This window comes from Pedobacter foliorum, assembly GCF_013266735.1.
GTDB lineage: Bacteria > Bacteroidota > Bacteroidia > Sphingobacteriales > Sphingobacteriaceae > Pedobacter > Pedobacter foliorum.
In genome coordinates this window covers 57,672-288,357 of record NZ_JABSNU010000006.1, presented here as the reverse complement: position 1 = coordinate 288,357, position 230,686 = coordinate 57,672, and the positions used below count along the sequence as shown (strand labels likewise).

Below are 230,686 nucleotides of genomic sequence, written 5' to 3'. Positions count from 1 at the left end.
AAAAGCAAGGCAGAGTATCTGATTAATATTGCAAAAGCATTCGCTTCCGGAGAAATTAGTAAAGATAAATTACTTGCCTTGCCGGATCTTATTGCAAGACAAAAAGCTTTGAATAACATTAAGGGCATAGGTGTTTGGACCGCTAACTATGCACTTATGAAATCTTTAAAAGAACATTCATGTGTTCCTTATGGGGATGCGGGACTTCTGAATTCATTGTTAAATCATAAAATTATTGCAGATAAAAAACAGCACAAGGAAATTGAGCTGTTTTTTAGTAATTATCCAGGGTGGGAGAGCTATTTGGTATTTTATCTTTGGCGAAGTCTTTCAACGAAGTGCTAAACTTTACCCAATGTTGTTTTTGCAGCTTCCCAACCTATAATTGCCGTTTTACGTGAACTACCCCAATGATACTGACCAAATTCCCCAGTAGATTTGATAACTCTGTGGCATGGAATTAAAAATGCAACCGGATTATCTCCGACTGCAGATCCTACAGCCCTGCTTGCCTTTGGGTTATTAATAGATGCAGCAATAGTAGCATAAGTGGATAAACCTCCAATTGGCACTTTTAGTAAGGTTTCCCATACCTTTAACTGAAAAGCGGTTCCTTTTAAATGAAGTTTTATTTCATTTATTCTGCTCCAATCCTGAGTAAATATGTAAAGTGCATTCTGCTGTATCATATCCAATAGCTGATGATATTGGGCATTGGGGAAATTGTTTTTTAAAGCTTCCAATGCTTCATTTTGATCATCTGCAAATGCCATATAGCAAATGCCTTTTCCTGTAGATGCGACAATCAGAGATCCGAAAGGACTTTCAGCATAGCTATAATTTATAGTGAGCTGTTCACCTCCATTTTTAAATTCGCCAGGAGTCATTCCTTCTATGTTTATAAAAAGGTCGTGGAGGCGACTGGTGCCCGATAGACCTGTCTCGTAAGCCGCATCGAACAAGGTAGCTTGTTTATCTTTAAGGATGCTTTTAGCGTATTCAATTGAAAGATACTGGAGGAATTTTTTTGGTGTAACTCCGGCCCATTCTTTAAACATGCGTTGAAAATGAAAAGGACTAAGATTAACATGTTCGGCAACATCATCAAGTGAAGGCTGTTGCTTAAAATTTACTTTTAAATACGCTATTGCTTGTGCAATTCTATTGTAATCAATCTGACTATATGTTTCCATGATCTTTTGTTTATTAGTCAAAATTACACCTATGTACACTGGTTCGAAACCCGATACTTGCTAATAATAAAAGCTAGTTAATAAAAGTTTATGTAATCATGAAACAAATAGGACCTAATAGAGGTTTACAATGCGAAAACGTAGATTAATATTTAAAAAAATAATAAGGTTATGAGAACAGCACTGATTGGCGCAAGTGGTTTTGTTGGAACTGCAATTTTAAATGAATTACTTAATCGTGGACATGAGGTTACGGCTATTGTACGTAGTCCTGAAAAAATCAAAATTGAAAACGATAAGTTGACTGTTAAAGGGATTGATGTTAATGATACTTCATTATTGACAGAAACATTAAAAGGAACTGAGGTAGTAATCAGCGCCTATAATGGCGGGTGGACTAATCCCAATTTGTACAATGATTTTATTGAAGGTTCTGAAGCTATACAGAAAGCAGTTAAAACCGCAGCAGTAAGTCGTTTAATTGTTGTTGGAGGTGCAGGTAGTTTGGAAATTGACGGAAAACAATTAGTTGACGGACCAGATTTTCCCGCGGCGTATAAAGCAGGTGCTACTGCAGCCAGAGATTATTTAAATACGCTGAAACAAGAAAAAGATTTGCAATGGAGTTTCTTTAGCCCGGCTATTGAGATGCACCCTGGAATTACTACAGGTCGCACAGGAAAGTTTCGATTAGGAGCAAATAGCCCTGTATTTGGTGAAGAGGGAAGGAGCACCTTGTCAGTACAGGATTTGGCTGTGGTTATTGTTGATGAGGTTGAAAGCTCTAAACATCCTCAGCAACGCTTTACAGCCGGCTACTAATTAGAAGCTAAATCGATTAGTGAAATATGAGTTCGACTTTTAGTTAGTGGTTTGTAAAAAGTGGTGATATTAAGATGATTACTAGTAATTAGCTAGATATAACCTTACTTTTGCGCCATATTTTAAAGAGCAATGCCGAGAAAGAGAATTAGGAAGCACTATCGTAGGGCGAGGTATGTACTGTATCGTGAAACTTTAATTGATGCTAAGGAGCATATCCTTACTTTTATTGGATCATTTGTTGGTATAGGTTTAATTGGATTATTAAATAGTAAATACCTGGTGGCTAATGATAATTTGTACCTGATAGGTTCTTTTGGTGCTTCTTCGGTACTTATTTATGGGATCATCAATAGTCCTTTGGCACAGCCAAGAAACCTGATAGGAGGCCATTTGATTTCGGCAATAATTGGAGTGACAGTTGCCAAATTTTTTCCTGGCGAAGTCTGGTTAGCCTGTGCTTTAGCGGTTTCAATCTCAATAGTAGCGATGCAAATTACCAAGACATTACACCCTCCTGGTGGAGCTACTGCACTGATAGCCGTAATCGGAGGTGAAAAGATAAAAGCGTTAGGTTATATGTATGTGCTCTCTCCGGTGTTGTCAGGGATAATGATTTTGTTTCTGGTAGCTTTAGTGTTCAATAATTTAAGACACAGGAGGTATCCAACAAAACCTATATTCAAAAAGTAAGGCCTTAATAATTGACATTAGATCCAAGCTTTAGCTTTTGAAGTGTTTCTGAAGCTTCTTCTGGTTTATTAGTGCCTATTAACAATCTTGATCCATTCTTTAAAACAAGTTGTATTCCTTTATTTCCCGAAACATTAAAGGCCATCCCTTTTTTTAAGAATCCAAATCTAAAACCCCAGCCTCCATATTCCGAAATAGGATCATACTGCCTAACAGAAAATCTTTGAATATTGTCCCACGAATACTTTCTAACTGTTAAATGGAATGGGAAGAAACGTACATAGATCCCATCTTTTTTAATGTAGGTCTCGAGTTTCAGTACTAAAAATGCAAGTGTAAATAAAAACATAAGTACTGAAGCCGTTATCAATTGCATATTGCTCATGGAGTTATCATCAAAAGATTTTCTTTCAAAGACCTGATAAAACACACCGTAGAAAAATATTAAATTGGCTCCAATTAGAATTGCCCAAATCCATTTTTGACCAAAGCGCTGCTTTTCTGAAAATAAGGTTTCGTTGCTAGAATTCATTGTTTCGTATTGTCTAACAGAAAATTACGAACAATTGATTTAAAATAAAAGGTGATATAAGAATAGTTATTAACTAGTTATAAACATATTGTTAAGCCTCCGTAAAAGTTACGAGTTGCTGCAGCATTAAAATACCTGCCGCCCAGAGCATTTAAATCGTTGCCCAAACTGTATTTTTCATTTAACAAATTGTCTGCTCCTGCATAAACTTCGAAGAGGGTTTTACCTATACGGAGGTTCTTTTTGCCAACTTTTGCCTGGACTAAATGGTATTTTTTAGCATATACAGTATTAGCGTCATTTAATGGGATGCTTGAGGTGTAATTGTGCTGTAAAAACAAATAGAATCCCTTTGGTAACCGAACATCTGTACTGTTAATAACTGTTACTTTGGGTACCCCTGTAAGGTTATTGCCAGAGAAATCTTTTGTCTTATCTATATACTTGTCAAATTTAAAATGACTTAGGGTATATGAATTTCTTAATTGTAATCCTCTTATAAAATTATTTCCATTGGTACGGATAATCCAAAATGCCAATGAGCTTTCCAGGCCCCATTGCTTTGTGCCTCCTGCATTTATAAAATAATCGGCCTCTTTTTCATTTATTAAAACTGTTCGCCTTACAATCGCATTTTTAAGGTTGTAATAAAATCCGGTAACATCTACAAAAAGCCTCTTATTTAAACCTTCATATCTTACCCCGGTTTCATAATTCCAGCCATATTCAGGTTGGAGGTCAATATTAATTACATTATTTGAAGCTCGTACTTCTGAAAGACTTGGTGGAGAGTAGCCTTTACTTACGGATGATCTTAGAGAAAATTGATCGTCTAATAAATAAGATAAAGCAATCCTTGGCATGAATTGTACGTCAAATTTATTTGTTTTTTTAGGGATAGCGATCGGAGCAATGCTTCGGTAATTGTAGCCATATAAGTTTGCGCTTGCTGATAACTCAATTAATAGCTTTTGAGATATATCGATGCCAAGATGGGCAAACGCAAAATTTGAATTGGCATTTAGTTTATCCGAAGCTTGAACTGCACCTGGTTGACCAAAGTTATTATCATAATTGTCAAAATCAGTACCTGTTTTCATGCTTTCTAGTCCGATATTAAATTTCCAGTCTACATCAGATGAACTTCTGGCATATTCCAAATAAGAGCGTAGGCCTAGCGTAAATTCTTTGCGCTTTTCATAATTAGTAATAAATGGGTTTTTAAAATCCGTGTAAGAAGAAAATACGGAAATTACGTGTTTAAAATGACTGTTGATGATCCAGTTATTCGAAATCCCACCATATATGGTTTTACTGTAAATGCCGGCATTTTGATCTATAGCGCTTTTGGTTTGTCCTGCCGCAGGGCGAGATGATGATGGGTTCTGTAAATACTGTTCTGCCGTTAGTCCGCCTGGGGTATTGTAATGTAAATCAGAATAAAATAGCAGGGCTTTTAAACTGGCAGTTTTAGTATAGTCCCATTTTTGAAGAGCTTGGAAATATTTACGTTCCATGCCACTGTGATCACGATAGCCATCACTTCGCTGATAAGCTTGAGTGATGTTTAAGCTATATTTTTCAGCTTGATGTTGTAATACAGCATTTTGATGAAAAGAACCAAAAGATCCTCCCTCAAGCTTTAGTGCTATCGAGTTATTATTTGTTATAGCATTGGAGCCCTGTGGTTGTATTAAAACAACACCTCCCGAGTTAGCGCCATAAATGCTACTCTGAGGCCCCTTTAAAATCTGTATCTGGCTTGCGCTGGCAACATCTAAAGCATTTAGGTAACTATTTCCTCCTGCATCAGTTAAAGGGAAATCGTCCAGATATATTTTTATATTTCTTATTCCAAAGGGAGATCTTAATAAGCTGCCCCTTATAGATAATCGGTAACTTCCAGGAGAACGTTCTTCCATTCTAACTCCGGCAACAGTATTTAGCGCTGATACAAAAGAATTGCCCAATTGCCTATCAAGTATTGTACTGTCGATAAGGCCAATTGATCCAGTGGATCTGATTAAAGATTGATTAGAAAAATAAGGTCTTATAGTAACCTCGTTTAACCTTCTGGTTGAATCTTGTTGTGTCTGGGCTGAAGCTGTAATTCCTGCAAGTACTATCAGGCCTGTTAAAAATATTTTCATTCTTTAACAAAGCTAAAATTTAATGGCAAAAATAATAGGACATCATTAGTTTTAGCACAATGTTTAGTCAATAAGTAAGGTCGATGTGACAAAATAAACACCATGAAATTCATCTGTTTATTATATCTTTAGGCGATTTTAATAGAAAGCACGTTTATCATAAACGATACTGCTTTTATTTTTTTATTCATATAATCGTATTTATAAAAATATGTCGAATACATCAAAAATTATCTATACCAAAACAGATGAAGCGCCAATGTTGGCAACCTATTCATTATTACCAATTGTACAAGCTTTTACAGCATCAGCTGGTATTGATGTAGAAACCAGAGATATTTCTTTGGCCGGAAGAATTTTGGCAAACTTTCCTGAGTTTTTAAAGGAAGACCAAAAGGTTGGAGATGCGTTGACAGAACTGGGCCAATTGGCTACCACACCAGAGGCTAATATTATTAAGTTGCCTAATATTTCGGCTTCTATTCCACAATTAGTTGGCGCAATTACAGAGTTGCAATCTCAAGGGTATGCTATTCCTAATTATCCGGATAATGCACAGACTGAGGAAGAAAAAGCAATCAAGGCAAAATATGCAAAAGTTTTAGGTTCGGCGGTTAATCCTGTTTTACGCGAAGGTAACTCTGATCGCAGAGCACCAAAAGCAGTTAAAAACTATGCAAAAGCCAACCCGCATTCAATGGGTGCTTGGTCTGCAGATTCAAAAACTAAGGTTGTAAGTATGACTGAAGGCGATTTTTATGGGTCTGAGAAATCAGTAACAGTAGAAGAAGCTACTCAATTTAAAATTGAGTTTGTTGATGCAAATGGAGCCGTTTCTGAATTAAAAGGATTATCGCCTTTAAAAGCGGGTGAAGTTATCGATAGTTCGGTAATGAGTCTTTCTGCTTTAAAATCTTTCGTTGCAAAAGCTATTGAAGAGGCAAAAGCTGCTGGAGTTTTACTCTCAGCACATTTAAAAGCTACCATGATGAAGGTTTCTGATCCAATCATTTTTGGTGCTATAGTAGAAGTTTATTTTGCAGATGTTTTTGCTAAATATGCTGATTTATTCAAAGAATTAAATGTTGATACCCGTAATGGTTTAGGTGATGTTTATGCTAAAATAGCAGGAAACCCTAAACAAGCTGAAGTTGAAGCTGCAATTGCACAAGCAATTGAAAATGGCCCAGCTTTAGCAATGGTAAATTCAGATAAAGGAATCACTAATCTTCACGTCCCTTCTGATGTGATTGTTGATGCTTCTATGCCTGCAATGATCCGTACTTCTGGTCAGATGTGGAACAAGGACAACAAACAACAAGATACTATTGCTATAATTCCAGATCGTTGCTATGCAGGTGTTTATACTGCTACTATTGACGACTGTAAAGCTCATGGTGCTTTTGATGTTACTACAATGGGTTCTGTGCCAAACGTAGGTTTAATGGCACAAAAAGCAGAAGAGTATGGTTCTCATGATAAAACTTTCCAGGCTACTGCTGCGGGAACAATTCGTGTAACAGATGCTAATGGGCAGGTTTTCTTCGACCAAAAGGTTGAAAAAGGCGACATTTTCCGTATGTGCCAAACTAAAGATGCTCCAATTCAGGATTGGGTTAAGTTGGCAGTAAACAGATCTCGTTTATCAGCTACACCAGCTGTTTTTTGGTTAGATGAAAACAGAGCACATGATAGAGAGATTATTAAAAAAGTAAATAAGTACTTGTTAGATCATGATACAACTGGTTTAGATATTCGTATTTTATCACCTGTTGAAGCTACTAAATTTACTCTTGATAGAATTAGAAAAGGAGAAGATACCATTTCAGTAACGGGTAATGTATTACGTGATTATTTAACAGATTTGTTCCCAATTTTAGAACTAGGTACGTCTGCAAAAATGTTATCTATAGTGCCATTAATGAATGGCGGTGGCTTATTCGAAACTGGAGCAGGTGGTTCTGCACCAAAACATATCGAACAGTTTATTGAAGAGGGGTATTTACGTTGGGATTCGTTAGGTGAATTCCTGGCGTTAGCTGTTTCTCTTGAACATTTAGGTCAAACACAGAATAACCCAAAAGCTTTGGTATTGGCTGAAACTTTAGATTTAGCTACTGAGAAGTTCCTTGCAAACGATAAGTCTCCTGCTCGTAAAGTAGGTCAGATAGACAATAGAGGTTCACATTTCTATTTAGCGTTGTATTGGGCAGAAGGCCTTGCTGCACAAACCAAAGATGCAGAGTTGCAGGCAAGATTTGCACCACTAGCTAAAGCTTTGGCTGAGAATGAAGCAAAGATTACCGGAGAATTAATAGGTGCGCAAGGTAAACCACAAAATATTGGTGGTTATTACCATCCAAATGATGACTTGGCATTTAAAGCAATGCGCCCAAGCGAAACATTAAATACTGCTTTAGCAGGTTTATAAGATAGAAAAGGTTAAAAAAGAGGTCTGTTTGCATCTGCAAGCAGGCCTCTTTTTTTCATTTAAAAACCGAAAACAATTCTATGTTTTTTGAGGTTGTAATTACACATCATGTCTATGAAAGCCTTATTGTATATAAAAACAATTTTATCTAAGTTTATTTAAAAATTACCATTATGAGCGCAGACCAAAACAATGTTCCAGGAGATAGAAAAGCACTCGACAAACTTCATCCTACTGAGTTAGGAGAAACTAAAGATTTTGATAATTTGTCATACGATAAGAACCGAAATAGTTTTGAATTTGATGTAAGAGGTGAGGATAGTGAGTATGATCATCCACTTCCTTATGATACTTCTGCTCCAAATGGTGAGGATAGTATTTCGACATACGATGAGGCAAATCCATATAATGGATCTGCTTATGATGAAGATAAACAAATAGGAGAAAATCTTGAAAGTGCAGCTATGCATATTGATACTTTAGAGAGTCTTGAACTAGAACCGGAAGATCAGTTGTTGGCACGTACTCCTGAAGATGATCGTGATGATTTGGATGAAGAGGGATACCCTGTTAATGATACACCGCCGCCAGGGAAACCTTCTAGGAATTAACGTCTAGGTTGAAACGTTTACGCATTTCTTCTAGCTTAGGGTTTTTCTCAATCAGATACTCGTACTTTTCTTTATTGGTATAGAGTCTGTTAACCACTGTCCTTTCCACTTGTTTGGCCTTAATTGAAAGATTAAAGTTTCTCAAGTTTGGTCTTAAGAAATTTAGAAAATCTATCATTTCTTCTTGCAATAAAGCTTCCTGTAGCTTGTGCTCTACATGTACCGTAATTTCCTCCGGAGAGTCTAGTATTGGATCTGAGCTACTAAGCAAGGTGTATATATTGATCTTGCCATCATCTTTTGCTTTGTTCGCATATTGAGTCCAGAGTGTAAACAGCTGCTCGTATGTAAAAGCTTCTCTTGCATCTCCGCTAATGTACTTTGGCTCATCACCTTCTTCGCTTTCTTCTGTACGTCCAATATCATTTAACGACGGAATTAATGTTGCAATTTTTTTACTGTCGGCAAGAGGCTTTAGTGCGATCTTGGTAGATGGTGGAGGACTAGTCGTTTTTGCTACCGGAATTGAAGGTAAAGGTGTTGAATCCTGTTGTAGTTGCTTCGTTACTTCAGGTATTGGAGTAGTCTCTGGTGCCTTATTTTGTACTTCTGCTGGTGGTGTATTTGCAGGAACAACAGAACTTACATTAGTTTTTTTTTTAATCTGATCTATGTCAGTGGCGGAATTGTTAGGCAGCTGGGCTAGTTGAAGTACCGAAGGTATGTGGCACATTTTTATTAGAGCCAGTTCTACCTGCAATCGTTGGTTTTTGCTGTTCTTATAATTAAGATCGCACTGATTGGCAAGATTTAACGCTGTAAGTATAAAAGAAACAGGTGTTTGTTGACTTTGCGTAATGTATTTCTGTTTAATGTTCTCACTTACCTCTAATAGTTTTGTAGTTTGCGGATCTTTGGCTACCAATAGGTTACGAAGGTGACCTGCTAAGCCATTGATGAAATTGTTGCCATCAAAACCATTATTTAAAATCTCGTCAAATAAGATTAGTGCATTACTCACATCTCCACTTGTCAGATTTTGAGTAAGCTTAAAATAATAATCGTAATCAAGAATATTCAGGTTGTCGATTACCGATTTGTAGGTTAAGTTCTTATTGGTATAACTTACAATCTGATCGAACATTGAAAGTGCGTCCCTTAAACCACCATCAGCCTTTTGAGCTATAATGTGTAATCCATCAGCTTCTACTGAAATGTTTTCACGCTGTGCAATCTTATTCAGATGGCCAGAGATATCGTCGACCTGTATTCTGTTGAAATCAAAAATCTGACATCTTGATAGAATAGTAGGTAGTATTTTATGCTTTTCTGTAGTAGCTAATATAAAAATAGCATAAGATGGTGGTTCTTCAAGCGTTTTTAGAAACGCATTAAATGCATTAGCAGAAAGCATGTGCACCTCATCTATAATGTAGATTTTATATTTTCCTGCCTGTGGCGGGATACGAACCTGTTCAATTAAACTGCGGATATCATCAACTGAGTTGTTTGAGGCAGCATCAAGTTCATGAAAATTAAAAGAGTGACCGGTTTGAAATGAAACACATGAATCACATGTTCCGCAAGCTTCCTGATCTTCAGTTAAATTAGTACAGTTAATAGTTTTAGCCAGGATACGTGCACAGGTAGTTTTACCTACACCCCTTGGCCCACAAAATAAAAATGCTTGAGCCAGTTGATTGTTTTTAATGGCATTTTTTAGCGTACCTGTAATATGGTGCTGGCCAACAACGGTTTCAAACGTTGCCGGACGGTACTTACGGGCTGATACTATAAAATTTTCCATTCGCCAACGAAATTAGAAATTTTTTACGGAGCTGTATAGGAATGTGGGAAAATAAAATGTCTGAATTTATATTTATGTTTACGGCTAACAAAAATATAAACGTATGAAACGCTCTCTTTTAATCCTCTTTTGGGTTATTCCATTCCTGTCTATTGCCCAAACCAGTTACCGTAGCGGCTATTTGATAACCAACGCACAAGATACCCTTCGGGGCTTCATTAGTTTTAAGGAAGAATCTGAAAATCCAATTGCGGTATATTTCAGGTCATCCTTAGATGATAAAACCCAAGTATTTCCTTTAAAGGATTGCAAGGCCTATGTTGTCGAGAATTTTTATTCATATCGGCGGGAAACTGTCAATATAAGCATGAGTAAAGATGATCTAAATAGAATATCAACCGGAAGGGATACTTCAGCAAAAAATGATATAGTATTTCTAAGAATATTGCAATCAGGAGAAAATGCGACCTTGTTTATGTACAGAGATGATGTTAAGACTAGGTTTTACATTCAATCGAAAGAAGATCCTGTTCCATTGGAACTAATTAGAAACATTTTTTATACGGCCCCGGGGTTGGCCAAGACCGAGAATAAATTTCAAGTTCAATTATACCAGTTGATGCAGAAGTATCAGAAGAATCTGACACTTAAGGATGTAAAATTAGAATGGGCAAAGTATAATGCAAACGACTTAATTAAGGTTGTGTCTAAAATAAATAATCAGTCAGCTAGAGAATTTACGGTGAAAGATACCAGATTTTTTATAGGCGCAGGACTGAGTTTAACCTCTTTTGTATATAAAGGGAGCCACCCGTTGGCAAACGCCACGGCTGTGGCTAAAAAATCAAATAACCCGATAGTAATAGTTGGGGTAGATTATATTCCAAAGCCACTGATTGGTAAAATGGTGTATAGAGTTAATGCAACTTTATTTATGAGCAAAAATGAGATCTATAAGAAGAGCAGTAATTTAAAGCATTCTTTTGATGAGCTTACTTTTGGATTATCTCCTCAGATCATATACAATATTTACAACAGCCAAATGATTAAGTTTTATGCAGGAGCAGGGATATCAGCTAATGTATCAAGTTATAGCAACAATGTAATGTCTACTCTGGATCATGGTGCTGTCCCAAAAAAGAGCGAGGTAGATTTTAATGTGATTAGTTTCTTGCCAAAAATTACTGCTGGTTTTGTTGTGAATAAGAAGGTAGAACTTTCAGCTGGTTATTATGTAAATTCAACAACTACAGATTATCAGACATTTAGGGTTTCGGTTAGCCGTTTTACATTCGGAGTTCATTATTTGTTTAAGTAAAGACAAGCTGATTTATCGATAAGATATTTATAATTGAATTTATTTTTAGTTTTGTGCAAAAATCAAAATAGTTATATGAAACGCTCACTGTTAGCCCTTTTTTGGGTACTTCCTTTTTTGTCGGTTGCTCAATCAAATTTTCAAAAAGGATATGTGGTTACTAATTCAAAAGATACTTTAAGAGGATATATAGACTATAAGGAGTCTGCCTTGAATCCAAGCTCAATTAAATTTAAAGACAATCCTGAAAGTAAGCCACGAACTCTTACTATTGATGAATGCACAGCCTACTCAATTGATAGTCTAGAAAAGTATGAAAGATACATTGTTTCAGTTAGTACTAGTCGCGAAGAGTTGTCTAATATTTTAGTTGGCCGAGACTCATCTTTTAGGATTGATACTGTATTGCTTAAAGTGTTGAATCGTGGTAAAAACGTTACCTTGTTTTCCTACAAGGATGATATAAAGAAGAGGTATTATATTATGGATAAGAATGAAGTTAAGCCTGTTGAGCTTGTTCGTAATTTTTATTTCAAGCCAGATCAGCCGGGTAGGATGCTTACAGAGAATGTTTATGTTCGACAATTAAGGTCAAAAATGAGATTATTTATTGTTCCTGATCTTTTAGACGAAAGAATTCTCTTAAGGGTTAATTATGGAGATAAAGATCTCTTAAAGGTTATTTATAAGATAAATGACGAGCAGCCCGTTAAGTCAAAATTTCCTGCTTCCAGGTTTTTTGCAGGTACTGGTTTAAATATTAGTCAAGCGCGCTATAATGGTGGTCATTTACTTGCAGGATCTGATGCAAAAAGTAAAACCTCCTACATGCCATTAATCACTACAGGAATTGATTTTTTTTCAAATCCTTCAATAGGCAAATTGATCTATAGAGTTGAACTTTCGTTATTGATGAGCAAGAATGAAATAAGCAGCTCGGTACAACGACATTCTTTTGACCAATTATCAGTTGCAGCAACACCACAAGTGATTTATAATTTCTATAATTCTAATCGTATTAAAGTTTTCGGTGGAATCGGTTTTTCTTTAAATCTTTCGAGTTATAGCAATAATGAGACCGCTGTATACAATCCTTTTAAAATGCGTATGGACGTAACAAAGGATTTTGTAGACATGCAGAACTTTAATTTTTCCTATCAGGGAACGGCAGGTGTTGTCTTAAATAAAAAGATCGAAATTTCGCTAGGTTATATTGGTTCAGCGGCAATAACTAATTATACTTTTTACAGTGTTACTATGCAAAGGTACAAGGTTGGTGTTAATTACTTGTTCGGTAAGCATTAAGGGTTTTGATTTATAGAATTTTATTCCTAGATTTGCAACCCCGTATTAAAAGACGTGGATTAAATTAAAAACAAATAATAACAATGAATCAGTACGAAACTGTTATCGTTCTAACCCCGTTGTTGTCAGAAGAAGTTGCAAAAGAGGCTATTGCCAAATTTAGCAAAATCATTGCTGACAGCGGTGCCGAAATTGTTCAAGAGGACAATTGGGGTTTGAGAAAATTAGCGTATCCGATTGAAAAAAAAGCAAGCGGATTTTTCCACCTTACAGAGTACAAATCTTCAGGTGAATTAATTAACAAGTTGGAGTTAGAGCTTAAGCGCGATGAGCGTGTTCTACGTTTCTTAACTATAAGATTAGACCGTCACGCGGTTGCTTATAACGAAAAGAAACGCAGTGGTGCTTTTAACAAAAAACCTAAACAGGAGGTTGCAGGATAATGGCTAAAGATCAAATACAATATGTTACCGCTCCAAAAGTGGACGATAACAGAAAAAAATATTGCCGTTTCAGAAAAAACGGGATTAAATATATTGATTATAAAGACGCAAACTTTTTATTGAAATTCATCAATGATCAAGGTAAACTTTTACCTCGCCGTTTAACCGGTACTTCATTGAAGTTTCAACGTAAAGTGGCTCAAGCGGTAAAACGTGCTCGCCATATCGGTTTGTTGCCTTTCGTTGCTGACCAATTAAAATAGGAGCTGAGAGATGGAAATTATTTTAAAACAAGATATCAAATCCCTAGGGGAAAAAGATGATATCGTTTCTGTAAAGCCAGGATATGGCCGTAACTACCTAATCCCTCAAGGATTTGGACAGTTAGCTACTCCTTCAGCTAAAAAAGTATTAGCAGAAAACTTAAAGCAAGCTGCTTTTAAACAAGATAAAATTAAGAAAGATGCTGAAGGTATTGCTCAACGTTTAACTGACGTTAAGTTATCTATCGGTGCTAAAGCTGGTGAAACAGGTAAGATTTTTGGTGCAGTAAATACCATTATGATTGCTGATGCATTAAAACAACAAGGTTTTGATGTTGACCGTCGCCGTATCACTTTCGAAACTGAGCCTAAATTTGTTGGTGAATATGTTGCCAACTTAAACTTACACAAAGAAGTGAAAGTTAAAGTTCCTTTCGCGGTTGTAGCTGAGTAATCATCTATCTTCTGGATATTAAAAAGCGTCCCCATTTCGGGACGCTTTTTTTTTGCATATAATCTTGTAAGCAGGTTTTAAAATTATCGGCCTTTGCCTTACCTTTGACTGATGGCAAAGCGCAAACCGGCAACCGGTAAAACAAACTCAAAATCTCCCCTTCTTAAAAAAATCACAAATATTGTTACTAAAGTGTTTCTTTGGTTTTTAATGGTCACAGTACTTTGGGTGTTGATTTACAGATTTGTTAATCCTCCAATTACGCTGCTCATGATCCAAAGAAATATAGAGCGTAGCTCTGATGATAAGCCATTTAAAATGGAGAAAAAATGGGTCGATTTCGAAGATATTTCGGATAATATGAAACGCGCAGCCGTATCTGCTGAAGATCAACTATTCCTCAAACATATTGGATTCGATTTAAAAGCAATAGAGAAAGCTTTTGCTACCAACCAGAAAGGTAAAAAGATAAAGGGTGGAAGTACAATTTCGCAGCAAACTGCCAAAAATGTATTCCTGTGGCCGGGTCGCTCCTGGGTACGTAAAGGGTTTGAAGCTTATTTTACTTTATTAATTGAAATGCTTTGGAGCAAAGAAAGAATACTGGAAGTATACTTAAATGTAATTGAAATGGGAGATGGCATTTATGGAGCCGAAGCAGCAGCTCAATCATATTTTGGTAAATCCTGTAGTAAGCTAACTAAGTCCCAGGCAGCTTTAATTGCAGCCTGTTTCCCTAATCCGAGAAGGTGGACACCTAAAAAAGCTACTCAGTATATAAGACATAGGCAATTTCTTATTATGAAAAATATGAGAAGATTAGGTCCTTTAGATTTTTAATTTCCTAAAGCTTATAAAATCCCTATATTAAGCCTTGACTATGCTGTTCGAGGAAGATGTTAGAAGTTATTGGGAAAAAATGCGCCTTGGTGATAAACAAGCGCTCTTTGAATTGTACAATAACATGTACTTTCACTTAATTCGTTTTGGATTAAAAATTAATGCTGACGATGAATTGGTGAAGGATTGCGTTAATCAGGTGTTTCTGAATTTGTGGGATAAAAGATCTCGGTTGAATGCTGTAGATAACGTAAAATCATACCTCATGACTTCTTTAAGAAGGTGTATGCTCGATCAATTGGCATATACGGATAAAATGAATATGGCCGTTAGCAGAATGGGGGCTGAGGAAGAAAGTGCCGAGCTCTCATATGAGGAAATAATGATCGCAGTTCAGCAAGATGACGAGCTAAAACATAAGCTGCAACTAGCAATTAAACAATTAACCCCACGGCAAATGGAGTTGATACAGTTAAAATTTTTTGAAGGTTTAACCTACGAACAGATAGCCGAACGCAATTCACAAACGGTAAAAACAGCCTATAATACTATTTACGATGCGATTAAGATGTTGAAAAAACTCTTAAAGTAGTTGTTTTAGAAAATAATAAAGATTTCCTTAGGAAAAGCGGTCAATTCTTCCGTCTGTATAGTAAAAGTAATTACTATGATTGGGCTTAAAGATGATTTTTACATTGAAGAATTGATTTGTAACGAATCTTTTCAACAGTATTGTCTGGGTATTAGCCTTGAAGATCAGATTTTATGGAGTGAATGGATAGAAACGATTCCACATAGAAAAGCTGATTTTGAAGAAGCAAAAAAAATAGTCAATATATTAAACGTTAAACAAGGAAGCCGTTTAATTCAAATAAAGGAGTTAAAGGAAGGAATAAAAAATCGAAACGCCTTTGCTGAGAAAATTGAACTTAATAAAGAGGTTAAGCTTAACCCTAAGCCATCATATCTAAAATATACAATAGGTGTTGCAGCCGCTGTTTTAGCAGTTTTATTTTTATACTTCTATCTAAACCCCTATTCAAAAGATAAGGCTGATAACGATATTTCTGAAATTTTCTCATCCGGAAAGTCCGTTCGTAAAACGATAGTTCTAAGTGATGGAACAGTTATTACTCTGGCTAAGGAAAGTACAATTAAATTAGATAAATCATTTGATACTGGGAAAAGGGAACTATGGCTTACTGGTGAGGCATTTTTTGATGTAAAACATGACGCTACCCACCCATTTATTGTACATACCTCTTTTAATGACGTCAGCGTTTTAGGAACCACTTTCAATGTAAAAGCTTATCCTAATTCAAAAATCACCGAAACCTCATTAATACATGGAAGTGTTCGTGTAGATTCTAAAACCAACCCGGGTCATTTTGTGGTTCTAAAGCCTAACCAAAAGGTGATAAGTAGCAATCAGCCTGAGCGTGTTGATGTGTCTGCTAATAAAGAATATCAGGTTTCTTCGTTGCAAAATGATACGCTTACGAAGCAACCTGTAGAAACTAAATGGATCAGAAGCAGGCTTGATATTGATGACCTGCCCTTATCAGTTATTGCCCAGAAATTGCAAAACTGGTATGGTATAGAAGTTAAAATAGAAGATGACGAAGTAAAGGATTACAGATATTCAGGAACATTTGAAAATGAGACTATTGTTAAAACTCTCGAAGCTTTGCAATTATCCTATCCCTTTAAGTTTGAGATTAAAAACAATAAAATCACAATAAAAAAATAGCTGTAACCGGGCTATCCAACACAGAAAATAACCTAAACCAACAAATATGAGAAAATATGTACTTTTAGAACATTGTAGTAAGTATTCTTTAACCGACCGGATATTATTGAGTATGAAAATTACAGGATTTATCTTGCTTGTTTTATGTATGCAGGTTTCTGCCGCAGGGTTTGCGCAGCAGAAAATTACCATTAATGCCAGTCAGCTCAGCATTAAAGAATTACTAAAAGCAGTTGAAAAGCAAACAGAATACCGTTTTGTATATAGTAGCAATACAATTTCCGGTAATAATAAGAACTCCCTTAATGTTCAGGATGTATCACTAGATGAGGCAATGAGCCAGATCTTAAAAGATACTAAGCTTACCTATGCATTAAAAGAGAGCAATCTCGTTGTAATTTATCCAACGGCGTTAGCCAATAAAAAAGACATTGCTGTAAGTGGAAAGGTTGTCGACGATACAGGGTTTCCAATTCCGGGAGTTTCAGTTAAAGTGGTTGGCTTGGCAATTGCATCGGTAACAGATATCAATGGGGATTACAGCATACGTGTGCCAGATAACTCGTCCAGTCTGGAGTTTTCATTTGTAGGTTATGCAAAGCAACTTGTTAGTGTTGGCAACAGAAAAGTAATCAATGTAACGCTGAAAACTGATAGCCAGAATTTGGAAGAAATAACAGTAACAGGCTATACAAGTTACACCAAACAGCAATCTGCAAGTGCTTCATCTGTAGTGTCAGGTAAGGACATGAGTCAGGTTCCCCTTTCAACTTTTGATCAGATCCTACAAGGTAGAGTAGCCGGTTTACAGGTGTCCTCGGGTTCCGGACAGCCTGGTACCAGTGCTCAGGTAATTTTAAGAGGGATAGGAACAATCAATGGCAACACCTCGCCGCTGTATGTTCTAGATGGAATACCAGTTGAAGATGCTTATTTTCAAACGCTGAATCCATCAGATTTTGAAAGTGTAACAGTTTTAAAAGATGCGACTTCGAAAGCACAATATGGTTCAAAGGGTGCCAATGGTGTGATTGTGATCACCACAAAAAAAGGCAAATCAGGAAAAGTTCAGTTTAACTATAAATCTCAATACGGTATTTCTAAGTTAACCTCGCCAAAGTTTAATATGATGAACACTGCACAGAGATTGCAGTTTGAAGAAGAGATAGGACTTGAAACAGGATCAGAAATTGGACCTGGTTGGACATTCTCTAAAAAGAACCCTGAGTATGCTGATATGAGTTCTGCAGAAAAAAGTAGAGCAGACTTTATTTTGGATAGTATTGGAAAGATAAACACCGATTGGAAAGATATTTTCTTTAGAACAGGCAAGTTTACAGAACAACAGGTTGATGCAAGCGGAGGCAACGAAAATGTGCGTTTTTACAGCTCTTTAAATTACTATAAGCAAGATGGTATTGCAGTTAGGTCTGGTCTGGAACGTTATTCCTTAAGAAACAATGTAGATTTTAATGCAGGTAGGTTCTCTGCATCCATTAACACAAGTCTTGGGTATTCAGAATCCAGTTTTATTGAGCGTGAAGGATCAAGTAGAGGAGCTAATCCATTGGCAGCAGTGTATTATGCGCTCCCATATGAGTATCCGTATGCGTCTGATGGAACATTAGTACATTATGGTAATTCTGATGACTATGAAATCTATGACCAACGTGAGGGTAGTAATGCTTTAGAAAGGTTGTTAAATACAACTAATAAAACCAATCAATACAAAACAATATTAAGTGGTGCATTAAATTATAAAATAACCGACGATCTGACTGTTAAAACCAGACTAGGCATAGATTTTAGAGAATCAGCTGACGAACGTTTTATTAGACCTGATTCCTACTCCGGATCGAACGAAAACGGAGAAAAAGGAAGTTTTGGTGAAAACTTAAGACGTAATTTCTCTATGATCTCTACCTCAGGATTAACATATGCTAAGGTTATTGATAAGCACAATTTCGAAATAAGTGGACTTTATGAGATCACTAAGCAACACTTCAGAAGCTTTGGCTATACTGCTTATGGTATAGATCCAAGATTGCCTGAAACTCCGGCAGGGGCAACTCCAGGTTCTGACGAAAACTCTTTTATCCCTGAATTTAACGGAGGAAGAACAAGAAACGCACTGATCTCATACATAGCTCTTGGACGTTATACTTTTGATGATCGTTATACTGTTAATGCCAGTTACAGGTACGATGGATCTTCAACATTGCCTAAGAAAAACAGATGGCATGGCTTTTACTCAGTAGGTTTCGCATGGAATGTTAAGAAAGAAAATTTCCTTGCCAACAGCGAGTTTATCAACGATTTAAGGTTCCGCGCAAGTTATGGAACTACTGCGAGTCCATTTCCGGGTAACTTCACCTACCTGCCAACATTTGCAACCACTTCTTATGGTGGCAACAGCGGTATTTATCCTTTTGCTTACGGTAGTTCAAACTATGATTGGGAATATGCAAAAGATTTAAACATCGGTTTTGACCTTGATGTTTGGAATAACCGCATCCATTTGGTAACTGATATTTATAACAAAGAAACTGCAAATCTATTTTTAGATCTTCCGGTTTCGCTTACTTCAGGAGTTGGAGCACTGCCGTTAAATGCAGGCTCTATGCGCAACAGAGGTATCGAAACTGAATTAAGAGTAGATGTGATTAGGAATGAATCATTCAAATGGAATGTAGGGCTTAATTTTGCTTATAACAAGAATAAGATTATTTCATTGGCGGGATCTGAGGGTTTTGAGAAAAATACAACCGAAATTGTAAGAGAAGGATTGCCTTATGGATCACACTATGCACCTAAATGGGCAGGAGTAGATCCGAAAACAGGTGATCCATTGTATTATAATCCTGATGGAACTAAAACATCAGATTATAATGCTACAACAATGAGTGTTGCCGAATTTGGCAGTCTTTATCCACCGTTTACAGGAGGGTTTAATACTTCTTTAACCTATAAAGGAATTAATTTAACTGCGCTGTTCAGCTTTGCAAATCATGTGTATAGGTATAATAACGAAGATTATTATAATGAAAATCCAAGTTTTGGAACCAGCGGACAATCGGTAAGAATGCTTTATAACAGGTGGAAGAAAGAAGGTGATAATGCTCTTTTACCAAAGTATGATGCCAAAAGAAGCTATTCATCAAAAGACATTCAGGATGCTTCTTACATCAGACTTAGAAATGTGAACTTAAATTATTCATTACCAAAATCATTGTTGGCAGGTACTAAATTTATTAGTGGTGTAACCGTATTTGCTCAGGCAAGTAACCTTGTTACCTGGACTAAGTGGAAAGGCTTTGATCCGGAGGACAACAATGGAGAAGCTATGTTCGACTATCCAAATTCAAGAACATACACTTTTGGTTTAAATGTTAACTTCTAATCGTACAATCATGTTAAAATATTATAGCAATAAACTTTCTCTTTGTGCCATTTTTCTGGTGGCCTTTTTGGCAGCTTCCTGTACCAAAGAACTGGATTTGAAACCATCTGATACAATTGATGATTCAAAGGCTTTTCAGACGGTACCGGATCTTAATGGCGGTTTAATTGGAGCTTATGCTTCTCTAGATGCTACTACAATAACCAATGTATCTCTTACCTCTGATGAGTGCACTTTGCCAAGTGAAAATAGTACCGGTCGTGGCGTGGCTACTTATCGCTGGCAGTACGATGGCAGCAGTGGTACAATTACAGCAGGCTGGGAAAGCAATTATATCTCTATCGACAGGGTAAATAGAGTGCTTGCTTATGTGGATAAGGTAAAAACGAAACCATCAGAAGGGGAAGTTAAAAATCAATATAAGGGAGAACTATTGGCATTAAGGGCATATTGCCATTTTGAGTTACTTAGAAACTTCGCATCTAAATATGAAGCTTCTGCAATGGGTGTTCCGTATATGGAAGAATCTAAAGTTTCTAATCCTAGCCGACTAACTTTTGCAGAAACAATAAGTAAAATTAAAGCTGATCTTTTAGCCGCAAAAGGTTTAATACCATCAGATTTTGATGACAACACAAGAATCACACTTAATGCGGTTTCTGCAATACAAGCCAGAGTTGCATTGTACGAAAAAAATTGGGATGATGCCCTTAAGTATAGTACAGAAGCAATCAATGCCGCGCCTTTAGCAAGTATTGATGACTTTGCAGATATCTGGAAAGATGGAACCGACGACGAGGTAATTTGGAAACTCAAAAGAGTAACAGGCGATAGTCGTTTGGGTGATTTCTACTATGATATCAAAAACATCGTTGTATATGCACCTGCATTTGAGTTGATAAACACTTTTGATAAAGCAAATGACGTTAGATATTCGGCGTACATAAAATTTGATGACACACGTGGTGCCGGTAAGTCTAAATACAGCGTAAACAAATATCTTGCAGGAAGTTCGGGTTTACCAAATCTTACAGATGTAAAGCTTTATAGGACCGGAGAGATGTATCTGATAAGAGCAGAAGCTTATGCTGAGAAGAGCAATCTTTCTCTAGCAGCACAAGATTTAAATGAACTTAGGAAAGCAAGGATTGATGGTTATAATGATGCTGCGTTTGCAGATAAACAGGCTTTATTAACGGCAGTTGTTTTAGAAAGATACAAAGAGCTTGCTTTTGAAGGCCACAGATTTTTTGATCTTAGAAGAAACAACTTGCCAATTACTCGTGAACCGGCAGATGCAATTAATGCTTTAGGAGCTACAAACTTGTCCTCAACAAATAAGGAATATGCTTATCCTATTCCTAATGCCGAAATTAAAGCCAACTCTAACGTTAAACAAAACCCATTATACTAAACTCAACACCCATGAATCTTAAGCTTAAATATTGTTTTTCTATTTTAATGCTGCTCGCATCTTTAAACTTACAGGCACAAAAAAAATATGTACTTGTTGTACATGGCGGTGCCGGAACAATTTTAAAGAAAAACATGACTCCTGAAAAAGAGGCAGCATATACGGCTGCATTAACCAAAGCTTTACAGCAAGGTTATGATGCCATAAAATCTGGAAAAACAAGCTTAGATGCTGTTGAGGCTGCGATACATGTGCTTGAAGATTCGCCATTGTTCAACGCTGGAAAGGGAGCTGTTTTTACTCACGATGGTAAAAACGAAATGGATGCTGCTATTATGGATGGTAAAACGTTAAAAGCAGGAGCTGTAGCCGGAGTAACCATAATCCGTAATCCAATTACTGCTGCCAGGGCAGTAATGGAAAAATCTGAACATGTAATGATGGTAAGCAGGGGAGCCGAACAATTTGCAAAGCAGGTTGGGGTAGAGATTGTGGATCCTAAATACTTCTATACTAAAGAGCGTTGGGATGGGCTTCAGCAAGCTATAAAAGAAGATTCAATAAAAACCGTACTAGATCATGGCAATAAAAAATCCATGAAGCTAGGAACCATTAATAGAGATTATAAGTTCGGTACCGTTGGTGCTGTGGCACTTGATAAAATGGGTAACCTCGCTGCGGGAACTTCAACAGGAGGCATGACAAACAAGAGGTATGGAAGAGTAGGTGATTCGCCAATTATAGGTGCAGGTACCTATGCTAATAATTTAACTGCAGGTATCTCTTGCACAGGCTGGGGTGAGTTTTACATCAGAAGTGTTGTGGCTTATGATGTTTCTGCAATGATGGAATATAAAAATCTTCCTGTAGCTGATGCGTCAAAAAAGGCACTTGATAAAATGGAAAAACTTGGTGGAGACGGCGGATTAATAGCACTTGATAAGAACGGAAACGTGGCAATGCCTTTTAATACAGAAGGAATGTATAGGGGTACAGTAACCGAAGATGGTAAAATAGAAATATTGATTTATAAATAATGATCTTGAATATATTGTATAAAACAGTGCAAAAGCAGGTTCTTGTTTTTGCACTGATGTTGATTTCATGTGCTTCAGTAGCACAGCAAAAAGCCTTGCCAAAAGGAAGTTTGTTTATAATTGGTGGTGGCTCACGTTCTACTGAATTGGTGCAAAAGCTGATTAAAACAGCAAATATGACGGCTAAAGATTATATGGTTGTTCTGCCGATGTCTAGCGGTGATCCAGAGGGCTCTTTTGAAGCCATTAAAGGCGAACTATCCGCTCAGGCAGCAAATAGTATCGGATACCTTAATTTTACTGCTAAGACTGCGAATAACAAGCAATGGCTTGATTCTTTGTCGAACGCAAAACTGATTTTTATTACTGGTGGCGATCAAAGCCGTTTTATGAAGGTTGTATTAAATACCCCTATCTATAAAGCTATTCATGATGCTTATACCAATGGCGCAACAGTGGCAGGAACAAGTGCCGGGGCAGCGGTAATGAGTAAATACATGATTACCGGTAATCAATTGGTTGGCGATACAGCTTATAGTGCAACCTTTAATAAACTGCTTGATAAGAATATCGAATTTGAGCAAGGTTTGGGTCTTCTTACTTCGGTTATCATTGATCAGCATTTTGTTAGAAGAAGCAGATATAACAGATTGATCTCTGCTTTGGCGGCGCATCCAACTTTTGACTGTGTAGGTATCGACGAAGGAACGGCAATAATTGTAAAAGGAAAAAAGATTGAAGTTGCCGGCGAAAGTCAGGTATTAAGGATAGCTGATCCTAAAAACTTAAAAAACACAAAAACCGGACACATAAAAATGGAGAGCCTCCGTTTTAATATGTTTACAGAAGGAGATGTGTTTTACGTTAAATAATTGATATTGAATGCTGGTTACAGTAAATGTGCAAACACTTTACTGTGCCAGCTTTGTTCAAATGGTATTTGCCATTTGGTTTCAAATTCCTGTAAATTTTGTACAAGGTTGTTAAACACAATAGTTTGTGGCCCAATTGCTTTAATATTTACCAGGGTTTCAAAATCTTCTTTATTGGTTACAATAACTTTGTCGTTTAACTTGTAAGCCATGTTAAACCTATCGAATAGATCAACGTTATATTGTTGTTCAATTTCTTTGATAATTCTTACAGATGAGTCAATGGAACAGCCGGTCACACCTGCTGAAGCTTCATCTACAAAAAATACAATGAAGAAATCGTAAAGTATTTCAGCCTTCGCATTTAGCTGGTGGCCATGCGCTTTCCATTGTACAGTAAATTCATTTAACCTTTGCTGTATCGCCTGTCCCTCGTCATTCGTGAATGCGCGGTTACTTTGGTATATCCAAACTTTCGATTGTGGAGAAAAACTCATAGGTCAAAAATACAAAAATATTTAAATTGAAGATGCTAAATACTTATCGCCATGAAAAAGTTTACATTAAACTTGAAAATATGCATCACACTGACAATGTGCAGCATTTTTATGGCATTCTCCAATATTAAACTGCTTGATGAACAGATAACTTATATTCAACAACTGCTTGTAAATCACTATAACGAGGAACCTGAAATTTCACAAATAAAGCATTATGAACTCAATGTTACTAACAGTGGTTTTTGCAGATACAAGCGATTTTTTAAGAGCGGTAAAATTGAATATTTCTCCTTCAATTTGATAAAATTCAGAGATCTGGACTATCAGAAAACAGACACAACCGGAGCATTGTTTTTATACACCAAAGGCGATGATGTAATAGTGCAAACCTATAGCGATAGGAGTGAGGAGGACGTAGATAGTATGGCCGATTACATGTCTATTCCTGTAAAAAATATAGAGGCCAACGACCTTACAGAGTTAACTGAGGCTATTAAAAAGATGAATGCTCGCTTACTTGCTCGAAAATAGTATACACCTCAGTTTCTACAAATCTTGAGGCTACAACAATCTCAACCTCACCGGCATGCTCACTAAATAAGGTATGCACTAAATCCGGATTGTTGTTGTCTTTTGATAAGTGTGAGAGCAACAGGTGGGTCATATGTGACGGCCTATGGTTTACAAAAATATCCAAAGCCTGCTTGTTCGATAAGTGACCTTTACCACCGCTAATGCGTTGTTTTAAGAAATATGGATAAGCACTTTTGCTTAAAAGCTCATCATCATAGTTTGTTTCAAGAAATGCCGCATGACATTGTTTAAAATGAAAAATAAGCTGATCGCAGGCTGCGCCTATATCTGTAAACACCCCAACTTTGGTACTTCCATGCGAAACCAAAAAGCTATGTGGTTCCGAAGCATCATGTATTTTAAGAAAACTGGTTACTTCAAGGGCGCCAACAGATATAGTTTGAGTGCTAGACAATGGTCTTATCAAATCCTCGCGGACATTGAACCTGCAGCCATTTAAAGTGCCTTGTGTAATGTAAACAGGCAGATTGTATTTGGCCGATAGGGTAGAGAGCCCACGAACATGATCTGTATGTTCATGAGAAATGAAAATTGCCTTAACATTACTCATCGATAAACCCAAGCGCAACATTCGCTTTTCAGTTTCCCTGCATGAGATACCGGTATCAACAAGAATTGCTTCCTCTTCGTTTCCAACATAGTAGCAATTTCCATTGCTACCAGAATTTAAAGAGGCAATATATAGCTTGTTACAAGCCATTTGCGCGGACTGTAATTTCAGCAATATCTAAAACCTGTACATTTTGGTCCTGATCTTTTAGTTTCACACCATCACTTATCATTGTCATGCAAAATGGACAACCTGCAGCTATAATGTTTGGTTGAGTTTCAAGAGCCTCTTCAATGCGTTCAATGTTAATGTCTTTAATCCCTTTTTCAGGTTCTTTAAACATTTGTGCACCACCTGCACCGCAACATAAGCCGTTAGATTTGCAGCGTTTCATTTCAACAAGCTGTGCATCCAGAACTTCTAGCGCTTTACGAGGAGCTTCATAAACGCCGTTTCCGCGACCTAAATAACATGGGTCATGGTAAGTTATCTTTTTGCCCTTAAAACTCTCTCCGCCCTCTGCTTTTAGCTTACCCTCGTCAATTAATTGTTGGATTAACTGGGTATGGTGGATTACTTCGTAGCTTCCGCCTAAACCAGGGTACTCGTTTTTAATAGTATTAAAGCAATGCGGACAGCCGGTAACTATTTTCTTTATGTTGTAAGCATTTAGAACTTCAATGTTGGTCATAGCCTGCATTTGAAACAGGAACTCATTTCCTGCGCGTTTTGCAGGATCGCCTGTGCAGCTTTCTTCCGTACCTAAAACAGCGTACTTTATGCCCACATGATGTAGAATCTTGCAGATGTCGCGAGTGGTTTTTTGTGCTCTTTCGTCATAACTGCCTGCGCAACCTACCCAGAATAATATTTCGGACTCTTCGCCTTTAGCTATCAATTCTGCCATTGTAGGCACTTCAAAATTTAGTTGCTCGCTCATCTTTAAGCTATAATAGATTTAATATTTTAGTTAACTTTCTTTTGCCCAGTTAAACCTGTCGGCCGGAGAATATTTCCACGGGGCACCATTGTTTTCAATATTGCCAAGCATTGTATTGATGCTGGCCGGCGATTGAGACTCTTCCATTACCGCATATCTTCTAAGTTCGGTAATAATTGCAAGAGGATCTATGTTGATAGGACAAGCCTCGGTACATGCATTACAGCTGGTGCAGGCCCATATTTCTTCTCTGCTGATGTAGCTATCGATAAGAGATTTGCCATCATCAAAACCGTTTCCCGTTTTGTCGATGTTCTTTCCAACCTCTTCCATTCGATCTCTTGTGTCCATCATTATTTTGCGAGGTGAAAGCAATTTGCCCGTAATATTTGCCGGACAAACGGAAGTACACCTTCCACATTCTGTGCAAGTGTAAGCGTTCATCAGGTTTACCCAGGTAAGGTCGTTTACGTCTTTGGCGCCAAATCGTCCTGGTTCAGCCTCTTCTGGTGTAAATGAAGGATCAAGCATCGCTTTTACCTCATTAGTAACACTTTTCATGTTTGTAAACTCGCCCTTAGGCTCCAAATTGGAGAAGTAAGTGTTAGGGAATGCAAACAGGATGTGGAAGTGCTTAGAATAAGGCAGATAATTTAAAAATGCAAGTATTCCAATGATGTGGAACCACCAGCAACCTCTTTCTATGGCAACAAGAGCTCCCTCAGAATTTGGTAAAAGATTTTGTAAATATTGACTTATCGGAAAAGCTCCTGCGTTGGTATAGTGATGTGCTCCAAGAGCCTGAAGTTTTGCATCTGCTGCGTTCATCAGTAAGAAAGCAGTCATTAACAAAATCTCAGAAATTAGGATGTAATTGGCATCAGATCTTGGCCATTTGGTCATTTCCACCCCACTGAAGCGCTTAAGTTTAATCACGTTTCTTCTGATTAAGAAGATTGCACAACCAAGCCAAACACCAAAGGCTAATATTTCAAATGAGCCAATTAGAAAATCATAAATAAAACCCAGACCGGAAAATATTCTGTGCGATCCGAATATTCCATCTATCAAAATCTCTAAAACTTCGATATTGATGATAACAAAGCCAGCGTAAACTATTAGATGGAGAAAAGCAGGTATTGGTCTGAAAAACATCTTTGTTTGACCAAATGCTACTTTGAGCATCGTCATCAACCTTTTTTGAGGCTGATCAGATCTGTCGGCCGACTTACCTAGTTGTATATTTCGGATAACTTTTTTGATATTATAGCTAAACAGGGCTATTGCGGCCAGTGTAATTGCTATAAATATGATTTGTGCTATCATTTGATTTTCTATTAGTGTTGCTAAGTTAAAAATAAATCTGCCAAAACAAATTGCTATGCATGCATAAAATTAGAATTTTTCGAATGCATTAAGGTACTTTTTGATGTAGTCAGATTTGTTTTTTGATTTGTATTGCATTATGTATCTGGGGTGTTCCAATGCAATGATCTCTTTAAAGTATTGTTTTTCGTTGTTGAGTTTTCTTAAAAATGTTTCATTTTTTCCTGTTCCAAAACAAAAACAAATGTCAGTTTCGAAGCCAATTGCGATTTGCTTCTCCAGATTTTCAATTATAAATGGGTAAGCTGCTTTTAAAAGTTCAGCATTATCATAATAATTGTAATTAACTTCTTTGCTTTTTGCGCTTTTAATAGTGAATCCCAGTGGGCACACAGAGTGGATGTAGAATTTGCTGTAAAATTCTTTAATCCCCCCGTAAGCGGCAATCATTTCATAGATGTATTCTGATGAAGGTTCATGTGTCATCTGTCCCGAAAATGAAATGTCGCATTTGCCAACCATTCTTTTCGGATCGGTAAAAGAAACACCTGTCATGGCTGAGCCAAAACGGCCAGGATTGATACCTAAGATAAGGTGTCTTGGTTCGTTATCGTTATAATATTTCTTGTAAAAGGTAGATGAACAGGCCAGAGCTAGTGGATTTTCCTTGTAAGGATTCATTATCCTGATGTTGTTTGGAAGGGAACCACTAAAATCCAATTGCTTATTAAATTCGATAATCCTGTCGGCAAAAGTTGTCATGCCTGTAAATATAGGGAGGGATTGAGTGTTTTGTGTTTTTTAATTTTAAATCTGTATATTGACTATTATTCTGAAATCATATCAGATTTTCAGGATATCAAAAGCTGGCCAGCTGCGAAAAATTTGTGCGCCGAAATGGAGGCTTATAAAATCAATTTTCCCTAATCTTTAGACTTCAATAGAACCCTAATGGGGTTTCGGGTTAACTCTATAATTTAGTCGCGTCTTTTAGGACTTGTTTAGGACTCTCGTTCGCCCTTCGTTCGGCCAGAGACGAATGATATTCAAATGAAAGGCGATTTAAGGGCGAATATGAATAAGCATCCAGTAAAATAGAGATAAAAGTCCTTTAATAAGCAGAGAAAAATGCGATATGTTAAGCGTTTAACTCATAAAACCTACTGTCTTTACTGTTTCCAATAAAGAAGCCCAATTTATCGGGTTTCGCTTTGATTTTTAGGGATAATGAACGAACTTTTTTCTTGAAATCGACCATTACAACTTCTAAATCCTGATCTTCAGGAATATTTATAAAAATGTGATTCCGATCGTCGGCAATTAGCCAACCTGGATAGTTTTGTCTCAAAAGCAAATCGATCCATTCTTTTTTATACGCGTTCATAGATACAAAACTAGAGATTTACTGCAATTCACAAAAATTGAAGTGTTAATTTTTGTAAAAAATAGAATTTTCTGGTTCGGAACAGAAAGTTTTGGGATTGTTTTGAAAACTAAATAAATAGTTTTAAGTTAGTACTAAGCTTTTAGTTCTTTAAAAAAGATCATTCACGGAATTTTATTGGGGGTAAACAATTATGAGATATTTTTATTTATTCATCTTGCTAATTATAGCATCAAATGCCATTTCTCAAGACCAGGCCTATACAATTAAAGGTAAAGTTGTAGGCAAGTACGCTGTTAAGAATGCCTTGTTTTTTGATCGCCAAATGAAATTGTTGGGTAAAGTGCCAATAAAAAATCAGGAATTTAGCTTTTCAGGAATCTATAGAGAAACGGATTCTATAGGTCATTGGCCTTTATGTTACGTTTATTGTGCCAACGCCGATACAGTTACAGGTGCAGATATTAGCCTATCTCGTGTCATTTATTTTGAACCAAATGTGGAAGTAGTGTTTAATTCAGGGAGTTTAAAATACTCAGTGTCTGGAGGGCCTCTAAATGAATTTGAAAATACCTTTATAGCGCAAGGTGATTTTTACAACAAAAAGGCTGATAGCATTCAGGGGGTTATCGATAAGACAGATATTGGAGAAGAATTGAAAAAACTGGATAAGAAAATTGTTAGACTGCGTTATATGAAAATAGCAGATAGCGCTAATTTGGCATCCGTTTTAAAGAATACGAGTTCTGTGGTAGCACTTAGTCATTTTAGGCTTTCCTCTTTAATAGGAGGGTATTCTCCAGGGGAGTTAAGAGAATACTTTAATATGTTTTCAGAAAAACTAAGAAATTCAGGTGGAGGTAAGCAGATAAATAAATCAATCGCTGAAATGGAAAAAGTGACTAAGACCATTTATCCTACAGCTCCTAAGCTTAGCAAAAATGACACGATGTATGATTTTTCCTTGAGCAATGTTAACGATGAGCTAATTAAAAGTACCAATGTTTTCGGGAAATACACTTTGATAGATTTTTGGGCTACATGGTGTGTGCCATGTAGGGAAGAAACGCCTAATTTGAGACAGGCTTTTGATAAATATAGTGTCTTAGGGTTTAAAATAATTACTATTTCAATAGATAAGGAGGCTAACGACAAATTGTGGCGGGCTGTAGTTGATATGGATAAAATGCAAAAGTTTGTAAACCTAAAAGATCCGAAAAAAACGATTTCCGAAAAATTGAATATCAAAGCAATTCCTTCCAATTACTTGGTTGACGATAAAGGAAAGGTAGTAGCAAGTAATTTGAGAGGTGCAGAACTCGAAATTAAATTAAAGGAGCTTTTTGAAGAATAACTGTTTTATTTAGTGTTAGAAAGGTAATTCTTTTCTCGATTTCGTTGAAAAATTATTTTTTAGTGCGCCAAGTTGTGAACAGCGTAAGATAATTTTGGAAAACGCCTATAAATCAGGTACTTTTAAGTGGCTGGTGTTAAACGAATAATAGGGAGCCGAGCAAAAGCGTGTGGAATGAACAGCAAAAGGGATCACTCTAAATTAACATGACTTATGTGTAAACTATCCAGTGTTTTTCTAATGGTCATCATTTTTGTTCAGTATGGATGTCGCTCTTATACTTTTAGTAAAGGCGGGAGGGTTGAAAGTAATTTTATGACCTATTACTTTAATGACAGCTTAAAGGTCGGAGCAGTACTTTACGGCAATATGCCATTAGATACAGCAAATTCAGGAATTGGAACTTCACTTACTAATCTGCATCATTTGGATAAAGAAGTTCTTAAGAAATTTCATATTAATAAATCAGATGCTCTTTTGTTTTCTTTTAAGGGAAAAGATAATGCTACTTGTAGTGTTATAGGTTTAGTTCGAAATTCGAGTGCCATGCAGCTCTCTGATTACAAAAATGCTAAAGAAGGTCAGACCTTTTTTCTGGTTAAAACAATACAATATAAAAATCGGGATGCTTATGAAGGGTTAATCCGCATAGATCAGAACAGATTTTTATCAATAATTTATTATCTGCCATCCGAGAAGGCCACAGGCAGGGTAGAGGAATTCAATACGATCATGTTGTATAGTGCCAAACGAATAAAAGAGGGGCAAAGCATGTTGTCTGTATTAAATGTTTTTGAGGATGCGGAGGAATTGTTTAGTGACCATGGCTATTTGACGCCTTTTAAGTTGATTGAAAGGCGAGGTAATTATGGCGTGAGCAATTTCACAGATCAGGCCTTAGCAACTTACTATTCGTTTTGTGGTGATCTTGATCTTGCAAATAAAGCATCAGAGGCTTTTATGGGTATTAAAAAGGAAAATCTAGATGCTAAGGATTTGGCACCTGCAGCAGCAAGAATACTTAGTCAAACAGTTAACAAGCAAGTGGTGATGTTTAATACCGCTCATCACGTGCCTCAGCATGCTTATTTTCTTGGTGAGCTTTTGGATAGGCTTTATAAACAGGGTTTTACTTATTTGGCACTCGAAGGCCTTGGTGATACCTCAACAGTAATGAAGAATGGGTTCGTTAGTTTTAATGATGGAATTTATATCCGGGACCCTGTGTTCTCAAACCTGGTCTGTAAAGCTAGGGCGATTGGATTTAAAATTATTGGGTATGATACCGATTCAGACGACCGAGAAGAGGGACAGGTTCAGAATATTGTAGATCAGTCGCTTAAATTAAATAAAGATTCCAGGGTTGTTGTGCTGGCAGGGTATGCCCATATTCAAGAAAACTCAACGCCAAAAAAAATGGCAGCTTTTTTTAAGGAGATGACCGGAATAGACCCTCTTACAATTGATCAGACTACATTGATGACAAGCTCATGTAAGAGTTTGGAGACAAATAATATGGAAGATGTTTTCCTTTATTCAGGTGAAGATTTAAAGACTGGAACTGATCTGGTAATCTGGAATAACATAAATATGCAAAACAAACCAATAGGTTTTCCTGCAACTGGAGAGGTTAAAGGGATTAAAATTGATATTCCGGATTTATCGTCTAAAAAAGACAGTGTAGCAGCGTTTTCGATTTATAACCATGCAAATTATGTAATTGATTCTACCGTAACGCCCATTTTTGTAAAAGTAATTCCTACTAAGAAAAATACATTTCCAATTAAAATTGGGAGAGGTAAGTATTTAGTAAAGTGTTTGGGGTATGATAAACGACTGCTTTATAAAGTTGAACTGATTGTAAATTGATCCAAAAGAGTTTTTAAACACTTCAAAAACCGCTTTAAAACAGAAAAGCTCCAGATTTCTCTGAAGCTTTTTAAGTGGTATGGGCCGGGATCGAACCGGCGACACATGGATTTTCAGTCCATTGCTCTACCGACTGAGCTACCGTACCTACTTCCCCTTTGGGATTGCAAATGTAGTGTCTTTTTTTGGATCACAAAATCTTTTTTTAAAATAGTTTGAATTTGGTGCATTAGTCGCTGATTATCTGCGAGTTTAATTTTTATATAAATTTTGTGCTTTCGTAAAATCACGAAAAGGGCCACCTAAACTATTTTAATTTTTTTTGAAATTTCTTTGCTTCACTTCAAAAATTGCTCGTTATCCAAGCTTTTTCCTTCTGTTAGCGCGGTATTGATTTGGAGAGATGCGCATATTTTTTTTGAATAACCTCGAAAAGTGAAAAGGATCATCATATCCAAGCATAATAGCGATGTCCTTTACTTTGGTTTCTGAATTGTAGAGTTGCACACAAGCTCGCTGCAGTTTTAAGTGAATTAAATAGTCCATTGGAGACATCCCTGTCGACTTTTTAAACATTTTGGAAAAATGTGAAGTAGATAATCCGCTTTTACTGGCAAAATCCTCGACCGTTAATTTTTCACTTAAACTGTTTTTCATATAGGCTACAGTTTCCTTTATCATGTTCTTTTCGTCCTGAACCTTAATGTTGCTATGTTTGTCGGGATAAAGAAAAGTTGCCAGCAGATGATACAAACACAGATTTGTATTAGTTAAATTTTCCTTACTGTAGCCGAGTTCTAAATTCTGATACATCGATTCCCAAATTTGAATACCTTTTTCATTTAGTAAAATCTGTTGTGCGCCATCATAGAGATTAATGTTAAAGCCTTTATTGAAAGAATCGATATCTTTTCCGCTAAAATGTACCCAATGTATTGTCCAGGGATCATTTATGTCTGCTCCGTAACTCATGGGTGCTTTTGTGGCAGGTATGATGATATACTCGTTTGGACCAACTTCTAGGCGTTTGTTGTTTATTACAAACCACCCCTTTCCTCTGGTGCAATAGATTAGAATATTGTCGCTACAACCATCCATCCGCTCTCTGTAATGGTAGGCGGCTTTGGGGAAATACCCAATATAGGTAACATATAATTGGTTCATTACAGGGTTTCCCTTGATGGTACTTTTCCATGCAGATTCTGGGATGCAGATGTATTTCTCACCTTCAAATCCATCCTGTATTTTTTTCTCGTTCATACGCTTGTGTAAAACAAGTATAAGAATTATTCTGTTTAGTAGAGTTTTGTTGTTTGATTGAATTGAACATTCTTATTTTGTAAATATATGTTAGTCATTGCTTTTGTTGTGGATAAAGGTGTTGTTGGTAAGTGTATAATTCATGCTGATGAATGTTTACACTATTTTTTTAGCTATGAATAGGTTCTATTTTTGTTTGCAGTGTAAGTTTTTTTAAAGGATGGTGAGATAGTTTAATCCATCCTTTTTTAAAGTTTGTGCATTTTAAAAGAAATCAACGTAAGGTATTTTTACCTTCACATTTAGTAGCCTGATGAGAGATAATTCGATTAATTAAGGATGCTTCCTCCATAATTTAGGAATTAAATGATAACCAAGTATAACCACACAAATGACTAGAAAACTATTATTATCACTTTTTTTGTTGGCTTTAGCCACTTTAAATATCCGTGCCCAGCAAAAAGCATCAAAATTATGGTACGATAAACCTGCCAAAATGTGGGAAGAGACCCTGCCTCTTGGTAATGGAAGGTTAGGTATGACGCCTGATGGTGGAGTATCCAAAGAGAAAATTGTATTAAATGACATTACACTTTGGTCGGGCGGACCTCAGGATGCCAATAATTACGAAGCATATAAAAGCTTGCCAAAAATTAGAGAGCTGATACTTCAAGGGAAAAATGATGAAGCCCAGGATCTTGTAAATAAGGATTTTGTTTGTAAAGGACCTGGTTCTGGGGGTGCTCAATGGGGTAAATACCAGGTGTTAGGAGATTTAGAAATTGATTTTACTTATGGAAGTTTAAAGCCTGATGAAGTAGTTGCTGAGGCATATCATAGAGAATTATCTTTGGATAAAGCCATTGCTAACTGCAGCTTTAAAGTAAACGGGGTAAATTATAAGAGAGAGTATTTTACAAGTTTTGGAGGTGATGTTGATGTGATTAGGATAACAGCAGATAAACCGGGGCAATTAAATTGCAGGATATCTATAAGCAGACCAGAAAAATCTACGGTAAAAACTGAAGGAACTGAATTGCAAATGTATGGACAGTTGGATAATGGAACCGACGGAAAAGGAATGCAATATCAGGCAAGGGTTAACACAAAGCTAAAAGGAGGAAAAGTTACTGCGGATAACAATGCTCTGGTTGTAAAAAATGCTACCGAACTAATAATTTATGTTTCGGCTGCAACAGATTTTAAAGGATTTCCATTTAAAGAAAAAACAAAGCAACTGTTGTCTACTGCTTTAAAAACTCCTTATGAACTTCAAAAAAGCAAGCACATTGCAAACTATACTAAACTGTTTAAGAGGGTCAGCATTGATTTAGGAGAGGGACAATCTGCAAAACTTCCAACCAATAAAAGATTAGATCTTTTTTACAAGAACTTTGCTGACGATAAATCTTTGCCAGCGCTATTTTTTCAATTTGGAAGGTATTTAAGTATCAGTAGCACTAGAGTAGGGTTGCTTCCGCCAAACCTTCAGGGATTATGGGCAAACCAAATTAATACACCATGGAATGGTGATTATCATCTAGATGTGAATGTTCAAATGAACCACTGGCCTGTTGAGGTGTCTAATCTTTCTGAGTTGAATTTGCCGCTTGCGGAACTTGTTAAGAGTCTGGTAAAACCAGGAGAAAAAACAGCAAAAGCGTATTATAATGCTGAAGGTTGGATTGCACATGTGATTACAAATGTTTGGGGCTTTACAGAGCCAGGAGAAAGTGCTTCGTGGGGAGCAACTAATGCAGGCTCGGGCTGGTTGTGTAATAATCTGTGGGATCATTATGCTTTTAGTCAGGATGTTAATTATTTGAAAAGTATTTATCCTGTTTTAAAAGGATCTGCAAAATTCTATAAAAGTGTATTGATAAAAGATCCTAAAACAGGATGGTTGGTTACCTCTCCTTCAGTATCACCAGAAAATACTTTTTATCTCCCAAATGGTAAAACAGCGAGCATATCTATGGGGCCAACTATCGACAATCAGATTGTTCGGGAATTGTTTACCAATGTGATTACTGCCTCTAAGCTTTTAAATGTAGATGCGGAATTGAGAAATGAGCTGCAAGAGAAACTGAAGTCAGTACCTCCGGCAGGAGTAGTCAGTAAAGACGGAAGGATTCAGGAGTGGATAGAGGACTATAAAGAAACAGACTTACAACACCGTCACATCTCACATTTGTACGGTTTATATCCAGCATCTTTAATTACACCGCTTTCAACACCAGGCCTTGCTGAGGCTGCTAAAAAAACGCTTGAAGTAAGGGGTGATGATGGGCCTAGCTGGACTATTGCTTATAAATTATTGTTCTGGGCAAGATTACATGACGGAAATCGTGCTTTTAAGCTATTTAAGGAGATTTTAAAGCCTACACTGAGGACTGACATCAATTACGGTGCTGGTGGCGGTGTATATCCTAATATGCTTTCTGCTGGGCCTCCATTTCAAATTGATGGAAACTTTGGTGCAACTGCCGGAATTGCAGAGATGCTAATACAAAGTCATGACGGATTTATTGATCTTTTGCCGGCCGTGCCTGATGCGTGGAAGGATTACGGATCAGTTAAAGGTTTAAGAGCAAGAGGGAATTTTACTGTGGATATGGACTGGAAAGATGGTAAGATTACCAACTATCGCATTAAGTCGAGCAGTCCAAAAAAGGTAAAAGTTAAAGTAAATGGAAAGATAAATGAGGTAATGGCTGCTAAACTATAAATGTCAAAATCGCTTAATATTTAGGCAATTGTGTAAAGTTTTTTATAGGTAAATCATCCTTTCTTTGAGTTAACCGAGACACAAATAAAACCTAACCGCGAAATCATCATGAGTGAAGCTTTTAAAGAGCTGCTTATGATGATTTTTGATCTTTAAAAAACCAAGCACATTAATGAAAACCTTAAGAATTGCCCTAGTCCTAATGATTTTGATGATTTCTCAGTCAAAACTCGCTAGCGCACAAACTCGCCCTGCCTGGGCAACAGAAACCAAAGAACAAAAAGTTAAACGAATGAAGTGGTGGACAGATGCCCGATTTGGGATGTTTATTCACTGGGGACTTTATTCTGTACCTGCACGCCACGAATGGGTAAAGCTGTATGAAAAGATTTCTGATGAAGAGTATCAGAAGTACTTTAACATTTTTGAACCAGATCTTTATAATCCTAAGCAATGGGCAGCAATGGCTAAAAAAGCAGGGATGAAATATTTTGTAATTACTACAAAACACCATGAAGGGTTTAGCCTTTGGGATACGAAATATTCTGATTACAAAGCCACAAACACGCCAATAGGGAAAGATCTGATTAAACCAATGGTTGAAGCCTTTAGAGCAGAAGGTATAAAAGTTGGTTTCTATTATTCTTTGATAGATTGGCATCATCCTGATTTTGAGTTTGATGCTACTCATCCGCCAACGCCAACAGGACAGGCTGAGCGCGATGCAGCAAATAAAGGCAGAGATATGAAAAAGTATCAGGCTTTTATGAAAAATCAGCTAACTGAGTTACTTACTCAGTATGGTCAGATAGACGTTTTGTTTGCTGACTTTTCTTATCCGGGTAAAGGTCATGCAGAATGGGATTCTGAAAACCTATTGAAACTTGTACGCAAACTTCAGCCAAACATTATTGTAAACGACCGTTTGGATTTAGATAATACTGACTGGGGATGGGACATTAAAACACCTGAGCAGTTTATGCCGCGTGAATGGATAAAGGTAAATGGAGAAAAAGTGCCATGGGAAACCTGTCAGACATTTTCAGGGTCGTGGGGCTACAACAGGGATGAGAACTCATGGAAAAGCGTTCCGCAGTTAATTGCGATGCTTATTGAAACCGTTAGTAAAGGAGGTAACCTATTGCTAAACGTTGGGCCTACTGCAAGAGGTGAATTTGATGAAAGAGCGAATGAAAGATTGGAAGGGATAGGAGAGTGGATGAAACAACATAGTCGCTCGATATATGGATGTACCCAAGCTCCGGATTCATTTAAAATTCCTCAAAATTGTTTCCTTACTTATAATCCTGAACGCAAAAGATTATATATACACCTGATGCAATGGCCATTTAAATCGCTGCACCTTGAGGGTTATAAAGGTAAGTTCAAGTACGCTCAGTTACTAAATGATGGTTCTGAGGTAAAGTTCTACTCACCAACGCAAGCTGGTAGCCATACTACAGAAACCACTAATGAAGGAGATGTGATCTTAAACCTTCCGGTTCAAAAGCCAAATGTTGCAGTTCCGGTTATTGAATTGATTTTAGAATAAACTAATTTGCTCTCAATCTGATTGAAAAAGGAGGTGACTTTTTACAGTTATCTCCTTTTTTTGAAATAAATCGCTAAACGATTTGGATTAATTCTAAATAATAGCAACCTTTGTAATATCAAGAGTTTAATGTGAACATGCAGGATTTAATTGTACTACCTTCAATAAATTTTACAGAAGTATTTAATACTAAGAATGGTGCCATTTATCAATCAGACAGTGAGAATTGCTGGTATATAGATTTTGCCGGTAAACTTGCCCGTTTTGATTACCGCAACCTACTTAAACTTAAGAAAGCAGTTTATAACATCGATATAGAAGACTTGCTTTTAAATAGTACTAAAGCTCCTGATCTTGAAATCATTTTTATCTGTGCATGTGATCATTGCTATGTACTTTCCATTTTAGAGATTATTGCATTAAAAGAGCTTCTGCAAGGTACGTTCGTAATGTTAGAGCTTAACCACATCATATTTGATCGTTTGCATCGTATAGTTGCCTGATTAACTTAGAATTAGAATCTTTCCATATTACTCTAATATTATCTTTTCTTAATTTATTGCATTAATTTTGATGTTACAATATCAATTAAACGATAGTAATTATGAAAGATATCATTCGCGCAAAGTGCTTACTCTCATCAGATGTAGAGACACTTATAAACCAGCAAATTAAAAAAGAAGCCCACTCATCAGCTATTTATCTTTCGATGGCCTCGTGGTGTAGTCGCAATGGATATGATTTTTCTGCAGATTATTTTTTCAAGCAAGCAGAAGAAGAAAGAATGCATCAGCTTAAATTCTATAAATATGTTTTGGATATGGGTGGAACAGCAATTTCTCCTGATGTCACAAATATCAAAATTGAATATAATTCTTTCCGTGAGGTTTTTGAAGAAGCTTTGGATCAGGAAATTAATGTAACTCAGTCTATTAAAAGTATAGCAGCTCGTTGTCACAAAGAACAGGATTATGTAACTCTTGAGTTCTTAAACTGGTTCTTTAGAGAGCAAAGAGAAGAAGAATATAAAGCTCGTCGCGCGGTTGAATTGTTTGATGTAATCGGCGAAGAGGGAACTGGAAGATGGCAGATTGACAAACACGTTGGTCAGATCAAATACGAAGGAGAGGCTTAATCTAATTTAGCCAGTTTACCCTGGTATAATAAAGGTACATACTGGTAAAACAGTATGTACCTTTTTTTGTTAATAGATATATAGGCCATGTCAAAGAAAAACAAAGACAAAAAAAAATCTAAGCAGGATAAAAAAGATAAAAAGAAAAAAGACTGCTGTGAGAAATATCTTAGAGGGAAGCGATGTAAAAATTGCCCCTTAGCCTAGCTTTGGCTTTACTCTGCCAGTTTTAATTTAAGCTCACATTGTCGGCTAGGTGATAACAGCGCCTGCAACGGGGTTCATAACTATCCTTTTCACCCAGTAATATTTTTGATTCGCTGGCAACCGTACGGAAAGAATACATCGCCGGACTACCGCACCGTACACAAACTGCATTTACTTTAGTTACCAATTCGGCAATGGCCATCAAAGCAGGGATAGGCCCGAAAGGTTTGCCTTGAAAGTCCATATCCAAACCGGCTACAATAACTCTGATTCCTTTTTGAGCAAGTTTGTTGCAAACTTCAGGAAGGTCTTCATCAAAAAACTGAGCTTCGTCAATACCAACTACCTGAGTGTTTGCATCTAAAAGTAAAATTGCTGATGAAGTTTCGACAGGCGTTGATTGAATTGAATTTAAATCATGAGATACCACTGCATTTTCATCATATCTGGTATCTGTTTTAGGTTTAAAAATTTCTACATTCAGCTTAGCAATTTGAGCTCTTCTTAATCTCCTTAATAATTCTTCCGTTTTACCCGAAAACATAGAGCCGCAAATTACCTCTATGCTACCGCAAAACTCTCCTCTTCTGTAATTTTGTTCGCTGAATAACATTGTATTGTAGTACTTATAGCCTGCTAATATCGAAATTTTGTAGTACTTTTGAATGGCAAGTTACCAACATAAAAAGTCAATTCTTCCGTTATTAAACTATGATGAACCAAGGTGATATTTTCAAAAAAATCGGACAAATACTAAACGAACTTCAAGATCAGTACGAGTTTTTAGCCCAAAATCCTGAACAACTTAATGAATTAGAGCTGGAGTTGTTTCTGGCGAATGCCAATTTCTTGTCGGATCATGTTCAAATTGTAAGAAAACTAAATAACAGTAAACCTGTAAAGGAATTACCTGAACATACTTTAGAAACAGTTACAGAAATTGCTGAACCTGTGGTTGCGCAAAATGTTGTAGTTGTTGAGGAAGAAGTAGAAGAAGTTGAGTATAACAGGCCGTCTTTTGAATTTATTTTGAATGATACCTCATCAAGTGATAAGTTTGATTTTGAGGAAAAATCTGTTGATAGTATTTTTGACAGACCATTAAGTGCAGAAGAAGAGCGCATTATTGCCGAAAAACAAAGATTAATGGAGCGTAAAGCTCAGATTGAGGCTTCTGAGCAGCAAGTTGTACCACAAGTAACTCCAGAACCAATAGTTGAACCTGTTTATGTTCCTCAAGCTACACCTGAACCTCAACCGATCCCTGAGCCAGTTGTTTATAAGCAAGAACCTATAGTTCAGATTCAGGAAGAAGTAAAAGCTCCAGAACCTGCTCCGATACCTGTTCCGCAGCCTACGCTTTTTAAAGCCCCTGAGCCTGTTAAGATTGTTGTAGTTGAAAGTACGCCGGAGCCTACACAACAAGAGCTTGTAGGCAATCTTAAGCCAACCATAAACGATATTCTGGCAGGGAAGAGTAATAATAACTCTCTTAACCTGAATTTAGAAAGTAGTAAGCCTGCAATAACGGATCTTAAAAAGGGAATAACTCTTAATGAGAAACTGTTGTACATTAAGGATTTGTTTAATGGTTATAACCTGGCCTATTCTGAAGCAATAGATCTGATCAATAAAATGCCGGACCTTAAAACGGCCGACACGTTCTTGAAAAATAATTATGCAGAGAAAAATAACTGGGACGCAAAACAGACTACTGTTGATAAATTCTATGAATTGCTAAATCAGCGTTTTTCGTAGACTTTAGATAAAGCCCATTCTATTTGAATCAAGCTTCAGGAAGATAAACAGCAATATTGTAAAACTCCAAAGCGAAGATCCTCCATAACTGATAAAAGGTAATGGGATACCAATTACAGGCACAATGCCTATTGCCATACCGATATTTATAAATACGTGGAAGAACAAGATACTGGCCACACAATAGCCGTACACTCTGGAGAATGTGGATCGCTGTCGTTCTGCAAGGTTTATTAAACGGAGCAATAGGAATAGGTACAAGCCAATTACTACAAAGCAACCTACAAAGCCCCATTCCTCTCCAATTGTAGAGAATATGAAATCTGTACTTTGTGCCGGTACATAGCCGTATTTTGTTTGTGTACCCTGTAAAAATCCACGGCCCGTTAGCTGACCTGAACCAATGGCAATCTTAGATTGTATAACATTATATCCAACTCCTTTGGGGTCCATTTTTAATCCTAAAATTAGCTCTATCCTAGTGCGTTGGTGCTGCTTTAAAATTTTTTCATAAGCTATCCTTACAACGAATAAATAAGCAATGGCAACTATTGTTACAATGATGGCAGAAAACATCACCTTCTGTTTTCGTTTGTTTTGATAAACAAAGATGCCTCCAATTGCAAGGATAATAGGGATTAATATTTGTAGTGGAACAAGGAAATCTGCCACAAATAAAACGATCATCCCTAAAAAGATCAATAAGAAATAACCCGATAGCCCTTCTCTATACATTGGAAACATAAACGCCAGGAAAACTAAAGCTGATCCGGCGTCTGGCTGTAGCATGATAAGAATGAGAGGGATCCCCATAATTAAGGCTGCAAATGCTATTGATTTTAAATCTCTGAATTTAGGACTGAAGCTACTAATATACCTTGCCAGCAGTAGCGCTGTTCCGAACTTTGCAAACTCGGAGGGTTGCAGTCTGAACCCGCCTCCTAAGGATATCCAAGCTTGATTTCCTCCAACATTTCGACCAACAATCAAAACTATGATGAGTAGTAGTACCGTAACACCATAAACAATGGGAGAGAAGACACTAAAGAATTTGGCGTCCAACAACAAAATGGAAAAGCCAAGAACTAAACCTGCGATAACATAGATCAGTTGCTTACCATAATTGCTTCCAAAATTAAACAAAGAAGAATCTGCACTGTTATGTGAAGGTACCGAAGCATAGATGTTTACGTAACCGACCGTACACAAAGCAATATAGATCAGAATAGTAATCCAATCCACATTAAAGAAGAATCTATTGCTTTGCTGGTTGCTCATGTTTTATTAAAGTTGGGTTTTTTATGTTGGGTAAATCTATCGTTTTTTTAGGCTCAGCACTATTGATGCTTTTTTTTAGAGAATCTGCTTTACCGGCAGAATCTAAAATGGCAGCCTTAGGCTTCACCTTCGGTTTTGGAGGAGCTGGAAGTATTACCTGTTTTTTCATCCACTCTACTCTATCTCTTCTGTTAGGAGCTATACTATCTTTAAGATATTTTTCTGTAATATAACTTGCAATTGGCGCGGCATAGGTACCACCAAAACCTGCATTTTCTACAATAACAGCAATGGCAATTTTTGGATTATCGCGCGGAGCAAAGCCGATAAATACAGAGTGGTTTTTACCACGTGGATTTTGTACTGTACCGGTTTTTCCGCACATCACAATTCCATCTATTCTTGAAGCTACAGCTGTTCCCCATGGAGAATTCACCGCTTCTTCCATCCCGTCAATTACTGGTCCAAAGCGTGCTGCATCAACACCAACATAGTTTTTCTTTAGGTATTCCTTTTTAATCACATGGTCTTTTCCGATAGATTTAACCAGGTGTGGTTTTATGAAATAACCTTTATTAGCAATAGCAGCCATAATGTTTGCCATTTGTAGTGGTGTAGCATCCATCTCTCCTTGCCCGATAGCTAATGAAATAACCGTTGAATAGCCCCAGTACTTGCTATATTTTTTCGAATAGTAAGCTCCATCATATAGCCTACCTTTACGTTCTCCCGGCAAATCTATACCAAGCGTGTCTCCAAGACCCCATAGTTTTACTTTCTTTTGCCAGTAATCATAGGCTACTCGCGAATTCCTATTAAACTTTTTCTGTGTTAATAATTTCTGGAATACATAACAAGCATAAGTATTACATGATCTGGCAAGAGCTCTTCGCAATGCGATATTTCCATCTACGTGCTCACATTTAGTGACGTGATTTCCAACCTTGAAATACCCAGGACAATTGAATGTAGTATTCTCATCAATAACTCCTTCCTGTAAGCCAATCAAAGCATCCAGTGGCTTAAATGAAGACCCTGGTGAATAATAACCCTGAATAGGACGAATATTAAGTGCACGGTTTGGATCTTTAAGCAGGTTCATATAATTGTTCCCCTGCTGCCTACCTACCATTAGATTAGGGTCATAACCCGGACTACTCACAAATGCTAGTATTTCGCCAGTTGCAGGTTCTATTGCAACAATGCTACCTACTTTATTTTTGAGTAATTCTTCTCCTAATTTCTGAATTCCTATGTCGAGTGAGGATATGAGCTGTTCTCCGGATACAGCAGAAGTATCAAATTTGCCTTCTGCATAACTACCCTTAGGTACATTATGGACATCATAGAGCATATTTACAACCCCTCTTTTTCCTCTTAGAGCAGTTTCGTAAGATTTCTCTACACCTGTTTTCCCAATATAATCTCCGGGTCTGTAATAGCCTTCAGATCTTTCAATATCAGTAGGACTTACCTCTTTTATATACCCTAAAAAGTGGCCGGCTATGCTATCCGGATATTGCCTTATCGTTCTGCTTTGTACAAAAAAACCAGGGAAACGATATAGTTTTTCTGACAAAGATTGATATATATCTACAGAAAGCTGCTTTTCAAATATACTTGGCTGAAACCTGGATTGATTTAAAGCTTTCTTGAAGCTTTTTTTGAATCTAGCAGTATCAATGCCGATAATATTACAAAGTGAAATGGTATCAAACTCCTTCACGTCGTTTGGTATAACCATCAAATCGTATACAGGCTCATTTTGTACAAGAACTTTCTCGTTCCTATCTAAAATAACCCCACGAGCGGGGAATGTATAGAGTTTGCGCAATACGTTACTCTCTGCAGAAAGGAAATATTTGTCGCTAAATACCTGTATATAGAAAAGAGTACCTAATAATATTAGTGAAACAACAATAAATAATCCTTGTACTATGTATTTTCGATTAAACAGATTATCCATTAGCGTACCTTTCTGTTATAAAATATAAACTCAATTAAGGTAACGAGGAATAATGTAAAAACACCACTCAAAAGACATTTCAGAAGGGTATATGAAAACTCTGTTAATCTAAAAGTTTCTAAAAAGAACAGTACAATATGGTGCGCAAATGTGCATAAAAAAGCATATAAGAGAAACCACTTGATACCCATGTTTCCAAGAGTGGGTTCAGGTTCGTCAAAACCATCTCTGCTTACTGTTACTGAGATGAAAAGTATTCTTACAAAAACTAAGGTTACACATGCTGCGGTATGCACACCCAATGTATCATAAAATGCATCAAGAGTTAAGCCTGTAGCAAAAGCGATTAGATAAAGCAACAGATTTGGAATGCCAAATGGAAGCAATAGCAAAAACAATATGTAAACAAAAGGAGTTGCCATATTGTAGAAACTCAAATTCCTAAGTATTAGGATTTGAAATAAAAGTAGTATGAACCACCTAACTACGTTTGTTAATACTAATCTACTATTCATTGGGCAATTTCGCTTCTAATTCTGTTTGTTCCTTAGCTAGTTTGTTTTTAATGACATAAACATATTGTAAAGTGCTAAAATCATTAAAAAGATTAATTTCAACAGTCATGAAGTTATCTCCGGTAGAAATACCGGTATTGCTAACTGTACCAACAGGAATACCTGACGGAAAAAATGAGAAACCTGATGTAACTACAGTATCCCTTAGTTTTATTTTAAAGTGATTAGGTATCTCCTTAATATAAGCTTTTCTGTAATCTGAGTTTCTATCTCCCCATACCAATGAACCAACTGCATTGTTCCTTTTAAGGCTCACACTGATGTGAGTGTCTTTATGCAATAAAGATCGTACAGTTGCCAAATGGTCTGAAACATCCTGTACAAAACCTACTACACCTTTTCCTGGAGAAATAACGGGCATATTGGTTTCAATACCGTCAGCTTTACCACGGTTAATAGTGATGAAATTATTTCGGTTTGTAATAGAGTTTTTGATAACTCTGGCCGAAAGGTAAGTGTATTGAGGTACTCCAATAGAGTCCTTTACGACAACATCCTTAGCTGTGTCTATATTTTTAAGGGCAAGTATCTCCGTCTTCAGTTTCGCATTCTCTACTGCCAGGCTATCATTTACAGAACCAAGGTTCATGTATTTTTTAAACACATTAAGGTTGTTGTAAACATCACCCACAATTTTATTGGTTGAGTTGATGGTTACACTACGTTGATAGGAGTTGTTTCTTACAGTAAGAACAACTCCTATAGTAAAGAATATGATGAAGAAGAAAAATGCGTTATATCTGCTTATAAAAATCCAAAGGTTACGCATATTCTAAATATAAGAGGGAAGCCCTTAGTTTATCTTCATTTAATTATTGCATTAAAAATTTGAAACCGCCAATGTTTTTTAAGGCGATACCTGTACCACGTACAACTGCACGAAGAGGATCTTCTGCAACGTGAACTGGCAATTTCGTTTTAGCAGCTACACGTTTATCTAAACCACGAAGTAATGCACCACCACCGGTTAAATAGATACCAGTTTGGTAAATATCAGCAGAAAGCTCTGGTGGGGTAATCTCTAAAGCTTTAAGAATAGCTTCTTCAATTTTCGAGATAGATTTATCTAAACAGTGTGCAATCTCGGTATAAGAAACAGTGATTTGTTTAGGAACACCTGTCATCAAATCTCTTCCTTGTACTGCAAAATCAGCAGGTGGATCTTGCAACTCAGGCAAAGCAGCACCTACTTCAATTTTAATTTTTTCAGCAGTACGATCACCGATCATGATGTTGTGCTGGCGACGGATATAGTTAACAATATCAGAGTCAAAGTTATCTCCCGCAACGCGGATAGACTGGTCGCATACAATACCTGATAAAGCGATTACCGCGATCTCTGTAGTACCACCACCTATATCAATGATCATGTTACCCATTGGTTCTTCCACGTCGATACCGATACCCACAGCAGCAGCCATAGGCTCATGGATCAGGTAAACTTCTTTGGCACCTGCAATTTCTGCAGAGTCTCTTACCGCACGTTTTTCAACCTCGGTAATACCAGAAGGGATACAAATTACCATTCTTAACGAAGGGAACATCCAGCCTTTACCACCATTTAACATGCGGATCATACCTTTGATCATGGCTTCAGCAGCATTGAAATCAGCAATAACACCATCTTTTAGTGGTCTTACTGTTCTGATATTATCATGGGTTTTACCCTCCATTTGCATGGCCTGCCTACCAATCGCTATAATTTTATTTGTTTGTCTGTCAAAAGCAACGATTGAAGGTTCATCAACTACTACTTTGTCATTATGTATAATCAAGGTGTTTGCTGTACCTAAATCGATAGCAACCTCTTGTGTAAACCAGTTAAATAGACCCATTTATAGGTGATAATTTAAGTATTAAAAATTCTATGTACTATAGTAATGTAAAACTACGTCTTTTTATTGTATTGAGAGACAAATAAAGTTAGTGTTTAAAATGTCTGACACCAGTAGTAACCATTGCAATACCTTTTTCATTAGCCATATTTATAGAATCAGCATCTTTAATAGAGCCACCTGGTTGTAAAACTGCAGCGATACCAGCTTCAGCTGCTATTTCTACACAATCAGGGAATGGGAAAAATGCATCAGAAGCCATAACCGAACCTTTTAAGTCGAAATTGAAAGCTTCAGCCTTAACAATTGCTTGTTTTAATGCATCAACTCTTGAAGTTTGACCAACACCACTTGACAATAACTGATCGTTTTTAACAAAAACAATAGTGTTTGATTTGGTATGTTTTACAATTTTATTTGCAAAATGTAAGTCGATTAACTCTTGAGCAGTAGGTGCTTTTTCAGTTACAGTGGTCATTTGATCAGGACCTTCAATAACTAAATCTTTATCTTGCTCAATAACTCCGTTTAATAAAGTTTTGAATTGTTTTTGGCTTAATTCTACATCGTTACGTTGTAAAATTACTCTGTTCTTTTTAGCACGGAAAAGCTCAACAGCTTCAGCCTGATAAGAAGGAGCGATCAATACTTCGAAAAACAATTTGTTAATTTCTGTTGCAGTAGCAAGGTCAATTTCTCTGTTGGCAATTAATACACCACCAAAAGCAGAAACCGGATCGCAAGCTAAAGCTACGTTCCATGCATCTAAAAGATTAGTTCTTGAAGCTACGCCACAAGCGTTTGTATGTTTTAAGATAGCAAATGTAGGTGCTTCAAATTCATCAATTAAAGCAACAGCAGCATCAACATCCACAAGGTTGTTGTACGAAAGCTCTTTTCCATTTAATTTGGTGAACATTGCATCTAAATCGCCATAAAACACACCTTGCTGATGAGGGTTTTCACCATATCTTAAAACTTGCGCTTTACTGATACTTTGTTTAAATACGTTAAGCGGCTCTTCAGTATTGAAATAATTGAAGATTGCAGTATCGTAGTTAGATGAAGTATGGAATGCTTTTTTAGCGTATGCTTTACGTTGAGCTAAAGTAGTTTCTCCGTCCTGGTTTTCCAGTTGCTCTTGTAAAGTTGAATAATCATCTTTAGAAGCAAGAATTACTACATCATTAAAGTTTTTAGCAGCAGCTCTGATTAGAGAGATACCACCGATATCTATTTTCTCAATAATTTCTTCTTCAGTACCACCAGCTTTTAGTGTTTCTTCGAAAGGATATAAGTCAACAATAACAAGGTCTATTTCAGGAATCTCGTACTGAGTAATTTGCTCCTGATCTGAACTTAAAGCTCTGCGGTTTAAAATACCACCAAAAACTTTAGGGTGTAAAGTTTTAACTCGCCCACCTAAAATTGAAGGATAACCGGTAAGGTCCTCAACTGCGGTAACAGGTAAATTTAAATCTTTAATAAATTGTTCCGTACCTCCGGTAGAAAACAATTGAACACCTTGTTTTGCCAGAAGGCGAACTAAAGGCTCTAAACCATCTTTGTAATAAACTGAAATTAAAGCGTTTTTGATCTTTATAGATTGACTCATTAGAGAAAAATTTTGAGCCGCAAAAGTACCTATTTTTCTTTTAATGTCAAATGGTTATTTGTTGTGTTGTAAACTGAGATACCCTTTTTGTTTTTATGGTATTCATTTTAAAGATAAAATGTAGCTAACCATTACTTTAGCATCTTCAATTGGTACTTTTGGATGGTCGCTCATCGTGGCGCTTCCCCAGGCTCCTTTACCGCCACTAATTACCTTCTGAGCAAGCATGTCAATGAATACACGCTGAACGGGATATCTTTTAGCTATATCTTTAAAAGCCGGACCTATTGATTTTCTATTCTCCTTATGGCAAGTGTAACAATCTGAATAAGCAATCAGTACTTCTCCTTTTTGGGCTATTGCAACAGGGATAGAATCATTTTTTCCTGATATTGCCCGGATATAGTCTATTTTTTGTGGTATTGTTTTAACGTCAGGATTACTACAGGCCGCCAGACAAGCAATTATTAATAATAAGCTGTAACCATACATAGGATACAGCTTCCTTATCCATCCAATCTGAAGCATAAAGATGTAGATGATTATTTTTTTATCTTTTTAATAATACTATCTACAATGCGAGGGTAGTGTAGGTGTTCTAATTGCTGGCCTTTGAATTTGATCATTTCCAGATTATCATCTTTATCAATGCGATATTTTGCCTGATAAATGTATTCCCCTTCGTCGTAATTTTCATCAACGTAATGTATGGTTATACCACCTTCTGTTTCTTTGGCGGCCATAACAGCATTGTGTACATTGTCGCCATACATTCCTTTTCCGCCAAATTTAGGTAAGATAGCAGGGTGTATGTTTACAATGCGTCCAGGGTATTCATTAATTAAATTTTTAGGGATTAGCCATAAAAACCCAGCTAATACAATAAGATCAATGTCGAGGTTTTTTAACAGATCTATTATATTGTCTGTTTGATAAAATTCATTCCTGTCGAAAATATGTGAGGGAATTTCAAAGTTGTCTGCACGTTGCAATACATAGGCATCAGGATTGTTTGTTAGCACCAATGCAATTTCTACTTCCGGATTACTTTTAAAATGCTCCATTAGTTTTTGAGCATTAGATCCTGACCCTGAGGCAAATATGGCTATACGTTTTTTCATTGGGCAATATTAAATTGAGGCTATCTATTCTTTTTCAAAGGTAGTAATGTAATCATTATGTCCAAAAATAGCATTTTAAGCCTTTATTGAAAGCTTTTTAATAGGAGTTTTTTGAATATCGGTAGTGTTTTGCATTGGGGCTTTTGCGCACCTTATGCGTAGCTCCTGCGCACTTTCTGCGGAGAAAAGTCCTTTTTTGTGCATTAGCTGCGCTAAAGCTCCGCAGAAGGTGCGCAGAAAGAGCGTTGTTTTAACCTTGAGCTAACGATATAGTAATGACAAGTATTTATGTTGGAGAAGATTAATAAAAAATATTTATGTTCTGATTTTGTATTTTAAAAACATTAGTTCTATATTTGCAGTCCGAAAAATAAGAAGAATTAAAAAGAGCTGGTCTCAACATAAAATATTTTAATAACAAAAAATGGCAAATCATAAATCTTCATTAAAGAGAATTAGAGCAAACGCAACTAAACGTTTACGTAATAGATATCAAGCAAAAACAACTCGTACGTTTATCAAAAGACTGCGTGGTGCTGAAGATAAAAAAACAGGATTAGAATTACTTCCTAAAGTAATTTCTATGTTAGATCGTTTAGCCAAAAAGAGCGTTATTCACAAAAATAAAGCAGCTAACAACAAATCTAAGTTAACTAAGTTTGTTAATGGCTTAAAATAAATATAGCTTTACAATATTGTAAAAGGGATATGCATTGCATATCCCTTTTTTTATGTTTAAAAAAGCGATTCAATGAAGCCATACCAACCAAAACTAGGCATAAAATTATGGGCAGAGGCAGATAGGCCCCGCGAGAAGTTGTTGCTGAATGGTCGGAGGCATTTGACAGATGCTGAGCTTATTGCTATTTTAATAGGTTCGGGTAGCCGTAATGAAAGCGCAGTGGATCTGAGTAAGCGAATACTTGCCGAGTATGGGAATGATTTGGATGCTCTTGGGAAAGTTTCTGTAAAAAGCCTTTCTCAGTTTAAGGGTATTGGAGAAGCGAAGGCCATAGCTATCATTGCAGCATTGGAACTTGGTAGAAGGCGAAAAGATAGTGCTGCGACTGAAGTGATTAGTATAACCTCATCAAAGGATGCCTTTGAAGTGCTACTTCCTGTTTTTGCCGATTTGAATCATGAAGAGTTTTGGATTTTGATTCTGAATCAGGCAAATCGTGTTATCGGAAAGCAGCTGATTAGTAAAGGAGGTTTGGCAGGCACTGTTGCTGATCCGAAAATTATTTTTAAAACCGCAATCGAGCATAATGCCGCTTTTATTATTCTTGCCCATAATCACCCTTCTGGAAACTTAAAGCCAAGTGGACAAGATATAAATATTACCAAAAAGTTAGTTGAGGGCGGAAAAATGCTCGACTTACAAGTGTTAGATCATCTTATTTTAACAGATAGAGCCTATTACAGTTTTGGTGATGAGGGTTTAATATAGCAATCAATGAATTTTCCCGTTAAGTTTGAGCTATTTGGCCAGCTCTATCACTGGCATTATATTTTTGAAACCTTGTCTTTCCTGATAGGAGTTAGAGTTTATTATTTTTTAAAGAAAAGAGTTGCCGATCCAATTTCTGATGAAAATAGATTGTGGATTATGCTTGGTGCAATGGTTGGCGCACTATTCGGTTCTAGAATAATCGCTGCGCTTGAAGATCCGGAATCTATAAAACAATTGACTTTATTCGCATTTTTTAGTAATAAAACAATAGCCGGTGGCTTTGTTGGAGCTTTATTTGGAGTGGAGTTGGTGAAGAAAGCAATAAATGTTAAGGTCGCTTCAGGAGATTTGTATGTTATTCCAATTATAGTAGCGCTGTTTATTGGACGTATCGGCTGTCTTTTGATGGGGATAGATGAGCCAACCTTTGGGATTGAAACAGATTTTTTTATGGGAATGGATTTGGGTGATGGTATAAAAAGACATCCCGTAGCGCTGTATGAAATGATTTATATGGTGTTGCTATTTATATATTTTAATTCTTTAAAGCGGGAATTGATTAATGGCGACCGCTTTAAACTATTTATGGTTCTTTATTTTCTATACAGATTTATGGTAGAGTTCATTAAGCCTTATCATCCGTTATTTTTAGACTTAAGTGTCATTCATTGGATCTCATTGTTTATATTCATCTATTATAATAAGTTTATTATTCGCATCTCAAAAGAAATCTTCAAATGAAAACGAGAGATTATATTTATTACGACTACACGAAAAGCCTATGTCCCGAATGTTTGGAGTTAATAGATGCTAAAATTGTTTTTCAGGATGAGAAGGTCTACATGTTAAAGCATTGTAAGACTCATGGTGATAGTAAAGTGGTAATAGCTGATGATGTAGAATATTATAAGCAGATCAGAAATTATAATAAGCAGTCTGAAATGCCTTTAAGGTTTAATACTAAAGTGCATTATGGTTGCCCTTATGATTGTGGGCTATGTACAGATCATGAGCAACACTCCTGTTTAACAGTAATTGAAGTGACAGATAGGTGCAATTTAAGTTGTCCAACGTGTTATGCAATGTCATCCCCAACTTATGGCAGACATCGTACTCTTGATGAGATCAATAAAATGATGGATACTGTGGTGGCGAATGAAGGAGAACCCGATGTAGTTCAGATTTCAGGAGGTGAGCCAACTGTACATCCGGATTTCTTTAAAATTCTTGATCTTGCAAAGAGTAAGCCAATTAAACATCTCATGTTGAATACCAATGGAATCAGAATTGCAAAGGATATCAACTTTGTGGAGAAATTGGCAACTTATATGCCCGATTTTGAGGTTTACCTTCAATTTGATAGTTTCAGCCCAGATGTTTTAGAAAAACTAAGGGGAGAAGATCTTACAGAGGTAAGAAGAAAGGCTATAGAAAACCTAAATAAATTTAATGTTTCGACTACGTTGGTGGTTACCTTACAAAAGGGACTAAATGATCATGAGATTGGTGATATCTTAGATTACGCGTTGAAACAGAAATGTGTTAGGGGAGTAACATTTCAGCCAACCCAGGTAGCTGGTAGGAATGATAATTACAGTGATCAGAAGGGTAGGATAACTTTAACAGAAGTTCGACGAAGAATATATGAGCAATATCCATTGTTCACTCCTCAGGATTTGATTCCAGTGCCTTGTAATCCTGATGCACTTTGTATGGCTTATGCGCTTAAAATTGGTGATGATGTTATCCCAATGACGCACTTGATTAACCCTGAGGATTTACTTAACAATTCGAAAAATACCATTGTGTTTGAACACGATGAGAAATTAAAGGAACATTTGCTAAATTTATTTAGTACAGGCATATCTGTTGATTGTGCAGAGGGGGAGTTTGGTGAACTTATGTGTTGTTTGCCGAGGGTAAAATCAGACCACCTGAACTATAATAACCTGTTTCGAATTATCATTATGAATTTTATGGATCCTTTGGATTTTGATGTACGAGCGGTGAAAAAATCTTGTGTTCATATTGTGAGTGATAAGATGAAAATCATTCCGTTTGAAACTATGAATATTTTTTACAGGGATAATAAAATCGATGCAATCAGAGAAAAGTTGAATCTCAATTAAAGTCAGGAAATATGGAAGGAATTGTTGTATTATCGATAATATATTGGCTGGTAGTTGGTGTAATCTTATTGATAGGAGTTATTAAGATAATTGCTGCATCCATAAATAATACTCCAACAAAGCCAGGATTAAAACTGGTGATCGCTTCGGTGATTATGCTGGTGATTGGAGTTGGTGCTTGTGCTGCAATTTTGGGCGGTATTAGCATGCATTAGTGATATTTCATAAAATTAATAGGGGATAGGCTAGCCTTAGCTTTCTGCTTTCGGCATTAAATAATATCTTTGCGTTTTATAGAATAAAAATGAAGATATCATACAATTGGTTAAAGCAGTTCATTCAAACGGATAAAACACCTCAGGAACTTTCTCTTATATTAACAAATATAGGGTTGGAAGTAGAAAGCTTAGAAACTGTTCAGCCTGTTGCTGGTGGTTTGGAAGGATTGGTTGTAGGTCATGTATTAACTTGTGCACAACACCCTAATGCAGATCGTCTTCGTGTAACAACAGTTGATGTTGGTGGGCCAGATGTTTTACAGATTGTTTGTGGTGCTCCAAACGTAGCTCAAGGACAAAAGGTTATAGTTGCTACTGTTGGTACAACTGTTTATCCTAATGAAGGAGAGCCTTTTAAAATTAACAAATCAAAAATAAGAGGCGAGGTGTCTGAAGGGATGATCTGCGCTGAAGATGAGATTGGTTTGGGCGTTTCTCATGATGGAATTCTTGTTTTGCCAGCTGATACCGAAATTGGTATTGCAGCTAAAGCATATTTTAAATTAGATGATGATTATCTCTTTGAGATCGGTTTAACTCCTAATAGGGCAGATGCTACATCACATTTAGGTGTGGCCAGAGATTTAGCTGCTTATTTCCGTACCAGTATTCAGATGCCTGATGTTTCTGGTTTTAAAACCAATAATGAAAACCTTAAAATAGATGTTAAGGTTGAAGATACTGACGCTTGTCCACGTTATAGCAGTGTTACCATAAGTGGTGTTACAGTTAAAACTTCTCCGGATTGGCTTCAGGATAAATTAAAAGTAATAGGCATCAGACCAATCAATAACATTGTTGATATAACCAATTATGTTTTACATGATTTAGGTTTACCTCTTCATGCTTTTGATGCAGATCAAATAAAAGGAGCTCAGGTATTTGTTAAGAAATGTGCAGAAGGAACGCCTTTTGTAACTCTTGATGGGGTTGAGCGTAAGCTTTCAGCAGAGGATTTGATGATCTGTAATGCGGAAGGACCTATGTGTATTGCAGGTGTTTTTGGAGGTAAAACCTCAGGAATAACTGAAGGTACCAAAAATGTATTCCTTGAAAGCGCTTATTTCGATTCTGTATCTGTCCGTAAAACTTCTAAGCGTCATGGTTTAAAAACTGATGCTTCGTTTAGATATGAACGTGGTGCAGATCCAGAGATTACAACTTTTGCTTTAAGACGTGCAGCTTTATTAATTCAGGAATTGGCAGGTGGCGAAATTGCATCTACGATTTCAGATATTTATGCTAATCCGATAAAGCCTTTTGACGTTGAAGTAAGCTATCAAAACATCAACAAACTAATTGGAGCTAATATTCCTGTTGAAGAAATAAAAAGTATAATTACTGCTTTAGGTATTGAGGTAACCAAGGAAACAGCTGAAGGTTTGGATTTAAAAGTACCTAGTTTTAAAGTTGATGTAACCCGTGAATGTGATATTACCGAAGAGGTTTTAAGGATTTATGGTTACAATAACATTGAAATTCCAAGTAAAATAAATGCCTCATTATCTTATAGCGCTAAACCGGATAGAGAGCAAACACAGCATGTTATTGCTGATATGTTAACAGCTAATGGCTTTTTAGAGATTTGGTGTAATTCATTAACAAAGGGAGCATACTCAAAGTTGCCTGAGCAAGCAGTACAGATTTTAAATCCATTAAGTTCAGATTTAAATGTAATGCGCCAGGAATTGCTTTTACCTGCCATGGAGAGCGTTGCTTATAACCTGAATAGGAAGACTGCAGATATTAAGTTTTATGAATTTGGTAAAACTTACCATTTGATAAATGAGAAATATGTAGAGCGTCCGCGTTTATTGATCTTATTGTCGGGCTCTAATCAATCTGAGCAATGGAATCATAAAGCTTCTCCGGTAAGCTTTTACAATTTAAAAGCGGCAGTTGATGCAGTTATAGGTCGTTTAGGCATAACTAACTATCAAACTGAAGAAGTTAAAGACGAAAACTTTGCTTTTGGTTTAAAATACTTTAGAGGTGATAAAGCGATTGTAACCTTTGGAGCGGTAACTGCTGCAGATAAAAAGAAAGCAGATATTGATAAAGATGTTTATTATGCAGATTTTGATTGGGCACAGCTTTTGGATATTGTTAAGAAAAATAAAATCGTAAATAAAGAGGTTTCAAAGTATCCGGCAGTAAGAAGAGATTTGTCGATGCTGGTAGATACAAACGTTACTTTTGATGATTTAAAGACTATTGCATTTAAAACAGAACGAAAACTGATTAAGAATGTACAGGTGTTTGATGTTTACGTTGGAGATAAATTGCCGGCCGGTAAAAAGTCTTATGCACTTAATTTTACGCTTCAAGATGAAGAGCAAACATTAACTGATAAACAGATTGATTCCGTTATGCAAAAGATTATATCTAACTTAGCGCAAACAGCGAAAGCAGAAATCAGAAAATAGATTGGTATTTTCCGGGAAATAAAAATTTTAAATAAAAAACAACTTTAATAGAATGTCTTCTGTAGCAGATCAGTTAAATTCAGTATTACAAAAAACAACTCGTTTAATAGAGCTTTGTAATGCTTTGCAAGAGGAAAACGATTTATTAAAGCTTGAAAACCAATCAGTAAAAGTTGCCCTTGATACCTCGAAAGTTAAGAACAATGAGCTCGAAGAAAAGCTTAGAGTTTTGAAGCTTGCAAAAAGTATTGATGGCACAAGTGAAAAGACACTTGATATAAAGCAAAAAATTAACGATTTTGTGCGTGAAATAGACAAGTGTGTTGTATTACTTAAAAAATAAGCAATACTTGAAGGTGAAACAAAGCTAAGAAATGGGAGAAATCTCTATAAAAATAACTATTTCCGATCGTATTTATCCCTTAAAGGTTAATACGGAGGAGGAAGAAATTGTAAGGCGAGCAGCCAAGATTATTAACGAGCGCATAAAGGACTATCAGGAAAATTATGCCGTTCGCGATAAACAGGATTTGCTTTCTATGGCAGTACTGCATTATGCAACCGCAGTATTGAGGGTAGAAAACAAGGTTCAGGATCAGGATACTGCTGTGACCGAGAAGGTGGAAGAACTGGATAGTTTATTAAGTGATTTTTTCTCAAAATAAGATCGTTCTTTATATTAGTTAAGATAACAAAGATATTAGCCGTAGCTAGGTTTTTGAGTTTCATTATTTTTAAAACTTAACACTTCAATATTTATAGGATTAAGAAGGTGTATTTCATTTGCATTTATGTACCTGAAAATGACTTAAATCCTAATTATAATTCGTTGAGGTTTTTAAAACTTTGGGACTTAATAAAGTTAGTTGCGGCTTTTTTTTAAACAATTTTTAACAGCGATACATCATGTGTAAGCTGTTTTATATAGAAAAATAGAATGGAAATATTGGGATACGTACTTGCCGGCTTAGTAATCGGCATTTTGATAGGCAGATACCTGCTGCGTAGCTTGCTTAAAAAGCAGGAGATTGCAGTTCAGAGCAAAGTGAAGAAAATACTTAAAGATGCAGAAAGTAATGCCGAGATCTTAAAGAAAGACAGGTTACTAGAAGCAAAAGAGAAGTTTCTGCAAATGAAATCTGAACATGAGCAAGAAGTAAATACAAAAAACAATCAGATCAACCAACGCGAGAATACATTAAAGCAAAAAGAGCAGTCTTTAAACCAGAAACTTGAAAATGCTAACCGCAAAGACCAAGAGCTGGACAACCACAAAAAGAACCTGGAGAAACAAACTGAAATTGCAGTAAAGAAACAGGAAGAGGTTGAGTTGTTAAAAAATCAACATGTAAAGCAATTAGAAACTATTGCAGGTTTAAGTGCTGATGAAGCAAAAAGCCAGTTGGTTGAAACTATGAAGCAGGAAGCGCGTACTCAGGCAATGATCCAGGTTAAGGATATTGTTGATGAGGCTAAACTAACTGCAACAAAAGAAGCAAAGAAAGTAGTTATACAGACCATACAGCGTACCGCTGTTGAGGCTGCTATAGAGAATACAGTTTCTGTTTTTCATATTGAAAGTGATGAAATTAAAGGACGTGTTATTGGACGTGAAGGCCGTAACATTCGTGCCTTAGAAGCTGCTACAGGTATTGAGATTATTGTTGATGATACTCCGGAAGCAATCATCTTATCAGGATTTGATCCGGTAAGAAGAGAGATTGCACGTTTGGCATTACACCGTTTGGTTACCGATGGTAGGATTCACCCTGCCCGTATTGAAGAGGTAGTTGCTAAAACAAAGAAACAGATTGAGGATGAGATTGTAGAGATTGGTGAGCGTACTGTAATTGATTTAGGTATTCATGGTTTACACCCTGAGTTGATCAGAATGGTTGGACGTATGCGTTACCGTTCATCTTACGGACAAAACTTATTACATCACTCACGTGAGGTTGCTAATTTCTGTGCTACAATGGCTGCAGAACTTGGTTTAAATGCTAAAATGGCTAAGCGTGCTGGTCTATTGCACGATATAGGTAAAGTACCTGATGACAATCCGGAATTACCTCACGCTATTTTGGGTATGCAATTGGCTGAAAAATATAAAGAGCATCCTGAAATTTGTAATGCTATTGGAGCTCACCACGACGAAATAGAGATGACTTCAATGATATCTCCAATCGTTCAGGCTTGTGATGCGATATCTGGCGCACGTCCTGGTGCAAGACGCGAGGTTGTTGAAAGCTATATTAAGCGATTAAAAGAATTAGAAGAACTTGCTCTTTCTTATCCCGGTGTAGAGAAAACATTTGCAATCCAGGCAGGTAGAGAGCTTAGAGTTGTGGTTGAAAGCGAAAGAGTAACTGATCAGCAAGCTGAGTTATTAGCAGCAGATATTTCGAATCGCATTCAGACTGAAATGACTTATCCAGGTCAGATTAAAGTAACCGTGATCAGGGAAACCAGATCGGTTTCTTTTGCAAAATAGTATAAACAAGCCTATGCGATTGTTGTAGGTTATTAATATTTCATAAAAGCGACGGTTTATTCTGTCGCTTTTTTTATTTTTACTCAGTAAACTTATAACAATATGAAAACGGAGCAAAGAAGTGCAGTGGATGTCCTTTTTGATAAATATGCAGAGAGTCATCAAAACCCTTCAAATGAGATTATTCACTGGATATGTGTTCCGCTAATTGTATTTAGTTTATTGGGTTTAGTGTGGGCAATTCCTTTTCCGCATTTGGAATTTTTGGGTAAGTATAATGGTTACTTGAACTGGGCTTCTTTCTTAATTGCATTTTCTATCTATTACTACTTAAAGCTTTCTCCCGTATTGTCGTACCTTATGTTGTTACTTATTTTTGGTATGAGCATGGGGATTGTTCAATTGGAGAAACTGGAAGCCAGTGGTGGCCCGGCATTGTGGCTTGTTTGTTTGGTAATCTTTGTGGTTGCATGGATAGGACAGTTTATAGGGCATAAAATTGAGGGAAAGAAGCCCTCATTTTTAGATGATGTTAAGTTTCTATTAATCGGTCCAATTTGGTTATTGCACTTTATTTGTAAAAAAGTTGGCCTAAGATACTGACCCTAATAGCACTTAACGCACAGTTAACACTCTGATAAACGAATGGTAATTTACATCTAACATATACCTAACATTGTGGTAATAGCTTTGCTGAAAATTAATATACGGCAAATTGAAATCACAACTAAATCTTAAAAAGGCAATAATTACAGCCTTATTTGTAATTATCGGCACAGCAGTATTTGCACAAACAGGCAAAATTTCAGGAAAGGTATCTGATAAGAAAACCGGTGAGACACTTATTGGTGTTACGGTTAAGATAAAGAATACCCCAAAAGGTATGGCTACAGATGTTGATGGTAAGTATTCATTAACAGGATTAGCCAACGGAAAATATACCTTGATTTTTCAATATGTTGGTTACAACGGAAAAGAGATCAGTGACGTAGAAGTTACTGGTGGTAAGAACACAATATTTGATATTATCCTAGATGAAGCTGGCGGACAAAATTTGAATGAGGTAGTTATTCAAGGAAGCTTTAAAAAGGAGAGCGTAAATGCGCTTTATGCCAGACAGAAAAATAGTGCAGTAATATCTGATGGTATTTCATCAGATATGATCAAAAAGAGTCCAGATCGCAGTACAGGAGATGTATTGAAAAGGGTAAGTGGAACAACAATTCAGGATAATAAATTTGTTATAGTTCGTGGCCTTGCGGATAGATATAATAATGCAAGTTTAGATAACTCAAGTTTACCAAGTACTGAACCTAATAAGAAAGCATTTTCTTTTGATATAGTACCATCAGGTTTGATTGATAACATTGTAGTTAATAAAACAGCTACTCCTGATTTGGCAGCTGATTTTGCAGGCGGATCAATTAAGATCATCACTAAAGATATTCCAGATAACAACTTCTTTGAAGTTAGTTTAGGTGGTGGATACAATAGTCAATCAACATTTAAAGAGTTTTTTTATGGACCAAGATATACTGAGAATTACTTTGGATTTGATGGAGGTTATAGACAATTACCAGTGTCAAAAAGTTTTCCTAAAAATACCAATGCTACTGAGGCATTAAGAGGAAATGAGGCGGCAACGATAAATGCTATCAATCAATTGCCGAAAGTTTGGAAAATTGGAGAGCATAATGCCCCACTTTCTCAAAACCACCAGTTGAGTCTGGGTAGAGTGAAAGATTTTAAAAATGGAGGAAAGCTTGGTGCGATTGTTTCATTGACTTATCGCAACTCTGAATTAACTAAGCCTGAAGTTGAACGTGATTATTATACCTACCACTATTCAGATAGGGTAAATACATTTTCTTCAAACATTGGCGCAATGGCAAATTTCGCCTATGTGCAAGGAAAGAATAAAATTAGTTTTAAAAATTTATACAATAGAATACTGGAAGATAAGTTTACGTATCGTACAGGAACTGATGATGGAAGGTCGAGTGACTTAAAATATTATGCATTTGATATGGTGCAGAAAGGGATCCTTAAAACTTCATTGGATGGAGATCATCAGTTAACTGAAAAGAATAAATTGAGTTGGAACCTATCTTATGCAAATATTACCAATAACCAACCAGACCAAAGAAAAATAGGTTATTTAAGAAACGTTGGTTTTAGAGATGATCCAACCAAACCATTTTTAGCCGCTAATACAGCAATAACTAAAGAAAATAACAGATTCTTTTCTGACTTAAATGAAAGTCTTTATGGTGGGGCAGTTAATGATCAGTATAGCATCAAGTTATTTGATAAAAACGCAACTCTAAAAGGTGGACTAGGAGCTAATTATCGTACTCGTGATTTTGGCGCCCGTTTATTAGGGATTACATTAAAAAATGCAGACCAAGATATCCAATCTTTGCCAATAAGCTCATTGTATTCGAATGCATTAATTAAGTCTGGAGTATATGAATTAAGTGAAATAACAGGTAACACTGATAAATATGATGCTAATTCGTTAACCAGCTTTGCATACCTAATGCTTGATCAACCAATTACCGATAAGTTAAGAGCGGTTTATGGTGTGAGAGCAGAAAAGTTCAATTTGAATTTGAATTCAAAAGGGATTGATGGTTCTCCTATAAAAGTTAAGCAGGATTATACAGATGTTTTACCATCTGTTAATTTAACATATGCACTAACAGAAAAAGCAAATTTGCGCGCTTCTTATTACAGAACATTAGCTAGACCTGAGTTTAGAGAACTGGCTCCATTTGACTATTATGATTATGAGCTTCTGGGTAATGTTTCAGGAAATACAAATCTGAAAAGAACATTAATCGACAATGCAGATATTCGATATGAAGTTTATCCTGCAGCCGGTCAAATCTTCTCTGTATCTGCATTCTATAAACATTTTGAAAATGCCATAGAGCCAAGCATTTATGATCAGAATTCAACACCAGCATTTTCTTACTTTAATACTCCTAAAATAAATAATTATGGGATTGAGGTTGAGTTAAGGCATTCTTTAGCTTTCATTGATGAAGAATCAGCATTTAAAAACCTTATGTTTTATGCTAACGGAACTATCGTTAAATCGAAAGTTACCAATCCGACTGACCAACAATATTTAGCAAAAGAACGTCCGATGGTAGGCCAGTCTCCATATTCTGTTAACGCGGGCTTACAATATGGTGCTTTAGACAATAATCTGAATTTCAGCTTGCTTTATAATAGAATTGGCAGAAGAATAGTAAACGCAGGTGGTCAACGTTTTGGTGATGTTTGGGAAGCACCTAGAAATGTAATTGATTTCCAAACCAGCTATAGTTTCTATAAAAAGAAAGCACAGATTAAGCTTAATGTGAATGACCTGTTAAACAATCAAGCTGTGTTCTACTTTGATTATAATAACGATAAAAAGTTTAGTCCAAATAATGTTGTTACCAATTCAGAAACTGGTAAGACTTCAAAAGATGAAATTTTGTCAAGATTCAAGACAGGAACGAATGTTTCAATGTCAGTTTCTTATTCATTCTAATCAGATTTACATAACAGTAATTTAATATATAATTGACTTTCAGTTTATTCTAATTTAATTCCTTTACAAAAAAAATAAAAATACGAAAACATGAAAAAACATTTTGTTCTTCTTGGTTTAGCCTTCACCTTACTGGCTGTATCTTGTTCTAAAAATAATAATGAGGATCCGGAAATAATTACTCCTGTTGAAGGTTCAGTAGTCGTGTCTGGTGATATTAAAACTAATACTACATGGACTGCTGATAAAATATATAACTTAAAAGGATATGTATATGTTATTGATGGTGCAACATTGACTATTGAGCCAGGTACAATCATTAAAGGCGATAAAGCGTCGAAAGCAACTTTAATTATTACAAGAGGTGCAAAAATTAATGCTACAGGTACTGTTGATAAACCAATTGTATTCACTTCAGGTGTTGCAGCAGGTGCTCGTAGAGAGGGTGACTGGGGTGGATTAGTTCTTCTTGGAAAAGCTAAGCATAACAAAGGTACTGCTAAAGTTGAAGGTGGTTTAACTCCAACTGCGGGAGGAGATGAGGCTAAGTATATCCAATTTGGAGGTACTGATGATGCTGATAACTCTGGTACACTTAAGTATGTGCGTGTTGAATATGCAGGTATCCCTTTTTCAGTAGATAATGAGATCAATGGTATTACATTTGGCGCAGTTGGTTCTGGAACTACTATTGACTATGTTCAGGTTTATCGTTCAGGTGATGATGCATTCGAATGGTTTGGAGGTTCTGTAAATGCTAAACACCTTATTGCATCAGGCACATGGGATGATGATTTTGATACTGACAATGGGTTCAGTGGAAAAATTCAATTTGCATTAGCGCAACGTTTTCCTTTAATAGCTGATCAATCGGGTTCAAATGGCTTCGAATCAGATAATGATCCTGATGGTTTAGACATCGTTCCTCAAACATCCGCTATATTCTCTAACGTAACTGTAGTTGGTCCATTATCAGCTGCAAATACTAAAATCAATGGTTTCTTTCAACATGCTGCTCAAATCAGAAGAAATTCAGCTATCAGCACCTTTAATTCAATCTTTACTGGATTCCCTGACGGTATCTATATTGATGATACAAAAGTAGCTACTGCTGGAGCAACTACTGCAAATTATACTGCAGGTCGTTTATCATTCGAAAACAACTTAATATATGGTATAACAGGCCAAGAGATTAAAGGAAATAAAGGTGTTATTGAAGCTACTTTGAGAGCAACTAATTCTTTTGTTGCAGGTAGTTGGGCAGGTGCATTGCTTGCATCTCCATACAAATATTCATCAGATATTGCTGCCGCGGTTAGTACGGGAAGACCTGATTTTACTTTGGCTACAGGTTCTGTTGCTGCAGCAGGTGCTTTATTTACAAACGCTAAGGTTGCTGATGCTTTCTTTGAGAAAGTAGCTTATAAAGGCGCTTTCGGTACTACCGATTGGACTGCTGGTTGGGCTAATTTTGATCCTCAGGTAATGCCTTATACAACTCCTGGAGCTGTAAAATAAGATTTAAATTATAAAATTTTGGAAAGGTCTTTTTGCATTGCAAAAAGACCTTTTTATTTAACGCAGCTTTGCAGCTATGTTAGCGAATATTATTTTAGTGTTTGGGTTCGTAAGCATAAACAACCTGGTAGGGGATTTTTTTTAGTTTAGCAGACATTTGCCCGATACCAAGGTCCTCTTTCTGTGGTGTAGGCTCACAAATAGAGTAGGTTCTGCCTTTATAGACTATAGGATCACCTCCTATAGGGGTGTCAAACTGAACTGCCATGGTTATATGGGTTGGATATAACAAGGCAATCATTGGGACATCGTATATCTCTTTTACAAGATAAAAAAACAAAGCAGCCCTATCATCGCAATCACTGTACTTAGAAAATAGCGTCTCTTCTGGAGAGAGTCGTTTTTCCTTTCCAAAATTCTCTTCGTCGTTCTCATAAAGAAATGCATATCTGGTAAAACGCATTAGGTAGTCAATACCTTTCTTTTGTTTCATTCCGCTTACATTTTTTTTGAGAAGAGGTATTAATGAACCATAAGTTTCTTTACTTAAAGGAATGTTAAAATAGGATTCGAAGTCAACTACCGGGTAGTTAGCAAAAATAGTTTCTACATCAGGATTTAGCTTAATATTGAAATGGTAAGTTTTATGTTTATAGCTAAACTGGAGTTGTTTTTCATAATAGTCTTCAGGCTTGAAATCAGGCATTCTGGTTACTTTGTACGAAAATGCCTCCTTAGCTTCAGGAATGCTGATCATATCATGCGGAGGAACCTTATTGAGGTCGGCATAAGCATAATCATGATGGTTTAGGCACATGTATTTTTTGTTTTTAAACATGATGAAAGGGATGTCAGAAATATCCTCATCGTTATAAACATAAAATATGATTCGATTGTCGGCAATGGTAAGTCTTGTATCGTAGCCTGATTTACCTAAAAGAAACCATTTGTAAAAGGTGTAGCGCTCATAATTATCCTTTTTAGGACTAATCTGTTGGGCTGTTTTTCTGATCAGCTGATAGTAAAGCCAATCGTTTAGCTGATGTTTCTCTTTGTAGGTAGTAAGAGCTTTTATTATAGACGCGTATTTGCCTGCATTTACCTTATTGTAGCTCGATTTAATATACTGCTCCGAAAGCTCCGTAGGGGTATTTACGATGATAGAAGAATCAACTTCAAGATTGAAGGTGTCATTATAGAACTCGAAGCTAATATTGTAACTAGCGTTTTGACTATATACAATGTTTGTAGCCAGAAGTAAAATTAGTGTACCGAATATTTTTAGCAAACGGCCCATGGCTCTGTGGATTAATTAATATTATGGTAACATTAAATATACACAGAATTAACAGTGATTGTATATTAAGTTTTTGTCTGTATAAAATTATATAGTAACCGACAGTTAACAGGTACTTAACATTATGCCAGTACTTTTGTGACATAAATATTTGGTTAGTATTTATATACGTTTAGGTTTAGTTGATAAAAAAAGCCCCGATGGATGTCAGGGCTTTTTTAATTAAAAATTCTTACCAATCTTCTCCAGCATTTCAGGCGGGATATTCTGCATATCTACAACAAGAAAGCCATCAAGACAATCAGAAAACTTAGGATCAATATTGAAACAGATGATCTTGGCGTTAAGATTCATGTACTGTCTAAGCAATACCGGTATCTTGATATGAGAGTTTTCAATATCGGATATTAAACTATCCAAATCTTTTAGTGAATCGCTGCTTTCAATTAATAGATCCTTATCAATAGCGGAAAGATCTGCTTTAAACTTATTTTTAGGCTTCACATAATGTGCAAGCTCATAGTCAAAGTGATTCTTAGTAATGTAGTCTACTATTAACGACTTAGAGAATTTAGAGAAATTATTGCTGATGCTTACAGGGCCAAACATGTAGCGATAGTGTGGATTATCGAGCAAGTATTTTAAAATGCCTTTCCACAACAAGAAAAGTGGAAGTGGCTTCTGCTGATATTCTTTTCTTATCCATGATCTTCCAAGTTCAATGCCTCGCCTTAAGATTGGGTAAAAAGGTTCCTTGATTTTGAAAAGTTCAGAAAGGTAAAAACCTCGTCTGCCCATTGTGTTTAAAATTTCATCACCTTTTCCTATACGATAAGCACCTACAATATTTTGTTTTTCTTTATCCCAGATGAAAAGGTGGTGGTAATAGATGTCGTAATTATCAAGATCAATCTTTTTATTGGTTCCTTCACCAACTTCTCTAAAAGTAATTTCCCTTAGTCGGCCAATCTCTCTTAAAATATTTGGGATGGCAACTGTAGGAACGATATAAACTTCGTAGTTCTTTTCTTGCCATACTCTGAAATTTTCAAGCTGGTCAACTTCCTCTACTATTTTATTACGATCCGTTTCTGCAATAACCTCTTCAGGCTTTTTCTTTATCTTAAAGAGGTTGATTGGATTAAATAATTTTTTCTCTTGTTCTAAGCCTGTTCCAAGAGCATAGGTACGGGCTCTAAGAAAATCTAGTAACTTATTCGTGTTATTTCTATAAGAGATATCTTCTATATTAATAGGCTTGCCAATTCTTACTTTTATTTTTAAACCTTGTTTGTTTAAAAATTCTGAAGGCAGTTTAGCTGTTCTTAATGTTGGATGAATAAAGCTAAGAATATTGAATAGCACTCCGTTGTTGCCATGGAAATAGATTGGTACTACAGGTAGTTTAGCCCTCGCAATTAATTTACCAACTACCGGATGCCATATTCTATCTGTAATTTCCTGCTTATCTAAGCTAAAAGTAGAAACCTCACCGGCTGGAAATATTCCTATAGGTGTACCACTTTGTAGTAGGTCGAAAGTTGCCTTTAAACCACTGATACTTGATGAGTGCTGAACATTTTCGAATGGGTTTACTGCTACAAAGAATTCACTTAGGTTAGGAATTTTTTTAAGTATGAAGTTCACCATTACTTTTGCCTCTGGCCTTACTGTACAAAGTAACTTTACAAGGGCAAGACCTTCAATACCACCATAAGGATGGTTAGCAATCGCAATAAAACCTCCGGTTTTGGGAATGCTTTTAAGGTCGTCCTCATCAAAGTCTATACTAACGCCAATGGTTTCTAGAATTTTATCGACAAATTCTAAACCATTAAAGTGTTCATTCTGTGAAAAAACTTTGTTGATGTCATTGAGTTTCATCATCTCCATGAGTAAAGCCGCAAGTCCGGGTACGCCCAACTTATCTATTTTGGTAGCTTTTGCAAACTCTTGGGTAGTTATGATCTTCATTTAAATTCCGGTTTGTGAAACATTATCCAACCTCAAAAGTAAGATTTATATTTTTAATCATCGCCGACAACCTGAAATATAAAGGGATTCACTGTAAGGAACAGGTAATAATTTGAAAAGGGTTTACTGACTAAAACTTTAACAGGTGGTTATTTAAAATAATCTGATATAGATTAGGCAATGAGAAAGTTGTTGAATGCTTATTTTGATTTCAGTAAACGTGAATTCAATGGCCTTATGGTTTTAATAGTACTAATACTGATGATTAGCGCTATTCCTTATATATATGAATATGTAAATCCCGAAGAAGATAATTCAGAAATTGAGCATTTGGCAATTAAAAGGCTATCGTTGCCTATTAAAAAGACTACTGCGTTTAGGAAGGCCAATTTAAAGCATCGTGTTAAGAATGAAGTTAAGCATTCGTTGTTTTTGTTTGATCCCAATACGATTAATGCTGATGACTGGCAAAGGCTCGGTCTGTCATTTAAACAATCGGCAGCTATTTTAAAATATTTGGCAAAAGGGGGGAGGTTTAGGAAAGTAGAGGATTTACAGAAGATGTACACTATTAATGAAAAGATGTACGCCAAGATATATCCTTATGTGCGAATTGAAAGTAGTGATGAAATAAAGCCAGTGAAAAAGTTTAACAACAAAACTGCATATGCTGTTCCCAAAGAAATAGTAATTGAAATAAATGAGGCTGACAGTGCAACTCTTACCCAGATAAAAGGTATTGGTGCCAGTTTTGCCAAAAGGATAATAAAGTATAAAGAAAGAGTTGGTGGATTTTATAAAAAGGAGCAACTGCTTGAAGTGTTCGGACTGGACTCTGCAAAGTTTGAAGAGATTAAGGGTCAGATTTCTGTAAATGCTAACGGGTTAAAAATGATCAATATCAATACTGCAAAACTGGAAGATTTTAAGGGACATCCTTATATAAGGTATAAGCAAGTAAATGCTATAATTGAGTATAGAAAACAACACGGAAATTATAGTAATATTGCTGACTTAAATAAGGTAGCCATCGTAAGTCAGGATATGATTGAACGTTTGGCTCCTTACCTTACTTTTTAGTCATGATTGAATCGAGAATAAAACAAACTGTACGTGATGTAAATGATTTTCCAAAGCCGGGTATCATTTTTAAAGACATTACGCCGATATTAAAAGATCCAGGTTTATGCCGGGATATTACGGTCGCGCTGGCCGAACAACTTTCTAATGTGGATATTGATGTGGTTGCAGGTATAGAAAGCCGGGGTTTTTTATTTGGTCCATCATTGGCACAGTTGCTAAATGTTCCTTTTATACCGATCAGAAAGGCTGGTAAGCTTCCTTATAAAACTATTCAGCAATCTTACGATCTTGAATATGGTAGCGCTACAATAGAGTGTCATCAGGATGCCTTGCTTAAAGGACAGAAAGTTTTGGTGCACGATGATTTATTGGCGACGGGAGGAACGGTGGTTGCCGCATCTAAGTTGATTATGCAAATGGAAGCAACTGTGGCAGCTTATTCTTTTATTATTTCGCTGGATTTCTTACACGGCAGAGAGCGACTAAAACCTTATGGCAATGAGGTTTTTTCTTTGGCTTCGTACTAAGCAAACTGATTGGTTTGCAAGTGAGTTGGTGTATTTGATGGGGTGTTAACAGGACGTTACTTCGGCTGTGGCCCTATCAAGGCCCTAGCAACACCCTATCAGGGCCCCAGCAAAGCCCCCACAACAGACGCAATTTTTGTTTCACCCTAAATTACTGGCACTTGACGTAAACACAAGATTTGCAGAGAAAGTGAAATTAGTTTTAGAAGGAGAATAGAAAAGTGAAAGGAAGATGATGAAATGAGCGGTATTTTTTTTAAACTTGTTGCAAAATTAGTAGTACTTCTACTTATAATCAACTGAGTAAATACGCAGGTTTTAATTAGAAGAACTCTCTAAACGGATATAAAATGAAAACGAAAGGGAATTTTGGAGACTATTCGAGGAACTTTATTACTGATGTTCCTACTGATCTGAAGAGCGAGCAGTCGTTATTCTTTGAAAAGACAATCCCCAGATTTGCGGAAGAAGCCATCTATATCTATTCGTTTAAAGAGAACAGAATGATTTTTGCCAGCGGTTGGGAAGAGGTTGTTGGTTATAAAGATGATGAGATAAATATGCTGGCAATAGTTAATATGTCGGCTCCCGAATTTGCTCCTTTTTCGCATGATCTCAATGATAAAGCACTAAAATTTATTCACAACAAAACAAAGGATCTAGAAAAGTATAGTTTTACTATTGAACTGAAAAAGATCCATAAAAATGGGAGTGAAGTTCCTATTTCGGCAAGGGTTGGCGTTTTTAGCTCTGAAAACGGTAAAATTGAATCTATAATAGGCCGTTTCCAAATTAACCGAAGTCTTATTTTTGGGAAAATAATGAGGTATGCAGCTTACGGGCCTGATAAGGAAAAGTTTGAAGAAGAGTTAAATAAGATCTTATTTTATCATTTGGCAATATCAAATAAAGAGAAAGAAGCTCTTTCATTTGTTGCAAAAGGGTATTCTTTTAAGGAGATTGCTTATGAACTTGGTGTTTCACATTCGGCAATTGAAAAAAGAATAATCCCTTTGTATAAACGATTTGATGTGAAGAGCTTAACTCACCTGGTTAGTTTTGCATATGATAACAATATACTTCCTTAATTAAACTACATCCAGATTTACGGTTGTAATATTTGATTTTTCTATTCCTATGTTTTCCAATAATGTTTCCCAGCGTTCTTCGGCATGTCTTGTTGGGTCTTCGTTACCCATAACCCAAATGATGCTTTTCTCCTTAATGGCTTTTTTATTTAATTCGCCACATGCAAGGTTGTTAAGGATGTTGTAGAATTGCTTTGCACTTAGTATATCTCCTTCAACATGCCCGCCAGGGTTTATATCGTCAATAACCAATAAGGAAGAATTTCTCCACGACCATGCTCCTGGCTTAGTAATAGGTGGATTATCTTCATTCTCATAAAATAAGCAAAGTAGTTTTACGGCAGTTACATAACTGCAACTGTTATTTTTAATGGATGATTCTGTTGCAATCCCAACAGATAGCATTGTTTTTCCGCTACCTCTGGAGCCAAATAGTAACATGTGCTTGCCGGGTTCATTATGACTAAGGAAATTTAGTATAGCAGCTTTGTTTTCTTCTTTAATTTGCTGATTCCATTGGCTTAATCGTAATTGAAAAGGATAGTCAGCATTTTGAAGGAACATTTTGGTTGTGTACCAATAATAGAATGGGTAGGTAACTAGTAGGATTAGTACAATAAGCCCTATAACCATACCATCATTAGGTTTGCAGGTTAGGCTAGCAGCGAAAGCGCCTATGCCGAAGTAGACCAGATCTGTTAAGGTATCGAAAGTTACATTTATCCATGCCGGTTGGAATGTGTATTTACCAGCTCCAAGTGCTTTTCGTTTTGATTCTTTTTTAAATAGCAATGGCCAAAGGAAATTAAACAGTTCAAATAGAATCCAGGCTCCCCAAACTCCAAAAGCTGCCCAAAGTTCTGGATGAGAGAGTTTCGTTTTTGATTCCAAAACTTTATAAATAAGAATAGTGGGGATAAACCCAAGAGAAAAGTGGCCAAATTGGTTTGCCAGCCAGGAATAAGTTAGGGTTACTCCTCTATAGGAATCCTTACCTATAAGGTCATTTTTTAATTGAGCTATAAGGTCTTTAATCGTAATAAACTTCATGAGATGCTTTAATTAGATAATTCTAAAGTGGTAAAGCTAAAAAAAAATAAAAAAAGTTTTCTACGTATTTGACTGACTTAAAATCAAGAGGTAAGGTTAATGAACTAAATACCATTTCGTTCTACTATTTTACAAGTTTGGAACTTGCGTTCCTATTGTTTTATTTGTTTATAATTGTCCGGATTCAATCGGTAAATTATGTTAGAAACAATGGATAATTCTGTGGGATATAACTTTGGTGTCTCAGAAAATCAGGAAATGATAAGAAAGATGGTAGATGATTTTGCTGAAAAGAATATTCGTGCAAACGTAATGGAATGGGATGAAGTACAACATTTTCCTATAGAAGTTTTTAAGAAACTTGGTGAATTGGGGTTAATGGGGGTTTTGGTACCAGAGACTTATGGTGGTTCTGGTTTTGGATATCAGGAATACGTAGATGTAATTGTAGGTATATCAAAAGTCTGCGGTTCTATAGGTCTCTCTTTGGCTGCCCATAATTCTTTGTGCACTGGGCACATCCTTGCTTTTGCTAATGAGGAACAAAAAAGAAGGTGGCTACCTAAGTTAGCAACCGCTGAATGGATAGGCGCATGGGGACTAACAGAAGCAAACACTGGCTCCGATGCTTTAAGAATGATGACCGTTGCTACGCTTGATGGAGATGAGTATGTTCTAAATGGATCTAAAAACTGGATTACACATGGTAAAAGTGGAGATGTAGCGGTTGTTATGGCCAGAACGGGAGAGAAAGGTGATTCTAATGGAATTTCTGCTTTTGTTGTAGAAAGAGGAACCCCTGGGTTTGCGGCAGGAAAAAAAGAGAACAAGCTTGGAATGAGGGCTTCTGAAACCACGGAAATGATATTCGACAACTGTCGTATCCCAAAGGAAAATCTTTTAGGAAATATAGGAGAAGGATTTAAGCAAGCAATGAAAGTTCTGGATGGGGGACGAATTTCTATAGCGGCTTTGGCTCTTGGTATTGCAAAGGGGGCTTATCAGGCAGCAGTTGCTTATGCAAAACAGCGTCATCAGTTTGGCCAGCCGATAGCAAGTTTTCAGGGGATTAGTTTTAAATTAGCCGATATGGCTACTGAGATTGAAGCGGCTGAGTTATTAATTAGGCAGGCCGCTGATTTAAAGAACCGAGGCTTACCTATGACTAAAGAATCTGCAATGGCTAAATATTTTGCTTCGGAAGTTGCTGTGAGAACTTCAACTGAGGCTGTGCAGATTTTTGGCGGCTATGGATATACTAAGGATTTTCCGGTTGAAAAGTTTTATAGAGACAGCAAATTATGTACTATAGGAGAGGGAACTTCTGAAATTCAGAAAATAGTTATTGCAAGAGAAGTTTTAAAACATTAGATTAGTGTAACTAAATAACAGAGAATATTCTAACCAAATATAAAACCAATTAATCCGGCATATTTAAGTATGCCGGATTTTTGTTTTATAGGGATTACTTTATTGAGATAATACGATCAACAACAAAGGGACTGTAGCCTCTCCATGGAAGAGTGCTTACATATTCTTTATAGTGCAATTCGAATGTCTTCCCGCTATTCATCATCATTTTCTCGGCAATAGCTTTGTCTTCAACAGAAAATTCAAATTCGTTAGATTGGATATTTCCCGTTTGTTTTGAGCGGATTCCTGATTGGATCAGCTTACCTTCATAGGTTTTAAACATATAGCCTTTTCTTACTACATAATTTAGTTCGCCGGCTTTAACGCCATCGCCAAATACGAAGTAGTAACGATAATAAATGAATCCTGAGAGGATAACGATTATAATAGCTAAAGTGATGAATAGCGGTTTTTTAGATTTCATGTTAGATTTATTTTATTATTAAAAATAAACATAAAAAGTCTACTGTGTGTTTTTAAGAATAATATTATTAATTATATTAAACATACTGTTTTGATTATCAAATGAAATGCCTATCTTTGCAGTCCTAAAAACAACGAGAGGAGGTATTTTACGTTATGATTATCATTAATATTAAAGACGGTGAATCACTAGATAAAGCGTTAAAACGTTTCAAAAAGAAATTTGAAAAAACAGGTGTGTTAAGAGAATTGCGTAGCCGCCAAGCTTACGAGAAAAAATCTGTAGCACGTCGTACGTTAGTTAAACACGCTATTTATAAGCAAAATATGCAACTAGAAGGAACAATTTAGTTCTAATAGTTTACTATAATAGTATTAAAAGCCATCAATTTTTGATGGCTTTTTTTTGTTCAAATAAAAAGGAATTGTTAAGATAATGTTTTGTATATTCACTCTATCGAGCAATACAAATAGTTTCTATGACTGTTGAACAATTTCTAACATATCTCCAGCACGAGAAGCGATATTCTCCACACACCGTACAATCCTACCGAACCGATCTGATTCAGTTTAGAGATTTTATGTCTCAAACATTTGAAATAGAACTTGAGGCTGTAGAATACGTTCATGTGAGGAATTTTATGGTTTGGCTGATGGAGGAGGGGATTACCGAGAATTCAATAGGTAGGAAGCTCTCTACATTGCGTAGCTTCTATAAATATCTTGTTAGGGGGCAAGTTATCCGATCAAGCCCTATGACTCTTGTTAAGGCTCCTAAAGTTCCTAAGCGACTTCCTGTATTTGTTGATGATCAGAAACTGGATGTATTACTTGATTCTGATGAGTTTTTTGATGGAAGTTTCTCGTCTGTAAGAGACAGGCTGGTTATTGAAACGTTGTTTGGAACCGGAATGCGGCTTGCGGAATTGTTGTCATTAAAAGAGTCTGATGTTAATTTTTATGAATCAACAGTCAGAGTTTTAGGTAAAAGAAATAAAGAAAGGGTAGTTCCGATAGGCAAACTACTTGAGGATCAGTTAAGAGCTTATATTGAGCTAAAAACATTACAAAATTTTGATAACAAAACGGGGGGCTTATTCGTTACAGATAAAGGAGCGGATGCATATCCTACATTGATATACCGAATAGTTCAGCGTTATTTAAGTTTCATTTCAACGCAGGATAAGAAAAGCCCGCACGTGTTGCGTCATTCTTATGCTACCAGTCTGTTGAATAGGGGGGCGGACTTAAATGCGATAAAAGAGTTGTTAGGGCATGCAAGCTTGGCTGCTACCCAGGTTTATACTCACAATTCAGTAGAAAGATTAAAATCAATATATAAACAAGCCCATCCAAAGGCATAAAAAAGAGGAGGAAAATATGAAAATTACAGTTCAATCGATCCATTTCAATGCAGACCAGAAGTTATTAGATTTCATTCAGAAGAAAGTAGATAAGCTAGATCAGTTTTTTGATCAGATTATAAGTGGCGAAGTTTATTTAAAATTAGAGAATGTAGATGATGAGGCTAATAAAATAAGTGAGATTAAATTGATCGTACCGGGCGGAACAATGTTCGCAAAAGAACAATGTAAATCATTTGAGGAAGCTACAGATTTAGCAATTGAGTCGTTAAGAAAGCAAATTACCAAACATAAAGACAAGACGCGAATAAAATTAAGTGAACATAAGGCAATTTTAAATGCGAATGAAGTATCTGATTATTAAGGACATATTTTAGCATTTTTTTTATATTGAATTGGCGAAGTTACTTTCGCCAATTTTTTTTTAAAATAAATTTTGCGTCTATCAATTATTCTTGTAGATTTGCATTCCATTTCAGAGAGGGCGTTACCTCAACAACTAAAATGGAATGTTCTATGAAAGATTAATATTATAAAATTTGTTGCTTCATTTGTAAGCAGCATATGATATAAGCCTCCTTAGCTCAGCTGGTAGAGCAACTGACTTGTAATCAGTAGGTCATTGGTTCGATCCCGATAGGAGGCTCTTTTTTTGGGGAGATACCAGAGTGGCCAAATGGGACAGACTGTAACTCTGTTGTCGCAAGACTTCGAAGGTTCGAATCCTTCTCTCCCCACAATAAAAAGAAGCGGAAGTAGCTCAGTTGGTAGAGCGATAGCCTTCCAAGCTATAGGTCGCGAGTTCGAACCTCGTCTTCCGCTCTTAAATGGAAAAAGGTGGGCAGTCGGCAGAGATTGTGGAGTTGATTCTTAACGGGATTAAATAATAAGCTGCTAGAGATTAAAAGCCGAAGTAGCTCAGCGGTAGAGCACTTCCTTGGTAAGGAAGAGGTCGTGGGTTCAAGTCCCATCTTTGGCTCAAAAGTAATAGGCTTTGTTGAATCTGTTTAAACGCAGAGTGAACAAGGTTTTTTGTATTGAATTGTATCAAAACAATAAATAAATAAAAAGTTATAACCTACTAATAAGTATAAAAACATGGCAAAAGAAAAGTTTGACCGCAGCAAGCCGCACTTAAACATCGGCACAATCGGTCACGTTGACCACGGTAAAACAACCTTAACAGCAGCTATCACTAAAGTGTTATCTGATGCTGGTTTATCTGAGGCGCGTTCATTTGATTCAATTGACTCAGCTCCTGAGGAAAAAGAAAGAGGTATCACCATTAATACAGCACACGTTGAGTATTCAACAGCTAACCGTCACTATGCACACGTTGACTGTCCAGGTCACGCGGATTACGTGAAAAACATGGTTACTGGTGCTGCGCAAATGGATGGAGCTATCATTGTTGTAGCTGCTACAGATGGTCCGATGCCACAAACTCGTGAGCACATTCTATTGGCTCGTCAGGTAGGTGTTCCTTCGTTGGTAGTATTCATGAATAAAGTGGATATGGTTGACGATCCTGAATTGTTAGAATTAGTAGAAATGGAAGTTCGTGAATTGTTATCATTCTATGAATTCCCTGGTGATGATATTCCTGTTATTCAAGGTTCAGCTCTTGGTGGCTTGAACGGAGATCCAAAATGGGTAGGTAAAATCATGGAATTAATGGATGCTGTTGATAGCTACATTCCAATTCCTCCACGTTTAACTGATCTTCCATTCTTAATGCCTGTTGAAGATGTATTCTCGATCACTGGTCGTGGTACTGTAGCAACTGGTCGTATTGAGCGTGGTGTAATCAACTCTGGAGATCCAGTTGAGATCTTAGGTATGGGTGCAGAAAATCTTAAATCAACTGTAACAGGTGTTGAGATGTTCCGTAAGATCCTTGATTATGGTGAAGCAGGTGATAACGTAGGTTTATTGTTACGTGGTATTGAGAAAACTGATATCCGTCGTGGTATGGTTATCTGTAAACCAGGTTCTGTAACTCCTCACACTGATTTCAAAGCTGAGATCTATGTATTATCAAAAGCAGAAGGTGGACGTCACACTCCATTCTTTAACAAATACCGTCCACAATTCTATTTCCGTACCACAGACGTTACTGGTGAGATTACACTAGCTGAAGGAACTGAAATGGTTATGCCAGGTGATAACGTTACTATCAATGTTAAATTGATCAACGCAATCGCAATGGAAAAAGGTCTACGTTTCGCTATCCGTGAAGGTGGTAGAACAGTAGGTGCTGGTCAGGTAACTGAAATCGTAAAATAGTTCTAAGTATCAATAGATACAGAACAAATTTATAAAGCAAAGTACTTGGGCTTTGATTGCCTAAGTACTTTGTTCTAATACCAAAATCAATTCGCTCGGAAAGGCGTAAATTATACACGGGAATAGTTCAACGGTAGAATAGAGGTCTCCAAAACCTTTGATCAGGGTTCGAATCCTTGTTCCCGTGCAAAACATTAATTATGGCTAAAGTAGTTCAATTTGTTAAAGAATCATATGAAGAAATGACCCAGAAGGTTACTTGGCCTACATGGGGAGAATTGCAAAATTCTGCAGTGTTGGTTTTAGTAGCTTCGCTTATTATTGCATGTGTTGTATTTGCAATGGATAAGGGTTCTACGTTCGTTTTGGATACTTTTTATAAATCACTTTCTAATTAATATAGCTAAATGAACGATCAGTTGAAATGGTATGTAGTTAGGGCCGTTAGTGGAAAAGAGAAGAAAGTAAAACAGTATATTGATTCTGAAATTAGCCGTTTAGGCTTTTCGCATTTGGTTCCACAGGTATTAATACCGATGGAAAAGTATTATCAAATGAAAGACGGAAAAAAGATTGCAAAAGAACGCAACTTTTATCCAGGTTATGTTTTAATTGAAGCTATTTTAGATGGTGAATTAGAACATATAATTAAGAATGTTAATAGCGTTATTGGTTTCTTAGGAGATAAAGGTGGAAACCCGGTTCCTATGCGCCAGGCAGAAGTTAACCGTATTTTAGGTAAAGTTGATGAGATGAGCCAACAAAGCGAAACCATGAACGTTGCTTACTATGTTGGAGAAAACGTTAAAGTAATGGATGGACCGTTCAACGGTTTTACCGGCGTTATTGAAGAGGTTAACGAAGAGAAAAAGAAATTAAAAGTTATGGTTAAAATCTTTGGAAGAAAAACTCCATTAGAGCTTAACTATATGCAAGTAGAAAAGGAATAGATAAAGATCTTAAATGTTACATGCTTCCAACATTTTAACATTGAGTATTACAAATTAACAAAACAGAAAATGGCAAAAGAAGTCAGTGCACTTGTTAAATTACAGATCAAGGGTGGAGCTGCAAATCCGTCGCCACCAGTAGGACCTGCTTTAGGTGCTAAGGGGGTGAACATCATGGAGTTTTGCAAACAATTCAATGCTCGTACTCAAGATAAGCCCGGTAAAGTATTACCAGTTGTAATTACTGTTTATGCTGACAAGTCTTTCGAATTTATCATCAAAACCCCTCCAGTTGCTATCCAGTTAAAGGATGCTACTAAATTACAGAGTGGTTCTGCTGAGCCCAACCGTAAGAAAGTTGGTTCGGTGACTTGGGATCAGGTTAAGTCAATTGCTGAAGATAAAATGACTGATTTAAATGCTTTCACTATCGAATCGGCGATGAGTATGGTTGCCGGTACAGCACGCAGTATGGGAATCACCGTTAGTGGTGATGCACCTTGGACAAATTAATTAACAAAAAACAGTTTACAACAGTGGCTAAATTAACAAAAAATCAAAAAAAGGCACATGCTAAACTAGAATCTGGTAAAACGTATTCTTTAAAGGATGCGGCTGCTTTGGTTAAAGAAATAACTACTACTAAATTTGATGCATCGGTTGATATCGATGTTAGTTTAGGTGTAGATCCACGTAAAGCCAATCAAATGGTACGTGGTATTGCAACTTTACCACACGGTACAGGTAAAACTGTACGTGTTTTAGTTCTTTGTACTCCTGATAAGGAAGAAGAGGCTAAAGCGGCTGGCGCAGATTTTGTAGGTTTAGACGAATATGTAGCCAAGATTGAAGGTGGATGGACTGATGTTGACATTATTATCACTACTCCTGCTTGTATGGCAAAAGTAGGTAAACTGGGCCGCGTTTTAGGTCCACGTAACCTTATGCCAAACCCTAAATCAGGTACTGTAACTAACGAAGTTGGTAAAGCAGTAACTGACGTAAAAGGCGGTAAGATTGATTTTAAAGTTGACAAAAGTGGTATTATACACGCTTCAGTAGGAAAAGTATCATTCCCAGCAGAGAAAATATATGAAAATGCTTTAGAAGTTCTTCAAGTAATTTCTAAATTAAAACCATCTGCTGCAAAAGGAACTTATTTTAAGAGCATTCATGTTTCTTCAACTATGAGTCCTGGAATTGCAATCGAAACTAAATCAGTAGCGGGGATCTAATTATGAACAGAGAAGAAAAACACGAAGTCGTTTCGGCTCTTCAAGTGAAGATGCAGGAATACGGTAATTTTTATATTGCCGATACATCAAGCTTATCTGTTGAGAAAATTAACGGTATCCGTCGTAAATGTTTCGAAAGCGGGATTGAAATGCAAGTAGCTAAAAATACTTTAATCAGAAAAGCGATTGAAGGATTAGAAGGTGATGCATCAGAGATCTTTGTTGCGCTAAAAGGCCAATCAGCATTATTATTCTCAACAGTAGGTAACGGTCCAGCTAAGCTGATCAAAGCCTTGAGAAAAGGAACTGATAAACCTCAGCTAAAAGCTGCATATATCGATTCAACAGTATTTATTGGTGATAACCAACTTGATACTTTAGTAAGCTTGAAATCAAGAGAAGAGCTTATCGGAGACATCATTGGATTATTACAATCACCAGCTAAAAACGTTATTTCGGCATTACAGTCTGGCGGTAACAAAATTGCAGGAATTGTTAAAACTCTTCAAGAAAGAGAAGGTTAAGGAACACCTTAAAAGTTCATATTAAATAAATTATTATTACGTAAATTTTTAAAATCTATAAAAATGGCAGATTTAAAAGCGTTTGCTGAGCAATTGGTAAACTTAACAGTTAAAGAAGTTAACGAATTAGCTCAAATCTTAAAAGACGAGTATGGTATTGAACCAGCTGCTGCTGCAGTTGCTGTTGCAGGTCCTGCTGGTGATGCTGCTCCTGCAGCTGAAGAAAAATCAACTTTTGATGTTATATTGAAAGAAGCTGGTGGTTCTAAATTAGCAGTAGTTAAATTGGTAAAAGACTTAACTGGTTTAGGTTTGAAAGAAGCTAAAGACTTAGTTGACGGTGCACCAAAAGAATTAAAAGCTGGTGTTTCTAAAGACGAAGCTAATGCTTTGAAAACTCAATTAGAAGAAGCTGGAGCTGTAGTTGAAATTAAGTAATCACTTAATTTTAATATAACTTTAACCATAGACTCCGACTGTATAGTCGGAGTCTATACCTGTTTATAAACATTTCATCTTGTTTGGTTGGTGGAATTGTTTAACGGCTAACCAAACAAATAGTTTATTCTTAAAGTAAATTAACTTTAGTCCATTGGCAAATAAAGTCGACCAAAGAGTAAATTTTGCACGTAGTAAGCATATCATAGATTACCCAGATTTTCTAGATGTGCAGTTGCAATCATTCAGAGAATTTTTTCAGATAGAGACAACTTCGGATAACCGTCACACTGAGGGTTTATTTAAGGTGTTTGCTGAAAACTTCCCAATCACTGATTCAAGAAACATCTTTGTTCTTGAGTTCCTTGATTATTTTATTGACCCACCGCGTTATGATATACCTGAGTGTATTGATCGTGGGTTAACTTATAGTGTTCCATTAAAAGCAAAGCTTAAGCTTTCTTGTAATGATGCTGAACACGAAGATTTTGAAACCATCATTCAAGATGTATATTTAGGAACCATACCTTATATGACTCCTAAAGGTACTTTTGTGATTAACGGCGCAGAGCGTGTAATTGTTTCTCAGTTGCACAGGTCTCCGGGTGTGTTCTTCGGTCAAAGCCGTCACACTAACGGAACTAAGCTTTATTCTGCCCGTGTAATTCCTTTCAAAGGATCTTGGATTGAGTTTGCTACTGACGTAAATAACGTCATGTATGCTTACATTGATCGTAAGAAAAAGTTCCCGGTTACCACCTTATTGCGTGCTATTGGTTATGATTCTGATAAAGACATCCTTGAATTGTTTGACTTAGCTGATGAGGTTAAGGTTAGCAAATCAGGTTTGAAGAAATATATCGGTCGTAAACTTGCTGCAAGAGTATTAAGAAAATGGGTTGAGGATTTTGTTGATGAAGATACTGGTGAGGTAGTTTCTATAGATCGTAATGAAGTGATCTTAGATAGGGATACCGTTTTAGAAGATGACCATATTGATATGATCATTGATGCTGGTGTTAAAACTATTATCTTATCTAAAGATGATGGTGCAAGCCAGGCTGATTATACCATTATATATAATACTTTACAAAAAGATACTTCTAACTCTGAGAAAGAGGCTGTTGAAAACATCTATCGTGCTTTGCGTAATGCAGAACCACCTGATGAGGAAACTGCTAGAGGTATTATTGAGCGTTTGTTCTTCTCGGATAAACGTTATGATTTAGGTGATGTAGGTAGATACCGTATCAACCGTAAGTTGAAAATGGATACTCCTGATCACGTAAAGGTTTTAACAAAAGCTGATATTATTGCTATTGTTAAATATCTGATCAAATTGATCAACTCTAAAGAAGAAGTGGATGATATTGATCACTTGTCGAATCGTCGTGTTCGTACAGTAGGTGAGCAATTGTACGCTCAATTTGGTGTTGGTCTAGCACGTATGGCGCGTACTATCCGCGAGCGTATGAACATTCGTGACAACGAGGTATTTACTCCAACAGACTTAATTAATGCCCGTACATTATCGTCGGTTATTAATTCATTCTTTGGTACTAACCAGTTGTCTCAGTTCATGGACCAGACAAATCCTTTGGCAGAGATTACGCACAAACGTCGTTTGTCAGCCTTAGGCCCAGGTGGTCTTTCACGTGAGCGTGCCGGTTTCGAGGTACGTGACGTTCACTATACTCACTACGGTCGTTTATGTACAATTGAAACTCCAGAGGGACCAAACATCGGTTTGATCTCGTCTCTTTGTGTTCATGCGAAGATAAACAACTTAGGTTTCATTGAAACTCCTTATAAAAAAGTAGATAATGGTGTTGTGTCTGTAGACGAACCAGTTATTTACCTTTCTGCTGAGGATGAAGATGGTAAAACAATTGCTCAGGCAAACGCCGAGTATGATGATAAAGGTAATTTCACTACTCCACGTGTAAAAGCGCGTTACGAGGGTGACTTCCCGATTATTGAGCCTGAGAAATTAGACTTAATGGACGTAGCACCTAATCAGATTACTTCGATCGCTGCTTCGTTGATTCCTTTCCTTGAGCATGATGATGCGAACAGGGCTTTGATGGGATCGAACATGCAACGTCAGGCCGTACCATTGTTACGTCCTGAGGCTCCAATCGTTGGTACAGGTTTGGAAGGTCGCGTAGCCCGCGATTCAAGAACATTGATCAATGCAGAAGGCGATGGTGTTGTTGAATATGTTGATGCAAATGAGATCACTATTAAATATGTAAGAAACGATGGAGATCGTTTAGTATCGTTTGAAGGTGATAGCAAAACTTATAAATTAATCAAATTCAAGAAAACCAACCAGAATACTTGTATTAACTTGAAACCAATCGTTAAGAAAGGTCAGAAAGTTGTAAAAGGACAAGTGCTTTGTGAAGGCTATGCTACTGAAAATGGTGAATTGGCATTAGGAAGAAACTTAAAAGTTGCTTTCATGCCTTGGCAAGGATATAACTTTGAGGATGCGATCGTAATTAACGAGCGTATTGTTCGTGAAGATATCTTTACTTCATTACACATTGAAGAGTTTGAATTAGAAGTACGTGATACAAAACGTGGAGAAGAGGAATTAACACCAGATATCCCTAACGTTTCTGAAGAAGCTACTAAAGATTTAGATGAAAACGGTATTATCCGTATCGGTGCTGAAGTTAAAGAAGGTGATATCCTTATTGGTAAGATCACTCCTAAAGGAGAATCTGATCCTTCGCCGGAAGAGAAATTATTACGTGCAATATTTGGAGATAAAGCTGGTGATGTTAAAGATGCATCATTAAAAACACCTCCATCTATTAAAGGTGTGGTAATTGATACTAAGTTGTTCTCGAGAGCTAAGAAAACTACTAAAGCTGAAGAGAAATCAGCAATAGAGAAATTAGACAAGAGATACGACCTTGCTACAACAAATCTTAAAAATGAGCTTGTAGATAAATTATTCCAGATTGTAAACGGTAAAACATCTCAAGGTGTGTACAACGTTTATAAGGAATTATTATTCCCTAAAGGAGCTAAGTTTACTCAAAAGAGTTTAGCTGATTTAGAATACGCGCACATTAATCCATACAAATGGACTACTGATGATGACAAGAATGAGCAGATCAAATTGTTATTGCACAACTATGGTATTCGTGTAAACGAAGAACTTGGTGCTTACAAACGTGATAAGTTTGCGATTAGTGTGGGTGATGAGCTGCCTTCAGGTATTGTTCAGATGGCTAAGGTTTATGTAGCTAAAAAACGTAAGTTAAAAGTAGGTGATAAGATGGCTGGTCGTCACGGTAATAAGGGTATTGTAGCTCGTATTGTACGTGATGAAGATATGCCATTCTTAGAAGATGGAACTCCTGTTGATATCGTGTTGAACCCACTGGGTGTACCTTCACGTATGAACCTTGGTCAGATCTATGAAACTGTATTGGCATGGGCCGGTAAAGAATTGGGTGTTAAATTTGCAACTCCAATCTTTGATGGTGCTAAGCACAATGAGGTTGAAGACTGGATCGCTAAGGCTGGATTACCTGCTTCTGGAAGAACTTACTTAAATAACGGTTTAACAGGTGAGAAATTTGATCAGCCAACAACTGTAGGTATTATCTACATGTTGAAACTAGGACACATGGTTGATGATAAGATGCACGCTCGTTCTATCGGACCATACTCATTAATTACACAACAGCCATTGGGTGGTAAAGCTCAGTTTGGTGGTCAGCGTTTTGGTGAGATGGAGGTTTGGGCATTGGAAGCATTTGGTGCTGCCAACATTCTACAAGAGATATTAACTGTTAAGTCAGATGATGTTATCGGTAGAGCTAAAACTTACGAAGCGATTGTAAAAGGCGAAAACCTTCCTACACCAGGTGTACCAGAATCATTCAATGTATTGGTACATGAGTTACGTGGATTAGGTTTAGATATTACGTTAGACTAAGTATATAGTATTAAGTAGTTAGTAATTAGATAAGCTAAACGCCCAATTCTAAATACTAACTACTAATTACTAGCTACTAAAACAAAAGAGCTATGTCTTACAAAAAGGATAATAAATTAAAAAGCAATTTCACATCGATTACCATTAGTTTGGCATCGCCTGAGGCTATTTTAGAGCGCTCAAGTGGTGAGGTGTTGAAACCTGAGACTATCAATTATCGTACTTACAAACCTGAGCGTGATGGTTTGTTTTGCGAGCGTATTTTTGGTCCTGTAAAAGATTACGAATGTCATTGTGGTAAATACAAACGTATCCGTTATAAAGGTATTGTTTGCGACCGTTGTGGTGTTGAGGTAACTGAAAAGAAAGTACGTAGAGAGCGTATGGGACATATCAACCTGGTAGTTCCTGTTGCGCATATCTGGTATTTCCGTTCATTGCCAAATAAAATCGGTTACTTATTAGGTTTGCCTACTAAAAGATTAGATCTGATTATTTACTACGAGCGTTATGTAGTAATTCAACCAGGTTTAATGGCTGAAGAAGGTATTCAGTATATGGATTTCCTTACTGAAGAAGAATATTTAGATATTCTTGATAAATTACCTAAAGAGAACCAATATCTGGATGACAAAGATCCTAATAAATTCGTAGCCAAAATGGGTGCTGAAGCATTAGAAGATTTGTTAAAACGTATTGATTTAGATACTTTATCTTATAACTTACGTCACCAGGCTGCTAATGAGACTTCACAACAACGTAAAAACGAAGCATTAAAACGTTTACAAGTTGTTGAGGCATTCCGTGGTTCAAGATCACGTATTGAGAATAATCCAGAGTGGATGATCATTAAGATCGTTCCGGTTATTCCACCAGAATTGCGTCCATTAGTACCTCTAGAAGGTGGTCGTTTTGCGACTTCAGATTTAAATGATCTATACCGTCGTGTAATTATCCGTAACAACCGTTTGAAGCGTTTGATCGAGATCAAAGCTCCAGAAGTAATTTTACGTAACGAAAAACGTATGTTACAAGAAGCGGTTGATTCGTTATTTGATAACTCACGTAAAGTAAACGCTGTAAAAACTGAAGGTAACCGTGCTTTAAAATCTCTTTCAGATATTCTGAAAGGTAAACAAGGTCGTTTCCGTCAGAACTTATTAGGTAAACGTGTGGATTATTCTGCTCGTTCTGTAATTGTTGTAGGTCCTAACCTTAAATTACACGAATGCGGTTTACCTAAGGATATGGCTGCTGAGCTATTTAAACCATTTATCATCCGCAAGATGATAGAAAGAGGTATCGTTAAAACAGTAAAATCTGCTAAGAAAATTGTAGATAGAAAAGACCCATTAGTTTGGGATATTCTAGAGAATGTTTTAAAAGGACACCCTGTATTACTGAATCGTGCACCTACGTTACACAGATTGGGTATACAATCTTTCCAACCTAAATTGGTTGAAGGTAAAGCAATTCAATTACACCCGTTAGTTTGTACCGCATTTAACGCGGATTTTGACGGTGACCAGATGGCAGTACACTTACCATTAGGACACGCCGCAATCTTAGAGGCACAAGTATTAATGCTTGCTGCACACAACATTCTAAACCCTGCAAACGGTACTCCTATTACTGTACCTTCACAGGATATGGTTTTGGGTCTTTATTATATTACTAAAGGCCGTAGAACTGACGAAGGACGTGTAGTTAAAGGACAAGACTCTATATTCTATTCTCCAGAAGAGGTTATCATTGCTTATAATGAGAAACGTATTGATCTTCACGCATTTATTAAAGTTAAAGTAAATGTTAAAATTGAGGATGGAACTATAGTTAATAAATTGACTGACACAACTGTTGGACGTGTACTATTTAATCAAATGGTTCCGGAAGAAGTTGGTTACATCAATGAATTGTTAACTAAAAAATCTTTAAGAGATATTATCGGTGAGGTTGTTAAAATCACTGGTATGGCTCGTGCATCAAGATTCCTTGATGACATTAAAGAATTAGGTTTCCAAATGGCATTCAGAGGAGGTTTATCGTTTAACTTACAAGACGTAAACATTCCTGTTGAAAAACATACTTTATTACAACAAGCTTCCGCAGAAGTTGAAGAGGTAAGGAATAACTATAACATGGGATTCATTACCAACAACGAGCGTTACAACCAAATTATCGATATCTGGACTCGTATCAATAACCGTTTAACATCATTCGTGATGAATCAGTTATCGAGCGATAACCAAGGATTTAACTCAGTTTACATGATGTTGGATTCTGGAGCCCGTGGTTCGAAAGAACAGATTCGTCAGTTGTGCGGTATGCGTGGTTTGATGGCAAAACCTCAAAAATCAGGTTCTGGTGGTGAGATTATTGAAAACCCGATCTTATCTAACTTTAAAGAAGGATTATCGGTATTAGAATACTTTATCTCTACTCACGGTGCTCGTAAAGGTTTGGCGGATACGGCGTTAAAAACTGCCGATGCTGGTTACTTGACACGTCGTTTACATGATGTGGCACAGGATATGATCGTTAATTCTGAGGATTGCGGTACATTGAGAGGTATGTATACTACAGCGTTGAAAGACAATGAAGATATCGTTGAGCCATTATATGACAGAATTTTAGGACGTATATCTCTACATGATGTGTTCAATCCGTTGGATGGAGCATTATTAGTAGGAGCCGGACAAGATATTACTGAAGAAATTGCGAAAACAATTGAAGAGTCTCCTCTTGATGGTGTTGAAATTCGTTCTGTATTAACCTGCGAAAATCAAAGAGGTGTTTGTGCCCTTTGTTATGGACGTAACTTAGCTACTGGTAAACGTGTTCAAAAAGGTGAGGCTGTTGGTGTAATTGCTGCACAGTCAATCGGTGAGCCGGGTACACAGTTAACACTACGTACATTCCACGTGGGTGGTACTGCATCGAACATTGCTGCTGAATCTCAGATTGTGGCGAAGTTTGATGGTGTTATCGAATTTGAAAATGTTCGTACAGTTGAGAACGATACTGAAGATGGAGTAAAACAAATTGTTTTAGGCCGTTCAGGAGAGTTTAAAATTGTTGAGCCGGAAACAAATAAGATTATCATGACGAGCAACATTCCTTACGGTGCATTCTTGTACGTTGAGGATGGAGCTAAAATCGCTAAAGGAGATAGAATTTGTTCGTGGGATCCATATAACGCTGTAATTATCTCGGAATTTGCCGGTAAAATCGAATTTGATGCAATTATTGAAGGTGTAACCTTCCGTGAAGAGTCAGATGAGCAAACTGGTCACCGTGAAAAAGTAATTATAGATACACGTGATAAAACTAAAAACCCTTCAGTAAGAGTTGTTGATAAAAAAGGTGAACTAATCAGAGGATATAACATTCCTGTAGGTGCTCACATTGCTATTGATGAAGGTGATGCAGTTAAAACTGGTCAGATCTTAGTTAAGATACCTCGTGCAACTGGAAAAACAAGGGATATTACGGGTGGTTTACCACGTGTAACTGAGTTATTCGAAGCACGTAATCCATCTAACCCAGCTGTAGTAACTGAGATTGATGGTGTGGTAACTTTAGGCGGTGTGAAACGTGGTAATCGTGAGATGACTATCGAATCTAAAGACGGAGAAGTTAAAAAATACCTTGTTCCATTGTCTAAACACATCCTTGTTCAGGATAATGACTTTGTGAAAGCTGGTATGCCATTATCTGATGGATCTATCTCTCCTGCTGATATTTTAGCAATTAAAGGCCCTGCGGCTGTACAAGAATATCTTGTTAATGGTATCCAAGAGGTTTACCGTTTACAAGGTGTGAAAATCAACGATAAACACTTCGAGGTTATTGTACACCAAATGATGCAGAAAGTACATATCGAAGATCCAGGTGATACCAGTTTCTTAGAGAACAACTCTGTGGATCGTTGGGACTTTATGATCGAGAATGATGAGATCTATGACAAAAAAGTTGTAGTAGAAGCTGGTGATTCAAACACAGTTAAACCTGGTCAAATTCTTTCTTTACGTAAATTAAGAGATGAAAATTCTCAATTGAAACGTAAAGATTTGAAACAAATTGAAGTTCGTGATGCAAGACCTGCAACTGCGAGTTCAGTATTGCAAGGTATTACTCGTGCATCATTAGGTACGAAATCATTCATCTCTGCAGCATCGTTCCAGGAAACAACAAAAGTACTTAACGAAGCAGCTATCGCTGGTAAACGTGACAGTATGCTTGGATTGAAAGAAAACGTAATTGTTGGACACTTAATCCCTTCAGGTACAGGTGTACGTGGATATGAGCGTATCATTGTTGGTTCTCAAGAAGAATACGATAAATTATTAGCTTCTAAACAAGAAGAAATAGGAGCTTAATTTTAAATAAATCTTTCTAAAAAGTCCCCCTTCCTTTAAAAGTCGGGGGACTTTTTTTTTACTATAAAAAATATCTAAGTTTGTTATATGGAAGAACAAAACAACGAAAACCAACTTAACATAGAACTTTCTGAAGAGATTGCAGAGGGCATATTTTCTAATTTGGCTATTATTACCCATTCAAATACAGAATTTGTACTTGACTTTATTAGAGTAATGCCTGGTGTACCTAAAGCAAGAGTAAAGTCGCGTATTATTCTTACACCGGAACATGCAAAAAGATTATTGGCAGCAATGCAAGATAATATAGAAAAATATGAAGCTATAAACGGACGTATTAAGACTCAGGAGGAGCCTCCGGGTTTCCCAATGAACTTTGGCGGGCCAACCGCCCAAGCTTAACTTAAAGCTTGTTTAATGTAAGTGATGACTTCATCAGTGTGGTTTGGCTCAAACCAGGTGGTGGCGTCATCTCTTCTAAACCAAGTCAATTGCCTTTTAGCAAAGCGACGCGTATTTTGTTTGATCTTATCAACAGCTTGTTCCAGGTCTATTTCTCCATCCAGATAAGCAAAAAGCTCCGAATAACCCACTGTATTTAGGGCGTTGTAGCTTCTATAGTCCTCTAGTGACTTTACTTCATCTAGTAAGCCCAGATCCATCATCTGGTCAACTCTTAGGTTAATTCTATTGTAAAGTACAGCGCGGTCTGTATTTAAACCAATCTTAATAATGTTGAAAGGTCTTTTTTTTCTACTATTAGTAAGGAAAGAAGATAGTTTCATTCCTGTGGACAGAAAAAATTCTAACCCCCTTATCATACGCTGAGGATTGGCCTGATCTACTTTTGCATAATATTCAGGATCATTCTCGCTCAGTTGAGCTTTTATAGATTCAATTCCCTGTGATGCAAGCTGCTCATTTAGCTGTTCTCGAATGTTGATATCTGTGTTAGGAAGATCATCAAGACCTTTGCAAATGGCATCAATATAGAGGCCAGAACCGCCAACCATAACTAAAAGATCATGTTTTTTAAACAATTCATCCATTAGTTTAAGGGCCTGCACTTCAAAGTCGCCGGTACTGAATAGTGTTTTTACACTGTGGGAATTAATAAAATGATGTGGGGCGGCAGCTAACTCTTCAGCAGAAGGTTTAGCAGTGCCGATTTCCATTTCTTTAAAGAATTGTCTGGAATCTGCGGAAATGATTTCAGTAGAAAACTGCTTTGCTACCTCGATAGCTAAAGCAGTTTTCCCTATTGCCGTTGGACCTACAATAACAATTAAAGTCTTAGCTGATGCCATATTCGGCATTAGTAATCCTCTTTACTATTGTATTCTTCGTCTTCGTAGTTGTCATTATCAGAGAATTCATCTGATTCATCTTCCGATTCCTCTTCAGCATCCTCATCTTTTTCTTCAGTATTAATGCCTCTGCCACCCATTGCTTCAAGTTCGTCCGTGTCTTCCGGTACAAAATCCATTTCATTTAAGAAATCGAAATCTGTTGAAACAGGATTTGAGGATACAGCAACCGAGCCAAAATTATTCTTTTCGATAATTTTAGGAGCTTCTCCTGTGCTTTTAACCAGGTAAGGATATTCAATGTTCGGATCTGTTTCCAGGATGATCTTTATCAGTTCAACATGAAAATCAAAAGGGCGGTCAAAATTGTATATGTAATAGAATTTTTGATGTGGATCTTCAATGAAGCTACTCAATTTTGAGTTTTCCATTAAAGCGACCCCTCTATCTATTTTACGCTGATTTGGTAAATAAGCTATTTCATCACCTTTTATCCAATTATCTGTGCTCACATAAAAGGACGAAGATTTTTCGGCAGAGTAACCCGTTGAACGGTGAACTGCTTTATGCAAATCTTCAAATGTTTGGGTCGATTTAATATCTATTTCCCTTACTACTTCATCGAAATCTTCGAAACTTATTCTAAATCTATAAATTGCCATTTGAGCTTATTTTCTAGCTATAAAATTAAAAAATAAAATATACTTTATATAATTGTATTAACGAGTTACTGGTAAAAGGCCCAGTTCTTTTGCTTTTTCGAGCATAAACTGTAACGCTTCATCATAGGAATTTGTTATTTCTCCCTCTAAAATGGCCTCACGAATGGCATTTTTGATGATTCCTACTTCTTTCCCTGCCCCCAAACCAAATACTTGCATAATGTCATTTCCTGTAATTGGAGGTTGCCAGTTTCTGATCTTATCGCGCTCTTCAACATCTTTGAGCTTCTGTTTTACCAGTTCAAAGTTGTTTCTGTATTTTTTTACCTTGTATTCGTTTTTGGTAGTTACATCGGCATTGCATAGTAACATCAAACTTTCGATATCCTCTCCGGCGTCAAATAATAAACGCCTAACTGCCGAATCTGTTACTACTTCTTGTGCCAATACAATAGGGCGAAGGTGCAATTGAACAAGCTTTTGAACATACTTCATCTTTTCGTTAAGAGGAAGTTTAAGCTGAGCAAAAATTTGAGGGACCATTCTTGCACCTTTATCCTCATGACCATGAAAAGTCCAGCCATGACCTTCTTCAAAACGTTTTGTTGCCGGTTTGGCAATATCATGAAGAATAGCGGCCCAGCGCAACCACAGGTCATCGGTTACTGTGCAAATATTATCTAAAACCTGTAAGGTGTGATAAAAATTATCTTTATGTCCTTTTCCATTAATAATATCCACGCCATATAAATTGGCCATTTGTGGAAAAATCAAGTGCAATAAGCCCGTATCAAATAAATACTTGAAGCCGACAGAAGGTAGGGGAGATAGAATGATTTTATTAAGTTCATCAGTGATGCGTTCTTTTGAAACGATACTGATTCTTTCTTTTTGTTTTTTGATTGCGTTTATTGCCGCTTCATCAATAGTAAAACTAAGCTGACTGGCAAAACGAACGGCGCGCATCATGCGCAAAGGATCATCAGAAAAAGTAAGCTCCGGATCCAGTGGAGTTTTGATTAATTTATTTGTAAGATCTTCTGTGCCGTCAAAAGGATCAACCAGACTTCCGTAATTATCTTTATTTAAAGAAATAGCAAGCGCATTTATGGTAAAATCTCGCCTAAGCTGATCATCTTCAATTGTACCATTTTCAACTATTGGCTTGCGCGAATCCGCACGATAAGACTCTTTCCTTGCGCCTACAAATTCAATTTCCAAATCCTGAAACTTAAGCATTGCTGTCCCAAAATTCTTAAAAACAGCCACTTTTGTTTTAAGTTGCGCACCCACTAGTTCAGCAAAAGTAATTCCATTGCCTAGCACAACAACATCAATATCTTTTGATGGTCTTTTCAAGAAAATATCACGAACATATCCGCCAATAACATAGGCTTCAATGTTGTGTTTAGCAGCTATACCTGCCAGAACTTTAAAAACAGGATGTTGTAGGTGTTTTTCCATTGCTGAGTTTGCAAAAGTAGTAAAACTTACCTTCTAATAAAGGAAAACTGTCCTCCAGGTGCTAATTTCATTATGGTTGATGGTTTTTTATCAACGTTTAAGTCCTGCTCCCAGTCTACAACATAGTCAACAGCATCTTTAATTTCATCACTTATCTCATCAAAGGTTTTTGGAGTAGCCTGGCCAGATAAATTAGCAGAGGTAGAGGTGATGGGTTTACGAAAACGATGTATCAATTGATCGCAGAAATCATGCTTAACAATCCTAATTCCAACACTTCCATCAGCATTAATTACATTTTTTGCCAGGTTCTTTGCTCCCGAAAAAATAATAGTCAAAGGATTTTCAGTGTATTCAATTAAATCATAAGCAACCTCGGGGATTTCGGTAACATAACTTTGTAGCTTAGCATCTGTATCCAACAAAATGATAAAACTTTTATCACTACTACGACCTTTAATGGCGTTAATTTTTTCTACAGCCTGTTCATTAGTAGCATCACAGCCCAAACCCCATACAGTATCGGTAGGATAAAGAATTACACCACCATCTTTAAGTACCGCAAGCGCATGTTTAATCTGATCGTTTAACATATAGAGTTTGTTTAGCCTATAAAAGTAGGCAAAATTCGTTTTTATTGAGGCTCAGTTTTTAATTTGTTGTATATTTCGCCTCAATTTTAAATGTGATATGAGAATTGCCTTCGATGCAAAGAGAGCCTATCATAACAATACAGGGTTAGGAAATTATAGTAGAACACTGGTGTTGGATCTTGCCCGGTTTTTTCCTGATAACGAATATTTTATGTTCAATCCAAAGCCATCAAAGCAGTATTCTTTAGATGACAAGAATATTCATGAGGTTTTACCAAAGGGATTTTTCTCCCGTAAACTCTCTTCTTTTTGGAGAAGTAAATGGATGACAAAAGATCTTGTTGATCTTGATATAGAACTTTTTCATGGATTAAGTCATGAAATCCCTGTGAATATTCATCAAACCAACATAAAATCTGTTGTAACCATTCACGATTTAATTTTTGAACACTATCCCGAGCAATATAATCCTTTGGATGTTAAATTATATCAAAGAAAGTTCAGACACGCCTGTAAGCATGCCGACCGAATAATTGCCATTAGTGAGCAAACCAAAAAGGATATTGTCGATTTCTATCAAACAGATCCTAATAAAATAGATGTATGTTACCAAAGTTGCGATAGCAGTTTTAATCCATCAATATCTAAAGAACAGAAAGAATTAACTGCTGCCAAGTTTAGTTTACCTTCCAAGTTTTTCCTTTCAGTTGGGTCAATTATTGAAAGGAAAAATCTGCTGAATATCTGCAAGGCGGTTCAACTGTTAGAAAAGGACACAGAAGTTAATTTAGTGGTAATTGGAAAGGGGAGTGGTAAATACAAGAGTGAAATCGATAGTTTCATCTTAAAGAACAACCTCAGTAGTAAAATCACCTTTCTAAAAGATGTTAACTCGGCAGATTTGCCAGCAATATATAGCCTTTCCGAGGCCTTAATTTATCCCTCTTATTTTGAGGGATTTGGTATTCCAGTGCTTGAGGCTTTAAGTGTAGGTGTACCGGTTATCACATCCTCAGTTAGTTGTTTGCCGGAGGCAGGAGGTGATGCAGCGTTATATGTTAATCCAGATAAGCCAGAAGAAATTGCCAACTGCATGTTGACGGTGCTAAAAGGAGGAGAAGATGTGCAAGCCATGGTTCAAAAAGGATTTGTACATGCAGAGAAGTTTAGCAATAAAAATTGCGCAACACAGGTAATGAAAACTTACCAAACAGTAATGATAACTCGATAGTAGTAAGGAAGACTGCTAACAAGAAATAACTAGCAAGAAATAAAAGAGCCTGATCATTTTAATGATCAGGCTCTTTTATTTCCAAACGTCATCCTGAATTTGCAAACGTCATCCTGAATTTATTTCAGGATCTCTCAAGAGAAAGAAAGCCTTGCCTATGCGAGATCCTGAAATAAATTCAGGATGACCACCGCATTAACCTCAGGATGACGACAGTTTTACAACTTATACAGCAACGTTGTTTTCTCTTAATGCATCATTAAGTGAAGTCTTTTTATCTGTAGATTCTTTACGTTTACCAATAATTAATGCACATGGAACGTGATATTCACCTGCAGGGAATTGTTTTGCATAGCTACCAGGAATAACTACTGAACGAGCAGGAACAATACCTTTGTATTCAACAGGAGAACTTCCAGTAACGTCAATAATTTTTGTTGAAGCGGTTAACACTACGTTAGCACCTAATACAGCTTCTTTTTCAACACGAACACCTTCAACTACAATAGCTCTTGAGCCTAAGAAGCAGTTGTCTTCGATGATTACCGGAGCAGCCTGGATAGGTTCAAGAACACCACCAATACCAACACCACCACTTAAGTGAACATGTTTTCCAATTTGCGCACATGAACCAACAGTAGCCCAAGTATCAACCATTGTGCCTTCATCTACGTAGGCACCAATGTTTACATAAGAAGGCATCATGATAACACCTTTAGCAAGGAAAGCACCATAACGAGCACTCGCACCAGGTACTACTCTTACACCAAGTTCTTTATAATTGGTTTTTAGTTTCATTTTATCATGAAACACAAAAGGCCCCGACTCACTTACTTTCATCTGTCTGATGGGGAAGTAAAGAATAACAGCTTTTTTGATCCATTCATTTACACCCCATGAATTTAGAATAGGCTCAGCAACGCGCAATTCACCTTTATCTAACTGCATAACTACGGTTTCAATTGCCTCACAATGTTCCGTATATTCTAATAAAGTTCTATCTTCCCAAGCGGCTTCTACTAACTTTTTTAATTCTGCTATCATGTTGTTTGTTTAATTTTTGACAAAATAAATGAATTTTATGTATTGAGCATTGTTTTCTTATGTATTTTTGATTTTTTATGACTGAAAAGGAAAAATTACGTATCGATAAGTACTTGTGGGCAATAAGATTATTTAAGACCAGAAGTTTAGCTACAGAAGCCTGCAAGGCTGGTCGTGTTAAATTTAATGGCCAAAATCTTAAGCCATCTGCCATCGTTAAACCCGGCGAAGTTTATCAGGTATCAAGAGGGATAGAAAAAAAAGTAATAGAAGTTGTTGAGCTTTTGTACAACAGAGTAGAATCTAAAATTGCCGTAACTAAATACAAAGACATTACTCCACTTGAAGAAACACATGGATTCAAATCTATGTTTCATGCACCAGCTTTAAAAAGAGATAGGGGAACTGGAAGGCCAACTAAAAAAGATAGACGCGAAACCGACGATTTAATAGGCGGACTTTTTGAAGAAGAAGAATAGCTATTCCGCTTTTTTCAAACGCATCCGATAAGCCTGGGTAGCCGTTTTTCCAAGCTTTTTAATTAACTGATAATTGGCAACGGCGCCAACTGCAGCGCCAACTACAGGTAATAATTGCGCTAGTTTAGCAATGTCTATATAATCTCGATATTCCTGCTGAAATGTTTTCCAGTCGAAATTATCAGAGTTTTCAGGAAGTATGTGAAGCTTCTCATCCCAATCCTGAATGTGTGCAAACACTTTTTGGCCACCTTCTTTACTAGAAAAAGCAAGTTGAAAAATATAAAGAATGTATAAACGTTCCCTAAAGTCTTTCACGTCAACACCGTACAGGGCTGCAATTTCAAACAGCATTTTCATTTTTATACCTACAAGTATTGGAAAATCAGCCATACTCATCAAAAAGCCACCAGCCCCGGTTATACCACCTTCTGCAGCGCCGGTTTTAGAGTAGCTGTCTATTTTTTCGCGCACCAGTGCCTCCCGATGAATCAAGCTCATTTCTTCAGGAGGGGTAGATGAAGTAGTGTACGTAGAGCCATAAAGAACAGCCCTTGTCATACCCTTAATCGCTGCAGTAATGGCATCATGAACCTTATCCGGAATATAACCGTTTATCTTTTTCTGGATACCATCGGTAACCTTGTTCAAAACAGACGGCTTTTTTAGGATATCTCTCTTCCAAAATTCCAGTTCAATCTCTACTTTTTGCCTGTAACTATCCATTCTGAGGGTTTAATTGCTTGATTAGATATAAGACGCCACAAAGGAGTTACAAGTTACAGAAAAGACTATAAATCTGTTTTCTCAGCAGATTTGTTCCAGAGTTTAAAAGCCCTTTGTGCATCATCTCTCATCATTTGCTTAAAAGGGAGCACTCTATCTGCCATCGATTTATGCATTTCATCATAAATGAATTTATCGCTAAAACCAATATCAGCAGCGTCTATTTTGGTGTTTGCGTAGTAAATGGTGTCGATACTAGCCCAATAAACAGCGCTTAGGCACATAGGGCATGGTTCGCAGCTTGTGTATATTACACAACCGCTCAAATCAAATGTTTTCAGTTTCTTGCAAGCCAGTCTTATGGCAGCAACCTCTGCATGCGCAGTAGGGTCGTTGTCGGCTATAACCATGTTAGCACTTTTGGCAATAACTTTTCCATCTTTTACCACAACGGCACCAAATGGAGCGCCCATTTTATCTAAAACATTTTCTTCAGAAAGCTGAATCGCCAGTTTCATGAATTTCTCGTGTTCTTTTAATTTGTCCATGTTATTTGAGGTGCAAAAAAAATGCCCCGATAATTCGGGGCATTCCATATGTTCATTAAACCTGCATTATTTTGCAGCTGGTTTGTAAGTATCATTTAAGCCAACAATTACTTCGCTGGTTACATCTAAACTTTCGTCAGCAAATAAGATAGCGCTGTTACCTTTAGAATAAGTTAACACCATTTTAAAGCCTTTCTTTTTTGCGTAACCTTTTAGGTAATCAGCAACTTTGTCGTAAAGTTTTTCGTTTTCAGCAGCTTGTTCAGTTTGAAGTGCAGCACCTGCATTTTGCTGATAAGCTTGTAATTCTTGTTGTTTACGAGCAAGTCTTTCTTCGGTAGCAGCTCTTTGGTCAGCTGGCAAAGTATTTGCCTGTTGTTGGTAAGCAGCAACCTCACGTTGAAACGCTTGTTGTTTAGATCCAAGATCAGCCTGAGCTGTTTTAGATTTTGCTTCTAATTTTACCTTAATGTCTTTAAAATACTGATATTTTGTTAGTAATGAATCAGAGTTCACATAAACAATCTTCTCGTTATTTGAAACAGTAGCTGGTTCCGATTTTGCAGCTGTACCGGTCTTTTCATCTTTATTCTGACAAGATGCCATTAAAGAAACTATGGCTACAGCAGTAGCAATACTGCCTAATGTTGTTTTTGTTTTCATTAGTATTTAATTTGTTTTTTCTGGGTTATAAACCTATCCTCCTGCCCATTCCTGAGTGATAAATTTCAACAAATATAAAATTTCAAATTTAGTATCCTAAAGAACTGTTTTTTTTCGGATGTTTTTCCTCAGTTTTAAGTCAAATAGTTATCCACATTTGCCGTTAATTGGCCATAAATGGTTAAATTTGAGTCTAATTGTTTTATTTAAATATATGAGCGAAGAAAAGGATCCTAATTCAAATTATTCGGCAGATAATATACAGGTTTTAGAAGGTTTAGAAGCGGTGCGTAAGCGCCCTTCGATGTATATAGGCGATACAGGAGTTAAAGGTTTACATCACCTGGTGTATGAGGTTGTAGATAACTCGATTGATGAGGCATTGGCAGGACACGCCGATACCATTTATGTAAATATTCTTGAAGATAACTCGATAAGGGTTGAAGATAACGGACGTGGTATTCCAACAGGAATTAACACGAAAGAACAAAAATCGGCACTAGAAATCGTAATGACGGTACTACACGCCGGTGGTAAATTCGATAAAGATACCTACAAAGTTTCTGGTGGTTTGCACGGTGTGGGGGTAAGTTGCGTTAACGCATTATCAACTCACTTAAAAGCAGAAGTACACAGAGAAGGAAAAATCTGGGTTCAGGAATACAACATCGGTAAGCCATTATACGAAGTAAAATCTATCGGCGAAACCGATAAACGTGGTACAATTGTAACCTTTACACCGGATGCCACCATATTTACCCAAACTACAGAGTATCGTTATGATACTTTGGCTTCGAGATTAAGAGAGTTATCTTTCTTAAACAAGGGCATCAAATTAACACTTACAGACGAACGTGAAGTAAATAACGACGGAACTTTCCGTACAGAACTTTTCCATTCTGAAGGTGGATTAAAAGAATTTGTTCAATTCCTTGACGGTAACCGTCCATCATTAATTGCTGAGCCAATTTATGTTGAAGGAATTAAAAACGGTATTCCTGTTGAGCTTGCTTTGCAATACAACGACAGTTATGCAGAAAACGTTCACTCTTATGTAAACAACATCAATACACATGAGGGAGGTACACACATTGCCGGTTTCAGAAGAGGTTTAACCAGAACACTTAAAGCTTACGCTGATAAATCAGGATTGCTTAAAGGGGTTAAATTTGAAATCACAGGCGATGACTTTAGAGAAGGTTTAACCGCAGTAATTTCAGTAAAAGTTCAGGAGCCTCAGTTTGAGGGTCAAACTAAAACTAAGCTTGGTAACTCTGAGGTTATGGGTGCGGTTGATATTGCTGTAGGTGAGGCACTTGGTATTTACCTTGAAGAATATCCTAGAGAAGCAAAGTCAATCGTTAATAAAGTAATTCTTGCGGCTACTGCCCGTGCTGCGGCGCGTAAAGCTCGCGAAATGGTGCAGCGTAAGAGTGTTATGGGAGGTTCAGGCCTACCTGGTAAACTTGCCGATTGTTCAGATAGCGATCCGGAAAAATGCGAATTATACCTGGTGGAGGGAGACTCCGCAGGTGGAACTGCTAAACAAGGTAGAGATCGTAACTTTCAGGCCATCCTTCCTCTAAAAGGTAAGATCCTGAACGTTGAAAAAGCAATGGAACATAAGATCTACGAAAATGACGAGATCAAGAATATGTTTACCGCTCTTGGTGTAAGTATTGGTACTCCAGAGGATGACAAAGCTTTAAATCTCACAAAACTTCGTTATCATAAAATTGTAATCATGACGGATGCTGATATCGACGGATCTCACATTACTACCTTGATTCTTACCTTCTTCTTTAGGTATATGAAGGCGTTAATTGAGGCCGGTTATGTTTACATTGCTGCGCCACCGTTGTATCAAGTTAAAAAAGGTAAAGAGTTTGAATATTGCTGGAACGATAAGCAACGTGATGCTGCTGTACAGCGTTTAAAAGGTGCTGGTAAAGAAGAAAGCGTACATATTCAACGCTATAAAGGTTTGGGTGAGATGAACGCAGAACAATTGTGGGATACTACCTTAAACCCTGCAACACGTACACTAATGCAAGCTACAATTGAAAATGCTGCAGAGTGCGATCATACCTTCTCTATGCTTATGGGCGATGATGTTGCTCCAAGAAGAGAGTTTATCGAAAGAAATGCAAAATATGCTAAGATTGATGCTTAGTCATTAAGCATTCAAGAATATAAATTAAAGAGGTCTGTTTTTCAGACCTCTTTTTTTTGTGACATGTTTACTTTGTCATCATCCTACTAATGCCGAACAAGCTGCCAGGCAAAATAAATTACCAGTGATAGATTGGTTTTTGTTAATTAGTATTTGTATTTTTATGTAAGTTTCATTCAAACATCAATAGTATTCAATTGATGCTTGAATGAAATTGGTTTTGCAACTCAATAAAATTTGGCTTGTTTTAGCTTTGGATTTGGAAAAAATTCGAATTTCAACCTAAAATATAGTCGTCTCTGACACCACGTTTAAACGTACCTTGTTCGGACCTTGTTCGACCATAGTCGAACGAGGTCCGAACAAAAGCCGTCGAAGAGCCGATGCAGACTTCGGACCAAAAAAAATGCAAAAAAAAATGATTTTTGTAGTTTAGTAAATCTATTTATAAAGGTAGAGCTTCATTTTTTTGTAGTTGATGACCGCCTGATATTTCAATAACAGATCACTACCGATAATGCCTATAATGGGGGGGTGCCCAAGACCTTCGTAGGCTTGGTTTACAGCTTCCAAATCCAAGGCAACAGTTTCATAGTTCTTCAATGCCAGACGGCCAATCTTTATAGCTGGTATTACAGCCTGCAAAGTGCTTGAGGTAGAAAATAATGTTGTAGCTTGAGTTTCTTCGCTGTGCTCCAGGTCTTTAAGGTGGTCTTTAAGGAAAGTTTTATCAAAAACGGATCTAGAAGCGCCGGTATCAACCACGGCAAATAACTTTTGTCCAAAAACAACAATTTCCACCAATAGGTGGAAACCGTCGTCTTGTAAGCTTATTAAAATTAAGGGTATTGAGATTGGTCTCATTTAAACTATTCTATATACCCTCGTTTAAACGAGTTTCATTTCATGAAGCACTGCGTTCATATTACGAACAGCATCAGCGCTTTTGTTAAATGTATCTTGTTCTGTATCACTTAATTTAATGTCTAGTATTTTTTCAGCACCATTTTTACCAATAATTACCGGAACAACTAACGAAATATCTTTTTGGCCATATTCGCCATCTAAATACACTCCCGATGAAATTAGTTTTTTCTGGTCGCGCACAATACTTTCAACCATTGCAGCAGTTCCTGCTCCTGGCGCGTACCATGCCGATGTGCCAATCAGTTTAGTTAAAGTAGCGCCCCCAACCATAGTGCTGGCAACAACTTTTTCCTGCTGTTCTTTAGATAAGAATTGAGTAACAGGAATGCTATTCCATGTAGCGTGATTAATTAAAGGAATCATAGTGGTGTCTCCATGGCCGCCAATAACAACAGCGTTCAAATCTGCTGGAGAGCAGCCTAATTCCTGACTAAGGTAATATTTAAATCTGGATGAATCTAGTGCTCCACCCATTCCTAATACGCGGTTTTTAGGTAGGCCTGTAGATTTTAAAGCCAGATAATTCATGGTATCCATTGGATTGGAAACTACGATAATGATGGTGTCAGGCGAGTGTTTTAAGATATTTTCGGCAACACCTTTTACGATGCCGGCGTTAATGCCAATTAGCTCTTCACGAGTCATGCCCGGTTTGCGGGGTAGGCCCGAGGTGATTACCACAACTTCGGATCCTGCCGTGCTGGCATAATCGTTTGTAACACCGGTAATTTTAGTGTCGAAGCCTAATAAAGCGGCCGTTTGCATCATATCAATTGCCTTGCCTTCTGCAAAACCTTCTTTAATGTCCAGTAAAATTAACTCTTCAGCTAATTCTTTTCTGGCAATATTATCTGCACAGGTAGCGCCAACGGCACCTGCACCTACAACCGTTATCTTCATAAATATAGTTTTTTACATATGTTACCTTCCCTTCGAAGTTAGAAAAATACATGAGTTTAAAAAATGGTTTTTAAAACTTTATTCTTTATTGCTGGTTTTATGATAAAGAATTTACATTTGCTGATCGGGCGAAAAATTAGGGGAGCTTATGGAAAATGTACCAGTACAAAAGGTTGATATAATGTCTTATGCAGGCAAGTGGTATTCTATATGTTCGATACCCACTATAATGGATAAAGACTGGTATCAAACCACAGAAACATATGTTATTCATCCGGATGGTTACTATGCAGTTTTTACTACTTACAAAGTGGTTGGAACTGATGAGCAAAGGTACACCCGGTCTAAACTGTTTGTAACTAGAGGTAGTAATAATGCTACGCTAAAGGCGCAATACGTGTGGCCGTTTAAGGTTGATTACTGGGTAATAGAATTAGCTGACGATTACTCGTATGCTGTGGTTGGCCATCCTAAACACAGACATCTTTCTGTCTTGTCACGCAAGCCCGTGCTTTCGGATGAATTGCTTACCGGAATTATTAACAGATGTGAGCAACGTGGTTACGACACCTCAAAGCTTGTCTCTCAGGAACATCACATTGTTTCATTCGATGAAACGGCACTAGCCTGACCTTTAAATTTAGAAACCCCTTACATCACAGGCAAAAAATACGTATTTTTGGACTTCCATTTTTGATTTCCAAAACGAGTAATTTAATTACAATATGTATTTGATTTTTGATACCGAAACTACAGGTTTACCACGCAATTGGAATGCCCCAATTACTGATACAGATAATTGGCCCAGGTGTATCCAAATTGCATGGCAGTTACATGATGAGTTAGGTAATTTGATCGAAAATCAAGATTATCTTGTAAATCCTGACGGATTTAATATTCCGTATGATGCAGAGCGTATTCATGGTATTTCTACTGAGCTTGCTCAGGAGCAAGGGATTGGATTGCAAGAAGTTTTAGAGAAATTTAACATTGCACTTTCTAAAGCGAAATTCATTGTAGGCCAAAACATAGGTTTCGATGTTAATATCATGGGCTGCGAATTTCACCGGATGGGAGTGGAAAGCCCTATGGCACAAATGCCGGTTTTGGATACCTGTACTGAAACTACAGCCGAATTATTACGCCTTCCAGGCGGTAGAGGAGGTAGGTTTAAATTACCTAATTTAACTGAGCTTCATCAGTACCTTTTTGGTGAGCCATTTTCTGAGGCACACAATGCTACTGCGGATGTGGAGGCAACTACACGTTGCTTTTTTCAGTTACTTAAAATTGATGCTTTCAGACCTGAACAATTACAGGCCGATCAAAGTTATATTCGCCTTTTTAAAGAAAAGAATCCGGGAGTAATAAACCGAATTGGTTTAACACACATCAATCTTAAATCAGCTTCTGATGATATCAGAAAAAGGTTGCAAAAAACAAGTGGCGGTCCCTCTAAACAGGAGCTTGCCAGTAATAAACAGGAACTTAAAAATGCCGCATTTGCGCATTTGCATAACCACACACAGTTTTCTGTTCTACAGTCGACTATTAATATACCTGCGCTGATAAAGGCGGCAGCGGCCGAGAAAATGCCTGCTGTTGCGATGACCGATCATGCGAATATGATGGGCGCATTCCATTTTGTTGCTCAGGTACTTAATCACAATAAAGGGATTGAGGCTAAAAATGCCGCTGCAATAGAAAAAGGAGAAGAACCTACAGACGTAATTTTAAAGCCGATTGTAGGGTGCGAGTTTTTTGTTTGTGATAACCATGAAGATAAAAAACGCAAAGACAATGGTTATCAGATTGTGTTGCTAGCCAAAAATAAGAACGGTTATCACAACCTTGCAAAAATGTCGTCCATTGCCTATACAAAAGGATTTTACTATGTTCCAAGGATAGATAGGGCAGTTATTGAACAATATAAAGAAGACATCATTGTACTATCTGGAAACCTCTACGGAGAGATTTCCAGTAAATTGCTGAACATCGGAGAGCGCCAGGCTGAAGAGGCTTTGGTGTGGTGGAAAGAACAATTTGGTGATGATTTTTATATCGAGCTGATGCGCCACAATCAGGATGATGAGAACATCGTAAACATTTCTCTGATTTCGTTGGCGCGCAAGCATGAGGTTAAAATGGTGGCAACCAATAACACTTATTACATTGGTAAAAAAGATGCAAACGCGCACGATATTTTACTTTGTGTAAAAGATGGCGAGAAACAAGCCACTCAAATAGGTAGCGGCCGTGGTTTCCGCTATGGTTTGCCTAATCAGGAATACTATTTCAAATCTGCTGATGAGATGAAGGCGCTTTTTGCCGATGTCCCTGAAGCTATTTTAAACATACAATCCATTGTAGATAAAATTGAAATCTACAAACTTGCACGTGAGGTGCTCTTGCCTAAGTTCGATATTCCGGAAGAGTTTTTAGTTGTCGAGGATGAGGAAGATGGTGGTAAACGAGGAGAGAATAAATTTCTTCGTCATCTTACTTATGTAGGGGCTAAGAAACGTTACGGAGAGCTTACACCTGAAATTACTGAACGACTAGATTTCGAGTTGCAAACCATCGAAAAAACTGGTTATCCCGGCTATTTCCTTATTGTACAGGATTTTATTGCCGAAGCCAGGAATCTGGATGTTTCGGTAGGACCGGGCCGTGGATCTGCTGCAGGATCGGTAGTTGCGTATTGTTTATGGATTACCAATATAGATCCGATTAAGTACGACCTCCTTTTTGAGCGTTTCCTAAATCCGGATCGTGTTTCCATGCCCGATATTGATATTGACTTTGACGACGAGGGTCGTGGAAGGGTAATGGATTATGTAATCAAAAAATATGGTTCAAATCAAGTTGCGCAAATCATTACTTATGGTACCATGGCGGCAAAATCTTCTATCAGAGATACCGCCCGTGTATTAGATCTGCCACTTTTTGAAGCTGATAAAATAGCCAAGCTTATTCCTAATATGAAGCTGGCCAAGATTTTTAATCTTGATGAAAAGACATTAAAAGAGGCCTTAAGGGCTGATGAATACGAAAAGGTTTTAGAGCTAAAAGCTTTATCAAGTGCTAAAGATTTAAGTGCCGAAACCATTCTGCAGGCGCAAATTTTGGAAGGGTCATTACGTAACACAGGTATACATGCCTGTGGGGTAATTATTACGCCCGACGATATTACTAATTTCGTTCCTGTTTCTGTAGCTAAGGATTCCGATCTGTATGTAACACAGTTTGATAACTCTGTTGTAGAGAGTGCCGGATTGCTAAAAATGGACTTTTTAGGGTTAAAAACATTAACCCTTATTAAGGACACTGTTAAGCTTGTAAAGCTTGGGCATGGTGTAGAGCTTGATCCTGATAACTTCCCAATAGACGATGAAAAGACATACGAGCTTTTCCAGAGAGGAGAAACGATAGGTATTTTCCAGTACGAGAGTAACGGGATGCAGAAATACATGAAGGAGCTAAAGCCTACGGTTTTTGGTGACTTAATTGCCATGAATGCACTTTATCGCCCGGGACCATTGGAGTATATTCCAAGTTTTGTGCGCAGAAAGAATGGCGAGGAAGAAATTCAGTATGACCTTGATGCCTGCGAAGAGTATTTAAAGGAAACTTACGGTATTACTGTATACCAGGAGCAAGTGATGCTTCTGTCTCAAAAGCTTGCCGGTTTTACTAAAGGTGAGGCCGACGTTTTGCGTAAGGCAATGGGTAAAAAGCAAAAGGAAGTACTAGATAAGATGAAACCTAAATTTGTTGCTCAGGCAGCAGAAAAAGGGCACGATCCAACTACCCTTGAAAAGATTTGGAAAGATTGGGAAGCTTTTGCATCCTACGCGTTCAACAAATCTCACTCTACTTGTTACGCCTGGATTGCCTACCAAACTGCTTATTTAAAGGCGCATTACCCTGCTGAATATATGGCTGCAGTACTGTCGAACAACATGAGCGACATTAAACAAGTTGCCTTTTTCATGGAAGAGTGTAAGCAAATGGGGGTTCCGGTGCTTGGTCCGGATGTTAATGAATCAGGTATTAAGTTCTCCGTAAATCCTCAGGGCGAAATCCGTTTCGGATTATCCGGTATTAAAGGGGTTGGTGATAAAGCTGTAGAAAGTATTATTGTAGATCGGAATGAGCATGGAATGTATAAAGACGTTCATGATTTTGCTAAAAGGTCTAATACGCGTACTGTAAACAAAAAAGCATATGAGAGTTTCGTTTACAGTGGTGCATTTGATGGCTTTGGCTATCACCGTGCGCAGTACTTTTTTGTAGGTATTAATGATAAGATGAACGGAATAGAGAAGCTCATCAAATTTGCCAATGATTTTGCGAATAACGAATCGTCATCGCAATCGTCTCTATTTGGAGGTTCAGTGGCCGATATGATTTCGGAACCATCACTTCCGGTTGCTCCGGAATGGACCTTAATTGATCGTTTAAAATTTGAAAAGGATGCTATCGGAATTTTTCTGAGTGGCCACCCTTTGGATAATTACCGCTTAGAATTAAATGAATTTTGCCAGCAAAAGGTTAGACATCTTTCTATTGTTAACAAGATAAGAACCGGAGATACCAATGAAGAGGTGCTTGCTGAGTTTGAGGGAATAAAGAACCGAGAACTGGTTGTAGGTGGTTTGGTAGTGGTGGCAGCGCAAAGAATGACTAAAACCGGAAAGCCTTTTGGAACCATGGTTTTTGAAGATTATGAGGATACTTGTGAGCTTGCTTTATTTGGTGATGACTTCATTAAGTTTAAACAGTTTCTAACTGATGGTTATTATTTACAAATTCGCGGGAGGGTTGGAGAAAGATTTAGAAAAGAGGGCGATTGGGAGTTTAAGATCACTTCTATTAACCTGCTTTCGGAATTAAGAGATAAATTGGCTAAGTCTGTAACCATCCAGGTGCCACTTGAACGGATTGATGATGACTTTATGACTCAAATTAATGCAATATTAGAAGACAATAAGGCTAATACTGATCAGCAAAATTGCCAGTTACTTTTTGAAATTTATGATAGGGAGCAGAATGTGAACATTAAAATGCCTTCTAAGTCGGTTAAAATCAATCCTAGTAATCATTTTTTAGATCAATTGAAGAGTTTGGATGTTCACCCTAAGTTGAACTAATGTCATTTTGGCACTAGTAAAGTTGATGGCACTACAATTGATTATATCTTTGCATCAACAATACCTGTAAATTTATACTCACAGAGTTTATGCTACAGACTTTTAACAGTTGATTTCAATAGGAAAAATAAACAAAATTAAAATAAGAATTATGGCTTTGGAAATTACAGATGCAAACTTCGAAGAACTTGTATTAAAATCAGATAAACCCGTTTTGGTTGATTTTTGGGCAGAATGGTGTGGTCCATGTCGCATGGTTGGACCATCAGTAGATGAGATAGCAAAAGAATACGAAGGAAAAGCAATCGTTGGTAAAGTTAACGTAGATAACAACCCACAGATCTCAACTCAATTCGGAATCCGCAACATTCCTGCTTTGTTGTATTTTAAAGACGGTCAGGTTGTTGATAAGCAAGTTGGTGCAGTTCCAAAATCTGTATTAGCGCAGAAATTAGATAAGCAATTAGCGTAATTCAAAATACACTAGTTTAAAAAGCGTTCATAACTTATGAACGCTTTTTTTATATTTACACTATGCAGTCGCCATTTGATGAACAAGCCTTACACTTTAACAGTAATTTAGAACTTCTTGCACGACAGGTAGTAGAGGGCTTTATTACCGGTCTTCATAAAAGTCCGTTTCATGGTTTCTCTGTTGAATTTGCCGAACACAGACTTTACAATGTTGGTGATAGCGTTAAAAATATTGATTGGAAACTGTATGCCAGAACAGATAAATTGTTCAGTAAAAGGTACGAAGAGGAAACCAACCTTCGTTGCCAATTCATAATAGATGTTTCTTCGTCTATGTTTTTTCCGGTAAACGAATACAATAAGCTCAATTTTGCTATACAGGCTACAGCTGCCTTGATTTATTTATTAAAACGGCAGCGAGATGCATTTGGGCTTAGTCTTTTTACGGATCATTTGTTGTTAAATACTCCCGCAAAATCTACTACTACACATCAAAAATATTTATTTACCCATCTGGAGGGGATATTGAAATCTCAAAAGATGGACGTAAAAACCAATGTAGAGCAGGCGTTGCATCAAATTGCTGAATTGATTCATAAACGGTCGTTGGTAGTTATTTTTAGCGATATGCTAAATACAATGCAGGATGAAAATGATACTGAAGCTTTGTTTTCTGCCTTGCAGCACTTAAAGTTTAATAAGCACGAGGTGATTATTTTTAATGTTACCGACAAATCAAAGGAAGTAGATTTTAACTTTGAAAATCGCCCTTATGAGTTTGTTGATATGGAGACAGGGGCAAAGCTTAAAGCGCATTCATCTAAAGTAAAAGAGGCTTATCTTTCAAAAATGAGTCATTATAGGCAAGCCATACAACTTAAGTGTACACAGTATAAAATAGACATGATCGATGCTGATATTTCAGCAGGATTTTATCCCATATTGCAAGCTTATCTGATTAAACGACAAAAGATGAGCTAGGGTACATTAAGTAGTCTGCTAAACCTTCCTTAAGCCAATCGTTATGCTGAATTTAGTTCAGCACCTCGCACTAGCAGCAGTCGTCATGCCGCTGAAGAGCGGTATCTCGCACTAGCGAGGCTTCCCTTCTCTTGCGGGGTCCTGAAATAAATTCAGGATGACGACCGAGTATACAAAATTGTCATTGCCACTTTTTTGCATTCTTTCGAATGCTAGGCTCTCAGGATGACTAAGTTAAAGCATCAACATTCTTTAAAATAACGGAACAAGCGTATTCTATTTCTTCATTGCTGATGATTAGTGGTGGTGCTACCCGCATTGAATTACTGCAATGTAAAAACCAGTCGCTTATTACGCCATCGGCAATACACGCATCAATGATCTTTTTGTTGGTTTCAAAGTTTTCAAATTCAATTGCAATCATTAATCCTTTGCCACGTACTTCTTTTATTGCAGGATGTACGAGTAATTTTTTAAACAGTTCTCCTTTTTCTGTTACGCCATCAACTATGTTTTCATTAACAATTGTTTGCAATGTTGCTAAGCCTGCTGCGCAGCTAACCGGGTGACCGCCAAAGGTTGTAATATGGCCAAGTATCGGGTTGGTTGCCAGCGCAATCATAATTTCTTTTGAACTTATAAATGCACCAATTGGCATACCGCCTCCAATGCCTTTGGCTAACAATAGGATATCCGGTACAATGTCGAAATGTTGAAAGCCAAATAGCTTGCCTGTGCGCCCAAAGCCGCATTGAATTTCGTCGAGCACTAACAATGTGCCAGTGGCAGTACATTTCTCTCTGAGGGCTTTAAAATAAGCCTTATCGGCAACTCTAATCCCTGCTTCTCCCTGTATGGTTTCAACAAATACAGCTGCGGTGTTTGTAGTGATCAGATTCAGATCAGGTAACGAATTGTATTCAATAAATTTAATGTGAGGTAGTAGGGGACGATAGGCCTGTTTAAACTCTTCGTTACCCATTAAACTTAATGCACCTTGAGTGCTACCATGGTAAGAATTATTGCAGGAAATGATCTCGGTTCGCTGCGTATAACGCTTTGCAAGCTTCATTGCACCTTCAACAGCTTCGGCTCCTGAATTTACAAAATAAGTGCAGTTTAAATTTGATGGTAAAACATCGGCAAGTGCTTTTGCAAAATTCACTTGTGGACTTTGAACAAACTCGCCATACACCATAATGTGCATATAGCTTTCTGCCTGATTTTTTACAGCTTCTACAACGGCAGGGTGGCAATGGCCAACATTGCTAACGCCAATGCCTGCTATTAAATCCAGATATTTTTTGCCCTCAGTATCATAAAGATACATTCCGCTGGCTTTATTAAATTCTAAAAGGAGAGGTTCTAATGTTGTTTGAGCGTTATGTTGAAGAAATAACTGACGTTGTGTAAGCATACACAAAGGTAAGAATTAAGGCTTGTTATTACGGTATCTTGATAGTAACTCTCTTTTAAAGGTTTCTTGAGCTCTATAGTATTTTCCTATAACCTTAATCGGTAAGCTTGACTTTAGTTTTGCATAATACTTTTTGTCAAGGTTCAGGTCTTTTTGTTTAAAGTCAAAATCATTAACGATCAAAGCTTGCACTTCACTGTCAGACATTTCGTCAATTTCAGGCATCTTTTTAAAGCTGATCATTTTTTGTCCACGCTCTTTACGCAGTTCAGATAGCTCTTTTTGATAGTCGTTATAGATAGGCCAAAAGATCTTCGCTTCTTCAGTTGATAGCTCTAGTTTCTGGGTTAAATAAGCAATTTTATAAGACTCAATTTCCTCACGTTTCTTGTTGTCTGGTCTTTGTGCCATTGCAAGAATAGGGAATATAAAAAGGAGCGCTATAATGGTTAAATTTTTCATTTCTATAGATTATAAACTTGTTGCAAGCTCGCTTTGAGAATAATTAGTTAGTATATAGTTTTCTAAGTCGGTATCTGCAGCTGTCGATTTAGGTTGTATAATATCGGCACTACTAATATGATCTATAATAACTTGCTCGTCAATGTCATATAACATTTGGTCTGTTGCTAAATCTGTAGAGGCAGTTTGCTGAACCGGATTTCTTTGGTTGAAATACAGACCCAAGCCCGTCACTAATAAAAAGCAGGCTGCGGTAGCATATTTTAAGAGGCTAGAGTTCCATAAACGTACTACTTTAGGTTTTGCTACAGGTTCTGCTATGGTTTTAGCTAAAATGTTAGCTTGTAATTTTTCAAAGTAATTATCAGGAACTGTATGCCCGTCATTTTGAATAACGGCTTTGAATTTTTCTGCACTAATTCGGGCATTGATGCTTTCGCTCAATTCATCAAAATAATGTGCAGGGGTAGTAAATCCGGTTTCCCGAACTCCCTTCATCCATTCATCGTTTTCAAAATCTTGTTTCATTACAAATGTATTGATGCATTAATTGCCAAAAGGTTTAAAAGGTAATGTCTTCATTTAGCATAAAAGTTTCAATTTTTTTTACGGCTATATGAAAAGAGGCTTTTAACGCGCCTACGCTGGTTCCTGTAATTTCCGAAATTTCTTCATATTTAAGTTCATCAAAATATTTCATGTTAAATATAAGTCTTTGTTTTTCGGGTAAAGTTAGTAGTGCCTGCTGTAGTTTTAGCTGTATTTTATCTCCATTAAAATAAGATGAAGCTACCAGTGTTTCCGATAGTTCGTCTGAAACCTCATCTAATGAGGTATTATTTCTTTGTTTCTTTTTATTGAGGAAAGTGATACACTCATTGGTAGCAATCCTGTAGATCCAGGTGTAAAGCTGAGCATCACTGCGGAAAGATTCTAGGTTTTTCCAAACCTTAACAAAAACATCCTGTACAAGATCATCCGCATCGTCGTGATCTATTACCATACGGCGGATATGCCAGTATATTTTTTGTTGGTATTTATTTAAAAGCAGGTTAAAGGCTTCATTACGAGTTTTTGTGTTAGCGAACTTTTCTAAAATCTCTGAATCTTCAACCTGCTTCATCTATTATATTTTGGTTGGATAGATACTATTATTTTTTTGCTCTTTTAATTACTTTTTGAGCTGCTTCAATAATATTTATTGAATCTAATCCGTATTTAGTCATTAATTGATCTGGAGTACCACTTTCTCCGAAGCTGTCGTTAACAGCCACAAATTCCTGAGGAGTTGGCAATTCAGTTGAAAGTAATCTTGCAACGCTTTCACCTAATCCACCAAATTTATTGTGCTCTTCGCAAGTAACCACACATCCTGTTTTCTTTACAGATTTTAGGACTGCTTCTTCATCCAAAGGTTTAATGGTATGGATATTAATAATTTCAGCATCGATGCCCATTTCTGCTAGTTTTTCGCCAGCTTCAATTGCTTTCCAAACCATGTGTCCGGTAGCAATAATAGTTACATCAGTACCTTCGTTTACCATCCATGCCTTACCAATCTCGAATTTCTGATCAGGATCAGTAAATACAGGGATTACCGGGCGACCAAAGCGTAGATAAACCGGGCCATGATGCTCAGCTATAGCGATAGTAGCTGCTTTAGTTTGGTTATAATCACAAGGGTTAATTACAGTCATGCCAGGAAGCATTTTCATTAAACCTATATCTTCAAGGATTTGGTGAGTTGCACCATCTTCTCCAAGAGTTAAACCAGCGTGCGAAGCACAGATTTTTACGTTTTTATCAGAGTAAGCAACTGATTGACGAATCTGATCATAAACTCTTCCTGTTGAAAAGTTAGCGAAAGTTCCGGTAAATGGAACTTTACCACCAATGGTTAATCCTGCTGCTATACCGATCATGTTTGCTTCAGCAATACCGATCTGGAAAAAGCGTTCAGGAAATTCTTTAATAAAGGCATCCATTTTTAAAGAGCCCACTAAGTCTGCGCAAAGTGCAACTACTTCAGGGTTTTTCTTACCTGCTTCAAGTAATCCTGCTCCAAAACCAGAGCGGGTATCTTTTTTTTCAGTGTATGTATATTTTTTCACGAGTTCTCTATTTTTAATTAATGATGTTCAAGCTTGCTACGCAGGTTTTCATTAAAGGCTATTTAATAATCTTTTAAGGTACTTGGCAATTGAGCAAGGGCAGTAGCAAGTTGCTCGTCATTTGGAGCAACACCATGCCATTTATGCGATCCCATCATGAAATCAACACCAGCACCCATTTGAGTACTCATTAAATTCAAAATTGGTTTACCTTTTCCTGCTAATGTTTTAGCATAATGTAATGCTTTAACAATTGAATCCATGTCGTTACCATCAGAGTTAATCACATGCCATCCAAAAGCTTCAAACTTAGCTTGTAGGTTTTCAAGAGATAATACTTTTTCAGTAGGACCATCAATTTGCTGTCCGTTATAATCAACTGAAGCAATAAGGTTGTCTACTTTATTATGAGGAGCATACATAATGGCTTCCCAGTTTTGTCCTTCCTGTAATTCACCATCTCCCAGTAAAACATATACAGTTGAATGATCTTTATTAAGCTTTTTAGCCTGGGCTGCACCAATAGCAACAGACATTCCCTGACCTAAAGATCCAGAGGCAATTCTAATGCCCGGAAGTCCTTCGTGAGTTGTCGGGTGACCTTGTAACCTTGAGTTTAATTTTCTGAAAGTAGCTAGTTCGCTAATATCAAAGTATCCAGATCTGGCAAGAACACTATAAAAAACTGGTGAAATGTGTCCGTTAGATAGGAAAAATAAGTCTTCTCCTTTTCCATCCATTGTAAAATCAGTAGAGTGGTTCATTACCTCAAAATACAGTGCAGTAAAGAAATCTGCACAGCCTAATGATCCTCCTGGGTGACCAGATTGGCAGGCATGTACCATCCTAACAATATCCCTTCTTACCTGAGAAGCAATATCTTCTAATTCATTGATTGTATGTTTCATTAATTGGGGTTGTTGATTAATATGACAAACTTAGCTAAAACTGTGCAAGCATTCATATGTACAGTTAAAATAAATATCCCAATATTAGCGCTTATATTTTAAAAAGTGCTCAGATAATAATAAAAAGGAATATTAAAAGACACACTGCCTAAAAAACAACACGTAAAATCTGCTTTTTGATGGCTACTAAAATGTTTTTGTTGATCTAAACTCAGGGATTGTATAATTAAACTATTACGAAAATTGTAAAATAAATTTTTAACATTTAGAAAATATTTGTTTATATTTATGGTAAGCGCTTACCAAACAAAGAAATAGATGCATACCAATCAATTAAAATATTGGAGTGAGACAGATCTTTTTGTGAAACTCGGTGAAGGAAACGAGCGAGCTTTTGGGCAAGTGTTTAAACAGTATTTTTCTTCCTTATGCTATTTCGCTAATAAGTATGTATACGATTCACAGGAAGCCGAAGATATTGTTGAGGAGGTTTTTGAAAAGCTTTGGAATTGTAACCATCACATCAGTTGCGCTGAACACTTAAGGTCATATCTGTATATGGCAACCAAGCGTATTTGTATGGATCATTTGAGTAAGAATTTGCATGCAAAAGAAAGGCAACTGAAATTTGCTGTAAAGGTTGGAGATCAGGAACCTGATTTTATTTATGAAATGATTCGCTCTGAGGTATTTAGAGAGATCTATTTAGAAATTGAGAATTTGCCAGATCAATGTAGTAGAATTGTTTCTATGAGCTATATTGAAGGGCTTAGGAATGAGGAGATTGCCGAAAAACTTGGCCTTTCTGTTCAAACAGTTAAAAATCAGAAAACCCGGGGTGTTTCCATCCTTCGTGGCAGAATTCCTCTGGAACTTTTTGTGTTGTTTATGGCGCTTTTGGTAAGTTAAATTGCCATTTAGCTAATTAATTCTAAACAAAGAAGTGTCGCTTCATTACTCAAAGCCTCTATCTCAATAGAATCGACATCCCAAAGTGCCAACCCGTCTCTAGGATGCATTAATCTCCCATTAATTTCAAAAGCTCCAGCTATAATGAATGCAAAGAAAGTGCTGTTTTTGTTTTGTAAGTTGTAAGCCGTTTCTGAGCGGCCACCAAACTGGCCAATACCTACCTTGAAAGGGAATGGAGAGTGTTGCAGAGTGCCTTTATTTATGATGTTTGCTATTTGATTAATGTTTTTATTTATATCGAAACGTATTGGCTTTGGTATTTCGTTTTGGGAAATAGAATCGTCTTTGATCCAGATCTGTAGGAAATTAATGATATCAGAGTCATACGGGTTATGGATAGTAAATCTACTGTCGGCTATGAAGCTACAAATTTTAACTTCACCAATGTTAACTTCAGTTTCGTCATTACTTGTACCTTGATAAAACAGATCACCTGTTATCGGTAAGATTAGTAAATGTGAAGCCTCTTTAACAGAGACTTCAAGTTTGCCGCGAGGTACAAGTAATTCATCGTTCAGCGCAGTCAGATTTCTAATTGGTTGTTTATGCTCATCATAGTAACTATTACTATTAAACGTCATTGTGGTTTTAGATGTACTTGATTCTTCGATGCCACGCTGTTCATTTAAAAAGATCTTTCCTGGATTCATAAACTTATGCTGGTACGTTAATTTTCATTGTAAGGTTAAATCCGTCGGCAATGCTACCTGTAACATTTGCGACTTCTGAATTGGTTTTGTCATCACTAAATACATTGTCCTGCGCATTGTATGTATATCCCGACATTCCTTTTTTGTATCCGTTAACTATTGCTACCGCAGTACCTGATCCTTCAGGAAAAGCAATTTGCGTAACTTTTAATGAATTACCCGCTGCATTGTAAACGTGGACATGTATGTGTGTGGCGCGACCATTATACCACCCAGGAAAAATACTTGTAAAGGTTACCAAGCCACTTTCGTCAGTAATCTGTCTGCCTCTTAAAAAGTGAACAGATTGGTAATTGGATGATTGCATCCCAGAACCACCATATTCAGAATAGTTTCCTTCGGCATCACAATGCCAAATATCAACCATTGCCCCGGTAATAGGAGTGCAGTCGCTATTTGAATTTGCAATTGTAATTTTGGCGGTTAACTTATAACCACTACGACCATCAGTAATGTCACTTCTAATATAGCTTGAGGGCGTTTTTGTCGGAAATGGTCCCTCTGTTTCTGATGGAGCCGCTGAACAAGTGCTGCTGCTGGTTCCAGATCCTGAATCTGTAACGGATTCACTGCTTACAACATCCAGACTATCCTTTTTACAGGCTTCCCACAATATAGGTGTTGAGATTATCCCCACCATTAGGCTCTTTATAAATTGTTTTCTTTCCATGGCATTTCTGTTTATTGATTAATCTTATTTAAAACAAATTTGCATTGTAAATGCTATCGAGCCAGTGAAGTCTCGATAAAGAGGACTTTTGTATCGATGAATAGATTTATTAATTATATTCATCCATAGAATTGAAGGGTTCACCGATACATTTCTATTATTAAAGCCAAAAGATGTTGATTTGTATATGATACGTTTTCAAACTTCAACCGTCATTGTCCATGCAGTAGCTTGGTTGCTGTTTATGAGTTTTCCCCTCTTGTTTTTTAGTCAGGGAGGTAATGCTCAAAGTAATTGGACAGAGGGGCTGTCCTGGGTATATTTACAGTATCCGTTGGTGTATATGTTTGTTTTTTACATCAATGCATACTATTTGTTTCCAAAGCTTTATGTGAAGAAAAAGTATTTGATCTATACATTGTCGGTGCTGGTATTATTAATTATGGTAATGACAATAAAGCCATTTGATAGGATGATGCAAGAGGGGAAGCGCTATGATAGGCCCGTTCATCCCAAACCAATTATGGGGCCTCCCATGGCGGAATTTAGAATGGATCATAGACCGGCACCACCAGAAGACAGGCCATTTAAGTTTGACATCCTTAGCTTTTTTATTTTTGCTATGGTGATGGGGATGGGGGCAGCTTTGAGTTCCATTAAAGAATTACAGCTAACTGAGAAAAGGGCAATTATTGCAGAGGCCGATAGAGCAAATGCGGAACTGTCTTTTTTAAAGGCACAGATTAATCCTCACTTTTTATACAATACTCTCAATAATATTTACACTTTATGTATAACGGGAAGTGTAAATGCAGCAGAAAGCATAATGAAGTTATCAAATATTATGCGATATGTTACTGACGAAGCAGAGGCAAACTATGTTTCCCTTCAGGGAGAGCTGAATTGTATTAATGATTTTATTGACCTCCAAAAGCTGAGATTAGGTAAAAAAGTAAGGTTGAGTTATGAAGTGACAGGAGATCCTTCTGGACATTTTATTTCGCCCCTCATTTTAATGACTTTTATAGAGAATGTGTTTAAATACGGACTAAGTAATCATTTGGAAGCTCCTATTGTGATTAGCATCAATATACTTGAAGATAAAATTTTATTTAAATCGGAGAACAGAATATTCGAGAGTAAACTGGATCATGATCGGCTGGGGGTTGGAATTAAGAATACTAAACAAAGGCTAGATCATTTGTATCCCGATAAGTATTTGTTAGACATTGATGATAAAAATGGGACTTTTAAGGTGGATCTCTCTATATTTAAAGTTAAAAACTAATTATGCCTTTAACATGCGTGGCAATCGATGATGAGCCTCTGGCTTTAGAACTGATTCATTCTTATGTGGCCCGCATGCCAGATGTACAGCTTTTAGGGGTCTTTGAAGATGCAATTTCCGGTATTGAATATCTGGACCGTAAGAATCCTGACCTGATCTTTCTAGATGTTAATATGCCCGATATTTCTGGTATAGAACTCGCAAAGGCGCTTAAAGAAAAACCAATGATCATATTTACTACCGCACATAAGCAATTTGCTTTTGATGGTTTTGAATTGGAAGCCGTTGATTATTTACTGAAGCCAATTGATTTTGAACGGTTTTCGAGAGCTGTATATAAGGCCATTGATCTAAAGAAGTATAAAGCCAACGCACATGCTTTTCAGGACGAATCTGTGATTTATGTTCATTCAGAGTATAGGATGATCAAGATTCTACTAAAAGATGTAGAGTATATTGAAAGTATGGAGGATTATGTAAAAATCCATTTGGCATATGATAAATCCGTTTTAACATTGATGTCGTTGAAGAAAATATTGGAGATACTTCCAGAGCAACAGTTTCGACGAATTCACAGGAGTTATATTATACCTGTTTCTCGTATCAGATCAGTTCAGAATAAGAAAATACAACTGAGCTATGTTTTACTTCCAATTGGAGAAAGCTATCTAGAACAAGTGAAAGGATGGCTTGGGGTTTAAACTTTATGAGAATTTTCTGATGTAACGAGAACCTTTAAGTGTCTTTTTCCTAATTTAGGACAAAATTAAAGCCTTTTGAATCCTAGTAAAGCATTTGCTGACACAAACATAAAATCTTTAACCTTTAAAGAACGTATTGCTGCGTTTAAAAACCTGCCGGAGTTTTTTAAACTGGTATGGCAAACGAGTAAGTGGATGACGGTTTGCAATTTTGCGCTGCGGATTGCCAGGTCAATTATGCCTCTCGCTATTTTGTGGGTGGGTAAGCATATTATTGATGAGGTAGTGTTGTTGAGTAGTTCTGACGCATCACATTCTCACGACTACTTATGGAAATTGGTGGTTCTGGAATTTGGATTAGCAATTTTAACCGATGTTTTAAGTCGAGCCATTAATTTGATGGACGGTTTACTTGGTGATTTGTTTTCAAATTATACTTCCGTTAGGATTATGAAACATGCAGCAACCTTGGATTTGGATCAATTTGAGGACTCAGTTTTTTATGATAAGCTTGAGCGCGCAAGACAACAAACAGTTGGAAGGACAGTATTATTATCGCAGGTAATGAGCCAGATTCAGGACTTGATTACTATGGGATTTCTGGCTGTTGGGCTGATAGCTTTTAATCCATGGTTGATTGTTGTATTGCTCATTACTATTCTTCCTGCATTTTTGGGAGAGTCCTATTTTAATGATCAAAGCTATGCACTTTCCAGGAAGAGAACACCTGAAAGAAGAGAGCTTGACTACGTTCGTTACCTTGGTGCTAGCGATGAAACGGCAAAGGAAGTTAAGGTGTTTAACCTTTCGGGTTTCATTATAAGTCGTTTTAGAACGCTATCAGAAAGATTTTATAATGAGAACAAACAACTGTCATTACAGCGTTCTGTATGGGGAACTTTTTTTGCTTTTTTAGGCAGTACAGGGTATTATTTGGCCTATGTTTATATAATTTATAGAACTATTAATGGCAACATCACTATTGGTGAACTCACATTTCTGGCTGGTTCATTCAGACAGATGCGGAGTCTGATAGAAGGAGTGTTATTGCGTTTTACTGCAGTTTCTCAGGGAGCAATTTACCTCAGCGATTTCTTTGAGTTTTTTGAAATTGAGCCTAAGATTAGAAAGCGGGCCAATGCAAAATCCTTTCCTAATCCAATCAGACAAGGTTTTACCTTTGAAAATGTTGGTTTTCAATATGCACATTCAGAACGGTGGGCAAACCGACACTTAAGTTTTACGCTTCACCCAGGCGAAAAGTTGGCATTGGTAGGAGAGAATGGTTCCGGTAAAACTACACTGGTTAAATTATTGGCAAGACTTTATGACCCAACGGAGGGAAGAATATTGCTTGATGGTATAGATTTAAAAGAATATGATCTTGATGAGCTGCGGATGAATGTTGGTATTATCTTTCAGGATTACCTGCGTTACCAAATGACCTTTGCACAGAACATTGCAGTAGGAAACATACAGGAACAGGATAACAGGACATTGATAGAGGCTTCAGCCAAGCAAAGTCTGGCTGATGTGCTCGCAGAAAAATTACCACTTCATTATGATCAAATGCTGGGCAAACGGTTTTCACAGGGGGTAGAGCTTTCAGGTGGAGAATGGCAGAAAGTGGCATTAGCCAGAGCCTATATGAAAGATGCACAGCTGTTGATTCTTGACGAGCCAACGGCAGCACTTGATGCCAGGGCCGAGTATGAAGTTTTTCAGCGTTTTGCTGAACTAACAAAAGGGAAATCTGCTGTGCTGATTTCTCATCGGTTTTCTACAGTACGCATGGCCGATCGGATACTTGTACTAGAAAAGGGTCAATTGATAGAAATTGGCAGTCACAAAGAACTGATTTTTAAAAAAGGTAGGTATGCCGAATTGTTTGATTTACAAGCAATGGGATATAGATAGGAAAATATTTTCTGTTTGATTGGTACGATTTGAGATTCATATCGTAATAATAGCATCAATCGAAAAGGATGCAATCACAAGAGCATACAAAAAAAATAATAACTCTAATTGGTAAACAGATTAGGGGAGAGCTAAATGCGATTGATGAAAGAGATTTGGATATATGGATCTCAGAAAGCGAATCCAACAAAATCCTTTTTGATCAGCTTACAGATCCTGCTTATAGGCAAGGTGAACTAATGGAAATGAGAAGTTTTACCAGTGCCTCATCGGCATTTGCAAACTTTATGGAGAAGTATGGTGAGCGTGTCAGGGTAGAGGATGATGTTTACATTCCTCCTAAGCCAGAGGTTGAAGAGAAGCGGAATTACGAGTCTTTAAAATATGCAGCAGCTGTGATTGTTTTACTTACACTTTCAATAGGATTTTTTCTTTATTTGAAGAATGAAAGTGCGATTAAAAATGATATTAAACTAAGTGCATTGATTTTAAAAGATATTGCTTCCGATGGCAAGAAAGATGTAACTGCAACAATATCTAATGTTACTGCCAGGGAAAAGAGCTTTAATCCCACAATGGTTCTTAATGCAACTCAGCAATCATTAATTGGTAATAAGATGAGTATGATTTTTGGGCAAACTCCTGATGAAGGTATAGTTTGGAAAGAAGGTTTTTTTGTATTTGATGGTGAAACACTTGAATCTCTTATGCGTAAAATTGCACATTGGTATAATGTCGATGTAGTTTATGCAGATAGTAATATAGGTAAAAAATTATGTACCGGTTCGGTTTCGAGATTTAGTGACATCGCCTCACTATTGAATAAACTTGAAAGAACCGGGCCTGCTAAGTTTAAGGTTGAGGGAAGGCGAATTTTAGTTCAATCTAGGCAATAGTAAGAATCTCATTCTTGCTGCCAGTCCATTTTCTTTTTTTAATAGGGTAATTGATAGGATACACAAACGTTTGCGCAAAAATAATGCGCGAATATTAGTTGTAAATAGCATACTTTGGTTTAATAAATACCTCAGGTTAGTAACTTGTGGTATATTTTTCTATTTTTAGAAAGTAAAACTAATTTATTTGTGATAAAACAATAAAAGCAATAATAAAACCTAAACAAACCTGAATTTAATTATGACCAACCAAACAAAATCTCCTGTAATTTCGCCTATCGTAACTATTGGGGCGCTGTTCTTTATCTTTGGCTTCGTAACATGGGCCAATAGTACCCTAATTCCCTTTCTGAAACTAGCTTGTGGTCTGAAAACTGATTTTGAAGCCTTTTTAGTAACATTTGCTTCGTATATTGCTTATTTCTTTTTAGCATTACCGTCATCATGGATACTAAAGAAACTGGGCTTTAAGAATGGTATCATTATTGGATTACTTATTTTGGCCTTCGGGTCGCTAATTTTTATTCCAGCGGCAAGCTCAAGAAGCTTTGGTTTATTCCTAACCGGGATATTTATTCAGGGTGCGGCATTATCATTATTGCAAACAGCATCAAACCCATACATCAGTATTATTGGGCCAATTGAAAGTGCCGCGAAACGCATTAGTATAATGGGCTTGTGTAATAAGTTTGCAGGTATTATTGTGCCTATCATCATGGGTACTTTGTTTCTTAAAAATGCATCCGGTATAGAAGCAAAAATTAATGATGCTGCTACTACTTTGGCAGAAAAGGAAGCATTACTAGCAGAGGTTTTGGGACGTGTTTATACACCTTATATTGCTTTGGCCGTTGTGTTTACTGCCTTTGCATTGTTTATCAAATACTCTAACTTACCTGAAGTTGACGTAGATAAAGAAGAGGTAGTTGATGGAGAAGAGGTAAAAAGCACAAAGACTTCAATCTTTCAGTTTCCACACTTGTTTTTAGGGGCCTTCTGTATCTTTGTTTATGTAGCTGCTGAGGTAATGGCAGGTGATATTATTGGTGTTTATGGAAAAGCATTGGGTATCAGTGCCGATATTAGTAAGTACTTCACTACACTTACCTTAACAAGTATGTTGGTGGGTTATGTAGTGGGTATCATTACTATTCCTAAATATATTACTCAACAAGCTGCTTTAAAAATCTGTGCAATTTTAGGAGTTATATTTATTTGCGCGGCTTATGTAACTACTGGCTATACTTCGGTTATTTTCGTGGGTCTTTTAGGATTGGCAAATTCGTTAATGTGGCCTGCCATTTTTCCACTAGGAATTAAAGGATTAGGTAAATTTACTAAAACCGGATCTGCTATTATGATTATGGGTATTGCTGGAGGAGCTATATGGCCATTGATTTATGGTTACCTTAAAGATTATGCCGGTATGCACTTCCAGTTGGCTTTCTTTGTTAGTGTATTGCCATGTTATTTATATATCTGGTTCTTTGCAGCCTATGGGCATAAGATTAAATAGTGTCAACTAAAATATGCAAAAAAAGAGGTTATCGTAACAGATAGCCTCTTTTTTGCTTACCTCTGTTTCCGGGCGATTGAAATCAGGTGATTTTTGAACAAAATGAATAAGGTGAATAGGTGTCTTGTTTGGGCTAAAACGATTATTTTTAAAAAAATGTAAATAATAGGGTTTTGCATTTTAACAAAAGCTCCATTTATGCTTATTTCTTCCTTACGAAAGAAGCTCAATAATATATCAATATCCAGGAAGTTATATTTTACCATTGGCATTATAACTTTTTTGGTCATGGTAGAGTTGTGTACTTTATGGTTTTCAATTACTACACTATCGGCGGTAAGATCTTACGTTGGAGGAGAGGGGTTGTGGTCTAAAGCCCAAAAGGATGCCATTCTAAATTTAAGGGAGTATGGTTATACCTACAATGAAAAAAATTACAAGGCTTTTAATGAATTTCTGAAGGTTCCATTTGGTGATAAAATAGCCAGAATGGAAATGGGAAAGCCAAATCCTGATTTAGATGTAGTGAGGGATGGATTTTTGCAAGGTAGAAATCATCCTGATGATATTGATAATATGATAGGTCTTACGAGGAGATTTAGTAAGGTTTACTATCTCAATAAAGCTTTTGTAGCATGGCAAAAGGCTGAGCCTGTTTTAGATGAACTCATGGGGATTGGGCGTCAGCTTCATACTCTGATTAATGCCCCAATAAAGGATAAGGCGAAAATTTCATTTCTGTTAGATGAAATAGAAAGACTTAATACTCAGCTCACTGCTTTAGAGGATGACTTTTCATATACGCTAGGCGAGGGCGCAAGATGGTTGGAAGGGGTAGTTTTAAGACTTGTACTTGCACTTTCTATAACTATTGGTACAACCAGTATAGTAATAGCGATATCTATAAACAGAAGCATTAAAAAGGGGTTAGATGTTATTGTTGAGGGCGCCGAATTAGTTAAGAAAGGTATGCTGGAAACTCGCGTTAAGGTTTTTGCCAATGATGAAATAGGACGTGTAGCTACTGTGTTTAATGAAATGACAGATACGCTTGAGCACAATGTGGCTGAAACCAAACTTACAGAAGCTAAGCTGGTAACAGAAAGAGAGCGGGCTGAGTCATCTGATAAGGCAAAACATATATTTTTGGTGAACATGAGTCATGAAATAAGGACTCCGATGAATGGGATTCAAGGTTTTGCTAATTACATAAAAGACTCTTTAACAGATAAAGAACATCTTGTAGCAATTGAGATGATTATAAAGTCTGCAGATCATTTAATGAGGATACTTAATGATATTCTTGATTTTTCAGGACTGAAGAATGGCGAGGTGGATTTCATGAAGCAACCTATTAAGGTTAGAGACGTGATTAAGGATGCCTGTCTTTATGTTGAGTCTAATGCTAAGCTTAAGAAGATTGAATTGCATTATTCTATAGCAGAAAGAGTTCCAAAGGTTTTTATAGGAGATTCTATTAGGCTTTCACAGATTTTTGTAAGCTTAGTTTCCAATGCTATAAAATTTACTGAAAAAGGTGAGGTTGTTATTTCTGCTGATACAATCGAAGAAAATAAGGATGTTGTAGTTATTGAGTTTAGAATTAAGGACACTGGAATTGGAATCCCGCAAGAAAAACAACAGAAGATATTTGAATTGTTTGAACAGGCTGCTAATAGTGCTTCACGCAAATTTGGTGGTGTAGGTTTGGGGCTAAGCATGGTGAAGCGGTTGGTTGAACTGCAAAATGGCAAAATATTTCTTGAAAGTACTCCGGGAACCGGATCAGAGTTTTATTTTAGGATGCCTTTTGTTAAATTAAATGAGGCCCAAAAGGGCTATGAAAATATAGCGGTTCATGATGCTCTCGAGGAATCTGGAAAAGGGATTAAGGTGTTAATTGTTGAGGATAATCCTATTAACCAGCTCTTGGTTATTAAGGTGTTGCAAAAGAGAGGATACGAAACAGTAATATCTCAAAATGGAAAAATTGCGATTGAGAAATATAAGGATGAAGATTTCGATATTATTTTGATGGACTTACAAATGCCTGAAATGGATGGGTATGAAGCAACAAAATTTATTCGTCGTATGAATGCGGGTAAAGCCGATATTCCAATAGTAGCAATGACGGCACATACAATACAGGGAGAATTAGAGAAGTGTATGGCGATCGGTATGAATGATTATGTTTCTAAACCTTTCAAGCCTGAAGACCTTAATGCGAAAATACAGTCTCTTGTTAAGAAAAACCGCTCTGACAATGAGGCTGAAAATTACGCTGAGGACATACCCAAATCAACGGTTTAATGTTGCTGGGTATGCGCTCAAGTAATGCTTAAAGTAATTCTAAAACCTGTGCAGTAGAATTTTTGGTGTCAACTTTTTTGATGATATGAGAAATTACACCATTTTCATCAACAAGGAATGTAGTTCTGTTGGTTCCCATATATTTTTTACCGTACATGTTTTTCTCGCCCCATACGCCATAAGCTTCAACAATTTTCTTGTCAGGATCAGCAATTAGAGTAAATGGCAAGCTATGTTTGGTGACGAATTTTTTGTGAGATTTTTCATCATCAACACTTACTCCTAGAACCACAATTCCCTTTGCTGTTAAGCCCTGATAGTTATCTCTAAAATCACATGCTTCTGCAGTACAACCAGGGGTATCATCTTTTGGATAAAAGTATAAAACAACTTTTTTTCCTGCAAACTGTGATAGCGATACATTGTTGCCATCTTGATCCTTACTGGTAAAATCAGGGGCCTTTTGGCCTTCTTTTAATTCACTCATAATGCTATTTATAAAAAGAAATTGAATAGTTTTTGATGTTATCTTTCATATCTGAAACAATTACCTCCAGCGTATGTTTTCCAGGGCCGGTGCTGTCGTCAAATGTATGCCATAGGGAAGCGGTTTTGGTGTCAAATTCCATCAATACCCACTTTCCATCAATATAGCCATTAAAATTTTTAATGCCCGATAGGTTATCCCTCATCTTAAATGACATCTTGCTTATCCCGACCATGCTTTTTCCTGCAGATATATTTACTGGAGCAATGCTTGGAGGAACTGTATCTATAGCTATAAAGTAGCTGCCAAAGGTGCGTGGCTTAGCCTTTACATAGCCATTTTCGAAATATCCGCCTTGTGATGATCTTGACGTACTTACAATAAGTGCCTTTTCTTTATACTTATTAAGCGAGCTGTCCGCTTTTATCCATAATTCAAATCCTACATGCAACGGTGTTAATGGGTTGTGAATCTGATGTACATTAGAGAAAGCATTTGATAATGGCTTTGGCAACATTTTATAAGTAAAATTAAGATCGTTATATAGAGTGCCTTTTGGAAGTATTACTTTTACTTCTGCATTGTTAAACTCATTGACAGTTGCATAGGAGTATGTGGTGCTTGTGGTTGATTCAGGTGTATTAATTATGGCTTTATCATCTGCCTGAACATTGAACGATAATGTGCTTTTATTTCCGGTTGCATCTGATACAATATATTTTAACTGATGTAGTTTGCCGTCTGTAAACTCTATCCTGCCGTTGTTAATTAGATTACTATAGATAGTTAAGGGATTACCCGGATCTACAAAACTTTTTTGTATACTTCTCTTTGTGTTTAGGTAAGTCGGGTAATCTATATGAGAATTGATGGCTTTACTATTTTCAAACTGAAATTTCTCCAGAGCTGAGGTATATACAGGTTTCCCATCTACCTCAAGCTGAATGGAGTAAACGCCATTTGTTCCCGATGCACCATTGTGTTTATCTGTAGCAACAATGCCAAATCCCACCTCACCACTTAAATTGATGGTACTTATGTTATTAAGGTGGTAGTTTCCGGGGCTACCTGTGATTTGAAAATATTGTTTAGGCGTAAACTCGTTAAAAGGCTTTTTGTTTAAGCGATACACGTACATCGAATAAAGTACAGGAGGGATGTCATCAGGGATCTCTAGCCCAAATAGCTGCGGATTGATGGTTGCCTCTGTTTTAGAATCTCTGATCTCAAAATGAAGATGCGGTCCTCCGGAGCTTCCCGTGTTGCCTGAATAGGCAATTATGTCACCTTTACGTACCGGGATCAATGTAGGGCTTGGAAATGAGTCAATCTCATAACTTTTCTTTTGATATTGAATGGTTTTTACTTGCTGGGCAATTTTGGGGCTAAAGCGTTGTAAATGTCCGTAAACAGAAGTGTAGCCATTAGGGTGGTTTATATAAAGTGCAAGACCAAAACCGCTATTTTGCACTCGAAGGCGTGAAATATAACCATCAGCAATTGCATATACAGGATAGCCTTCACGTTGATTAGTTCTGTAGTCCATGCCAGAGTGAAAATGGTTTGCCCTTAGTTCTCCAAATGAACCAGCCAGAGCAGGTGGCGTAATGTCAAGAGGCGCTCTGAAATCGACAAGTGGATATTTGTTGCCACTAAATACCTGCTGAGCGTTAGAGCATACTACTGAGAGTGTAATAAGTATTAGTGTTAAGTTCAGTTTAATCATTAATGCTATTTTATATCGAAATTAAGTAGTTGCTGACCTGATAACCAAGCCTCCAATTTATCTCCGGGGTTTACTTTTCCTACGCCTTCTGGGGTACCCGTAAAAATAAGGTCGCCCTTTTTTAAAGTGATGTATTGAGATACGAAGGAGATTATTCTTTCAAACGGGAACAGCATATCTTTAGTATTGCCTGTCTGTCTGTTCTCATTGTTGATCTTTAACTCAAACTCGAGGTTGTAGACGTCTTTGAATTGGGATTTCGGAACAAAGGTGCTAATGACAGCAGAGTTATCGAAAGCTTTCGCCAGTTCCCAGGGAAGGCCCTTTTCTTTATGTAGGGTTTGTATGTCTCTGGCTGTGAAATCTATCCCCAATCCCATTTCTTCGTAATAGTTGGGCGCAAATTTCTCGGAAATATGCTTTCCTTCTTTACAGATTTTTAGAACAACTTCAAGTTCATAATGGATGTCTGACGAAAATTCGGGTATGTAGAAGGGTTTGTTGTCCTTTAAAACAGCTGTATCCGGTTTTAGAAATATAACAGGACTTTGGGGTATCGGATTATTAAGCTCTTTAACATGCGCAGCGTAATTGCGTCCAATTGCGATTATCTTCATTTGTATGATGTTTTGTGAATAAAACTAACCTGCTGCTAAATTATGCATTCTGCGCAGATGAAACAATTAGGAAGATCGATTAAGCTTATAAAACTGAAATACGTTTAACTACTGTTTCAGAGCCTGCTACAATTTTTAGAAAATAGATGCCAGGATTTAAACGGTTTGGAATGGTGTAGCTTTTGGTTTGTTCACCGGCCGAAATACGTTCATTTGAAAGAGTCACTACCTCATTGCCTAATAAGTCCATAATCTTCACAGAAAGATTTGATTCACGATCTAGTCTTAGCATCAAATTTACCTGGTCGTCAACAGGATTAGGATAAACTTTTAAAACAGAAAGGATTTTCTCTTGTTTAGTTTGGGTAGCAGGAGCAACTTTAGCATTAGAGATCACATCATTATACTGTATAAATCCTAAGTTGTATTTAGGCTTATAAGTTGGTATGTTGACCTTGATTTGAGGTGTTTTGTTAATTCTTTTTGTTCTGATCCCACTGGATGTACTGTCGGATCTTTGGGCAAAAACATTAACGCTGCCAAAAACACTCAGGCAAATTATGCAAGAAATATTAAAGAGAAGCGCTATTCTGTGTTTCGTGCTCATGTTTGGTACTGCCAAAAATATAAATAATAAAACAAAAAAATCAATCATTTTGTTCAATAAAAAATTATTTAACAATATTTAACAAGTATTAACGTTTACCGAATCCTGAATAACAATGTTAGAACTACCTAATGGGATTAAAAAAAGCCTGAAAACTGTGCATATAGATAGGAATTACTGTAATTTTACCCACCAAATTAAAATTAAATAAGTGTCTAGTCAAAAGAATTTAAGCGCCCTCACAGCCGGAGGATTACTGGTAAGTTTAGGAATTGTGTATGGGGATATTGGAACTTCACCACTTTACACCCTCAAAGCCATTTTTAATTCTGTAGTTAATGGTGGGCAATCAATAGATGTAGATCTGGTACTTGGTTCCCTTTCTTGTATTATCTGGACCTTGACTTTGCAGACCACACTGAAGTATGTTGTGGTTACTTTGAAAGCAGACAATAAAGGTGAAGGAGGAATTTTTTCATTGTATTCTCTCGTTCGTAAAAATGCAAAGTGGCTGGTATTGCCAGCGATAATTGGAGGTTGTGCACTGCTTGCTGATGGTATTATTACTCCTAGTATTACAGTTACGTCTGCAATTGAAGGTTTGCAATTAAAGTTTCCTAATGTATCGGTGATTCCGATAGTTTTGGCAATTATTACTGCATTATTTGTAATACAGCAATTCGGGACTGATTTGGTTGGGAAGTTATTTGGACCCGTAATGTTCCTATGGTTTGGCATACTAGGGGTATTGGGTTTGCTGTTTGTAGTACAGGATCTAAGCATTTTTAGGGCTTTAAATCCGTATTATGCCTTTAATCTTCTGGTAAATAATCCAATGGCTCTTTTGATATTAGGAGGTGTGTTTTTATGTACAACAGGAGCTGAAGCGCTATATTCTGATATGGGGCATTGTGGTAGAAAGAACATTAGAGTAAGTTGGGTTTTTGTAAAGACTATGTTGATTCTTAACTACCTCGGGCAAGGTGTTTGGGTATTGCAGCATGGTAAATACAATACCAGTTTGAATCCGTTTTTTGAAATAGTTCCTGCAGAGTATCTGTTGTTTATGGTTGCTTTGGCGACTTGCGCGGCTGTAATTGCCAGTCAGGCGATGATTACCGGCTCATTTACATTAATATCTGAAGCTGTGAGGTTAAATCTTTGGCCAAAGGTTCGGATCAATTACCCCAGCAATCAAAAAGGACAGATTTATGTGCCATCGATAAACTGGATACTTTGGGCAGGTTGTATAGGTATTGTGCTTATATTCAAAAACTCAGGGGCAATGGAGGGGGCTTATGGTTTGGCTATAAACCTAACTTTTCTATCTACAACGATATTAATTGCAGCTTATATGAAGCGCAAAAAGGTTCCGATATATGTGATTGCAGTTTTCTTGTTGATCTATGTTTTGCTTGAGCTTACGTTCCTTGTTGGAAATATGGCTAAGTTTTTTCATGGTGGTTGGGTAACTGTTATGATCGGTTCTGCTTTATTTACTGTAATGTGGTGTTGGTATGTTGCGAGGAAAATTAAAAACAGGTTTGTTAAGTATGTTGAAATTGAAGATTATTTTGAGATCATAAGTGAGCTGAGCAGTGATATTTCTGTTCCAAAGTATTCCTCTCAATTGGTATATCTTACGAGTGCTAATTTTAAGACAGAGATAGAATCAAAAATCATTTATTCTATAATACAGAAGGAACCTAAGCGCGCAGATGTGTATTGGTTGGTTCATGTGGATGTGGTTGATGAGCCATTTACTCGTGATTATAAGGTTGAATTTCTGATTCCTGGTAAACTAATTCGTATCGACTTTAAGCTTGGGTTTAGGGTTGAGCAAAGTGTTAATCTCTTGTATCGTAAAGTGATTGAGGAATTAGTAAAGAACGGTGAGGTTGATATTACAAGTCAGTATACTTCTTTAAACAAGCACAAGATTGCTGGTGATTTTAGATTCGTGCTTTTAGAGAAGCATTTATCGAAGTTTTCAAAGTTGAGTTTTTATGAGCGTTCAATAATGAATTATTACTTTGTACTGAAGCGTTTAAGTTTATCAGAAGAACGCAGTTTTGGGCTTGATTCCAGTTATGTTGATGTAGAAAAAGTTCCGTTGATCTTTGTAACTCCTGATGATATAGAGCTTAATAGACTTCCCGTTTAATCATAAAAAAGGCTCCGGGGAGGAGCCTCTATTGTCGATCTTCCAATCAGACAATTATAGGGATAATTAGGAGGGCAATTTAAATAGTTCTCATCTCTATGAGTACTATTTGTTTTTTATTATTATAAATGTAGAGATATATTCTCAAATTGTGGAATTATTTTTAATAATTTATTTTTTATTTTAAAAATATTATATAGTTGGGCAATATTTTCTACAGATTAAGGTTTTTTGATCATAAAAAGAGCCTTAATCAAATAGTTTGATAAGGCTCTTTTGTATCCTCATTATTCTGAATTTATTTTGCTTCGCAGCTTCTTCGAGGTCAGGAATCTCGTACAAGCAAAGTTTTCTTTCTCTTGGGAGGTCCTGAAATAAATTCAGGATGACGATAGCTTACGAATTGCTATCGGCCAGTCTCAGTTTGCTATGTTTAAATCCATAAAGGAAATAAACAAATAGACCAACAATTAGCCAGATGCCAAATCCTATCCAGTTAGAAATGCCCAATTCACACATCATATACAGGCAGCTCATTAAGCCTAAAACAGGAATAAGCGAAAGATTTTTAGTGATACAGTAATAGATAATTACAAGGCAGATAAAGAAGAAAATCCACATAGGGATTTTATGTTTAAACAATTTCCATCCACTTTCATATTTCTTTTCCTGAGAGATTTCAGAGTTATTGATGAACTGTTCATATTGTTCTGCAGATAGCTGATTTAAATATGCCTCCGAATCTGTATTCTTCTCAATAAGATTGGCTTTAGTTTGAGCCACCTCTATTTCTTTTTTAATTGTACTTAGTTCCTGATCATTTAAGGAGGTAATAAAATTTACCGGCTCATATATTTTTGGCGTATTTAATATAAACGCTGTTGTTTCTTTTTTATAGAAGCTAAACCCAAAAAATAATGACCCAATAAATAAAATGGGGATAATGAATTTAGAATTTACATACGGTATCCTGAATTTTCCTCTTTGAATGTCAGGTTTGTTTTGCAACACAAGCACCCCCGCGCACACCAGTACAAATGCAAACAATGTGCCTATTGAGCAAAGATCTGTTACAATGGTAAGGTTCATGAAAAGAGAAGGTATGGCTACAACAAAGCCTACTACAATGGTAGCAAAGGAAGGGGTTTTGTATTTAGGATGAATCTTTGAAAAAGATTTAGGCAATAGGCCATCACGACTCATGCTCATCCATATTCTTGGTTGGCCCATTTGAAATACCAATAACACACTTGCCATTGCAAATACAGCACTAACCGCTATTATTCCACTCATTAGTTTCAGATCTATCTGATCAAATACAAATGCCAACGGATCACCAACAGCAAGAAGTTTATAGTTAACTATGCCTGTAAGCACAAGTGCAATTGCTACATATAAAACAGTGCAGATGATAATAGCCCACATCATCCCTCTAGGTAAATCCCTTTGAGGGTTTTTACATTCTTCGGCTGTGGTAGATATAGCATCAAAGCCGATATAAGCAAAGAAAACTGCTGATACCCCTTTTAATACTCCGGATACACCATTGGGCGCAAATGGATCCCAGTTTGCAGTATCAACATAAAACACACCTACAGCAAGTACAAGCAAAATCACAGCAAGTTTTACTATAACCATTGCATTACTGGCGTTTCTTGATTCTTTCATTCCTCTGTATACCAGCCAGGTAATGAAAATGATAATACCTAAAGCAGGTAAATCTGCAACAATATGAAAATCTCCAATTTTGGGAGCTGTTATCCAGGCGTTGTTTGCTATTCTTGTTGCGTCATCCAGGTTGGCAAAGCTTTTTCCTGCGTTTACAAGTGCCTCTGCATGCTTATGACCGTTGTACGCGGTTAAATAGTCCATAGTCATCCAATCGGGCAAGTGAATTCCGTTTATATTGAATGCAGGTATTCGTATGGAGGAGAGGAGGCCTGTAAAGTAGTCGGACCAGGATATGGCTACAGTTATATTACCAATAGCGTATTCCATAATGAGCGACCAGCCTATAATCCATGCCACCAACTCGCCAAAAGCAACGTAAGAATATGTATACGCACTGCCGGATACGGGAACCATTGAGGCAAATTCTGCATAGGCAAATGCGGCAAAACTACAGGCTACAGCAGTAAATATAAATAAGAAAATTACTGCCGGACCACCGTCAGCACTGGCTTTTCCAATGGTACTAAAAATACCTGCTCCGATGATAGCCGCTATACCAAAAGCCGTTAAATCCCGTACACCAAGTGTTTTATGAAGCGAGGCTCCATGATCGCCATAGCCTTTTTCAGCATCTTCTAATATTTTGGCTATTGACTTTTTTCTGAAAAGTTTTTCAAACATACACTAGCGTTTAGGTCGGGTTTTGATATTCAAACTTAAATATAATGTTGTAAACTTAACCTAATTTATGTAATTCATCTTTTACAAACGAAGCCAATTCTTCGATGTATTTTAAGCTGAAATCAAATTTAATACCGGCCGTTTCATAAATTTCATTGATTGGTTTGGTGTATCCCAATGATAATGCTGCAAAATACTGTTGTAATGCCTGTTCAGGATTTTCTTTGTAGTTTTTCCAGATTGCAATAGCCCCTAATTGTGCAATGGCATATTCAATATAATAGAAAGGAACTTCAAAAAGATGCAGTTGTTTTTGCCAAACATTACCAAATTCATGTTCCAGACCGTCCCAATTGGTAAAACCACCACCAAAACGGGTATATATTTGTTTAAAAGCTTCTTCTCTGTCGGCTGCATTGTGGCCCGGATTAGTATAAATCCAATGCTGAAACTGATCTATAACGGCAACCCAAGGCAGGGTTTTTAGTACATCAGCGAGTTGTTCTTTTTTGGCACGGATCAGATCTTCCTCGTTATCAAAATAGATGTTCCAGTTATCCATAGAAATAAGTTCCATGCTCATCGATGCAAGTTCCGCAACTTCAGAAGGACAATGCTTAAAATCATTTAATTCCAGATTCGCAGTAAGGAAGGTATGTATTGCATGGCCACCTTCGTGAACCATAGTAGTTAAGTCTCTTAATGAATTGGCCGAGTTCATGAAAATAAAAGGAGCTCCCGTTTCTGCAAGAGGGTAGTTGTAACCACCAGGTGCTTTCCCTTTTCTGCTTTCCACATCAAAAAGGCTATTTGCCTTCATTATAGAAAGCATTTGACCCAATTTAGGGTCTATGGCATTAAAACAGTCAATGCTTTTGTCGACTAAATCTTTTCCATCTTTAAATGGTTTCAGCGCAGCTTTACCTGTAGTGCTCACATCCATGTCCCATGGTTTCAAGGTGTCAATTCCAAGCAGTTCCGCTCGTTTCTCTGCTTGTTCCTTTAAGATGGGTACGATTTGTTTTTCAATAGCCTCGTGGAAATGATAGCAATCCTGAGGGGTATAATCAAAGCGGCCCAAAGCCTGGAACATATAGTCGCGATAGTTCTCAAAACCTGCATTTAATGCAACCTGATGACGCATAACGATCAGCTCATCAAACAAAATGTTTAATTCGTCTTTATCTACTAATCTACGTTGTTGTATGGTTTCCCAAGCTTGTTGTCTGACAGCTCTATCTGTATCTTTAATGAAGTTGGCAGCTTGTTCTAACGTATATTCTTTTTCGTTGATAATCACGCTCATTGCGCCGGTAATTGCCTGGTACTTTTGCTGAGTTACCTGAAGTTTAGTTAAAAGCTCAACGTTTTCTTCGCGATAAATTTCCAAAGCTTTTCTTATTGCCCTGATGTAAACAAAATATTTATCATGATCCAGTTCATCAATAAATGGACTGTCGTTAAATTTTTGATTAAGCTGGTTTGCAATTGGCGAAATTTTAGGTTCAATTTCTGTAGCAAAATACTGAAACTCTTTTACCAAAGTCTCATTTGCAGTATCGCAACTCATTTTAATGTATCGCCATGCAAAATCCTCTTCTAAGGCAGCTTCTAATTCACTTTTATCCTTTAACCATTGCTCTAATTCATTTACGTTCTCTATAGGACGCTCCAAAAGTTCACTAAGTATTGGCTCAAGATTATCCCATTGCATCTCGAGATCTTGAGGGATATAGATTCTTTTCTTTTTAGGTATGGTAAGGTTAATCATATTTAGAAGTTAAAGTTGGTTCTTAAGAAGGCATCGATTAAAAAACAGGTAGCAAATATTACAGAGGCAAATCCATTTGTGGTGGCAAATGCTTTATTTACTTTACTAATGTCGTTAGGCTTTACAAGTAAATGCTGATAAATTAGCATAAAGCAAAAGAAGGCTACTCCCACATAATATACCCAGCTGAATGTTGTAAACATTACAGGTAGGATTACGCATAGTGCAGAAAAAACATGTAGTACTATTGAAAGGTTTAAGGCATTTTTAATACCTATGGCTACAGGGATAGAATGTAATTTTTCATTTCTGTCAAAATCTTCATCCTGCAGGGCGTATATAATGTCGAATCCACTAACCCAGAACAATACGGCGAAAGAATAAAGCACCGGAACGATGTTAAATACTCCGGTTACAGCAATGTACGCGCCAATAGGGGCAAGCGAAAGGCCTAATCCCAGTACCATGTGGCATAAAGCGGTGAACCTTTTCGTATAGCTGTAAAATAGTACCACAAAGAGTGCTACAGGCGAAAGGTAAAGGCAAAGACTATTAATGAATGCTGTTGTAACAATAAAAAGAGCGCAGTTAACGATTACAAATATTAGGGCTTCATTAGCAGATATTTTACCGGCAGGGATGTCGCGCATTTGAGTGCGCGGATTTTTTGCGTCAATATTTCTATCCAGGTATCGGTTAAAGGCCATTGCAGCATTACGGGCAAAAACCATACACAGCAGCACCAATACAAGCAACAGCCAGTTAAATGGATTTGAGGTAGTAGTTACCCCCAGAAAAAAGCCTATCAGTGCAAATGGTAAAGCAAAAATGGAGTGAGCGAATAGTACCAGTGAAAAATACTTTTTCATTAATAATCGTTATTGTGGGGTTAAAATGGGCATTACGAAGTCATGATTTACCTCTTCTATAAAGCTCAAAACCTGGTCTCTTCCGGTACTTTTTTCTGCTGAAGTAACAAAGCATGGAGGGATTTCTTCAAACCACCCACCTAATGCCTTTTTAAATGCAGAAACATTTTTATCGGTTTTTACCGCACCTTGTTTATCTGCTTTGGTAAATACGAGTGCAAAAGGGATTTGGATTTCACCCATCCAGCAGCAAAACTCCAAATCTATCTTTTGAGGTTCAAGCCTGCTATCTATTAAAACAAATACACACTGCAAGCTTTCGCGCTTAGTAATGTAATTACGGATGAATTTTTCCCAATTCTCGCGGCTGCTTTTGGATACTTTGGCATAGCCGTAGCCGGGTAAATCCACAATGTACCATTTTTCGTTAATCAGAAAGTGGTTGATTAACTGTGTTTTACCTGGTCTTTGCGAGGTTTTTGCTAATCCATGCTGATTTACAAGCATGTTAATTAACGAGGATTTACCAACGTTAGAACGTCCAATAAATGCATACTCAGGCATATTGGCAACAGGCAGTGCTGAAACCTTTGTATTACTACAAATAAATGTTGCTGATTTTATAATCATTTTACAAAGGTAGAAAATTAGTTTTCAACAATACTTATCTTTGCTGCGTACCATGAACGAAAACATCACACCATACCAATCTGAAACGGCAACAAAGAAGGAACAAGTTGCCAGCATGTTTAATAATATATCTGGAACTTATGATTTTTTAAATCATTTTATGTCCTTAGGTATTGATATTTTATGGCGTAAAAAGGCAATAAAAGAGCTTAAATCCATTAAACCACGCATTATGCTTGATGTGGCTACCGGTACAGGCGACTTTGCTTTTGAAGCGATAAAAATTTTAGCACCAGAGAAAATTATTGGTGTAGATATTTCTGAAGGTATGCTTGATGTGGCACGAAAGAAAATTAATGAGAGGAATTTACAGCATGTTTTTTCTGTGCAGACAGGTGATTCTGAAGGATTACAGTTTAGTGACGATCATTTTGATGCAATAACTGTTGCCTTTGGTGTAAGAAATTATGAAAATCTGGAGAAAGGTCTTGCAGATATGTACAGGGTTTTAAAACCAGGAGGCAAAATTGTAATTCTGGAGTTTTCTAAACCAAGAAACTTTCCGATTAAACAAGGGTATAATTTTTACTTTAAACATGTTACACCAACACTCGGGAAAATTTTCTCTAAGGATAACAGAGCTTATTGTTATTTGCCGGAGTCTGTTGCTGCATTTCCGGACGGCGAAGACTTTATTCGTTTAATGGATAAAGTAGGGTTTAAAAAGACTAAGGACCGACGCTTAACATTTGGAATTAGTGCCATCTATACCGGTATAAAATGAAAATAAAATCAGGCTTACTTTTTTTATGTTTATTAGTAGGATTGTCGGCCAGAGCCCAAAATTGGGGAGGCGGGGTAGATGACACCAATCTGCATTTTGGATTTACATTTCAATATCTTTCATCGGAGTATAAGATTTTAAAGAAACCTGGGTGGAGCGTGCCTTACACAGCTGATCTTGATGCTGGTGACCCCGAGCCAAAATCACTTACAGCAATATCTTCAGATTCGTCTCCGGGATTTGGGATTGGCTTTGTTGTAAATAAACGTCTGCTTGAAAACGCAGATTTAAGGTTTACACCAATACTTGTGTTTAATGATAGGGTGCTTACCTATCACTACGGTGAGATTAAGGATAATGTGGAACGGAAAATATCCTCTACATTAGTTGAGTTTCCTTTGGGCTTAAAGATTAAATCGGATAGGCGTAATAATTTTAGGGCTTACGTATTGGGTGGCGCTAAATACTCAATGGATATTTCATCGAAAAAAAAGACGAATAACTCGAATATAACGGATGCAGCCGAAAAAATGGTGAACAACAAGCGGAACTTCTTGTCATATGAAGCCGGCTTGGGTTTTGACCTCTACTTCGAGTATTTTAAGATGTCTCCAGAGATTAAATTGTCATACTCTTTCAATAGTGTTTTAAAGCCCGAACTTAACCGATATTCTTATCCAATTGATAAATTAATGCTGCGACATGTGACATTCAGTTTATTTTTTGAATGATGCGACTCCCAAAAAAATTATAGCTTTGCTTAATAATCAATAAAATCAGGGATGTCAAAAATTGCATTAATTACAGGAGCAACTTCAGGTATTGGAGCTGCTTGTGCGCATTTGTTTGCGGCTCAGGGTTATAATTTAATTTTACTCGGCAGAAGAGAACAACTATTAATAGATTCAGCTAAGCATTTAGAAGATAAATATGCTATTGAAGTTAAAAAGATAGTTGCTGATGTGAGGGATTACGAAAACTTATCCTATCATCTGGAAATTTTACCGTCACAATGGAAAAAAGTAGATGTTTTGATTAACAATGCTGGTCTGAGTCAGGGGCTTGATCCAATTGATAAAGGTAATGTTGATGATTGGGATACGATGATTGATACCAATGTTAAAGGGCTGTTGTACACCACCAGAATAGTTTCTAACTGGATGACTGCACAAAAATCAGGTCATATTGTAAATATTGGCTCTATAGCGGGTAAAGAAGTTTATCCTAATGGAAACGTATATTGTGCAACCAAACATGCCGTAGATGCTCTAAACAAAAGCATGAGAATTGATTTGCTTCCTCATGGCATAAAGGTTACTGCAATAAATCCCGGGATGGTTGAAACAGAATTCTCTAAAGTCCGGTTTAAAGGAGATGAAGGCAGAGCAAAAAAGGTTTATGACGGATTGGAACCTCTTATTGCTAATGATATTGCCGAAGCAATATGGTTTGTAGTGAGTAGGCCTGCACATGTAAATATAAATGACATGTTGATCATGCCAACTGCACAGGCAACAGGAACTATAATTAATAGAAAATAGAATACTAACAGAAAATCATATGATAGCTAATACAATAGATCAGGAAATAAAACAAGCAATGCTGGCTAAAGACCAGGCAAAGCTTAGAGGTTTAAGAGCAATTAAAGCAGCTTTGTTATTGGCGAAAACTGAAAAGGGATCGGCCGAGGAAATTACCGAAGAGGCTGAACTTAAGATCTTGCAAAGACTAATTAAACAGCGTAAGGAGTCGGCAGATATTTACAAACAACAGGGTAGAGAAGATCTTAGTGTTGTTGAGGAAGAAGAAATTGAAGTAATCAGCAAGTTTATGCCTAAACAACTAGATAGAGCTGAAATTGAAGCTGTCATTGCACAAATCATTAAAGACTCTGGAGCAAATTCTGTAAAGGAAATGGGTAAGGTGATGGGCTTAGCTAATCAAGAACTTGCAGGTAAAGCCGATGGTAAGTTAATTGCTGAGATTGTAAAATCACAATTGGCATAAATTGTGCTGCATTAAGCACATTAAGCCTTTTTCTTAAAATAATGTTTTAAAATTACATTAATTTAATTTTAGTCTACTAACTTAGTAGCATACCTTACAAAATATTCAATATGAGATACGAAGTAATAGAAGAAGATGGGTTTAAATTTGTAGAAGCTGGAAAAGGTGAGACCCTGGTATTACTTCATGGTTTGATGGGAGAGTTAAGCAATTGGGAGGATGTGATTGATCACTTTAAGCAGAATTATCATGTCATAGTACCAATTTTGCCCATTTATGAGCTGCCAATACTTACACTCGGGGTAAAGAGTTTATCTAAATACATACATAGATTTATTAAGTTCAAAAAACTAGGACAAGTGGTTTTGATAGGTAATTCACTTGGTGGCCATGTTGGCCTTGTGTTTACCGTTTCTCATCAGGAACATGTAAAGGCTCTTGTGTTAACCGGTAGCTCTGGGTTATATGAAAATGCATTTGGAGGATCGTTCCCAAGAAGAGAAAGTTATGATTACATTAAGGAAAAAGTAGAATTTACTTTCTATGATCCGGCAACAGCAACAAAGGAATTGGTTGATGAGGTTTATAAAAGTGTTAATGACCGATCGAGGGTAATTCGTATTCTCGCGTTGGCAAAATCTGCTATTCGTCATAACATGTCTAAAGACCTTGCACGCATCACAATTCCTGTTTCTTTGATCTGGGGTAAGCAAGATAAAGTAACACCACCAGAAGTTGCAGAAGAATTTCACCAACTTTTGCCGAATTCAGAATTGAATTGGGTAGATTTATGTGGCCATGCACCAATGATGGAGCGACCGCAAGTTTTTAATGAGTATCTGGATAAGTTTTTAAATAGAATTTTGCTTAAATAATGTTTGCATCTGAACTCATATCTAATTCAATACCACCGCTAAAGACTTCTGATACTGTTCAGAAATCTTTGGACAGGATGGCTGAGTTCAAATTGTATCATTTACCAATTGTTAACGAAACTCAATTTCTAGGTTTAGTTTCAGAGGACGACTTAATTGAAGTAAGAGATGTGGAGCAGGCTATCGGTAGCTTGTCCCTATCCATATTAAATCCATTTGTATTTGAAGATGTTCATGTTTATGACATTATAAGATTGTTTAATCAGTTGCACCTCTCTGTAGTGCCTGTATTGGATTATAAGAAAAATTATTTAGGTCTGATATCGATAAACAATCTTTTAGAGTATACCTCAAATATCTTTGCAGTGAAGGAGTATGGGGGTATAATTGTTCTGGAAATAAGTAACAGAAACAATTCATTATCGCATATGGCTCAGATTGTGGAGGCAGATAATGCTCAGATTCTTTCATCATATGTGCAATCCTTTCCAGATTCTACCAGATTGGAAGTTACTTTGAAAATTAATAAAACTGAACTTTCAGGGATTATAGCTTCTTTTGAGCGTTATGATTACCAGGTAAAGGCAGTATTTAATAGTACCATATCCGACAATGGTACTGAAGATAGGTTTAATTCTTTTATGAATTATTTAAATGTATAGCCTGAGCTTATACAGATTTCAGAACAGCCAAAAGAAAATACATTAATGAAGATTGCAATTTACGGTAGAGAGTTCAATAATAGTGTATTGCCGTATGTGCAGGAAGTATTTAATGTCCTCGATAGTTATAAAAACCCAATTCTTGTTTATAATAAATACCTTGATTATATAAAGGATAAAATAAAATTACCTGCTAATATTCAGGTTTTTACATGTCACGATGATCTTTTAGGAGAAACGGATGTGTTGCTGAGTTTAGGAGGAGACGGAACTTTATTAGATACATTGTCGTTAATCCGTGATTCAGGAATTCCTGTAATAGGGATTAACTTTGGCCGTTTAGGTTTTTTGGCAAGTATTAATAAGGATGAGATAAAGAAGGCCTTTGAAGCATTGCACAATAGAGAGTTCACGCTTGATAAAAGGACTTTATTGAGTGTCGCTTCTAAACAAGGCTTATTTGGTGACGAAAACTTCGCTCTGAATGATATAACTATTCATAGAAGAGACAACTCAGCGATGATGATTATCCATGCCTACATGAACAATGAATTTGTTAACTCTTATTGGGCGGATGGTTTAATTATAGCTACTCCAACAGGCTCTACGGCTTATTCCTTAAGCTGCGGTGGGCCAATTATTTATCCTAGTTCTCAGAACTTTGTAATTACTCCTATTGCACCTCATAACTTAAATGTACGGCCTGTAATTATTCCTGACGATGTGTCGTTAACCTTTGAAATTGAGGCCAGAAGTTCTAAATTTTTGGTTTCCTGTGATTCAAGAACAGAGACGGTAGATAGGTCTGTTAAAATAATACTGAATAAAGCGAGCTTTCACGTAAATTTAATCAGGCTTAATAATGAAACCTACTTAACTACATTAAGAAATAAATTGCTTTGGGGCATTGATACGCGGAATTATTAGAATGTATAAAAAACAACTTGTTTATTTTATTGCTATGTTCCTTTGCGGAATTAGTGCAAAGGCCCAGGTTTTTGAAGTGGGTGCTGTTGTCGGAGGCTCAGGCTATTTGGGTGATTTGAATCAAAACAAGCCACTAAAGATAAGCGGTGTTTCTGCTGGTGCATTTGTGAAAGCGAATATAAATCCATATTGGGCTTTTGGACTTCACTATACTTATGGAAAGATAAAAGGGGATGATACGAAATCAGATAATCAGGATTTTCGGGATAGGGGGCTTAATTTTAGTACAGCTCTAAATGAAGTAAGCCTGCAAGTTGATTTTAATTTTTTTGAATACTTTGCAGGAGGCGGAACCAAGATATTTTCTCCTTACATTTTTACAGGAGTAGGAGGTGTATTGTATAATCCCAGAGCTACTTATCCTGAATATAATGGCATTAAGTATGATAATGTTAAGTTGAGGCCATATAAAACAGAAAAGGAAGATGGTAAGGATGCAGTTCCTTATAAGAATTATAGTTTAACTATTCCATATGGGGTAGGGGTAAAGGTGAGATTAAAAGAAAATTGGGGGTTATTTAGCCAGATTGGTTACCGTACCGCTTATACTGATTATTTGGACGATGTTAGTGGGAAATATCCCTCTACTCCCATTAATCAATACCTTTCAAATCCCACAGGGGCAACTGGTTATGGCCCTGTAGGTAGTCAGAGAGGTGATTTTAGAAAAAGAGATACATATATGTTTGTAGGTATAGGCATATCTTATACCTTTGTGTCCCAAAAATGTTATACATTTTAGGCATATTGCAGGAAATTAATGGGATTTAAAGAACAAATCGACGTAACACGTTTGCCAGAGCACATTGCCATCATCATGGATGGAAATGGCCGATGGGCTAAAAATCAGGGTAAATTCAGACACTTTGGACATGAAAGTGGTGTTCTGTCTGTGAAAGACATTGTTGAAGGTTGCGCTGATATAGGTATCAAATATTTAACTGTTTATGCTTTCTCTACAGAAAACTGGAATAGGCCTATAGAAGAGGTTAATGCTTTGATGGAGTTGTTGATATCGACAATTAATCAGGAAACAGCTACTCTCAACAAGAATAATATCCGTTTAAATGCTATAGGTGATATTGCTTCGCTACCCCAAAAATGTATTGAGGATTTGCATAGTGCTATGGAAAAAACGGCAAATAATACTCGCTGTACTTTAACATTGGCTTTAAGCTATAGTGCAAAATGGGAAATTATAGATGCAGCTAAGAAGCTGGCACAGAAGGTTAAAGATCAAAAGATAAATATAGAAGACATTAATGAAGAAAATTTTGCAGCTGAGTTAACCACCGTAAATATCCCAGATCCTGAACTCATGATCAGGACGAGCGGTGAACATAGGGTTAGTAATTTTCTGTTATGGCAAATGGCTTACACGGAGCTTTACTTTACAGAAACCTTATGGCCTGACTTTAGGCGAGAAGACCTTTTTGAGGCTATTGTAGACTATCAAAAACGCGAACGCCGCTTTGGTAAAATTAGTGAACAATTGAACTAATTTTACTTTTAACACTTTTTAACATGTGTTTAAATTAACTTAGCATCGATTTTTAGATTGTAAATGAAAAGAATATATCAACTCATATTATTGTTATTGATTGGTTTACCATCAATGGCACAAATTACCCGACCGTCCAATACTGCACCACCAAGCTTTAAAGTTAAAGGCTTGGATTTGGATTATTTTAACCCAAAAGAGTACATTATTGGAGGTACAACGCTTACCGGAACTCATTTCATTGATAAGGATGTAATCATCACTCTATCTAAATTGATAAAAGGAGAGCGTATTATATTGCCCGGTGAAGCAACGGCCAATGCAATAAAAACCTTATGGGCTCAGGGCTTGTTTGATGATGTGCAGTTAGATATCGCTAAAATTGTAGAGGATACTGTTTATTTTGATATTGAAGTTGTTGAGCGACCGCGTTTAAGTTCATTTGAGATTAGTGGTGTAAGTAAGTCGCAAAAGACTGACATCATGGAGAAATTAAATGAAAAGAGCGGGAAATCTATTATCAATGACAATTTATACAATTCAACAACTGCAACAATTAAGAAATTCCTTTTAGGAAAGGGTTACTTCTTTACTACTGTTGAATATAAAACCAAACCTGATCCTAGTCTGGAAAATGGGATGATTTTAGAAGTACATGTTGATAAGGGCCGAAAGGTAAAGGTTCATGAGATCAACTTTACAGGAAATAAAGAGTTTTCATCAGCTAAGCTTCGCAAGTTTTTAAAGAAAACAAAGCAACAGGCATTCTATAAAGTATTTGGATCCGGTAAGTTCAATAAGGAAAAATATGATGAGGATAAAGTTACCCTGGTTGCTAAAATGCAAGACAGAGGTTACCGTGATGCCGTTATTTTGAAAGACAGTATTTATCAATATAATGATAAGTCGATAGGTATAGATATTGATGTTTATGAAGGGCCTAAATATTATTTTGGTGATATAACATGGGCTGGTAATGCTAAGTATACGACTAAAATGCTGGAGATGGCTCTTGGTATTGAAAAGGGAGAAGTATTTAGTGAGGAAAAGCTTGAAAAGAAATTAAGAGGTAGTGCAAATGGAGATGATGTTTCCAGCATTTACCTTAATGATGGTTATTTGACTTTTAACGTAGATCCTGTACAGACGAGAATCCATGGTGATACAGTTGACGTTGAAATGCGCATTTATGAAGGACCTCAGTACACCAATAACCGTATTACACTTAAAGGAAATACCATCACAAATGATAGGGTAGTATTAAGAGAAATTCGTACTAAGCCAGGAGAGAAATTTTCTAAAGAACTGTTAATACGTACTGTTCGTGAGATTGGACAATTGGGTAATTTTGATGAATCAAAAACAGTTCCTACTCCTAAGCCAAATCCTGCCGATGGTACTGTTGATATTGAGTATGCGGTTGAAGAAAAACCTTCAGATCAGATCGAATTATCAGGTGGTTTTGGTGGTGGTAACATTATTGGAACGTTAGGATTAACTTTTAATAACTTCTCATTAAAGAATATATTTAATCTTGATGCCTATAAACCTTTACCAAAAGGTGATGGTCAGAAGTTAAGTCTTCGTGGACAAACCAATGGTAAATATTATCAATCTTATAGCTTCTCTTTCTCTGAGCCTTGGCTTGGTGGTAAGAAACCAATAAGTTTTGGTGTTAGTGCATTTACCTCATTACAGTCAAATGGTTTGAAACCTGGGAATTCTAACTTCCAGAAGATTCGTTTAAATGGTGTTACGGTTAGTTTAGGCAGAAGGTTGAATTTCCCTGATAACTATTTCCAGTTAACTCATGCGATCAATGTTCAACAGTATATCCTAAATAACTATCCTGGATATTTATTTAACACTGGTACTTCTTATAACCTTAACTTAACTCAGGAGTTGAGTAGAGATTCAAGAAACCACCAGATTTTCCCAACTGAAGGATCGTACTTTAAGTTTACTATTCAGGCAACGCCACCATACTCTCTTATAAATGGTCTTAATTATGCAACAGCATCTGATAAGCAGCGTTACAAATTTACTGAGTACCACAAATGGAAGTTTGAATCTCAGTGGTTCCAAAGATTAGCAGGAAAATTTGTAGTGATGGCACAAGCTCAGTTTGGTTTCCTTGGAACATATAACTCAGCAGTTGGTCAATCAGCATTTGAGCGTTTTAAATTAGGGGGTGATGGTATGCAAGGATTCGATTTCTTACAAGGTTCAGAAGTAATTAAAATGCGTGGTTATGCAAATAATGCAGTTATACCGCAAGGATCTGATGCTAATATTGCACAAAACTCAGGAAGTCCTATCTTTACCAAGTATGTAATGGAATTAAGATACCCTGTGATTGCAAGTCAGCAAGCAACAGCATTTATAGTGGCATTTGCTGAGGGTGGTAATACATGGAATAAGTTCGCTGATTTTAATCCTTTTAACGTTAGAAGGACTGCAGGTATTGGTGCTAGAATATTTTTACCGATATTTGGAATGTTGGGTATTGATTACGGGCATGCTTTTGATAAGATTCCTAATATTGCTGATGGAGGAAAACAAAACTTTACTTTCAGTATTGCTCAACAATTGGGAGGATTTTAATTAATTAATGCTTTTAAAAATGAAAAAATACTTTTTAATATGCTTTTTGCTTTTAGTAGGGTTTGGGGCATCTGCGCAAAAGTTTGCTTATGTAGATACTGAGTATATCCTTAAACATTTACCTGAGTATAAATCAGCTCTTGATCAAATGAATGTATTGTCGCAACAATGGCAAGAGAAAGTTGATGCGAACTTTACAGAAATTGATAAGATGTATAAAGCTTATCAGGCCGATCAGGTATTGTTAACTGAAGATATGCGCAAGAGAAGAGAGAACGAGATCATAGAAAAAGAGAAAGCAGCTAAAGATTTTCAGCGTAAGATATTTGGCCCTGAAGGGGATCTTTTCCAGACCCGTTCAAAATTACTAAGCCCTATTCAGGAGAAGGTAACAAAGGCCATTGCTGAAGTAGCGAAAGTTAAAATTCTCGATTTTATTTTTGATAAGAGTAGCGAGGCAACAATGATGATCTATGCAAGTAGTACTTATGATGTAAGTAATGACGTTATAGTAAGACTGGGTTTTAAGCCTGGAACAATGTTAAAATAGAACACACAAACAGATAAATTAAAAACAATTATTAAGAAAAATAAAGATGAGAAAGTTAATGAACGCATTTTTTGTAACAGCTGGGTTATTGTTCACTGTCAACATCGCAAATGCACAACAAAAATTGGCACACTTAAATTCAGCAGCAATTATTGAAGCAATGCCGGAAGTTAAAACTGCCAGAACTACTTTAGAAGCGTTTCAAAAAACGAAAACAGCTGATATTGAAAAAATGATTACTGAATATCAGACTAAGTATCAAGCAGCTCAGGCCAAAGAAAAAACGATGAGCGAAGCAAACAAAGAAGTTGTTGGTAAAGAACTACAAACAGCAGGTGCTGAATTGCAGGATTTAGAGAAACGTATCACTGACGCAAAAGGAAAAGCTCAACAAGAATTAGAAAATAAAAATGCAGAACTTTTTAACCCTATTCAGGTTAAAGCTGATGCAGCTATTAAAGCTGTTTCAAAAGAAAAAGGTTTTGCTTATGTATTTGATACTGCAAACCAATCTTTAGTTTATTGGGATGGTGGTGAAGATATCACTCCACTTGTTAAAACTAAATTAGGTATTACTGCTACTGCAACAGCTCCAGCGCCTAAGAAATAATCAAAATCACACCTCTGTCACAACATTCGAAAGAAGACAGTTTGTAGAGGAAAAAATATTTAAATTGCGGGATTGAGTGATAAAACTCAATCCCGTTTTTTTTACAATGAATATTAAGCATTCCATAGGTGTTTTCGATTCAGGTTATGGTGGTTTAACTGTGTTTAAATCAATAGCTGAAAAGTTGCCACAATACAACTATATCTATTTTGGTGATAATGCGCGTTCGCCTTATGGAGATCATTCATTTGATACCGTATATCAGTACACTTTAGAGTGCGTGGAATGGTTATTTGCTCAGGGGTGCCAGTTGGTTATCCTAGCCTGCAATACTGCCTCTGCAAAAGCCCTACGTTCCATACAACAGAAAGTGCTTCCTGTTAAGTATCCCAATAATAGAGTTCTTGGGGTGATCAGACCAACCGCCGAAGTAGTTGGAGGATTTACTTCATCAAAAACTATTGGTGTTATGGGAACCCGTGGAACCGTCAATTCTGAATCCTATCTTATAGAAATCAATAAGTTTTTTCCTGAAGTAAAGGTGTTACAGCAAAGTTGTCCGATGTGGGTGCCTTTGGTAGAGAACAATGAGCATCTGGATCCGGGAGCGGATTATTTTGTAGAAAAATACATTAATGAATTACTTGATAAGGATAATAACATTGATTGTATCCTCTTAGCCTGCACGCATTATCCATTACTTATTCCTAAAATAAAGGAAATGTTACCCGAAAATGTAAGCCTATTGGGGCAAGGGGATATCGTTGCGAATAGTTTAGTTCAATATTTAAAAAATCATCCTGAAATTGCCTCAAAGGTTGGTGTAGAGGGTAAGAAGTCATTTTTTACCTCAGGAGATGCGGAAGTGTTTAATACACACGCCTCGATATTTTTTGGAGCAGATGTTGTTTCTGAACGTATCAGCTTGAATATCCGATAATTATAATCTGACCTAAAGATTGTATTTCTTTCTAGGTTCTAATTATTATTAACGGTAAATTTGCCGCTCAAATAACAACTAATGAGTGACTCGATAAAACATGAATGCGGAATAGCCTTTATTCGCCTTTTAAAACCTCTCTCATACTACCAGGAAAAATACGGGACTGCACTTTACGGACTTAACAAGCTTTATCTGTTAATGGAAAAGCAGCATAACCGTGGGCAGGATGGAGCAGGGATCGCAACAATTAAACTAGATGTAAAACCAGGTCATCGCTACATTAGCAGATACCGTTCAATGGCACAAAATGCTGTTGCGGATATCTTTGGTTACGTTCAGAATAAATTTGTTGATATTCAAAACGAAACTCCTGAATTGATGCAGGATGCGGAGTGGTTAAAATCTAATGTGAGTTTTATTGGTGAAGTTTTACTAGGCCATTTACGTTATGGAACACATGGCAAAAACAGTATAGAAAACTGCCATCCATTTTTACGTCAGAACAACTGGATGACCCGTAATCTTGTTATTGCCGGTAACTTTAACATGACTAATGTTGATGAGTTATTGGAGCAACTTTATGAGCTTGGTCAGCATCCAAAAGAGCAGGCAGATACTGTTACTGTTTTAGAGAAAATAGGTCACTTCCTTGATGATGAAAATCAAGAGCTTTTTGATGAATACAAAAAAGAAGGGCTTGACAATGTTCAGATCACTCATAAAATCTCAGAGAATTTAGATATTGCTAAAATCTTAAAACGTTCTGCAAAAAACTGGGATGGCGGTTACGCGATTTCCGGTATTGTTGGAAATGGAGATGCATTTATTCTTCGCGATCCTTCAGGCATACGTCCGGCTTTTTATTATCAGGATGATGAAATTGTTGTAGCTGCTTCTGAGCGCCCGGCAATTCAAACTGCATTTAATATTCCATTTAAAGATGTTAAAGAAATTGAGCCAGGCCATGCACTTATTGTTAAGAAGAATGGAACTGTAACTCAAGAGATCTTTAGAGAGCCGGAAGAAAAAAGAGCTTGCTCTTTTGAACGCATCTATTTCTCAAGAGGCAGTGATGCAGAAATCTATAGAGAAAGAAAGCATTTAGGTGCATTGCTTTGTAAGCAGATACTTAATGCCGTAAAATCTGATTTAAAAAATACCGTATTCTCTTTTATACCTAACACAGCTGAAGTTTCATTTTATGGAATGGTAGAAGGGCTGCATAGTTATATAAGAACTGTACAGAAAGACACCTTATTACATCGTAAAGATACCTTGAACGATGAGCAATTGGATGAGTTATTATCTATGACTCCAAGAGTTGAGAAATTAGCGATTAAGGATGTTAAGTTAAGAACATTTATTACTCAGGATGCAGATAGAGGAGATATGGTTGCCCATGTTTACGATACAACTTACGGAGTAATCAAAAATCATACTGATACTTTAGTGGCAGTTGATGATTCAATTGTTAGAGGTACAACTCTTAAACAGAGTATCATCAAAATCATCGACAGATTACATCCTAAAAAGATTATTATCGTTTCATCAGCACCTCAGATACGTTATCCTGATTGCTATGGTATAGATATGTCTAAGATGGGACAGTTTGTAGCTTTTGAAGCAGCAATTCAGCTGTTAAAAGCTCGTGGTATGGAGAATGTGATAGAAGAGGTATATCAGAAGTGTAAAGCCTCATTGTTGCTTCCTAAAGAGCAGATTGTAAATCATGTGAAAGATATTTATAGACCATTTACACAAGAAGAAATCTCGGCACAAATTACCAAAATTATTACTCCAGAAAATATCAATGCAGAAGTAGAGGTAATTTATCAGACTCTAGATAATTTGCATGTAGCTTGTCCAAATCATTCTGGCGATTGGTATTTCTCAGGTAATTATCCAACTCCAGGAGGAAATAGGGTTGTTAACAAAGCCTTTGTAAACTGGAAAGAAGGAAACAATCAAAGAGCTTACTAGTAGATACAAAAAGAGCGTGTATCATAAGTTGTCCGTCATTCTGAATTTATTTCAGAATCTCAGAACAACTATTCAAAAACATGCTCAAGAGAGATTCTGAAATAAATTCAGAATGACGAAAATGGAAAAAGAGGGTAATCATGATTTATGATATACCCTCTTTTTTATTAGCCCTATTTACATGTGATATTTTATAATCACCTGAATAAATAGTCTGATTGCAAAGATTAAAATTACAGCTCCTGCTATTTTATTTAAGTTTTGGATGCTTTTCTCTTTAATGCGGTACCTTAATTTGGCAGCATAATAAGTTTTAACACAATCAACAGATAGTTGCGTAGTCATTGCAATTACAAAAAATACAACCTTTTCGGCCATGTCGTAATGCAGTTGTACTGAAATAATACCTCCAACCATAATCCAAAACATCAGAGTAGAGGGAGATAAAAGGCACATTAAAAACCCTTTTAAGATGTAGCCCCTTTTTTTAATTTTTACGGTTTCCGAAATATCATAGCTTACTTTCACTTTATTGAAAAGGTAGTATAAGCCAATTCCGAAAAGAAATAACCCGCCAATGATGCCAATATATTGATTGTATTCAGAATTATAATCTACAAATTGGGAACTGAAAATAGTGAGCGAGATAAAGATTATATCACTGAAAATTACTCCAATAGCTAAAGAGAACCCAGCTTTGAAGCCCTTTTCTATGCTGGTTTTTATCATTGAAAAAAATACGGGACCCGTTAAAAACGAAAATAAAATCCCCGCACCAATCCCTTGTAATATTGCTTCAAACATTCAGTTTAACATATATAATGCGCTAATATGCGATTTTAAACATAAAGTGGTCTTATTTTTTTACTAGTTTTCATGCATCTAGGTAAGTCCCTCTAATGTGTAAACATTACACTTTAGCTTATAGTTTTTTTTATTTATGTTTAGCGTTCTAAAAAACCAAGTTTAAAAATGAGTTCAGAAAATTCTCAAACCAAGTGGGGACAGTTCATTCCCTTAGTTACCGTATTCTTTTTTTGGGGCTTTGTTGCTGCCAGTAATGATATATTAATACCGGTATTTAAAAAAGCATTCGACTTAACTCAAAGCCAGAGCCAGTGGGTATCACTTGCATTTTATATTGCTTATACAGTTGGAGCATTAATTTATAATGGAATTTCAGTTTTAATTAAGCAGGATCTTGTAAATAAACTAGGCTACAAAAATTCATTAGCATTAGGTTTAGTTATTTCTGCTGTTGGAACATTGTTGTTTTATCCTGCAGCAAATATGGGCTCGTTTCCATTAATGTTATCTGGATTATTCATCGTAGCATTAGGCTTTTCATTGCAGCAAACAGTTGCAAATCCACTAGCTATTGCATTAGGTCCAATTAAAACAGGTTCGCAACGTTTAACTTTAGCCGGTGGTATTAATAACTTTGGTACTACTATTGGGCCACTGATTGTTAGTTTTGCCATTTTTGGTTCATTATCAACTGCAAGTGAAGATGTAAGTATCGAAAGTGTTAAAGTGCCTTACTTAATTTTAGGAGTTGCATTTATTGCGGTTGCTATATTTTTAAAGTTATCTTCTTTGCCAGACAGACCTACTTTAGTTGAATCAACAGATGAAGATTCAAGCCATAAAGGTTCTGCTTTAAAATACCCTCAGTTGGTATTGGGTATGATCGCCATTTTTGTATATGTTGGTGTTGAGGTATCTACAGCAAGTAATTTACCTGCTTACATGGAGAAAGATCTTGGATTCTCAATTAAAGATATTGCACCATATGTATCTTTATATTGGGCAAGTATGATGATTGGTAGATGGACAGGCGCTGTTGAGGCCTTTACAGATAATGTAAACACGCAAAAAATATTAAGATTTATAGCACCTTATTTAGCTTTTGGAATCTTCTTAGGTGTTAATGCAATATTTCACCATGATTTAGCTCCTTTTTATGTTTACGGATTAATTATTTTGGTATTAATCGCTGCTGATATGGCGAGTAAAGGAAACCCTGCTAGAATGTTGTTGATATTTTCAGTAATAGGTATCATCGCAATCATGATAGGTATGTTTACAAAAGGTATGGTGAGTGTTTATGCACTTACAAGTGTAGGTTTATTCTGCAGTACATTATGGCCTTGTATCTTTACTTTGGCAGTTAGTGGTTTAGGTAAAAATACAAGTCAGGGAAGTAGTTTCTTAATCATGATGATCATGGGTGGCGGTATTATTAGCTGGTTACAAGGATATGTTTCTGAGTTTACAGGTATCCAATTCAGTTATATAGTAGGAGTACTTTGCTTCGCATACCTTGCATTTTATGCATGGAAAGTAAGTGGTATCCTTAGAAAGCAAGGAATTGATTTCGATAAAAAAATAGCAGGAGGTCACTAGAATAATCTCCTCCACATAAAAACTTCCCTCTTTGTATAAAGGAGGGAAGTTTTTTTTTACCCTATATTTGCCAGCCTGTTTTTTGACTTAAAACGTATCAGATGAAGAAAGGATTTAAAGATATATTTATGAATTTGGCTACCGACCTGGCGGCCCGCTCACATTGTGTGCGTGCTCATGTTGGTGCTGTACTAACAAAAGATACCCGAATTATTTCTATAGGTTATAATGGCCCGCCTGCCGGTACCCATAACTGTGATGAAGAATGGCCGGAAACAGGATGTGATAGAGATTCTCGTGGTAGCTGTTCATTGGCATTACATGCTGAAGAGAATGCGATTTTGTATGCCATAAAAAATGGGTCAAAAATATCAGGCTCAACTTTGTATACCACCTTGTCTCCATGCATCGCTTGTGCGAGGTTAATTTTATCGTCTGGCATTAAATTAGTTTACTATAAAGATTCCTATGCGGAGTACAAGGGGCTGCCTAGCGATGAAGGTGTTGATTTTCTGCGAAGATTTGGTGTGGAGGTAATTAAATATTCTTAACTTTGGCCATGCTAGAAAAAATCATAATTCTCGATTTTGGTTCTCAATACACACAATTAATTGCCCGTAGGGTACGCGAGTTAAATGTTTATTGCGAAATTCATCCCTTCAATAATATTCCTGAAATCTCAACTGACGTTAAAGGCATCATATTTTCAGGTAGTCCATACTCAGTTCGTCAGGAAGATGCACCTCAGATAGACCTTGCAAAGTTCCATAAAAACTATCCTGTTTTAGCAGTTTGTTATGGTGCTCAGTATATTGCTCAACATTCGGGTGGAGAGGTTAAAGCTTCTTCAACACGCGAATATGGTAGAGCTAATTTAAACTTCGTAGCAGAAAATAATAAGTTATTTAAAAACATAAGTACAGGATCACAAGTATGGATGTCACATGGTGATACCATTACTGCAATGCCTGCAAATGCTGAATTAATAGCAAGTACTGATAGTGTAAAAGTTGCTGCTTACCAGGTTAAGGATTCAGAAACTTATGCAATCCAGTTTCACCCGGAAGTAACGCATAGTACTGATGGTAAACAATTGTTAGAAAACTTCCTTGTAGACATCTGTGGATGTAAACAAGAGTGGACTCCAAATGCATTTGTTGAAACTACCATTGCTGAGCTTCAAGCTAAACTAGGTGATGATAAAGTTGTTCTTGCCCTTTCAGGCGGTGTTGATTCAAGCGTTGCTGCTATCTTATTACATAAAGCAATTGGTAAAAACCTACACTGTATTTTTGTAGACAATGGTTTATTGCGTAAAGGTGAGTACGAAGCAGTTTTAGAACAATACAAACACCTTGGTTTAAACATAAAAGGGGTTGATGCTAAAGAACGTTTCTTAAGCCAGCTTGCAAAAGTTAAAGATCCTGAATTAAAACGTAAAGCAATCGGTCGTGTTTTCATCGAAGTATTTGATGATGAGGCACACGAAGTTCAGGATGTGAAATGGTTAGCACAAGGAACAATTTATCCGGATGTTATTGAGTCGGTGTCTGTTAAAGGCCCATCAGCAACAATCAAATCTCACCACAATGTTGGTGGATTACCTGATTTCATGAAATTAAAGGTTGTAGAGCCTCTTAATACATTATTTAAGGATGAGGTAAGAAGAGTGGGTAGATCATTAGGTCTTGAGGACTTTATTATCGGTCGTCACCCTTTCCCTGGTCCAGGATTGGCTATCAGAATTCTTGGTGAAGTAACTGCTGAAAAGGTAGCTATTTTACAAGAAGCAGATGCTATCTATATTGACAACTTAAAAGAAGCTGGCCTTTACGACAAAGTTTGGCAGGCAGGAGCGATCTTCCTTCCGGTTCAATCTGTTGGTGTAATGGGTGATGAGCGTACTTACGAAAACGTAATTTGCCTTCGCGCAGTTGAATCAGTTGACGGTATGACCGCTGATTGGTGTCACTTACCATATAACGTACTCGCAAAAATTTCTAACGAAATAATTAACAAGGTAAAAGGAATTAACCGCGTTGTATATGATATCAGCTCAAAACCACCCGCTACAATTGAGTGGGAGTAAATATTGGCTAATCGCTTTTGTTGGACTTTTTTTAGCAGCATGTTCACCTAAAATTCAAAAGAACAATACTAAAGCACCCGATGTTCCTAAAAAGGTAGAAGAGAAAAAAGAAAAGCCTGCGGTTAAATTTACGCAGGCTAACATTTCTCTACTTATCCCATTTAAATTAAATGAGATACGACTTAAAACTGCTACCAAAGCAGAGGTTGAGAAATCGGCTATGGCTATAGATTTCTATCAGGGCTTTAAGCTTGGGGTAGATTCTGCAGCAGCACAAGGTCTTAACTTTAAACTGAATGTTTACGACACTCGTGATAACAATTCTCAAATAGAGGGCTTGATTAAAAACGATGCATTAAATGCTAGTAATTTAATTGTTGGGCCTGTTTACCCTGATGGTTTAAAGTATATTAAAGACTATTCAATAGCCAAGGGCGTTCCTGTTGTTAATCCTCTTGCGGCCTCACACCCTGAAGAATTTAATAACCCAAACCTTATTTCAATTGTAAATAATATAGACCTTCATGCTGAGAAGTTAGGTTATTATATTACCAAGCATTACAATCCTGAAAACTCGGTTTTAGTACTTATTAATCCAAAGGACCCTGGCAGCTTAGTATTATCGGCACCTTTAAAAGCCTACTTAGAAAGTAACAGGAAAAAGTTCACATTTCAGGAATATGCTTCAGTCTTTACTATGGAGCTTAATCTGATTAAGAACAAAAAATACATCATTATTGTAGCTTCTCAAGATAGAAAGTTTGTGATTCCAACATTAGATAAGTTGGTGAAACTGAAAAATTCAGGGCTTGATATTGACCTGTATGGCCATCCGGACTGGATAAAACAGAACTACAATACTGATAAGCTTCAGTTGCTAAATGCCGCTGTAACATCATCTTATAAGGTAGATTATAAGAGTAGTGCTGTGATTTCGTTTATTAAGAAATACAGATCGGCATTTAATTTTGAACCAGGCGAATATTCTTTTAAAGGATTCGATATAGGCTTTTATTTTGGTAACCTTATTTCCAAGTATGGGAAAGATTATCTAAAACACATCACAGAAGAGAAATATAAGGGACTTCACAATAATTTTTCATTTTATCATGATGAAAAATTAGGGTATATTAATGCAAGTTTAATGTTGTTACGTTACCAGAATTTTTCTTTAAATCTTATTGAATGAGGTTAGAACACCAAATCAGAGCATTTGAACAAGTCTTTAAAAACTATGATGGCACCCAGCCATTACATCGTTTTTTGTTTACCTATTTTAAACAGCATAAACAAATGGGCTCGTCTGATAGGCGTTGGGCTACCAGATATATTTATAGCTTTTTCAGGTTAGGTAAGGCGCTAATAAATGAAGATACTACACTTCGTTTGGCAATTGCCGACTTCCTTTGCAATCACACCTTAAGTTTGGTTGTTGAAGAGAAATTGCCAAACTTAAAGGAGCACATAAACCTATCTGTTCAAGAGAAGATAGCTTTGGTAACGAGTGAATTTCCTGCCTTTAAACTCTCTGAGGTGTTTGTTTTTAATGAAAACCTGAGTAAGGAAGTCGAAAAGCAAGATTTTTATGAGTCTTTTTTTATACAACCCGACTTATTTATAAGAGTTAAATCAAGCTATATAAATCAGCTGGTTAAAACTTTAAAAGACGCGGAAGTAGCTGTTGAAGAAATTAGTAAGACTACATTGGCTTTGCCAAATGGTACTAAACTGGAGCAGATTGTGCCCGCTCAACAATATTATCAGATACAGGATTTATCCTCGCAAAAAACAGGGAATTTCTTTAAGCCTCAAACCTGGGATTACTGGTGGGACTGCTGTGCGGCCTCAGGAGGCAAATCTCTGCTTCTACACGATCTTGAGCCTAGTGTGCAGTTGTTGGTTAGCGATGTAAGAGAAAATAGCTTAAATAACCTTGAAGAGCGTTTCAGAGAAGCTGGATTAAAAAAGTATCAGAAAAAAGTATTAGACCTGCTTCAGAATAACGACCAGGATCTTCACCATTACGAATTTGATGGGATAATTCTGGATGCGCCATGTTCAGGTTCAGGTACCTGGGGACGTACGCCTGAAATGCTTTACTATTTTGATAGCCATAAAATCAGTTATTTTTCCAAACTGCAAACTGCAATTGCAGCCAATGTTGTTAAGTATCTAAAATCCGGAAAGCCTTTAGTGTACATCACCTGTTCAGTATTTAAACAGGAAAATGAAGAAGTGGTTGCGTGGATTGAAGAAAACTTACCATTAGAACTCGAAACAATGGAAGTGATTAAAGGCTATAAAGATAAAGCCGATACCATGTTCATTGCCCGATTCATTAAGAAATAACTCAATGGTTTTGCCCTTGGGTACCAAACCATTGCTTAATCTTCCCCTTCATGTGGCCTATGGTTTCAAATAATATGGCCAGCACACCAATAATCAACGTGAATTGTTCGAAGCTGTTCATAGCCTTTTTTTATTTTAGACCATCAAAACGGCGTTTTGTTACAAGCCGGTATTGTTTCTGAATAATTTGATGGCAATGGCAAGAAGAATAATTCCAAAGGCCTTTCTTAAAACATTTAAGCCCGATTTACCAAAGAGTTTCTCTAAACGTTCTGTATTCTTTAACACAAAATAAACAAACAGCATATTGATGATAATGCCGACAATGATGTTTTGAGTGGCATATTCTGTTTTCAATGAAAGGAGGGTGGTCATGGTTCCGGCGCCCGCTATTAGAGGAAATGCAAGTGGCACAATAGATACAGTTTCCGGAGCATCACCTTCCTTAAAAATAGTTAAACCAAGTACCATTTCCATCGCGATAAAAAATATTACGAAGGAACCTGCAATGGCAAACGATTCAACATCAAGTCCGATAATTTTTAGTAAGGTTTCTCCCGCAAATAAAAAGATAACCATAAGTACGGTTGCAACTATGGCAGCCTTTTCCGATTGAATGTGTCCAGCTTTCCTTCTAAGCTCAATTACTACTGGTATAGCTCCCAGGATATCAATGATTGCAAATAGCACCATTGAAGTAGATAGAATTTGTCGAAAATTGAATTCCATAGCAGTTAATTTACGCTACAAAGGTAAATTAATTAACAATAAAAAAGCCACCCTGTAGAGGTGGCTTTTATTATTATACAATTATGCTTTGTTACTTTGCTTTAACCTGACTTGATGTTAAAGCGCGGTATATATATAACACGATATGTGCAACTGCAAAAACTAAAGAGAAATAGTACAAACCAACATCTCTGCCATCAGTGATGTGGTGGTGAATTAATGCCACTATAATCAGCAATACAGAAAGTCCCATACCCACATAAGAAACAACTTTATTGCTTCTTGCAATCGTGGTTTGAAGATTGTCGGATAATAAACTGTTTTTAATACCATAGAAAAGGTACACGTTAATACCAATAATCATCCATACCAATAAACGAACCCAGGTATCAAGAGGTAAAAACACCATCATACCTAAACAAACTGCAACACCTAAAATAGGGATAAGTGGTACTAAAGGCACTTTAAATGCGCGAGGCAGATCAGGCATTCTATTCCTTAAAATAACGATACCAATACATACCAAAATAAAAGCAAGCAAGGTTCCAATACTGGTCATCTCACCAACTACAGTTGCAGGTACAAAGGCAGCAAATAAGCTTACAAATACCATGAACAATATGTTACTTCTTGCCGGAGTGCTGTATTTAGGGTGCACTTTTGAGAATACTTTAGGTAATAAGCCATCTTTACTCATCGAGAAGAATACCCTCGATTGACCCAATAGCATCACCAAAATAACTGAAGCGTAACCACCTAAAATTGCAAGGATAATCAATTTGTTTAACCAAGGATAAGCCGGAGTTACAACACCTGCAGCATTTTTAACACCCATATTGTCAATTGCAACAGCAACCGGAGCAATACCATCCTGACCTTTAAACATGTCAAAATTAGCAACCCCTGTCATTACGTGTGCAAAAAGGATATATAGAATAGTACAAATGAACAAAGAAACAAGGATACCGATAGGCATGTCTTTCTTAGGGTTTTTCGCTTCCTGAGCAGCGGTTGAAACTGCATCAAAGCCTATATAAGCGAAGAAAACAATCCCGGCGGCTCGGATAACACCTCCCCATCCATGCGTAAACATACTTTCGTGACCTGGTTTATCAGCAGGAATAAAATATGGCGAATAGTTATCTGCATTGATATATTTCCAGCCTAACAAGATGAAAATAAATACGATAACAACTTTAATTGCTACAATAAGACCATTGATAAATGCTGATTCGCTGGTTCCTCTTATCAGCACAAAGGACATTAAGACGATAATAAATACAGCAGGTAAGTTAAACATACCAGAAACTACTGTTCCATCCAATAATGTTGCTGTTTCAAATGGCGACATGGCTATCTGGGCGGGCAGATGGATGTCGTAATATGCCAAAAACTTGACCAGATACCGGCTCCAGCTAATGGAAACCGTTGCGGCACCTAGGGCGTATTCCAAAACCAAATCCCAGCCTATTATCCAGGCTATAAATTCGCCCATTGTTGCATACGAATAGGTGTAGGCACTACCTGCTACCGGGATCATTGATGCAAATTCTGCATAGCATAAGCCAGCAAAAGCACAACCAACAGCTGCAATAATAAAAGAGATGGTAATGGCTGGTCCGGCGTTATTGGCTGCCGCAGATCCGGTTATCGAGAATAGACCCGCTCCGATAATTGCACCAATACCCAAAGCCACTAAATTGACGGGGCCAAGGGTCCGTTTTAAGGTTCCTTCACCACTTTCAGCAGCTTCTTGTGTAAGTAAGTCAATTGACTTTCTAAAATTCATAGTTTAAAGTTTAGTTAAAGTGTATCTATAACTCGTCTAGTTTATATTACAAGTCTCAAACCTAAATAAAATATATCTAAAAATAAAAGGGATTCTTTTTCAAAATCCCTTTTATTTTAATACTAATGATGTTTAAGGTTGAGTTTTAATGTCGGTAATTGACTTTCTCAATCGTTTGTTTGCCGTTTCTGGAGCGTTGTCTACTTTGATTTGAGCTAATTCAGAGCTTTTAGATATTTCCTTAGGTAAAGTTTTTAAGTTTTTGGCTATTTCCTGTGTTAATGCCGATATTTTTGGAGAAACCTGAATTGAATTGGTGATTTCTGCTTTTGCTGTGGTAGCATTACCAGGGCTAACAGCAATATATGGCGCGATAACCAGCGAAACGATAGACATCAGCTTAATAAGGATATTCATTGAAGGTCCAGAAGTATCTTTAAAAGGATCTCCAACAGTATCACCTGTTACTGATGCTTTATGTGGTTCAGATTTTTTATAATGCATCTCGCCATTGATCTCCACACCTTTTTCAAATGATTTTTTAGCATTATCCCATGCACCACCTGCATTACTTTGGAAAATTCCCATAAGTACTCCTGATACGGTAACACCAGCCAATAAACCACCTAATATTTCAGCAGAACTTACCGAAGGGAAAACACCTTTGAAACCAAAGCCTACTATAATAGGAACTAAAAGTGCAATTGCACCAGGTAACATCATTTCGCGGATTGAAGCCTTAGTAGAAATGGCTACACATTTTTCATATTCCGGTTTTGCTTTGTATTCCATGATACCAGGGATTTCGCGGAATTGGCGACGAACCTCCTGTACCATATCCATAGCCGCTTTACCAACTGCCGCAATACACAATGCAGAGAAAATAAAAGGAATCATTGCCCCTACAAACAAGCCAGCCAAAACCGGCGCTTTATAAATATCGATAGCAGAAATGCCGGCCACACCAACAAAGGCTGCAAACAAAGCAAGAGAAGTTAAAGCTGCCGAAGCAATTGCAAATCCTTTTCCTGTAGCAGCCGTGGTATTTCCAACAGCATCCAGATTATCAGTACGCTCACGTACTTCTGGAGGTAATTGACTCATTTCAGCAATACCACCTGCGTTATCTGCAATCGGACCGAAAGCATCAATTGCCAATTGCATGGCTGTAGTTGCCATCATACCTGCTGCGGCAATTGCCACACCATACAAACCTGCAAAAGCATAAGAGAAAATGATACCACCAGCTAAAACCAAAATAGGAGCAACAGTAGATTTCATACCTACTGATAAACCACCAATAATGTTTGTAGCGTGTCCGGTACCAGATTGTTGAATAATTGAATTAACAGGACCTTTTCCCATCGCAGTATAATACTCAGTAATGATACTCATTAAAGTACCAACTACCAGACCAACTATGATTGCGCAAAATACATCCATGCTAGTGAAATCTACACCGCGCAAGTGTAGGTTCGAAGGTAACATAGCCATTACTACAAAATATGATGCAATTGCTGTAATTACAATTGAACCCCAGTTACCCAGATTTAAAGCTGTTTGCACATTCGAATCTTCGCCCTTAATGCGAACAAACCAAGTACCGACAATAGAAAACAAGATACCAAGACCGCATATTACCATTGGTAACAATACAGGAGAGAATCCGTTCAGATTGTCGACTGCAATACCATTTATTTTTTCTACAACGATTTCTTGTCCTAATACCATTGTAGCAAGGATAGTTGCCACATATGAACCAAATAAATCTGCGCCCATACCTGCCACATCACCAACATTGTCACCAACGTTATCAGCAATAGTTGCCGGGTTACGAACGTCATCTTCTGGAATACCAGCTTCAACTTTACCCACTAAATCGGCACCAACATCGGCTGCTTTGGTGTAAATACCACCGCCAACACGTGCAAAAAGTGCAATAGATTCGGCCCCAAGTGAAAATCCGGTTAGTACCTCTATCGCAGTTTTCATTTCAGTACTGTTTGGCTCAACAACATTAAAAATGTTAAGGAAAACAATAAACAAACCACCTAAACCTAAAATAGCCAAACCAGCAACACCCAATCCCATTACAGTACCACCAGTAAAAGAAACTTTTAAAGCTTGTTTTAAACTAGTTCTTGCTGCCTGGGTAGTACGCACATTTGCTTTTGTTGCTGCTTTCATACCAATGTATCCTGCGGTTGCAGAAAACACAGCGCCAATAATAAAAGCAATAGATATAATCCAGCTAGAGTGTAATGCTACACCATTAACCTCATGTATGGTTCCTGAGTAGGCAAGCAAAGCTGCTGTAAATACAACAAAAATACTAAGTACCCTCCACTCAGCTTTTAGAAATGCCATTGCACCATCTGCAATATAGCCAGCCAGTTCCTGCATGTTCTTATCACCTGCATCCTGTTTGTTTACCCATGCGCTTTTAATTGCCATCACAATGATGCCAATTAAACCCAATGCGGGAATAAAATAGATTAAATTGTTCTGTAAAAACTCCATACTTTGATTAATTGTTTAGTTTATTTTTGGTTGTTAGTTGTCGACTTTAGTTGCTCACAGAATGGCTAAAGTCATTAGTTTGTAGCTGGCTGGTTGCCCTTTTTCGCCATTACCTTAAAGCACTTAAGTCATTTAGCTGGCAAGACCGGGCTTTACAAAAATAAGCGTGTTTCTGAAATTACCAAATTTTTAATGAATTGATTACTAACCTTTTTTAGATACTAAGGATTTATGCCATTGGTTGCTTTTAATCAGGTTTTTTGAACAGAGAGTTATTCATCTAATTAGCGATCAAAGAAGCAATGATTTTTCCGGTCTGGCTCGGGTGCCGCTTCTGTACCGGCTGTATACCCCGTCGAGAAAAATGAGGCATTTCTGAGGGGTTTCTCAGGCTCTTCTCAGGCCTAAGTGTATCAAAACGCCTCGGAAGCTCCTGCGTTGTTCCTGCTTTACCCCTTGTTGATCAGCCTGCGGTTATCCGATCCTACGGAACTCCGCAAATCACAACTTCTCCTAAAAAATTTTAATATTCAGGGTATCCCATTGTTCTGTATTTTTAAATATCTTAGCAGAGCAGTATCAGATTTACCCTGTATAAAATCAGTGTTTTTGAATTATGCAAAAAACCAACCAACCAAACCAACCATATGGATAAAGAAAATCAAGACGGTTCTTTTAAGAGAGAACTGGGATTGTTAGATGGCACTATGCTCGTAGTTGGCTCTATGATAGGGTCCGGGATATTTATAGTAAGTGCCGATATAGCACGACAAGTCGGTTCTGCCGGTTGGCTAATTCTTATCTGGGTTGTTACAGCCATAATTACCATTATTGCCGCAGTGAGTTATGGAGAACTTAGTGCAATGTTTCCAAAAGCAGGCGGACAATACGTTTATTTAAAGGAAGCTTACAATAAGCTGATCGCCTTTTTATATGGATGGAGTCTGTTTGCGGTGATACAAACAGGTACTATTGCTGCGGTGGGGGTTGCTTTTTCTAAGTTTGCGGCTTATTTGTATGAACCTTTTAGCGAGAACAATGTGCTGTGGCAAATTCAAACCGGAGTGAGCGACAAAGGGGTGCCAGAGCATTATGCAATTAGTGCCGCCCAATTGGTGTCTATTGTAACCATTGTTTTTCTAACGTTCGTAAATAGTCGTGGTGTTAAAGACAGTAAAATTCTTCAAACCGTTTTAACCATTATAAAAATCCTATCACTATTTGGCCTCATCATTTTTGGGTTTACTCTTGGGGCAAAGGCTGAGATTTGGAACGCAAACTGGGCCAACGCCTGGGAAACACGGTCTTTCAGTTTAGAAACAATGAACTGGAGCCCTATTAGCGGAAGCTTGTTACTTTCAGGGATTTCTGCAGCAATGGTTGGGTCCTTGTTTTCGAGTGATGCATGGGCAGGGGTAACCTTTATTGCCGGTGAGATTAAAAACCCTCAGCGTAATGTTGGTTTAAGTCTGTTTTTAGGAACTTTAATTGTCAGCATAATTTACATTTTAGCCAACCTGATGTACGTGGCTGTATTGCCACTAGATCAGATTACTACCGCAAAATCTGATAGGGTGGCGGTTGTTGCAGCTCAATACATTTTTGGGCAGGCAGGCACTATTATCATCGCTGTAATGATTATGATTTCTACGTTTGCTTGTAACAATGGTTTAATTATGGCAGGCGCCCGAGTATATTATACGATGGCAAAAGATGGTTTGTTTTTTAAAAAGGCAGCTACCTTAAATGGGGCTGATGTACCGGGATGGGCGTTATGGGTGCAAGGTGCATGGGCATCTGCATTGTGTTTAACAGGAAGATATGGTGCCCTTTTGGATTTTGTAGTGATCATTGTTTTGATATTCTATATTCTTACCATTTACGGGATATTTATTTTAAGAAGAAAAATGCCTGATGCAGAGCGTCCTTACCGTGCTTTTGGATATCCGGTTCTCCCTATGCTTTATATCATTGTAGCCTCTGCGCTTAGTATTGCATTGCTAATCTATAAGACAGACACTTGTGGTTGGGGGGTGCTAATTATGCTAATAGGAATACCTGTATATTACCTAACAAAAAAAGCCGAAGCCGTAAAGTAATAGAACAGATAGGTTATAAATGCAATCGCCACTCTGAAACGAAGTCAGTGTGGCGATTGCGTAAAGAGCGTATTAAATAGTTATTGGTTTCCTAAACGGGTGGTAAAATCAGAAATCACATTTTGATATTTCCTCAATACACGATCCCAATCGTGAAACTGCTCATCAGCTTTTACACTTGTTAAAGGAGCTCCAGAAAACTCACTCACAAGTTTAACTTTATAAGTAAGAGGCTCGCTTTTAGATAGCTTAATGATTAATCTTGTTCTAATCGTATTTTGTTGGAAACTTTGGATACTCCATGATGTACGTAAATAAGATGTTTCTTTATCGGCAACTTCAATAGCATCAAAATAATCAGTTACAATTTGATTTGCACGTTTCCAAACTTCAGCTACATCTTGTTTTTTGTTGATTTCAATAGAGAAATCGATATTGGCCTGGTCAGTTTTTATTGAAGCTTCTTCTGCATCATCCTTCTTCAAATCAAAAAACTGTTTCTTTGGTGGTTCAGCCATTCCCTTCTTATTGCAGAAAGTTTGTTCGTATTTTAAGAACCCGGCTTTTTGGACTTTTACATTAACACAAGAGTTTTTGGGTACTTTGATTTTTGCATTTCCAGTACCTAAAATTTGACCATCTACAATGATTTTTGCATCAGCTTCTGATGCTGAAATTTGGATGGTTTGAGCTTTAATTGCAAAAGGTGCAACTAAAAACACGGAGGCGATTAGTAAAGATTTTAGTTTCATGATGAAGTTTGATTTGTAAAAATTATCCACCACAAATTAAGCGCTATACCTTCACTAAAAAAATACCCATTAATGGGTATTATTTATAACCAACTATTTGTTATATTATATGCGAAAGTTTTGAAATTCAGAGCAGTTGCTCGTTAAAAAGGAACAGGGATAAGCTTTTGAAGCTATCCCTGTTTTAAGATGGTTGATCCACCACAGATCAACCTAAACCAAACAAACCACTACTATAACGTTTGATATTGTGAAAAAGTTTCTTTATTTGAAAATAAATTTTAAATAATTCCTTTTCAACGGGTTATCTCTTGGTTTTACCTGACAAAAAATCTATTTTTAGTAAAATTAAATACCTCAAGTTTAATGCTGATTACCTGTTTTTGATCTAATTCTTATTGGAAACCACGTTTCTGATTGGAATTTAGAGAATGTTTGTGAACGGAGATTGTTAAGGTGCTATTAAAATTATATTTATAATCATGTAACCAAAATCGTCAAATGACAGAAAACAAAGGTCTAAAAAAAACGCTCACCCCTTTTATGCTCTGGGGACTTGGAGTTGGGTATGTCATTTCGGGTATGTATTTTGGATGGAATCTCGGCCTGGAAAAGGGCGGGACAGGGGGAATGGCCATAGCCACCATAGTAATTATGGTAATGTATGTAACTTTTACATTTAGCTATGCGGAACTCGCCTGTGCCATACCCAAAGCAGGTGGAGTATTTGATTATGCAAACAAAGCGATGGGCAAAAATATTGGCTTTATAGCCGGTATTGCACAGATTGTAGAGTTTATACTTGCCCCACCGGCCATCGCATTTGCAATTGGTGCATATTTCAATGCATTTTTTCCGCAAGTGCCAATTTTAACCAGTGCAATAGCCATCTACTTTGTATTTACAGGCCTCAATGTTTACGGGGTTAAAGCCGCAGCATCTTTTGAGGTAATTATTACTGTACTTGCGGTAGGAGAGTTGCTTCTGTTTTCGGGAATCGCATTGCCAAAGTTTGAAGTTGCAAACCTTACCCACAACGCAATGCCTAATGGCTGGGGAGGTGTATTTGCCGCTATTCCTTTCGCCATCTGGTTCTTTCTGGGGATTGAAGGGATTGCTAATGTGGCCGAAGAAACTAAGAACCCGCAAAAAGATATAAGTAAAGGATTTGGATGGGCCATATTCACACTAGCAATACTGTGTATATTAATATTCATCGCGGCAACAGGCATTGCCGGATGGGAAGCAATAGTTTACAAAAATGGAATAAGTGGAGAAACCTCAGACTCACCGCTTCCCCTTGCACTGGCGAAAATTACAGGAAGTAATCACCTCATGTATCATTTGCTGATTACCGTTGGTTTGTTTGGATTGGTTGCCTCTTTTCATGGATTGATACTTGCAGCCGGAAGATCAACTTATGAAATGGGTAGGGTGCATAACATACCGTCGTTTTTGGGCAAAATATCTCCACGTTTCCATACTCCTGCAAATGCATTGATGGGAAATATGGTAATTGGTATTCTGGCATTGCTTTCGGGTAAAACTGCAGAGATTATTATAGTCTCAGTTTTTGGGGCGCTTACGCTGTATATCATTTCCATGATATCTATTATTATTCTGAGAAAAAAGGAACCTGAGCTTCCACGACCTTTTCGGGCTCCATTTTATCCGGCATTTCCGGTTATCTCATTAATTATTGCAACGGTATCCATTGTTGCGATGTTCATTTTCAATTTTAAACTAGGACTTATTTATTTCTCCATATTGATAGTAACCTTTTTGCTGTACAGAATCTTTAAACCATCTCATGCATGACAACACAAGAAATATTAGCATATGTAAAGCAGCATCCATCAGGTAAAGTAAAATTAGCCGTTGCCGATATTGATGGCGTATTAAGGGGCAAGTACATCTCTGCAGAAAAGTTTACCTCTGTTGCAGAAGGTAGACTAGGATTTTGCGATGTTACTTTTGGATGGGATATGGGCGATGTTGCTTACGACAACGTAAAGTTTACAGGCTGGCATACGGGATATCCGGATGCACTGGTAAAACTTGATCTGAGCACTTTCCGTAAAATACCGTGGGAAAATGATATTCCTTTTTTTCTAGGCGATTTTGTTGATGACACTGAAAAGGCAGGTTACACTTGTCCGCGACAGTTGTTGCGTAAGGTATTGGCAGATACAGAACAAAATGGTTTTCTTCCCTATTTCTCACAGGAATTTGAATGGTTCAATTTTGCTGAAACCCCAGAAACGGCTCATCAAAAAGGGTATCAAAACCTTACACCGCTAACTCCGGGAATGTTTGGCTATTCTATTTTACGTAGCACATTAAAAAATGAATACATGAGCGATCTTTTTGATCTGCTCTGCAAATTTGGAATACCTATAGAGGGCTTGCATACAGAAACCGGACCGGGAGTTTATGAAGCTGCTATTAAGTATGCTCCGGTTCTGCAGGCTGCAGATCAGGCAGTGTTGTTTAAGACTTCGGTAAAAGAGATTGCTTATAAACATGGTGTACTGGCTACGTTTATGGCAAAAATCACCGAAAATTTACCGGGTTGTAGCGGTCACGTACATCAAAGTTTGTGGGATAAGGATGCTAAGAAGAACCTGTTTTACGATGAAAAGGATCCTCATAAAATGAGTGATCTGATGAAAAGCTATATAGCTGGTCAGTTGCATTGTCTGCCACAAATCTTGCCAATGATTGCTCCGACTATTAACAGTTATAAGCGATTGGTAGAAGGAGCATGGGCACCCACTACTTTAACCTGGGGTATCGATAATAGAACAGTTGCCTTAAGGGCATTACCTTGCAATGCAAAAGCCACACGCTTAGAAACAAGAGTTGTAGGTTCTGATACCAATCCTTATTTGGCCTTGGCAGCTTGCCTTGCAGCTGGTTTATATGGAGTTAAAAACAAAATGAAACTAGAAAAGGAGGCTACAGAAGGGAACGGCTACAAAGATCTTTCAAACGGCGTATTACCACCTAATCTTCATGAGGCAACCCAAAAAATGAAGCATTCGGCAGTAGCAAAAGAGCTGTTTGGCGATCAGTTTGTTGAGCATTTTACGTTAACAAGAGAGTGGGAATGGAAACAGTACGCCAAAGTAGTAACAGATTGGGAGCTTAAACGCTACTTTGAAATTATTTAACCCCAAACATTAAGTGATTATTTAGTAATAATAGATATGACATTCGATAAAGTATATCAGTATAATTTTCCAACTACCATTCGTTTTGGAGCCGGAGCTATAAAGGAATTACCAGCCTATTTACAAAAGAACGGATTAAAGCGTCCAATGATCGTTACCGACCCAACAATTGCTTCATTGCCATTTTTTAAAGCTATTGTAAACGATCTGCAAGCGCATCATATTTCTGTAGAGGTATTTAGTGATATTCATAAAAACCCTGTTAAAAGTGATGTTTATAAGGGTGGAGATGTGTGGGATAATACTTCCAGAGATAGCATTATCGGTATTGGGGGTGGTGCAGCTTTGGATGTAGCCAGAGCAATTGTATTAAGAGTAAATCACCGAGAGGATCTATTTAAGTACGATGATTTGATTGGGGGTGATATATATGTGACCAATGATGTTCCCCATTTTATAACCATTCCAACCACTTCAGGAACTGGTAGTGAAGTAGGTAGAAGTGCCATTATTGCTGACGATGAAACACATCAAAAAAAGATTCTGTTCTCACCAAAACTGATGGCCCAGATTGTATTTGCCGATCCGGTACTTACAATGGACTTACCTCCCTTTATTACCGCTGCAACAGGGATGGATGCACTTACCCATAATATGGAAGCCTTTTTGGCAAAAAATCCGCATCCTTTGTGCGATGGTATTGCGCTAGAGGGCATCTCGTTAATAAAGGATTCGTTGGAAAGGGCTACAAACAAGCCTGATATAGAAAGCAGAAGTAAAATGCTGATGGCATCTATGATGGGTGCAATTGCTTTTCAAAAAGGATTAGGTGTGGTACATTCTCTTGCACATCCACTTTCTTCGCTGCTTGATACACATCATGGTTTGGCTAATGCGGTCAACATCCCTTATGGAATGGAATTTAATATCGCGGGTTTTGAAGATAAATTCCGCAGAATAGCCAGAACTCTGGAATTAAAGGATGAAACGGGTGAAGCTGTTGTGAAATATCTTTTCGAACTCAATACCAAAGTAAATATTCCTCATCATTTAAGAGATATTGGTGTAAAACCTGAACACATAGAAACACTTGCAGATCTAGCCTTAGCCGATTTTGCACATCCAAATAACCCTAAGCCGGTAAGTAGAGAGGATTTTAAACAACTGTATTTAAAGGCGCTTTAAATAACAATATATTCTGATGAAAAAAAAGATTGGAATAAGCTATACCGAAACCAATTTTCAGAACTACTGGAATTGGTTTACTTCGCAAGAGTTGGGCGATGAAATTGAACTCATTGAGCTTTCTTTTCAAAAAGATAACATCTACGATTTTCAGCTTTGCGATGGCTTTGTTTTAACGGGAGGAATTGATGTTGTGCCCGAATTGTATGGCGGTGCGCAGGATTACCCGCACAAGCCAGATAAGTTTTTGCCGGAAAGGGATCAATTTGAATTGCAAATCTATACCTATTCGCAAGATCATCAGGTGCCCGTTCTTGGCATTTGCAGGGGGATGCAGTATGTGAATATCCTTGAGGGCGGGAAAGTATTTGAGGATAATGGGGAAGAGAAAAATCAGATCCATAAAAAGGGTATTGAGGATAAAGTTCATGGCGTAAAGATTGAACGAAACAGCTTGTTGTATAGCGTAACAGGTGTAGAAAAAGGTGAGGTAAATAGCGCCCATCATCAAGGTGTAAATCCTGGTTATTTAGGTGATAATTTAATGGTTAGTGCCTACTCAGATACCCCAGATGGTATTATTGAAGCATTGGAATTTAAAGACAAAACCGATAAGGCTTTTATGCTCGGTGTACAATGGCATCCTGAAAGAATGAAAGAGAAGGAATCCAATCCGCTCTCTCAAAAAGTTAAAGAACAGTTTATAGAAGCAGTTAAAAATCATAAAAGATGAATGTTGTAAATCCGGCTACCGAAGAAATTATTACCCTATTAATAGAAAACGACAGACCATCGTTAGATAAGAAATACAACTTGCTTAAAGCTGCTCAAAAACATTGGGCTCAGCAATCATTAAAAGAGCGAATAGCAGTCATCCAGAGGTTTTATGATCTGTTGGATCTTGAAAAGGAAAAGCTTGCATCCATACTTACTTCCGAAGTTGGCAAGCCTTTGCAGCAGTCGCGGAATGAGCTTAATGGTGCAAGGACAAGGATTCAATGGATGATTAACAATGCAGAGAAGTATCTTTCGGATGAATTGGTGACTGATTCGGAGGAACTCCAGGAAAAAATTTCTTATGATCCACTTGGTGTAATATGTAATATATCTGCCTGGAACTACCCTTATCTTGTTGGTGTAAATGTATTTGTACCTGCCTTACTTGCCGGAAATACGGTAATGTATAAACCTTCGGAGTATGCTTCTTTAACAGGGTTGGAAATTGAGGGCTTGCTTAAAAAAGCAGGCATTCCTGAAAACGTTTTTCAGATAGCTATAGGTGGTAAAGAAACAGGAATGGATTTGTTGGATATGGATTTCGACGGTTATTTCTTTACGGGGTCTTACAAAACAGGAAAGTATATTTATGAAAAGGTAGCAAAAAAGATGGTTCCTTGTCAGCTTGAACTGGGTGGTAAAGATCCGCTTTATGTAACCGATGATGTAAAAGATATTGCTTCGGTTGCTGCAGGCACTGCCGACGGGGCTTTTTATAATAATGGACAGAGCTGCTGTGCTGTTGAGCGCATTTATGTACATGAAAACGTATATGATGATTATGTAGATGCTTTTGTAAAGGAAGTAAAGTCATGGAAATCGGGACTACCTACAGAAGAAGGAGTTTACATCGGTGCGCTTACAAGAAAGGAGCAGATTAGTGTACTGAAACAGCAGGTTGAGGATGCTTTAGAAAAAGGAGCCACGCTATTGCATGGAGGTAAGCGCAAAGGCCACGTTGGGCATTATTTTGAGCCTACCGTTTTAACCGATGTAACTAATGATATGAAAGTGATGCAGGAAGAAAGCTTTGGCCCCATCATAGGAATTATGAAAGTGAGAGATGATGATGAAGCTTTAGAGATGATGAAAGATACCGCCTACGGGCTTACAGCTTCGGTTTATTCTGACAACAGAGATAGGGCTGAACATATCCTTGAGCAAATTGATTCCGGTACAGGATATTGGAATTGCTGCGACAGGGTAAGTGCCGGCGTGCCATGGAGTGGTCGAAAACATTCTGGTATCGGAGCTACCTTGTCCCATCAGGGCTTACGTGCTTTTACCAAACCTAAAGCCTGGCATCTGAGAAGCTAGTAGGGTAATAAAAGCAGGATGTTGTCGATACAATTGCCTGCTTTGTCTACTCTTTGTTTCATTACATTTATGAATAAGTAGCTTTATAGTTTGCTATTATAGGCTAATGAAAATATCTGTTAAATTCCAAAACATCAGTTTCGCCCTTCATGTTTTTGTTTGGGGAATGATTCTACTGTTACCTTATTTTGTTTCCTCGGCACAACATGATTATAAAATAGGGCCTATTCCAGGGCATTTCTTTACCCTTGCGGGCTTTATACATCTTTTTATATTTTACTTTAATGCCTTTTACCTGATGCCCCGATTGCTTAACAGGCGATGGTGGTGGTTATACATTATTGCATCGGTAATTCTTATAATAAGTTCCTTTCAGTTAAAATACCACCTGCTTTTATGGTGGTTCCCCGATGTGTTAAAAGACATGTCTGCTTACAAATTTGTCTTTGCACCTTCTATTGGGATATTTATAATTAGCATTATTTACCGTAAGGTAGTCGATAAGATAGCGTATGACAGGAAACAACAAAAGATTGAAGCAGAACATTTGTCAACCGAATTAAAGTTTCTACGGTCTCAGATCAGTCCACATTTCCTCTTCAATGTGCTTACCAACCTTGTGTCGCTCGCCAGAAAGAAATCAGATCAGATGGAACCTTCGCTGATTATGCTTTCAGAACTAATGCGTTATATGTTGTATGACACACAGGGGAAAAGGGTAGCGCTTGGCAAAGAAGTTTCTTATCTTAATAATTATATAGAATTACAGAACCTGCGTTTTGGCAACGACGTTGAAATTAAGTATGAAGTAGATCCGAATGTAGAAAAGGGAGATTATAAAATTGAGCCAATGTTGCTCATTCCCTTTGTTGAAAATGCTTTTAAACATGGTGTTGGGTACCAGGATCATCCGATAATCAGCATAAATATTTCTGTAAAGAATGATGTGCTTATATTTGAAGTAGAAAATCATATTGATAATGAGCACGACTCCAGTAAAGATGAAAACTCAGGCATTGGATTAGCCAACGTTAAATCCCGACTTGATTTACTTTATAAAGACAAGCACAACTTAAAAATAAGAACGGAAAACAACTTGTTCCATATTACCTTAACTTTAATGCTTAAATGATCAAATGTATTGCCATTGATGATGAAAAATTGGTTCGGGATCTTTTGGAAGATAACATCCGGCAGCTGCCATTTTTAGAGTTGATTAAAACTTGTAAAAATGCGTTTGAAGCGTATGAAGTTTTACAAAAGGAACAGATAGATCTCATTTTTCTGGATATACAAATGCCGGGGTTAAGTGGACTACAGTTTTTGCAATCGTTACAGCACCCACCAATGGTGATTCTGGTAACAGCTTACGAGCAATATGCCCTGGAAGGGTTCAATCAGCAGGTAGTGGATTATCTGTTAAAGCCCTTCAGTTTTGAACGTTTTTTAAAAGCCTGTAACCGTGCCAATGAGTTATTTCGCTTGCAGAATAATCTGAATGAAGAGATAAATGTAATTCAGGACTTCTTTGTAAATGTAGAGTATACACTTGTTAAAATTGTAGTTGCAGATATTGAATATATTGAGGGACTAAAAGATTACATCAAGATTCATTTGTCAACCGCTGATAAACCTGTGCTTACCCGTATGACTATGAAGGCAATGGAAGAAAAGCTTCCATCAAATACCTTTGTAAGAACCCATAAATCCTTTCTTGCAGCTGTGCAAAAGATAACTGCTCTGAAACGGGACGTTGTGTGTATAGGCAATAAAGAAGTTCCTGTTAGTGAGTTTTATAAAGAGAATCTTCGGTCTCGTCTACACAATTACTGATGTAGTCTACTCTCTAAAAACTGCATCAATTTTCAGTATAAGTTTGCCTGTAAGTGATACAAAACTCGCAGGTAATGAAAACAAATTCTGTAAAATACATAACCATAATTTTGCTGGCATTGGCCTCACCCTTTGCTTATGGTCAGTACCGGATTTCAGGAACCGTGAAAAGTGATCAAGGAAAGGCCATTCCATCTGCAAGTGTTTTATTAAGTCCTTCAAATAAAGGAGGGAAAACAGATAGCACCGGTAAATTCAGTATTGAAGGCTTAAAAGGGAAACAGATACTGTCTGTCTCTTCAATAGGTTATAAATTATTTACAAAAGATCTCAGCTTAGATTCATCCATTTATCTGGACATTATTTTAAAGCCAGATGCAAGAACGCTTAATGAAGTAACCATTAGCGCGGGTTCTTTTGAGGCGAGCGATAAGGCTAAAGGAGCTTCGCTTACCGCAATGGATGCCTTTACTGTTGCAGGTAACAATGCTGATTTGTCTTTAGCCTTACGGTCGTTGCCTGGCGCGCAGCAAGTTGGTGATTTGGATGGTTTGTTTGTTCGCGGTGGAACAGGCGACGAAACTAAACAGTTTATAGATGGTACGCTTCTTAAAAATCCGAACTATCCAAAGGTACCGGGTGTGCAGCAGTACGCGCGTGTTAATCCAATTCTGTTTAAAGGCATACTTTTTAGCACCGGAGGTTATTCTGCATTGTATGGTCAGGCAATGAGTAGCGCTTTGATCCTCGAAAGCAATGAGCTCCCTGAAAAATCATCAGCCTATTTTGCTATTTTTCCACCCAGTTTCAATGCAGGTATACAACAGTTATCGAGCAACAAGAGAAGTAGCTATGGCGCTACGCTGCGTTACAGTAATGCAACATTTTATAATTCTATTGTTAGGCAAAAGCCTGATTATTTTAGTGGTCCGGAATACTTTGAGGGTGATGCAAATTTTAGGATAAAAACCGGGAAGACCGGAATGGTTAAGTTTTATACCAACTGGAACATCAGTGATGTTGGTATGCGTAATGCTGATATTGATAGTGCTGCATTAAAATCCAGCTATCAGGTAAAAGGAACGAGCATTTACAATAATCTTAGTTATAAAGATTATTTAGCAGATAGCTGGCAAATTGATGCAGGCTTGGCCTATAGTTACAATAAAGATCATACCATTAATGGCCTTTTAGATGCCGACGGGCAACCCGTAAATCCTCAAAATGAAGTACTAAGTTATAAGAATGCCCAGAGGCTAATCAGATCTAACTTTGCGCAGGCCAGAATAGTATTTACCAATGCATTTTCAAACAACCAGGCAATACGTTTCGGAGCAGAACATTTTTATAATCAAGATAGGGGTTTTTCTAAGGACAGCACTTTGTCTGTTACCGACAATCTATCGGCTGCTTTTGTTGAAGGGGATATTTATATGGCAAAAGATCTGGCAGCTAAAATTGGAGCTCGTATAGAGTACTCCTCACTGTTAAACAAGGCAGTTATAGCACCACGCGCAAGTTTTGCGTATCGTTTAAATGACGGCGGACAATTCAATCTGGCTTATGGCATTTTTTACCAGGAACCTTTAAACGAAATCTTGTACCAGAGCACTAATCTGAAATTTTCAAAGGCAACACATTACATCCTAAACTATACTAAAAAAGCAAGAAACCGTTTTCTGAGAATAGAGGTATACCGCAAGCAGTATGCCGACCTGGTAAAAACGGTGCCTGTTATTAGTAACGAAGGAAGTGGATATGCCCAGGGTGTAGAATTGTTTTTCAGAGATAAAAAAACGATTAAAAATCTTGATTACTGGGTAACTTATACCTATTTGGATACCAAACGTAATTACCTCAATTATCCGTTTGCGTTGCAACCTGCTTTTGCTACCCCACATACAGCAACTGTTGCCATTAAGAAGAACTTTCAGGAGATCAATACTTATGTGAATGTGTCGTATGCAGTTGCTACAGGAAGGCCGTATTATGATTTGAGATACAGTATTGACGAGAATGCTTACAAAATCTTCGATCAGGGGAAAACGAAAGCCTATAGTGTAATGAACTTACAGATTGCTCATCTTTTTTCAATCTTCGGCAGTTGGAAGCAAAGACCTGTTTCCGGGTTTAGTGTAGGCGTAAATAATGTTCTAGGGACTAAACAGGTGTTCGGCTATAACTATAGTTTGGATGGAGCCAATAAAGTGCCCATAACATTGCCTGCTACCCGATTTTTCTATGCGGGTATATTCATGAGCTTCGGTATTGATCGCACCAGCGACTTCCTCGACAAAAATCTATAAATATTTATTAACCATTAAAAACCATTAACATGAAAAAGTTAACATTAATTATCCTGGCTGTAGTATCAGTTTACTTTACTTCAGAGGCACAGGAACAAGGAAAACGAAACGCCGCATTGCAAAGTGCGGTAACAAAATTAGATCAGGCAACTAAGGCAAAAGATTTTGAGTTGCTGGAAAAAGAATTTTTGGGAATTGCAGCGCAACAACAAAAAGACTGGCTGCCGTATTATTATGCCGCATTTTGTAATGCAAAGGTAGGTTTTATCAATCAGGACGATGGCGAAAGTATAGAACCATTTAGCAATCGCGCAGAAAAGCAGGTACAAATGGCTAAGTCGCTACTCGATACAGTACAGCAAAAAAAGGAGCTTTCAGAGCTGTACACTGTGATGAGTATGGTTTACCGTACAAAGGTGTTCATTAATCCTATGACGCACGGAAGAAAATACGGAGTGCTTTCTCAGCAGTACCGTGTAAAAGCACAGGCGCTCAATCCTGAAAACCCCAGAGCAATCTATGTAAAAGCCTGGGAAATGTATAAGACCCCAAAAATGTGGGGAGGTGACAAGGAGGCTGGAAAGCAGTTGGCTACCAAGAGCCTTGCTTTGCTCCAAAATGAGAAATCAGACGTTCAACCACACTGGGGCAAAACAGAGAATCAGGAATTATTAGGTAAAAACAAATAATCATTAATAACTAAAATTTAAGATCATGGGATTCGCAGTTATCATGTTCGTACGAATACTATTTGGTGTTTGTATGGTATTTATTATCGGTTATATTTTTGGTGGGTTTTCGGGAAATCCGACCCTTGTTTCGCTCACAAAAGTTGCCGCCATACTGGCGATTGTATTGTTCATCGCGGCAAATGGAATATTGATGCGATTTGCATTCAGCAGGGGTGCTGGTGGGAAAGACGGATGGCATTGTACGGAACATAAAATGAAATTGCCATAATGTTAAGCGATTTTGGCAAATCCAAAATAATTTGATATAAACTGTTTAGTTTTAGTTAATTGAACCAGATATATCTATATGCCTAACCAATCATCCAATAGAAGAGATTTTATTAAAAAAGCCGGCTTGCTTACTGCAGGCCTGGCTGCTGTACAATTCCCGGTATGGGGTAAAAGTATTTTTGCCCTGGATTACCCATTGCACAACATCCCCACAAATAAGGGACTAGATGCTAAATGGGTAAGGTCACTTTACAACAGGGGTGAAGAGACTGCTTATTTTAAAAGTAAAAATGAATTTCAATATATTGGAATGCCGGTTGGCGGCCTCCATGCCGGAACAGTGTATGTTGGCGGAGATGGCAGACTATGGTTATGGCAAATCTATAACGAAACTTTTGAAGGTGCACAGGAAGGTATAGATCCTAAAACTGTGAATTGGAATGACGGAGCCGAAGTTAGAAAAATCCGTGCCAGGGATGGCTCTGCTTATATAGAACCTGCTATTGCTAATAATAGACGAGTTTTAGAGCAGGGCTTTGCTGTAAAAGTTGTTGTTAACGGTAAAACGTTTATTAAAGAATTAAGCGAAGAGCATTGGGATGAGATAGTTTTTAAGCCTGCTTATCCAATGGCTACCATAAAATACATTAGTAAGGATTTTCCTGTTGCAGTGCAACTAAAGGTTTATTCTCCATTTATTCCCTTAGATGCACAGAATTCTGCATTACCGGCAACCATTCTGCGCGTAGAAGTAAAAAATACTACCACTAGTAATATTAATGTTTCAGTGTTAGGCTGGATGGAAAATGGGGTTAACAAACTAACCGGAAAGGTAAATACAGGGAAAAGAAAGAATGAAGTTTTAACAGCCGATAGTTCAAGTAGTATTTTTTCTTCATTTGACGCAGCTAACGATGAGGTGAAAAATGCACAGGACAGCGGAACCATGTGTTTTAGTCTACATAAAGCAAAGGGAAAAACTTATGCTGATATTGAGCCTTGGCCGATTACCGACAAACATTTTAATGCTGCGGTTACCAGTTCGGGATCTGAAGATGCATCGGGGAAATTGGTTGGGGGAATTGAAATTACAGAAACGCTTAGCCCCGGAAAGTCAGTTAAGGCTGATTATTCAATTAGCTGGCATTTTAACAATGCAAATGTTAACCTGAAAAAAATAGTTAAGGATGCCGAAGAAGGATTTCATTATGCTACCAGATTTAAAGACGCCAAAGCAGTAAGTTCTTATTTGCAGTCGAATTTTGAAAAATTAACAAAGACAACAGAGCTGTGGAGCACCACATGGAATGACTCTACACTGCCATACTGGTTCCTGGAACGTACTTTTATTAATATTGATACTCTCGCAACAGCCAATACTTATCGGTTCGCTGATGGCAGATTTTGGAGTTGGGAAGGTGTAGGTGCTTGTGCCGGAACTTGTACTCACGTGTGGCAGTATGCACAGGCTGTAGCCAGAATATTCCCGGAGTTGGAGCGAGACTTAAGACATCGTGTAGATTTAGGTGTTGGTTTTAAGGAGGATAGCGGAGCGATTATATTCCGCGCAGAAAATGAAAGCAGACCGGCAATTGACGGACAGGCAGGTACTGTTCTTAGGTTTTATCGTGAGCACCAAATGAGTGGCGATAATACTTTTCTGCAAACCAACTGGCCAAGAATTAAAAAAGCAACGCAGTTTATGCTTGATCAGGATAAGAATGGGGATGGTATGACCGATACGCCAATGGAGAATACATTGGATGCAGTATGGGAAGGTGAGATTGCATGGATTGTAGGGCTTTGTATTGCCGGAGCAAGGGCTGGTCAGGCAATGGCAGAAGAAATGAATGATACTTCATTTGCTAAAACTTGCGAAACTTATGTAGCCAATGGCCGTAAGAATATGGAAAAGGAACTATTTAATGGTGAATATTTTATCCATAGACCGGATAAGGTGCAGGGGCGTAAAAATTTGGGTTCTTATAACACCTGTCATATAGATCAGGTTTATGGTCAGAGCTGGGCATTTCAGGTAGGGTTGCCAAGAGTATTGAGCAAGGATAAAGCCGTTGCAGCACTAAAAGCTTTATGGAAATATAACTATACTACTGATGTAGGTGCATATATAAAAACCCATGTAGGCGGCAGGCCGTATGCATTGCCGGGCGAAGGGGGAATGATAATGAACACGAACCCTCATAATGAGCCTAAACCATTTGGAGAGAATGTAACCTGGCAACTGGGATACTTCCATGAGTGTATGAGCGGATTTGAACATCAGGTAGCTGCGCATTTGATGGCAGAAGGTATGGTTGAAGAAAGTTTGGTTCTAACCAGATCTATTCATGATAGATATCATGCAGCAAAAAGAAATCCATTTAATGAGATTGAATGTAGTGATCATTATGCCAGAGCTATGGCAAGTTATGGCACATTTATTAATGCCTGTGGTTTTGAGTATCATGGCCCTAAAGGCTATATTAAATTCTCACCGGCCTGGAATGCAGAAAACTTTAAAGCACCATTTACTTCGGCCAATGGCTGGGGCAGTTATGGGCAGAAAAAGACAGGAGCTAAGCAGTTGCACACTATAAACCTGAAATATGGTGAGTTGCAATTACAGGAACTAGCCTTTAATAAAATAGGTTCGGGTACTATTAAATCAGTGTCTGTAATGTTAGGTGCTCAAAATATTCCTGTTCAATTAAAGCAGGATGGTGCTGAATTGCGGATTATGAGTAATAAGAAGATTAATGTTAAAGCTAATGAAAGCTTAAATATTACTTTTTCTTAATAGCTAGGCGTTTTATTGTATTCAGCTCTTTTAAAATACAGTTCGAAAGGGTTTTTGTACGCTTCATCACTTATTTTACTTGCCTCATCACTTTTTTGAGTGTGATAATGAGTTAATATGATAGTTTTGTGCTGTTAATTATTAAAACAGCATGAAACTATTTCTCTTTTTTCTATTATTCTCTGTCGCTTCTACTCCATTTTATTTATCAGCACAACAACGTTTTGCCATAAGCGGTACCGTGAGGGATGCTTCGACCGGAGAAACATTAATTGGAGCTACTGTAAAATTGCAAAGTCCGTCTCAAAATACAGGTATAGCAACAAATGCATATGGGTTTTATTCGCTTACCGCAGCTGAAGGTGAGTATAGCCTCGTTATAAGTTACAGTGGTTATCAAACGAATACCCAAAACATTACCTTAAACAAAGCGTTAAAGTTTAATATCGAACTTAAAGCGGTTTCAGATTTACAGGAGGTTGTAATAAGTGCCACTGAACGGAAGAATGAAAATGTAAAGAGTCCTCAGATGGGTTTGAATAAAATCGATATGAAAGATTTGGACAATGTACCTGTACTGTTAGGAGAAAAAGACGTTTTAAAAACCATACAATTATTGCCGGGTGTAAAGGCTGGTGGAGAAGGAAATACCGGCTTTTTTGTTCGTGGAGGTGCAGCAGATCAAAACCTGATACTTTTAGATGAAGCTACAGTTTATAATTCATCACACCTTTTAGGTTTCTTTTCAACCTTTAATGCCGATGCGATAAAGGATGTAAGCTTGTACAAAGGAGGGATGCCATCACAATATGGTGGCAGATTATCTTCTGTACTTGATGTTAAAATGCAGGATGGTAATGATAAGGAATATGGGTTAGAAGGTGGATTAGGGCTTATCGCTTCCAGGATAAAAGCAGAGGGGCCAATCGTTAAAAATAAAAGCTCCTTTATGTTTAGTGCCCGAAGAACTTATATAGATCTTTTGCTTAAAGCTTCAGGCGATTCAGCATTAAAGAACAATACATTGAACTTTTATGATATTAATGCCAAGGTGAATTATAAGTTTGATGATAAAAATACATTGTTTCTTTCAGGCTATTTTGGACAGGATAATATTGGAATCAAAGATCTTTTTGCTAATGATTGGGGTAATACAACAGCCACCGTCCGTTTAAATCATGTGTTTAACAACAGATTGTTTTCAAATACATCATTAATTTTTAACAAGTACAGTTATGCCATTCAATTGCTCGACGAAAAAAGCAGTGCGGAGGTAAAATCGCTGATCAGAGATTTTAATTTTAAAGAAGACCTCCAGTATTACAGTAGTAATCACATTTTAAGGTTCGGACTACACGCAACACATCATAGAATAGCACCATCTGATATTACTACATCGGCCAATTCAAGCTTTAACCCACTTTCAATAGAGAATCGTTACGGTTTGGAGTTTGCAGCTTACGTATCAGATGAATGGACAATCAGTGATAAATTCAATATTTTGTATGGCTTAAGACTTAGTCAATTTTCCCTTCTAGGACCCGGAACAATTAATACTTACAACGGTTCAGGAGAGGTTAGTTCATCATCAACCTATAAAAGCGGTGAGTTTGTTAAAAATTACTTTAATCTTGAGCCACGTTTTTCAGCGAGTTATAGCTTGAGTGAGAAAAACTCAATAAAGGCATCTTACAACCGCAATACACAGAATATTCATATCCTTACTAATTCGAGCACTAGCTCTCCAACAGATCAATATGTGATGAGCAGTAATAATATTAAGCCGGAGATTGCGGATCAGGTAGCACTAGGATTTTTCAAAAATAGTGAGAGCAATACATTTGAGTTTTCGGCCGAGGTTTATTATAAATGGCTGCAAAACCAAATAGACTATAAAGATGCTGCCGAACTTACAGCAAATAAAGATGTAGAATCTGAATTGTTGTATGGACAAGGAAGGGCATATGGCTTGGAACTTTATGGTAAAAAAAGTAAAGGTAAACTTACCGGATGGCTTAGCTATACGCTTTCAAAAACCGAGCGTCAGTTTGATAAAATCAATAACGGCAAGTATTTTAATGCAAAACAAGATCGTACACATGACCTGGCTTTAGTTGCCATGTACAACCTTAGTCGCCGATGGTCGTTGTCTGCCAACTACATTTATAGCACAGGTAATGCTGTTACCTATCCTGCCGGAAAATATAATGTAGGTGGACTTACCACTTATTATTATACTGAAAGAAATGCAAACAGAATGCCGTACACCTCTCGTTTGGATATCGGTGCAACATTAAAAGCTAAGGAAACTAAGAAATTCAAATCAAGCTGGACATTTAGCGTGTACAATGCATTAAACCGTAAGAATCCTTATGCTATCCAATTCAGAGATAAAGAGAATGATCCAACACGTACTGAAGCAGTACAAATCAGTCTTTTTGGTATTATTCCTTCAGTAACCTATAACTTTAAATTTTAACAGTGATGCTAAAAAAAATCCAATATTTAAGTCTATTAATTGCTGTGTCTTTTAGCATCAGCTCATGTGAAAAGGTAATAGATGTTAAGCTTAATACTTCTGCAAACCAATTGGTGATAGAGGGTAATATAACCAATAAATTGGGGCAACAAACGATAAAAATAAGCCAGTCGGTACCTTATACTGAAACTAATACTTATCCTGTAGTTAAGGGGGCTATAGTAAATGTAACTGATGACAAAGGTAGTTCATGGATCTTTACTGAAAGTGCTCCTGGTAGCTATACCTTTGGGCCGTTAAAAGGGGAGCCAGGGCGTACTTATACGCTTAAAGTAAATGTAAACAATACGCTTTATACGGCCTCTTCAACCATGCCCGACTCAGTGGTAATTGATTCGCTCGATGTTAAGGTGTTTACGTTTGGAAGCAAAAAACAGAAGCAGGCGCAAGTACATTATAAAGACCCTGCCGGAGTTGCCAATCAGTACAGATTTGTGTTAAAAGTTAATGGCAATCAATCAAAGCGTGTTTATGCAGAGAATGATCGTTTTACTGATGGAAATGATGTACCTGCTGTTTTGTTTTATGCGGGGAAAAATGATGATGATAATGAGCTAAAAACAGGGGATAATGTAGATGTTGAAATGCAGTGTATAGATAAGAATCTATTTACTTATTGGAATACGCTAAGTCAGCAAACGCAAGGTAGTCCTGGAGGAATAACACCGGGTAATCCACCTTCAAATATTAGCGGTAATGCTTTGGGGTACTTTAGTGCACATACAGTTAGCAAAAAGGAAATGGTGGTTAAATAGTGAAGTGTTTATGAAATTATTTTAAACTGTTGATCCAGTCCCTGATTAGCTTTATACCCTCTTTATGAGGAAGGGTTCTGGCAAGCTCAGGCATTGCTGTACCTGGTTCAATACTATTCATTCTATAGGCCAAAATAGAATGAGTAGCATCTCCAGGAATGATATCATAATCTAATCCACCTGCACCACCACCGGCAGATACTGGGGCTTTTCTTATTCCTAAATGATTAGGATTGGTCTGCTCGTATTCTAAAAACAATCCTGTGTTGTATGCATCGCCCCCTTTGGTATGGCAATGTGCACAGTTGATGTCGAGGTAGGCCCTTGCGCGCTGATCCAGACTGTAGTGCTTTGCATCAAATGAGTTTGGTAAAGCAGCTACGACTCCTGTATCAGGTAATCCTTTTAACACTCCTTTTACTGCCCATGACTTAAGTTGATTGATGCTTTGCCCCGCAACGGTAATGTTAAGATTTCTTGCTTTTGGACCAATTGGAATCAATACATCATTTTTAATGTGGCAGCGCTTACAATCATTGGTGTTTGGCACCTGATAATTTGTTAAGAGCTTGTTGCCATCATTATCTAATAGTGTAATAGGGATTTTAGCTCCTGTAATGTGTTTAACTGCCTCTGTTTGTTCCTTATTCCATAAATAATTCATAACCTTCCAGTTCTTGTCAGTTGGGTCTTTAACCAGCAATCTGGTTTCAATCATTATCTTCTCATGATTAACATTCGTGTAGGCAAAGTTTTTTACAATGATGGTTGAGTCTGGAAAATCAAGTGCACCTTCTTTGGTATACTTCATTGCTGTGCCTTTTGGTAAAACAATGAAGCGGTCTTTAACAGCATAATCAGTAAAGAGAGCAGTGCTGATGTCGTAGTGCAAAACCCCTTCATTAGGATTAAGATCCTTTAGCTTGTTTTTAAAGAAACCATAATCAGATAGTTTTTCTTTAAAAACAAAGCCATTGTTTTGTACTGCCTGACCTGTATTGTTTTTACATCCCTGTCCGCTTAAAATTGAAAGTGAGATACTGAAAAGGAGAATAGACCCCAGAAGATAAGTTTTACGCATTGATACTAGTTTTACTTGCAGATATAAGGGGTGATGTCGGTGTTTGGTTTCCAGTTCTTAGGGTTGCTGATGTTTAAAAAGTCAGCGTTTACAAATAGGTTGTCGCCCGTTTGCTTTATGCAAATAGAATCCGGATTAACCCCTGTTCCTTTAGTTAACATATTGCTCGAAATACCATCATACATAATGAAAGGGATTCGTTTGTTTTTTCTTGTTGGATCACTTGCATTTAGCTGTTGCTCAACTGCTACCAGAATTTTTCCGATACGGTGCTCATAAGCTGCTTCAGGAAATTTAGGTCCCATTTCAATTGTATTGCCATGAATATTAATGTTTTTAGAAATAGGGAAGTAGTTGTCGTTTATTTTCTCAGCGGCCTTCTCATCAACTGCAAAACCGGAAGCGATGGTTATAGAAGATGAATTGTTGTTGATAATTCTGTTGTTATAAATCTCGATGTCTGATGCTGCCAATATAATGATACCACTTCCTGGCGAGGCATTACCAACGCCCCATGAGGTACCAAAGCTGCCGGCTTTAGCAAAGTTTCTGAAATTGTTGTCGTGGATGTAATTGTTGTAGGCTTTAACATGACCACCTTTTTTGGAAAGATCTGGTAGGTCGAATACTAAGAAACCTGCGGTATTATTGTAAAATTCGTTGTCATATACCTGTGCATTAGAAGTGTTTTCGATCTCACAACCGGCAACATTCTTGGCCGCCTTACAGTTCCTTACTACTGCACTATCTGTTTGCCCTACGTAAATACCTGCATCAGAAGAACCTTCTGTATAACAGTTTTCTATCAGTACATTTTTGCACATTACTGGGTAGATAGCATAACCACCACTGGTCGAATCGGCTTTACTCCAAACGGCGTGTAGATTGGTAACTGTTACATCACGGCTCTTGTTGATTTTTAGCAAGTCTCCTTTAGAATCGCGAATAGTCATGCCATCAATTACAAAACCTTTTACGTCGGTTACCCTGATGCCTTCGCCACCCTGGCTCTGTTCTTTAAAATCAAGAATAGTTTTGTCATGTCCCTCGCCTTGGATCATAATGTGGTTTACCTGTGCGATGCTAAGGTTGTCGAATTTATAAGTGCCCTGTTTTAATAAAATCTGGGTACTGTCTTTTATCGACAAGAAAGCTTCGGCAATTTTTTGCTCTTCCCCTGGCTTAAAGGTTAGTGTTGTTTTGTAGTTTCCATTTTGCTTCGACTTATCTCCTGTGCAGGAAAATAAGGCAGCTGTAAGAAGAAACGCTATTAGTAATGATGGTATGGTTTTCATATTAAAGGATGTTGTATGCATAAGTTACATAATAGACAGCGCCAATATTTGGGTTGGCAACGCCGGTTGAATAGTATTTGTTGGTAATGTTTGTTGCGCCTAGTCTAATTCCAGAACGTGCTTTGATAAGTTTATAACTTACCTGAGCATCGATAACTGCCGAACTTGGCACTCTGCCTTCAGCTAAACCACCCGAAACAACGTAGAAGTAACCTGGTTTATAGCGTAGGGTAGTGCCAAATGACCATTCCTGCTTTTTACCAAAACCACTGTTGCCAAATTCCATGTTAACATGGTAATGAGGGGTGTTAAAGTTATTTACCTGACTGTTGTTTTTGTTTTTAATGTTGTCTGAAAAGTAGTTTACTTTGGCTAAGAAGTTATGCGATAAGTCTACACTAACACTTGCTGCATAGCCATAGGTATTTACCGTTTGGCCACCATTAAAAGCAATGTTATACTGCACATAAGTGCTGTGATCTTTAAAGGCATTTACATCATCAGTTCCGGGGGTATTTGCTACGTTGGCATAACCGATAAAGTTTTTCCAGGTAGAGAAATATCCCAATACATCAAACATTACTCTCTTGCCAATTAATGCCGCATAACCTAATTCAAAAGCATTTACAGATTGAGGTTTGATATCATTATACTCGAATCTTTTTAAATCTGATGCATTGCCTGATTGTTGATACTTACCTACACTTTCAAGTGTGTAAGGCGGGTATTTATTGAATTGATAAGTGTCGTTTAGCAAGAATGAAGAACCTCCTGATGAGTAGCTGTTAAATCCACTAAGGGTATTCTGTAAAGCTTGAATGTTTGATGGAAAGCTATAAGCATTTTGATAAGAGAAACGGATAAAGTTTTCCTTAACAGGTTCATATACAGCCGAAGCTCTTGAGGTTACTTTAGGCGAAGAGAATAACGTGTTTTTGTCGTACCTGAAAGAGGTGCTTAGACTCAATCTGTCTTCTGCCAGTTTTTTTGCAAGCTGAATGTATGCGCTGTACTCTTTTACATTAATTGGTTTATCCTTATCAGGGAATAAAGTGTTTTTACTGTTTAAGCTATATAAGCGCCAGTTAACTCCGGCTATTACACTCATAAACTTAACAACATCTGTAAAATTGTATTGCGCTTCGGCATTGTACAGCTTGCTGCGGTCTAAGAATAAAGTACCACCCTGTGAAATTGGGGTATTGGTGATTTTATCTTTAAGTGCAAGGAATTCTGGTGAGCCTAATTGTGCACGTCCCTGATCTGCAAATGCCCTGGCAGCTAAATGTGCATCACTTAAACTGGCTCCTCCGGCAAGTGAAGTTAATAAAGCGCCGGTATATTCAGGATACCAGCCTCCTGTAGCTCCATCCCAACTTGTTTTCCATGCTTCATTAATGTATTGGGCTGTTGGGCCGGCAATTATGGTGTTTCCAGAGTTTTCTGAAGTAGTATAAGCACGTACAAACCAGTTGTTGCTTTTCAGTTCAGCACGGTATTGGCCAACTTTAAAGTTCTTTAGTTGGTAGCGGGTGTCATTGGTATATACAATGTTTCCTGTACCATAAGTGCCAGACACGATGGCTTCTAGTTTAGAGTTTATTTTATACCTTAATTCTGCATTTACCTTAAATAACTTGGCCTTGTTATCAAGATATCCATATTCCGGATATCCTGTTCTGGCTACATAGTTAGGCTTAGCAAGTAAAGGTTCAATGAGGGGAGCAAGGGACGGATCCCCTGCTAATGCTCCCTGTAAGAACGGATTAATATCTGCATTGGTAGCTCCTCCATAAAAGTTTACACCATTGTAGTTTGGGTCTGTAAATCTGTTTCCCGGACCGTTTTTGTTGGTGCTGTCGGTAGCCACCCAGTCGTTTGCCTGAGTATATTGAGAGTTAATTTTAAAGGCCAATTTTTCGTTGATCTTTGTGGCATAGCGTATTGCCCAATCGTAATATGGAGAAGGAGATACGGGATCATAAGAATTACTGTTTTTAACATGGTTTACCCCTTGTGTAATCAGTACGCTTAAGCCCTGGTATTTAAATGGATCCTTTCCGGTCATTACCATAGTTCCATTTAAACCTCTTGACCCGTAAAGAGCAGATGATGCACCTGAAAGTACCTCAATATTATCTACATCAAGTTGGGTTAAACTAATAGCAGAACCTAAAGGGAAGTTAAGACCTGGTGCCTGATTATCCATCCCATCTACAATTTGGGTAAAGTTGGTATTACCGCTGGTATTAAACCCCCTGGTAGAAATACTGGTGAAACCAATACTGGAAACAGTTACATCAACGCCTTTTAAACCCTGAATCATGTCCATGTAGTTTAGTTGGGGTGAGTTGCTGATTTCCTTGCTGCTGATTTGTTCTATCGTTACAGGAGATGAAAGCTTTTTCTGTACAACTCTACTGGCCGATACTACCACTTCCTGCCCAAGTATAGAGCTCGGATTAAGAGAGATTTCCAATGGGGTAGAGGTACTCTGTACATCGATTTCCTTAGTTTCAAAACCAATAGAAGAGATGATGAGCACAACAGGTAGTTTCTTTTTAATGGTCAGTTGAAACTTTCCTCTGTCGTCGGAGTAAGTGCCCTCCGAGGAGTTTTTTACAAGAATCGATACCGCCGGTGCAGCCTCCTGTGTGGCGCTGTTTTTAATCGTTCCTTTGATAACCTGAGCGTTTAGGTTGGCAAATGAAAAGAGAAAAGGGATCAATAAAAATAGTCTGGTTACTTTCATTGTGTTTGGTTTTGGTTAGTGCAATATAGATTACAAAACCATCTCCTAACAATGATTAGAATGTGTTTGGGGCGAAATAGGGTTATAATGGGGTGAGTGGGAACGTAGAAGTTGTGTTACTAAGGTATTGCTCAAATTGTTTTTGATGTGAGGCCGATACAGGGATCTGTAACTCAGGTAAAGGATCAAACTGAAGCACGTAACCTTTATGTGTTTTCTTTGAGGAAGAAACTGTTTTAATATTGATGGTATACGACCTATGCACTCTTATCAGTCCGGAATAACTACAAGTTGATTCAATCTTTTTTAACGTGGTGCGGATTAGCTCTGTTTTAACTTCTCCACCCAGCAGATAATGAACATCTACGTAATTGTCTTCCGATTTAAAGAACAAAATGTTATTGGGATGAAGGGTTAATATGATTTTCCCATTCTCATCACCAATCAATAGATTATCTGAAAATGTTTTAGGCTCAGTTGCTATCAAAGATAGGTTGTGTGCTAGTTTGTATTGCTGTGCACCAAACAAAATAAGAAGTGAAATTATATACGGAGGGATGGCTATTAGCAGGGTGTAATTGAAGGTATCCAGGTAATTGCTTATTGATAGATCAGGGTGATTGTTAAGCAGCCAGTCGCAACCCATTATGCCGAAGGTTAAAATCACTATTTCACAAAGAAACCAGAAGAAATACTGCCCATAAGTTAGGTCTTCGAAGTGGAGCCATTTCCTCAATCCAAATTGACTAAGCACAAGAGTCAAGCCTCCGGTAAGAGAAAAGAGACTAAATATTTTAAGTAAATCAAGTTTACTTACGTCCTCGTACCATTTGTTAATGTTGAAGGGAACAAAGGTGTACATGAAAAGCAGACTGATTACAGTAACCAGACTAATAAATATTATTTTATTAACAGAAGAATTAAGTATAAGGAAACGACGATCCAGCGCACTTTTAAGTACAGCATAATTGACGGAAAGCGGAGTAGTCCTTGCCATAGAATGAGATGCTTAATATTTGGTACTGAAATTTAAGCATTTATTGTGGAACTTCCTTCAAGTCTGTCTTTTTTAACCAACCCTTTGTTACCTGTCCATCATTGTCTGTAAGTGTTACATAAATAAAGTTACCCTGCTCATCAATTACCTCAAATTTTGAATTAACCCATAGGCCGAATATTCCTTGTCTTGGCGCATCATTATTTGGGGATTCATGGAAGTAAAGTGTGGTTTTAGGGATTCTGTATTTTTTGCCTTCACTAAATATCACTGGCTCCTGAGGCCCTTCTTTAGGCTTAGTAGCTGGTGGAGGTGTAGGTTTAGGTGTGTTAGCACCTGTTTGACGTTCAAACTCCTTTTTTAAGCTATCCTGGTCTGCTTGTTGAGCTGCAGTATCTAAAATAATAGGCTTAATTTCTGTGGTCGTATCCGGAAAAACCTCTTCGGCTTGAGCAGTAGTGTCCTGTTGAAGAACATGTGGAGAATCGATTGCCAGCTCCTTTTTAGGCTCAATATTTTTAAAAAATAAAGAATAGGCTGAAACGATGCCTAGCCCTGCAATTGCCAATATCATTAAAACAAAAACAGGTGTTGAAACGCGTACTCCGGAAGGTTTTGGTGCAGAAACTGCACTCGCTATTGTTTCTGTAGGTTTTGCAATTACGGGTGGATTGTGATGGCTATGGTGCAATATCGCTTCTTGAAGGTCCATTCCATTAGCGAATCTCCTTTCAGGTTGTTTTTCTAAACACTTTTTTATTACATCTAGCAGCCAACCAGGTACGTTCATTTCTCTGGTCTTTACATCATCAGACCAGTTTTCCGGCAGTTGTGCTCTGCGCAGTGCTAACAAATCCGGAACCTGCTTCTCCATATGTGCAAGCATAACCGAGTTGCGTGCAGTCTCTCCTTTGTTTATGAGTGGAAATGGAACTGTTCCGGCCAGAAGTTCATAAAGTATTACCCCATAGCTATAGATGTCAGTTTGAAAAAACATTTCACCATCATGTTGCTCAGGAGCCATAAATTCAACGGCACCTGCATGCCTTACACTGCTGCGGCGTTGCTCGTCGGACATGATGGCCAGTCCAAAATCCAGTAAGATATAATTGCCGGTATCCGTATTGAATTTTACATTGTTACTTTTTATATCACCATGTTTAACACCAACCCTGTGGCAGTGGGTAAGTGCATTTGCCAGTTGTTCTGCAAGTTTTATTGTTTCCCTTATGGTAAATACTGGATTGTGTGGTGGTTTTAACAGCTCTTCCAGGTCTGGCCCTTCAATATATTCCATTTCAATAAAAGGGAAAGAGCCGCTTTCTGTTAAGCCCGAATTGAGAATCTTAACCACATTTGGGTTTGGAACCTCATTTACCTTTTTTAGTTTTTCAACCTCATTCTTAAAATTCCTGAAATTTCTATCATCAGTATTTTCAGTATGAATAGGAGTGGGTAGTATCTTTACCGCAGTAATGATGGCCCCCATTCTTTTACCTTTATAAACAGAACCCTGCCCACCAGTACGTAGGGCGCCCATGTTCTCTAATCCTTCTGCTATGGTAAATACTTTGCTCATAGTGATTTTGCTATTTTATTAAAATTCTGGAACATCATTGCTCAATCCGTCCTTGGTTGTTTTTGGTTTGATAGAATCCTTTTTACTTACCGGAACAGTACGTAGGCTATCCTTGTTCTCTTTCGGTATAACGGGTGAAACTGTATTTTTAGGTGCAGTTTTAGAATGATTCTTTATCGGTTGTGTTGGTTTATTCACAATATTGGTGCTATCAGTCACCGCATTTGTACTCCGTTTATTCAGGACTAAATTTATGCCAAAGGTAGTTAAACAAACAAATATTATAATTCCGGTAATCATATACGCTTTTGCTTTGCTTGCTTTTTGGTACTGTTCAACCAAATTGGTTAGTCGTTCATTCTCAGTTTTTAACTCATTTATTACAGAGGTAACCTGTTCGTTGTTAAGTACGTTCTGATTGTTATTGTTAACGGCTTCGTACAAACTAACACCATCATGAAACCTTTTTTCCGGATCTTTTTGGAGGCATTTTTCAATTACCTGAAGCAACCATGCAGGAACCATCATTTCATTCGCTTTCTTTTCTTCCGACCATTCTACCGGTAAGCGATTTCGGCGAAGCTCCATCAAATCGGGTACTTGCTTTTCAATATGCGAAAGCATAACCATATTACGTGATGTTTCTACTCTATTGATTAGAGGGAAAGGCACAGCGCCGGCTAATAGTTCATAAAGAATAATGCCGTAGCTATAAATATCCGACTGGAATAGCATTATGCCATCATGCTGTTCAGGGGCCATAAATTCTACTGCTCCTGCATGACGCAAACTTGAACGACGCTGCTCATCAGACATTACAGCCAAACCAAAATCAAGAAGTATGTAGTTGCCTGTTTCTGTATTAAATTTAATGTTGTTGCTCTTAATGTCGCCGTGTTTAACACCTACTTTATGACAATGCGCAAGGGCATTGGCCAAATGATCAGCCAGTTTTATGGTTTCTCTTATGGTGAATATCGGACTATGCGGAGGTTTTAACAGATCTTCCAAATCAGGGCCTTCTATATATTCCATTTCTATGAATGGCAGCGACCCGCTTTCTGTAAGCCCTGAGTTTAATATTTTTACCACATTAGGGCTAGGATCTTCGTTAACTTTCTTTAGTTTCTCTACCTCATTCTGGAAATCCCTAAAATTCTTATCCTCTGCATTTTCTGCGTGGATAGGTGTAGGCAGTAGTTTTACGGCAGAAAGAATAGCACCCATCCTCTTACCTTTATATACAGAACCCTGCCCACCGGTGCGTAATGCGCCCATATTTTCCAACCCTTCTGTTATCGTAAATACTTTTGCCATTGGTTTTATTAATTACTGGTTTGAGTGATAACTGAATTCTAAAACAGCCGATTCTCCTAAAATTATTTGATCTCCTTCGTGTAAGGCATGCCCAAGTTCAGTGAACGTAAGTTTTACGGAATTATGATCTTTGATGGATCTTATTTTTACCTTATTTCGCGGAGGAACACCACCTTCATCAGCAAATAGCATGAAAGCTGCATTGTCATTATTCCATTCAATATGCGCATGTTGCCTGCTGATATATTTGTTGCAATCGTTGGTACTGGCATTGGGAAAGGCAATGTTATTGATCCTAATGAAGCCATCACTATCCTGAGCTTGTTTTTCGCGACCAATATTAATCTTACCATCTGCAGAACTAAGAACATATTCTACTTTTTCAGCCTCCCCATTTAAAATTCTGATGTATGCAGTTCCTGATTTTTGCACAGCAGCATGTTCAGGTGTTTTTATATGAAGTGCTACTTCCAGGTTAGCCATTTTAATAGACTGCGGAGGCAATTCATCAATAAAAACTGTTTCCATTGTCCAGGTATGAGGTAGGTCGATAGCAAAATCATCTGCTATCCTTTGCACTTCATTTTTAAAGTGATCCTCCTCTTCAGCAAAAACGGCCGATTCGTACATGAATTTTTCTACCGGCATACAGGCAATGTATAGCTGGAAACCTTTAATATGTTTTCCTTCTCCGCCTTCCATTTTTTGGAGTTCCTGTTTTATGAAAACAAGTATAGCCTCTCTGATGGCTTTTACATCTTGAGGCTTTTCGGAGGCATTTTTATTAAATAGGTTAAACATATTTTATATCCTTTCTTTATACTAGTTGATGCTGTCTTTTTTAACTTCTATGTTTTCTTTTGCAATAACCTTAACAGGCTCCTGCTTAAAATCTTTAATATATCCAAGGCTCAATAATGCTGGGACTACATGTTTTCCTGCAAGTTGAACAGCTCTGCTAGAGCCTCTGGTTGATTCAATGCGTATACAAACAACAATATGTCCGGGTCCTGATTTCTTTGGTGCAAAGAATACATACCAGCCATCATTAATTCGTTCCTTTTTCCAGATCCTTTCAGGTGTCCCTGTTTTCCCGGCTACAGTAATACCTAAAGTATATCGTTTATTAGCGCTTTGCTTTAGCATATAATCTGTAAGCAAGGCCGCATATTGCGGATCATTGGCCAATTTAATACCCGGATTAACAGAAGTAGTCGAATCGCTGATCTTTAAAACATAACGATTAGCAACTAATGTGCCTTTATTGGCTACACCCGATATCAATCTTGCTACAGATGCCGGAGTTGCAATTAGCTCACCCTGCCCCCAGGCCATTCCCGAAATACCTTTAGCTCTGGTGCGACGGATATTTGAAGGGTCATATTTTGGTTTGGTATTAAACTCAGTTTTACGCCAAAGATCCATCCATTTGTTCTCCTGTTTGGTATTATTGGTGTCTTTATCAAAGTAATAACCACCTACACCTCTAAGGAACATCCCGGTTTTCATATATAGTGCAGCCATGTCTTCCTGCAAATGCTCCTCATTAGCTAATTTAATAAAATAAACGTTGTTTGAGTTTACAATTGCACGTTCCAGATTAATATTTCCTGTTTCATCAGGTTCAATACCTTTGGTTCTTATCCGTTCAAAAGAGCTTACCGTAAACGATCTTTTTGCCGCATTTATACCTAGTTTGTTGAAGGCAGCCATTGCTGTTAAAACTTTTGCAGTGGAACCAGGTTGCGTGGCATAAGTAAATCCAAGATCGGCATTGGTATACCATCCCGCCAGTTTATTCTGCTCGTTGGTGGTCATGTTTAAAAGCTCCCAATCCTTAGTCGGAGGCAAGGGGTAAACAGATGATGCAAGTACATCTCCTGTCAAATCTTCCATGATGACAACCGATACTCTGCTTTTTCTCACTGAGGTATCCAATGCGACAGAATGCTGTATGGTTGATTGTAAACGCGCATCTATAGTTAGTTTTACATCCCTGTTTCTTTTTTTGAAAGATGCAACTTCAGTACTGTTAATCCCTGCGAGTAATAAAGGTGCTAGCGCAGCATAGTCTCTTTTGCTTACCGTCATCTCTTTTACACCCCTTGGCAGAAAACGATCTTCCCTGTATTTGTTTGCCTTTGTATTGAAAGAGGTAATCGGTGTATGGAAACCCCTAAGCTCTGCCGCATGCTCGTACTCGGCAAAATAGCCGTTGGTACTGCCGTTAAATACTCCTGTATTTGCATCGCCTACCCAGAAAAAAGTTTGCTCCTCAAAAGGGTAATATCGGTCAACTCTTTTATGCATTGCCGAATCAAGGTTGTAGTCAATGCCTGAGGTTCTTAATGTATCTTCCTGTTTTCTTATCAAATCAGGGTTACTTGTTGCAAGGATTCTCCCTTTTCTATCATACAACTGGCCTGCCTCTAGTTTATTCATGAGAATAGCAATACGAGGGTTGTAGCTAAACATACGCGAACCACTTTTATCAGCAACAAGTGATGGCTGTACCACCCATTTCTTATTGTTGGCAATATATTTTGATATCGTTACAGTTAAAAGAAGAACTGCAATACTGGCCGATAAAAGAGCCGGTACCAAATTCTTGTCCTGTTGTTTGGTGATGAAGTCCATTTGCACCTTGGTTCCTCTAATTAAAGAAACCGAAAGTAAAATGCCTGCTGCCATCATATTGGCTACCAGTGATGAACCTCCATAGCTGATAAAAGGTAAAGCCACTCCAGATAGGGGTAAGGCTCCTGTGGAACCTCCCGCAATGAGCAGGAATTGAACAAACATACTTATGCCAATACCCGCACAGAGGTAAAATAGAAATGGAGTGCCCGTTTGTCGGCCTATAATTATTGACCTGTTCAGGAAAATGAGGAATAGCACGAATATGCTCACAATGCCAGTCCAACCAAATTCTTCGCCAATGGCAGGTAATATCATATCGGTATGGGCCTCTGGTATTGTTTTAGCGTAACCTTCGCCAACACCCTGACCGGTTAAGCCACCACCCGACATTGCCCATATACCATTTGCTACCTGGTCTCCACCATAAACCTCATTATTCCATGGGTCTTGCCATATAGATTTACGCTCGGTAAGTCGGTTAACAGGGCCGGGGATAAGTTTATCAAGATATGGAACCTGATCTATCAATAAAAAACCTGCGATAATCATGATTACCATTATTGCCGATTCACTGGTCTGTTTTTTATTAAAGAACATCGTTAGTCCAATCACTCCTACAGTTATTAGACTGGCTATCCAGATGTTTAAAAACCAAACTGCTAATGTATAAGTAATGATGGCGATAAGCATCATCATAAAATCCCCTCGTGAGAAAGAGAATAGAATGATAAATGTAAAGCATACCACCATTGCAGGGCCCAAATCACCAAGAATCAGGTACATCAGAATAGCAATGCCCATTGCAACCAAAGCAAAAGAGAAGAAGTACCATCTTTTTTGCCAGCTGCGGTACTCGGTGATAAAGCGTTCATTACTGGCAAAAAAGCCTGCAAGGAATAAAATAATAGCATATTTTACAATTTCACTGGGTTGAACACCAAATAGGTTAACTTTTACACCGCTCCCCTCAGGGCCGCTACCAAAAACGATTGTTAAGGCAAGTAGCGCCAAAGCTAATCCTGCCCATTGCCATCCGTTGGCTTTCCCAGAGTTTTTATTGAGCACCAGCATTCTGTAAAATCTGGAGTCGACATTAAATTTCCGGAATTTAACCAGCATCAGTATTATTATGGTGAGAATGCCCATTCCAAAGAAAACAAGTGTATCCTTAGCTAAAAAGCGATCTCTTAACGGGTCTTGTAAACTGAGGAGGGCAATAAATGACAGTCCCGTCATCAGCATAATGATGGGTAAAATCAGCTGGTCAGCTTGAGTGAATTTAACACTTAATAGAAAATGCAATATTAAAAAACCAGCGAAAAAGCTTCCTGTAATGATCCAAAACCATTTATTAAACTCAACGGGCGTTCGTACGATTAATGATTTTTCTTTCTTTAAAATCTTAAAGTCTCTGGCCGAAAATAGCCTTATGGTATGTTGTGTTTGTTTAAATGTGAATGAGGCATCTTTTTGAAGCTCTTGTATACCTTGTGATCTCCCGAATTGAAAGCCGGGTTTTAGTGGTAACAACTCAAAAGCTTTGTCTTCCGGGAGGTTTAAAAATGCAAACTTTCCGTTGGCATCTGTTCGTGCGTATGCGGTTAATCCTGCTGATTTTACTTCTACTTCATCATCAATGTATGCGCTATCCTGAGGCAGTATCATTTGCAATTTAATCAGAACGCCCGATACATTCTTGCCTGCAGTGTCTATAATATTGCCTGATATGCTATGAACGCCGAGTTTAAGGTCGGTTTGAGAGGGTAGCTGAGGAGGGTGGTTTTTTTCCTGAGTAAAGCGTAAAGAATCCTCTCCTGTATATCCAAGTAACGCTCTCGAGTCACTAACACGTTTCTTAAAGTTTTGCCCACCTACGGTAAAAGCATAATCTGCCTCAACAAAGAACTTGCTTTTATTGAGCTCTCCAACATTGTCCAGAGGCTCTTTAAAAGATTTAACCCCTTTTGCTACAGTTTGAGCTATCAGGTTAACATCCTTCTTGTCTTCAAAATAATAACCCTTTTCAAGTAGTGTCCTTATCTGCTCACCCGGGTTTTTCTCATTCAGATTCATCATGGTCCCATTGTTTAAACGGGTATCCACATCTGAAAAGTTATTTTGTAAAGTATTAAAAAGCGTAAAGAATAATGATCCTAATACGATGGATATCAGTATAATAAAAATACGCTCTATTTTCCTGCTCTCCATACTAGTGAGTTACAGTTGTTGGTAAAGAATCTATTTTAAAAGTAGTGGCAGGTATTTTTCCGTTGATGTACTTATTTGGAGGCAACGTGTAAGTAGTTTCTATGGATTTAATACAGTTGTTGAACTGTACATTTTTTAGCTGCAACACATTGTTTTGCGATAATATGGCCGTAGGAAAGTTCTCAAATGTAATGTTCTCTAAATACACATATTTACTGATGGGTTTAATGGAAACTGCGCTTCCTTTATATGCAGAATCACTTCTGATAATAATAGGAGTTTTGGCAATTATAAAAAGCGTATCCTTATTGAAATGGATATCCTCATTCAATATAATTGGCGATTTGAATAGCGAATCTGAGATAATCAGCGTGTTTCCAATCAGTTTATTAATCGTGTCCTGAAGTTTCGTTTCCTGAGCATTACGAATCGGCTGTAATGCTGAAAGCTTTTGTTGTTTTATAGAGTTCGCACGAATGTGGTTTTGCCAAAGCATATAAAGCGAGAATGCTAACAGAATTAAACACAATGCAGATAATAAAGCAACCAAGCTTGTGTTCTTTTTATGGGCAACAGGAATTACAGTAGGCGAGAGATCTCTCTGTATCGCAATGTCTTTTGCTATAGGAGATGTTGCAAGCGCCTGATGATTAACAGCAGGTTTTGGTTTTTCCATTTTTACCGCCGGTTTCGTAGCCTCGTGTACCAGTGATTGCTTGTTGTTTTGAACCAATACAACAGTGATGTTATCTCGTCCGCCATTATTGTTAGCGGCTTGTATCAACTCAGTCGCTTTCTCTTGTAAAGTGGTTTTCTTAATTAGAATATCGGTAATCCCTTGTTTGTTAACCATGTCAGATAACCCATCGCTACATAGTAACAATAGATCGCCGGGTAGGAAAGGAGATTGGCCGGTTTCAATGTAATCGTCCTGTGCTGCTATTTTTGCGCCAAAACCTAAAGCTTTATTAATCTCATTACGCTTGGGATGGCTCATAGCCTGCTCTTCAGTAAGTCGACCGCTATCTTCCATAAAGCCTACAAAAGATTGATCTTTTGATATTTTAACCAATGATCCATCGCGTAGAAGATATAATCTGGTGTCGCCAACATGAGCATAATGCAGCTGGTTTTTTTGAAGATCGATGACCGTTAAAGTAAGTACGCAGGCCATATTTTCATGTTCCTTTACCTTTTGCTTTTCGATCATAATTTGTTCGTCAGCGGCAATAATGGCATCCTTCATCAGCACAGATAAATCTTTTCGTTCGCTGTTCAGATGTCGCAAAATTGACTGTCTGGCAATCCCAGAAGCGATTTCTCCTCCAGAATAACCTCCAACGCCATCTATAACACAGGCAATAACAAGGTCGTTTGTTGCCGTTGTTTCGGCAATAAAGGTATCCTCATTATTATCCCTTACTTTTCCTGTATCGGTTAGTCCAAAATAATTTCTATCCATTTTACTTGGGCGAATTTTTTATGTCTCTAAAATGTGCAATCAATAAAATGATGCATATGATGAATAACGCTATAGATAAGATGTGCGACATATATTAAGACTTAAATATGTTAACACCAATAATTCCATTTAATATAATCCGAGAATTAACCGGTAATTCTGACCATTTAGGTCCGTTTATATCACTTCTTTCAATCAGATTTTCATTTAGGATTGTTTTTTCACCAAAAGAAGCAAGGTAGAATTTATCTTCAGCTCTGTTGTACCTTATTTTTAAATGAGGCGTATTTACCCATTCGGATGGGATTTTGAATACATTGCTTTCTTCTCTCGTTTCTTCGTTGCCCGAAACCACAATATCATCTGCTTTCATCAGATATTCTAATTTCTGACCAGAGTAAGCTTTATCTGGTATGGTAGTTTCGAAGCGTGCCAAAACAACTCTCTGACTATCACTTGGTGTTTTATCTTCAGGCTTCTGGATGTCAACATAAGGGATCTCATAATAACCTTCACTATAAAAAATGAAGTCTTTAAGGATGTCATTATTGATGTCAAATGTTTGCGCCAGGCCGGTTTGACGCGGTATAAAAGTAACCCTGAGGTTCTCTTCCTTTTGCTGGCTGTCTGGCAATAGTTTTCCAATAAAACTAATGTCGCCCGGTTTGTAATCTGGATGAGACACAAACCTGAATACCCATTTATTACTCGAGGGTTCAACCTTTTTACCGTCTTCAGCTTGCTTGTTAAGTATTTGGTAGAAGTTGTTTACAGACTCCTGTGATATCAAGCCAAGAATACCTTTTTTATTGTCTATAAATTCACGATAGTCATCCGGGTTAAGACACACAATAAATTCATGATAAAAAACTATGCGTTCTGCAAATGACAATTCTGCAATGGATTTGCGAAATTCTTCAATAATATATTTGTAAACCAGGTTAGGTGTAAGCGGTTTCGACTTGCCCGATGATGTGCTTCCATTATTGGTTAAGAACCAATCCTGAATGCCCATGCGCTGCCATATAGAAGGTTTTGTACTCATTTATAATTGCTGTAATAAATTAGATCGTAAGATAAGGAAAAAAAACATTGCGCTTCTCATCCCCAAATTTATGGAGAAAAAATCGGCGTGTCTTTAGAACTCAATAATTCTCTCCTGGTCAGTGATCTCTAAGATTTAACAATTACAACGATCATTTTGTGTTGGGAGTATGGCGGAGTTACTTAACTTTGTTGTGCCTTATGAAATTATCTGTCTTTTTTCTACTTGTGCCTCTTTTAGTGGCGTCTTTAAATTCTTCTTCTTTTGCTCAGCAAGATAAAATAGATTGTGAGCAAATACTTGATACTGAGCCCTATTTTGTAAAACATAAAACTGCGGAGCAGGATGTGATGCTTAAGAGAGATATACAAATCTTAAAGCATTGTGGTAATTTTGATAGCATTGACAGTACGTTTTTTAAAGGACCAATATTGGGGGCTTTAATGCTGGATCAGGCAAGGCTAGGAAAGCCTGCTACCTATAGGACATTGATCGAAATGTTAACTACGTTTAGGGAAACCGAATCTTATAAAGATTTCGCGAAGGGCATGCTGCTTTATAGGACTATGAAAGCGAAAAAGGTGAATTTGGATGAGTGGGATACAGATAAAGAACTGTTTGTAAGAATGGGGTTTACTGTAAATGATCTCGAAGATTTTAAGATGTTCCTAGCAGATCCTGAGCATGCAAAACTTACCTATCAAGATGCTTTGACCAAATATATGTTGGAAATTGAAGCTATGCGAATCGATAAATGAATCTTTTCTGAGCTTGAGGCAAAAAGGAATAACATGTGAGTTTGTTGGGAATTAAAATTGGGCCTTGTTAGACTGTAGTCCTACGAAAGTCCTATGAAACTCCTTTAAGAGTCCTACATATTATAGTTGGGAATAATAATCACAAATTTTGCCGGTAGCGTTTTGATTACTTTTAACGTTTAAGGGTAAAATAGTCGTTTATGATCAAGAAAACAATTATTCCTCTTTTGGGAATCGGGATGATATTACTAACAGCATGTAGCAAAACGGATAATTCAAATTGTGAGGATAAAATTTGCGATGAAAGCTTTGCAACGGTAATTGTGAAGTTTGTAAACAAGAATGGAGAAGGGGTGGCTGTTGAAAAATACAGTGGCGTAAATCAAAGAACCAACGATACGCTAAGCATTGCTTCTGGTGGTGATATTAATTCTGAGGCAGGTATATATAGAGTAGTTAACGATAACTATATTAAAAAACTTTCAGAAACTGGGGATGAGATTAAAGTTAGCGGAACGCTAGGTGCTCAAACTAAGTCGGTAATAATAAAAGTAAAAGGAGGGAATTGTGCTTGTCATATATCCAAAGTTGATGGACCGGAGCAGATTAAGTTTGATTAATCAGCTGATTTTGGCAAGATATTCCCTCCTTTTTTAAATTTTAATGGGGTTATTAATTAGCTTTAATTTCAACCCTTCTATTTAACATTCTTCCAGCTTCGGTATCATTTGAAGATACTGGCTGACTTTCTCCATAACCTTTAACTGTAAAGTTTGCGCCATTTAAACCTGCATTAACAAGGTATGATTTTACAGAGTTTGCTCTGTCAACTGACAACGACATGTTTCTTGCCGGGCTTCCTTCTGCTGAAGAGTGACCATTCAAAACAAATTTAGCTGTTGGGTCTTTTTTGATTTCTGCAACTGCTTTATCTAAAATCGGGAAAGAAGCCGTTTTTAGAACATCAGAGTTGAATTCAAACTGGATGTTTTTGAAGTTAAAATCAGGTTCCGGTGCTGGAGCTGGTTTTTCAGGTTCCGGTGCCGGGGCAGGTGCTGGTTTTTCTTCAACAGGTGCTGGCTTCTCTACTGGAGCCGGAGTTGGTTTCGCTATTACTTTTTTTGTTTTGCACGAATACATCGTGATTGATAAAAGTCCGATAACTGCAAGGAGCGAAAGTGTTTTTGTAATTTTCATTTGAGTTTTATAAAATTTAGTTCATTTGTTATGTGCACAAAAGGTATTAATTATATCTTAAAATGCAAATACATTAGTGCATTAATAACGCGACTTATATTAAGAACTTGTGTTTCGTTGAATTTATTTGAAAATAAAGGCTTAAATCCTTAGTTAAGCACCGGCCAAAACGAACTTTTATTGTCTTTATTGTCAGGTTTAATCTGGGAGTTAAAGGTTTGTTAAATTATCGCTTCAAATGCATTTATTTGGCCTTTTTTGCATTTATTCTTTTTGTTCATTTTTGTTGTTTTGGAGGTATTGATTCTTTATAGTTGTAGTTTTGGGCATACAAGAGCGTAGGATTATAGCTTTTCAATGTGTTTTTTAAAATGTTGTTGAAATATTTAGTTGAAAACGCATAATTTTCTTGATATAGAGCTACTTTGAATAAAATCATGGTGTTTTTCTGTATAAAAATCCTGCTTCTGTAGAATATCTTAACTGATATTCAATGAATACTCGAAGTTGAACCCTAATCATCCCTCAACAACATGAAAACTCCCATAATTATTGGAATAACTCCATTTGAACGGCCTGATGTAAATCTTGCTCATGCGGTGTCAAATGCGAAGGCATTTCCTGTGCTTCACCTCGGAAGAGATAAAGCCGTAGCTGCTGATGCATTAGAGCAGTTGTCAAACAAATGTTCGAAAGGATTTGGTGTGTGCCTGATTTCGGACGATTTTAAGGATATCATTTTACCTGAACAGGTAACAATGATCATCTTACCTTACGGAATACAAATCACCAGAAAAAAGCAGGTAAAACTGTTTTATCAGGTTTGCAGCGTTGAAGAGGCTAAAAAAGCCCAGGCAGAAGGTGCTGATGGTATCATCGTAAAAGGTAATGAAGGTGCCGGAAAGGTAGCTTACGAATCTTCGTATGTATTATTTCAGCGCATTGCTAAAGAAGTTAAAAATATAGATATATATGTACAGGGTGGAGTTGGTGTACATACCGCTGCTGCTTTAATTGCTTCGGGTGCAACAGGAATTGTGTTAGATAGTCAGCTTGCATTGTTTCCTGAATGCAGTGTGCCGACAGTCATAAAGCAAGCTTGCGAAAAACTAAGCGGTAATGAGACCAGACTTATTGGGAATTGTCGTGTATTGGTACGCCCAAATTCACCTGTGCTTGTTGATAATGCTACAGAAAAAGACCTTGAACCCTATTTCAATGGTTTTGATTTGGAGAAATCGTTCCTCCCAATGGGACAAGACATCTCTATTTCATTAGATCTTGTAAATCGTTATAAAAAATTAGATAAGCTAGTATTTGGCATACAGGAAGCTGTTTACGGTCACCTTAATCAGGCTAAATCAATCAATGTGATTAGTCCTGGTAATGCTTTGGCTAAGGATTTAAATATTACTTATCCTATTGCACAGGGGCCAATGACAAGGGTTAGTGATGTAGCACCTTTTGCCAATGCGGTTGCTGAGGCAGGGGCATTGCCTTTTGTGGCATTATCACTGCTGAAAGGTGATCGTGCAAAGGAACTGATTAGTGAAACAAAAAAACTTGCCGGAAATAAAACCTGGGGTGTTGGTATATTGGGTTTTGCTCCTCAAGAGCTGCGCGATGAGCAGCTGGAGTATATAAAACAAGAAATGCCTCCTGTGGTATTAATTGCAGGTGGCCGACCATCGCAAGCTAAACCGCTTGAAAAGTTAGGCATTAAAACTTTTCTTCATGTGCCATCGGTATCTCTTTTGGATATGTTTTTAAAGGAAGGTGCCAAACGTTTTGTTTTTGAGGGAAGAGAATGTGGTGGGCACGTCGGTCCATTGTCGAGCATGGTGCTTTGGGAGAAGCAAATTGAGCGACTATTAAAAGAAGACCAGCCGGAACAGATCAGTGTGTTTTTTGCGGGAGGAATCCATGATGCTTTATCTACTGCATTTATTGCTGTAATGGCGGCGCCACTGGCGGCAAAAGGTGTAAAGGTTGGGGTGTTAATGGGGACTTCTTATTTATATACTAAAGAAGCAGTTGCTACAGGCGCTATCCAGGATAAATTTCAGGAGCAAGCTATGGCATCTAACGATACAGTGTTGCTTGAAACAGCGCCGGGTCATGAAACCAGATGCTTAAATTCTCCATTTGCAGCCTTTTTTAATGAAGAAAAAGAAAAGCTTCAGAAAGAGGGTGTAGATAAAAAAGAAATCTGGGCAAAACTGGAAGGCCTAAATGTTGGTCGTCTTCGTATTGCTGCAAAAGGGATTGAACGCCAGGGTGATAAGTTGGTGACAATTGCTGAAAAGGATCAGTTACATCTTGGTATGTACATGATTGGCCAGATAGCGGCAATGCGTAATGAGGTTGTTTCTGTTTTAGATTTACATAAGGATGTTGCTGAGGGCAACTATAAATATATTGAAAATGCAGAGTTGTCTGCAATTCCTGAGGCTAAAGAAAAATCGTTAAATGTAGCCATCGTAGGTATGGCTTGTATTTTTCCGGGAGCAAAAAATATTGAAGAATACTGGCGTAACATTATTTTAGGCAATGATTCGGTTACTGAGGTGCCTGATGAGCGCTGGAATAAAGAGCTGTATTATAATCCGGAATCAACAGATAAGGACATGTCTCACTCTAAGTGGGGCGGTTTTATTCCTAAAATTGATTTCGATCCACTGGAATATGGTATTCCTCCACAGTCGTTAGCTGCAATTGAACCAACTCAGTTATTGAGTTTAATGGTGGCCAAACAGGCAATGGAGAATGCCGGCTATAAAGATGGCAGCTTTAATGCAGAGAATGTATCTGTAATTATTGGTGCTGAAGGTGGAAATGACCTTGCGAACAGCTACAGTTTCAGAGGGTTTTTTAAGCAGGTGTTTGGCGAAATGCCAGCTGAGTTGGATGAACTGTTGCCGAAAACAACAGAAGATTCTTTCCCTGGGATTTTAGCGAATGTGATTTCAGGACGTATTACCAACAGGTTAAACCTTGGTGGGCGTAATTATACTGTAGATGCGGCATGTGCCTCATCTTTAGCAGCTATTGATTTGGCTTGTCAGGAATTGTTTCTTGAAAAATCAGATATGGTACTTGCCGGTGGTGCCGACTTACACAATGGCATCAACGACTTCCTGATGTTCTCTAGCACACATGCTTTATCCCGCAAGGGAAGATGTGCAACCTTTGATGCTGAGGCAGATGGTATTGCATTGGGTGAAGGTGTTGCTATGGTAGTGTTGAAAAGGCATGAAGATGCTTTGAGAGATGGAGATAGGGTTTATGCTGTAATTCAGGGGATAGGTGGTTCTAGTGATGGCAAGAGTCTTGGTTTAACTGCCCCGCGTAAATCGGGTCAGGTTAGGGCACTTGAACGTGCGTATGGCCAGGCTGGTATCTCGCCGTCAGTTCTTGGGTTAGTTGAAGCTCATGGAACGGGTACAGTAGTAGGTGATAGAACTGAGCTTAGTGCGTTAACTGATATGTTAAATGAATCGGGCGCAAGGGCTAATCAAACTCACCTCGGATCAGTAAAAACTCAGATCGGACATACGAAATGTGCTGCCGGTTTAGCTGGTTTAATAAAAGCCGCGCTGTCTGTTTACCATGGGGTAAAGCCACCCACCATTAATTTAAAAAAGCCGAACAGTTATTATAATAGTAGTACAAGTCCTTTTGCTTTCCATACTGAAGCTGGCCTTTGGATGGAAGATAAGCGTTATGCAGGTGTAAGTGCTTTTGGTTTTGGAGGTACTAACTTCCATGCGGTTATTGAAAGTGATCATAAAGTTTCTGAGCGGGCTCCGGCATTAACTTCATTGCCATCTGAGCTTTTCGTTTTTAGAGGTGATACTTATGATGAGGCCAAAAAGCAATTGAGCAATGTAAAGGCTTTACTGGATGAAAATGACAACATAGATTTAAAAGATATTGCCTTCAGTTTGGCGCTTGGAAACACTAAACAGATACAATTAAGTATTGTAGCTGACAGGGTTGAAGACCTGATCATGAAGATTGATTTGGCTTTGTCAGGTGTTGAAAGTAAAGATACTTACATCACTAAAAAGAGAGAAGGTAAGGTTGCGTTTATGTTCCCTGGTCAGGGCAGTCAGCGTATTAATATGGCTAGAGATCTATTTGTGATTTTCCCTGCTATGCGCAAACTGTTAAAGAACCAGATTGAATATGAGCAAGTTCTTTTCCCTAATACCGTATTTGATGAGGCTTCTTTAAAAGCGCAAAAAGAAAGAATTAAGGATACCCGTATGGCACAGCCGCTATTGGGTATTGTTGATCTGGCAATTGCCAATTTCCTCAAGGATTTAGGTATTGAGCCTGATATGGTTGCCGGGCATAGTTATGGTGAGTTACCTGCTTTGTGTTTTGCAGGTGCTTTTGATGAAGATCAACTGGTGTTTTTAAGTGAACAACGTGCTAAAGCTATTCTGGATGCTGTAGAAGGTGAAGATACCGGAGCTATGATTGCGGTAACGAGTAAGGAAGACGAGATATTTAAGGTGATTGATGGAATGAAGGATGTTTATGCTGTAAACTATAATTCGCCCACTCAATTGGTAATTGCGGGTACAACTCCGGCAATTAAAAACCTGGCTGAGGTACTTAAGACTGCTAAAATTTCTTTCAGACCGCTGGAAGTTGCTTGTGCTTTCCACAGCCCGTTGGTTGCCAAATCAAAGGCACTTTATAAAAATGTACTTGATGAGGTTGAATTTACTAACCTGAACCTGCCGGTTTGGTCTAATACCACTGCGGCTCTTTATCCTACAGGAGCTGAGGCCGTAAAGGAAAGACTTACCGATCACCTTGTGAAACCTGTGAAATTTGTTGAGCAGGTAGAACAGATGTACCAGGATGGGGCAAGAATATTTATTGAGGTTGGGCCTGGGAAGGTATTGACTGCTCTTGCAAAAGCATGTTTAGGCAGAGATGAACTTTTGCTTTACGCAGAGGACAATAGCCATAATAAGATTACACACCTCCTTTGTACAATTGCTACCTATATGGCGACAGGACGTGATGTTAAATTGGAAAAATTGTTTGAAGGACGTAATGGTAAGCTTTTAAATCTTGATGAACCGGGACAGTACAAAAGGAGTAAAACAGTTTGGTATGTAAATGGGCAGCACGCTATTCCATCGGTAGGAAAACTACCTGCTAACGGAGCGTTGCCAATAGTACAGCCAATTAAACTAAAAGGAACAGAATTGAAAACAGAATATATAAATGCACCCTCAAATGGGGCCGAACAAATGATGCAGGAGTATCTGAACAGCATGAAAATGATGATTCAGGCACAACGTGATGTAATGTTAACGTTTTTAGCTCAGCAGTCGCCTAACATGCAAATGCCTCAGCAAATGTATGTTCCTGCACCAGCCGTAGTGCAACCTACATCAAGTGTACAGATTGCAGCTTCACCACAAGTAGTTGCGGTTCAGTCGGCAGTTGCCGCTCCTGTAAAATCGGTAGCCGTAAAAATTGATGTTAAAGCAGTTTTAATGAGTATTGTAAGTGATAAAACTGGTTATCCTCAGGAAATGCTTGGAATGGAAATGGATTTAGAGGCCGATTTAAGCATCGATTCTATTAAACGTATGGAGATTATTGGCTCTTTGCGCACAGAACTGGGCGGTTTTAGTAATGCTGATAAAAACGAAGATGCTTTTATGGAGCAACTTGCAGGTATTAAAACCCTAAATGGTTTAGTAAACTGGATTAATGAAAATACAGCGTCAGCAGTGCCGGTTGCGGAGGAGGTTGAAGCATTAGATGTAAACGTAGCAGTAAGCAATGTGAAATTTACACTTGCCGATATTAAATCAGCTATACTTTCGGTGGTTAGTGACAAAACCGGCTATCCTCAGGATATGCTAGGTATGGATCTTGATCTGGAAGCGGATTTAAGTATAGATTCTATTAAGCGTATGGAAATCATTGGCGAGCTGAAAGTAAAGATAGGCTTTAGTAAAGGTGAGGATAGCGGCGATGATTTAATGGAAAAACTTGCAGCGATTAAAACGCTTAATGGTCTGGTAAATTGGATTTCTGAAATAGAATCTGAAAGTGCAGAAACTGTTACAGAAGCTAAAAAGATTATTCAAGAGAGTGCTAACAGCTATGATGAGGCTTTGTCAAGACTTCGCTTTGAGCTTACGCCTTCAGAGCTTGTAAATAAAGATACTTCGGCCTTAAAAGGAATTCGTTTTGCAGTAACTGATGATGCCGGTTTACAAGCGGGAGCTATTAAAGAATTGTTTGAGGCGCAAGGTGCAACTGTAGATATTGTTTCTGCTAAAGATAGCTTAACAGGCTATAAAGGTTTAATCATGCTGAACATGTTTGCCTCGCCGGATAAGGCTACTATTATTGACAATATTGCAATGATTAAGGAGTTGAACTTTGAGGAGATGAAATGGGTGTATTTGATTTCGGATACCAAAGGTCATATGAATAATGAAGCAGATACTGCAATGTTAAGGCATTTTCAAGGTTATTCTGGCTTGTTTAAAAGTTTAGACAAGGAATACGAAAACACCAAATGCAGGATTGTTAGTTTAACAACAAAATCTTCTGCAGAGGAAATTGCTGTGATTACCTTAAATGAGATTCTGAATCCTGATGTACCATCTGAGGTTATATATGATGGAGCTCAAAGGCAAACGCTTGAACTTATTCCTTCACAATTGGTGACAGAGTTATCTGATTCTCATATTCAATTGAGTAAAGATGCTGTGGTGTTGGTTCTTGGGGGTGCACAGGGTATTACTGCTAAGTTAACAACGCATTTTGCAAAAGAATATCCTTGCAGATATATTTTGGTCGGTCGTTCTCCTGATCCACGAACTAATGGATTGGAGCAGTTTGCTGCTATGAAAACCACAGAAGAGATTAGAGCTTACCTAATCAAACAGGGTGAGATTAAAAAACCTTCAGAAATAGAAAAGGAAACGAGTCGAATTTATAAAAACAATCAGATTCTGGAAACTATTACTTCACTTGAAAAAGAAGGCTCTGTTGTATCCTATGCTTCGCTTGACTTGCGTGATGAGGAAGGCTTAAGCAAATTTATCGCAGATGTTTATGCAGCTTACGGAAGGATAGATGGGGTAGTTCATGGTGCCGGTTTGTTGGAGGATAAATTGTTTCATGGTAAAACAGTGGAATCATTCAAGAGGGTTTTTGAAACTAAGGTAACGCCTTTACGTGTGCTTGCAGAGCAACTAAGACCTGAAACTCAGTTTGTAATTTTCTTCTCGAGCATCGCTTCCGTTTACGGAAATCGTGGACAAACAGATTATGCTGCAGCAAACAGTGTAATGGACAGATATGCCTGGGCATTAAACGCAAAAATAAAAGGTAAGGTGATGGCGATAAACTGGGGGCCTTGGAAAGGTGCCGGAATGGTTTCATCAACACTTGAAAAAGAATATGAACGCAGAGGTATTTCGATGATACCATTGAAGGATGGTATGGAAACCTTTGTAAATGAAGTTAAATACGGAAATGAGAGTCAGGTACTCATCATGGCAGGAAGTAACTGGTAGCCGGAGGGCATTATGAAAAAAACAGATGTAGCTGTAGTAGGAATGTCTTGCATTTTCCCGGGTGCGGGTGATGTGGAGACATTCTGGCAAAATATAATTAATAAGGTAGATTCTACGCAGGTTGTTCCTGCGAATAGAATTGATCAGGTACATTTTGAAAAGGGTTCATCTGGCGTAGATCGTTTTTATTGTAATCGCGGTGGTTTTATCCCGGAAGTGGAGTTTGATCCTGCAAATTTTGGGATACTCCCGGTAGCAGTTGAAGGTACTGAGCCGGATCATTTGCTAACGCTTAGTCTGGTGCAAAAAGCATTGGAAGATGCCGGAGTATTTGAAAAGAATGTTTCTCTTGATAAAACCGGCATCATTATAGGTAAAGGTAACTATGCCGGGCCGGGAGCTACGCGTGCAATAGAAATTGTTAGAACAGGAGAGCAGATTGCGAGCGTATTAAAAGACCTTTTGCCACATCTGGGCGATGAAGAAATAGATAAGGTAAAGAAAGAGTTTCAACTTCGTAAAGGCCGTTTTGGTGCTGATACTGCAATGGGGCTTATTCCTAACCTGGTGGCTTCTTTAGTTGCTAACAGATTGAATCTTGGTGGTGTAGCTTATACTTTAGATGCTGCTTGTGCCAGTTCTCTTATTGCAATTGATCATGCGGTGCAGGAACTGAATAGTAACCGCTGCAATATGGTTATTGCAGGAGGCGTTCATGTTGGTCAGAATGCAGCATTTTGGAGTATTTTTACTCAACTAGGTGCATTGTCCAGAAAAGGAAAGATCGCTCCTTTTGATGAAGGGGCAGATGGGTTACTTATTGGAGAAGGCTGCGGGTTTGTAGTATTAAAACGACTAGAAGATGCAATTGCTGATGGTGACAGGATTTACTCAGTACTAAAAGGTATTGGTGTTAGCAGTGATGGGAGTGGTACTAGTGTAATGAGCCCTTCAGTAAAAGGACAGATTAAAGCGATTACCCAAGCATGGGAAAATGCAGGTGTCGATTTAAAAGATATAGGATATATTGAGGCGCATGGTACCGGTACTCCATTGGGTGATAAAACTGAAATAGAGACCTTATTACAGTTTTTTGGTAATGATGCTTCATTGCCAAAGGCGGGGATAGGTACTGTAAAGTCTAACATAGGCCACGCGATGCCTGCCTCAGGTATTGCCGGGTTGATAAAAACATCATTGGCATTGTATCATGGTATTATTCCGCCAACATTACATTGTGAAGTGCCTTTGGCACAATTAAAAGAAACAAGATTTAAAGCAGTTCAAGATGCTCAAGATTGGGAAGCTTCAGGCTTGCCAAGAATTGCAGGCGTAAATGCCTTTGGTTTTGGAGGTATAAACGCACATGTGGTACTTGAGGGGTATGGAGCGAATAAACCAGAAACTAATTCTGTTTCAGCGAATGCTAAAACTGATGAGGTATTATTAATTGCCCGCCATAGTCACGAGGCTTTGCTAAGCGCTTTGGAAGCCAATGATAAAGACCCTGGTGAAGGACAATATCGCATTGCGGTGTTTGATCCAACTCCTGAAAGAATAAAGAAAGCGCTTAAAATTGCAGGGAAAGACAATCCATGGCGAAATAAGCAAGATATATGGTATACTAATAAGCCTCTTTTAAGCAATGGCGGTAAAGTTGCTTTTGTGTTTCCGGGGCTTGATGGCTTAGCAGGAGGAGAGGTTTTGAGTGTTGCCGAGCATTTTAATATTGCACATAAAGAAGCCTCGGTTTCTGGTGGTTTATTGGATGAGGCTTTGAAGATTCTGGAGAAAAGTAGTATTCTGGATACTGCCATTAAACAGCTAGGTGTGCTGCCGGATATGAACGCAGGACATAGTTTAGGCGAATGGCTTGCCGCAAGATCTTCTGAATTAGCGGAAGAATCATCGGTAATGCAATTGTTGAATTACCTCAATCCGGAAACATTTGAGTTAAAAGATTCCAAATTTATTGCCGTAGGATGTGGAATTGATAAGCTGCAACCTATTATTGAAAACATAGATCAGTTATATCTTTCTAATGATAATTGTCCGCAACAGGTTATTCTTTGCGGAACCAATGCGGCGCTTGATGAACTTGTTCCAATATTAAGGACTCAGCAGATCTTTCATCAGATATTGCCTTTTCAGTCTGGTTTTCACTCGCCTTTTGTGGCAGATAAGCTAGATGTGATGTTGGACGGCATGAAAGATATGCAGTTCAGGAAAACGAAGTTCCCTTTATGGTCGGCTACAACACTGGAGCTTTATCCAGAAGGTTTTGAGGCAATAAGACAATTAAGTGTAGAACATTTGATAAAACCGGTTCGCTTTCGTGAACTAACCGAGCGACTTTATAATGAGGGTGCAAGGGTATTTGTACAAATTGGATCTGGTGGTTTGATTGGTTTTATTGATGATACTTTGCGTGGTAAAAACTTCAGTACAGTATCTTCAAATGTGCCGATACGTTCTGGTATTGCGCAGCTTCAGCGTGTGCTTGCTGCATTGTTTATAGAAGGTAAAGAAGCGGGAATGCAGTTTATGGGCTATGAGAAGAAGAATGTTGTCTCTAGAAAAGGCATGGTTCTTCAACTTGGTTTACCTATCATTAATAATATTGAAGGGATTAAAGCACTGGCCGTAAAACAGAGTGCTTACCGTAAAGAAGTGATTTTAGAGGATGTTGCTGCTCACCCTTTAATGAAAGCATTTAATGAGAATGTTGAAGAGATGATTGATATTCAATCTGAATTACTTCAATTGTTTAAGAATGGAGTTTCTGGGAACGGGGCCTTCCCTTCGGTGCAGACAACATATCCTGCTCAAACTGTAAATGCTCCTGCTCAGGTAGTGAGGACTTCTGGGCAACGAGTTCCGTTTTCTAAAAAACTGGATGTTAGCTTAGATAATTGCCCATATCTGGTAGACCACTCATTACTTAGACAACCTAAGGGATGGCATTGTGTTGATGATATGGATCCGGTAATTCCCATGACAATGATCTTTGAAATGTTCGCTGAAATTGCAGCGGAACAGTCGCCTGAAGAACAGGTGCAAAAGATCTTGAACATTAAAGTGTTTCAATGGATGAATGTTGCAAAGCCATTTGTAGAAACGGTTGTCGGAGAGTGGAAAAGTCAGCAACTGGTATACCTGAATCTGGAACGATTTGCAAATGCAGAAGTACTGCTAACAGGCAAACTTGCTGATGCTCCTTTGAGGAGTTTTGATGTAGGTAAGCTTTTAGATATCGATAGAACAACTGAGCAGATTTATGATGGACATATGTTTCATGGTCCGGGCTACCAGGGTATAAAGAAATTAATTGCAGTTGGCGAGAAGGGTATAACGGGTATCATTGAAGGTGATGCAGGAAAGGGATCGCTTTTAGATAATGCCGGACAACTTTTTGGCTTATGGCTACAACTTACACTGACAAAGGATCGTATCGCTTTCCCGGTAAAAATACAGGAGATAGAGTTTTTTGGTGATTTTAAAGATCAGAAAGGAAGCTTTGAATGTACTTGTGTGCTCACTGATTTGAATGATGAATTTGCTACGGCAGATTTTGTGATGAAAAGAGGTGGTAAGATCTGGGCAATAATAACTGGCTGGCAAAACAGAAGATTGGAAATTGATGATGCTTTGTGGAGTGTATCCATGTCGCCATTACACAACAGACTTTCTGAAGAGATTGCACCGGGTGTATTCATGTTCCATAATGCTTATAGCAGGGTTGTTTCCTGGGACTTTATCTTGAAACGCTATTTCAATCAGGATGAGAAAAAGCATCATAATTCTTTATTGCCGAATAAGCGTAAAGAATGGATGATTAGCAGAGTGGCTGTAAAAGATGCAGTCCGCAATTTGCTAAACAAGACCAAACAGGAAGCATATTATCCAATTGCTTTTGAAATCAGATCTGACGAATTCAGAAAACCTTATCCTCATGGTAGCATGACAGATGGTATACATGTTTCTATTGCTCATAAAGGAACTGATGCGGTGGGTATTGCCCAGTATGATCGCTCTGTGGGTATTGACATAGAAAGGATTGAGGAACGTAGTGAAGGATTTGGTGATCTTGTTTTCTCTGAAGAAGAAAAAGCTTTATTGGCTGATAAGGACAATGCAGAATGGTCAACCCGTTTTTGGGTGGCAAAGGAGGCTTATGGGAAATATCTTGGAAAGGGATTAATGGGCAATCCGAAAGCATATACCATACAGGAGATTAGAGGAGAAGAATTAAGAATTAACGACATATTCATAAAAACTATAAAACATAAAAATTATATAATCGGATGGACGCAGTAGTATCGACAGCAAAACTGAATAGCAACGAGATCTTTGATCTTATGAAACAATTTATTACTGAGGTGATAGGTGAAGAATTTGTAGAAGAAATGGATATCACCATGGAAAGCTCTTTTACTAAAGATCTTGAGATGGATAGTATTGAAATTGTATCCTTTTCTGAGAAAATTAAAGCACATTTTGGTGAGCAGATAGACTTTACAGGATGGTTGTCCAACATGGATCTTGATCAGCTTATCAATCTGAATTTAGGTACGATTGTTAATTATATAGAGGAATGCCAGTAATAGAGGTAAATAACAGAGGGGTGCACATTCAAGAACTAAACAAGGGAGCTGCAGAAACGGTGCTGCTCGTTCATGGAATGTTTAGTAACCTTTCTATTTACTATTTTAATATTGCCCCCATTTTGGCTAAGCACTTTCATGTGGTGATGTATGATCTTAAAAGCCATGGATTGAGTGAAAGAATAGCAAAGGGGTACGATCTTAACAGCATGACTGATGATCTGGTGAGCTTGATGGATAGTTTAAGGATTAATAAGGTACATCTGGCAGGATATAGCTTTGGTGGACTTATTGCTTTAAAAATGGCACTACGTTTTCCCGAAAAGGTAAAAAAGCTTGCTGTTATAGAAGCGCCAGATCCTAATGATGATAAGACAAGGGATATCATTGATGATTATAGCAGAGAGTTTTTGGAACATTATGTAACCAATTTTACTGATACTACAAAGGTGAAAATGGGTAAACGACAGATGGAACGTAATCATCGTATGTACGAATATCTTTTTCACGAAACCAGCATAAAGAGCGATATGATTCTTGAAAAAGAGTTTTTTAGTGCTGCTGAGATTTCTGATATCGAACAGGACACTTTGTTGCTGTATGGTTCGCAGTCGAATTGTTTGGGGGCAGGTAAAAAATTGAAAACAAAGATAAGAGGCGCGGCTTTGCTTGAGGTAAACGGCGACCACAATATTCCGATTCAGGAGCCGGTAAGTGTTGGTAATATCATGGAAACATTTTTTAATAATGGCTAAATTCGTTTTTATAGTCCCGCCTTTAACTGGGCACATTAATCCTACATTAAGTATCGGTGCAGTTTTGTTGCGTCGCGGGCATGAAGTAGCCTGGATTAGTCTGGATAAATCTTTGGCTTTACGTTTACCTGAAGGTGGACAACTGCTGCTGATCGAGTACGATGAAAGTGATCAGCAAAAGCAGGATAGCGAGAAATATCTCGACATCATTACCAAGAAGATTGTTTATGGTATCGATAGTATAAAATTCCTTTATGAGGAGGTGTTGATTCCTTTGAACAGGCATAGCTATGAGGGGATTCTGACTTTACTAGATGAGTTTAAGCCAGATCTGATAATTACAGACCATCAGATGTTTGCCGGAGCTATAGCTGCTGTTAATAAAAACATTCCTTATGCAACTTCTGTTACGGCACCTGCTGCGATTAAGGTTATGGATGAACTGCCTAAGATTCATGAATGGGAAGTAAATCAGATTGTAACCCTTCAAAAGGAATTGGGTATTCAAAGCGAAAATTCTATTGCTTGTTCAGATTTGTTAACAATGGTTTTGACTTCGAAAGCATTTTTTGGAGAAATGGAGTTGCCCTCTAACTATCAGTTTGTTGGTCCTGTTATCCATAAAAGAGCCGGGCAAACTGCCTTCGATTGGCTAAAACTAGAACAGAGCGAACAGCCAAAAGTATTGGTCAGTATTGGGACTACTTTTGATCATGAGCACAAGAAGAGCTTTTTTGCTAAGGTAATTGAAGCCTTTGCTGACGAACCTTTAACTGTAGTAGTAGTTTCTGAACCATCATTGTTTGAAGAATGGCCTCAGAATTTTATCGTTCAACGCAATGTTCCTCAATTAGAATTATTGCCTCATTTAGATGCAGTAGTTTGTCATGGAGGCCACAATACTGTTTGTGAAACTTTAACTAATGGTTTGCCAATGGTGGTAGTGCCTATTGCATATGACCAGTCGCATGTTGCTGGCAGGGTGGTTAGAGTAGGGGCTGGATTGAGGTTGAATTTCAATCGATTCAAGTCAAAACATCTAAAAGAAGCTGTTGAGGAGATTTTAAACAATAGTGATTTTAAAGAAGCAGCGCAAAAAATGAGGGCTTCTTTTGAAGAAGCTGGTGGAACCGAGACTGCTGCAGATTTGCTGGTGCAATTAAGTGCGGTGAGGTATGCTGAAGTATTAAATAATTAAAAGAAATTATGTCAAAGTTTTTGTTTGTTGTGCCGCCGTTTTTTGGTCATATAAGCCCAACATTAAGTATAGGAGCTAGTTTAATTGCCAGGGGGCATGAGGTAAAATGGTTTGGGATCACGCCTCTTGCAGATTCTCATATCCCTGAGGGTGGTGAATACATCTATCCGGAGGATGACTTGGTTGAGTACCAGGAAGAACTTCAGAAAATATTAAAACGTCAGGATGATGGCCCTGCCTGCTCTGGACCGGAAGTAATGAAGCTTGCGCTTGAAGAAACCTATGTTCCGGTTGCTCGCATTATGATGAAAGGTTTAGGCAACTTTGTAGATGTATGGAAACCGGATGTAATTATAAACGACTGTATCACTTTTGCAGGAGCTTTATGTGCTCATATTAAAGGGATTCCCTGTGTTACCAGTACGCCTGTTCCACCAGATGTGATGGGTGACACAGCTAATAGTGCACCTAAAATATTTGAATGGCAAGAAAATCTGATTAAAGGCTTACAGAGGGAGTTTGGTGTATATGGTGATGAGATTGTGATTCATTCTCATAAAATGAACATCGTTTTCACTTCTGAGGAGTTTGCTGGGGATCAGAATTGGATGCCTCATATGAAATTTGTTGGGCCTGTTAAGGGCCGACCAAATCATGCTGCCTTTGATTGGGAGAGATTAGAAAAAGCAACTACTCCTAAGGTATTTGTTTCTTTAGGAACTTTACTGGTTGACATTAGAAAAGAGTTTTTTGGTAAGCTGATTGAAGCTTTTGCCGATGCTCCGGTAACTATTGTGGCGGCAACCAATCCAGATATTTTTGAACAATGGCCTGATAACTTTATTGTCAATGGCTTTGTGCCACAGGCTGAGTTGATGCCAAAAATGGATGCTGTGATTTGTCATGGGGGTTTTAATACTGTTAATGATACTTTCATTAATGGCTTGCCAATGCTGATCACTCCAATTGCGTACGATCATTTTCATACTGCCAAGCTTATTGAGAACGCGGGCTGCGGTATTAAAATTCGCTATAAGAGATTGCGCATCGAGGATATGAAAAAGGCAGTTTTTGAATTACTTGAAAATCCGGTTTACAGAAATGCCTCCTTAAGAATTAAAGAGACATTTCTCGCTGCAGGTGGAAATGATAAAGCAGTACAGCTTCTTGAAGAATTTGCAGATGCAGAACAAGTATTGGTAACGGTTAATTAATACTGATGAAAAGAAAGCTCCTATTTGCCGAAAGAATGCTCCATGGAAATGGAGACTTGCCATTTAATGCTGTAATCCCAATTAAATTAAAAGGTGTTTTTAAGGCTGAGGATTTGCATCATGCATTAAAAAAGCTTCAGGACAAACATCCGTTGTTGAATGCTTTTGTGAAGGATGATGAGAAATCAATGCCATGGTTTGTAGTTAGTGAAAAGATTGAGCTACCGATTCCTTTAAGAATTGTTACACGGACTAGTGATGATGACTGGAAAACAGAGTCGATGAAGGAGTGGGCTACAGTCTTTGATACAAGATCAGGGCCTTTAATGAGGTTGGTGTGGATAAAGGGTGAGGAGTTTTCTGAATTTATCATGGTTATTCATCATTGTCTTTGTGATGGAGGTTCTGCTATGGCAATTTTGGCAGAGTTACTATTACTTCTTGATGATGGTTCGGTGGATATAGGTAAAGAGGATCCAATATTAAGGATTGAAGATATTATACCAGCTTCCATCCTAAATAGTAAGAAAAAGATCGTCAAAGCTAAATTAATTGGTGGTGTGGCAAATCTGTTTTTGCAGTTATTCCCCGTAAGTAAGAAGAAACTCATTGAAAGAAAACGAGATTACATGATTCACTGGAAGCTTGAAAAAGAACTCAGTGATCGATTAATCCGCAAATGTAAATCTGAAGGAGTTACCGTTAATACTGCATTATGTGTAGCGGTATTAAATGCTTTTAAGGAAGTCCGCAAAGAGGATTTTCATAATAAAATTTCCTTGCCTGTTGATATTCGGAGGTTTGCTCCAAAGATAAAGAGAGATAACATTTTTGCTTTTGGTTTGATGCTGGTAGTTTCTGCAGATAAAGATCTTGTTTTTTTTGCCGATGCTAAAAGAATGCAGGAGGATATCGATAAGAAGACAGCAAAACTAGATCCGTATGAAACAATTATGATGATGGAAGAATCTCATTCCTCATTAAATAATTTCACTAATTTTTTAAAGTACGGTAAGTCGAGTAATGATTGCATGTTTTCTAATTTGGGAAGGGTAGATATTCCTCATCAATATAAACACTTTGCTGTAGAGACTATTTTTAGCCCTTCTGTGATTGGCCCGCTGGGAAATACAACAACACTTGTTACCTCAACTTATCTCGGACAAATGGACTTTACATTCATTGCCAGTGAAGGTTTTATTCCTTATGCTGAGGCGCAGACCATTAAAGAAAAAATGATGGAAATACTGAATAAGCTATGAGAAGAAGACTGATCATGGGAGAGCGAATCATGTATGTGGATTCTTCTACTCCTTTAAATTGTGTGTTTGCAGTAACTATTCGTGGTAGTTTTACTCTTGAAAGGTTGCGTAATGCATTAAATAAAATGCAACAAAAACATCCTTTATTGCGAGCAACTATAAAGGAGGATGCTAAAGGTGTCCCTTATTTCGTCTCCAGCAATAAGCTTGCTGAAATTCCCATTAGGATTACTGAACGGGTTTATGACAATGATTGGAAGGTGCAGTCTAAAATTGAATGGGGAAAACTCTTTAATGAGAAGAGTGCTCCATTGGCTAGGTTGGTGTGGTTAAAGGATACTGATGTTTCTGATTTAATTTTGGTCTGTCCACACTGTATTTGTGATGGAACAACCTTTGTAACTTTGATGAGCGAAATGCTGGAGTTACTGGATAAGCCTGAAAAGGAACTGTCGAGTTATCTGCCATTTAATTCTATGGAAGGGTTGCTTTCACAGTCATTTAAAGCAACTAAAGGACAGGTTTTAAAAGCGAAGTTTTTTTCAATTGTAGCTAAACTATTTTTTCTTTTTAAATCGACAAAAAATAAGAAACCGACAGGGCAAAATTATTTATTGCATTGGCGATTGGATGCAAGTAAAACTGCTGTGCTTACTGCAGAATGTAAGGCTGCGGGTGCAAGTGTTCATGCGGCGTTGTGTGTCATTTTATTAAACGCTTTTCAAGCAATCAGGGGAAATAAGGCAAATGGGAAAGTCATTTGTCCGGTTGATGTGAGGAAATTTGTTACTGAAATAAAGGTGGATAACATGTTTGCTTTTGCGCCTATTGCTGAATTATCTGTTGACGATAAGATTGTTGGTTTTTGGGAAAAGGCCAAGAAAGTAAAGGATGATCTGAATGCAAAAATTGCGGCTATGAAAGTTCATGAACTGCTAGTTATGAGTGAGTATTTTCATGGCTCAGTAAGTAAGATGGTGAAGTATCTGCTAAGCACCGATGGGACACATGATGTGACTTTTTCGAATATGGGTAGATTAGGGATTCCTGAAAAATATGATTCTTTTGAGGTAGAAGCAATTTATAGTCCTACAGTAGGTTTTCCCTGGAGAAATCCCAATACTATAGTGGTAAGTACTTTTAAAGGAGTAATGGACTTTACATTCTGTTCCAATGATGCTTTTTTGCCTGAAAGTGAGGCCGCCGCAATTAAAAATAAAGCGCTTGAATTGTTAGAACAAGAGTTGATGATGAATTATGCTTAAAGAATTAAAAAGTGATGATGTGAGATTGAGAAAGCTTGTTCAAAGAAACCTGCTATTTTATCTCATTCCTAATGTTATCGCCAATACTATTATTCCATATTTTAGCTTTAAAAAGTTCGATGCAGTTCATTTGTTCCAAGGTGAGAATTGTGTTGCGAGGTTTCTTTTGCCAATGGCACTGTTACTTCCATTTATCATCACTTTTGACATTTTAAAAAAAACTATTGCGCTTTCTGAAGAGGGAAAAGCAGGTTTTGTGCTGCCTGAGAACTTTACGAAGAATAAATTCATGTTTAAGATGGCAGGGGCTAACGGTGTAATTACTTCATCTGTTATTTTGGTGTTTATGTTGCTTGTGCAATTTAGTGTTCCTAAAGATTATAGTTTTAACGGAGATTTACTCGCTATTCTTTTAGGTGTATTAGCCGGCACATTGTCTGTAGTTTTTACACTTTGGCCAATTAAAAAAGTAAAGGAACTAAAAGCAGCTTAATTTCCATTTTAGTAGTAACTCTCTAAAGGCTAACAATCATTCTTTCTTAGAAATAAATTAAAAGCTGTATTTTTGCAAGAAAAAAGCAATTGGGAACTTTACTGGATCAAGGAATAAAAGGGTATAAAAATTACGGAACACACCTTAAGGAGAAATATAACGGCCAACGTGTGTTTAAGGTAATAGTTGATGGTGGGTTTACTTGTCCTAACCGTGATGGTAGTAAAGGTTATGGTGGTTGTACCTATTGTAATGTAGATTCTTTTACACCTGAGCTTTCCAGAAAACTGCCAACCATACGTGAGCAATTGGAACAGGGTATGGAAAGAGGTAAAGGTTTTTATAAAGCCGATAAATTTATTGTTTATTTCCAGCCTAATACGAATACTTATGCCCCGGTACATTATTTAAAAATGATGTACGATGAGGCATTATCTATAAATACAGAAGATGTTGTCGGTTTTTCTGTAGGTACCCGACCTGATTGTATTGATGCAGAAAAGGTGGCTTTACTTGAAAGTTACGCTGATCGCTTTGATGTAGATTTGGAAATGGGTATGGAGTCAATATACGACGAAACACTTAACCAGATTAACAGAGGGTGCAGTCACGGAGAGTTTGTAGAAGCAGTAAAATTGCTTGAAAACAGTAAACTTGATCTATGTGTGCACACTATTTTTGGTTTTCCCTGGGAAACTGAAGAGATGATGTTAGGTTATATCCATGAAATTAATCGTTTCCCACAAATCAAGTTTGTGAAATTTCACCACCTTCACATCGTAGAAGGTTCTATCATGGGAGTGAAATATAAAAAGGAACCATTCAAATTGTTCTCATTAGAAGAGTATACCGACCTGCTTTGCAAGTTAATTCCATTATTGAGACCGGATATCGTGATTCAACGGTTATTCGGGATATCGGACTGGGACTTGTTAATCGCACCTAACTGGGGCCTAAATAAATCTGCTATTCAAACTTATATTGATAAGGAAATTGAACGCAGAGGTGTAGTACAAGGATCTGAATACATAGCTAAATAGATTACCAAACTTTATGAATAACTTTATTACTTTGAAACTTAAGATCACTTTGGTCTTAGTTATTTGTGTGCTTTCTACATTTGCTCAGCAAAAAGATGTTGCTTATGCGATTATACCTCAACCGGTGAAACTCGTTCCTGTTGCAGGTAGTTTTAAGTGGACAACTGCTACAAAACTGGTTCTTGCTGCAAATTCTGAAAGCCTGTCGCCAGCTTTTAAAGAATTGAAAGCCACTTTTACGGGGCTTAAAGAAGGTAAGGCAGAGGTAAATACAGTTACTTTAATTCTTGACCCTTCCATTGCAAACGAAGGTTATCAGTTGTCGGTTGAAAAAAAAGCAGTTGTAATTAAGGCTGCGTCAGTACAAGGAGCTTTTTGGGCTATAACCAGCTTAAAACAATTGGCCGGAACTAAGATATTTCGACGTAAAGTAGTTTTGCGAAAATCCGCATTGGATGCAATCACTATTCCTTGTGTGAAAATTGAAGATGCGCCACGTTTTTCATGGAGAGGTATTCATCTGGATGTATCACGCCACTTCTTTGATCTTGCTTATCTGAGAACAATGATTGATAGGATGTCTTATTATAAATTCAACAAGTTTCATTTGCATTTAACAGATGATCAGGGTTGGAGAATAGAAATTAAAAAGTATCCTGAGCTAACATCAAAAGGTGCCTGGAGAGAGATGAACGGTCAGGATTCAAGCTGTATAGCGCTTGCTAAAACAAATCCTGATTACGCTATTCCTGAAAAGCATTTTAAAATGATTGATGGCAAAAGGATGTACGGAGGGTTTTATACCCAAGATGAAATGCGCGGGCTTATTGCTTATGCTGATTCAAAAGGAATAGAAATTATACCGGAAATTGATATGCCGGGACATATGATGGCTGCAACCAACCTGATGCCTTGGTTAACTTCTCATGGTAAAGGCGGACAAGCTAAAGATTTTTCTGAACCATTGTGTCCATGTAAAGAAACAACTTTTGAGTTCGCTGAAAATGTGTTTACAGAGATTGCGGAGTTGTTTCCAAGTAAATACATTCATTTGGGAGCTGATGAGGTTGAAAAGAGCAGTTGGAAGAATGTTCCTGAGTGCGATGCTTTGATGAAAAAGGAGGGGTTGAAAAGTGTAGATGAGTTGCAAAGTTATTTCGTACGCAGGATGGAACGATTCTTTAACAGTAAAGGGAAAAAGCTAATCGGCTGGGATGAGATATTAGATGGTGGCGTTTCGCCAACCGCAACAATGATGTATTGGAGAACCTGGATTCCTACGGCACCTAAACATGCAGCGGAAAAAGGGAATGATCTAATTATGACTCCGGGTGAGTTTTGTTACTTTGATGCTCAACAAGATGGAGGGACATTAAAAAAGGTATATTCTTTTGATCCTTATAAGTTTAATCTAAATGAGAGTGAAAAGAAGTTTGTAATAGGTGTGCAGGCTAATATCTGGACGGAGTATATCCCTTCTGAAAGAAGGTTGGAGTATATGGTGTTCCCAAGAATGTTGGCTATGTCTGAAGTAGCGTGGTATAAAGGTGGTGTGGATTGGGGTAATTTTGAACAACGTGTTCAAAAGCACTTCTCGCTGTTAGATGCTATGAACATAAATTATCGCCTTCCGGATTTGGAGGGGTTTACTACTCAGAGTGTATTTGTTAATAAAGGCGTATTGCATATTAATAAACCACTTGCAGGTTTAACGATAAGATATACTACTGATGGAACATTGCCTACTATACAATCTAAGATTTTTCAGAGCGACTTGACGGTAACTAAGCCAGTTCAGTTTAAAGTAGCAGCCTTTAGGCCAAATGGTAATAGAGGAGATGTCTATATAATCAATTATGAGCAGCAAAGTTATATGAAGCCTGCGCAGTTGTCGTCTCCAAAGAAAGGTTTGAAGTTCTCTTATTATCCTCATTTTTATAAAACGGTAAATGCAATTGATGAAAAGGATCTTGCTAGCGAGAGTATTAGCAAGGCAATTGAAATTCCTGTAGAGAAAACAGCAGGAAGCTTTGCTACCCGTCACAAAGGTTATTTTTATGCAGAAGAAACCGGTATTTATTCGTTTGCATTACGTTCAGATGATGGGAGTGTGCTGAAACTGGGTGATAAAGTGTTTATAGATAGTGATGGAATGCACACATCAATTGAAAAATCTGCTCAAATAGCTCTTGAAAAAGGTTATCATCCTTTTGAACTTATGTTTTTAGAAGGTGGAGGTGGTTATATGCTAAAATTACAATATAAAACCCCATCTGGTAAGCTTAAGGATGTAGATGCATCCGTTTTCTTTCATTGATAATATGCTTATCCGGAGATCATTTAGTAATCTTCGGATAAGTTCCAAATAATTCAATAACCTTCTCTTTTCTGAAATTAAATATTTGTTGCAGTTTATCGGCAACAAATATCTTATTGGCTATTCTTCCCAGGATGCCCATTGGCAGGCCATAGGTTAGTATGTCTGTCATCTCTGTTCCGCCCTCTACTGCTTTAAAGTGATGTTGGTGATGCCAGAACTTATATGGGCCAAATCGCTGCTCATCAATAAAATATTCTTCTTTTCTAATTTGAGTGATTTCGGTCATCCAATCGAGATTGATTCCTGCTATAGGAGATATCTTATAAGTAATGATCATTCCCGGATACATTTCATCCAGGTGGTTTGGGGCTGAAGTTACCTTAAAGGAAATTTCCTTTGGGGTTATTTGCGCCAAATTCATTGGTGAAGAGAAAAAATCCCATGTTTCTCTTATTGATATAGGCAGTTTCTGTTTGAAAATTAAATGATAAGATTTCATAATGTATTTAAAGATACTAGAAAAGTACGGATTTGTGCTTTTGTGTGTTTTTGTTGAATAATATTGCTTTGCTGTTTGTTTTTTGTGTTTGTTTTTTGATTTTGGTTAATTTTTGTTGTTTTGTTAAAATATAAAGATGTTTTTAGGTGTAAAATGACGAATATTTAAAAATAAGTATGTGATTTTGTTATTTTTTTATGTTTTTGTTGTTGTTTTTTGAATTTATTGATGTGATTTTGTGTTTTTGTTTGATTAAAAATATGAATAATTGAAAATTATGTCTAGTTTTATCAAAAAATCAGATAAAGTATAATTATAAACTAGTAAAATCTAACAGTTATGGCAAAAGTTTTATTTAAACAGTGGGGCCCGTTTGCAGTTTTATTAATAATTGCAATTCTAGCTCTTTTTATTCCTCTACTTCCCAACTTTGACGAGGGAAAATACAGTGCCCCGGATATCGCATTTGTATTAATCGCTGCAGCCCTTGTATTTTTAATGACTCCAGGCTTAGCATTTTTTTACGGAGGAATGGTTCATCGTAAAAATGTTCTTTCTACGATGATAAAAAGTGTTGTGTCTGCTGGAGTAATTACTGTTCTTTGGGTAGTAGTTAGCTTTAGCTTGGCATTTGGAGATTCAATTGGGGGCTTTATTGGTGATCCAAGGACTTTCTTATTCTTTCATGGTGTAAATTCTAGCCCTTCATGGAGTCTTGCTGCAACTATCCCGCTTTCATTATTTGCTGTTTTTCAGTTAATGTTTGCGATTATCACACCAGGACTTGTTGTAGGTGCGGTTGCTGAACGTATTCGTTTTACTTCTTACATCTTATTCATTGTATTGTTTTCTCTATTTGTTTATTCTCCGTTAGCACACTGGACATGGCATCCTGAAGGCATTCTGTTTAAAATGGGAGTGTTGGATTTTGCAGGCGGTACTGTAGTTCATATCTCGGCTGGTATGGCTGCTTTGGCTGGTGCTTTAGTGTTAAAACGTAGAAAATCTCATATTGAGCACAATGAAGTTCCACCAGCAAATATTCCTTATGTATTAATAGGTACAGGTTTACTATGGTTCGGATGGTTTGGTTTTAATGCAGGTTCTGCATTAGGAGCAAATAGCTTAGCGGTTTCTGCATTCCTTACTACAAACATTGCAGCCGGTGCAGCTGGTCTGTCATGGATGTTCTTTGATGTATCAAGAGGTAAAAAGCCTTCGGTATTAGGCTTTTGTATAGGTGCAGTAGTTGGCTTGGTTGCTATAACCCCTGGCGCTGGCTTCGTTAGCATTCCATCAAGTATCTTCATAGGTGTTATTGCAGCTGTAATCTCTAATCTTGCTGTTTCATGGAAACAAAAAACCAGTCTTGATGATACCTTAGATGTATTCCCATGCCATGGCGTTGGTGGTATAGTAGGTATGTTGTTAACAGGTGTTTTTGCTACTAAAACCGTTAACAGTGCAGGTGTAGATGGTTTATTATACGGAAACCCATCTTTCTTTATTACTCAGTTAAAAGGTGTTGTTATTGTAGTGATATTCAGTTTTGTAATGTCATTCATAATCTTCAAACTAATTAATCTGGTACAACCAATCCGTGTTACTTCAGAAGAAGAAGAAGAAGGATTGGATGCATCTCAACATAACGAGAAATATTCTCAAGGTACATTGATTGTTGCTTCAACTGGAGTAGAAATAGAAAATACATTTTAAACCGACCACGAACTATCTAAATTATCAACCTCAAACCGAAAATTATGAAATTAAAATCAATATTAACCATAGCACTATTATCTATTGTTTCGGCTACATATGCACAGGAAGCCGCTGAAGCGCCGCTTCAAATTTCGGGATCTGTTGATACGTATTTTAAGTATGATTTTGCGAAAGCCCCAAATATTAAAACCTATTTTGCTAATGAGCAAAACTCGGTTTCTATAGGGATGATCGATTTGGCTTTAAAGAAAACTACAGGTAAGGCTTCATTTGTTGGAGAGTTATCTTTTGGTCCGAGAGGACAGTCTCAGTCTATTCCAAATGGACCTGACGGTGATTCTTTTCATATCCAGAACTTGTATGTTAATTATGCGTTTACTGATAAATTTAGTATGACCGCTGGTTACATGGGAACGTTTGTAGGATATGAGGTAATATCACCTGCGGCTAACTTTAACTATTCAACCTCGTATCTATTTGGTGCAGGTCCTTTTCAAAATGCAGGTATCAAAGGTACTTATGCTTTTTCTGAGAAAGTTAGTTTGATGGTTGGCTTGTTCAATGACTGGAATGTTTATCAGGATCTTAATGGAGTTTCTCATGTAGGAGCTCAATTAATGGTTGCTCCGGTTGAGGGATGGTCTGCATACTTGAACTTCCTATCTGGTTATTCGGCTGGTGCCGGAGGTACAGGTACGATCTTTGACTTAACTACTGCTTATCAGGTAACTGATAAATTTAAGTTAGGCTTAAATGCTGCCGATTACTCGGTTACTAATGACAATGGCGGTTATTCGGGTGTTGCTTTATACCCACAATATGCATTTACCCCTGCTGTTTCATTAGGATTAAGAGGCGAGTATTTTAACATTAAAGGCAAAGGAGAGATGTCGGATAAAAGTATAACTTCTGTTACTTTATCTGGTAATATTAAAGCCGGGGGATTAACTTTTATCCCTGAGATTCGTTTAGATGGTGATAAAGATTTTTCTCAGGAGTTTGTGAAAACAAGCGGTGCCCTGTCTAAAACTGCATCACAATTCTCTTTGGCTGCGGTTTACGCATTCTAGGAGTTTGTAAGAAATATTTTTTAATTTTAAAGAGGGTATCCAAAAAAGGTCTAATTGCTGTTTGATTGTGCTCATCGTCATTCTGAATTTATTTCAGAATCTTGGTTAAGCAAGTTTTGAATAGCAGTTGTAAGATTCTGAAATAAATTCAGAATGACGATCTTGCCTTTTTGGACGCCCTCTTTTTTGTTCCCTTTTATAGAAACTAGCATGTATATACCGATGAAAAAAATAATGTTCTCTTTGCTTCTCCTAATGTTTAGTGCTGCCGGATTTTCCCAAACAAGTGTTTTGCCGATGGATGAACGTGGTAAATATATTTTTTTAGAAGTTGTAGAGCTCCCTGTTGTTAAAAAAGATGTAATGTCAGCAAATGCAAAACGCTTTTTTAAGGGTTACTCAAAATCTATTAAGCTAAATTCTTCAGAAGGAGATACTGCTTTTTATGGAAAGGGCAAGATGATTTTAAGCAAAAACCTCATTGGAGTAGGTCACCCAACTGGCGAAGCGAAATACAACATCTCTTTGGAGCTTAGAAATGGTAAATATAGATTGATCCTTACCGATTTTATAGTTACTCCATATGAGAGAGATCGTTACGGGAATTTTGTTCCGGTAACCGTTAGTACAGCCCTTGAAAAATCTCCTGGCAAACTAAATAATGCTGAATGGGAAAAGAATATGGCTTTCATTGCCACAGAATCCAGAAAGATTGCAGAAAAGTTAAAGACTATAATGAGTAATACAATAAAGGATCCAAAGCCTGAAGCAAAGAAACCTGCCGCTGTCTCTACCGCAACATGGTAGTAGTTTAATGCACCATTTTATCTGCACAGGTAGAGCTGGCAAAAGCCTCCGGTTTTGCTTTAAAAATAAAGCCCATGCTTAAAATATAACCCATAGCCTCGTTTAAAGCTTTGTTTGATTTAAACATGGGGTTCGTGTTAATGTCAGCATGTACTTCCAGATCTACATCATACAGATCTAAAAGATCGCAAATTGAGTAAGCTGTTTCAATAGATTTTTGGACTTCAATAAGCATTCTTTCCTTGATGCTCATTCGTTGCGGAGTTTTCTCTTGATGGATGTACATAAAACCTCCATGATGCTCTCTTAACAGGACTATTACAGTCGCAAAATCGGTTAAAGCTCCCTTTACCTGCGAATCTGTACCAATGCAGACTTTAAGGTGGTAGCCTTTCTCAGTTTCTCTGATGATGGCTTTTTCTACTTCTTCTAATATGGGTGAATGGATTACCTCACCACTAAATTTCTTCCAGATCATACGCTAATTGGTGTTATCATAAACAACCCGTATTCAGGTTTCTTAAAAATAAGAGGATTAAATTAAAATGAAGTTAATTCTTTGTTGTTTAATTGCTAACAATTACTTAGTTGTCAACATGTTAGTGTTGTGTTTTGTTTTGGGGATCGCGTATTTAATATATTCCGGCTATACTATTGTAAATTGAATATTCGTTAAAACAAAACAGCGCTTAATATGATTGTATAATATAAATGTACCAATAATAAATTAATCAGATTGAAATCATTATGAAGACAGAATTGATAAATGAGTTTTATTTGATGCAACGGAGTAGGGCATCTGTAGATTATAATGAAATGTTGGATGAAAGAGTTTATAGGCCTATGAAGCATGCCAATTGGAAAATGACCACATGGATTAGTGAAAGAGGACGTATGCTAATGAATCTGGATGTTAAGTTAAATAGTTCATTGAAACACTTAAGAAAGAAGTATCTAAAGTTTTAATGCGTTAATTCCACTATCTTTGCGCCATGATGGTAGAAAAGGTATTGGGGAATTTAAAAATAGCTTCACTAAATGAAATGCAGCAGGCATCTGTTGCTGCGTGGAAAAAAGGTGGGGATGTAGTCCTGCTGGCTCCAACAGGATCTGGTAAAACAGTGGGATTCTTATTGCCTATACTAAACAATTTAAGGGCTGAAGTTAAGGGAGTGCAAGCTTTGGTGCTCGTACCTTCGCGTGAGCTTGCTTTACAAATTGAAAGCGTTTTTAAGCAAATGGCTACTGGTTTTAAGGTGAATTGCTGTTATGGAGGTCATGCAGTAAGAACGGAACGGAATAACCTTGAGCAGCCACCTGCGGTACTTATTGGTACTCCGGGCAGAATAGCTTATCACCTTCGTCATGAGAATTTTGATGAATCTACCATAACTACACTTGTGCTTGATGAATTTGATAAAGCATTAGAATTCGGTTTTAAGGAAGATATGTCTTATATCATCAAAAAACTACTTTCTTTAAAACAACGGATGCTTACTTCAGCTACGGCAATGGAAGAGATCCCAGATTTTACAGGTGTTAGTAAACCTGTTGAAATTAACTTTTTAAAGGATGTAAAAGTTGTTCCTGATTTAAAACTTAAGAAAGTATTGACTACTGCTGAAGATAAGTTGGATACTTTGCTAAAGTTGATTTGTAAGATCGGAAATAAAAATACCTTGATCTTTTGTAATCACAGGGAAACTGTTGATCGTATTAGTGATCTGTTAATCGACAAAGATCTGGCTCACGATATTTTTCATGGAGGAATGGAGCAAGATGAAAGAGAAAGAGCCTTATTGAAATTCAGAAATGGAAGTATAAAAATTCTTATTACTACTGATCTTGCATCCAGAGGTTTGGATATTCCTGAGGTACAATGTATCATTCATTATCAACTCCCTTATACTGAGGATGCATTTTTGCACCGTAATGGTCGTACCGCCAGAATGAATGCAAAAGGCACTGCATACCTTATTATAGCTGATGATGAAAAGTATCCGTTTCTAAAATCTGATATTGAAACTGAAAATCTGAAAGGTGACTTTAAATTGCCGGGAGATAGTGATTGGCAGACAATATATATAGCTGCCGGTAAAAAGGATAAAGTAAATAAAATTGATATTGTAGGTTTATTGCTTAAAAAGGGTGGTTTGCAGAAAGAAGATGTAGGATTAATTGAGGTTAAAGACCAATCTTCTTATGTTGCAGTTAAGCGTAGCATGGTTAACCGAATCTTAAAATCTTTGGCCAATGAGAAAATCAAAGGTAAAAAGGTTAAGATAGAGGTAGCAATGTAATTGAATTCAAAATATTTAGGGAAATTTAGCATATAATACTCAACATTATGAGCAATAATGACATTTTTAAAAAGTTGCGGGTAGCACTTGAATTAACTAATGATGATATTATTAAAATCATGGAATTAGTAAACTTTAAAATTACCAAGAGTGAACTAGGCTCTTTTTTTAGGAGTGATGATCATCCAAATTTTAAGGCTTGTGGTGATCAGATTCTTCGTAATTTTTTAAATGGCTTGGTTATCTACAAACGTGGACCAAGACCAGAAAAACAAAAATAGTTCTCTTATTTTCATTTGCAAACCTGCAAGTGATTTCTTTATAGCTTTTAAAGGATAGTGAAAATCTTCACTATCCTTTTTTTGTGCTTGTTTTTTTGGATAGTGTAATTGGTGTATAATCATGTCCTGCTGGAAGGTGAATTGCTCAGACTCTTCTCAGATTCAGTTGGATACTGAACTGATGTAGCTGGGAGACAAGAACTAGATGGATAAAAAAATATGTGAAATAATTTTCTCACTTTCGATTAAATGTTAGTAACTTAATAATTGTTAATAACATTTTGTTAGCGACACATCTATCTATCTTAATCTCTTATATGAATAAACTCTACTCTACCTTAGTGGAATTTATTGTGAAACCTCGCAAAATTAATTTTTTTTGTGGGATCGCAATTCTCATGCTCTCATGCTTATTCGCTTTAAGTACCAATGCTCAAACTTATACTAAACATTATATCGCTCCCGCGCCATGGCAGTATTGGAGCAAGGCAAATGAAGTAGTTGTAGCTACAAATAGTACAACCTCGGTCACGGTAACAATCCAAAAGAGTGATGGTACACTGATGGCTACTTTAACCGCTGTTGCCGGTAATCCTGCAGTATATCGTTTTACGGCGCTTCCAAATACATTGCCAATGCACTCGCTAAATACGGTTGTAAATGGGGCAGGTATGATTGTGACAGGCACAAAACCTATTTCTGTTAATGTTAGAAATGTGGCGTCTGATGCACTTGGTAGTGATGGTAATGACTCTTTCATTAAAGGAAATGCATCCTTATTTAGCTTTGGCGATGCAGCAATTGGTACCTCTTTTAGAGTAGGGTATTATAGGGATGGTAATTTGAAAAATCCTGTAACTGCTCAACCCCCAACGCTTCCTATTTATTCTATTTTAGCAATAGAGAATAATACCACAATAAAGATTGCGGGAGTTGCAACAACTACACTAAATGCAGGGCAGAGTTATCTTTTTCAATCAGCTATGGGGACTCTTGTCGAATCTTCCGGTCCCGCTGTGATGAATACCTCTGCAACTGTTGATGCACCGGGAGGCTGTGGGGATGGTGCATATAATCCAATTCCTCCTGTCTCATCGTTAGGGTCGGAGTATGTTGTGGTTAGGGGTGGAGGTAATACTATTGCCGAACAAACAGTTATTGTCGCGTCAGAACCAAATACAAGTGTAACTGTTTCCAATTTTAATGCTAATGGAGTTCTGCAAACTACCCAGACCTATAATTTAGTTGCCGGAGGTAGTTTTGTTCAAATTCCTAACGGAATTGCCAATGTTCAATACTCTGCCTCAAGAATTTTGGCGACTAAAAATGTAGTGGCCTATGCAGGTACTGCGATTAGTTGCGAAGTTGATGTGGCTACATTAGCTCCAATTGCTTCTTGCGGAGGTTCATTGAGAGCTGAAACCTATAAGTTTCGGAACTATGGGGGCGGCAATCTTCCTTATTTTGCTTTTATTCTTACAAAAAGTTTAACTGATAAGATTTTTTTAACAACCACCGGAGGAAGTCCAAATTATACAAATGTTGATATAGAAACACTTGCCGGAGTAGGTATTAGAAGGCAGTTAGGTAGTTCAGGTGTTTATCTTATTGACTTTACTGAAGCAAATATTGGAACACCAGCGGTTTTAACGCTTACCAGTGGAACCAGGTTAACAGTCTGCGCAGTACAGCAGGGAGGTGGATTTTCGATGGCAAATTATTTGTCTCCATTTCCTGAAAAGGCATTAAAACCCACGCTTTCTCAAGCCAATTGTGCTACCGCCACTTTAAGTGTAGATCCATCTAGTTCAGCTCCCTATCAATGGTTTTTGGAGGGAGTGCCTATTCCTGGGGCAACAAATGGTACCCTTGTAGCTACTGCTTCGGGTAATTATACGGTTACCTCACAGCTTGATTGCGGAATTAGTGGACAATCACTGCCCATCGCGGTTGCGCTTTGTAATATCGACCGATCTATTATTAAAACTGTAGATAATACTACACCATCAGCCGGTGGTACGGTTAATTTTACTTTAAAAGCTAAAAACCTTGGTGTTGGTAATGCGGTTGGGGTATCGGTAACAGATGTACTCCCATCTGGTTATACTTTTATTTCAAGTACTGCCACTGGTGGAACGTCTTATGATGGCACCACTGGCTTATGGTCTATTGGATCATTGGCAAGCAATCAGGAGCAGACATTAATTATAACTGCAAGGGTTTTAGCTACTGGTACCTATAATAATACGGCAACAATTAGTGGGCCTCAAACAGATAACGTACCTGCCAATAATACTAGTACAGTAGTAGTTACGCCTACTACCTCTATTAGTGTAACTCCTGGAGGATCAGATGCTCAAACGGTTTGTATAGGAAATCCTATTGTAAGTATAGTTTATACTATATCAGGTAATGCAACCGGTGCAGGTGTAACAGGTTTGCCGCCGGGTGTTTCTGGGGTTTATTCAACAAGTGGTGGTAAGAAATTTACGATTTCCGGAACTCCAACCGGAACAACTAATGGTGCATTAACTTATACAGTAACAACCACAGGAGGAACTCCAAACGTATCAGTTAAGGGAACTATAACAGTAAATGATAATGTTGGTACTCCTGTATTTACATTAGGAACAACGTCTGTTCGCTGTCAGAGTTCAGAGGTAATAACCTATACTGCAACTGCGGCAAATTCCACTTCAATAAGCTATTCTCTTGCTCCGGCAGCGGCTGGGGTTATTAATACTACAAGTGGAGAGGTAACCTGGTCATCTGCATTTACTGGCAGTGCTACAATTACTGCTGCTGCTGCGGGCTGTTCTCCAAAATCCTCAACACATACAGTTACCGTAACCTCTACAGGGGCTGTTAATGGTAGTGCTACTGTTTGTTCTGGAAGTAATAGTGGAACATTGACCTTGTCAGGACAGACTCCAGGAAGCACCATCACAAGATGGGAGTCTTCTATCGATGATGGGATGACCTGGCAGCCAATAGCTAATACAACTACGAGTCTAAATTATTCAAACCTTGCAACATCAACTTTGTATCGGGCAGCAGTAGTTGCTCCGGGAGCAAATTGTCCGGATACTTATTCTTTACAAGGCAAGATAACAGTAACTCCTGTGCCGGTTGTAGATAACCAAACTGTAAGTATTTGTACTACGGGTTCATTTACAATAACGCCAGCAGGAGTGCCAAGTGGTACAACTTATACCTGGGGAGCCCCGGTTAGGTCCTCTGCGGCTGTAGTTGGCGGGGTAGCGAGTACAAATCAGAGCACAATAGCTAGTGGAACGTTAAGCATAGCAGGGTCAAGTGTCGGAACTTTAACGTATACCGTAACTCCTACCTATGCTTCGTGTCCGGGTGCTCCGTTTACTATTGTAGTAACGCTTGTTCCGCCTATAACTGCATCAGCTACAAATCCTTCAGCCATTTGTTCTGGTACAGCTTTCAGTGTTACTCCAACAAGCAATGTTAGTGGAATGCAGTATACCTGGACAGCAGCCCAGCAATCTGGAGGAACTGTGACAGGTTTTAGCGATCAAGCAACTGCTACAGCAGCCCCTATAGGACAAGTTTTAAGCAATACAAGTAATACTGCCGGAGTAATTCGTTACACAGTAACACCAACCCTTGGTGGTTGTAGTGGAGCTGCGTTCACTATTGATGTAACTGTTCAACCCGTTGTTGCAAATAATACCATTAGTGATCCTGTGGTATCCAGCTTTTGTGGAAGTGGCGATCCTGCTATTTTAACAGGTACAACACCTACGGGTGGTAGCGGAACTTATGCTTATCAATGGCAAAGCAGTACTGATAATATAACTTTTACTGATGTTTCAGGAGCTACTCAGGCAACATACGATCCGCCAGTAATAACAAGCACAATTTATTACAAACGTCAGGTAAGCTCCGGGGCATGTAATGTTCCTCTGTTTAGTAATGCGATTACCTTAACGGTTAGCCCTGCTTTAACTGCGGGAACAGTTGGCAGTAGTCAAATTTTCTGTGCAACTGGCGATCCTGCTGCTTTTACAGAATTAACTGCTCCGACAGGGGGTGATGGCACTTATACTTATCAATGGCAAAGTAGTACTGATAATGCAATTTTTACAAATATTGCAGGAGCTACTGCCGCCACTTATGATGCGCCATCAATTACACAAACTACATACTACAAACGTGTGGTTAGCTCTGCCGGGTCGGCATGTGCAGATCAGAGTAGTAATGTTATTACAGTAACCATTCAGCCATCGCTGGCTAATAATGCGGTCACTGCACCTGCAACTACAGTTTTCTGTATTAATGGAGATCCGGGTATCATTACAGGATCTACACCAACAGGTGGAAGCGGAACTTACGCTTATCAATGGCAAAAAAGTATCGACAATGTAACCTTTACCAATGTTTCAGGAGCTACTCAGGCAACATACGATCCACCGGTAATAACAAGCACAACATATTACAAACGTATTGTTACTTCTGGAGCATGTAACATTCCTTTGCTTAGTAATGTAGTTACCTTAACTGTTAACCCTGCTTTAACTGCGGGAACAGTTAGTAGTAACCAAACTTTCTGCGTAAGCGGCGACCCAGCTGCTTTTACAGCAACTGCTCCAACAGGAGGTAATGGCACTTATACTTATCAATGGCAAATTAGTACTGATAATGTAACTTTCACAAATATTGCAGGAGCTACTTCGGCTACGTACGATGCGCCATCAATTACGCAAACAACATATTACAAACGTGTGGTTAGCTCTACCGGGTCAACATGTGGAGACCAGAGTAGTAATGTTATTACGGTTACCATTCAACCAGCTATTGCTAACAATGCAGTAACTGCGCCTGCGGCGATCACTTTCTGTGTTAACGGAGATCCAGGACTAATTACAGGATCAACACCAACAGGTGGAGATGGTGTAAATTATACTTACCAAT

At 37.5% G+C, this 230,686-nt stretch carries 190 protein-coding genes and 6 tRNA genes (2 of these 196 only partly in view); 127 read left to right on the top strand and 69 right to left on the bottom strand.

Translation table 11 applies throughout. The annotated features are described in order from the left end of the window. On the top strand, positions 1-345 hold the 3' portion of the coding sequence (locus tag HQN83_RS14375) for a DNA-3-methyladenine glycosylase family protein (RefSeq protein WP_173091032.1). The gene continues 558 nt to the left of window position 1, outside the view; 345 of the gene's 903 nt are visible here — the last part of the coding sequence; the start codon falls outside the window, past its left edge; it ends in the stop codon at positions 343-345. Here HQN83_RS14375 and HQN83_RS14370 read toward each other — a convergent pair. After that, positions 342-1,193 (bottom strand): bifunctional helix-turn-helix domain-containing protein/methylated-DNA--[protein]-cysteine S-methyltransferase, encoded by an 852-nt coding sequence (locus tag HQN83_RS14370; RefSeq protein ID WP_173091031.1) that lies wholly within the window; start codon positions 1,191-1,193, stop codon positions 342-344. The genes HQN83_RS14375 and HQN83_RS14370 overlap by 4 nt on opposite strands. A 171-nt stretch (positions 1,194-1,364) precedes the next feature. Here HQN83_RS14370 and HQN83_RS14365 point away from each other — a divergent pair, with 171 nt between their 5' ends. Next, a complete protein-coding gene (locus HQN83_RS14365) occupies positions 1,365-2,015 on the top strand; it encodes an NAD(P)-dependent oxidoreductase (protein WP_173091030.1) in 651 nt (216 codons plus the stop codon). Between the two features lie 132 nt (positions 2,016-2,147). Further along, positions 2,148-2,708, top strand: coding sequence for an HPP family protein (locus HQN83_RS14360; RefSeq protein ID WP_173091029.1), 561 nt, complete (start codon positions 2,148-2,150; stop codon positions 2,706-2,708). A gap of 4 nt (positions 2,709-2,712) precedes the next feature. On the opposite strand, the gene HQN83_RS14355 is transcribed toward HQN83_RS14360, so the two are convergent. Both HQN83_RS14355 and HQN83_RS14350 read right to left on the bottom strand, forming a co-directional pair. Further along, positions 2,713-3,240 carry a DUF6141 family protein gene (locus HQN83_RS14355; RefSeq protein WP_173091028.1) on the bottom strand — a complete coding sequence of 176 codons (528 nt, stop codon included), beginning with the start codon at positions 3,238-3,240 and terminating at the stop codon, positions 2,713-2,715. A 77-nt stretch (positions 3,241-3,317) separates the two neighbouring features. After that, positions 3,318-5,390 (bottom strand): TonB-dependent receptor, encoded by a 2,073-nt coding sequence (locus HQN83_RS14350; RefSeq protein ID WP_173091027.1) that lies wholly within the window; start codon positions 5,388-5,390, stop codon positions 3,318-3,320. A 211-nt stretch (positions 5,391-5,601) separates the two neighbouring features. On the opposite strand from HQN83_RS14350, the gene HQN83_RS14345 reads away from it, so the two are divergent. Continuing rightward, positions 5,602-7,821 carry an NADP-dependent isocitrate dehydrogenase gene (locus HQN83_RS14345; protein ID WP_173091026.1) on the top strand — a complete coding sequence of 740 codons (2,220 nt, stop codon included), beginning with the start codon at positions 5,602-5,604 and terminating at the stop codon, positions 7,819-7,821. 173 nt (positions 7,822-7,994) lie between these two features. After that, complete coding sequence (locus HQN83_RS14340; RefSeq protein WP_173091025.1) at positions 7,995-8,432, top strand: hypothetical protein; 438 nt, start codon at positions 7,995-7,997, stop codon at positions 8,430-8,432. Here the strand turns inward: HQN83_RS14340 and HQN83_RS14335 are convergent. Beyond that, positions 8,422-10,239: a DNA polymerase III subunit gamma/tau gene (locus HQN83_RS14335; protein WP_173091024.1), complete on the bottom strand. Its 1,818-nt coding sequence runs from the start codon at positions 10,237-10,239 to the stop codon at positions 8,422-8,424. The two genes, HQN83_RS14340 and HQN83_RS14335, sit on opposite strands and share 11 nt — an antisense overlap. Positions 10,240-10,342: 103 nt before the next feature. Between HQN83_RS14335 and HQN83_RS14330 the strand changes: the two genes are divergently transcribed. The 12 genes from HQN83_RS14330 (at position 10,343) to HQN83_RS14275 (ending at position 23,335) form a co-directional block, all read left to right on the top strand. Beyond that, on the top strand, positions 10,343-11,557 hold the full coding sequence (locus HQN83_RS14330; RefSeq protein ID WP_173091023.1) for a hypothetical protein: 1,215 nt from the start codon (positions 10,343-10,345) through the stop codon (positions 11,555-11,557). 75 nt (positions 11,558-11,632) lie between these two features. Beyond that, positions 11,633-12,862 (top strand): porin family protein, encoded by a 1,230-nt coding sequence (locus tag HQN83_RS14325; protein WP_173091022.1) that lies wholly within the window; start codon positions 11,633-11,635, stop codon positions 12,860-12,862. An 83-nt stretch (positions 12,863-12,945) separates the two neighbouring features. Further along, positions 12,946-13,305 (top strand): 30S ribosomal protein S6, encoded by a 360-nt coding sequence (rpsF, locus tag HQN83_RS14320; RefSeq protein ID WP_108205226.1) that lies wholly within the window; start codon positions 12,946-12,948, stop codon positions 13,303-13,305. Beyond that, positions 13,305-13,568 (top strand): 30S ribosomal protein S18, encoded by a 264-nt coding sequence (gene rpsR, locus HQN83_RS14315; RefSeq protein WP_084291565.1) that lies wholly within the window; start codon positions 13,305-13,307, stop codon positions 13,566-13,568. Before rpsF ends, rpsR begins: the two co-directional genes overlap by 1 nt. A gap of 10 nt (positions 13,569-13,578) precedes the next feature. Then, complete coding sequence (gene rplI / locus HQN83_RS14310; RefSeq protein WP_173091021.1) at positions 13,579-14,022, top strand: 50S ribosomal protein L9; 444 nt, start codon at positions 13,579-13,581, stop codon at positions 14,020-14,022. Positions 14,023-14,133: 111 nt separating this feature from the next. Next, positions 14,134-14,862, top strand: coding sequence for a monofunctional biosynthetic peptidoglycan transglycosylase (mtgA, locus tag HQN83_RS14305; protein WP_173091020.1), 729 nt, complete (start codon positions 14,134-14,136; stop codon positions 14,860-14,862). 40 nt (positions 14,863-14,902) lie between these two features. Beyond that, positions 14,903-15,454: an RNA polymerase sigma factor gene (locus HQN83_RS14300; RefSeq protein WP_173091019.1), complete on the top strand. Its 552-nt coding sequence runs from the start codon at positions 14,903-14,905 to the stop codon at positions 15,452-15,454. Between the two features lie 75 nt (positions 15,455-15,529). Then, complete coding sequence (locus tag HQN83_RS14295; RefSeq protein ID WP_173091018.1) at positions 15,530-16,612, top strand: FecR family protein; 1,083 nt, start codon at positions 15,530-15,532, stop codon at positions 16,610-16,612. 46 nt (positions 16,613-16,658) lie between these two features. Beyond that, positions 16,659-20,012 (top strand): TonB-dependent receptor, encoded by a 3,354-nt coding sequence (locus HQN83_RS14290; RefSeq protein ID WP_246254511.1) that lies wholly within the window; start codon positions 16,659-16,661, stop codon positions 20,010-20,012. Positions 20,013-20,022: 10 nt separating this feature from the next. Next, on the top strand, positions 20,023-21,426 hold the full coding sequence (locus HQN83_RS14285) for a RagB/SusD family nutrient uptake outer membrane protein (protein ID WP_173091017.1): 1,404 nt from the start codon (positions 20,023-20,025) through the stop codon (positions 21,424-21,426). A gap of 11 nt (positions 21,427-21,437) precedes the next feature. Then, entirely contained in the window at positions 21,438-22,463 is a 1,026-nt protein-coding gene (locus tag HQN83_RS14280) for an isoaspartyl peptidase/L-asparaginase family protein (RefSeq protein WP_173091016.1), read from the top strand. Continuing rightward, complete coding sequence (locus tag HQN83_RS14275) at positions 22,463-23,335, top strand: cyanophycinase (RefSeq protein WP_246254510.1); 873 nt, start codon at positions 22,463-22,465, stop codon at positions 23,333-23,335. The genes HQN83_RS14280 and HQN83_RS14275 overlap by 1 nt, the downstream gene beginning before the upstream one ends. A gap of 17 nt (positions 23,336-23,352) precedes the next feature. Here HQN83_RS14275 and HQN83_RS14270 read toward each other — a convergent pair whose 3' ends face one another. Then, complete coding sequence (locus HQN83_RS14270) at positions 23,353-23,832, bottom strand: ABC transporter ATPase (protein ID WP_173091015.1); 480 nt, start codon at positions 23,830-23,832, stop codon at positions 23,353-23,355. A gap of 51 nt (positions 23,833-23,883) precedes the next feature. Between HQN83_RS14270 and HQN83_RS14265 the strand changes: the two genes are divergently transcribed. Next, on the top strand, positions 23,884-24,366 hold the full coding sequence (locus HQN83_RS14265; RefSeq protein ID WP_173091014.1) for a hypothetical protein: 483 nt from the start codon (positions 23,884-23,886) through the stop codon (positions 24,364-24,366). Here HQN83_RS14265 and HQN83_RS14260 read toward each other — a convergent pair. From HQN83_RS14260 to HQN83_RS14240, 5 genes are all read right to left on the bottom strand, one after another. Further along, positions 24,329-25,129 carry an MBL fold metallo-hydrolase gene (locus tag HQN83_RS14260; protein ID WP_173091013.1) on the bottom strand — a complete coding sequence of 267 codons (801 nt, stop codon included), beginning with the start codon at positions 25,127-25,129 and terminating at the stop codon, positions 24,329-24,331. The two genes, HQN83_RS14265 and HQN83_RS14260, sit on opposite strands and share 38 nt — an antisense overlap. After that, positions 25,119-25,919 carry a (Fe-S)-binding protein gene (locus HQN83_RS14255; RefSeq protein ID WP_173091012.1) on the bottom strand — a complete coding sequence of 267 codons (801 nt, stop codon included), beginning with the start codon at positions 25,917-25,919 and terminating at the stop codon, positions 25,119-25,121. Before HQN83_RS14255 ends, HQN83_RS14260 begins: the two co-directional genes overlap by 11 nt. Before the next feature lie 30 nt (positions 25,920-25,949). After that, positions 25,950-27,245 (bottom strand): 4Fe-4S dicluster domain-containing protein, encoded by a 1,296-nt coding sequence (locus HQN83_RS14250; RefSeq protein WP_173091011.1) that lies wholly within the window; start codon positions 27,243-27,245, stop codon positions 25,950-25,952. A 69-nt stretch (positions 27,246-27,314) separates the two neighbouring features. Then, complete coding sequence (locus HQN83_RS14245) at positions 27,315-28,007, bottom strand: uracil-DNA glycosylase family protein (protein ID WP_173091010.1); 693 nt, start codon at positions 28,005-28,007, stop codon at positions 27,315-27,317. 376 nt (positions 28,008-28,383) lie between these two features. Then, a complete protein-coding gene (locus tag HQN83_RS14240; RefSeq protein WP_173091009.1) occupies positions 28,384-28,629 on the bottom strand; it encodes a hypothetical protein in 246 nt (81 codons plus the stop codon). 193 nt (positions 28,630-28,822) lie between these two features. On the opposite strand from HQN83_RS14240, the gene HQN83_RS14235 reads away from it, so the two are divergent. Together HQN83_RS14235 and HQN83_RS14230 are read left to right on the top strand one after the other, a co-directional pair. After that, positions 28,823-29,983 (top strand): TlpA family protein disulfide reductase, encoded by a 1,161-nt coding sequence (locus HQN83_RS14235; protein WP_173091008.1) that lies wholly within the window; start codon positions 28,823-28,825, stop codon positions 29,981-29,983. 213 nt (positions 29,984-30,196) lie between these two features. Beyond that, positions 30,197-31,852, top strand: coding sequence for a hypothetical protein (locus HQN83_RS14230; RefSeq protein ID WP_173091007.1), 1,656 nt, complete (start codon positions 30,197-30,199; stop codon positions 31,850-31,852). Positions 31,853-31,927: 75 nt separating this feature from the next. Here the strand turns inward: HQN83_RS14230 and HQN83_RS14225 are convergent. After that, positions 31,928-32,000, bottom strand: a tRNA-Phe gene (locus HQN83_RS14225). 209 nt (positions 32,001-32,209) lie between these two features. Continuing rightward, positions 32,210-33,112 carry an AraC family transcriptional regulator gene (locus HQN83_RS14220; protein ID WP_173091006.1) on the bottom strand — a complete coding sequence of 301 codons (903 nt, stop codon included), beginning with the start codon at positions 33,110-33,112 and terminating at the stop codon, positions 32,210-32,212. A 391-nt stretch (positions 33,113-33,503) separates the two neighbouring features. Between HQN83_RS14220 and HQN83_RS14215 the strand changes: the two genes are divergently transcribed. The 4 genes from HQN83_RS14215 to HQN83_RS14200 all read left to right on the top strand — a co-directional run bounded on the left by HQN83_RS14215 (position 33,504) and on the right by HQN83_RS14200 (position 38,527). Then, positions 33,504-35,840, top strand: coding sequence for a glycoside hydrolase family 95 protein (locus HQN83_RS14215; protein ID WP_173091005.1), 2,337 nt, complete (start codon positions 33,504-33,506; stop codon positions 35,838-35,840). A gap of 172 nt (positions 35,841-36,012) precedes the next feature. Continuing rightward, positions 36,013-37,392: an alpha-L-fucosidase gene (locus HQN83_RS14210; RefSeq protein ID WP_173091004.1), complete on the top strand. Its 1,380-nt coding sequence runs from the start codon at positions 36,013-36,015 to the stop codon at positions 37,390-37,392. Between the two features lie 137 nt (positions 37,393-37,529). Next, positions 37,530-37,895 carry a hypothetical protein gene (locus HQN83_RS14205; protein WP_173091003.1) on the top strand — a complete coding sequence of 122 codons (366 nt, stop codon included), beginning with the start codon at positions 37,530-37,532 and terminating at the stop codon, positions 37,893-37,895. Between the two features lie 101 nt (positions 37,896-37,996). Then, on the top strand, positions 37,997-38,527 hold the full coding sequence (locus tag HQN83_RS14200) for a ferritin (RefSeq protein WP_173091002.1): 531 nt from the start codon (positions 37,997-37,999) through the stop codon (positions 38,525-38,527). 229 nt (positions 38,528-38,756) lie between these two features. On the opposite strand, the gene HQN83_RS14195 is transcribed toward HQN83_RS14200, so the two are convergent. Further along, complete coding sequence (locus tag HQN83_RS14195) at positions 38,757-39,347, bottom strand: thymidine kinase (RefSeq protein ID WP_173091001.1); 591 nt, start codon at positions 39,345-39,347, stop codon at positions 38,757-38,759. A 98-nt stretch (positions 39,348-39,445) separates the two neighbouring features. Here HQN83_RS14195 and HQN83_RS14190 point away from each other — a divergent pair, with 98 nt between their 5' ends. Then, positions 39,446-40,492 (top strand): hypothetical protein, encoded by a 1,047-nt coding sequence (locus HQN83_RS14190; RefSeq protein WP_173091000.1) that lies wholly within the window; start codon positions 39,446-39,448, stop codon positions 40,490-40,492. 3 nt (positions 40,493-40,495) lie between these two features. On the opposite strand, the gene rodA is transcribed toward HQN83_RS14190, so the two are convergent. The 8 genes from rodA to purN all read right to left on the bottom strand — a co-directional run bounded on the left by rodA (position 40,496) and on the right by purN (position 48,882). Next, positions 40,496-41,770, bottom strand: a complete 1,275-nt coding sequence (gene rodA, locus HQN83_RS14185) for a rod shape-determining protein RodA (RefSeq protein WP_173090999.1) — start codon at positions 41,768-41,770, stop codon at positions 40,496-40,498. After that, positions 41,748-43,736 carry a penicillin-binding protein 2 gene (gene mrdA / locus HQN83_RS14180; RefSeq protein ID WP_173090998.1) on the bottom strand — a complete coding sequence of 663 codons (1,989 nt, stop codon included), beginning with the start codon at positions 43,734-43,736 and terminating at the stop codon, positions 41,748-41,750. Before mrdA ends, rodA begins: the two co-directional genes overlap by 23 nt. Further along, entirely contained in the window at positions 43,736-44,173 is a 438-nt protein-coding gene (locus HQN83_RS14175) for a rod shape-determining protein MreD (protein WP_317172506.1), read from the bottom strand. The genes mrdA and HQN83_RS14175 overlap by 1 nt, the downstream gene beginning before the upstream one ends. A gap of 70 nt (positions 44,174-44,243) precedes the next feature. After that, the gene (gene mreC, locus HQN83_RS14170) at positions 44,244-45,080 is read right to left on the bottom strand and encodes a rod shape-determining protein MreC (protein WP_173090996.1); all 837 of its coding nucleotides are present in this window, start codon (positions 45,078-45,080) and stop codon (positions 44,244-44,246) included. 43 nt (positions 45,081-45,123) lie between these two features. Then, positions 45,124-46,146 (bottom strand): rod shape-determining protein, encoded by a 1,023-nt coding sequence (locus HQN83_RS14165; protein ID WP_048907325.1) that lies wholly within the window; start codon positions 46,144-46,146, stop codon positions 45,124-45,126. A gap of 88 nt (positions 46,147-46,234) precedes the next feature. Next, positions 46,235-47,761, bottom strand: coding sequence for a bifunctional phosphoribosylaminoimidazolecarboxamide formyltransferase/IMP cyclohydrolase (gene purH, locus HQN83_RS14160; protein WP_173090995.1), 1,527 nt, complete (start codon positions 47,759-47,761; stop codon positions 46,235-46,237). A gap of 102 nt (positions 47,762-47,863) precedes the next feature. Continuing rightward, positions 47,864-48,289, bottom strand: coding sequence for a c-type cytochrome (locus HQN83_RS14155; RefSeq protein WP_217277393.1), 426 nt, complete (start codon positions 48,287-48,289; stop codon positions 47,864-47,866). Between the two features lie 14 nt (positions 48,290-48,303). Further along, positions 48,304-48,882 (bottom strand): phosphoribosylglycinamide formyltransferase, encoded by a 579-nt coding sequence (gene purN / locus HQN83_RS14150; protein WP_173090994.1) that lies wholly within the window; start codon positions 48,880-48,882, stop codon positions 48,304-48,306. A gap of 424 nt (positions 48,883-49,306) precedes the next feature. Here purN and rpsT point away from each other — a divergent pair, with 424 nt between their 5' ends. The 12 genes from rpsT to HQN83_RS14090 all read left to right on the top strand — a co-directional run bounded on the left by rpsT (position 49,307) and on the right by HQN83_RS14090 (position 62,721). Beyond that, positions 49,307-49,561 (top strand): 30S ribosomal protein S20, encoded by a 255-nt coding sequence (rpsT, locus tag HQN83_RS14145; RefSeq protein WP_090785043.1) that lies wholly within the window; start codon positions 49,307-49,309, stop codon positions 49,559-49,561. A gap of 72 nt (positions 49,562-49,633) precedes the next feature. Then, positions 49,634-50,332 (top strand): RadC family protein, encoded by a 699-nt coding sequence (gene radC, locus HQN83_RS14140; protein ID WP_173090993.1) that lies wholly within the window; start codon positions 49,634-49,636, stop codon positions 50,330-50,332. 6 nt (positions 50,333-50,338) lie between these two features. After that, positions 50,339-51,076 carry a prolipoprotein diacylglyceryl transferase gene (locus HQN83_RS14135; RefSeq protein WP_173090992.1) on the top strand — a complete coding sequence of 246 codons (738 nt, stop codon included), beginning with the start codon at positions 50,339-50,341 and terminating at the stop codon, positions 51,074-51,076. Further along, positions 51,073-52,464 (top strand): radical SAM protein, encoded by a 1,392-nt coding sequence (locus tag HQN83_RS14130; RefSeq protein WP_173090991.1) that lies wholly within the window; start codon positions 51,073-51,075, stop codon positions 52,462-52,464. The genes HQN83_RS14135 and HQN83_RS14130 overlap by 4 nt, the downstream gene beginning before the upstream one ends. A gap of 11 nt (positions 52,465-52,475) precedes the next feature. Beyond that, positions 52,476-52,679, top strand: a complete 204-nt coding sequence (locus HQN83_RS14125; RefSeq protein ID WP_173090990.1) for a hypothetical protein — start codon at positions 52,476-52,478, stop codon at positions 52,677-52,679. An 89-nt stretch (positions 52,680-52,768) separates the two neighbouring features. Beyond that, positions 52,769-55,168: a phenylalanine--tRNA ligase subunit beta gene (gene pheT / locus HQN83_RS14120; protein ID WP_173090989.1), complete on the top strand. Its 2,400-nt coding sequence runs from the start codon at positions 52,769-52,771 to the stop codon at positions 55,166-55,168. 52 nt (positions 55,169-55,220) lie between these two features. After that, positions 55,221-55,511 (top strand): hypothetical protein, encoded by a 291-nt coding sequence (locus HQN83_RS14115; protein ID WP_108206538.1) that lies wholly within the window; start codon positions 55,221-55,223, stop codon positions 55,509-55,511. Between the two features lie 31 nt (positions 55,512-55,542). Further along, positions 55,543-55,833 carry a cell division protein ZapA gene (locus HQN83_RS14110; protein WP_173090988.1) on the top strand — a complete coding sequence of 97 codons (291 nt, stop codon included), beginning with the start codon at positions 55,543-55,545 and terminating at the stop codon, positions 55,831-55,833. A gap of 272 nt (positions 55,834-56,105) precedes the next feature. Further along, entirely contained in the window at positions 56,106-57,659 is a 1,554-nt protein-coding gene (gene rny / locus HQN83_RS14105) for a ribonuclease Y (protein ID WP_173090987.1), read from the top strand. A gap of 102 nt (positions 57,660-57,761) precedes the next feature. Further along, the gene (locus HQN83_RS14100; RefSeq protein ID WP_108206541.1) at positions 57,762-58,262 is read left to right on the top strand and encodes an Mpo1 family 2-hydroxy fatty acid dioxygenase; all 501 of its coding nucleotides are present in this window, start codon (positions 57,762-57,764) and stop codon (positions 58,260-58,262) included. Positions 58,263-58,374: 112 nt separating this feature from the next. After that, positions 58,375-61,203, top strand: a complete 2,829-nt coding sequence (locus tag HQN83_RS14095) for a TonB-dependent receptor (RefSeq protein WP_173090986.1) — start codon at positions 58,375-58,377, stop codon at positions 61,201-61,203. 90 nt (positions 61,204-61,293) lie between these two features. Continuing rightward, entirely contained in the window at positions 61,294-62,721 is a 1,428-nt protein-coding gene (locus HQN83_RS14090; protein ID WP_173090985.1) for a hypothetical protein, read from the top strand. 94 nt (positions 62,722-62,815) lie between these two features. Here the strand turns inward: HQN83_RS14090 and HQN83_RS14085 are convergent, their stop codons facing one another. Both HQN83_RS14085 and HQN83_RS14080 read right to left on the bottom strand, forming a co-directional pair. Further along, complete coding sequence (locus HQN83_RS14085) at positions 62,816-64,018, bottom strand: hypothetical protein (RefSeq protein WP_173090984.1); 1,203 nt, start codon at positions 64,016-64,018, stop codon at positions 62,816-62,818. A gap of 222 nt (positions 64,019-64,240) precedes the next feature. Then, entirely contained in the window at positions 64,241-65,992 is a 1,752-nt protein-coding gene (locus HQN83_RS14080; RefSeq protein WP_173090983.1) for a lysophospholipid acyltransferase family protein, read from the bottom strand. A gap of 180 nt (positions 65,993-66,172) precedes the next feature. Here HQN83_RS14080 and HQN83_RS14075 point away from each other — a divergent pair, with 180 nt between their 5' ends. From HQN83_RS14075 to HQN83_RS14065, 3 genes are all read left to right on the top strand, one after another. Further along, complete coding sequence (locus HQN83_RS14075) at positions 66,173-67,072, top strand: ComEA family DNA-binding protein (RefSeq protein ID WP_173090982.1); 900 nt, start codon at positions 66,173-66,175, stop codon at positions 67,070-67,072. A gap of 2 nt (positions 67,073-67,074) precedes the next feature. After that, the gene (locus tag HQN83_RS14070) at positions 67,075-67,602 is read left to right on the top strand and encodes an adenine phosphoribosyltransferase (RefSeq protein ID WP_173090981.1); all 528 of its coding nucleotides are present in this window, start codon (positions 67,075-67,077) and stop codon (positions 67,600-67,602) included. A 350-nt stretch (positions 67,603-67,952) separates the two neighbouring features. Continuing rightward, entirely contained in the window at positions 67,953-68,690 is a 738-nt protein-coding gene (locus tag HQN83_RS14065; protein WP_173090980.1) for a LuxR C-terminal-related transcriptional regulator, read from the top strand. Here the strand turns inward: HQN83_RS14065 and HQN83_RS14060 are convergent, their stop codons facing one another. Continuing rightward, on the bottom strand, positions 68,691-69,740 hold the full coding sequence (locus tag HQN83_RS14060; protein WP_173090979.1) for a P-loop NTPase family protein: 1,050 nt from the start codon (positions 69,738-69,740) through the stop codon (positions 68,691-68,693). Positions 69,741-69,938: 198 nt separating this feature from the next. On the opposite strand from HQN83_RS14060, the gene HQN83_RS14055 reads away from it, so the two are divergent. Next, positions 69,939-71,111: an acyl-CoA dehydrogenase family protein gene (locus HQN83_RS14055; protein ID WP_173090978.1), complete on the top strand. Its 1,173-nt coding sequence runs from the start codon at positions 69,939-69,941 to the stop codon at positions 71,109-71,111. 94 nt (positions 71,112-71,205) lie between these two features. Here the strand turns inward: HQN83_RS14055 and HQN83_RS14050 are convergent, their stop codons facing one another. Further along, positions 71,206-71,577, bottom strand: a complete 372-nt coding sequence (locus HQN83_RS14050) for a hypothetical protein (protein ID WP_173090977.1) — start codon at positions 71,575-71,577, stop codon at positions 71,206-71,208. A 155-nt stretch (positions 71,578-71,732) separates the two neighbouring features. Between HQN83_RS14050 and rpsU the strand changes: the two genes are divergently transcribed. The 18 genes from rpsU to HQN83_RS13960 all read left to right on the top strand — a co-directional run bounded on the left by rpsU (position 71,733) and on the right by HQN83_RS13960 (position 87,112). After that, positions 71,733-71,927 carry a 30S ribosomal protein S21 gene (gene rpsU / locus HQN83_RS14045; protein WP_008243148.1) on the top strand — a complete coding sequence of 65 codons (195 nt, stop codon included), beginning with the start codon at positions 71,733-71,735 and terminating at the stop codon, positions 71,925-71,927. Positions 71,928-72,055: 128 nt separating this feature from the next. Then, the gene (locus HQN83_RS14040; protein WP_173090976.1) at positions 72,056-72,940 is read left to right on the top strand and encodes a tyrosine-type recombinase/integrase; all 885 of its coding nucleotides are present in this window, start codon (positions 72,056-72,058) and stop codon (positions 72,938-72,940) included. 16 nt (positions 72,941-72,956) lie between these two features. Continuing rightward, on the top strand, positions 72,957-73,304 hold the full coding sequence (hpf, locus tag HQN83_RS14035) for a ribosome hibernation-promoting factor, HPF/YfiA family (protein WP_048907302.1): 348 nt from the start codon (positions 72,957-72,959) through the stop codon (positions 73,302-73,304). Positions 73,305-73,513: 209 nt separating this feature from the next. Next, positions 73,514-73,586 (top strand) — tRNA-Thr (locus tag HQN83_RS14030). A gap of 8 nt (positions 73,587-73,594) precedes the next feature. Next, positions 73,595-73,677: transfer RNA gene (locus HQN83_RS14025), tRNA-Tyr, on the top strand. Between the two features lie 12 nt (positions 73,678-73,689). Continuing rightward, positions 73,690-73,762, top strand: a tRNA-Gly gene (locus tag HQN83_RS14020). Positions 73,763-73,847: 85 nt separating this feature from the next. Next, positions 73,848-73,919 (top strand) — tRNA-Thr (locus tag HQN83_RS14015). Positions 73,920-74,038: 119 nt separating this feature from the next. Further along, positions 74,039-75,226 (top strand): elongation factor Tu, encoded by a 1,188-nt coding sequence (gene tuf, locus HQN83_RS14010; protein WP_173090975.1) that lies wholly within the window; start codon positions 74,039-74,041, stop codon positions 75,224-75,226. Positions 75,227-75,342: 116 nt separating this feature from the next. After that, positions 75,343-75,413 (top strand) — tRNA-Trp (locus tag HQN83_RS14005). 13 nt (positions 75,414-75,426) lie between these two features. Then, on the top strand, positions 75,427-75,624 hold the full coding sequence (gene secE, locus HQN83_RS14000; RefSeq protein ID WP_048907692.1) for a preprotein translocase subunit SecE: 198 nt from the start codon (positions 75,427-75,429) through the stop codon (positions 75,622-75,624). Positions 75,625-75,633: 9 nt separating this feature from the next. Then, the gene (nusG, locus tag HQN83_RS13995; RefSeq protein WP_131594779.1) at positions 75,634-76,176 is read left to right on the top strand and encodes a transcription termination/antitermination protein NusG; all 543 of its coding nucleotides are present in this window, start codon (positions 75,634-75,636) and stop codon (positions 76,174-76,176) included. Between the two features lie 69 nt (positions 76,177-76,245). Next, the gene (gene rplK, locus HQN83_RS13990; RefSeq protein ID WP_008243137.1) at positions 76,246-76,689 is read left to right on the top strand and encodes a 50S ribosomal protein L11; all 444 of its coding nucleotides are present in this window, start codon (positions 76,246-76,248) and stop codon (positions 76,687-76,689) included. A 23-nt stretch (positions 76,690-76,712) separates the two neighbouring features. Continuing rightward, positions 76,713-77,411, top strand: a complete 699-nt coding sequence (gene rplA / locus HQN83_RS13985; protein ID WP_084291015.1) for a 50S ribosomal protein L1 — start codon at positions 76,713-76,715, stop codon at positions 77,409-77,411. 2 nt (positions 77,412-77,413) lie between these two features. After that, a complete protein-coding gene (gene rplJ, locus HQN83_RS13980; protein ID WP_173090974.1) occupies positions 77,414-77,935 on the top strand; it encodes a 50S ribosomal protein L10 in 522 nt (173 codons plus the stop codon). Between the two features lie 63 nt (positions 77,936-77,998). Further along, positions 77,999-78,373, top strand: a complete 375-nt coding sequence (rplL, locus tag HQN83_RS13975; protein ID WP_173090973.1) for a 50S ribosomal protein L7/L12 — start codon at positions 77,999-78,001, stop codon at positions 78,371-78,373. 154 nt (positions 78,374-78,527) lie between these two features. Continuing rightward, positions 78,528-82,331 carry a DNA-directed RNA polymerase subunit beta gene (gene rpoB, locus HQN83_RS13970; RefSeq protein ID WP_173090972.1) on the top strand — a complete coding sequence of 1,268 codons (3,804 nt, stop codon included), beginning with the start codon at positions 78,528-78,530 and terminating at the stop codon, positions 82,329-82,331. Between the two features lie 92 nt (positions 82,332-82,423). Next, complete coding sequence (gene rpoC, locus HQN83_RS13965; protein WP_173090971.1) at positions 82,424-86,710, top strand: DNA-directed RNA polymerase subunit beta'; 4,287 nt, start codon at positions 82,424-82,426, stop codon at positions 86,708-86,710. Between the two features lie 87 nt (positions 86,711-86,797). Continuing rightward, positions 86,798-87,112, top strand: coding sequence for a DUF3467 domain-containing protein (locus HQN83_RS13960; RefSeq protein ID WP_048907295.1), 315 nt, complete (start codon positions 86,798-86,800; stop codon positions 87,110-87,112). Here HQN83_RS13960 and miaA read toward each other — a convergent pair. Genes miaA through HQN83_RS13940 form a run of 4 tightly spaced genes read right to left on the bottom strand, consistent with a single transcriptional unit; the run spans position 87,109 to position 90,736 of the window. Beyond that, the gene (gene miaA / locus HQN83_RS13955; RefSeq protein WP_173090970.1) at positions 87,109-88,026 is read right to left on the bottom strand and encodes a tRNA (adenosine(37)-N6)-dimethylallyltransferase MiaA; all 918 of its coding nucleotides are present in this window, start codon (positions 88,024-88,026) and stop codon (positions 87,109-87,111) included. The two genes, HQN83_RS13960 and miaA, sit on opposite strands and share 4 nt — an antisense overlap. After that, positions 88,026-88,679 carry an IS1096 element passenger TnpR family protein gene (locus HQN83_RS13950; protein WP_173090969.1) on the bottom strand — a complete coding sequence of 218 codons (654 nt, stop codon included), beginning with the start codon at positions 88,677-88,679 and terminating at the stop codon, positions 88,026-88,028. The genes miaA and HQN83_RS13950 overlap by 1 nt, the downstream gene beginning before the upstream one ends. 57 nt (positions 88,680-88,736) lie before the next feature. Next, complete coding sequence (locus HQN83_RS13945) at positions 88,737-90,143, bottom strand: CCA tRNA nucleotidyltransferase (RefSeq protein WP_173090968.1); 1,407 nt, start codon at positions 90,141-90,143, stop codon at positions 88,737-88,739. A 26-nt stretch (positions 90,144-90,169) separates the two neighbouring features. Then, on the bottom strand, positions 90,170-90,736 hold the full coding sequence (locus HQN83_RS13940; protein ID WP_173090967.1) for an L-threonylcarbamoyladenylate synthase: 567 nt from the start codon (positions 90,734-90,736) through the stop codon (positions 90,170-90,172). 97 nt (positions 90,737-90,833) lie between these two features. Here HQN83_RS13940 and HQN83_RS13935 point away from each other — a divergent pair, with 97 nt between their 5' ends. Beyond that, positions 90,834-91,967, top strand: coding sequence for a glycosyltransferase family 4 protein (locus HQN83_RS13935; protein WP_173090966.1), 1,134 nt, complete (start codon positions 90,834-90,836; stop codon positions 91,965-91,967). Positions 91,968-92,192: 225 nt separating this feature from the next. Here the strand turns inward: HQN83_RS13935 and HQN83_RS13930 are convergent, their stop codons facing one another. Further along, positions 92,193-93,011, bottom strand: coding sequence for a 2,3,4,5-tetrahydropyridine-2,6-dicarboxylate N-succinyltransferase (locus HQN83_RS13930; RefSeq protein ID WP_173090965.1), 819 nt, complete (start codon positions 93,009-93,011; stop codon positions 92,193-92,195). Between the two features lie 77 nt (positions 93,012-93,088). Between HQN83_RS13930 and HQN83_RS13925 the strand changes: the two genes are divergently transcribed. Next, positions 93,089-93,490, top strand: coding sequence for an RNA-binding S4 domain-containing protein (locus tag HQN83_RS13925; protein ID WP_108206565.1), 402 nt, complete (start codon positions 93,089-93,091; stop codon positions 93,488-93,490). On the opposite strand, the gene HQN83_RS13920 is transcribed toward HQN83_RS13925, so the two are convergent. The 3 genes from HQN83_RS13920 to HQN83_RS13910 form a co-directional block, all read right to left on the bottom strand. After that, on the bottom strand, positions 93,491-94,216 hold the full coding sequence (locus HQN83_RS13920) for an EcsC family protein (protein WP_173090964.1): 726 nt from the start codon (positions 94,214-94,216) through the stop codon (positions 93,491-93,493). 65 nt (positions 94,217-94,281) lie between these two features. Next, complete coding sequence (locus HQN83_RS13915; RefSeq protein ID WP_173090963.1) at positions 94,282-94,764, bottom strand: nucleoside deaminase; 483 nt, start codon at positions 94,762-94,764, stop codon at positions 94,282-94,284. 66 nt (positions 94,765-94,830) lie between these two features. Next, positions 94,831-95,427, bottom strand: a complete 597-nt coding sequence (locus HQN83_RS13910) for an OmpH family outer membrane protein (RefSeq protein ID WP_173090962.1) — start codon at positions 95,425-95,427, stop codon at positions 94,831-94,833. A 214-nt stretch (positions 95,428-95,641) separates the two neighbouring features. Between HQN83_RS13910 and gyrB the strand changes: the two genes are divergently transcribed. Then, entirely contained in the window at positions 95,642-97,600 is a 1,959-nt protein-coding gene (gyrB, locus tag HQN83_RS13905; protein ID WP_173090961.1) for a DNA topoisomerase (ATP-hydrolyzing) subunit B, read from the top strand. 441 nt (positions 97,601-98,041) lie between these two features. Here the strand turns inward: gyrB and HQN83_RS13900 are convergent, their stop codons facing one another. Both HQN83_RS13900 and mdh read right to left on the bottom strand, forming a co-directional pair. After that, positions 98,042-98,464, bottom strand: coding sequence for a retropepsin-like aspartic protease (locus HQN83_RS13900; RefSeq protein ID WP_173090960.1), 423 nt, complete (start codon positions 98,462-98,464; stop codon positions 98,042-98,044). A gap of 24 nt (positions 98,465-98,488) precedes the next feature. Further along, positions 98,489-99,427, bottom strand: coding sequence for a malate dehydrogenase (gene mdh / locus HQN83_RS13895; protein ID WP_173090959.1), 939 nt, complete (start codon positions 99,425-99,427; stop codon positions 98,489-98,491). 148 nt (positions 99,428-99,575) lie between these two features. Here mdh and HQN83_RS13890 point away from each other — a divergent pair, with 148 nt between their 5' ends. From HQN83_RS13890 to HQN83_RS13875, 4 genes are all read left to right on the top strand, one after another. Then, positions 99,576-100,058, top strand: coding sequence for a lipocalin family protein (locus tag HQN83_RS13890; protein WP_173090958.1), 483 nt, complete (start codon positions 99,576-99,578; stop codon positions 100,056-100,058). 94 nt (positions 100,059-100,152) lie between these two features. Next, positions 100,153-104,580 carry a DNA polymerase III subunit alpha gene (dnaE, locus tag HQN83_RS13885; RefSeq protein WP_173090957.1) on the top strand — a complete coding sequence of 1,476 codons (4,428 nt, stop codon included), beginning with the start codon at positions 100,153-100,155 and terminating at the stop codon, positions 104,578-104,580. A gap of 151 nt (positions 104,581-104,731) precedes the next feature. Next, positions 104,732-105,052 (top strand): thioredoxin, encoded by a 321-nt coding sequence (trxA, locus tag HQN83_RS13880; RefSeq protein WP_173090956.1) that lies wholly within the window; start codon positions 104,732-104,734, stop codon positions 105,050-105,052. Positions 105,053-105,114: 62 nt separating this feature from the next. Then, a complete protein-coding gene (locus tag HQN83_RS13875; RefSeq protein WP_173090955.1) occupies positions 105,115-106,035 on the top strand; it encodes a DUF58 domain-containing protein in 921 nt (306 codons plus the stop codon). Between the two features lie 229 nt (positions 106,036-106,264). Here the strand turns inward: HQN83_RS13875 and HQN83_RS13870 are convergent, their stop codons facing one another. The 6 genes from HQN83_RS13870 to HQN83_RS13845 form a co-directional block, all read right to left on the bottom strand. Then, positions 106,265-107,452, bottom strand: coding sequence for an aspartate aminotransferase family protein (locus HQN83_RS13870; RefSeq protein ID WP_173090954.1), 1,188 nt, complete (start codon positions 107,450-107,452; stop codon positions 106,265-106,267). 15 nt (positions 107,453-107,467) lie between these two features. Continuing rightward, positions 107,468-107,914, bottom strand: a complete 447-nt coding sequence (locus HQN83_RS13865) for a hypothetical protein (RefSeq protein ID WP_173090953.1) — start codon at positions 107,912-107,914, stop codon at positions 107,468-107,470. Positions 107,915-107,923: 9 nt separating this feature from the next. Further along, complete coding sequence (locus HQN83_RS13860; protein WP_173090952.1) at positions 107,924-108,442, bottom strand: hypothetical protein; 519 nt, start codon at positions 108,440-108,442, stop codon at positions 107,924-107,926. Between the two features lie 34 nt (positions 108,443-108,476). Beyond that, positions 108,477-109,037 (bottom strand): RNA polymerase sigma factor, encoded by a 561-nt coding sequence (locus HQN83_RS13855; RefSeq protein ID WP_173090951.1) that lies wholly within the window; start codon positions 109,035-109,037, stop codon positions 108,477-108,479. A gap of 28 nt (positions 109,038-109,065) precedes the next feature. Continuing rightward, complete coding sequence (locus tag HQN83_RS13850; protein ID WP_108206580.1) at positions 109,066-110,025, bottom strand: transketolase family protein; 960 nt, start codon at positions 110,023-110,025, stop codon at positions 109,066-109,068. A gap of 62 nt (positions 110,026-110,087) precedes the next feature. After that, on the bottom strand, positions 110,088-110,954 hold the full coding sequence (locus tag HQN83_RS13845) for a transketolase (RefSeq protein WP_317172508.1): 867 nt from the start codon (positions 110,952-110,954) through the stop codon (positions 110,088-110,090). Between the two features lie 297 nt (positions 110,955-111,251). Here HQN83_RS13845 and HQN83_RS13840 point away from each other — a divergent pair, with 297 nt between their 5' ends. Further along, on the top strand, positions 111,252-111,842 hold the full coding sequence (locus HQN83_RS13840; protein WP_173090949.1) for an RNA polymerase sigma-70 factor: 591 nt from the start codon (positions 111,252-111,254) through the stop codon (positions 111,840-111,842). An 8-nt stretch (positions 111,843-111,850) separates the two neighbouring features. Here the strand turns inward: HQN83_RS13840 and HQN83_RS13835 are convergent, their stop codons facing one another. Beyond that, positions 111,851-112,555, bottom strand: a complete 705-nt coding sequence (locus tag HQN83_RS13835; protein ID WP_173090948.1) for a pirin family protein — start codon at positions 112,553-112,555, stop codon at positions 111,851-111,853. A gap of 4 nt (positions 112,556-112,559) precedes the next feature. Continuing rightward, complete coding sequence (locus HQN83_RS13830) at positions 112,560-113,285, bottom strand: dioxygenase family protein (protein ID WP_173090947.1); 726 nt, start codon at positions 113,283-113,285, stop codon at positions 112,560-112,562. Positions 113,286-113,472: 187 nt separating this feature from the next. Here HQN83_RS13830 and HQN83_RS13825 point away from each other — a divergent pair, with 187 nt between their 5' ends. The 6 genes from HQN83_RS13825 to HQN83_RS13800 all read left to right on the top strand — a co-directional run bounded on the left by HQN83_RS13825 (position 113,473) and on the right by HQN83_RS13800 (position 121,913). Then, entirely contained in the window at positions 113,473-114,573 is a 1,101-nt protein-coding gene (locus HQN83_RS13825) for a sensor histidine kinase (RefSeq protein WP_173090946.1), read from the top strand. 2 nt (positions 114,574-114,575) lie between these two features. Continuing rightward, on the top strand, positions 114,576-115,274 hold the full coding sequence (locus HQN83_RS13820) for a LytR/AlgR family response regulator transcription factor (RefSeq protein ID WP_173090945.1): 699 nt from the start codon (positions 114,576-114,578) through the stop codon (positions 115,272-115,274). A gap of 75 nt (positions 115,275-115,349) precedes the next feature. Then, on the top strand, positions 115,350-117,191 hold the full coding sequence (locus HQN83_RS13815) for an ABC transporter ATP-binding protein (RefSeq protein WP_173090944.1): 1,842 nt from the start codon (positions 115,350-115,352) through the stop codon (positions 117,189-117,191). Between the two features lie 68 nt (positions 117,192-117,259). Next, positions 117,260-118,087 carry a DUF4974 domain-containing protein gene (locus HQN83_RS13810; protein ID WP_173090943.1) on the top strand — a complete coding sequence of 276 codons (828 nt, stop codon included), beginning with the start codon at positions 117,260-117,262 and terminating at the stop codon, positions 118,085-118,087. Positions 118,088-118,328: 241 nt separating this feature from the next. Then, positions 118,329-119,603, top strand: coding sequence for a sugar MFS transporter (locus HQN83_RS13805; protein WP_173090942.1), 1,275 nt, complete (start codon positions 118,329-118,331; stop codon positions 119,601-119,603). A gap of 288 nt (positions 119,604-119,891) precedes the next feature. Continuing rightward, complete coding sequence (locus HQN83_RS13800) at positions 119,892-121,913, top strand: response regulator (protein ID WP_173090941.1); 2,022 nt, start codon at positions 119,892-119,894, stop codon at positions 121,911-121,913. Positions 121,914-121,941: 28 nt separating this feature from the next. Here HQN83_RS13800 and bcp read toward each other — a convergent pair whose 3' ends face one another. The 4 genes from bcp to HQN83_RS13780 form a co-directional block, all read right to left on the bottom strand. After that, positions 121,942-122,400, bottom strand: coding sequence for a thioredoxin-dependent thiol peroxidase (bcp, locus tag HQN83_RS13795; RefSeq protein ID WP_173090940.1), 459 nt, complete (start codon positions 122,398-122,400; stop codon positions 121,942-121,944). A 4-nt stretch (positions 122,401-122,404) separates the two neighbouring features. Further along, positions 122,405-124,126, bottom strand: a complete 1,722-nt coding sequence (locus HQN83_RS13790) for a M23 family metallopeptidase (RefSeq protein ID WP_173090939.1) — start codon at positions 124,124-124,126, stop codon at positions 122,405-122,407. A 5-nt stretch (positions 124,127-124,131) separates the two neighbouring features. Continuing rightward, complete coding sequence (locus HQN83_RS13785) at positions 124,132-124,743, bottom strand: fumarylacetoacetate hydrolase family protein (protein WP_173090938.1); 612 nt, start codon at positions 124,741-124,743, stop codon at positions 124,132-124,134. Between the two features lie 85 nt (positions 124,744-124,828). Beyond that, positions 124,829-125,350, bottom strand: a complete 522-nt coding sequence (locus HQN83_RS13780; RefSeq protein WP_246254509.1) for a T9SS type A sorting domain-containing protein — start codon at positions 125,348-125,350, stop codon at positions 124,829-124,831. 211 nt (positions 125,351-125,561) lie between these two features. On the opposite strand from HQN83_RS13780, the gene HQN83_RS13775 reads away from it, so the two are divergent. Continuing rightward, positions 125,562-127,514: a KUP/HAK/KT family potassium transporter gene (locus HQN83_RS13775; protein WP_173090937.1), complete on the top strand. Its 1,953-nt coding sequence runs from the start codon at positions 125,562-125,564 to the stop codon at positions 127,512-127,514. Between the two features lie 396 nt (positions 127,515-127,910). On the opposite strand, the gene HQN83_RS13770 is transcribed toward HQN83_RS13775, so the two are convergent. From HQN83_RS13770 to yihA, 4 genes are read right to left on the bottom strand one after another with little or no spacing between them, the layout of a single operon-like run. Next, positions 127,911-129,866 carry an amino acid permease gene (locus HQN83_RS13770; protein WP_173090936.1) on the bottom strand — a complete coding sequence of 652 codons (1,956 nt, stop codon included), beginning with the start codon at positions 129,864-129,866 and terminating at the stop codon, positions 127,911-127,913. A gap of 55 nt (positions 129,867-129,921) precedes the next feature. After that, a complete protein-coding gene (locus HQN83_RS13765; protein ID WP_173090935.1) occupies positions 129,922-131,637 on the bottom strand; it encodes a M3 family oligoendopeptidase in 1,716 nt (571 codons plus the stop codon). Between the two features lie 2 nt (positions 131,638-131,639). Next, a complete protein-coding gene (locus HQN83_RS13760) occupies positions 131,640-132,506 on the bottom strand; it encodes a UbiA-like polyprenyltransferase (protein WP_173090934.1) in 867 nt (288 codons plus the stop codon). Between the two features lie 9 nt (positions 132,507-132,515). After that, positions 132,516-133,136: a ribosome biogenesis GTP-binding protein YihA/YsxC gene (gene yihA, locus HQN83_RS13755; RefSeq protein WP_173090933.1), complete on the bottom strand. Its 621-nt coding sequence runs from the start codon at positions 133,134-133,136 to the stop codon at positions 132,516-132,518. Between the two features lie 52 nt (positions 133,137-133,188). Between yihA and ubiE the strand changes: the two genes are divergently transcribed. The 14 genes from ubiE to HQN83_RS13685 all read left to right on the top strand — a co-directional run bounded on the left by ubiE (position 133,189) and on the right by HQN83_RS13685 (position 146,639). Next, on the top strand, positions 133,189-133,920 hold the full coding sequence (gene ubiE / locus HQN83_RS13750; RefSeq protein WP_173090932.1) for a bifunctional demethylmenaquinone methyltransferase/2-methoxy-6-polyprenyl-1,4-benzoquinol methylase UbiE: 732 nt from the start codon (positions 133,189-133,191) through the stop codon (positions 133,918-133,920). After that, positions 133,917-134,651 carry a type IX secretion/gliding motility protein PorT/SprT gene (porT, locus tag HQN83_RS13745; RefSeq protein WP_173090931.1) on the top strand — a complete coding sequence of 245 codons (735 nt, stop codon included), beginning with the start codon at positions 133,917-133,919 and terminating at the stop codon, positions 134,649-134,651. The genes ubiE and porT overlap by 4 nt, the downstream gene beginning before the upstream one ends. A gap of 51 nt (positions 134,652-134,702) precedes the next feature. Next, positions 134,703-135,461 (top strand): SDR family NAD(P)-dependent oxidoreductase, encoded by a 759-nt coding sequence (locus tag HQN83_RS13740; RefSeq protein WP_173090930.1) that lies wholly within the window; start codon positions 134,703-134,705, stop codon positions 135,459-135,461. Between the two features lie 19 nt (positions 135,462-135,480). Then, positions 135,481-135,927, top strand: coding sequence for a GatB/YqeY domain-containing protein (locus tag HQN83_RS13735; RefSeq protein ID WP_173090929.1), 447 nt, complete (start codon positions 135,481-135,483; stop codon positions 135,925-135,927). A gap of 110 nt (positions 135,928-136,037) precedes the next feature. After that, positions 136,038-136,802, top strand: coding sequence for an alpha/beta fold hydrolase (locus tag HQN83_RS13730; protein WP_173090928.1), 765 nt, complete (start codon positions 136,038-136,040; stop codon positions 136,800-136,802). Then, positions 136,802-137,464: a CBS domain-containing protein gene (locus tag HQN83_RS13725; protein ID WP_173090927.1), complete on the top strand. Its 663-nt coding sequence runs from the start codon at positions 136,802-136,804 to the stop codon at positions 137,462-137,464. The genes HQN83_RS13730 and HQN83_RS13725 overlap by 1 nt, the downstream gene beginning before the upstream one ends. Positions 137,465-137,509: 45 nt before the next feature. Then, positions 137,510-138,391, top strand: coding sequence for an NAD kinase (locus HQN83_RS13720; protein ID WP_173090926.1), 882 nt, complete (start codon positions 137,510-137,512; stop codon positions 138,389-138,391). Position 138,392: 1 nt separating this feature from the next. After that, entirely contained in the window at positions 138,393-139,193 is an 801-nt protein-coding gene (porG, locus tag HQN83_RS13715) for a type IX secretion system protein PorG (protein ID WP_173090925.1), read from the top strand. An 18-nt stretch (positions 139,194-139,211) separates the two neighbouring features. Then, positions 139,212-139,952: an isoprenyl transferase gene (locus HQN83_RS13710; protein ID WP_173090924.1), complete on the top strand. Its 741-nt coding sequence runs from the start codon at positions 139,212-139,214 to the stop codon at positions 139,950-139,952. 63 nt (positions 139,953-140,015) lie between these two features. Beyond that, a complete protein-coding gene (gene bamA, locus HQN83_RS13705) occupies positions 140,016-142,556 on the top strand; it encodes an outer membrane protein assembly factor BamA (RefSeq protein WP_246254508.1) in 2,541 nt (846 codons plus the stop codon). A gap of 19 nt (positions 142,557-142,575) precedes the next feature. Continuing rightward, a complete protein-coding gene (locus HQN83_RS13700) occupies positions 142,576-143,106 on the top strand; it encodes an OmpH family outer membrane protein (RefSeq protein ID WP_173090923.1) in 531 nt (176 codons plus the stop codon). A gap of 46 nt (positions 143,107-143,152) precedes the next feature. Continuing rightward, positions 143,153-143,716: an OmpH family outer membrane protein gene (locus HQN83_RS13695; RefSeq protein WP_173090922.1), complete on the top strand. Its 564-nt coding sequence runs from the start codon at positions 143,153-143,155 to the stop codon at positions 143,714-143,716. A 106-nt stretch (positions 143,717-143,822) separates the two neighbouring features. Beyond that, positions 143,823-144,656 carry a glutamate racemase gene (gene murI / locus HQN83_RS13690; protein ID WP_173090921.1) on the top strand — a complete coding sequence of 278 codons (834 nt, stop codon included), beginning with the start codon at positions 143,823-143,825 and terminating at the stop codon, positions 144,654-144,656. Between the two features lie 81 nt (positions 144,657-144,737). Continuing rightward, on the top strand, positions 144,738-146,639 hold the full coding sequence (locus HQN83_RS13685; RefSeq protein WP_173090920.1) for an amidophosphoribosyltransferase: 1,902 nt from the start codon (positions 144,738-144,740) through the stop codon (positions 146,637-146,639). 177 nt (positions 146,640-146,816) lie between these two features. Here HQN83_RS13685 and HQN83_RS13680 read toward each other — a convergent pair whose 3' ends face one another. Further along, positions 146,817-147,443: a LysE family translocator gene (locus HQN83_RS13680; protein ID WP_173090919.1), complete on the bottom strand. Its 627-nt coding sequence runs from the start codon at positions 147,441-147,443 to the stop codon at positions 146,817-146,819. Positions 147,444-147,611: 168 nt separating this feature from the next. Here HQN83_RS13680 and HQN83_RS13675 point away from each other — a divergent pair, with 168 nt between their 5' ends. From HQN83_RS13675 to HQN83_RS13655, 5 genes are all read left to right on the top strand, one after another. Further along, complete coding sequence (locus tag HQN83_RS13675; protein WP_173090918.1) at positions 147,612-149,045, top strand: MFS transporter; 1,434 nt, start codon at positions 147,612-147,614, stop codon at positions 149,043-149,045. A 101-nt stretch (positions 149,046-149,146) separates the two neighbouring features. Further along, on the top strand, positions 149,147-149,596 hold the full coding sequence (locus HQN83_RS13670) for a deoxycytidylate deaminase (protein ID WP_246254506.1): 450 nt from the start codon (positions 149,147-149,149) through the stop codon (positions 149,594-149,596). An 8-nt stretch (positions 149,597-149,604) separates the two neighbouring features. Further along, positions 149,605-151,134: a glutamine-hydrolyzing GMP synthase gene (guaA, locus tag HQN83_RS13665; protein ID WP_173090917.1), complete on the top strand. Its 1,530-nt coding sequence runs from the start codon at positions 149,605-149,607 to the stop codon at positions 151,132-151,134. Further along, positions 151,091-152,323, top strand: coding sequence for an ABC transporter substrate-binding protein (locus tag HQN83_RS13660; RefSeq protein WP_173090916.1), 1,233 nt, complete (start codon positions 151,091-151,093; stop codon positions 152,321-152,323). The genes guaA and HQN83_RS13660 overlap by 44 nt, the downstream gene beginning before the upstream one ends. Next, positions 152,320-153,483, top strand: coding sequence for an RsmB/NOP family class I SAM-dependent RNA methyltransferase (locus tag HQN83_RS13655; RefSeq protein ID WP_173090915.1), 1,164 nt, complete (start codon positions 152,320-152,322; stop codon positions 153,481-153,483). The genes HQN83_RS13660 and HQN83_RS13655 overlap by 4 nt, the downstream gene beginning before the upstream one ends. A gap of 159 nt (positions 153,484-153,642) precedes the next feature. Here the strand turns inward: HQN83_RS13655 and HQN83_RS13650 are convergent, their stop codons facing one another. From HQN83_RS13650 to HQN83_RS13640, 3 genes are all read right to left on the bottom strand, one after another. Further along, entirely contained in the window at positions 153,643-154,212 is a 570-nt protein-coding gene (locus tag HQN83_RS13650; RefSeq protein WP_173090914.1) for a MarC family protein, read from the bottom strand. Positions 154,213-154,303: 91 nt separating this feature from the next. Beyond that, on the bottom strand, positions 154,304-156,001 hold the full coding sequence (locus HQN83_RS13645) for an amino acid permease (RefSeq protein ID WP_173090913.1): 1,698 nt from the start codon (positions 155,999-156,001) through the stop codon (positions 154,304-154,306). A gap of 132 nt (positions 156,002-156,133) precedes the next feature. Beyond that, positions 156,134-158,521 (bottom strand): sodium-translocating pyrophosphatase, encoded by a 2,388-nt coding sequence (locus HQN83_RS13640; RefSeq protein ID WP_246254504.1) that lies wholly within the window; start codon positions 158,519-158,521, stop codon positions 156,134-156,136. 647 nt (positions 158,522-159,168) lie between these two features. Here HQN83_RS13640 and HQN83_RS13635 point away from each other — a divergent pair. Further along, positions 159,169-160,620 (top strand): APC family permease, encoded by a 1,452-nt coding sequence (locus tag HQN83_RS13635; protein WP_173090912.1) that lies wholly within the window; start codon positions 159,169-159,171, stop codon positions 160,618-160,620. Positions 160,621-160,700: 80 nt separating this feature from the next. Here the strand turns inward: HQN83_RS13635 and HQN83_RS13630 are convergent, their stop codons facing one another. After that, positions 160,701-161,372, bottom strand: a complete 672-nt coding sequence (locus HQN83_RS13630; RefSeq protein WP_173090911.1) for a hypothetical protein — start codon at positions 161,370-161,372, stop codon at positions 160,701-160,703. A 501-nt stretch (positions 161,373-161,873) separates the two neighbouring features. On the opposite strand from HQN83_RS13630, the gene eat reads away from it, so the two are divergent. From eat to HQN83_RS13565, 13 genes are all read left to right on the top strand, one after another. Then, complete coding sequence (gene eat, locus HQN83_RS13625) at positions 161,874-163,190, top strand: ethanolamine permease (RefSeq protein WP_173090910.1); 1,317 nt, start codon at positions 161,874-161,876, stop codon at positions 163,188-163,190. Beyond that, on the top strand, positions 163,187-164,545 hold the full coding sequence (locus HQN83_RS13620) for a glutamine synthetase family protein (RefSeq protein WP_173090909.1): 1,359 nt from the start codon (positions 163,187-163,189) through the stop codon (positions 164,543-164,545). The genes eat and HQN83_RS13620 overlap by 4 nt, the downstream gene beginning before the upstream one ends. Positions 164,546-164,581: 36 nt before the next feature. Then, on the top strand, positions 164,582-165,730 hold the full coding sequence (locus HQN83_RS13615) for an iron-containing alcohol dehydrogenase (RefSeq protein ID WP_173090908.1): 1,149 nt from the start codon (positions 164,582-164,584) through the stop codon (positions 165,728-165,730). A 16-nt stretch (positions 165,731-165,746) separates the two neighbouring features. Further along, on the top strand, positions 165,747-166,463 hold the full coding sequence (locus tag HQN83_RS13610; protein ID WP_173090907.1) for a gamma-glutamyl-gamma-aminobutyrate hydrolase family protein: 717 nt from the start codon (positions 165,747-165,749) through the stop codon (positions 166,461-166,463). Continuing rightward, positions 166,460-167,824 (top strand): aldehyde dehydrogenase family protein, encoded by a 1,365-nt coding sequence (locus tag HQN83_RS13605; protein WP_173090906.1) that lies wholly within the window; start codon positions 166,460-166,462, stop codon positions 167,822-167,824. Before HQN83_RS13610 ends, HQN83_RS13605 begins: the two co-directional genes overlap by 4 nt. A 106-nt stretch (positions 167,825-167,930) precedes the next feature. After that, positions 167,931-168,956: a sensor histidine kinase gene (locus tag HQN83_RS13600; RefSeq protein ID WP_173090905.1), complete on the top strand. Its 1,026-nt coding sequence runs from the start codon at positions 167,931-167,933 to the stop codon at positions 168,954-168,956. After that, a complete protein-coding gene (locus tag HQN83_RS13595) occupies positions 168,953-169,657 on the top strand; it encodes a LytR/AlgR family response regulator transcription factor (protein ID WP_173090904.1) in 705 nt (234 codons plus the stop codon). The genes HQN83_RS13600 and HQN83_RS13595 overlap by 4 nt, the downstream gene beginning before the upstream one ends. Positions 169,658-169,731: 74 nt before the next feature. Beyond that, positions 169,732-171,963 carry a TonB-dependent receptor gene (locus HQN83_RS13590; protein WP_173090903.1) on the top strand — a complete coding sequence of 744 codons (2,232 nt, stop codon included), beginning with the start codon at positions 169,732-169,734 and terminating at the stop codon, positions 171,961-171,963. 29 nt (positions 171,964-171,992) lie between these two features. After that, positions 171,993-172,652, top strand: coding sequence for a hypothetical protein (locus HQN83_RS13585; RefSeq protein WP_173090902.1), 660 nt, complete (start codon positions 171,993-171,995; stop codon positions 172,650-172,652). 25 nt (positions 172,653-172,677) lie between these two features. After that, complete coding sequence (locus tag HQN83_RS13580; RefSeq protein WP_173090901.1) at positions 172,678-172,923, top strand: hypothetical protein; 246 nt, start codon at positions 172,678-172,680, stop codon at positions 172,921-172,923. Positions 172,924-173,001: 78 nt separating this feature from the next. After that, the gene (locus HQN83_RS13575; protein WP_173090900.1) at positions 173,002-175,722 is read left to right on the top strand and encodes a GH116 family glycosyl-hydrolase; all 2,721 of its coding nucleotides are present in this window, start codon (positions 173,002-173,004) and stop codon (positions 175,720-175,722) included. A gap of 151 nt (positions 175,723-175,873) precedes the next feature. After that, positions 175,874-178,201: a TonB-dependent receptor gene (locus tag HQN83_RS13570; protein WP_173090899.1), complete on the top strand. Its 2,328-nt coding sequence runs from the start codon at positions 175,874-175,876 to the stop codon at positions 178,199-178,201. A gap of 5 nt (positions 178,202-178,206) precedes the next feature. After that, entirely contained in the window at positions 178,207-179,016 is an 810-nt protein-coding gene (locus HQN83_RS13565; RefSeq protein ID WP_173090898.1) for a DUF4249 domain-containing protein, read from the top strand. Between the two features lie 16 nt (positions 179,017-179,032). Here HQN83_RS13565 and HQN83_RS13560 read toward each other — a convergent pair whose 3' ends face one another. The 10 genes from HQN83_RS13560 to HQN83_RS13515 form a co-directional block, all read right to left on the bottom strand. Then, on the bottom strand, positions 179,033-180,097 hold the full coding sequence (locus tag HQN83_RS13560) for an SO2930 family diheme c-type cytochrome (RefSeq protein WP_173090897.1): 1,065 nt from the start codon (positions 180,095-180,097) through the stop codon (positions 179,033-179,035). Between the two features lie 11 nt (positions 180,098-180,108). Further along, positions 180,109-181,392 (bottom strand): parallel beta-helix domain-containing protein, encoded by a 1,284-nt coding sequence (locus HQN83_RS13555; protein ID WP_173090896.1) that lies wholly within the window; start codon positions 181,390-181,392, stop codon positions 180,109-180,111. 1 nt (position 181,393) lies between these two features. Then, a complete protein-coding gene (locus HQN83_RS13550) occupies positions 181,394-184,144 on the bottom strand; it encodes a TonB-dependent receptor (protein WP_173090895.1) in 2,751 nt (916 codons plus the stop codon). A gap of 82 nt (positions 184,145-184,226) precedes the next feature. Further along, positions 184,227-185,141 carry a LytTR family DNA-binding domain-containing protein gene (locus HQN83_RS13545; protein WP_173090894.1) on the bottom strand — a complete coding sequence of 305 codons (915 nt, stop codon included), beginning with the start codon at positions 185,139-185,141 and terminating at the stop codon, positions 184,227-184,229. Positions 185,142-185,181: 40 nt separating this feature from the next. Next, positions 185,182-186,720, bottom strand: coding sequence for a serine/threonine protein kinase (locus HQN83_RS13540; protein WP_173090893.1), 1,539 nt, complete (start codon positions 186,718-186,720; stop codon positions 185,182-185,184). An 18-nt stretch (positions 186,721-186,738) separates the two neighbouring features. Further along, a complete protein-coding gene (locus HQN83_RS13535; RefSeq protein ID WP_173090892.1) occupies positions 186,739-188,037 on the bottom strand; it encodes a serine/threonine protein kinase in 1,299 nt (432 codons plus the stop codon). A gap of 12 nt (positions 188,038-188,049) precedes the next feature. Further along, entirely contained in the window at positions 188,050-188,838 is a 789-nt protein-coding gene (locus HQN83_RS13530) for an FHA domain-containing protein (RefSeq protein WP_173090891.1), read from the bottom strand. Positions 188,839-188,859: 21 nt separating this feature from the next. Continuing rightward, positions 188,860-192,885: an FtsW/RodA/SpoVE family cell cycle protein gene (locus HQN83_RS13525; RefSeq protein ID WP_173090890.1), complete on the bottom strand. Its 4,026-nt coding sequence runs from the start codon at positions 192,883-192,885 to the stop codon at positions 188,860-188,862. Position 192,886: 1 nt separating this feature from the next. Beyond that, positions 192,887-194,347, bottom strand: coding sequence for a PP2C family protein-serine/threonine phosphatase (locus HQN83_RS13520; protein WP_173090889.1), 1,461 nt, complete (start codon positions 194,345-194,347; stop codon positions 192,887-192,889). A gap of 94 nt (positions 194,348-194,441) precedes the next feature. Continuing rightward, a complete protein-coding gene (locus tag HQN83_RS13515; protein ID WP_173090888.1) occupies positions 194,442-195,392 on the bottom strand; it encodes a hypothetical protein in 951 nt (316 codons plus the stop codon). 200 nt (positions 195,393-195,592) lie between these two features. Here HQN83_RS13515 and HQN83_RS13510 point away from each other — a divergent pair, with 200 nt between their 5' ends. Together HQN83_RS13510 and HQN83_RS13505 are read left to right on the top strand one after the other, a co-directional pair. Further along, positions 195,593-196,150 carry a hypothetical protein gene (locus HQN83_RS13510; RefSeq protein ID WP_173090887.1) on the top strand — a complete coding sequence of 186 codons (558 nt, stop codon included), beginning with the start codon at positions 195,593-195,595 and terminating at the stop codon, positions 196,148-196,150. 200 nt (positions 196,151-196,350) lie between these two features. Next, positions 196,351-196,770: a hypothetical protein gene (locus HQN83_RS13505; RefSeq protein WP_173090886.1), complete on the top strand. Its 420-nt coding sequence runs from the start codon at positions 196,351-196,353 to the stop codon at positions 196,768-196,770. A gap of 52 nt (positions 196,771-196,822) precedes the next feature. On the opposite strand, the gene HQN83_RS13500 is transcribed toward HQN83_RS13505, so the two are convergent. Beyond that, positions 196,823-197,347 carry an OmpA family protein gene (locus HQN83_RS13500; RefSeq protein ID WP_173090885.1) on the bottom strand — a complete coding sequence of 175 codons (525 nt, stop codon included), beginning with the start codon at positions 197,345-197,347 and terminating at the stop codon, positions 196,823-196,825. A 533-nt stretch (positions 197,348-197,880) separates the two neighbouring features. On the opposite strand from HQN83_RS13500, the gene HQN83_RS13495 reads away from it, so the two are divergent. The 11 genes from HQN83_RS13495 to HQN83_RS13445 all read left to right on the top strand — a co-directional run bounded on the left by HQN83_RS13495 (position 197,881) and on the right by HQN83_RS13445 (position 219,063). Continuing rightward, positions 197,881-204,915, top strand: a complete 7,035-nt coding sequence (locus tag HQN83_RS13495; protein WP_173090884.1) for a type I polyketide synthase — start codon at positions 197,881-197,883, stop codon at positions 204,913-204,915. A 12-nt stretch (positions 204,916-204,927) separates the two neighbouring features. After that, positions 204,928-209,232 carry a type I polyketide synthase gene (locus HQN83_RS13490; protein WP_173090883.1) on the top strand — a complete coding sequence of 1,435 codons (4,305 nt, stop codon included), beginning with the start codon at positions 204,928-204,930 and terminating at the stop codon, positions 209,230-209,232. Then, positions 209,220-209,519: an acyl carrier protein gene (locus HQN83_RS13485; protein WP_048907178.1), complete on the top strand. Its 300-nt coding sequence runs from the start codon at positions 209,220-209,222 to the stop codon at positions 209,517-209,519. Before HQN83_RS13490 ends, HQN83_RS13485 begins: the two co-directional genes overlap by 13 nt. Continuing rightward, positions 209,510-210,274 carry an alpha/beta fold hydrolase gene (locus HQN83_RS13480; RefSeq protein WP_173090882.1) on the top strand — a complete coding sequence of 255 codons (765 nt, stop codon included), beginning with the start codon at positions 209,510-209,512 and terminating at the stop codon, positions 210,272-210,274. Before HQN83_RS13485 ends, HQN83_RS13480 begins: the two co-directional genes overlap by 10 nt. Next, entirely contained in the window at positions 210,267-211,472 is a 1,206-nt protein-coding gene (locus HQN83_RS13475) for a glycosyltransferase (RefSeq protein ID WP_173090881.1), read from the top strand. The genes HQN83_RS13480 and HQN83_RS13475 overlap by 8 nt, the downstream gene beginning before the upstream one ends. Before the next feature lie 8 nt (positions 211,473-211,480). Continuing rightward, entirely contained in the window at positions 211,481-212,686 is a 1,206-nt protein-coding gene (locus HQN83_RS13470; RefSeq protein ID WP_173090880.1) for a glycosyltransferase, read from the top strand. A 5-nt stretch (positions 212,687-212,691) separates the two neighbouring features. Then, positions 212,692-213,948: a condensation domain-containing protein gene (locus tag HQN83_RS13465; protein WP_173090879.1), complete on the top strand. Its 1,257-nt coding sequence runs from the start codon at positions 212,692-212,694 to the stop codon at positions 213,946-213,948. After that, positions 213,945-215,213: a condensation domain-containing protein gene (locus HQN83_RS13460; RefSeq protein WP_173090878.1), complete on the top strand. Its 1,269-nt coding sequence runs from the start codon at positions 213,945-213,947 to the stop codon at positions 215,211-215,213. Before HQN83_RS13465 ends, HQN83_RS13460 begins: the two co-directional genes overlap by 4 nt. After that, positions 215,206-215,706, top strand: coding sequence for a hypothetical protein (locus HQN83_RS13455; protein WP_173090877.1), 501 nt, complete (start codon positions 215,206-215,208; stop codon positions 215,704-215,706). Before HQN83_RS13460 ends, HQN83_RS13455 begins: the two co-directional genes overlap by 8 nt. An 89-nt stretch (positions 215,707-215,795) precedes the next feature. Next, the gene (locus HQN83_RS13450) at positions 215,796-216,746 is read left to right on the top strand and encodes a TIGR01212 family radical SAM protein (RefSeq protein ID WP_173090876.1); all 951 of its coding nucleotides are present in this window, start codon (positions 215,796-215,798) and stop codon (positions 216,744-216,746) included. A 13-nt stretch (positions 216,747-216,759) separates the two neighbouring features. Beyond that, positions 216,760-219,063 (top strand): family 20 glycosylhydrolase, encoded by a 2,304-nt coding sequence (locus tag HQN83_RS13445; RefSeq protein ID WP_173090875.1) that lies wholly within the window; start codon positions 216,760-216,762, stop codon positions 219,061-219,063. A 19-nt stretch (positions 219,064-219,082) separates the two neighbouring features. Here the strand turns inward: HQN83_RS13445 and HQN83_RS13440 are convergent, their stop codons facing one another. Beyond that, on the bottom strand, positions 219,083-219,565 hold the full coding sequence (locus HQN83_RS13440; RefSeq protein WP_173090874.1) for an SRPBCC family protein: 483 nt from the start codon (positions 219,563-219,565) through the stop codon (positions 219,083-219,085). A 339-nt stretch (positions 219,566-219,904) separates the two neighbouring features. Between HQN83_RS13440 and HQN83_RS13435 the strand changes: the two genes are divergently transcribed. The 3 genes from HQN83_RS13435 to HQN83_RS13425 all read left to right on the top strand — a co-directional run bounded on the left by HQN83_RS13435 (position 219,905) and on the right by HQN83_RS13425 (position 223,161). Continuing rightward, positions 219,905-221,281 carry an ammonium transporter gene (locus HQN83_RS13435; RefSeq protein WP_173090873.1) on the top strand — a complete coding sequence of 459 codons (1,377 nt, stop codon included), beginning with the start codon at positions 219,905-219,907 and terminating at the stop codon, positions 221,279-221,281. Between the two features lie 44 nt (positions 221,282-221,325). After that, positions 221,326-222,354, top strand: coding sequence for an outer membrane beta-barrel protein (locus HQN83_RS13430; RefSeq protein ID WP_173090872.1), 1,029 nt, complete (start codon positions 221,326-221,328; stop codon positions 222,352-222,354). Positions 222,355-222,576: 222 nt separating this feature from the next. Continuing rightward, entirely contained in the window at positions 222,577-223,161 is a 585-nt protein-coding gene (locus tag HQN83_RS13425; RefSeq protein WP_173090871.1) for a hypothetical protein, read from the top strand. A 4-nt stretch (positions 223,162-223,165) separates the two neighbouring features. On the opposite strand, the gene HQN83_RS13420 is transcribed toward HQN83_RS13425, so the two are convergent. Further along, a complete protein-coding gene (locus HQN83_RS13420) occupies positions 223,166-223,639 on the bottom strand; it encodes a ribonuclease H-like YkuK family protein (RefSeq protein WP_108206663.1) in 474 nt (157 codons plus the stop codon). 269 nt (positions 223,640-223,908) lie between these two features. Here HQN83_RS13420 and HQN83_RS13415 point away from each other — a divergent pair, with 269 nt between their 5' ends. From HQN83_RS13415 to HQN83_RS13400, 4 genes are all read left to right on the top strand, one after another. Continuing rightward, a complete protein-coding gene (locus HQN83_RS13415; protein WP_173090870.1) occupies positions 223,909-224,127 on the top strand; it encodes a hypothetical protein in 219 nt (72 codons plus the stop codon). Positions 224,128-224,153: 26 nt separating this feature from the next. Further along, positions 224,154-225,461, top strand: coding sequence for a DEAD/DEAH box helicase (locus tag HQN83_RS13410; protein ID WP_173090869.1), 1,308 nt, complete (start codon positions 224,154-224,156; stop codon positions 225,459-225,461). Positions 225,462-225,508: 47 nt separating this feature from the next. After that, positions 225,509-225,742: a DUF1456 family protein gene (locus tag HQN83_RS13405; RefSeq protein ID WP_173090868.1), complete on the top strand. Its 234-nt coding sequence runs from the start codon at positions 225,509-225,511 to the stop codon at positions 225,740-225,742. A gap of 317 nt (positions 225,743-226,059) precedes the next feature. Further along, positions 226,060-230,686, top strand: partial view of a DUF7927 domain-containing protein gene (locus tag HQN83_RS13400; protein ID WP_173090867.1) — the beginning only. Its footprint extends 28,058 nt past the window's final position; 4,627 of the gene's 32,685 nt are visible here — the first part of the coding sequence; its start codon is at positions 226,060-226,062; the stop codon falls past the right edge of the window.

Bases quoted from the DNA above. Each gene is read 5' to 3' on its own strand.
- HQN83_RS14370 (WP_173091031.1), bottom strand. From the start codon at position 1,193: ATGGAAACATATAGTCAGATTGATTACAATAGAATTGCACAAGCAATA.
- HQN83_RS14365 (WP_173091030.1), top strand. From the start codon at position 1,365: ATGAGAACAGCACTGATTGGCGCAAGTGGTTTTGTTGGAACTGCAATT.
- HQN83_RS14360 (WP_173091029.1), top strand. From the start codon at position 2,148: ATGCCGAGAAAGAGAATTAGGAAGCACTATCGTAGGGCGAGGTATGTA.
- HQN83_RS14355 (WP_173091028.1), bottom strand. From the start codon at position 3,240: ATGAATTCTAGCAACGAAACCTTATTTTCAGAAAAGCAGCGCTTTGGT.
- HQN83_RS14350 (WP_173091027.1), bottom strand. From the start codon at position 5,390: ATGAAAATATTTTTAACAGGCCTGATAGTACTTGCAGGAATTACAGCT.
- HQN83_RS14345 (WP_173091026.1), top strand. From the start codon at position 5,602: ATGTCGAATACATCAAAAATTATCTATACCAAAACAGATGAAGCGCCA.
- HQN83_RS14340 (WP_173091025.1), top strand. From the start codon at position 7,995: ATGAGCGCAGACCAAAACAATGTTCCAGGAGATAGAAAAGCACTCGAC.
- HQN83_RS14335 (WP_173091024.1), bottom strand. From the start codon at position 10,239: ATGGAAAATTTTATAGTATCAGCCCGTAAGTACCGTCCGGCAACGTTT.
- HQN83_RS14330 (WP_173091023.1), top strand. From the start codon at position 10,343: ATGAAACGCTCTCTTTTAATCCTCTTTTGGGTTATTCCATTCCTGTCT.
- HQN83_RS14325 (WP_173091022.1), top strand. From the start codon at position 11,633: ATGAAACGCTCACTGTTAGCCCTTTTTTGGGTACTTCCTTTTTTGTCG.
- rpsF (WP_108205226.1), top strand. From the start codon at position 12,946: ATGAATCAGTACGAAACTGTTATCGTTCTAACCCCGTTGTTGTCAGAA.
- rpsR (WP_084291565.1), top strand. From the start codon at position 13,305: ATGGCTAAAGATCAAATACAATATGTTACCGCTCCAAAAGTGGACGAT.
- rplI (WP_173091021.1), top strand. From the start codon at position 13,579: ATGGAAATTATTTTAAAACAAGATATCAAATCCCTAGGGGAAAAAGAT.
- mtgA (WP_173091020.1), top strand. From the start codon at position 14,134: ATGGCAAAGCGCAAACCGGCAACCGGTAAAACAAACTCAAAATCTCCC.
- HQN83_RS14300 (WP_173091019.1), top strand. From the start codon at position 14,903: ATGCTGTTCGAGGAAGATGTTAGAAGTTATTGGGAAAAAATGCGCCTT.
- HQN83_RS14295 (WP_173091018.1), top strand. From the start codon at position 15,530: ATGATTGGGCTTAAAGATGATTTTTACATTGAAGAATTGATTTGTAAC.
- HQN83_RS14290 (WP_246254511.1), top strand. From the start codon at position 16,659: ATGAGAAAATATGTACTTTTAGAACATTGTAGTAAGTATTCTTTAACC.
- HQN83_RS14285 (WP_173091017.1), top strand. From the start codon at position 20,023: ATGTTAAAATATTATAGCAATAAACTTTCTCTTTGTGCCATTTTTCTG.
- HQN83_RS14280 (WP_173091016.1), top strand. From the start codon at position 21,438: ATGAATCTTAAGCTTAAATATTGTTTTTCTATTTTAATGCTGCTCGCA.
- HQN83_RS14275 (WP_246254510.1), top strand. From the start codon at position 22,463: ATGATCTTGAATATATTGTATAAAACAGTGCAAAAGCAGGTTCTTGTT.
- HQN83_RS14270 (WP_173091015.1), bottom strand. From the start codon at position 23,832: ATGAGTTTTTCTCCACAATCGAAAGTTTGGATATACCAAAGTAACCGC.
- HQN83_RS14265 (WP_173091014.1), top strand. From the start codon at position 23,884: ATGAAAAAGTTTACATTAAACTTGAAAATATGCATCACACTGACAATG.
- HQN83_RS14260 (WP_173091013.1), bottom strand. From the start codon at position 25,129: ATGGCTTGTAACAAGCTATATATTGCCTCTTTAAATTCTGGTAGCAAT.
- HQN83_RS14255 (WP_173091012.1), bottom strand. From the start codon at position 25,919: ATGAGCGAGCAACTAAATTTTGAAGTGCCTACAATGGCAGAATTGATA.
- HQN83_RS14250 (WP_173091011.1), bottom strand. From the start codon at position 27,245: ATGATAGCACAAATCATATTTATAGCAATTACACTGGCCGCAATAGCC.
- HQN83_RS14245 (WP_173091010.1), bottom strand. From the start codon at position 28,007: ATGACAACTTTTGCCGACAGGATTATCGAATTTAATAAGCAATTGGAT.
- HQN83_RS14240 (WP_173091009.1), bottom strand. From the start codon at position 28,629: ATGAACGCGTATAAAAAAGAATGGATCGATTTGCTTTTGAGACAAAAC.
- HQN83_RS14235 (WP_173091008.1), top strand. From the start codon at position 28,823: ATGAGATATTTTTATTTATTCATCTTGCTAATTATAGCATCAAATGCC.
- HQN83_RS14230 (WP_173091007.1), top strand. From the start codon at position 30,197: ATGTGTAAACTATCCAGTGTTTTTCTAATGGTCATCATTTTTGTTCAG.
- HQN83_RS14220 (WP_173091006.1), bottom strand. From the start codon at position 33,112: ATGAACGAGAAAAAAATACAGGATGGATTTGAAGGTGAGAAATACATC.
- HQN83_RS14215 (WP_173091005.1), top strand. From the start codon at position 33,504: ATGACTAGAAAACTATTATTATCACTTTTTTTGTTGGCTTTAGCCACT.
- HQN83_RS14210 (WP_173091004.1), top strand. From the start codon at position 36,013: ATGAAAACCTTAAGAATTGCCCTAGTCCTAATGATTTTGATGATTTCT.
- HQN83_RS14205 (WP_173091003.1), top strand. From the start codon at position 37,530: ATGCAGGATTTAATTGTACTACCTTCAATAAATTTTACAGAAGTATTT.
- HQN83_RS14200 (WP_173091002.1), top strand. From the start codon at position 37,997: ATGAAAGATATCATTCGCGCAAAGTGCTTACTCTCATCAGATGTAGAG.
- HQN83_RS14195 (WP_173091001.1), bottom strand. From the start codon at position 39,347: ATGTTATTCAGCGAACAAAATTACAGAAGAGGAGAGTTTTGCGGTAGC.
- HQN83_RS14190 (WP_173091000.1), top strand. From the start codon at position 39,446: ATGATGAACCAAGGTGATATTTTCAAAAAAATCGGACAAATACTAAAC.
- rodA (WP_173090999.1), bottom strand. From the start codon at position 41,770: ATGAGCAACCAGCAAAGCAATAGATTCTTCTTTAATGTGGATTGGATT.
- mrdA (WP_173090998.1), bottom strand. From the start codon at position 43,736: ATGGATAATCTGTTTAATCGAAAATACATAGTACAAGGATTATTTATT.
- mreC (WP_173090996.1), bottom strand. From the start codon at position 45,080: ATGCGTAACCTTTGGATTTTTATAAGCAGATATAACGCATTTTTCTTC.
- HQN83_RS14165 (WP_048907325.1), bottom strand. From the start codon at position 46,146: ATGGGTCTATTTAACTGGTTTACACAAGAGGTTGCTATCGATTTAGGT.
- purH (WP_173090995.1), bottom strand. From the start codon at position 47,761: ATGAGTCAATCTATAAAGATCAAAAACGCTTTAATTTCAGTTTATTAC.
- HQN83_RS14155 (WP_217277393.1), bottom strand. From the start codon at position 48,289: ATGCTTCAGATTGGATGGATAAGGAAGCTGTATCCTATGTATGGTTAC.
- purN (WP_173090994.1), bottom strand. From the start codon at position 48,882: ATGAAAAAACGTATAGCCATATTTGCCTCAGGGTCAGGATCTAATGCT.
- rpsT (WP_090785043.1), top strand. From the start codon at position 49,307: ATGGCAAATCATAAATCTTCATTAAAGAGAATTAGAGCAAACGCAACT.
- radC (WP_173090993.1), top strand. From the start codon at position 49,634: ATGAAGCCATACCAACCAAAACTAGGCATAAAATTATGGGCAGAGGCA.
- HQN83_RS14135 (WP_173090992.1), top strand. From the start codon at position 50,339: ATGAATTTTCCCGTTAAGTTTGAGCTATTTGGCCAGCTCTATCACTGG.
- HQN83_RS14130 (WP_173090991.1), top strand. From the start codon at position 51,073: ATGAAAACGAGAGATTATATTTATTACGACTACACGAAAAGCCTATGT.
- HQN83_RS14125 (WP_173090990.1), top strand. From the start codon at position 52,476: ATGGAAGGAATTGTTGTATTATCGATAATATATTGGCTGGTAGTTGGT.
- pheT (WP_173090989.1), top strand. From the start codon at position 52,769: ATGAAGATATCATACAATTGGTTAAAGCAGTTCATTCAAACGGATAAA.
- HQN83_RS14115 (WP_108206538.1), top strand. From the start codon at position 55,221: ATGTCTTCTGTAGCAGATCAGTTAAATTCAGTATTACAAAAAACAACT.
- HQN83_RS14110 (WP_173090988.1), top strand. From the start codon at position 55,543: ATGGGAGAAATCTCTATAAAAATAACTATTTCCGATCGTATTTATCCC.
- rny (WP_173090987.1), top strand. From the start codon at position 56,106: ATGGAAATATTGGGATACGTACTTGCCGGCTTAGTAATCGGCATTTTG.
- HQN83_RS14100 (WP_108206541.1), top strand. From the start codon at position 57,762: ATGAAAACGGAGCAAAGAAGTGCAGTGGATGTCCTTTTTGATAAATAT.
- HQN83_RS14090 (WP_173090985.1), top strand. From the start codon at position 61,294: ATGAAAAAACATTTTGTTCTTCTTGGTTTAGCCTTCACCTTACTGGCT.
- HQN83_RS14085 (WP_173090984.1), bottom strand. From the start codon at position 64,018: ATGGGCCGTTTGCTAAAAATATTCGGTACACTAATTTTACTTCTGGCT.
- HQN83_RS14080 (WP_173090983.1), bottom strand. From the start codon at position 65,992: ATGAAGATCATAACTACCCAAGAGTTTGCAAAAGCTACCAAAATAGAT.
- HQN83_RS14075 (WP_173090982.1), top strand. From the start codon at position 66,173: ATGAGAAAGTTGTTGAATGCTTATTTTGATTTCAGTAAACGTGAATTC.
- HQN83_RS14070 (WP_173090981.1), top strand. From the start codon at position 67,075: ATGATTGAATCGAGAATAAAACAAACTGTACGTGATGTAAATGATTTT.
- HQN83_RS14065 (WP_173090980.1), top strand. From the start codon at position 67,953: ATGAAAACGAAAGGGAATTTTGGAGACTATTCGAGGAACTTTATTACT.
- HQN83_RS14060 (WP_173090979.1), bottom strand. From the start codon at position 69,740: ATGAAGTTTATTACGATTAAAGACCTTATAGCTCAATTAAAAAATGAC.
- HQN83_RS14055 (WP_173090978.1), top strand. From the start codon at position 69,939: ATGTTAGAAACAATGGATAATTCTGTGGGATATAACTTTGGTGTCTCA.
- HQN83_RS14050 (WP_173090977.1), bottom strand. From the start codon at position 71,577: ATGAAATCTAAAAAACCGCTATTCATCACTTTAGCTATTATAATCGTT.
- rpsU (WP_008243148.1), top strand. From the start codon at position 71,733: ATGATTATCATTAATATTAAAGACGGTGAATCACTAGATAAAGCGTTA.
- HQN83_RS14040 (WP_173090976.1), top strand. From the start codon at position 72,056: ATGACTGTTGAACAATTTCTAACATATCTCCAGCACGAGAAGCGATAT.
- hpf (WP_048907302.1), top strand. From the start codon at position 72,957: ATGAAAATTACAGTTCAATCGATCCATTTCAATGCAGACCAGAAGTTA.
- tuf (WP_173090975.1), top strand. From the start codon at position 74,039: ATGGCAAAAGAAAAGTTTGACCGCAGCAAGCCGCACTTAAACATCGGC.
- secE (WP_048907692.1), top strand. From the start codon at position 75,427: ATGGCTAAAGTAGTTCAATTTGTTAAAGAATCATATGAAGAAATGACC.
- nusG (WP_131594779.1), top strand. From the start codon at position 75,634: ATGAACGATCAGTTGAAATGGTATGTAGTTAGGGCCGTTAGTGGAAAA.
- rplK (WP_008243137.1), top strand. From the start codon at position 76,246: ATGGCAAAAGAAGTCAGTGCACTTGTTAAATTACAGATCAAGGGTGGA.
- rplJ (WP_173090974.1), top strand. From the start codon at position 77,414: ATGAACAGAGAAGAAAAACACGAAGTCGTTTCGGCTCTTCAAGTGAAG.
- rplL (WP_173090973.1), top strand. From the start codon at position 77,999: ATGGCAGATTTAAAAGCGTTTGCTGAGCAATTGGTAAACTTAACAGTT.
- rpoC (WP_173090971.1), top strand. From the start codon at position 82,424: ATGTCTTACAAAAAGGATAATAAATTAAAAAGCAATTTCACATCGATT.
- HQN83_RS13960 (WP_048907295.1), top strand. From the start codon at position 86,798: ATGGAAGAACAAAACAACGAAAACCAACTTAACATAGAACTTTCTGAA.
- miaA (WP_173090970.1), bottom strand. From the start codon at position 88,026: ATGCCGAATATGGCATCAGCTAAGACTTTAATTGTTATTGTAGGTCCA.
- HQN83_RS13950 (WP_173090969.1), bottom strand. From the start codon at position 88,679: ATGGCAATTTATAGATTTAGAATAAGTTTCGAAGATTTCGATGAAGTA.
- HQN83_RS13945 (WP_173090968.1), bottom strand. From the start codon at position 90,143: ATGGAAAAACACCTACAACATCCTGTTTTTAAAGTTCTGGCAGGTATA.
- HQN83_RS13940 (WP_173090967.1), bottom strand. From the start codon at position 90,736: ATGTTAAACGATCAGATTAAACATGCGCTTGCGGTACTTAAAGATGGT.
- HQN83_RS13935 (WP_173090966.1), top strand. From the start codon at position 90,834: ATGAGAATTGCCTTCGATGCAAAGAGAGCCTATCATAACAATACAGGG.
- HQN83_RS13930 (WP_173090965.1), bottom strand. From the start codon at position 93,011: ATGATAGCAGAATTAAAAAAGTTAGTAGAAGCCGCTTGGGAAGATAGA.
- HQN83_RS13925 (WP_108206565.1), top strand. From the start codon at position 93,089: ATGACTGAAAAGGAAAAATTACGTATCGATAAGTACTTGTGGGCAATA.
- HQN83_RS13920 (WP_173090964.1), bottom strand. From the start codon at position 94,216: ATGGATAGTTACAGGCAAAAAGTAGAGATTGAACTGGAATTTTGGAAG.
- HQN83_RS13915 (WP_173090963.1), bottom strand. From the start codon at position 94,764: ATGGACAAATTAAAAGAACACGAGAAATTCATGAAACTGGCGATTCAG.
- HQN83_RS13910 (WP_173090962.1), bottom strand. From the start codon at position 95,427: ATGAAAACAAAAACAACATTAGGCAGTATTGCTACTGCTGTAGCCATA.
- gyrB (WP_173090961.1), top strand. From the start codon at position 95,642: ATGAGCGAAGAAAAGGATCCTAATTCAAATTATTCGGCAGATAATATA.
- HQN83_RS13900 (WP_173090960.1), bottom strand. From the start codon at position 98,464: ATGAGACCAATCTCAATACCCTTAATTTTAATAAGCTTACAAGACGAC.
- mdh (WP_173090959.1), bottom strand. From the start codon at position 99,427: ATGAAGATAACGGTTGTAGGTGCAGGTGCCGTTGGCGCTACCTGTGCA.
- HQN83_RS13890 (WP_173090958.1), top strand. From the start codon at position 99,576: ATGGAAAATGTACCAGTACAAAAGGTTGATATAATGTCTTATGCAGGC.
- dnaE (WP_173090957.1), top strand. From the start codon at position 100,153: ATGTATTTGATTTTTGATACCGAAACTACAGGTTTACCACGCAATTGG.
- trxA (WP_173090956.1), top strand. From the start codon at position 104,732: ATGGCTTTGGAAATTACAGATGCAAACTTCGAAGAACTTGTATTAAAA.
- HQN83_RS13875 (WP_173090955.1), top strand. From the start codon at position 105,115: ATGCAGTCGCCATTTGATGAACAAGCCTTACACTTTAACAGTAATTTA.
- HQN83_RS13870 (WP_173090954.1), bottom strand. From the start codon at position 107,452: ATGCTTACACAACGTCAGTTATTTCTTCAACATAACGCTCAAACAACA.
- HQN83_RS13865 (WP_173090953.1), bottom strand. From the start codon at position 107,914: ATGAAAAATTTAACCATTATAGCGCTCCTTTTTATATTCCCTATTCTT.
- HQN83_RS13860 (WP_173090952.1), bottom strand. From the start codon at position 108,442: ATGAAACAAGATTTTGAAAACGATGAATGGATGAAGGGAGTTCGGGAA.
- HQN83_RS13855 (WP_173090951.1), bottom strand. From the start codon at position 109,037: ATGAAGCAGGTTGAAGATTCAGAGATTTTAGAAAAGTTCGCTAACACA.
- HQN83_RS13840 (WP_173090949.1), top strand. From the start codon at position 111,252: ATGCATACCAATCAATTAAAATATTGGAGTGAGACAGATCTTTTTGTG.
- HQN83_RS13835 (WP_173090948.1), bottom strand. From the start codon at position 112,555: ATGAATCCAGGAAAGATCTTTTTAAATGAACAGCGTGGCATCGAAGAA.
- HQN83_RS13830 (WP_173090947.1), bottom strand. From the start codon at position 113,285: ATGGAAAGAAAACAATTTATAAAGAGCCTAATGGTGGGGATAATCTCA.
- HQN83_RS13825 (WP_173090946.1), top strand. From the start codon at position 113,473: ATGATACGTTTTCAAACTTCAACCGTCATTGTCCATGCAGTAGCTTGG.
- HQN83_RS13820 (WP_173090945.1), top strand. From the start codon at position 114,576: ATGCCTTTAACATGCGTGGCAATCGATGATGAGCCTCTGGCTTTAGAA.
- HQN83_RS13810 (WP_173090943.1), top strand. From the start codon at position 117,260: ATGCAATCACAAGAGCATACAAAAAAAATAATAACTCTAATTGGTAAA.
- HQN83_RS13805 (WP_173090942.1), top strand. From the start codon at position 118,329: ATGACCAACCAAACAAAATCTCCTGTAATTTCGCCTATCGTAACTATT.
- HQN83_RS13800 (WP_173090941.1), top strand. From the start codon at position 119,892: ATGGTAGAGTTGTGTACTTTATGGTTTTCAATTACTACACTATCGGCG.
- bcp (WP_173090940.1), bottom strand. From the start codon at position 122,400: ATGAGTGAATTAAAAGAAGGCCAAAAGGCCCCTGATTTTACCAGTAAG.
- HQN83_RS13790 (WP_173090939.1), bottom strand. From the start codon at position 124,126: ATGATTAAACTGAACTTAACACTAATACTTATTACACTCTCAGTAGTA.
- HQN83_RS13785 (WP_173090938.1), bottom strand. From the start codon at position 124,743: ATGAAGATAATCGCAATTGGACGCAATTACGCTGCGCATGTTAAAGAG.
- HQN83_RS13780 (WP_246254509.1), bottom strand. From the start codon at position 125,350: ATGAGCACGAAACACAGAATAGCGCTTCTCTTTAATATTTCTTGCATA.
- HQN83_RS13770 (WP_173090936.1), bottom strand. From the start codon at position 129,866: ATGTTTGAAAAACTTTTCAGAAAAAAGTCAATAGCCAAAATATTAGAA.
- HQN83_RS13765 (WP_173090935.1), bottom strand. From the start codon at position 131,637: ATGATTAACCTTACCATACCTAAAAAGAAAAGAATCTATATCCCTCAA.
- HQN83_RS13760 (WP_173090934.1), bottom strand. From the start codon at position 132,506: ATGAAAAAGTATTTTTCACTGGTACTATTCGCTCACTCCATTTTTGCT.
- yihA (WP_173090933.1), bottom strand. From the start codon at position 133,136: ATGATTATAAAATCAGCAACATTTATTTGTAGTAATACAAAGGTTTCA.
- ubiE (WP_173090932.1), top strand. From the start codon at position 133,189: ATGAACGAAAACATCACACCATACCAATCTGAAACGGCAACAAAGAAG.
- porT (WP_173090931.1), top strand. From the start codon at position 133,917: ATGAAAATAAAATCAGGCTTACTTTTTTTATGTTTATTAGTAGGATTG.
- HQN83_RS13740 (WP_173090930.1), top strand. From the start codon at position 134,703: ATGTCAAAAATTGCATTAATTACAGGAGCAACTTCAGGTATTGGAGCT.
- HQN83_RS13735 (WP_173090929.1), top strand. From the start codon at position 135,481: ATGATAGCTAATACAATAGATCAGGAAATAAAACAAGCAATGCTGGCT.
- HQN83_RS13730 (WP_173090928.1), top strand. From the start codon at position 136,038: ATGAGATACGAAGTAATAGAAGAAGATGGGTTTAAATTTGTAGAAGCT.
- HQN83_RS13725 (WP_173090927.1), top strand. From the start codon at position 136,802: ATGTTTGCATCTGAACTCATATCTAATTCAATACCACCGCTAAAGACT.
- HQN83_RS13720 (WP_173090926.1), top strand. From the start codon at position 137,510: ATGAAGATTGCAATTTACGGTAGAGAGTTCAATAATAGTGTATTGCCG.
- porG (WP_173090925.1), top strand. From the start codon at position 138,393: ATGTATAAAAAACAACTTGTTTATTTTATTGCTATGTTCCTTTGCGGA.
- HQN83_RS13710 (WP_173090924.1), top strand. From the start codon at position 139,212: ATGGGATTTAAAGAACAAATCGACGTAACACGTTTGCCAGAGCACATT.
- bamA (WP_246254508.1), top strand. From the start codon at position 140,016: ATGAAAAGAATATATCAACTCATATTATTGTTATTGATTGGTTTACCA.
- HQN83_RS13700 (WP_173090923.1), top strand. From the start codon at position 142,576: ATGAAAAAATACTTTTTAATATGCTTTTTGCTTTTAGTAGGGTTTGGG.
- HQN83_RS13695 (WP_173090922.1), top strand. From the start codon at position 143,153: ATGAGAAAGTTAATGAACGCATTTTTTGTAACAGCTGGGTTATTGTTC.
- murI (WP_173090921.1), top strand. From the start codon at position 143,823: ATGAATATTAAGCATTCCATAGGTGTTTTCGATTCAGGTTATGGTGGT.
- HQN83_RS13685 (WP_173090920.1), top strand. From the start codon at position 144,738: ATGAGTGACTCGATAAAACATGAATGCGGAATAGCCTTTATTCGCCTT.
- HQN83_RS13680 (WP_173090919.1), bottom strand. From the start codon at position 147,443: ATGTTTGAAGCAATATTACAAGGGATTGGTGCGGGGATTTTATTTTCG.
- HQN83_RS13675 (WP_173090918.1), top strand. From the start codon at position 147,612: ATGAGTTCAGAAAATTCTCAAACCAAGTGGGGACAGTTCATTCCCTTA.
- HQN83_RS13670 (WP_246254506.1), top strand. From the start codon at position 149,147: ATGAAGAAAGGATTTAAAGATATATTTATGAATTTGGCTACCGACCTG.
- guaA (WP_173090917.1), top strand. From the start codon at position 149,605: ATGCTAGAAAAAATCATAATTCTCGATTTTGGTTCTCAATACACACAA.
- HQN83_RS13660 (WP_173090916.1), top strand. From the start codon at position 151,091: ATGATATCAGCTCAAAACCACCCGCTACAATTGAGTGGGAGTAAATAT.
- HQN83_RS13655 (WP_173090915.1), top strand. From the start codon at position 152,320: ATGAGGTTAGAACACCAAATCAGAGCATTTGAACAAGTCTTTAAAAAC.
- HQN83_RS13650 (WP_173090914.1), bottom strand. From the start codon at position 154,212: ATGGAATTCAATTTTCGACAAATTCTATCTACTTCAATGGTGCTATTT.
- HQN83_RS13645 (WP_173090913.1), bottom strand. From the start codon at position 156,001: ATGAATTTTAGAAAGTCAATTGACTTACTTACACAAGAAGCTGCTGAA.
- HQN83_RS13640 (WP_246254504.1), bottom strand. From the start codon at position 158,521: ATGGAGTTTTTACAGAACAATTTAATCTATTTTATTCCCGCATTGGGT.
- HQN83_RS13635 (WP_173090912.1), top strand. From the start codon at position 159,169: ATGGATAAAGAAAATCAAGACGGTTCTTTTAAGAGAGAACTGGGATTG.
- HQN83_RS13630 (WP_173090911.1), bottom strand. From the start codon at position 161,372: ATGAAACTAAAATCTTTACTAATCGCCTCCGTGTTTTTAGTTGCACCT.
- eat (WP_173090910.1), top strand. From the start codon at position 161,874: ATGACAGAAAACAAAGGTCTAAAAAAAACGCTCACCCCTTTTATGCTC.
- HQN83_RS13620 (WP_173090909.1), top strand. From the start codon at position 163,187: ATGACAACACAAGAAATATTAGCATATGTAAAGCAGCATCCATCAGGT.
- HQN83_RS13615 (WP_173090908.1), top strand. From the start codon at position 164,582: ATGACATTCGATAAAGTATATCAGTATAATTTTCCAACTACCATTCGT.
- HQN83_RS13610 (WP_173090907.1), top strand. From the start codon at position 165,747: ATGAAAAAAAAGATTGGAATAAGCTATACCGAAACCAATTTTCAGAAC.
- HQN83_RS13605 (WP_173090906.1), top strand. From the start codon at position 166,460: ATGAATGTTGTAAATCCGGCTACCGAAGAAATTATTACCCTATTAATA.
- HQN83_RS13600 (WP_173090905.1), top strand. From the start codon at position 167,931: ATGAAAATATCTGTTAAATTCCAAAACATCAGTTTCGCCCTTCATGTT.
- HQN83_RS13595 (WP_173090904.1), top strand. From the start codon at position 168,953: ATGATCAAATGTATTGCCATTGATGATGAAAAATTGGTTCGGGATCTT.
- HQN83_RS13590 (WP_173090903.1), top strand. From the start codon at position 169,732: ATGAAAACAAATTCTGTAAAATACATAACCATAATTTTGCTGGCATTG.
- HQN83_RS13585 (WP_173090902.1), top strand. From the start codon at position 171,993: ATGAAAAAGTTAACATTAATTATCCTGGCTGTAGTATCAGTTTACTTT.
- HQN83_RS13580 (WP_173090901.1), top strand. From the start codon at position 172,678: ATGGGATTCGCAGTTATCATGTTCGTACGAATACTATTTGGTGTTTGT.
- HQN83_RS13575 (WP_173090900.1), top strand. From the start codon at position 173,002: ATGCCTAACCAATCATCCAATAGAAGAGATTTTATTAAAAAAGCCGGC.
- HQN83_RS13570 (WP_173090899.1), top strand. From the start codon at position 175,874: ATGAAACTATTTCTCTTTTTTCTATTATTCTCTGTCGCTTCTACTCCA.
- HQN83_RS13565 (WP_173090898.1), top strand. From the start codon at position 178,207: ATGCTAAAAAAAATCCAATATTTAAGTCTATTAATTGCTGTGTCTTTT.
- HQN83_RS13560 (WP_173090897.1), bottom strand. From the start codon at position 180,097: ATGCGTAAAACTTATCTTCTGGGGTCTATTCTCCTTTTCAGTATCTCA.
- HQN83_RS13555 (WP_173090896.1), bottom strand. From the start codon at position 181,392: ATGAAAACCATACCATCATTACTAATAGCGTTTCTTCTTACAGCTGCC.
- HQN83_RS13550 (WP_173090895.1), bottom strand. From the start codon at position 184,144: ATGAAAGTAACCAGACTATTTTTATTGATCCCTTTTCTCTTTTCATTT.
- HQN83_RS13545 (WP_173090894.1), bottom strand. From the start codon at position 185,141: ATGGCAAGGACTACTCCGCTTTCCGTCAATTATGCTGTACTTAAAAGT.
- HQN83_RS13540 (WP_173090893.1), bottom strand. From the start codon at position 186,720: ATGAGCAAAGTATTTACCATAGCAGAAGGATTAGAGAACATGGGCGCC.
- HQN83_RS13535 (WP_173090892.1), bottom strand. From the start codon at position 188,037: ATGGCAAAAGTATTTACGATAACAGAAGGGTTGGAAAATATGGGCGCA.
- HQN83_RS13530 (WP_173090891.1), bottom strand. From the start codon at position 188,838: ATGTTTAACCTATTTAATAAAAATGCCTCCGAAAAGCCTCAAGATGTA.
- HQN83_RS13525 (WP_173090890.1), bottom strand. From the start codon at position 192,885: ATGGAGAGCAGGAAAATAGAGCGTATTTTTATTATACTGATATCCATC.
- HQN83_RS13520 (WP_173090889.1), bottom strand. From the start codon at position 194,347: ATGGATAGAAATTATTTTGGACTAACCGATACAGGAAAAGTAAGGGAT.
- HQN83_RS13515 (WP_173090888.1), bottom strand. From the start codon at position 195,392: ATGAGTACAAAACCTTCTATATGGCAGCGCATGGGCATTCAGGATTGG.
- HQN83_RS13510 (WP_173090887.1), top strand. From the start codon at position 195,593: ATGAAATTATCTGTCTTTTTTCTACTTGTGCCTCTTTTAGTGGCGTCT.
- HQN83_RS13505 (WP_173090886.1), top strand. From the start codon at position 196,351: ATGATCAAGAAAACAATTATTCCTCTTTTGGGAATCGGGATGATATTA.
- HQN83_RS13500 (WP_173090885.1), bottom strand. From the start codon at position 197,347: ATGAAAATTACAAAAACACTTTCGCTCCTTGCAGTTATCGGACTTTTA.
- HQN83_RS13495 (WP_173090884.1), top strand. From the start codon at position 197,881: ATGAAAACTCCCATAATTATTGGAATAACTCCATTTGAACGGCCTGAT.
- HQN83_RS13490 (WP_173090883.1), top strand. From the start codon at position 204,928: ATGAAAAAAACAGATGTAGCTGTAGTAGGAATGTCTTGCATTTTCCCG.
- HQN83_RS13485 (WP_048907178.1), top strand. From the start codon at position 209,220: ATGGACGCAGTAGTATCGACAGCAAAACTGAATAGCAACGAGATCTTT.
- HQN83_RS13480 (WP_173090882.1), top strand. From the start codon at position 209,510: ATGCCAGTAATAGAGGTAAATAACAGAGGGGTGCACATTCAAGAACTA.
- HQN83_RS13475 (WP_173090881.1), top strand. From the start codon at position 210,267: ATGGCTAAATTCGTTTTTATAGTCCCGCCTTTAACTGGGCACATTAAT.
- HQN83_RS13470 (WP_173090880.1), top strand. From the start codon at position 211,481: ATGTCAAAGTTTTTGTTTGTTGTGCCGCCGTTTTTTGGTCATATAAGC.
- HQN83_RS13465 (WP_173090879.1), top strand. From the start codon at position 212,692: ATGAAAAGAAAGCTCCTATTTGCCGAAAGAATGCTCCATGGAAATGGA.
- HQN83_RS13460 (WP_173090878.1), top strand. From the start codon at position 213,945: ATGAGAAGAAGACTGATCATGGGAGAGCGAATCATGTATGTGGATTCT.
- HQN83_RS13455 (WP_173090877.1), top strand. From the start codon at position 215,206: ATGCTTAAAGAATTAAAAAGTGATGATGTGAGATTGAGAAAGCTTGTT.
- HQN83_RS13445 (WP_173090875.1), top strand. From the start codon at position 216,760: ATGAATAACTTTATTACTTTGAAACTTAAGATCACTTTGGTCTTAGTT.
- HQN83_RS13440 (WP_173090874.1), bottom strand. From the start codon at position 219,565: ATGAAATCTTATCATTTAATTTTCAAACAGAAACTGCCTATATCAATA.
- HQN83_RS13435 (WP_173090873.1), top strand. From the start codon at position 219,905: ATGGCAAAAGTTTTATTTAAACAGTGGGGCCCGTTTGCAGTTTTATTA.
- HQN83_RS13430 (WP_173090872.1), top strand. From the start codon at position 221,326: ATGAAATTAAAATCAATATTAACCATAGCACTATTATCTATTGTTTCG.
- HQN83_RS13425 (WP_173090871.1), top strand. From the start codon at position 222,577: ATGAAAAAAATAATGTTCTCTTTGCTTCTCCTAATGTTTAGTGCTGCC.
- HQN83_RS13420 (WP_108206663.1), bottom strand. From the start codon at position 223,639: ATGATCTGGAAGAAATTTAGTGGTGAGGTAATCCATTCACCCATATTA.
- HQN83_RS13415 (WP_173090870.1), top strand. From the start codon at position 223,909: ATGAAGACAGAATTGATAAATGAGTTTTATTTGATGCAACGGAGTAGG.
- HQN83_RS13410 (WP_173090869.1), top strand. From the start codon at position 224,154: ATGATGGTAGAAAAGGTATTGGGGAATTTAAAAATAGCTTCACTAAAT.
- HQN83_RS13405 (WP_173090868.1), top strand. From the start codon at position 225,509: ATGAGCAATAATGACATTTTTAAAAAGTTGCGGGTAGCACTTGAATTA.